The sequence below is a fragment of the Bradyrhizobium sp. SZCCT0153 genome, assembly GCF_018129995.1.
Classification (GTDB): domain Bacteria; phylum Pseudomonadota; class Alphaproteobacteria; order Rhizobiales; family Xanthobacteraceae; genus Bradyrhizobium; species Bradyrhizobium japonicum_G.
Window position 1 is genome coordinate 54,481 of the sequence record NZ_JAFCKS010000005.1, and the last position, 228,774, is coordinate 283,254.

General features: G+C 64.6%; 205 protein-coding genes and 1 pseudogene (1 of these 206 only partly in view). 111 read left to right on the forward strand and 95 right to left on the reverse strand.

The window, feature by feature from the left end:
* The first annotated feature begins 176 nt into the window (after positions 1-176).
* The 4 genes from JQ572_RS21745 (at position 177) to JQ572_RS21760 (ending at position 1,771) form a co-directional block, all read left to right on the forward strand.
* Complete coding sequence (locus JQ572_RS21745) at positions 177-320, forward strand: hypothetical protein (RefSeq protein ID WP_211384876.1); 144 nt, start codon at positions 177-179, stop codon at positions 318-320.
* Between the two features lie 237 nt (positions 321-557).
* Positions 558-716, forward strand: coding sequence for a hypothetical protein (locus JQ572_RS21750; RefSeq protein ID WP_211384877.1), 159 nt, complete (start codon positions 558-560; stop codon positions 714-716).
* 370 nt (positions 717-1,086) lie between these two features.
* Entirely contained in the window at positions 1,087-1,335 is a 249-nt protein-coding gene (locus tag JQ572_RS21755; protein WP_211384878.1) for a hypothetical protein, read from the forward strand.
* A gap of 166 nt (positions 1,336-1,501) precedes the next feature.
* Entirely contained in the window at positions 1,502-1,771 is a 270-nt protein-coding gene (locus JQ572_RS21760) for a DUF6894 family protein (RefSeq protein WP_211384879.1), read from the forward strand.
* On the opposite strand, the gene JQ572_RS21765 is transcribed toward JQ572_RS21760, so the two are convergent.
* From JQ572_RS21765 to JQ572_RS21780, 4 genes are all read right to left on the reverse strand, one after another.
* Positions 1,765-1,983, reverse strand: a complete 219-nt coding sequence (locus JQ572_RS21765) for a hypothetical protein (RefSeq protein ID WP_211384880.1) — start codon at positions 1,981-1,983, stop codon at positions 1,765-1,767. The genes JQ572_RS21760 and JQ572_RS21765 overlap by 7 nt on opposite strands.
* Complete coding sequence (locus tag JQ572_RS21770; RefSeq protein WP_211384881.1) at positions 1,980-2,180, reverse strand: hypothetical protein; 201 nt, start codon at positions 2,178-2,180, stop codon at positions 1,980-1,982. The genes JQ572_RS21765 and JQ572_RS21770 overlap by 4 nt, the downstream gene beginning before the upstream one ends.
* Before the next feature lie 240 nt (positions 2,181-2,420).
* Positions 2,421-3,101: an SOS response-associated peptidase gene (locus JQ572_RS21775; protein ID WP_211384882.1), complete on the reverse strand. Its 681-nt coding sequence runs from the start codon at positions 3,099-3,101 to the stop codon at positions 2,421-2,423.
* A gap of 14 nt (positions 3,102-3,115) precedes the next feature.
* Positions 3,116-3,529: a hypothetical protein gene (locus JQ572_RS21780; protein ID WP_211384883.1), complete on the reverse strand. Its 414-nt coding sequence runs from the start codon at positions 3,527-3,529 to the stop codon at positions 3,116-3,118.
* 312 nt (positions 3,530-3,841) lie between these two features.
* On the opposite strand from JQ572_RS21780, the gene JQ572_RS21785 reads away from it, so the two are divergent.
* Both JQ572_RS21785 and JQ572_RS21790 read left to right on the forward strand, forming a co-directional pair.
* Positions 3,842-5,701 carry a caspase family protein gene (locus JQ572_RS21785; RefSeq protein ID WP_211384884.1) on the forward strand — a complete coding sequence of 620 codons (1,860 nt, stop codon included), beginning with the start codon at positions 3,842-3,844 and terminating at the stop codon, positions 5,699-5,701.
* A gap of 305 nt (positions 5,702-6,006) precedes the next feature.
* Entirely contained in the window at positions 6,007-6,354 is a 348-nt protein-coding gene (locus tag JQ572_RS21790; RefSeq protein WP_211384885.1) for a hypothetical protein, read from the forward strand.
* Positions 6,355-6,605: 251 nt separating this feature from the next.
* Here the strand turns inward: JQ572_RS21790 and JQ572_RS21795 are convergent, their stop codons facing one another.
* Both JQ572_RS21795 and JQ572_RS21800 read right to left on the reverse strand, forming a co-directional pair.
* Positions 6,606-8,138: an FAD-dependent monooxygenase gene (locus JQ572_RS21795; RefSeq protein ID WP_211384886.1), complete on the reverse strand. Its 1,533-nt coding sequence runs from the start codon at positions 8,136-8,138 to the stop codon at positions 6,606-6,608.
* Positions 8,139-8,368: 230 nt separating this feature from the next.
* Entirely contained in the window at positions 8,369-8,713 is a 345-nt protein-coding gene (locus JQ572_RS21800) for a response regulator (protein WP_211384887.1), read from the reverse strand.
* 483 nt (positions 8,714-9,196) lie between these two features.
* Here JQ572_RS21800 and JQ572_RS21805 point away from each other — a divergent pair, with 483 nt between their 5' ends.
* The 6 genes and pseudogenes from JQ572_RS21805 to JQ572_RS21830 all read left to right on the forward strand — a co-directional run bounded on the left by JQ572_RS21805 (position 9,197) and on the right by JQ572_RS21830 (position 14,669).
* The gene (locus JQ572_RS21805) at positions 9,197-9,535 is read left to right on the forward strand and encodes a hypothetical protein (RefSeq protein WP_211384888.1); all 339 of its coding nucleotides are present in this window, start codon (positions 9,197-9,199) and stop codon (positions 9,533-9,535) included.
* Positions 9,536-9,757: 222 nt separating this feature from the next.
* A pseudogene (locus tag JQ572_RS35450) lies at positions 9,758-10,423 on the forward strand (PBSX family phage terminase large subunit); the annotation flags it as partial.
* Between the two features lie 401 nt (positions 10,424-10,824).
* Positions 10,825-11,253, forward strand: a complete 429-nt coding sequence (locus JQ572_RS21815) for a GNAT family N-acetyltransferase (RefSeq protein WP_211384890.1) — start codon at positions 10,825-10,827, stop codon at positions 11,251-11,253.
* A gap of 238 nt (positions 11,254-11,491) precedes the next feature.
* Positions 11,492-12,748: a CaiB/BaiF CoA transferase family protein gene (locus tag JQ572_RS21820; protein WP_211384891.1), complete on the forward strand. Its 1,257-nt coding sequence runs from the start codon at positions 11,492-11,494 to the stop codon at positions 12,746-12,748.
* Between the two features lie 142 nt (positions 12,749-12,890).
* A complete protein-coding gene (locus tag JQ572_RS21825; RefSeq protein ID WP_249129183.1) occupies positions 12,891-14,096 on the forward strand; it encodes an acyl-CoA dehydrogenase family protein in 1,206 nt (401 codons plus the stop codon).
* Between the two features lie 9 nt (positions 14,097-14,105).
* Entirely contained in the window at positions 14,106-14,669 is a 564-nt protein-coding gene (locus tag JQ572_RS21830; protein WP_211384892.1) for a flavin reductase family protein, read from the forward strand.
* Between the two features lie 25 nt (positions 14,670-14,694).
* Here the strand turns inward: JQ572_RS21830 and JQ572_RS21835 are convergent, their stop codons facing one another.
* Positions 14,695-15,630, reverse strand: a complete 936-nt coding sequence (locus tag JQ572_RS21835) for an NAD(P)-dependent oxidoreductase (protein ID WP_249129184.1) — start codon at positions 15,628-15,630, stop codon at positions 14,695-14,697.
* A 148-nt stretch (positions 15,631-15,778) separates the two neighbouring features.
* On the opposite strand from JQ572_RS21835, the gene JQ572_RS21840 reads away from it, so the two are divergent.
* The 6 genes from JQ572_RS21840 to JQ572_RS21865 all read left to right on the forward strand — a co-directional run bounded on the left by JQ572_RS21840 (position 15,779) and on the right by JQ572_RS21865 (position 22,137).
* Positions 15,779-16,762: an ABC transporter substrate-binding protein gene (locus tag JQ572_RS21840; RefSeq protein ID WP_211384893.1), complete on the forward strand. Its 984-nt coding sequence runs from the start codon at positions 15,779-15,781 to the stop codon at positions 16,760-16,762.
* 79 nt (positions 16,763-16,841) lie between these two features.
* Positions 16,842-18,536 carry a dihydroxy-acid dehydratase gene (gene ilvD, locus JQ572_RS21845; protein ID WP_211384894.1) on the forward strand — a complete coding sequence of 565 codons (1,695 nt, stop codon included), beginning with the start codon at positions 16,842-16,844 and terminating at the stop codon, positions 18,534-18,536.
* A gap of 125 nt (positions 18,537-18,661) precedes the next feature.
* Positions 18,662-19,507, forward strand: a complete 846-nt coding sequence (locus tag JQ572_RS21850) for an ABC transporter ATP-binding protein (RefSeq protein WP_211384895.1) — start codon at positions 18,662-18,664, stop codon at positions 19,505-19,507.
* Positions 19,504-20,289 (forward strand): ABC transporter permease, encoded by a 786-nt coding sequence (locus tag JQ572_RS21855; protein ID WP_211384896.1) that lies wholly within the window; start codon positions 19,504-19,506, stop codon positions 20,287-20,289. Before JQ572_RS21850 ends, JQ572_RS21855 begins: the two co-directional genes overlap by 4 nt.
* The gene (locus JQ572_RS21860; protein WP_211384897.1) at positions 20,286-21,053 is read left to right on the forward strand and encodes an ABC transporter permease; all 768 of its coding nucleotides are present in this window, start codon (positions 20,286-20,288) and stop codon (positions 21,051-21,053) included. Before JQ572_RS21855 ends, JQ572_RS21860 begins: the two co-directional genes overlap by 4 nt.
* A 37-nt stretch (positions 21,054-21,090) precedes the next feature.
* On the forward strand, positions 21,091-22,137 hold the full coding sequence (locus tag JQ572_RS21865; protein ID WP_211384898.1) for a 2,5-dihydroxypyridine 5,6-dioxygenase NicX family protein: 1,047 nt from the start codon (positions 21,091-21,093) through the stop codon (positions 22,135-22,137).
* Here the strand turns inward: JQ572_RS21865 and JQ572_RS21870 are convergent.
* From JQ572_RS21870 to JQ572_RS21890, 5 genes are read right to left on the reverse strand one after another with little or no spacing between them, the layout of a single operon-like run.
* Complete coding sequence (locus JQ572_RS21870) at positions 22,134-23,126, reverse strand: 3-hydroxybutyryl-CoA dehydrogenase (protein ID WP_211384899.1); 993 nt, start codon at positions 23,124-23,126, stop codon at positions 22,134-22,136. The two genes, JQ572_RS21865 and JQ572_RS21870, sit on opposite strands and share 4 nt — an antisense overlap.
* A gap of 3 nt (positions 23,127-23,129) precedes the next feature.
* Positions 23,130-24,218, reverse strand: a complete 1,089-nt coding sequence (locus tag JQ572_RS21875) for an NAD/NADP-dependent octopine/nopaline dehydrogenase family protein (RefSeq protein WP_211384900.1) — start codon at positions 24,216-24,218, stop codon at positions 23,130-23,132.
* Positions 24,215-25,738 carry a class I adenylate-forming enzyme family protein gene (locus tag JQ572_RS21880; protein WP_211384901.1) on the reverse strand — a complete coding sequence of 508 codons (1,524 nt, stop codon included), beginning with the start codon at positions 25,736-25,738 and terminating at the stop codon, positions 24,215-24,217. Before JQ572_RS21880 ends, JQ572_RS21875 begins: the two co-directional genes overlap by 4 nt.
* 2 nt (positions 25,739-25,740) lie before the next feature.
* Positions 25,741-27,030 carry an acyl-CoA dehydrogenase family protein gene (locus JQ572_RS21885; RefSeq protein WP_211384902.1) on the reverse strand — a complete coding sequence of 430 codons (1,290 nt, stop codon included), beginning with the start codon at positions 27,028-27,030 and terminating at the stop codon, positions 25,741-25,743.
* Positions 27,031-27,042: 12 nt separating this feature from the next.
* Complete coding sequence (locus JQ572_RS21890; protein WP_211384903.1) at positions 27,043-27,858, reverse strand: alpha/beta fold hydrolase; 816 nt, start codon at positions 27,856-27,858, stop codon at positions 27,043-27,045.
* 192 nt (positions 27,859-28,050) lie between these two features.
* On the opposite strand from JQ572_RS21890, the gene JQ572_RS21895 reads away from it, so the two are divergent.
* The 3 genes from JQ572_RS21895 (at position 28,051) to JQ572_RS21905 (ending at position 31,205) form a co-directional block, all read left to right on the forward strand.
* The gene (locus tag JQ572_RS21895) at positions 28,051-28,812 is read left to right on the forward strand and encodes an SDR family NAD(P)-dependent oxidoreductase (RefSeq protein ID WP_211384904.1); all 762 of its coding nucleotides are present in this window, start codon (positions 28,051-28,053) and stop codon (positions 28,810-28,812) included.
* 43 nt (positions 28,813-28,855) lie between these two features.
* A complete protein-coding gene (locus tag JQ572_RS21900) occupies positions 28,856-29,692 on the forward strand; it encodes an enoyl-CoA hydratase family protein (protein ID WP_211384905.1) in 837 nt (278 codons plus the stop codon).
* Positions 29,693-29,954: 262 nt separating this feature from the next.
* Positions 29,955-31,205 carry a flavin-dependent oxidoreductase gene (locus JQ572_RS21905; RefSeq protein ID WP_211384906.1) on the forward strand — a complete coding sequence of 417 codons (1,251 nt, stop codon included), beginning with the start codon at positions 29,955-29,957 and terminating at the stop codon, positions 31,203-31,205.
* Between the two features lie 87 nt (positions 31,206-31,292).
* On the opposite strand, the gene JQ572_RS21910 is transcribed toward JQ572_RS21905, so the two are convergent.
* Together JQ572_RS21910 and JQ572_RS21915 are read right to left on the reverse strand one after the other, a co-directional pair.
* On the reverse strand, positions 31,293-31,748 hold the full coding sequence (locus JQ572_RS21910; RefSeq protein ID WP_211384907.1) for a cupin domain-containing protein: 456 nt from the start codon (positions 31,746-31,748) through the stop codon (positions 31,293-31,295).
* A 29-nt stretch (positions 31,749-31,777) separates the two neighbouring features.
* Positions 31,778-32,953: an ABC transporter substrate-binding protein gene (locus JQ572_RS21915; RefSeq protein WP_211384908.1), complete on the reverse strand. Its 1,176-nt coding sequence runs from the start codon at positions 32,951-32,953 to the stop codon at positions 31,778-31,780.
* 253 nt (positions 32,954-33,206) lie between these two features.
* Between JQ572_RS21915 and JQ572_RS21920 the strand changes: the two genes are divergently transcribed.
* The 3 genes from JQ572_RS21920 to JQ572_RS21930 all read left to right on the forward strand — a co-directional run bounded on the left by JQ572_RS21920 (position 33,207) and on the right by JQ572_RS21930 (position 36,043).
* On the forward strand, positions 33,207-33,725 hold the full coding sequence (locus tag JQ572_RS21920; RefSeq protein WP_211384909.1) for a MarR family winged helix-turn-helix transcriptional regulator: 519 nt from the start codon (positions 33,207-33,209) through the stop codon (positions 33,723-33,725).
* A gap of 152 nt (positions 33,726-33,877) precedes the next feature.
* A complete protein-coding gene (locus JQ572_RS21925) occupies positions 33,878-35,575 on the forward strand; it encodes a benzoate-CoA ligase family protein (RefSeq protein ID WP_211384910.1) in 1,698 nt (565 codons plus the stop codon).
* A 3-nt stretch (positions 35,576-35,578) separates the two neighbouring features.
* Positions 35,579-36,043 (forward strand): RidA family protein, encoded by a 465-nt coding sequence (locus JQ572_RS21930; protein WP_211384911.1) that lies wholly within the window; start codon positions 35,579-35,581, stop codon positions 36,041-36,043.
* A gap of 13 nt (positions 36,044-36,056) precedes the next feature.
* On the opposite strand, the gene JQ572_RS21935 is transcribed toward JQ572_RS21930, so the two are convergent.
* A complete protein-coding gene (locus tag JQ572_RS21935) occupies positions 36,057-36,785 on the reverse strand; it encodes a CBS domain-containing protein (RefSeq protein WP_211384912.1) in 729 nt (242 codons plus the stop codon).
* A gap of 229 nt (positions 36,786-37,014) precedes the next feature.
* On the opposite strand from JQ572_RS21935, the gene JQ572_RS21940 reads away from it, so the two are divergent.
* A complete protein-coding gene (locus JQ572_RS21940) occupies positions 37,015-38,835 on the forward strand; it encodes a PHA/PHB synthase family protein (protein WP_211384913.1) in 1,821 nt (606 codons plus the stop codon).
* On the opposite strand, the gene JQ572_RS21945 is transcribed toward JQ572_RS21940, so the two are convergent.
* Entirely contained in the window at positions 38,832-39,803 is a 972-nt protein-coding gene (locus tag JQ572_RS21945) for a CHAD domain-containing protein (protein ID WP_211384914.1), read from the reverse strand. The genes JQ572_RS21940 and JQ572_RS21945 overlap by 4 nt on opposite strands.
* Before the next feature lie 15 nt (positions 39,804-39,818).
* The gene (locus JQ572_RS21950; protein WP_211385369.1) at positions 39,819-41,360 is read right to left on the reverse strand and encodes a bifunctional aminoglycoside phosphotransferase/ATP-binding protein; all 1,542 of its coding nucleotides are present in this window, start codon (positions 41,358-41,360) and stop codon (positions 39,819-39,821) included.
* Between the two features lie 191 nt (positions 41,361-41,551).
* On the opposite strand from JQ572_RS21950, the gene JQ572_RS21955 reads away from it, so the two are divergent.
* Both JQ572_RS21955 and JQ572_RS21960 read left to right on the forward strand, forming a co-directional pair.
* On the forward strand, positions 41,552-42,391 hold the full coding sequence (locus tag JQ572_RS21955; protein WP_211384915.1) for a universal stress protein: 840 nt from the start codon (positions 41,552-41,554) through the stop codon (positions 42,389-42,391).
* 69 nt (positions 42,392-42,460) lie between these two features.
* Positions 42,461-45,154 carry a bifunctional acetate--CoA ligase family protein/GNAT family N-acetyltransferase gene (locus JQ572_RS21960; RefSeq protein WP_211384916.1) on the forward strand — a complete coding sequence of 898 codons (2,694 nt, stop codon included), beginning with the start codon at positions 42,461-42,463 and terminating at the stop codon, positions 45,152-45,154.
* A gap of 110 nt (positions 45,155-45,264) precedes the next feature.
* Here JQ572_RS21960 and JQ572_RS21965 read toward each other — a convergent pair whose 3' ends face one another.
* Positions 45,265-45,753 carry a phage holin family protein gene (locus tag JQ572_RS21965; RefSeq protein WP_211384917.1) on the reverse strand — a complete coding sequence of 163 codons (489 nt, stop codon included), beginning with the start codon at positions 45,751-45,753 and terminating at the stop codon, positions 45,265-45,267.
* On the reverse strand, positions 45,754-46,029 hold the full coding sequence (locus JQ572_RS21970) for a hypothetical protein (RefSeq protein ID WP_211384918.1): 276 nt from the start codon (positions 46,027-46,029) through the stop codon (positions 45,754-45,756). It abuts the gene before it with no gap.
* A gap of 176 nt (positions 46,030-46,205) precedes the next feature.
* Between JQ572_RS21970 and JQ572_RS21975 the strand changes: the two genes are divergently transcribed.
* From JQ572_RS21975 to JQ572_RS21985, 3 genes are read left to right on the forward strand one after another with little or no spacing between them, the layout of a single operon-like run.
* Entirely contained in the window at positions 46,206-47,342 is a 1,137-nt protein-coding gene (locus JQ572_RS21975) for an ABC transporter permease (RefSeq protein WP_211384919.1), read from the forward strand.
* A 2-nt stretch (positions 47,343-47,344) separates the two neighbouring features.
* Positions 47,345-48,112: an ABC transporter ATP-binding protein gene (locus JQ572_RS21980; RefSeq protein WP_211384920.1), complete on the forward strand. Its 768-nt coding sequence runs from the start codon at positions 47,345-47,347 to the stop codon at positions 48,110-48,112.
* Between the two features lie 6 nt (positions 48,113-48,118).
* Positions 48,119-49,222: an ABC-type transport auxiliary lipoprotein family protein gene (locus tag JQ572_RS21985; protein ID WP_211384921.1), complete on the forward strand. Its 1,104-nt coding sequence runs from the start codon at positions 48,119-48,121 to the stop codon at positions 49,220-49,222.
* 6 nt (positions 49,223-49,228) lie between these two features.
* On the opposite strand, the gene JQ572_RS21990 is transcribed toward JQ572_RS21985, so the two are convergent.
* Positions 49,229-49,546 (reverse strand): c-type cytochrome, encoded by a 318-nt coding sequence (locus JQ572_RS21990; RefSeq protein WP_211384922.1) that lies wholly within the window; start codon positions 49,544-49,546, stop codon positions 49,229-49,231.
* Positions 49,547-49,696: 150 nt separating this feature from the next.
* Between JQ572_RS21990 and JQ572_RS21995 the strand changes: the two genes are divergently transcribed.
* Together JQ572_RS21995 and JQ572_RS22000 are read left to right on the forward strand one after the other, a co-directional pair.
* The gene (locus JQ572_RS21995; RefSeq protein WP_211385370.1) at positions 49,697-50,410 is read left to right on the forward strand and encodes a helix-turn-helix domain-containing protein; all 714 of its coding nucleotides are present in this window, start codon (positions 49,697-49,699) and stop codon (positions 50,408-50,410) included.
* A gap of 497 nt (positions 50,411-50,907) precedes the next feature.
* Complete coding sequence (locus JQ572_RS22000; RefSeq protein ID WP_211384923.1) at positions 50,908-51,636, forward strand: Crp/Fnr family transcriptional regulator; 729 nt, start codon at positions 50,908-50,910, stop codon at positions 51,634-51,636.
* Here the strand turns inward: JQ572_RS22000 and JQ572_RS22005 are convergent.
* Positions 51,633-52,409 (reverse strand): cyclase family protein, encoded by a 777-nt coding sequence (locus tag JQ572_RS22005; protein WP_211384924.1) that lies wholly within the window; start codon positions 52,407-52,409, stop codon positions 51,633-51,635. The genes JQ572_RS22000 and JQ572_RS22005 overlap by 4 nt on opposite strands.
* Before the next feature lie 326 nt (positions 52,410-52,735).
* Between JQ572_RS22005 and JQ572_RS22010 the strand changes: the two genes are divergently transcribed.
* From JQ572_RS22010 to JQ572_RS22025, 4 genes are all read left to right on the forward strand, one after another.
* Complete coding sequence (locus JQ572_RS22010; RefSeq protein ID WP_211384925.1) at positions 52,736-53,707, forward strand: TRAP transporter substrate-binding protein; 972 nt, start codon at positions 52,736-52,738, stop codon at positions 53,705-53,707.
* Between the two features lie 75 nt (positions 53,708-53,782).
* A complete protein-coding gene (locus JQ572_RS22015) occupies positions 53,783-54,331 on the forward strand; it encodes a TRAP transporter small permease (RefSeq protein WP_211384926.1) in 549 nt (182 codons plus the stop codon).
* Positions 54,322-55,614, forward strand: coding sequence for a TRAP transporter large permease (locus JQ572_RS22020; RefSeq protein ID WP_211384927.1), 1,293 nt, complete (start codon positions 54,322-54,324; stop codon positions 55,612-55,614). The genes JQ572_RS22015 and JQ572_RS22020 overlap by 10 nt, the downstream gene beginning before the upstream one ends.
* A gap of 22 nt (positions 55,615-55,636) precedes the next feature.
* Positions 55,637-56,443: an SDR family NAD(P)-dependent oxidoreductase gene (locus JQ572_RS22025; RefSeq protein ID WP_211384928.1), complete on the forward strand. Its 807-nt coding sequence runs from the start codon at positions 55,637-55,639 to the stop codon at positions 56,441-56,443.
* Positions 56,444-56,454: 11 nt separating this feature from the next.
* Here the strand turns inward: JQ572_RS22025 and JQ572_RS22030 are convergent, their stop codons facing one another.
* From JQ572_RS22030 to JQ572_RS22045, 4 genes are read right to left on the reverse strand one after another with little or no spacing between them, the layout of a single operon-like run.
* Positions 56,455-57,153 carry a molybdate ABC transporter substrate-binding protein gene (locus JQ572_RS22030; RefSeq protein ID WP_211384929.1) on the reverse strand — a complete coding sequence of 233 codons (699 nt, stop codon included), beginning with the start codon at positions 57,151-57,153 and terminating at the stop codon, positions 56,455-56,457.
* Entirely contained in the window at positions 57,150-59,279 is a 2,130-nt protein-coding gene (locus JQ572_RS22035; RefSeq protein WP_211384930.1) for a xanthine dehydrogenase family protein molybdopterin-binding subunit, read from the reverse strand. Before JQ572_RS22035 ends, JQ572_RS22030 begins: the two co-directional genes overlap by 4 nt.
* Positions 59,276-59,746, reverse strand: coding sequence for a (2Fe-2S)-binding protein (locus JQ572_RS22040; RefSeq protein ID WP_211384931.1), 471 nt, complete (start codon positions 59,744-59,746; stop codon positions 59,276-59,278). Before JQ572_RS22040 ends, JQ572_RS22035 begins: the two co-directional genes overlap by 4 nt.
* A gap of 15 nt (positions 59,747-59,761) precedes the next feature.
* Positions 59,762-60,718: a Bug family tripartite tricarboxylate transporter substrate binding protein gene (locus JQ572_RS22045; protein WP_211385371.1), complete on the reverse strand. Its 957-nt coding sequence runs from the start codon at positions 60,716-60,718 to the stop codon at positions 59,762-59,764.
* A 252-nt stretch (positions 60,719-60,970) separates the two neighbouring features.
* On the opposite strand from JQ572_RS22045, the gene JQ572_RS22050 reads away from it, so the two are divergent.
* The gene (locus JQ572_RS22050) at positions 60,971-63,061 is read left to right on the forward strand and encodes a molybdopterin-dependent oxidoreductase (protein WP_211384932.1); all 2,091 of its coding nucleotides are present in this window, start codon (positions 60,971-60,973) and stop codon (positions 63,059-63,061) included.
* A 128-nt stretch (positions 63,062-63,189) separates the two neighbouring features.
* Positions 63,190-63,972, forward strand: coding sequence for an enoyl-CoA hydratase/isomerase family protein (locus JQ572_RS22055; protein WP_211384933.1), 783 nt, complete (start codon positions 63,190-63,192; stop codon positions 63,970-63,972).
* A gap of 25 nt (positions 63,973-63,997) precedes the next feature.
* Here the strand turns inward: JQ572_RS22055 and JQ572_RS22060 are convergent, their stop codons facing one another.
* From JQ572_RS22060 to JQ572_RS22070, 3 genes are all read right to left on the reverse strand, one after another.
* Complete coding sequence (locus JQ572_RS22060) at positions 63,998-64,426, reverse strand: GlcG/HbpS family heme-binding protein (protein ID WP_211384934.1); 429 nt, start codon at positions 64,424-64,426, stop codon at positions 63,998-64,000.
* On the reverse strand, positions 64,419-67,394 hold the full coding sequence (locus tag JQ572_RS22065) for an FAD-binding and (Fe-S)-binding domain-containing protein (protein ID WP_211384935.1): 2,976 nt from the start codon (positions 67,392-67,394) through the stop codon (positions 64,419-64,421). Before JQ572_RS22065 ends, JQ572_RS22060 begins: the two co-directional genes overlap by 8 nt.
* A gap of 107 nt (positions 67,395-67,501) precedes the next feature.
* A complete protein-coding gene (locus JQ572_RS22070; protein ID WP_211384936.1) occupies positions 67,502-68,239 on the reverse strand; it encodes a GntR family transcriptional regulator in 738 nt (245 codons plus the stop codon).
* Positions 68,240-68,372: 133 nt separating this feature from the next.
* Here JQ572_RS22070 and JQ572_RS22075 point away from each other — a divergent pair, with 133 nt between their 5' ends.
* The 9 genes from JQ572_RS22075 (at position 68,373) to JQ572_RS22115 (ending at position 82,106) form a co-directional block, all read left to right on the forward strand.
* Positions 68,373-69,575, forward strand: a complete 1,203-nt coding sequence (locus tag JQ572_RS22075) for a pyridoxal-phosphate-dependent aminotransferase family protein (RefSeq protein ID WP_211384937.1) — start codon at positions 68,373-68,375, stop codon at positions 69,573-69,575.
* Positions 69,576-69,835: 260 nt separating this feature from the next.
* Positions 69,836-71,035, forward strand: a complete 1,200-nt coding sequence (locus JQ572_RS22080) for a pyridoxal-phosphate-dependent aminotransferase family protein (RefSeq protein ID WP_211384938.1) — start codon at positions 69,836-69,838, stop codon at positions 71,033-71,035.
* 42 nt (positions 71,036-71,077) lie between these two features.
* Positions 71,078-71,875, forward strand: coding sequence for an enoyl-CoA hydratase/isomerase family protein (locus JQ572_RS22085; RefSeq protein WP_211384939.1), 798 nt, complete (start codon positions 71,078-71,080; stop codon positions 71,873-71,875).
* A gap of 536 nt (positions 71,876-72,411) precedes the next feature.
* On the forward strand, positions 72,412-76,320 hold the full coding sequence (locus JQ572_RS22090; protein ID WP_211384940.1) for a beta strand repeat-containing protein: 3,909 nt from the start codon (positions 72,412-72,414) through the stop codon (positions 76,318-76,320).
* Positions 76,321-76,532: 212 nt separating this feature from the next.
* Positions 76,533-77,507, forward strand: coding sequence for a Bug family tripartite tricarboxylate transporter substrate binding protein (locus JQ572_RS22095; protein WP_211384941.1), 975 nt, complete (start codon positions 76,533-76,535; stop codon positions 77,505-77,507).
* A 167-nt stretch (positions 77,508-77,674) separates the two neighbouring features.
* Positions 77,675-78,217, forward strand: a complete 543-nt coding sequence (locus JQ572_RS22100; RefSeq protein WP_211384942.1) for a tripartite tricarboxylate transporter TctB family protein — start codon at positions 77,675-77,677, stop codon at positions 78,215-78,217.
* A gap of 11 nt (positions 78,218-78,228) precedes the next feature.
* The gene (locus JQ572_RS22105) at positions 78,229-79,746 is read left to right on the forward strand and encodes a tripartite tricarboxylate transporter permease (RefSeq protein WP_211384943.1); all 1,518 of its coding nucleotides are present in this window, start codon (positions 78,229-78,231) and stop codon (positions 79,744-79,746) included.
* A gap of 159 nt (positions 79,747-79,905) precedes the next feature.
* Entirely contained in the window at positions 79,906-80,778 is an 873-nt protein-coding gene (locus tag JQ572_RS22110; protein WP_211384944.1) for an outer membrane protein, read from the forward strand.
* Between the two features lie 437 nt (positions 80,779-81,215).
* Positions 81,216-82,106: an outer membrane protein gene (locus tag JQ572_RS22115; protein WP_211384945.1), complete on the forward strand. Its 891-nt coding sequence runs from the start codon at positions 81,216-81,218 to the stop codon at positions 82,104-82,106.
* Positions 82,107-82,182: 76 nt separating this feature from the next.
* Here the strand turns inward: JQ572_RS22115 and JQ572_RS22120 are convergent, their stop codons facing one another.
* Both JQ572_RS22120 and JQ572_RS22125 read right to left on the reverse strand, forming a co-directional pair.
* A complete protein-coding gene (locus JQ572_RS22120; RefSeq protein ID WP_211384946.1) occupies positions 82,183-83,376 on the reverse strand; it encodes a CaiB/BaiF CoA transferase family protein in 1,194 nt (397 codons plus the stop codon).
* A 142-nt stretch (positions 83,377-83,518) separates the two neighbouring features.
* Positions 83,519-83,821, reverse strand: a complete 303-nt coding sequence (locus tag JQ572_RS22125) for a hypothetical protein (RefSeq protein ID WP_211384947.1) — start codon at positions 83,819-83,821, stop codon at positions 83,519-83,521.
* A gap of 204 nt (positions 83,822-84,025) precedes the next feature.
* Here JQ572_RS22125 and JQ572_RS22130 point away from each other — a divergent pair, with 204 nt between their 5' ends.
* From JQ572_RS22130 to JQ572_RS22145, 4 genes are all read left to right on the forward strand, one after another.
* Positions 84,026-86,401, forward strand: coding sequence for a M10 family metallopeptidase C-terminal domain-containing protein (locus tag JQ572_RS22130; protein WP_249129186.1), 2,376 nt, complete (start codon positions 84,026-84,028; stop codon positions 86,399-86,401).
* 408 nt (positions 86,402-86,809) lie between these two features.
* The gene (locus JQ572_RS22135) at positions 86,810-87,796 is read left to right on the forward strand and encodes a hypothetical protein (RefSeq protein ID WP_249129187.1); all 987 of its coding nucleotides are present in this window, start codon (positions 86,810-86,812) and stop codon (positions 87,794-87,796) included.
* A gap of 310 nt (positions 87,797-88,106) precedes the next feature.
* The gene (locus JQ572_RS22140) at positions 88,107-89,207 is read left to right on the forward strand and encodes an acyltransferase family protein (protein WP_211384948.1); all 1,101 of its coding nucleotides are present in this window, start codon (positions 88,107-88,109) and stop codon (positions 89,205-89,207) included.
* Between the two features lie 82 nt (positions 89,208-89,289).
* Positions 89,290-89,811 (forward strand): tetratricopeptide repeat protein, encoded by a 522-nt coding sequence (locus JQ572_RS22145; RefSeq protein ID WP_249129188.1) that lies wholly within the window; start codon positions 89,290-89,292, stop codon positions 89,809-89,811.
* 238 nt (positions 89,812-90,049) lie between these two features.
* On the opposite strand, the gene JQ572_RS22150 is transcribed toward JQ572_RS22145, so the two are convergent.
* Complete coding sequence (locus tag JQ572_RS22150; RefSeq protein ID WP_211384949.1) at positions 90,050-90,646, reverse strand: prepilin peptidase; 597 nt, start codon at positions 90,644-90,646, stop codon at positions 90,050-90,052.
* 4 nt (positions 90,647-90,650) lie between these two features.
* On the reverse strand, positions 90,651-93,032 hold the full coding sequence (gene gspD, locus JQ572_RS22155) for a type II secretion system secretin GspD (protein WP_211384950.1): 2,382 nt from the start codon (positions 93,030-93,032) through the stop codon (positions 90,651-90,653).
* A 138-nt stretch (positions 93,033-93,170) separates the two neighbouring features.
* Here gspD and JQ572_RS22160 point away from each other — a divergent pair, with 138 nt between their 5' ends.
* Genes JQ572_RS22160 through gspM form a run of 9 tightly spaced genes read left to right on the forward strand, consistent with a single transcriptional unit; the run spans position 93,171 to position 100,626 of the window.
* Entirely contained in the window at positions 93,171-94,859 is a 1,689-nt protein-coding gene (locus JQ572_RS22160; protein WP_249129189.1) for a GspE/PulE family protein, read from the forward strand.
* A 3-nt stretch (positions 94,860-94,862) separates the two neighbouring features.
* The gene (locus JQ572_RS22165) at positions 94,863-96,074 is read left to right on the forward strand and encodes a type II secretion system F family protein (RefSeq protein WP_211384952.1); all 1,212 of its coding nucleotides are present in this window, start codon (positions 94,863-94,865) and stop codon (positions 96,072-96,074) included.
* Positions 96,075-96,099: 25 nt separating this feature from the next.
* Positions 96,100-96,555 (forward strand): type II secretion system major pseudopilin GspG, encoded by a 456-nt coding sequence (gspG, locus tag JQ572_RS22170; protein ID WP_211384953.1) that lies wholly within the window; start codon positions 96,100-96,102, stop codon positions 96,553-96,555.
* Positions 96,518-97,012 carry a prepilin-type N-terminal cleavage/methylation domain-containing protein gene (locus JQ572_RS22175; protein ID WP_211384954.1) on the forward strand — a complete coding sequence of 165 codons (495 nt, stop codon included), beginning with the start codon at positions 96,518-96,520 and terminating at the stop codon, positions 97,010-97,012. Before gspG ends, JQ572_RS22175 begins: the two co-directional genes overlap by 38 nt.
* Positions 96,990-97,385, forward strand: a complete 396-nt coding sequence (locus JQ572_RS22180; protein WP_211384955.1) for a PulJ/GspJ family protein — start codon at positions 96,990-96,992, stop codon at positions 97,383-97,385. The genes JQ572_RS22175 and JQ572_RS22180 overlap by 23 nt, the downstream gene beginning before the upstream one ends.
* The gene (locus tag JQ572_RS22185; protein WP_249129191.1) at positions 97,382-98,101 is read left to right on the forward strand and encodes a general secretion pathway protein GspJ; all 720 of its coding nucleotides are present in this window, start codon (positions 97,382-97,384) and stop codon (positions 98,099-98,101) included. Before JQ572_RS22180 ends, JQ572_RS22185 begins: the two co-directional genes overlap by 4 nt.
* Positions 98,098-99,012 carry a type II secretion system minor pseudopilin gene (locus JQ572_RS22190; RefSeq protein WP_211384956.1) on the forward strand — a complete coding sequence of 305 codons (915 nt, stop codon included), beginning with the start codon at positions 98,098-98,100 and terminating at the stop codon, positions 99,010-99,012. The genes JQ572_RS22185 and JQ572_RS22190 overlap by 4 nt, the downstream gene beginning before the upstream one ends.
* 1 nt (position 99,013) lies before the next feature.
* Positions 99,014-100,048, forward strand: a complete 1,035-nt coding sequence (locus JQ572_RS22195; RefSeq protein ID WP_211384957.1) for a PilN domain-containing protein — start codon at positions 99,014-99,016, stop codon at positions 100,046-100,048.
* On the forward strand, positions 100,045-100,626 hold the full coding sequence (gene gspM / locus JQ572_RS22200; RefSeq protein ID WP_211384958.1) for a type II secretion system protein GspM: 582 nt from the start codon (positions 100,045-100,047) through the stop codon (positions 100,624-100,626). The genes JQ572_RS22195 and gspM overlap by 4 nt, the downstream gene beginning before the upstream one ends.
* A 28-nt stretch (positions 100,627-100,654) precedes the next feature.
* On the opposite strand, the gene JQ572_RS22205 is transcribed toward gspM, so the two are convergent.
* On the reverse strand, positions 100,655-104,281 hold the full coding sequence (locus tag JQ572_RS22205; RefSeq protein WP_249129192.1) for an autotransporter outer membrane beta-barrel domain-containing protein: 3,627 nt from the start codon (positions 104,279-104,281) through the stop codon (positions 100,655-100,657).
* Positions 104,282-104,608: 327 nt separating this feature from the next.
* On the opposite strand from JQ572_RS22205, the gene JQ572_RS22210 reads away from it, so the two are divergent.
* Positions 104,609-105,289 carry a hypothetical protein gene (locus JQ572_RS22210; RefSeq protein ID WP_211384959.1) on the forward strand — a complete coding sequence of 227 codons (681 nt, stop codon included), beginning with the start codon at positions 104,609-104,611 and terminating at the stop codon, positions 105,287-105,289.
* Between the two features lie 39 nt (positions 105,290-105,328).
* Positions 105,329-106,909 carry an MATE family efflux transporter gene (locus JQ572_RS22215; RefSeq protein ID WP_211384960.1) on the forward strand — a complete coding sequence of 527 codons (1,581 nt, stop codon included), beginning with the start codon at positions 105,329-105,331 and terminating at the stop codon, positions 106,907-106,909.
* Positions 106,910-106,919: 10 nt separating this feature from the next.
* Here the strand turns inward: JQ572_RS22215 and JQ572_RS22220 are convergent, their stop codons facing one another.
* The 17 genes from JQ572_RS22220 to JQ572_RS22300 all read right to left on the reverse strand — a co-directional run bounded on the left by JQ572_RS22220 (position 106,920) and on the right by JQ572_RS22300 (position 124,654).
* Positions 106,920-108,128: a glycosyltransferase gene (locus JQ572_RS22220; protein ID WP_211384961.1), complete on the reverse strand. Its 1,209-nt coding sequence runs from the start codon at positions 108,126-108,128 to the stop codon at positions 106,920-106,922.
* Positions 108,125-108,892, reverse strand: coding sequence for a class I SAM-dependent DNA methyltransferase (locus JQ572_RS22225; RefSeq protein WP_211384962.1), 768 nt, complete (start codon positions 108,890-108,892; stop codon positions 108,125-108,127). Before JQ572_RS22225 ends, JQ572_RS22220 begins: the two co-directional genes overlap by 4 nt.
* The gene (locus JQ572_RS22230; RefSeq protein WP_211384963.1) at positions 108,889-110,010 is read right to left on the reverse strand and encodes a DegT/DnrJ/EryC1/StrS family aminotransferase; all 1,122 of its coding nucleotides are present in this window, start codon (positions 110,008-110,010) and stop codon (positions 108,889-108,891) included. Before JQ572_RS22230 ends, JQ572_RS22225 begins: the two co-directional genes overlap by 4 nt.
* Positions 110,007-110,453, reverse strand: a complete 447-nt coding sequence (locus JQ572_RS22235; protein ID WP_211384964.1) for a cupin domain-containing protein — start codon at positions 110,451-110,453, stop codon at positions 110,007-110,009. The genes JQ572_RS22230 and JQ572_RS22235 overlap by 4 nt, the downstream gene beginning before the upstream one ends.
* Before the next feature lie 127 nt (positions 110,454-110,580).
* Positions 110,581-111,759: a CgeB family protein gene (locus tag JQ572_RS22240; RefSeq protein ID WP_211384965.1), complete on the reverse strand. Its 1,179-nt coding sequence runs from the start codon at positions 111,757-111,759 to the stop codon at positions 110,581-110,583.
* A gap of 4 nt (positions 111,760-111,763) precedes the next feature.
* Complete coding sequence (locus JQ572_RS22245; RefSeq protein ID WP_211384966.1) at positions 111,764-113,068, reverse strand: hypothetical protein; 1,305 nt, start codon at positions 113,066-113,068, stop codon at positions 111,764-111,766.
* Positions 113,069-113,108: 40 nt separating this feature from the next.
* Positions 113,109-114,071 (reverse strand): UDP-glucuronic acid decarboxylase family protein, encoded by a 963-nt coding sequence (locus JQ572_RS22250; RefSeq protein WP_211384967.1) that lies wholly within the window; start codon positions 114,069-114,071, stop codon positions 113,109-113,111.
* Positions 114,072-114,229: 158 nt separating this feature from the next.
* Positions 114,230-114,979 (reverse strand): glycosyltransferase family 2 protein, encoded by a 750-nt coding sequence (locus tag JQ572_RS22255; protein WP_211384968.1) that lies wholly within the window; start codon positions 114,977-114,979, stop codon positions 114,230-114,232.
* Between the two features lie 11 nt (positions 114,980-114,990).
* The gene (locus JQ572_RS22260; RefSeq protein WP_211384969.1) at positions 114,991-116,394 is read right to left on the reverse strand and encodes a capsular polysaccharide export protein, LipB/KpsS family; all 1,404 of its coding nucleotides are present in this window, start codon (positions 116,392-116,394) and stop codon (positions 114,991-114,993) included.
* Positions 116,395-116,398: 4 nt separating this feature from the next.
* Entirely contained in the window at positions 116,399-117,787 is a 1,389-nt protein-coding gene (locus tag JQ572_RS22265) for a surface carbohydrate biosynthesis protein (protein WP_211384970.1), read from the reverse strand.
* A 25-nt stretch (positions 117,788-117,812) separates the two neighbouring features.
* Positions 117,813-118,745 carry a hypothetical protein gene (locus tag JQ572_RS22270; protein ID WP_211384971.1) on the reverse strand — a complete coding sequence of 311 codons (933 nt, stop codon included), beginning with the start codon at positions 118,743-118,745 and terminating at the stop codon, positions 117,813-117,815.
* Complete coding sequence (locus JQ572_RS22275; protein WP_211384972.1) at positions 118,742-119,632, reverse strand: class I SAM-dependent methyltransferase; 891 nt, start codon at positions 119,630-119,632, stop codon at positions 118,742-118,744. Before JQ572_RS22275 ends, JQ572_RS22270 begins: the two co-directional genes overlap by 4 nt.
* On the reverse strand, positions 119,633-121,156 hold the full coding sequence (locus JQ572_RS22280; RefSeq protein WP_211384973.1) for an MATE family efflux transporter: 1,524 nt from the start codon (positions 121,154-121,156) through the stop codon (positions 119,633-119,635). It abuts the gene before it with no gap.
* A gap of 10 nt (positions 121,157-121,166) precedes the next feature.
* On the reverse strand, positions 121,167-121,988 hold the full coding sequence (locus JQ572_RS22285; RefSeq protein ID WP_211384974.1) for an SDR family oxidoreductase: 822 nt from the start codon (positions 121,986-121,988) through the stop codon (positions 121,167-121,169).
* Positions 121,989-122,001: 13 nt separating this feature from the next.
* Positions 122,002-122,703, reverse strand: coding sequence for an acylneuraminate cytidylyltransferase family protein (locus JQ572_RS22290; protein ID WP_211384975.1), 702 nt, complete (start codon positions 122,701-122,703; stop codon positions 122,002-122,004).
* A complete protein-coding gene (locus JQ572_RS22295; RefSeq protein WP_211384976.1) occupies positions 122,700-123,608 on the reverse strand; it encodes a Gfo/Idh/MocA family protein in 909 nt (302 codons plus the stop codon). The genes JQ572_RS22290 and JQ572_RS22295 overlap by 4 nt, the downstream gene beginning before the upstream one ends.
* Positions 123,605-124,654: a nucleotidyltransferase family protein gene (locus JQ572_RS22300; RefSeq protein WP_211384977.1), complete on the reverse strand. Its 1,050-nt coding sequence runs from the start codon at positions 124,652-124,654 to the stop codon at positions 123,605-123,607. The genes JQ572_RS22295 and JQ572_RS22300 overlap by 4 nt, the downstream gene beginning before the upstream one ends.
* 198 nt (positions 124,655-124,852) lie before the next feature.
* Here JQ572_RS22300 and JQ572_RS22305 point away from each other — a divergent pair, with 198 nt between their 5' ends.
* Positions 124,853-125,464 (forward strand): acetyltransferase, encoded by a 612-nt coding sequence (locus tag JQ572_RS22305; protein ID WP_211384978.1) that lies wholly within the window; start codon positions 124,853-124,855, stop codon positions 125,462-125,464.
* On the opposite strand, the gene neuB is transcribed toward JQ572_RS22305, so the two are convergent.
* From neuB to JQ572_RS35135, 6 genes are all read right to left on the reverse strand, one after another.
* Positions 125,461-126,528: an N-acetylneuraminate synthase gene (neuB, locus tag JQ572_RS22310; RefSeq protein ID WP_211384979.1), complete on the reverse strand. Its 1,068-nt coding sequence runs from the start codon at positions 126,526-126,528 to the stop codon at positions 125,461-125,463. The genes JQ572_RS22305 and neuB overlap by 4 nt on opposite strands.
* Positions 126,525-127,703, reverse strand: a complete 1,179-nt coding sequence (gene neuC / locus JQ572_RS22315; RefSeq protein ID WP_211384980.1) for a UDP-N-acetylglucosamine 2-epimerase — start codon at positions 127,701-127,703, stop codon at positions 126,525-126,527. The genes neuB and neuC overlap by 4 nt, the downstream gene beginning before the upstream one ends.
* Positions 127,696-128,895: a LegC family aminotransferase gene (locus tag JQ572_RS22320; protein ID WP_211384981.1), complete on the reverse strand. Its 1,200-nt coding sequence runs from the start codon at positions 128,893-128,895 to the stop codon at positions 127,696-127,698. The genes neuC and JQ572_RS22320 overlap by 8 nt, the downstream gene beginning before the upstream one ends.
* A 4-nt stretch (positions 128,896-128,899) precedes the next feature.
* Positions 128,900-129,919, reverse strand: a complete 1,020-nt coding sequence (locus JQ572_RS22325) for an NAD-dependent 4,6-dehydratase LegB (protein ID WP_211384982.1) — start codon at positions 129,917-129,919, stop codon at positions 128,900-128,902.
* A 132-nt stretch (positions 129,920-130,051) separates the two neighbouring features.
* A complete protein-coding gene (locus tag JQ572_RS22330) occupies positions 130,052-131,254 on the reverse strand; it encodes an HAD-IIIA family hydrolase (RefSeq protein ID WP_211384983.1) in 1,203 nt (400 codons plus the stop codon).
* 122 nt (positions 131,255-131,376) lie between these two features.
* Complete coding sequence (locus tag JQ572_RS35135) at positions 131,377-133,719, reverse strand: hypothetical protein (protein WP_349643107.1); 2,343 nt, start codon at positions 133,717-133,719, stop codon at positions 131,377-131,379.
* Here JQ572_RS35135 and JQ572_RS22340 point away from each other — a divergent pair.
* Positions 133,712-133,924: a hypothetical protein gene (locus JQ572_RS22340; RefSeq protein WP_211384985.1), complete on the forward strand. Its 213-nt coding sequence runs from the start codon at positions 133,712-133,714 to the stop codon at positions 133,922-133,924. The genes JQ572_RS35135 and JQ572_RS22340 overlap by 8 nt on opposite strands.
* A gap of 244 nt (positions 133,925-134,168) precedes the next feature.
* On the opposite strand, the gene JQ572_RS22345 is transcribed toward JQ572_RS22340, so the two are convergent.
* The 7 genes from JQ572_RS22345 to JQ572_RS22375 are packed head-to-tail and all read right to left on the reverse strand — an operon-like array spanning position 134,169 to position 141,388.
* Positions 134,169-135,008 (reverse strand): SDR family oxidoreductase, encoded by an 840-nt coding sequence (locus tag JQ572_RS22345; protein WP_211384986.1) that lies wholly within the window; start codon positions 135,006-135,008, stop codon positions 134,169-134,171.
* Positions 135,009-135,021: 13 nt separating this feature from the next.
* A complete protein-coding gene (locus JQ572_RS22350; protein ID WP_211384987.1) occupies positions 135,022-135,783 on the reverse strand; it encodes an SDR family NAD(P)-dependent oxidoreductase in 762 nt (253 codons plus the stop codon).
* On the reverse strand, positions 135,780-136,628 hold the full coding sequence (locus JQ572_RS22355; RefSeq protein WP_256808429.1) for a sugar phosphate isomerase/epimerase family protein: 849 nt from the start codon (positions 136,626-136,628) through the stop codon (positions 135,780-135,782). Before JQ572_RS22355 ends, JQ572_RS22350 begins: the two co-directional genes overlap by 4 nt.
* Entirely contained in the window at positions 136,625-137,389 is a 765-nt protein-coding gene (locus JQ572_RS22360) for an SDR family oxidoreductase (RefSeq protein WP_211384988.1), read from the reverse strand. The genes JQ572_RS22355 and JQ572_RS22360 overlap by 4 nt, the downstream gene beginning before the upstream one ends.
* On the reverse strand, positions 137,382-138,071 hold the full coding sequence (locus JQ572_RS22365; protein WP_211384989.1) for an acylneuraminate cytidylyltransferase family protein: 690 nt from the start codon (positions 138,069-138,071) through the stop codon (positions 137,382-137,384). The genes JQ572_RS22360 and JQ572_RS22365 overlap by 8 nt, the downstream gene beginning before the upstream one ends.
* Positions 138,071-139,990, reverse strand: a complete 1,920-nt coding sequence (locus JQ572_RS22370; RefSeq protein WP_249129193.1) for an N-acetylneuraminate synthase family protein — start codon at positions 139,988-139,990, stop codon at positions 138,071-138,073. Before JQ572_RS22370 ends, JQ572_RS22365 begins: the two co-directional genes overlap by 1 nt.
* A 21-nt stretch (positions 139,991-140,011) precedes the next feature.
* A complete protein-coding gene (locus JQ572_RS22375) occupies positions 140,012-141,388 on the reverse strand; it encodes a GHMP family kinase ATP-binding protein (protein ID WP_211384991.1) in 1,377 nt (458 codons plus the stop codon).
* Between the two features lie 196 nt (positions 141,389-141,584).
* On the opposite strand from JQ572_RS22375, the gene JQ572_RS22380 reads away from it, so the two are divergent.
* On the forward strand, positions 141,585-143,222 hold the full coding sequence (locus JQ572_RS22380; protein WP_211384992.1) for a carbamoyltransferase family protein: 1,638 nt from the start codon (positions 141,585-141,587) through the stop codon (positions 143,220-143,222).
* Positions 143,223-143,224: 2 nt separating this feature from the next.
* On the opposite strand, the gene JQ572_RS22385 is transcribed toward JQ572_RS22380, so the two are convergent.
* The gene (locus JQ572_RS22385) at positions 143,225-144,448 is read right to left on the reverse strand and encodes a phenylacetate--CoA ligase family protein (protein WP_211384993.1); all 1,224 of its coding nucleotides are present in this window, start codon (positions 144,446-144,448) and stop codon (positions 143,225-143,227) included.
* Between the two features lie 86 nt (positions 144,449-144,534).
* On the opposite strand from JQ572_RS22385, the gene JQ572_RS22390 reads away from it, so the two are divergent.
* Positions 144,535-145,686 carry an AGE family epimerase/isomerase gene (locus JQ572_RS22390; protein ID WP_211384994.1) on the forward strand — a complete coding sequence of 384 codons (1,152 nt, stop codon included), beginning with the start codon at positions 144,535-144,537 and terminating at the stop codon, positions 145,684-145,686.
* Here the strand turns inward: JQ572_RS22390 and JQ572_RS22395 are convergent.
* From JQ572_RS22395 to JQ572_RS22420, 6 genes are all read right to left on the reverse strand, one after another.
* On the reverse strand, positions 145,683-146,522 hold the full coding sequence (locus JQ572_RS22395; protein WP_211384995.1) for an ABC transporter ATP-binding protein: 840 nt from the start codon (positions 146,520-146,522) through the stop codon (positions 145,683-145,685). The genes JQ572_RS22390 and JQ572_RS22395 overlap by 4 nt on opposite strands.
* A gap of 89 nt (positions 146,523-146,611) precedes the next feature.
* A complete protein-coding gene (locus JQ572_RS22400) occupies positions 146,612-147,895 on the reverse strand; it encodes an ABC transporter substrate-binding protein (protein ID WP_211384996.1) in 1,284 nt (427 codons plus the stop codon).
* 46 nt (positions 147,896-147,941) lie between these two features.
* Positions 147,942-149,015, reverse strand: coding sequence for a branched-chain amino acid ABC transporter permease (locus tag JQ572_RS22405; RefSeq protein WP_211384997.1), 1,074 nt, complete (start codon positions 149,013-149,015; stop codon positions 147,942-147,944).
* Positions 149,016-149,018: 3 nt separating this feature from the next.
* Positions 149,019-149,912, reverse strand: a complete 894-nt coding sequence (locus JQ572_RS22410) for a branched-chain amino acid ABC transporter permease (RefSeq protein WP_211384998.1) — start codon at positions 149,910-149,912, stop codon at positions 149,019-149,021.
* A gap of 328 nt (positions 149,913-150,240) precedes the next feature.
* Complete coding sequence (locus tag JQ572_RS22415; protein ID WP_211384999.1) at positions 150,241-152,172, reverse strand: long-chain fatty acid--CoA ligase; 1,932 nt, start codon at positions 152,170-152,172, stop codon at positions 150,241-150,243.
* On the reverse strand, positions 152,169-152,990 hold the full coding sequence (locus JQ572_RS22420; RefSeq protein ID WP_211385000.1) for an ABC transporter ATP-binding protein: 822 nt from the start codon (positions 152,988-152,990) through the stop codon (positions 152,169-152,171). The genes JQ572_RS22415 and JQ572_RS22420 overlap by 4 nt, the downstream gene beginning before the upstream one ends.
* 338 nt (positions 152,991-153,328) lie before the next feature.
* Here JQ572_RS22420 and JQ572_RS22425 point away from each other — a divergent pair, with 338 nt between their 5' ends.
* Entirely contained in the window at positions 153,329-154,003 is a 675-nt protein-coding gene (locus tag JQ572_RS22425; RefSeq protein ID WP_211385001.1) for a Crp/Fnr family transcriptional regulator, read from the forward strand.
* 7 nt (positions 154,004-154,010) lie between these two features.
* On the opposite strand, the gene JQ572_RS22430 is transcribed toward JQ572_RS22425, so the two are convergent.
* Both JQ572_RS22430 and JQ572_RS22435 read right to left on the reverse strand, forming a co-directional pair.
* The gene (locus JQ572_RS22430) at positions 154,011-155,273 is read right to left on the reverse strand and encodes an MFS transporter (RefSeq protein ID WP_211385002.1); all 1,263 of its coding nucleotides are present in this window, start codon (positions 155,271-155,273) and stop codon (positions 154,011-154,013) included.
* A 123-nt stretch (positions 155,274-155,396) separates the two neighbouring features.
* Positions 155,397-156,239, reverse strand: coding sequence for a uroporphyrinogen-III synthase (locus JQ572_RS22435; RefSeq protein ID WP_211385003.1), 843 nt, complete (start codon positions 156,237-156,239; stop codon positions 155,397-155,399).
* Positions 156,240-156,398: 159 nt separating this feature from the next.
* Between JQ572_RS22435 and purU the strand changes: the two genes are divergently transcribed.
* Positions 156,399-157,262 carry a formyltetrahydrofolate deformylase gene (gene purU, locus JQ572_RS22440; protein ID WP_211385004.1) on the forward strand — a complete coding sequence of 288 codons (864 nt, stop codon included), beginning with the start codon at positions 156,399-156,401 and terminating at the stop codon, positions 157,260-157,262.
* A gap of 55 nt (positions 157,263-157,317) precedes the next feature.
* Here the strand turns inward: purU and JQ572_RS22445 are convergent, their stop codons facing one another.
* Complete coding sequence (locus JQ572_RS22445) at positions 157,318-157,602, reverse strand: hypothetical protein (RefSeq protein WP_211385005.1); 285 nt, start codon at positions 157,600-157,602, stop codon at positions 157,318-157,320.
* Positions 157,603-158,125: 523 nt separating this feature from the next.
* Here JQ572_RS22445 and JQ572_RS22450 point away from each other — a divergent pair.
* The 6 genes from JQ572_RS22450 (at position 158,126) to JQ572_RS22475 (ending at position 163,974) form a co-directional block, all read left to right on the forward strand.
* Positions 158,126-159,304: an ABC transporter substrate-binding protein gene (locus JQ572_RS22450; protein WP_211385006.1), complete on the forward strand. Its 1,179-nt coding sequence runs from the start codon at positions 158,126-158,128 to the stop codon at positions 159,302-159,304.
* A 164-nt stretch (positions 159,305-159,468) separates the two neighbouring features.
* Entirely contained in the window at positions 159,469-160,338 is an 870-nt protein-coding gene (locus tag JQ572_RS22455; RefSeq protein ID WP_211385007.1) for a branched-chain amino acid ABC transporter permease, read from the forward strand.
* 8 nt (positions 160,339-160,346) lie between these two features.
* Positions 160,347-161,375, forward strand: coding sequence for a branched-chain amino acid ABC transporter permease (locus JQ572_RS22460; RefSeq protein WP_211385008.1), 1,029 nt, complete (start codon positions 160,347-160,349; stop codon positions 161,373-161,375).
* On the forward strand, positions 161,372-162,127 hold the full coding sequence (locus JQ572_RS22465; protein WP_211385009.1) for an ABC transporter ATP-binding protein: 756 nt from the start codon (positions 161,372-161,374) through the stop codon (positions 162,125-162,127). The genes JQ572_RS22460 and JQ572_RS22465 overlap by 4 nt, the downstream gene beginning before the upstream one ends.
* Positions 162,120-162,836, forward strand: coding sequence for an ABC transporter ATP-binding protein (locus JQ572_RS22470; RefSeq protein WP_211385010.1), 717 nt, complete (start codon positions 162,120-162,122; stop codon positions 162,834-162,836). The genes JQ572_RS22465 and JQ572_RS22470 overlap by 8 nt, the downstream gene beginning before the upstream one ends.
* A gap of 19 nt (positions 162,837-162,855) precedes the next feature.
* Positions 162,856-163,974: a cobalamin-independent methionine synthase II family protein gene (locus tag JQ572_RS22475; RefSeq protein ID WP_211385011.1), complete on the forward strand. Its 1,119-nt coding sequence runs from the start codon at positions 162,856-162,858 to the stop codon at positions 163,972-163,974.
* A 121-nt stretch (positions 163,975-164,095) separates the two neighbouring features.
* Here the strand turns inward: JQ572_RS22475 and JQ572_RS22480 are convergent, their stop codons facing one another.
* Positions 164,096-165,814: a caspase family protein gene (locus JQ572_RS22480; RefSeq protein ID WP_211385012.1), complete on the reverse strand. Its 1,719-nt coding sequence runs from the start codon at positions 165,812-165,814 to the stop codon at positions 164,096-164,098.
* Between the two features lie 166 nt (positions 165,815-165,980).
* On the opposite strand from JQ572_RS22480, the gene JQ572_RS22485 reads away from it, so the two are divergent.
* The 3 genes from JQ572_RS22485 (at position 165,981) to ahcY (ending at position 170,140) form a co-directional block, all read left to right on the forward strand.
* The gene (locus JQ572_RS22485; protein WP_211385013.1) at positions 165,981-167,336 is read left to right on the forward strand and encodes a hypothetical protein; all 1,356 of its coding nucleotides are present in this window, start codon (positions 165,981-165,983) and stop codon (positions 167,334-167,336) included.
* 61 nt (positions 167,337-167,397) lie between these two features.
* A complete protein-coding gene (gene metK / locus JQ572_RS22490) occupies positions 167,398-168,594 on the forward strand; it encodes a methionine adenosyltransferase (RefSeq protein ID WP_211385014.1) in 1,197 nt (398 codons plus the stop codon).
* 124 nt (positions 168,595-168,718) lie between these two features.
* The gene (gene ahcY / locus JQ572_RS22495; protein WP_211385015.1) at positions 168,719-170,140 is read left to right on the forward strand and encodes an adenosylhomocysteinase; all 1,422 of its coding nucleotides are present in this window, start codon (positions 168,719-168,721) and stop codon (positions 170,138-170,140) included.
* A 100-nt stretch (positions 170,141-170,240) separates the two neighbouring features.
* Here ahcY and JQ572_RS22500 read toward each other — a convergent pair whose 3' ends face one another.
* On the reverse strand, positions 170,241-171,251 hold the full coding sequence (locus tag JQ572_RS22500; protein ID WP_211385016.1) for a hypothetical protein: 1,011 nt from the start codon (positions 171,249-171,251) through the stop codon (positions 170,241-170,243).
* A 71-nt stretch (positions 171,252-171,322) separates the two neighbouring features.
* On the opposite strand from JQ572_RS22500, the gene JQ572_RS22505 reads away from it, so the two are divergent.
* Complete coding sequence (locus JQ572_RS22505) at positions 171,323-172,783, forward strand: flavin-containing monooxygenase (RefSeq protein WP_211385017.1); 1,461 nt, start codon at positions 171,323-171,325, stop codon at positions 172,781-172,783.
* Between the two features lie 18 nt (positions 172,784-172,801).
* On the opposite strand, the gene JQ572_RS22510 is transcribed toward JQ572_RS22505, so the two are convergent.
* From JQ572_RS22510 to JQ572_RS22520, 3 genes are read right to left on the reverse strand one after another with little or no spacing between them, the layout of a single operon-like run.
* Positions 172,802-174,043 (reverse strand): YbfB/YjiJ family MFS transporter, encoded by a 1,242-nt coding sequence (locus tag JQ572_RS22510; protein ID WP_211385018.1) that lies wholly within the window; start codon positions 174,041-174,043, stop codon positions 172,802-172,804.
* Positions 174,044-174,075: 32 nt separating this feature from the next.
* Entirely contained in the window at positions 174,076-174,312 is a 237-nt protein-coding gene (locus JQ572_RS22515; RefSeq protein WP_211385019.1) for a tautomerase family protein, read from the reverse strand.
* Between the two features lie 19 nt (positions 174,313-174,331).
* Positions 174,332-175,042 (reverse strand): SDR family NAD(P)-dependent oxidoreductase, encoded by a 711-nt coding sequence (locus JQ572_RS22520; protein WP_211385020.1) that lies wholly within the window; start codon positions 175,040-175,042, stop codon positions 174,332-174,334.
* 211 nt (positions 175,043-175,253) lie between these two features.
* Here JQ572_RS22520 and JQ572_RS22525 point away from each other — a divergent pair, with 211 nt between their 5' ends.
* On the forward strand, positions 175,254-176,177 hold the full coding sequence (locus JQ572_RS22525; RefSeq protein ID WP_211385021.1) for a LysR family transcriptional regulator: 924 nt from the start codon (positions 175,254-175,256) through the stop codon (positions 176,175-176,177).
* Between the two features lie 145 nt (positions 176,178-176,322).
* Complete coding sequence (locus JQ572_RS22530; RefSeq protein WP_167768006.1) at positions 176,323-176,478, forward strand: hypothetical protein; 156 nt, start codon at positions 176,323-176,325, stop codon at positions 176,476-176,478.
* Positions 176,479-176,499: 21 nt separating this feature from the next.
* Here JQ572_RS22530 and JQ572_RS22535 read toward each other — a convergent pair whose 3' ends face one another.
* The gene (locus JQ572_RS22535; RefSeq protein ID WP_249129196.1) at positions 176,500-176,775 is read right to left on the reverse strand and encodes a hypothetical protein; all 276 of its coding nucleotides are present in this window, start codon (positions 176,773-176,775) and stop codon (positions 176,500-176,502) included.
* A gap of 277 nt (positions 176,776-177,052) precedes the next feature.
* On the opposite strand from JQ572_RS22535, the gene JQ572_RS22540 reads away from it, so the two are divergent.
* Together JQ572_RS22540 and JQ572_RS22545 are read left to right on the forward strand one after the other, a co-directional pair.
* On the forward strand, positions 177,053-177,982 hold the full coding sequence (locus tag JQ572_RS22540; protein ID WP_211385022.1) for an aspartyl/asparaginyl beta-hydroxylase domain-containing protein: 930 nt from the start codon (positions 177,053-177,055) through the stop codon (positions 177,980-177,982).
* Between the two features lie 146 nt (positions 177,983-178,128).
* The gene (locus JQ572_RS22545; RefSeq protein WP_211385023.1) at positions 178,129-178,587 is read left to right on the forward strand and encodes a YybH family protein; all 459 of its coding nucleotides are present in this window, start codon (positions 178,129-178,131) and stop codon (positions 178,585-178,587) included.
* 66 nt (positions 178,588-178,653) lie between these two features.
* Here the strand turns inward: JQ572_RS22545 and JQ572_RS22550 are convergent, their stop codons facing one another.
* The 3 genes from JQ572_RS22550 to galE form a co-directional block, all read right to left on the reverse strand.
* Positions 178,654-179,355, reverse strand: a complete 702-nt coding sequence (locus tag JQ572_RS22550) for a fumarylacetoacetate hydrolase family protein (protein ID WP_211385024.1) — start codon at positions 179,353-179,355, stop codon at positions 178,654-178,656.
* Positions 179,356-179,390: 35 nt separating this feature from the next.
* Positions 179,391-181,193 carry an ABC transporter ATP-binding protein gene (locus tag JQ572_RS22555; protein WP_211385025.1) on the reverse strand — a complete coding sequence of 601 codons (1,803 nt, stop codon included), beginning with the start codon at positions 181,191-181,193 and terminating at the stop codon, positions 179,391-179,393.
* A 118-nt stretch (positions 181,194-181,311) separates the two neighbouring features.
* Positions 181,312-182,325, reverse strand: coding sequence for a UDP-glucose 4-epimerase GalE (galE, locus tag JQ572_RS22560; RefSeq protein WP_211385026.1), 1,014 nt, complete (start codon positions 182,323-182,325; stop codon positions 181,312-181,314).
* Between the two features lie 126 nt (positions 182,326-182,451).
* Between galE and JQ572_RS22565 the strand changes: the two genes are divergently transcribed.
* Positions 182,452-183,489, forward strand: a complete 1,038-nt coding sequence (locus JQ572_RS22565; RefSeq protein WP_211385027.1) for a glycosyltransferase family 4 protein — start codon at positions 182,452-182,454, stop codon at positions 183,487-183,489.
* A gap of 457 nt (positions 183,490-183,946) precedes the next feature.
* Positions 183,947-184,729, forward strand: a complete 783-nt coding sequence (locus JQ572_RS22570; RefSeq protein WP_211385028.1) for an outer membrane protein — start codon at positions 183,947-183,949, stop codon at positions 184,727-184,729.
* Positions 184,730-184,844: 115 nt separating this feature from the next.
* Here the strand turns inward: JQ572_RS22570 and waaF are convergent, their stop codons facing one another.
* Complete coding sequence (waaF, locus tag JQ572_RS22575) at positions 184,845-185,918, reverse strand: lipopolysaccharide heptosyltransferase II (protein WP_211385029.1); 1,074 nt, start codon at positions 185,916-185,918, stop codon at positions 184,845-184,847.
* Positions 185,919-186,080: 162 nt separating this feature from the next.
* Between waaF and rfaD the strand changes: the two genes are divergently transcribed.
* The 6 genes from rfaD to JQ572_RS22605 all read left to right on the forward strand — a co-directional run bounded on the left by rfaD (position 186,081) and on the right by JQ572_RS22605 (position 194,035).
* Entirely contained in the window at positions 186,081-187,061 is a 981-nt protein-coding gene (rfaD, locus tag JQ572_RS22580; protein WP_211385030.1) for an ADP-glyceromanno-heptose 6-epimerase, read from the forward strand.
* 12 nt (positions 187,062-187,073) lie between these two features.
* Positions 187,074-188,558 (forward strand): D-glycero-beta-D-manno-heptose-7-phosphate kinase, encoded by a 1,485-nt coding sequence (gene rfaE1 / locus JQ572_RS22585; RefSeq protein WP_211385031.1) that lies wholly within the window; start codon positions 187,074-187,076, stop codon positions 188,556-188,558.
* Positions 188,555-189,841, forward strand: coding sequence for an O-antigen ligase family protein (locus JQ572_RS22590; RefSeq protein ID WP_211385032.1), 1,287 nt, complete (start codon positions 188,555-188,557; stop codon positions 189,839-189,841). Before rfaE1 ends, JQ572_RS22590 begins: the two co-directional genes overlap by 4 nt.
* Before the next feature lie 113 nt (positions 189,842-189,954).
* A complete protein-coding gene (locus tag JQ572_RS22595) occupies positions 189,955-191,868 on the forward strand; it encodes a nucleoside-diphosphate sugar epimerase/dehydratase (protein WP_211385033.1) in 1,914 nt (637 codons plus the stop codon).
* Between the two features lie 2 nt (positions 191,869-191,870).
* Positions 191,871-193,091: a glycosyltransferase family 4 protein gene (locus JQ572_RS22600; protein ID WP_211385034.1), complete on the forward strand. Its 1,221-nt coding sequence runs from the start codon at positions 191,871-191,873 to the stop codon at positions 193,089-193,091.
* The gene (locus JQ572_RS22605; RefSeq protein ID WP_211385035.1) at positions 193,088-194,035 is read left to right on the forward strand and encodes an NAD-dependent epimerase/dehydratase family protein; all 948 of its coding nucleotides are present in this window, start codon (positions 193,088-193,090) and stop codon (positions 194,033-194,035) included. Before JQ572_RS22600 ends, JQ572_RS22605 begins: the two co-directional genes overlap by 4 nt.
* On the opposite strand, the gene JQ572_RS22610 is transcribed toward JQ572_RS22605, so the two are convergent.
* Positions 194,023-195,039 carry an MraY family glycosyltransferase gene (locus tag JQ572_RS22610; RefSeq protein ID WP_211385036.1) on the reverse strand — a complete coding sequence of 339 codons (1,017 nt, stop codon included), beginning with the start codon at positions 195,037-195,039 and terminating at the stop codon, positions 194,023-194,025. The genes JQ572_RS22605 and JQ572_RS22610 overlap by 13 nt on opposite strands.
* Entirely contained in the window at positions 195,036-195,995 is a 960-nt protein-coding gene (locus JQ572_RS22615; protein ID WP_211385037.1) for a lysylphosphatidylglycerol synthase transmembrane domain-containing protein, read from the reverse strand. Before JQ572_RS22615 ends, JQ572_RS22610 begins: the two co-directional genes overlap by 4 nt.
* A gap of 259 nt (positions 195,996-196,254) precedes the next feature.
* Between JQ572_RS22615 and JQ572_RS22620 the strand changes: the two genes are divergently transcribed.
* The 5 genes from JQ572_RS22620 to murJ all read left to right on the forward strand — a co-directional run bounded on the left by JQ572_RS22620 (position 196,255) and on the right by murJ (position 202,754).
* Positions 196,255-197,244, forward strand: coding sequence for an NAD-dependent epimerase (locus tag JQ572_RS22620; protein ID WP_211385038.1), 990 nt, complete (start codon positions 196,255-196,257; stop codon positions 197,242-197,244).
* Between the two features lie 6 nt (positions 197,245-197,250).
* Positions 197,251-198,663, forward strand: coding sequence for a mannose-1-phosphate guanylyltransferase/mannose-6-phosphate isomerase (locus JQ572_RS22625; RefSeq protein WP_211385039.1), 1,413 nt, complete (start codon positions 197,251-197,253; stop codon positions 198,661-198,663).
* 184 nt (positions 198,664-198,847) lie between these two features.
* Positions 198,848-199,852: a Gfo/Idh/MocA family protein gene (locus tag JQ572_RS22630; protein WP_211385040.1), complete on the forward strand. Its 1,005-nt coding sequence runs from the start codon at positions 198,848-198,850 to the stop codon at positions 199,850-199,852.
* A gap of 33 nt (positions 199,853-199,885) precedes the next feature.
* A complete protein-coding gene (locus JQ572_RS22635; protein ID WP_211385041.1) occupies positions 199,886-201,037 on the forward strand; it encodes a DegT/DnrJ/EryC1/StrS family aminotransferase in 1,152 nt (383 codons plus the stop codon).
* A gap of 187 nt (positions 201,038-201,224) precedes the next feature.
* Positions 201,225-202,754: a murein biosynthesis integral membrane protein MurJ gene (murJ, locus tag JQ572_RS22640; RefSeq protein WP_211385042.1), complete on the forward strand. Its 1,530-nt coding sequence runs from the start codon at positions 201,225-201,227 to the stop codon at positions 202,752-202,754.
* 105 nt (positions 202,755-202,859) lie between these two features.
* Here the strand turns inward: murJ and JQ572_RS22645 are convergent, their stop codons facing one another.
* From JQ572_RS22645 to JQ572_RS22650, 3 genes are all read right to left on the reverse strand, one after another.
* On the reverse strand, positions 202,860-203,432 hold the full coding sequence (locus JQ572_RS22645; protein ID WP_249129197.1) for an alpha/beta fold hydrolase: 573 nt from the start codon (positions 203,430-203,432) through the stop codon (positions 202,860-202,862).
* On the reverse strand, positions 203,425-203,655 hold the full coding sequence (locus JQ572_RS35140) for a hypothetical protein (RefSeq protein ID WP_249129198.1): 231 nt from the start codon (positions 203,653-203,655) through the stop codon (positions 203,425-203,427). Before JQ572_RS35140 ends, JQ572_RS22645 begins: the two co-directional genes overlap by 8 nt.
* Before the next feature lie 234 nt (positions 203,656-203,889).
* Positions 203,890-204,177: a DUF1330 domain-containing protein gene (locus JQ572_RS22650; RefSeq protein ID WP_211385043.1), complete on the reverse strand. Its 288-nt coding sequence runs from the start codon at positions 204,175-204,177 to the stop codon at positions 203,890-203,892.
* A gap of 83 nt (positions 204,178-204,260) precedes the next feature.
* Here JQ572_RS22650 and JQ572_RS22655 point away from each other — a divergent pair, with 83 nt between their 5' ends.
* The 5 genes from JQ572_RS22655 to JQ572_RS22675 all read left to right on the forward strand — a co-directional run bounded on the left by JQ572_RS22655 (position 204,261) and on the right by JQ572_RS22675 (position 209,849).
* Positions 204,261-204,629, forward strand: a complete 369-nt coding sequence (locus JQ572_RS22655; RefSeq protein ID WP_249129199.1) for a hypothetical protein — start codon at positions 204,261-204,263, stop codon at positions 204,627-204,629.
* Between the two features lie 207 nt (positions 204,630-204,836).
* Entirely contained in the window at positions 204,837-205,112 is a 276-nt protein-coding gene (locus tag JQ572_RS22660) for a DUF1127 domain-containing protein (RefSeq protein ID WP_211385044.1), read from the forward strand.
* Between the two features lie 257 nt (positions 205,113-205,369).
* On the forward strand, positions 205,370-207,679 hold the full coding sequence (locus tag JQ572_RS22665) for a xanthine dehydrogenase family protein molybdopterin-binding subunit (RefSeq protein ID WP_211385045.1): 2,310 nt from the start codon (positions 205,370-205,372) through the stop codon (positions 207,677-207,679).
* 89 nt (positions 207,680-207,768) lie between these two features.
* Positions 207,769-208,218 (forward strand): c-type cytochrome, encoded by a 450-nt coding sequence (locus JQ572_RS22670; protein WP_211385046.1) that lies wholly within the window; start codon positions 207,769-207,771, stop codon positions 208,216-208,218.
* Between the two features lie 347 nt (positions 208,219-208,565).
* On the forward strand, positions 208,566-209,849 hold the full coding sequence (locus tag JQ572_RS22675) for a cystathionine gamma-synthase family protein (RefSeq protein ID WP_211385047.1): 1,284 nt from the start codon (positions 208,566-208,568) through the stop codon (positions 209,847-209,849).
* A gap of 81 nt (positions 209,850-209,930) precedes the next feature.
* On the opposite strand, the gene JQ572_RS22680 is transcribed toward JQ572_RS22675, so the two are convergent.
* Positions 209,931-210,347 (reverse strand): CHRD domain-containing protein, encoded by a 417-nt coding sequence (locus JQ572_RS22680; RefSeq protein WP_211385048.1) that lies wholly within the window; start codon positions 210,345-210,347, stop codon positions 209,931-209,933.
* 155 nt (positions 210,348-210,502) lie between these two features.
* Here JQ572_RS22680 and JQ572_RS22685 point away from each other — a divergent pair, with 155 nt between their 5' ends.
* Entirely contained in the window at positions 210,503-211,432 is a 930-nt protein-coding gene (locus tag JQ572_RS22685; protein ID WP_211385049.1) for a c-type cytochrome, read from the forward strand.
* Positions 211,433-211,456: 24 nt separating this feature from the next.
* Here JQ572_RS22685 and JQ572_RS22690 read toward each other — a convergent pair whose 3' ends face one another.
* Entirely contained in the window at positions 211,457-211,702 is a 246-nt protein-coding gene (locus JQ572_RS22690) for an Lrp/AsnC ligand binding domain-containing protein (RefSeq protein WP_045008738.1), read from the reverse strand.
* Positions 211,703-211,971: 269 nt separating this feature from the next.
* A complete protein-coding gene (locus JQ572_RS22695) occupies positions 211,972-213,951 on the reverse strand; it encodes a PAS domain S-box protein (RefSeq protein ID WP_211385050.1) in 1,980 nt (659 codons plus the stop codon).
* 269 nt (positions 213,952-214,220) lie between these two features.
* Between JQ572_RS22695 and thiD the strand changes: the two genes are divergently transcribed.
* The 4 genes from thiD to JQ572_RS22715 all read left to right on the forward strand — a co-directional run bounded on the left by thiD (position 214,221) and on the right by JQ572_RS22715 (position 218,130).
* Positions 214,221-215,021 (forward strand): bifunctional hydroxymethylpyrimidine kinase/phosphomethylpyrimidine kinase, encoded by an 801-nt coding sequence (gene thiD / locus JQ572_RS22700; protein WP_211385051.1) that lies wholly within the window; start codon positions 214,221-214,223, stop codon positions 215,019-215,021.
* 205 nt (positions 215,022-215,226) lie between these two features.
* A complete protein-coding gene (locus JQ572_RS22705; protein WP_211385052.1) occupies positions 215,227-216,039 on the forward strand; it encodes a UDP-2,3-diacylglucosamine diphosphatase in 813 nt (270 codons plus the stop codon).
* Positions 216,040-217,083 carry a glycosyltransferase family 4 protein gene (locus tag JQ572_RS22710; RefSeq protein WP_211385053.1) on the forward strand — a complete coding sequence of 348 codons (1,044 nt, stop codon included), beginning with the start codon at positions 216,040-216,042 and terminating at the stop codon, positions 217,081-217,083.
* A 63-nt stretch (positions 217,084-217,146) separates the two neighbouring features.
* A complete protein-coding gene (locus JQ572_RS22715; RefSeq protein WP_211385054.1) occupies positions 217,147-218,130 on the forward strand; it encodes a threonine/serine dehydratase family protein in 984 nt (327 codons plus the stop codon).
* A 286-nt stretch (positions 218,131-218,416) separates the two neighbouring features.
* Here JQ572_RS22715 and JQ572_RS22720 read toward each other — a convergent pair whose 3' ends face one another.
* Positions 218,417-220,228: a caspase family protein gene (locus JQ572_RS22720; protein ID WP_211385055.1), complete on the reverse strand. Its 1,812-nt coding sequence runs from the start codon at positions 220,226-220,228 to the stop codon at positions 218,417-218,419.
* 164 nt (positions 220,229-220,392) lie between these two features.
* On the opposite strand from JQ572_RS22720, the gene JQ572_RS22725 reads away from it, so the two are divergent.
* The gene (locus JQ572_RS22725; protein WP_211385056.1) at positions 220,393-220,836 is read left to right on the forward strand and encodes an RbsD/FucU family protein; all 444 of its coding nucleotides are present in this window, start codon (positions 220,393-220,395) and stop codon (positions 220,834-220,836) included.
* Positions 220,837-221,096: 260 nt separating this feature from the next.
* Here the strand turns inward: JQ572_RS22725 and JQ572_RS22730 are convergent, their stop codons facing one another.
* Positions 221,097-221,414, reverse strand: coding sequence for an antibiotic biosynthesis monooxygenase family protein (locus JQ572_RS22730; protein WP_211385057.1), 318 nt, complete (start codon positions 221,412-221,414; stop codon positions 221,097-221,099).
* A 232-nt stretch (positions 221,415-221,646) separates the two neighbouring features.
* Here JQ572_RS22730 and JQ572_RS22735 point away from each other — a divergent pair, with 232 nt between their 5' ends.
* Positions 221,647-222,006 (forward strand): hypothetical protein, encoded by a 360-nt coding sequence (locus JQ572_RS22735; RefSeq protein WP_211385058.1) that lies wholly within the window; start codon positions 221,647-221,649, stop codon positions 222,004-222,006.
* 218 nt (positions 222,007-222,224) lie between these two features.
* Here the strand turns inward: JQ572_RS22735 and JQ572_RS22740 are convergent, their stop codons facing one another.
* On the reverse strand, positions 222,225-223,586 hold the full coding sequence (locus tag JQ572_RS22740; protein ID WP_211385059.1) for a hypothetical protein: 1,362 nt from the start codon (positions 223,584-223,586) through the stop codon (positions 222,225-222,227).
* 75 nt (positions 223,587-223,661) lie between these two features.
* Between JQ572_RS22740 and JQ572_RS22745 the strand changes: the two genes are divergently transcribed.
* Positions 223,662-224,858: an MFS transporter gene (locus JQ572_RS22745; RefSeq protein ID WP_211385060.1), complete on the forward strand. Its 1,197-nt coding sequence runs from the start codon at positions 223,662-223,664 to the stop codon at positions 224,856-224,858.
* Here the strand turns inward: JQ572_RS22745 and dgcA are convergent.
* Positions 224,828-225,823 (reverse strand): N-acetyl-D-Glu racemase DgcA, encoded by a 996-nt coding sequence (gene dgcA, locus JQ572_RS22750; protein WP_211385061.1) that lies wholly within the window; start codon positions 225,821-225,823, stop codon positions 224,828-224,830. The genes JQ572_RS22745 and dgcA overlap by 31 nt on opposite strands.
* Positions 225,824-225,969: 146 nt before the next feature.
* Between dgcA and JQ572_RS22755 the strand changes: the two genes are divergently transcribed.
* The 3 genes in view from JQ572_RS22755 to JQ572_RS22765 are tightly spaced (at most 16 nt apart) and all read left to right on the forward strand, a layout consistent with a single transcriptional unit that may run on beyond the window.
* Positions 225,970-227,103 (forward strand): MlaE family ABC transporter permease, encoded by a 1,134-nt coding sequence (locus tag JQ572_RS22755; protein WP_211385062.1) that lies wholly within the window; start codon positions 225,970-225,972, stop codon positions 227,101-227,103.
* Positions 227,104-227,105: 2 nt separating this feature from the next.
* Positions 227,106-227,888, forward strand: coding sequence for an ABC transporter ATP-binding protein (locus JQ572_RS22760; protein ID WP_211385063.1), 783 nt, complete (start codon positions 227,106-227,108; stop codon positions 227,886-227,888).
* Between the two features lie 16 nt (positions 227,889-227,904).
* Positions 227,905-228,774, forward strand: partial view of an MlaD family protein gene (locus JQ572_RS22765; RefSeq protein ID WP_211385064.1) — the 5' portion only. 6 nt of this gene lie beyond the right edge of the window; 870 of the gene's 876 nt are visible here — the first part of the coding sequence; the start codon lies at positions 227,905-227,907; the stop codon falls past the right edge of the window.

Below are 228,774 nucleotides of genomic sequence, written 5' to 3' on the forward strand. Positions count from 1 at the left end.
ATTGACCAACGGGATACCACTGGGCAGTGGGGGCCACTTCAAGTTGTCGCAGAGCAGCACCGATTTGGAAGTGAGCAATTTTGCGCAGCGGCTGAGCTTCAAACTGTTCCATGTAGATTATCGTTGCCGTCTCGACCTTTGGCACCTGCTAGGCGACCCCCTGAAAGGAGGACGCTATGGAGAACTACATTCACAAGGAGAACCTGGCTCTGTTCAGGAAGCGCCTCGCCGAGCCCCATAGCGAGATCCTGCACGATACACTTGTGAAGCTTCTCGCCGACGAAGAAGCCAAGGACCGGCCACCAAAAAAAGGACCGTGATGCAGTTTCCGCAAGGAAGCGGAAGATGCCGGGAGCAGGCCGCCAGGGCTATGACCGCGCACGACAGGAAACGTGGCTTCGCCTCGCGGGGGATTGGATGAAATTTGCGCAAGAGGCGGACAAACGCGCCGACTCACAAAGCCCCTTCAAGGGATAAGGCCGCCTCAGTCGGAGGCCACCAAAATAGATTTGAACCATTCGCCTCCCCATCCGGTTGAACATGCGGAGGCGACACCGATGATGCCTGATCAACTAGCACGCCAAGAGCAAATTGCCCGCCGTCTGGGACAGTCCAGGCGCTTGCTGCGGGGGGTGACCGACGCTACGACTGCAAAGCGCATCGGTAATCTGATTGATGATCTGGAGCGCGAACTCGTGGAAGAAAAAGAGAAGTAGGGCCGTCCCAGTTGGCGACCTCGTTGCCAAACCTGCAATGTCGTCTGTTGGGCCCTTGGCAACATCTTCAGAATGGTTTCGATATCGCCGGCGCGGTAGGCATCAAGCCAATCGACAGCCGCGGCCATCGGGTCCAGGAGATGGTCCTGCCTGCGCGCTGTTCGACGAAACACCCCTGAAACAGTGTTGAAACCAGATTGCCCTGAACGCCGCGCCCGCTCGGTCCGACCAACGGAACGAGAAGGAGATCATCATGATCCAGATCGGTTCGAAGGAAGAAGTCGCGTTCCTGCTGGCGCTGTTCGGCACGCATACCCAGCCCGTCAAGAAGCCGCAGCCGAAATCGCGACAGAGCTGAAAGCGGAAAGCCATGCCAGGTTTGGCCGAATGCCAGAGCCTCCTGCGTCTCCTGATCGCCAGGGGCGACCCGAAGGCGATCCCGCTCGCCAAGGGCGCGATCGATCAATATTTGAACACGGCGCCGGTCTGCATGCGCGGACGCGGCCTGCGCGTGCTCCAGCGCGACGCGCTCGACCAGCATGGTGCCGCGGTCGGCGTGCAGCGCTCGTTCGCCGAGACGGTGGACGCCTATATCGAGCGCAAGCTTGCGGAGGAGTGAGCGTGCCGGCCCAGGCAGGGGCGCGTTGACGGGGCCCGATCATCCCGCACAAGCGCGTTGTTCCCGGAACTCGTTGCTTCTCGAACCCATTGATCTCAAGGGAATCTTTTCGTCCCGCCTGAAACCTTTGCCCGCTTCGGACCTATCTTGGTCAAAGGATGCAGCGATGGCCCGGTATTACTTCGACCTACGCGATGACAACGGTACGGCGCGCGACGAGGAGGGGCTGGAGCTTGCCACTGCCCGCGCCGTGCAGGCGGAGGCGGCCAAGTCGGTTGCGGACATGGCGCGTGACGCCATCCTGTCCGCGCCGCTCACGGGCAGCAAGCAGACGCTGGCGATCGACGTTCGCGACGCCGGCGGCCCCGTGATGCAGGTGATATTCTCGTTCGAGATCGAGGATTTCAAGACGCGATCGCAAGCGCGCGATCATTGACGCGTCAGCAAATTCGGCGGGGCCTGCAACGAGGCCTGATCGGGCTCCAGCACGGCGATCTTCCGGCCGAGCTGCCAGACCTCGACCTTGCCGTGCCGTGTGTATTGCTGCGCGAAGGTGAGCGCGGACGCATCGGACAAGGCCTCGAAGGCTTCGGCGGAGCGGAAGACGCCATTCTCCCCGACGAGATAGGCGCGATATTGCTGGCTCATGTCGGCGCCCTCAGGCCGGGCGACTGCAGCCAGGCATCGATGTGAATGGCGGTCTCGTCCTGCCGCGCCTTGCGCAGCAGCATCTCGCGGCGGCGTCCCGGCGCGAGCGCGCGGGCCTCGGCGCGAAGCCGCGCGGCCTCGTCGGCGAGCCGCTCGTTGAGCGTTCTGGTCTGCTTGAAACGTCGGCGGGTCGGCATGCACATCTCCCTCGTTCGCATCGGGCGGGAGCGCTGGTTCGCGTTCTCATCACCGGTCGTTGCCAAGTGCCTTGCGGTGATGGATTGAGCTTACGCCTCTGCCGGCGGGAAAGTCACATCATTTGATACGTTGGAAGATTAAATTGCGCGAGCAAGTTCAGTGACTTGAGTGACTTACTCATCTTGAGTGCTTGTGATTCCAATGTTCAGTTTTGAACAGAAGCGAGGTCAACCGGGACCTTAGGTATCAACCGTAGCAGCGGCGAACAAATCTTCCTTCTCGACGCCACGCGCGACGATCTGCAAGCATCCGTCCTGCAGCGGCCGTTGTAGTGCCTTGGCCTCATCCCAAGGTGCCCGCAACCAAATGTCCCGTTCCTCGGTCGTCGTCAGGATCACCGGCATTGCCTTCGGATGAATCGGCTCAACGACAGCATTCGGCGTCGTTGTGAGAAAGCCGTACACCTGATGCGGCCCTGTAATGGGTTTTGACTTGGTGCCGCGGTCACCATTGAAAGTCGTCCAGATGCCGGCGAACGCGAACAGCGGCCGTGCTTCCGCCAGCGCAAACCACACGATGTCCTTCTTCTTCGTCTCCGGGTTGGGCTCAGGCGCGTATTCGGCGAAGCTGTTGACCGGCACGAGACACCGGTGCTCCGGCTTGAGCCACGCGCGCCAATGCGGCGACGAAGTGTTGCGAATATTCGTAACGGGCGGGCCGCCGGTACGGGGCGGCGGTGGCATGCCCCAGCGCATCATCACCATTTCACGTTCGCCACTGCCTCCATCGCGGATCACCGGCGCCGGGTAATCGGGAAACACGCCGGGCATCGGCGCCAGATTGCCTTCATAGCGACGCACGACGCGGAAGAGGTCGGCAACGGCCGCCTGATTTGTGGTGATCGAATAGAGATTGCACATGCGCGCGACGATCCTTAGCGTTCGCCCGGCCACCAATAAGAGGCCGGATGGCTGGCTGAAATCTTCGTGGGTCTCAGTGCCACAAGTGCGCTCCGCTTGTATGGATAACCACGCAACTGCGAACAGTCCTTGCAGCGCATGTAGCGTTCAAGTTCATGCACCGGCGTCGCCTTGGCTCGCCGAACAATATCGAGCGCCACCGTCTGGTTGGTGTCGCATCCCAGACATCGCACTTCAAGGTACAGGAAGCCCGCATTGATGGCATCGCCGATGGTTGGCGACGGCTGCGCGGGACCCTTGTAGCCGAGCATCCGATAGTTCCACGCCTCGCAAGCGAGCTTGTCAGCTTCTTTGCGGGCCGCTTTGGCGCGTTCGGCCGATATTTGAATTTGTGTGCCGTAGAGATGTTGGCGCGACTTGGTGCTCATGTGGGGATCAAAGCCATGCGCCGGCGAGGCTGGCAAATTGTCGATTCCTAGGGGGGAGCCGTGGCGGCGTGCTACTGTCTGTCGTGGGTGTGGAAAACCTTCGCCGTAACCCAAGACAGGCATGCACGGATATTCCAAACGTGCCTGTTGGTATCCTGGCTTGGCCGCATAGACGCGCGCTCGCAGGTCCGAACGCTGGCTCACCAAGCCAAATTGTGATGCGCGTCACATAGTTTGCTCGACTTCTTGGTTATTGTGATCACCAGACTCAATGTTAGTGTCGGTTATTATTGGGGATTTGGGACTTTGGGGATGCGTTTCCTGGTTGGACTTTTTGTGTCGGTCTGGCTGATGGCGCCGACGGCCCCAGCCTTGGCCGATAAGCGCGTGGCCCTCGTCATCGGCAATTCGACCTACCGCAACGTCGCCAAGCTCGGTAATCCCGTTAATGACGCGGCCGCCGTTGCGGCCATGTTCAGAGCGGCCGGGTTCGATTCGGTTGAATCCAAGCTCAACCTGACCATCAGCGAAATGCGTAAGTCATTGCGTGATTTCGGCAATGCAAGCCGCGATGCGGATGTTGCCGTGGTTTATTATGCCGGGCACGGCATTGAGTTGGACGGCACAAATTATCTCATCCCGATTGACGCCACGCTCGAGATGGATACCGACGTTCTCGATGAGACGCTGTCGCTCGACCGGGTGTTGGTCGCGGTCGAACCGGCCAAGCAATTGCGGCTGATCATCCTCGACGCCTGCCGCGACAACCCCTTTGCCAAGAACATGAAGCGGACGATGGCCTCGCGCGCGGTCGGTCGCGGTCTCGCCAAGGTCGAACCCACGAGCCCGAATACGGTGATCGCGTTTGCCGCCAAGGCCGGATCGACTGCATCTGACGGAGCCGGCAAGAACAGTCCATTTGCAGCGGCCCTGGTGGAGCACCTCGCTAAACCGGGCCTCGATCTGCAAAGAGCGTTTCGTTATGTCCGCGATGACGTTCTGAAGGCGACCAACAACACGCAGGAGCCGTACACATATACGTCGCTTGGCGGTGATGACGTCCCCATTGTCCCCGCCGCCGCGGCAAAGCCTGTGGTTGTCCCTCCCGCCGTTGCCGCACCGGCTGATCAGAGCACTACGATGCGGCGTGACTATGAGTTTGCTTTGCAGGTCGGCACAAAGCCGGCGTGGGATGCTTTCATAGAACAATACCCGACCGGATTCTTCACTTCGCTTGCGAAGGCTCAGCGCGACAAGCTTGCGGCGGAAGCGGCGCAGATAGAAGCAACCAACAAGGCCAAAGCTGCTCGCGAAGAGCAGATCAGGCTTGCGGCGGAGGGCGCCAAAGCCTCGGTGCAGGCAAAGGCCGCTGAACAGGCAATAGCCGCCGACCGGGCGCGGATCACCGCGGAAGCGGCCAAGAAGGCCGAGGAAGCCAAGGTCGCCGAAGCCGAACGTATCAAGGCGGCCGAAGCCGCCAAGGCTGAGGCGAAGGAGGCTGAACGCGTCAAGGCGGCTGAAGCGGCCAACGTCACGCGAGAGACGAAACTGGTCGAAGCTCAAAAGGCCAGAGACGAAAAACTGGCGATCGACCAAAAGGCCAAGGAGGACCGGCTGGCCGCTTTGACTCCGCCAGCCGCCAAACAGGATCCGCCAGCCGCGCTTGATCTCCCGCGGGCTCTCCAGACAGAACTTCGCCGGGTCGGCTGTAACACCGGTGCAGTCGACGGCAACTGGAATGCAGTCGCGCAGCGATCGCTCGATCTATTCAACAAGCACGCCGGGATGAAGCTGGATGTCAAGACGGCCAGCGCCGATGCGCTCGATGCCGTCAAGGGCAAAACAACACGCGTCTGCCCGCTGGTGTGCGAGCACGGGTTCAGGGCCGATGGCGACCAGTGCACGAGGATTACGTGTCGCGCTGGCTACGAAGTCGGTGACGACAACACTTGCGAAAAAATTGAGACGAAGAAGCCGGTGGTCAAGCGCGACGAACCGAAGCGCGCACCGTCTGAACGGGCCAAGACAGAGGCTGCACCAGCAAAGCCGCAGGCTTCGGGCCAGATGTATTGCGGGTCGGCCGGATGCCGACCCGTGGCTAAAGGGTGTCACCTGGATACCCAGGCTCGCAATGGCAATATCATCCTTTCACCTCGCGAAATCTGCGACTGACAGTCGGGAAATTCTTCGCGCAGAAATTTCATAGTTGGGCGCGTGAAAAGATGCTCAGCGAGGATCGCTATTTAGCGCGTCGGAGCATTTACCGCAGTTGCAGGGCGGCTCCTATCGAAGTGAAGCCGGCGTTCTCAACGATTGACGAGTGTGCATAACATCTTGGAGCCCAATGGATTTGACACGTCGGGCAAAACACTGGCAGAATGGCATTATCGAAAAGAGTTTGGTTAGCCCGCGCGGAGCAGTCCGCCGCGGGCTTTTTGCTTCCGGAGATGCGATTGCCTTAGTCGAAGGATTTTGAAATGACCAAATTCAAGAGGAGGACTGAGCTGCACCTTCCTGTCGCTCAGCATGTCGTCAGTGAAGGTTTCAGGGCTCCAACGCTGGCCGATATCGAAACCCTAGCACGCGCCAAGACCGAAGCCGCGCTCAACGTGCTCGCGGCCATCATGTTCAGAGAGACAACGAATGCCTTTGCGCGGGTGGCCGCAGCAAACGCCATCCTCGATCGGGGATGGGGCAAGCCGGTGCAGCCTTTGGCTACGGACGCACGTCCGCGCGAATTGCTGCAACGGATCGAGCGCATCATCGTACATCCGGACCATTCGTCGACACTCAACAATGAGACCGGCGAACCCGAGGCTTCGTAAGCTTCGTACCGTCTTGTCTCCAGAGGAGTAATTGCAATGAACACACGGTCGCCAGCGACTTCAGCGGGGTCTCCAGGCGCGTTTTCACAGCAAGAGAACGCGGCTCTGACTGGTTTACCCCGGTGGATGCGCGAGGCACTATCTCATCAGCCGGCCCCTGCGCCATCACAGCAGGCCGGCCGAGTCGATGAACCTACGCATGGTAGTCGTGCGAATATTCGAATCTTGAGCCGAGTGCCTTCGCGTCCAGCCTAGCCTGAAGCCGGTCCGAACCACCTCGTCAGCGCGTCCGAAAGTCCGTGCTGGCTCTGGTCTCCCACCCAGGCCACGTGGCCGTCGGGCCGCACCAGCACTGCGCCTGGCGCGGCGACCTGTCCGACGCACGGAAGCTCCCACGCGCCGTCGGTATCGGCGGCTATGTAACCGACGCGATCAGCCCAGGGCGTGACGTCGATGCCACCGGGCTTGCCGAAATCAAGGAGAACGCCGCGCGCCCGGTGCAGCAGCGTGAATAATCTCAAGCGGCGTCCTTCGATCGTCACATCGAGATCGGGCGCGCGCCGCCCGAGCAGCGGGTGCCCTTCGCCGAGATCGTAGTGAATGTCGAGCCCGCTCATCATCGCGCCAAAGCTCCGGCGCGGCGCGTCCATCGCGAGCAGTTCGGAGACGATTTCGCGCGCGGCCTTGAGGCCGTCATCGCCGCGGCGGAGCAGGGCGATTTGTGCCCTGGTGTTGCGCAGGACGCGCGCGGCGACGGGATGGCGCTCGGTGTGGTAGGTGTCGAGCAGGCTGTCGGGCGAGGCGCCCTTGACCACTTGCGCCAGCTTCCAGCCGAGATTGACCGCATCCTGCACGCCGGTGTTGAGGCCTTGTCCGCCGACGGAATGATGGATGTGCGCGGCATCGCCGGCGAGCAGCACGCGCCCCTTGCGATAGGACGCGGCCTGCCGTGCCGCATCGGTGAAGCGGGAGATCCAGGACGGGCTGTGGAGCCCGAAATCGGTGCCGTACACGGCGACCAGAGCTTCGCTGAGATCGTGCAGGCCGGGCTCGCGGGTACGCTCGAGCGTCGCTTCGGTCACGACGGCCAGCACGCGTCCGCTCTCGGTCTTGCTGAGGCCGTGAAAGCCGAGCACGTCGTGGCGCAGGCCCCAGACGGGCTCGTCCCGCATCTCGACCTCGGCCATCAGATTGCTGAGCGTCGGATCTGTGCCGACGAAGTCGATGCCGGCGGTCTTGCGCACCAGGCTGCGTCCACCGTCGCAGCCGACGAGATAGCTTGCGCGCAACGCCTCGCCGCCGGACAGCATCACGTCGATGCCGGTTTCGTCCTGCGCGAAGCCCGTCACCTCGGCGTTTCGATAGATCGGCACCGCGAGCTCGCTGGCCCAGCCGGCCAGAAGGCGTTCGATGTGGCTCTGCCGCAGCGCGAGGCCGTAATTGTGCCGCGTCGGCAGGTCGCTGATGTCGAGCCTGGTCCAGGCGAAGCCCGCGAGCTGCGTGACTTGTCCCTCGCGCAGGAATCGGTCCGCGACGCCGCGCTGATCGAGGATCTCGATGGTGCGCGCGTGCAACCCGCCGGCGCGCGTGCCGACGAGCTCCTGGCTCGCGCGCCGCTCGATGACGGCGACGTCGACCTCGGCGAGCGCGAGCTCGGCGGCCAGCATCAGTCCGGTCGGGCCGCCGCCTGCGATCACCACGGCATGCCCGGACGGCGCCGGGTTCCTCGTGCGGGCTCGCTCGCTCCGGCCGCGCGACCGCGATGTCGGAAGCAGTACAGGCATGTCGTGACCCCTCGTCTTGGTGGCTGGGTCGGGGGTTCTACGCGAGGGTCGGGGACTTGAAGCAAGCCCCTTGCGCACCACATATCAAGCTGGGAGGAGGGGTCTGCGCTTTCGCGCTCGACGGTGTTTGACACGTCGGGCAAAACACCGGCAGAATGGCATCATCGAAAGAGTTCGGTTCGCCCGCGCGGGAGGTTCCCGCCGCGGGTTTTGTTTTGAGCATGCGACGTTCAGCAAATGCCGGTGGTTCGCTGCATGGTGCTGGCGAGTTCCTCGAACGAAAACGGTTTCCGGATCATCGGAAGGCCGTCGCGCCGAGGCTCGCGACCCGAGAGTTGCAATATCTTCAGCTCCGGGTGGCCGCGGCTGGCCAGCTCGGCCAGCTCATGGCCGTCCATGCCTGGCATGTTGATGTCCGTGATGAGGATGGAGATATTCTGGTTCTGCTTGAGCTGATCGAGCGCATCCGGGCCGCTTTGGGCGCTGACGACGTTGCAGCCGAGATCCTCCAGCATGCCGACGAGGACGTCGAGCACGCCGGGATCGTCGTCGACAACCAGCACAGTATGAGTCATCGCGCCAACGTCCTTCCTGATGGAGGAGTAACGCGACGGCCATCACATATGTTCCTGTACGGCGTGGTCGAACGACCGGTGTTTGACACGTCGGGCAACACACCGGCATAATGCCATCATCGAGACGAGTTTGGTTCACCCGCGCGGAACGCATCCGCTGCGGGTTTTTTCGTCTCGATTTCGAGATCGGACGGTGGCCGCGCATCCGGCCACGCACTCGTCAAACCCGGAGCGCCGATCGGCGCGCCGCCGTCCGAACCATTGCTGGCCGCGCACGCGCGAACGTGCCGGTCCGCGGCGCCGGGCCTGTTGCTCGTGCCGCTGCGGTCTTCCGGGAACGGAGATAGGGTTCGCGCCCGAAACGATCGCGCTTCGTCACGCGATCTGCCGCGCATTTCTTTCTCAAGGAGAGGTCATGACAGCCTATCTGATATCGCTCGCGCTCGCGGGCCTGGTTGCAATCGTGTTGTGGGAGATTTTTTCTTGAGCGAGGAGATCCAATACGCGGTTGTGAGCGAGCCGGTCCGCTTGCCCGCGCGAAGGAAGACGTCCAGCGCGCGCACCCTGACCGAAATCCGCTCGCTCGCGCGCAGCCACACCAGAACTGCACTGAAGGTGCTCGTCGGCGTCATGTGCAGCGACGACGCAACGCCGGCCGCCCGTGTCTCGGCCGCCAATGCTATCCTCGATCGCGGCTGGGGCAAGGCCGCACAGCCGATCGAGAACGGCGAGGACGGCGTGCTGGAATTGATTCACCGGATCGAGCGCATCATCGTGCATCCGGGGAGCTCGGGCGACGCTGACGGTGGGGCCGGTGCTTGAGTTGTCGTAGAACTCATTTTCCAGTTCAGTCGGAGTTGCCGTTTGACTCGTCGGGCAAAACACCGGCAGAATGGCATCATCAAGAAGAGTAGGTTTAGCCCGCGCCGAGCGATCGGCCGCGGGTTTTTTTGGTCTTGACGATGCTTTCGCTGGTTCCTGGTCTGCTTGCTGGTCCGGCGTTGCCGGTGAAATGCCGTCCAACAACGAAGACTGGACCACGATGTGGCGCAGGCGCACCGGCCTGCCGAGGGCGAGCGAGCGCATCCATTGTCCATCCTGAAAATTCCGACGGCGAAAATCTTCGAACCGCTGTTGAAACCCACCCGCTACAAGGGCGTCTACGGTGGGCGGGGCTCGGGCAAATCGCATTTCTTCGGCGAGCTTCTGGTCGAGACCTGCCAGGCCGAGCGCGGTACGCTCGCGGTTTGTATCCGCGAGGCGCAGCGCACGCTGGCGCAATCTTCCAAGCGGCTGATCGAGGGAAAGATCGCCAGCCTCGGCCTCGGTCACGGCTTCAAGCTCTTCAGCGACAAGATCGAGACGCCCGGCGACGGGCTCATCATCTTCCGCGGGCTGCAGGATCACACGGCCGACTCGATCAAGTCATTGGAAGGATTTCGCATCGCCTGGATCGACGAGGCGCAAAGCTTGAGCGCGCGCAGTCTCGCGCTGCTGCGGCCGACGATCCGCGCCAAGGACTCCGAGCTGTGGGCGAGCTGGAATCCGCGCCGCAAAAGCGATGCGATCGACGATTTTTTGCGCGGGCGCCGGCCCGAGGGAGCCGTCGTCGTCAAGGCGAACTGGCGCGACAATCCCTGGTTTCCGGACGTGCTCACGGAGGAACGGTTGCTCGACCAAAAGCTCTATCCGGAGCGCTACGATCACATCTGGGAGGGCGAATATGCGCGTGCCTTCGAGGGCGCCTATTTCGCCTCGCTGCTGTCGGAAGCGCGCGCGCAGGGGCGGATCGGAAACGTCGCGGCGGATCCGCTGCTGCCGCTGCGCGCCTTCATCGACATCGGCGGCGCGGGCGCCGCGGCGGATGCCTTCACGCTCTGGGTCGTGCAGTGGGCCGGCAACGAGCTGAGGGCCGATTTCCAGCACCTGCGGAGGTGGCGAAAGAGCGTGGAGCAGGCGCAGAGCTACACCTTCAAGGCCGTGATTACCGTGATTGCCACCGGCCTGATGGGGGCGGTCTGGCTGGGTGTCAAGGTCGTGCTGGGCAAATGAGCCTTCGCGGCGGACATCGCGGCGCTTGCGCTCACATCATCCCACTGACGAGCCGTCTCATGTACAGAATTCGCATTGTCGATGCATCCGATGACGACGTCGCCGACACATTGTCTGATCTGCATCAGTTGACGTTCTTCGACGCGGCTGTCATGCCTCAATTCGAGTTGGGAACGTGGTGGCTGGCCTATCACGGTGACGATGCGGTCGCTTTCGCCGGCGTTCTTCCATCGACGCACGTCAGAAATGGCGGCTATTTCTCCAGGGTCGGGGTCTTGCAACGGCATTGGGGACGGGGACTTCAGCGCAGATTGATGCGTGTGGTCGAGGCGAGGGGGCGGCTTATCGGATGGGACAGCATCGTCTCAGATACGACGGACAATCCGACGTCTGCGAATAACTTCATCCAGGCGGGCTATCGGCTCTTCGAGCCGGAAGTGCCGTGGGCCTGGGCGCATACGCTTTATTGGCGAAAGAGGCTTCGCTGAGCAAGTTTTCCCGGCGTGCGGAACGTGCTTTTGCGATGCAGAATGGCCAGTTGTGAGATGTAGCACAACCTCGTCCGCCTGGAATGTCCGAGGGCCCGGCAGCTTGACCGCTGCCGGGCCCATTTTTGCGTATTCAAGCGATGCCGGTGAGGCACTTGCGAAGTGGGCGGTGGCGGGCTTTAAGTTTGCTCTCGCGGGAAATTCGGCGGCCATAAGCCGATGCAAGGGAGCGTTATCGATGCCCACCAAGCCTCAACTGCCCGAACGTTCGCCGCGGGCGACGGGAGGGCCAGCTGCGCTCGAAGGCCTGCTGGTTGTTGATTTCACGCGTGTGGTTGCCGGCCCGGCCTGCACGCAGACGCTTGCCGATTTCGGCGCGCACGTCATCAAGATCGAGAATCCAGACGGTGGCGACGACACGCGTGCGTATGAACACGCCGAAATCGGCGGAGAGAGTGCTGCCTATCTGAGCCTCAACCGCAACAAGCGCGGCATCGCGCTCGACCTTAGCTTGCCAGAGGCCCGTGAAATTGCACTGGATCTGATTCGCAAGGCCGATGTGGTCGTCGAGAACTTTTCCAGCGGGGTCATGAAGAAATTTGGCCTCGACTATGATGCTGTTGCGCCGCTCAATCCGCGGCTGGTCTATTGCTCGATCTCCGCCTACGGGCGCACCGGACCGTTTGCCGCGCGTCCCGGTTTTGATCCGATCACGCAGGCGGAAAGCGGGTTCATGTCGCTCAACGGATTTGCCGATGGCCCGGCGGTTCGTACCGGCCCACCCATCGTGGACATGGCGACGGGGATGTCTGCCTGCAACGCGATCCTGCTGGCGCTGTTGGCGCGGGATCGGCTCGGTCGCGGCCAGCATGTCGAGGTCGCCTTGTTCGACGTCGCAATGGGAATGACGGGCTTCTACGGCATGGCCTATCTGATCAACGGCGAGAATCCGGGGCGGTTCGGCAATTCGCCGAGCGGGTCTCCCACCGTCGGTGTCTACGAAGCCTCCGATGGGCCGCTCTACATGGCGTGTGCCAACGATCGGCTCTATCGCAGACTGGTTGTCGAGGTGCTGAACAGGCCCGATCTCATTACCGATCCGCAGTTTGCAACGCGCAAAGCCCGCTCCGAGAACAAGGAGCTTTTGCGAGCAGCCATCGCGGAGGTCTTTGCGGGCGATACCCTCGAGAACTGGATGGCGAAGATGAAGCTGGCCAGTATCCCGGTCGGCTATCTTCGGACGGTTGAAGAGGGGTTCAATGCACCGGAGGCTCGCGAGCGTCATCGCTTGAGCCGAATTCCACATCCTACCGCGGAATGGGTTCCAAACATCGAGACCCCGATTACCATGGGCCTGACAGGCGCGATTGATCCCGTCGCGGCACCGCTGTTGGGTGAACATACCCAAGACGTGCTGCGCGATACGCTTGGCTATGACGCCCACCGGATTTCGGAGCTCAGCCAAAAGGGTGTCTTTGGACCAGGCAAGCCATAGAGTTCGGTTTGAGCCTGAGAGGTTCGATCCCATGGGGCCAGCACGGGGGCCGGCATCGCCCGTCCGCTTGATTTGATAAAGTTCCCGCCGCATAAATGTGCCAGAGCGAGGGACACGAATGGCGTCTGGTCGAGAGCCGAGCATGGGCCAGCCCAACGGGCCGGAAACCGCTGAACGTGCCTATGCTGCGATGATGGCGAACGCCCGGGCTCTCGTACCACGGCTGCGAGAGCGGGCGGCGCGGACGGAAGAGCTGCGGCAACTCCCGCCGGAAACCGAAAAGGATCTCCACGAAGCCGGCCTGTTCCGGATGCTCCAGCCGAGCCGCATCGGCGGCGCCGAGCTCGACTATGTCGCTCTTGTCGACTGCGCCGAACTGCTCGGGCGGGCGGATGCGTCAGTGGCGTGGAATCTTGCCAATCTGGCGAGCCATCACTGGATGCTCGGCATGTTCGAGCAGAAAGCGCAGGATCTGGTCTGGGGCCACGATCCGGACGCGCTGATCGCATCCTCGTTCATATTTCCCGCCGGACGCGCCACGAGAGTCGAGGGCGGATACCGGCTCCATGGCAGCTGGCCATTCTCCTCGGGCGTCGCCTCCTGCGCATGGAACATGCTTGCGAGCGTGGTTTACTCCGACGATGAGGCAGACGGCATCGAGTATCGGATATTTCTGTTGCCGAAAGGCGACTACAAGGTCCTCGACACCTGGAACGTCGCGGGACTGCGCGGGACGGGGTCTTGCGACGTCGAGGTCAAGGACGCTTTCGTGGCCGACTACATGACAGTCGCGGTGGGCGATCTTGCCGGCGGCCCGACTCCGGGAAGCAAGCTCAATCCTAATCCTCTGTATGCGCTCCCCGTGTTCTCGCTGTTTCCTTACGTCCTCTCCGGTGTCGCGCTGGGGAACGCGCGGGCGTGTCTCGACGATTATGTGGAGGTCGCCCGTCACCGCATTTCTACCTACAACCGCGCCAAGCTGAGCGACTTTCAGAGCACACAGATCAAGATCGCGGAGGCCTCGGCAAAGATCGACGCTGCACACCTCATTATGCGCTCAGCCTGTCTGAATGCCATGGAAGATGCACGGCGCGGTCATGTCGCCGATATGGCAACCAAGACCAGATATCGGCGCGACGGGGCTTTTTCGGTGAACTTGTGCACCGATGCGGTCTCGATGCTGTTTGCCGCGAGCGGAGCGCGGGGCCTGTTCACGACGGGCGTATTGCAGCGGCAGTTCCGCGATGCGCATGCGATCAACTCGCATCTGGCGTTCAATTTCGATGCGGCCGGAACCAATTATGGACGCGTGGCGCTGGGGCTGCCGTCCGAGAATCTCACGCTGTGAGGCCGGACGATGAATGATCTGCCGAAGCAGCCGGCCGTTCCCGATCCAGCCAACGAATTCGCGAGCGACAGCTCGTCGATCGATCCTCGCGATTTTCGCAATGCGCTCGGTACCTACGCCACGGGCGTGACGATCATCACGGCTGCGGCCCCTGACGGCAAGCCCTATGGCCTGACGTGCAATTCGTTCGCCTCGGTCTCGCTGAATCCTCCGCTGGTTCTCTGGAGCCTCGTCGTCTATTCCTCCAGTTTGACCATCTTCCAGAACGCCAGTCATTTCATTGTCAACGTGCTCGGCGCTTCGCAACAGGCGCTTGCGAGCAAATTCGCCAAATCGTCGGACGACAAGTTCACCGGTGTGGACTGGACCCCGGGCCTCGGCAATGCGCCGGTGCTCGCCGAGAGCGTCGCCAATTTTCAATGCCGCTCGGTCAATCGCTATTACGGCGGCGACCACGTGATCTTCCTCGGTGCGGTCGAGGCCTATACTTACAATGCGGAAGAGCCGCTGCTCTTCGCGCGGGGGACGTTTGGCCGGTTTCTGGTCGACGAGGCGGGCAAGAAGGCACCTTAGCGTGCTTCAGTTCGCGCTCGACGGCTCAGCGCTCCGGCGCCGACAGCTTGTAGATCTCGAGCGCATCCGCGTCCGCGCCTCGTGCGGCCTTGGCGAGCCTGAAAAGTTGTCCCGCAAGCGAGGCCATGGGCACCGGCGTCGACGTCGTCTGTGCGACATCGGCGACCGTATCCAGGTCCTTGAGCATCGTCGCAATGTGACCGAGCGGCGGCGAATGAATGCCCTGGACCATCCGCGGTACGAACAGTTGGAGCGGAATGGAATCTGCGAAGCCGCCGGCGAGCGCTTCGGGCAACCGGTGGGCGTCGATTCCGGCGTTCACGGCAAGGCGTGTTGCTTCCGCGAGAACAGCCATCGCGCATCCGACGATCACCTGATTGCATAGCTTCGTAGTCTGGCCGGCACCAGTCGGACCCATGAGGGTGAGCCTGCGCGCCATAGCGAGCACATAGGGCCGAACCCTCTCGATGTCGGCTGCCTCTCCGCCGGCCATGATTGCAAGGGTGCCTTCCTCGGCCCCCTTGGTGCCGCCGGATACCGGTGCGTCGATCCAGCCAGCTCCGTTCGCAGCTTTCAGTCGCGCCGCGAGGTCCCGTGCGGCGTCAGGGTGGATCGACGAGAAATCGACTATGAGCTTTCCTGCGCCGGGAGCGGTTGAAACGCCGTCGGGTCCGAAGATCACCTCTTCGACGGCGGCGGCATCCGTCACGCACATGAAAATGATGCTCGAGCTCTCCATCAAGTCGCGTGGGGCCGCTGCGCGCCTGGCGCCGGCCTCGACGAGTGCGGCCACCTTGCCTTCCGAGCGGTTCCAGACATTGACCTGATGGCCAGCCTTGAGCAGGCGCCGGGTCATCGGAGCGCCCATCAGTCCAAGGCCGAGATAGCCGAGCCTCTCGACTCCTTGCGGGTTTGACTTGCTCGCATCAGCCATAGGTTGCCTCCTTCCGCCGCGGCGCAATGCTGCGCGCCCGCCGATTTACCATACATGGCGGATCTGACGGCGAAACCGCCCGGTCCGCATGGCTTGCCTGATTGTTTGAACCATGAAACATTTGCCCGGGTCGGGTTGGTGGCGCGGTTGGCGCCGGAGCAGCGGAGTGGGCACGATGCGAACCGTTTCGAGATGGATCCTGGCATTGGGGGCGGCTGCGGCCGCGATTGCGGGCTCAGGTCCGTCATGGGCACAGCAGACGATCCGCGTCGGCTGGACGATTCCGGCCGAGGAATCCAAGTACTGGATGATGCGCCGCCCGGCTGAATTTCCCAATATCGGCAAGACATACAATATCGAATGGACCCAATTTCAGGGTACTGCGCCGATGACGCAGGCATTGGCGGCCGGCGCGCTGGATTGCGCAACGCAGGCGCCGCTGTCGCTCGCCAACGGCGTGGTTGGGGGTAACCTCAAGGCCTACATCGTGGCGCAGCACGTCTTCGAGAAGCCCGGCGGCTTCTCGGTCTACTGGGCGGTCATGGACGACTCGCCGATCAAGACGATCGCCGATCTCAAGGGCAAGACGGTCGGGATTTCCGTGATCGGCGGCGGCACGCAAGGCCCGTTCAATCTGCTCCTGAAGCAGAATGGCGTGGACCCGACCAAGGACATCAAGCTGGTCGAGGTCGGCTTTGCCGTCTCCGAAGATGCATTGCGGCAGGGGCGCGTCGATGCGGTCAACATGAACCAGCCGTTTGCCGCGCGCGCGGAGGCGAAGGGCGGCACTCGCAAGCTGTTCTCGCTGTCGCAAGCCATGCCGAACATCGTGCACATCCTGGAAGCCTGCCGGGCCGATTTCGTCGACAAGAATCCGGAGTTGGCGAAGGCTTATGTGCGGGACATTACCTCTGGCATGAAGAAAGCGCTGGCCAATCGCGAAGAGACGCTGAAGGTCGTCAACGAAGTTCTGAAGGCACCTGTTCCGGTTCTCGATACCTATCTGCTCAAGGACAATGATTTCGGCCGGGATCCGGGTGCGGCACCGAATTTCCCCGCGATCCAGAAGATGCTGGACATCTATGCCGAGACGGGAATGCTGCCAAAACTGGACGTCGCCCAATTCAAGCATCCGACGATCGTCGCGCCGCTGCAATAGACGACGGAGCGAATGATCCGAATGAGGATGTCGCGGCGTCCCCGGATGATCCGGGGCGTTGCATGAAGAAGATGCAAGTATGAAGAAGCTGCGATCACGGGTCACGACAGATGGCCTCGACCGGGCCCCGCACCGCGCATTCATGCGTGCAATGGGGCTCGACGACGCTGCGATCGAGAGGCCGATGGTCGGCGTCGTCAGCATGAAGGGCGAGCAGACGCCCTGCAACATGACCCACGACTTTCAGGTCGCTGCGGCCAAGACGGGAATCGAGGAGGCCGGCGGTACGCCGCGCGAGTTTTCGACCGTGTCGGTTTCCGACGGCATCAGCATGAATCACGAGGGGATGAAGTTCTCCCTGTTTTCACGGGAGCTGATTGCCGACTCGATCGAAGCCGTCGTCCATGGTCTCGCCTACGATGCGCTGATCGGGTACGGCGGATGCGACAAGACGCTTCCCGGCGTGATGATGGGCATGGTCCGTTGCAACGTGCCGTCCATTTTCATCTATGGCGGCAGCTCGCTGCCGGGGCGCGTGGACGGGCGGACCCTGACCGTGCTGGACTCCTACGAGGCTGTCGGCAGCTTCATGACCGGAGAGATCGACGGCGCCACGCTCGAGCGGATCGAGCGGGCCTGCCTGCCGACCATCGGTGCCTGTGCCGGCCAGTTCACCGCGAACACCATGGGGATGGTGTCGGAGGCGATGGGCCTCACCATTCCCAACGTGTCGATGGTGCCGGGCATCTATGCCGAGCGTGCGCAGATATCCCGGCGCGCCGGACGCCTGATCATGGAGATGTTGGAGCGCGGCGGGCCGTCGCCGCGCGACATCGTGACGCGGAAATCCCTGGAAAACGGCGCGGCGATCGTGGCCGCCACCGGCGGTTCGACCAATGCCGCGCTGCATCTGCCGGCGATCGCGAACGAGGCCGGCATTGCATTCACGATCGATGATGTCGGTGAAGTTTTTGCAAGGACGCCGCTGATCGGAAACCTGCGGCCGGGAGGCAAATATACGGCGAAAGACGTCTACGATATCGGCGGCGCGGCCGTTGTGATCCGCGAGTTGATCCAGAGCGGGCATATCGATGGCAGCTGCTTGTCGGTCACGGGCCGAACGCTCGCCGAGGAATATGGCGCGTCCAATACCCCGGACGGCGAGGTCATTTACACCGTGCGCGCGCCAATCATGCCCGATGGTGGCGTGGCCGTGCTGAAGGGCAATCTCTGTCCTGACGGCGCGGTCATCAAGATCGCGGGCCTGAAGAGCCAGTTCTTCGAGGGCGTGGCGCGCGTTTTCGAGGACGAGGAGGCTTGCGTCGCAGCGGTTCGCGACCGCAGCTACAAGGCGGGCGAGGTGCTCGTGATCCGCAATGAGGGGCCGGTCGGCGGTCCCGGCATGCGCGAGATGCTCGGCGTCACGGCGCTGATCTACGGGCAGGGTATGGGCGAAAAGGTGGCCTTGATCACCGATGGACGGTTCTCCGGCGCCACTCGCGGAATGTGCATCGGCTATGTATCTCCCGAGGCCTTCATTGGTGGTCCGCTGGCACTGGTTCGCGATGGCGACAGGATCCGGATCGACGCCGCAAATCGGCGGATGGATATGCTGGTCGACGAGCAGGAACTTGACGCGCGCCGACACGATTGGAAGCCACGTCCGCCTCGCCACCGCGCAGGCGCGCTCGCGAAATATGCGCGATTGGTTGGCCAGGCACCGGGCGGAGCCGTCACGCATGAGGGACCCGCCGAATGGCCCTGGTTCGAATGACGCAGTTCACGTGCCCGGAAACAGCCGGTGGTCTGGCAAGTTTCTTGCTGTGCTCCTGCCGCTGATGGTGCACATTCAGCACATCGGTTGCGTGATGTCCGCGCGTGAGTGAAGCGAGAGGCGGGATGAAGGTTGTGCCTTCGAGATCGAGCGAATGGGTGAGACCGGTGACGTCACAAGAGCCGGCTTCCGTGATCATCGAGATCGACCGCGTGTCGCAGGTCTTCCAGACCTCGGCGCGCAAGGATCATGTGGCGCTATCCGACATCTCGCTGACGATCGACGACGGAGCGTTCGTCTCGATCCTTGGTCCGTCCGGCTGTGGCAAGTCGACGCTGCTTTACATCGTCGGCGGTTTCGTTACTCCGACCAGCGGCTCGGCGAAGATAAAGGGGCGGCCGATCACGGGGCCGGGGCCTGATCGCGGTCCGGTGTTTCAGGAATTTGCGTTGTTTCCGTGGAAGACGGTGCTGGGCAACGTGATGTATGGCCCGCGTCAGCAGGGCATGCGCCCCAGCGAGGCAGAAGCACAAAGCCGGGCCTTGATCGAGATGGTCGGCCTCAAGGGCTACGAGAACTTCTATCCCAAGGAGCTGTCGGGCGGCATGAAGCAGCGTGTGGCGCTGGCTCGGACGCTGGCTTACCATCCTGAGGTTCTGTTGATGGACGAACCGTTCGGTGCGCTCGATGCTCACACCCGAACGCGCTTGCAGAACGATCTGTTGAATATCTGGGAGCGCGACCGCAAGACGGTGTTGTTCGTCACCCATTCGGTCGACGAGGCCGTCTTCCTGTCGGACAAGGTCGTGATGATGTCGAAGTCGCCCGGCCGCATTCGGCAGGTGATCGACATCGATCTGCCGCGGCCGCGGCGTCGCAACGAGCTGTTGCTCGATTCGCGGTACCAGAAATACGTCGTCGATATCGAGCGCATGTTCGATGAGGTCGAAGAGACCGGATCGCCGTCATGATGTCGCTAGCGGCCCTGGCCAAGCGTGCCGCGCCGGTGTTTGCCTGCATCGGGCTTCTGGCGGCATGGCAGGCTGCGTCATTCGCGCTGAAGAACGACAGCTTCCCGACGGCGATCGAGGCGATCCGTGCAATCCCGGATATCCTCGGGGACAAGGAAGCGCTGATCAATATCCTGGCTTCGCTTCGCCGCATGGCGATCGGATTTGGTGTGGCGGTGATGGTTTCCATTCCACTAGGTCTGTTGATGGGCCGCAGCCGCGCGGTGGCCGCCTTCTTCAATCCGCTCCTGATGGTGATCTACCCGGTTCCGAAGGCAGCCTTGATGCCGATCATCATGCTGTGGCTCGGCGTCGGCGACGTCACGAAGACGCTGGTGATCTTCCTCGGCGTCAGCCTGCCCGTGATCTATCACAGCTTTGAGGGCGCCAAGGCGGTGGAAGAGAAGATGCTATGGTCGGGCGCCGCAATGGGGCTTTCGCCGGCGCAACGGCTGGTCCGGATTGTGCTGCCGGCGGCGCTTCCCGAAATTCTGACCGGTTGCCGCACGGGACTCGTGCTGGCGCTGATCTCGATGATCACCAGCGAGATGATCGCCCGCCAGTCCGGCGCCGGCAATATCCTGTTCAACGCGCTCGACATGGGCCAATACGACACCGTCTATGCGATGATCATCATCGTGGGAGCGATGGGTATCTGCCTCGATGCGATCTTCGAGCGGGTCCGCGCACGGCTGGTGCGCTGGTCAGAGCCTCAGTTCGACCTGCCGCTGAGCTTCTCATGACATCGCGCTTTCTCCCAGCAAACGTCATTCTTGGGCTTGCGCCGATCGTGCTGGTGATCGCGGTGTGGCAAGGCCTCGTGTCATTCGGCTTTGCGCCTGCGGTCCTGCTGCCGCCGCCGGGTTTCGTCTTCGGCCGGCTGGCCCAGCAACTCGTGACGTGGACATACCAGCAGGAGATCGCGGCAACCCTGATCCGGCTGTTTGCCGGTTTCGCGATCGCGGTGGTGCTCGGCGTGAGCATCGGCATCGCCGCCGCCGCCAGTCCCGCGATCAATGCCGTGGTTCGGCCGATCGTTCGGGTTTTGGCGCCTTTGCCTAAAGTCGCGCTCTACCCGGCGCTGTTGCTGCTGCTCGGTTTCGGTCACGGATCGAAGATCACGCTGGTGGCGGCGGATGCGCTCTTTCCCATTCTGCTCTCGACTTACTATGGTGCGTCGACCGTCGAGCAGAAGCTGATCTGGTCGGCCATGGCGGCCGGCACACCGCGCTACGAGATCCTTTTCAAGGTGGTGCTGCCGGCGGCGATGCCGTCGATCCTGACCGGCTGCCGGATCGGCCTTGTCATTTCCTGCATCGTGGTGTTTCTGGCCGAGATGATCACGTCGACGGACGGGCTGGGCCATGTGCTCGTGACGGCAGCCCGGACCTTTCAGGCTGTCGACATGTTCGTGCCGTTGATCACGATCTCGCTCTTGGGGTTGATCCTGAACGGCCTGTTGGGTGCCTTGCGATCGTACCTTTTACGGGGCTTCCCCGAAACGTGATCTGACTAACGAGAAACCAGAAGATCGGGAGTGAACCATGCTGGCGGATCGCATCGAGGCAAAATGGATCGACGCGTTTTGCGAGATTTTTGAGCGATGCGCCGTCAAGTCCGGCGATACTGCGGCGATCCTCTCGGAAACCCAGTCACGCGCGCTGAATGTTCACCTTGCGGAGCTTGCGCTGCTGCGAATGGGGGCGCGGCCGTTCCACGTGGTGATGCCGACGCCGCGAAACCGCAATATCGTTCCGGTTCGCTCGACAGGGGCGAGCGAGGCGATCCAGCGGCTTGGTCCGGTTATCACGGCGCTTCAGCAAGCGGGTTTTGTCGTGGATTGCACCATCGAAGGCCTGATGCATGCGGTGGAGACGCCCGAGATACTGAAGGCCGGCGCGCGCATCCTTGTGATTTCCAACGAGCATCCCGAGGCGCTGGAGCGGATGGTGCCGGATTCCGCGCTCGAGAAGCGCGTCCGCGCGGCGGCGAAGATGCTGCGTGGGACCAAGCGGATGCGGGTGACATCGAAGGCCGGCACGGCGCTCAACGTCGACATGGTCGGTGCCTCGACCGTCGGCGTCTGGGGCTGGACGGACAAGCCCGGCACGCTGGCGCATTGGCCGGGCGGCATCGTCGTCAGCTTCCCCAAGAGCGGGACGATCAACGGCGCGCTGGTGATGGCGCCAGGCGACATCAACCTCACCTTCAAGCGCTACCTGACGTCGCCGGTGAAGATGACCTTGAAGGATGATTATGTCGTGGAGCTGGAAGGCGAGGGTACGGATGCCGCGATGATGCGTGCCTATCTTGCCGCTTGGGGCGATCGCGAAGCCTATGCGGTCTCGCATGTCGGTTTCGGCATGAATCCCGGCGCGCGCTACGAAGCGCTGTCGATGTACGACCAACGCGATACCAATGGCACGGAGATTCGGGCCGTCTCCGGCAACTTCCTGTTCTCGACCGGCGCCAACGAATTCGCCGGCCGTTACACGGCAGGCCATTTCGACCTGCCGATGATGGGAACGACGATCGAACTGGACGGCGTCGCGGTCGTTCGCGAAGGCGTGCTTCAGGACGTCTTCGGCTAGACGCGATCGAGCACCGGCGGGCGAGCCAGGTTGAAGTGCCGGAGCAGGTCGACCATGGCCTGAAGCCGCTTTACCCGATAGGCGTCGACGTCCATTCCTGAATAATCGAGGAAGCCGGCGCCTGTCCGTAGACCGATCTTGCCTTCATGCATGTTGCGGGCAATGACATCAGGTGCACGATAGCGGTCGCTGCCGAGTGCGCCCTCGAGATAGCGACTGGCGTAGTAGAGAATGTCGCCGCCGCCCCAGTCGATGAACTCGAGCAGCCCGAGCACGGCGTAGCGGAAGCCGAACCCGTAGCGGATCGCCTTGTCGATATCTTCCGCGCTGGCGACGCCTTCCTCGACCATGCGCGCGGCTTCGTTCATCGCCAGCGCCTGGATGCGCGGGACGATGAAGCCTGGGGTCGCCGCACAGACGACCGGAACCTTGCCGATGCCTTCGAGCAGCGCCTTGACCTCGTCGATGATGGCCGGATCGGTGGCCTTGCCGGGCGAGACTTCTACCAGAGGGATCAGATAGGCCGGATTGAGCCAGTGCACATTGAGGAAGCGGCGGGGGTTTACGATCGCGCCGGAGAGATCGTCGACGAGGATGGTCGACGTCGTCGATGCAATGATCGTATCCGGCCCGACCTGTTTTGAAGCCGCTCCCAGCACCTCGCGCTTGAGCTCAACGACTTCCGGAACGCCCTCGAAGACGATGCCGGCTTCGGCTAGCGCTGCGCCGCTCTGATTGGCCGGCACCACCGAGACCCTCGCGATGAGCGGATCGACATCTGCTTCGGTCAGCAGCCCCAGCTTCGCCAGGCTGGCAAAGGTAGTCCTGACTTCGCCGATCGCGTCCGCCTCGAGCTTGGCGAAATCGTCCGTGGAACGTGCCTTGATATCGACCATCGTGACCGTATGCCCCGCGTAAGCGAACGCGACGGCGATGCCGCGGCCCATGCGACCGGCCCCGAGACAGGCAATGTTGGTGCGGCTGGTCATCGGTCAAAATCCCCTGCGTAGAAGCGTCTGCAGTTCGGCCTTGCCGAGATTGCCCAGCCCCAGCGTTTCGAGCGTTCGGCCGCCCTGGCTGAAATCCTCGCCGCAGATTGCGCCGCCGATCGCCAGGAAAGCCTTTGCGAGCGGCGTGGCCACGCCCGCCAGGCCAGCGACTGAGACCAGCAGCGATAGCCCAAGCCGCAAATCCTCGCGCATGTAGCGATGTTCGCTCAGCACGATCCGTTCGCGCCAGTCGCCCGAATCGGTCAGGCGATCATGCGAGCCGCGGCCGTACATCCAGATCTCGCCTTCTTTCGCGTAGTGATGAGCCAGCGGAAAATGCGGCGCGCCGTAGCCGAGCGCTTCGCGCACCGCGATGCGTTCGGCGTCGAGCGCATCGGTTACCCGGCGGATCGCGCCTTGCGTTCCCTCCTTGTGGATGTCCCATCGCTCGAAATGTTCGATCGGGCCCGCATTCATCACGATCAGCGGCGGATGGATGATCGGGCCTGCGTTCATCAGTGCCCCGGACAGCGCGTCTCCGCACGGCTCGATCGCATCGGGGAAAGCGCGTCCGATCACTTCGATCGCGTGTGCAGCAGTTTCGAGAGGGAGCACGCCGACCGGCAGTCGCTTGGCGCGGATGGTGATGGCGACCTCGAATGGCCCGTGCTTGCGGGTCAGCCAGGGCAACGTGCCGGTCTCTGCAAAGCTCGCCTTGGCATGGTTGCCGGCGTCCCGCGCTGCCTGGGCGAAGATCATCGAGCCGAACGTCGCCGGTGGCAGAAACACGACCTGTCCATCCCGCAGATGTGGAGCAAGCAGCCGGGCGATGTCCGGCTGCGCGAAGGCGGGGGCGGGGCACAGGATCAGCTCCGCGCCGTTGACGGCTTCTGCGATGTCGGTCGTGACCAGCGCGAGCTTGGTCTCGTGACGGCCGTTATGATCCTTTACAACGATGCCGGAGCCGGCGGCACGATGTGCCGCGACCTGATCCGCGTCGCGGCGCCAGAGCCGGACCTCATGTCCGGACAGCGCAAAATCGCCTGCGGCCGCGAAAGAGCCGTTTCCCCCACCCAGAACCGCAATCTTCAAGATGTCTCTCCTTGTGCGCGCGACTGCGCATCGATCTGCTTCAGCAGGAAATGCTGAACCTTGCCGAGCGCCGTGCGCGGCAGGTCCGTGACGAAGACGATGTCGCGCGGTACCTTGTAGCGCGCGAGTTGTGCCAGAAGGTGCGCTCTCAACTCGTCGGCTCCGGGCTGGCATCCCGATCTCGGGATCACATAGGCGATTGGCACCTCATCCCAGCGCGGATCGGGCCGGCCGATCACCGCGCATTCGCTGACATCGGGATGTTCCAGAAGGACGCGCTCGACTTCGGCCGGATAGACGTTCTCCCCGCCGGAGATGATCAAGTTCTTCTTGCGGTCGCGGACCCAGAAATATCCGTCGGCGTCGCACAGGCCGATGTCGCCGGTGCGATACCAGCCGTCGTGCAGCGCATCGCGCGTGGCATCCGCATCGCCCCAGTATTCAAAGAACACGTTGGGGCCGCGCACGGCGATCTCGCCCGGCGTGCCCGCCGGCACCGCGTTGCCAGCCTGATCGATCACCTTTGCCTCACAGCACAGGCCGGCAAGACCGGTCGATCCCACACGTGAAAGGTCGCCGCCAAGGCGCGTGTAAACCGCGATCGGGCAGGTTTCGGTCGAACCATAGACCTGGAGCACCGGTACACCGCGTGCGACGAAGCGCTCGATCAGGTGCGGCGGCACGATGGTCGAGCCGGTGGCGACCGCCTTCAGCGACGACAGATCGGCGGCAGCCCAGGCGGGATGCTCGGTTACGGCCTGGATGATTGCCGGCACCATCACGGTCAGTGTCGGTCGTTCCCGTTCGATGGCCGCGAGTGCCGTATCCGGCGTGAAACGGGCGTGGATCGTGACGGTCGCGCCAAGTTGGAGCGCTGCCGTGGTCTGGATGTTGAGGCCGCCGACATGGAAGAGCGGCAGCACCGTCAATATGTGATCGTCGGATGTCATGTTGTGCATGTGCTGGCTCATGACGCCGTTCCAGAACAGCGCCTCCTGGCGTAGCACCGCGCCTTTCGGCCGTCCGGTCGTTCCTGACGTATAGACAACGAGGAGCGGGCAGGAGAGATCGGCGTGCGGGTTGCGGCCACTGCCCTCGCTGCGTGCCAACAGGTCGTCGAACGTCGTGCCGCCCGGCGGCTCGAAATCGAGCCCGACAGCGGCAGTCCCCTCAAGCTTGGGAAGAACCCCCTCAAATGCCTGCTCGAGCACCAGGACCTTGGCGCCGGCATTGGTGAGAATGAAAAGCTGCTCTGCGACGGCCAGCCGCCAGTTCAGGGGCACCAGCATCGCGCCGAGCCGCGCGCAGGCATAGAGCAGAACCAGATAGTCCGGCCGGTTCAGGCTGAGGATTGCAACGCGGTCGCCCCGGCCGACGCCGAGTTCCTGCTTCAACGCCGTCGCGGTCCGCTCGATCCGCGCGGCGAACGCTGCATAGCTCAGCCGTTCCCCTTCGAAGGCAATGGCCGTCTTGTCTGGCGCGAACGCCGCGTTGCGATCGATCAGACTACACAGGTCCACCGTCAGTCGTCCGTTTCGCCGGCCTCGTAAAGCGCCTCGCGTCCAATCCGGTCGAGGCAAAGCTCGGCCGTCCAGGGCAGCATCAGCGAGCCGCAGCGGCTGTCGCGATAGATGCGCTCCAGCGGCAGCGAGCGGAGCATGGCCTGACCGCCGCAGGTGCGGATCGCGAGCGCGGCGAGCTCATTGGCACCTTCCATCACCGAATATTGCGCGGCGTAGGCGCGGAGCACCTGCTCCTTGCTTGGATTGGCGCGCGCTTCCGTGACGGCCTGGAACCAGATCGCCTTGATCTGCTCGAGCTTGATCTGCATCTGCGCGACCGCGATCTGCTTGGTCGGGTACATCCTGCGCTTGACCGGCGGCATGCCTGGCGCTTCGCCGCGCAGATAGCGCACGGTGAAGTCATAGGCGGCTTGTGCCAGGCCCATGTAGGTCGGCGACAGTGTCAGGAACATGTGCGGCCAGCGCATCGCGGCCTGGAAATAGACGCCGCGCGGCATCAGCGCAGAATCCTCGGGCACGAACACGTCCTTGAACAGCAGCGTACGCGAGACCGTTCCGCGCATGCCGAGCGGATCCCAGTCGCCGACGACCGAAACGCCCTCCGACTTGGCGGAGATGGCGAGATAAAGCGTGTTGCGGCGCGAGGCTTTCCCGCCTTCCTCGATCTCGGTGCAGAGCACGCCGTAATAATCTGCATGGCCTGACAGCGATGCAAAGATCTTCTTGCCGCTGACGATCCAGCCGCCCTTCACGGGCTTTGCCTCCGTGCCGAAGGCGACGCCGCCTGCCGCCGCTGCGCCACCCTCCGAAAAGGGCTGCGAATAGATCGCCCCGTCCTCGACGATGCGCTTGTAGTGGACCGCCCGTCGCCGCTCGTGCTCGGTGCGAGTCGCGGCGTCCATGTCGAGATCGTCGGCGAGTGGACCCGACCACAGGGTCGAGCAGACGTGCATGTTCCAGGTCAATGCGGTCGCGCCGCAATAGCGGCCGATTTCCGCGGCTGCCAAGGCATAGGTCTGATAGTTCGCGCCGAGTCCGCCATGCGCCTTGGGGACGGCAATGCCGAGCAAGCCGACCCGGTGCAGGTCGCGATAATTCTCGGTCGGAAAGATTGCCTCGCGATCGTAAGTCGCCGCGCGGCCAGCGAACACGCTCTGCCCGATCTCCCGCGCGCGCGAAATGATGCCGGCCTGCTCGTCGTTCAGGCGGAATGCCACGGGATCGAAGATCGGGGCGTCCATTGCCACCTTGTCGGTTGCGCCGACGTTCTTGCGGACTTGCACGGTCATTGCACGCTCGCCTTACGTTTTGATCGCGACGGAGTTCAGGAACCGGCCGAGGGCCTCGTCGAAGGCATCGCGTCGCTCAAGATTGGCGAGATGGCCGACGCCGGCGAGCTCGACATATTCGGCCGAAGGGATGTAGGTCGCCGTCTTCGCCATCATCGGCGCAGGCGCATTGTTGTCCTTGGAGCCGGACAGCAGCAGCGTCGGCACGGAAATGTCCTTGAGCGTGCTGCGTTGGTCGAAGCCGATCAAGGCCAGCATCATGGCGCGATAGCTCGCCTCGGGCACGCTTCCCATGCATTCGCGCGCAAGCTCCATTCCCTTTGGATCGGGATCGTCGCCGACAAGCTCCTTTACCAGGGAAGGTGCCAGCGACTTCATCGTCTCTCCGCGGTCGAGCGGGCCAAGCCGCGCCGCGATGAACGATCTCTGCCAATCGCCGTCGGCCTTGCCGAAGGCCGGGCTGGTCTGCGCCAGCACGACCGCGCGCCCGCGCATCGGAAATTGCACCAGCCATTTCTGGACGATCATGCCGCCGATGGAATGGCCAACCAGAATTGGCCTGCTCACACCGAGTTGCTCGATGAATTGCTGAAGCGCGTCCGCCAGGGCAGCGATGCTGACGCTGCCGAGCGGAGCCGATCCGCCATAGCCCGGCATGTCCCATGCAATCGCGCGAAAGCGGGTGCCGAAGGTGGCGAGCTGGTTCCGCCAGGCTCGCGCCGCGCCGCCGATGCCATGCAGGAAAATCAGGGGTATTGCGCCCGGATCGCCCGCGGCTTCGTAGGCGAAACGTCCGTCCCTTGTTATCATGGGCGTGGATTGCGACACGCAACAACCTCTTGCTTGGCCCGGCGATGCTAACAGGCCTGTAAGGGATGGGAAGAGACAATTTTATACTTAAAGCAATTTTCGGGCCGGTCCCGGGCGCTTGGACGTTTGGGATCTTAATCGGTGCTTTCGTTGCAAAAATTTGAAGGTTAAAATATATCGAGGGGCGATCACATCCCAGGGAGCCAACGCATGTCCGCATTGCCGCATTCGCCGCACGCGCTGGTCACCGGCGGCGGCCGTGGCATCGGCCGCGCGATTGCAGCCTCCCTCGCGGGCGCCGGTGCCACCGTGACGGTGCTTGGCCGCAATGCGGCAACTCTTGACGAGGCGGTGAGCGCGGGGGCTGCGCATTTTGCTGCGGTCGCGGACGTCTCGAACGAAGCATCGGTGAAAGCTGCCATCGCCCAAGCAAGCGCACGGAAGCCGATCGATATTCTGATCGCCAACGCCGGCAGCGCTGAATCGGCGCCGTTCGCGAAATCGGACAGTGCGCTGTTTGCCCGCATGATGGACGTCAACTTCATGGGCGCGGTTCACGCCATCCACGGCGTCTTGCCGGCGATGAAGGACCGCCCCTACGGTCGCATCGTCGCGATTGCATCGACGGCCGGGCTCAAGGGCTATCCCTATGTCAGCGCGTATAGTGCCGCCAAGCACGCCGTGATTGGACTTGTGCGTTCGCTTGCGCTGGAAATGGCCGGCAGCAATGTCACGGTGAATGCCGTATGTCCCGGCTTCACGGATACCGATCTGGTTGCCGGCAGCATCGAGAACATCATGAAGAAGACGGGCCGCAGCCACGAGCAGGCGATTGCCGAGCTCGCGAAGCACAATCCGCAGGGGCGGCTGATCACGCCTCAGGAGGTGGCCGATGCAGTGCTGTGGCTGTGCGGGGAGAGCGCCGGTGCGATCACAGGACAGGCGATCGCGGTTGCCGGTGGTGAGATCTAGCGTGCGCGATGCAGGCCTGGAACGAGAAAGCTAAGGAGATCGCATGAGCAGACCAGCCAATCCCGTGACCCTGCCGCTGGCGGACTATTCGCCGCAGAATTTCCTGCTGGCCGTGGTCGACGGCGTTGCCACCGTGACGCTCAATCGTCCCGAGCGGAAAAATCCGCTGACTTTCGAGAGCTACCGCGAGCTCACCGATTTCTTTCGCGCCTGCGCGTTCGACGATGCGGTCAAGTCGATCGTCGTCACAGGCGCGGGCGCCAATTTTTCGTCCGGCGGCGACGTATTCGAGATCATCGGTCCGCTCGTGAAGATGGACACCAAGGGACTGACGGCCTTTACCCGGATGACGGGCGACCTCGTCAAGGCGATGCGGGCCTGCCCGCAGCCGATCGTCGCTGCGGTCGAAGGCATCTGTGCCGGCGCGGGCGCGATTATTGCCATGGCGTCCGACATGCGGCTCGCGGCGAGCGGGGCCAAGGTCGCATTCCTCTTCAACAAGGTGGGCCTTGCCGGCTGCGACATGGGCGCGTGCGCAATCCTGCCGCGGATCATCGGGCAGTCCCGCGCCTCCGAGCTGCTCTACACCGGCCGCTTCATGACCGCGGAGGAGGGCGAGCGCTGGGGCTTCTTCAGCCGTCTCGTGACACCGGAGCAGGTGTTGCCCCAGGCGCAACTGCTGGCAAGGCAGATCGCGGAAGGGCCGACCTTCGCCAACACCATGACCAAGCGGATGCTGGCGATGGAATGGGCGATGTCGGTAGAGGAGGCGATCGAGGCGGAGGCCGTTGCACAGGCCCTGTGCATGACGACGGCGGATTTCGAGCGCGCCTTCGAGGCCTTCGCCAACAAGGTCAAGCCGGTGTTCAGGGGCGACTAGGCCGGTTACTCCTGGCCGCGGCCCTGCCAAAAAGGGAACGTACGCGAAATTCCTTTAAGCTTGAAATAATTTCGCGTTGGGCTCAATTGGCGGGGTTTCGATGAGGAATGCGCCTCCGGCAGGGGCCTTAGGAGCCGGGAATTAAGGCTAAGCCCAAGACCCGGGCCGAGCTCTGGGCGGAGGCGACAAAGCCGCTTGCGGCGGAGCAACTGCCCGTGCGACGTTAACTCATTGCCTGGCGTTATCGAGTGGAGTTAAGGCGATGAAGGCGATTATCGTCGGTGGCGGTATCGGTGGTCTCACCACGGCATTAATGCTGCGCTCGCGCGGCCTGGATTGCGAAATCTTCGAGCAGGCCGACACCATCCGCGAGCTCGGTGTCGGCATCAACACGCTGCCGCATGCGATGCGCGAGCTCGCCGGCCTCGGTCTGCTCCAGAAGCTCGACGATGTCGCGATCCGCACCGATCAGCTCTATTACCTCAATCGCCACGGCCAGGAAGTCTGGCGCGAGGCCCGTGGCATCGACGCGGGCCACGACGTGCCGCAATTCTCGATCCACCGTGGCCGCCTTCAGGGCGTCATCCATCGCGCCGTCGAGGAGCGGCTCGGGCCGGATGCTATCCACACCGGCTGCCGGCTCGGCGCATTCACTCAGGACGAGGGCGGCGTCACCGCCTATTTCTTCGATCGCGCCGGCGCGCATATCCACACGGCGCGCGGCGATATCCTGATCGGCGCCGACGGCATCCACTCACGCGTTCGCGACACGCTGTTCCCGAACGAGGGACCGCCGTGCTGGAACGGCCTGATGCTGTGGCGCGGTGCGCGCGACTGGCCGCTGTTCCTCACCGGCAAATCGATGATCGTGGCCGGCGGGCTCAACGCCAAGGTGGTGATCTATCCGATCGCGGAGGGATCGAGCCCCGCGAGCCGTCTCACCAATTGGGCGGTGCTGGTGAAGGTCGGTGAGGGCAATGCCCCGCCGCCGCGGAAGGAAGACTGGTCGCGGCCGGGCCGCCGCGAGGAGCTGATGCCGCATGTGGCCCGCTTCTCGGTGCCCTATATCGACGTGAAGAGCCTGATCTCGGCAACGCCCGAGTTCTACGAATATCCGACCTGTGACCGGGATCCGTTGCCCTATTGGTCGTCCGGGCGCGTCACGCTGCTCGGCGATGCCGCGCATCCCATGTATCCGGTCGGCTCGAACGGTGCCTCGCAGGCGATCCTCGATGCGCGTTGCCTCGCCGATGCGCTGGCGCGCGCCGAGCATCCCCGCCAGGCGTTGCTCGAATATGAGAAGAAGCGCCTGCCGATGACCGCGGACATCGTTCGCTCCAACCGGCGCGGCGGTCCCGAGGGCGTCATCGACGCCGTCGAGCAGCTTGCACCCGACGGTTTCGACAATGTCGACAACGTGCTGAGCTATTCGCAGCGCGAGGCGATCGTGCGCGGCTATGCCACCAAGGCCGGCTTTGCCGCCGTGCCGGGGCTGGCGGCGGTGCGCGCTTGAGGGCGATGAATCATCATCACCCTTTGGCCTTTGATTGAGCATGCCCCTTCCGGAAAACCGCTTGCGCACTTTTCCGGGGTCATGCTGCTAACCGCCGGGAGGCGGCGGCAGGAAGTGAATGTTGAACTCGGCCGCCATCGCCACCACGTCCTCCGGCTTCTGCTCCTTCATGTTGTGAAGGCCCCAGAACAGGTCGAACAGCTTGCGGGTCGGTGATACCCAGAACAGGACTTTTGCGGTCTGCTCCGACTTGTTGAAGATGCCGTGCGGCACGCCCATGCCGAGCCGGATCAGATCGCCCGCCGTCGCCTGCGCCTCCGAATTGCCGAGCACGAAGTCGAGCTTGCCCTCAAGCATGTAGAGATACTCGTCCTGGTCCGGATGGATGTGCGGCGGCACGAATGTGCCCGGCGGCAATGTCGCGTGCCAGGAAAAGCTGTGCTCGGTATTGCTTTTCGGCACATAGGTCTGACCGAGGATGTTCCAGGAAATTCCCTGGATCCCTTCATTGGCCCGGGTGATGCCGGTGATTTCAGTTTTCATTGCAGTCCTCCCGTAACGCGACGCGCGGCTTAGTTCGCCGCCTTGCAGTCCTTGGCGTAGCGGTCGCCGTAATTCTCGAAGACCTTCTGGACGATCTCGGTCTGGAACTTGCCGTCCGGACGCTTGGCGACCTTGGTCAGGTAAAAGTCCTGGATCGGATAGCCGTTGGTGTTGAACTTGAAGGCACCGCGCAGCGAGGTGAAGTCGGCTTTCTTCAGGGCGGCGCCGACCGCATCCTTGTTCGAGAGGTCGCCCTTCACGGCCTTGACCGCGCTGTTGATCAGCATCGCGGCGTCATAGGCCTGGAAGGCGTAGGTCCCGGGCACGCCGTTATAGGCGGCTTCATAAGCGGCGACGAACTTCTTGTTCTGGGGGTTGTCGAGATTGGGCGCCCAGTTCGCGCCGCCGAACATGCCGACGGCCGCATCCTGCTGGGCCGGCAAAGTGGATTCATCCACCGTGAACGCCGAGAGCACCGGAATGCTGTCGGCGAGGCCGGCCTGCCGGTACTGCTTGACCAGATTGACGCCGAGCCCGCCCGGCATGAATGTGAAGAGAGCATCGGGCTTCTGCGATGAAATCTTGGAAAGCTCCGGCTGGAAGTCCAGCGTGTTGAGCGGCATGTAGGATTCCTCGACGATTTCGCCCTTGTAGTCGAGCTTGAAGCCGGCGACCGAGTCCTTGCCGGCCTGATAGTTCGGCACCATCAGATACATGCGCTTGTAGCCGCGATCCTGCGCGACCTTGCCGAGGACTTCGTGCACCTGGTCGTTCTGATACGAGGTCACATAAAAGAACGGGTTGCAGTCCTTGCCGGCAAAGGTCGACGGGCCTGCATTGGGGCTGATCAGGAAGGTCTTCGACTCCGTGACTGGTCGATGGATCGCCTGGAGGATGTTGGAGAAGATCGGGCCGACCACGAAATCGACCTTGTCGCGCTCCAGAAGGCCTTTGGCTTTCGTCACGGCTGCATCCGGTTTCAGCTCGTCGTCGGCGACGATCACTTCGACATCGCGGCCACCCATCTTGCCGCCGAGATCCTTCACCCCGAGCGCAAATCCGTCGCGAACCTGCTGGCCGAGTGCGGCGGCGGGTCCCGACAGGGTCACGATCACACCCAGCTTGATCTTCTCCTGGGCGAGGGTAGGGCTCACCGCGGTCCCGAGCAGGATGGCGGCTGCGGCCAAAGTCGTTTGCGTCTTCATGATCTGTCCCCCGTGTCGATCGGGCTTGCACTACAAGCCTCGTGCTTCAACTCAAGCTTATGCCGATGATGGCTGCGGCGGCAAGCAAAGCCCAAAGGCGCCGTCATCTTGCGGGGAAGCGGCGCATGCAAGCGGCGCGCCAATTACTTGAAGCCTAAAGAAATTGGCGTGCGGTCGATTGTTGCAGCTTTAGGCTTGCAGCCGGCCCGGATTTATTTGAAGCTCAAAATGTTGGGAATCCGTGCCGGCGCCAATGCCGGCCGTGAGTGACTGCATCGAGATGCTCGATTCCGAGACCAAGGCTGTCGAAACTCCGGAAGATCACGCCGAAGAGCTTCGGTTGTGGCTGCGCCTCTTGACCTGCACGACCCTGATCGAGGGCGAGGTCCGCGGCCGGTTGCGGCAGCGCTTCGATGTCACGCTGCCCCGTTTCGATCTGATGGCGCAGCTCGACAAGGCGCCGGAGGGCATGACGCTGTCCGACGTCTCCAAGCGCATGATGGTGTCGAACGGCAATGTGACCGGCCTCGTCGAGCGTCTCGTGGAATCCGGCCATCTCGATCGCCGGACCTCCGACACGGACCGCCGCGTTCAGGTGATCAGGCTGACGAAGCTCGGGCGTGCCGAGTTTCGCAGGATGGCCGCGGAACACGAGACCTGGATCGCCGATCTCTTCGCCGATCTTTCGCCGAAGGACGTCCGCGAATTGATGCGGCTCCTCGCCAAGACCAAGGCATCGGCGCAGAAATCGGCCGGTCGCCGCCGCGCCTGAGGCGCCCGCGGGCCGACGCGCCCGCCGATCCTTCCTTGCCGCAGCAAAATGCACGGGATGCCCAAAATCCGCTATTGCGCCGAATTGTTTTAAGCCTAAAATGTTTCCCAGATAGTGCTGCCGGGTGCTTTCCATGCGCAAAGGAGCGTGCGATGGCCAACGCCGCCAAGGTTCAAGTCTCGGGCTCGTCTGACGGCAACGATGCGACGGCCCATGTCGATACGTTCGCGCGGCAGCACCTTCCGCCGCGCGAGCTCTGGCCGGAATTCATCTTCACCCGTCCGGAGCTGTGTTATCCGCCGCGATTGAACTGCGTCAGCTATTTCCTCGACCGCTGGGTCGAGCAGGGGCATGGCGACGCGCCTTGCGTCATCAGTCCCGCCGTCAGCTACAGCTATCGCGAGCTGCAGGCGCTGGTGAACCGCATCGCCAATGTGCTGGTCGGCAAGCTCGGTCTCGTCACCGGCGGGCGCGTGCTGCTGCGCTCGTCCAACAATCCGATGATGGTCGCGACCTATCTCGCGGTGATCAAGGCCGGCGGCATTGTGGTGGCGACGATGCCGCTGCTGCGCGCCAAGGAGCTGTCCTATCCGATCCAGAAGGCCGAGATCTCGCTGGCGCTCTGCGATGGAAAGCTCGCCGAGGAGATGGAGAAGGCGAAAGCCGCTGCGCCCGGTCTCAGGCACGTCGTCTATTGGGGGAACGGCGCCGGCGATTCGCTCGAAGCGCTGATCGCGGACGCCAGCCCGGAGTTCGGAGCTGTCGACACCGCCTCCGACGACATCTGCCTGATCGCCTTCACGTCGGGCACCACGGGCGATCCCAAGGGCACCATGCACTTCCACCGGGACATGCTGGCGGTCTGCGACGGCTACGCGCACAACATCCTGCGGGCGGAGCAGAAGGATCGCTTCGTCGGCTCGGCACCGCTCGCCTTCACGTTCGGCTTCGGCGGCGTCCTGTTTCCGATGCACATCGGCGCCTCCTTCGTCGTGCTGGAGAAGACCACGCCCGACGACATCCTGAATGCGATCGAACAGTACAAGACCACGGTCTGCTTCACCGCACCGACCGCGTATCGCGCCATGCTCGGCAAGCTCGCAGGCCGCGACATCTCTTCGCTGCGTAAATGCGTCTCCGCGGGCGAGACGCTCCCCAAGCCGACATTCGATGCCTGGCTCAAGGCGACCGGCATCAAGCTGATGGACGGGATCGGCTCGACCGAGCTGCTGCACATCTTCATCAGCGCGACCGAGGACGAAATCCGTCCCGGCGCGACGGGCAAGCCGGTGCCGGGCTATGAAGCCAAGATCGTCGACGGTTCCGGCAACGATTTGCCGCCGGGCACGATGGGCTTCCTCGCTGTGCGCGGACCGACCGGCTGTCGCTATCTCGCCGACGAGCGGCAGCGCAAATACGTCCAGAACGGCTGGAACATCACCGGCGACACCTATCTGATGGATGGCGACGGCTATTTCTGGTACCAGTCGCGCTCCGACGACATGATCGTGTCGGCTGGCTACAACATTGCCGGCACGGATGTCGAGACGGCGCTGCTCACGCATGCGGCCGTTGCCGAATGTGGCGTCGTTGGCGCGCCGGACGAGGCGCGCGGGATGATCGTGAAGGCCTATGTCATTGCCGCGCCCGGCGTGACGCCCGACGCTCGGCTGGTCGCCGAGTTGCAGGAGCATGTCAAACGCGAGATCGCGCCGTACAAATATCCGCGCGCGATCGAGTTCGTGACGCAGCTGCCGAAGACCGAAACCGGCAAGTTGAAGCGCTTTGCGCTGAGACAGCTGGCGCAGGCCGCTGTGACATCCTCGGGCGTCGCGGGAATGAAAGGATAGAGATTGTCAGTGACGACGCCGACAGGCCCGCCCCGCGCGGTGTTGCCGACAGCAGGCGGGGACGAAACCCGGTCGGGAGCGCAGGTGCTGCAGCCGTCCGGCTGGCCGCTCCCGAAAGGCTATGCCAACGGCATGGCAGCCGAGGGGCGGATCGTCGTCACCGGCGGGGTGATCGGCTGGGATGCCCAGGAGCGTCTCGCGGACGGCTTCGTCGCGCAGGTCCGCCAGACCCTGAGCAACATCGCTGCGATCCTTGCCGAAGCCGGCGCCCGGCCCGAGCACCTGGTGCGGCTGACCTGGTACGTCGTCGACATGGACGAGTACCTGACCAACCTGAAAGAGCTCGGCAAGGTCTACCGTGCGATCTTTGGCGCGCACTATCCTGCGATGGCGCTGTTGCAGGTCGTGCGCCTCGTTGAGAAGGCGGCGCGCGTCGAGATCGAGGCCACCGCCGTGATTCCACGCTGAACCGCGTCAGGTTTCAGCTCGCCTTGGCGAGATCGTCGTCCTCGGGCGAGTTCAGATAGACGCCGGACATGGTGTCGACCCAGCAGAGATGGTCGTGCACCTTCTTCACGCCCTCGACGTTCTCCGCTGCGACGACCGCAGCCTGCCGTGAGCGCTCCTCGGTGATGACGCCGCTGAGGTGAACGATGCCGTCGCGGACGATGACGTTCAGCCCGAACGGACACCAGTCGTTCTTCTCCATGGCGTCGATGATGCGGCCGCGGATGTGATCGTCGTCTGCCGTCGGATCCGGCACCTCGCGGGCGAGCCCCGCCACCGCCTGCAGCAGGTTCGCGCGCGACACGATGCCGACGATCTTGTCGCCGCGGACGACGGGCAATCGCTTCACGTTGTTCCGTTCCATGAGATCGACGATCTCGGCGAGCGCCGTATCCTCGGTGATGGTCACGACGGAGGTGGTCATCACCTCCGAAACCTTGCGGCCGTGCTCGTGGACGAAGTCGCGGGCCGATCCGCCCGGACCAAGGATGAACCTCAGCCAGCGCCCCCGCTTGCGTCCGGTGCCGATTTCGCTGCGTCGGATGAAATCACCTTCCGAGACGACGCCGACCAGCTTGCCGGTATCGTCGACCACGGTGAGGCCGCTGACATGCCTCTTCAGCATGATGTTCGCCGCCTCGACGATGCTGGTGTCGGGGGTGACCGAGATGACCGATCGGGTCATGATCTGGTGGGCGCGCATGGGTAGCTCCGCAGGTTTTGACGAAAGTGGATGAGCGAAGCCTATTTCAAGCATGGAGGCCGGCTTTGACGCAGGTCAAGCAGGTGAGGTCGGTCGATGGCAGTGAAGCAATCGTGATCGGCGGACGAGATTGATGCAGCTCAACGCATCGGAACCCGGGCGACGTATCCTGCCAAGGACCTGAAACCCCAAGAACCTGAAACGGCAAAGTGCGCAGGAATTTTCAGCCATGAGCGTCGTGCAGCTTGTTCCGCGAACCGAAGAGCCGGCAGGGCACCCCTCCGCCGACCCCGTTGTGAGCGTCGACCGTCCGACCGAAAGTCTGCCCGCGCGACCGGCGCCTCCGTCAGAGCCGTACCCTCTGGACCGAGCTTTTCACGCGTCGCTGGCGCGGTTCACGGGCGGGATTTCGCCGCTGGCCCTGTCGCTCGCCTGGCTCGATTGGAGCTCTCATCTCGCTGCGGCGCCGCAGCGCCAGATGGAGATGTCCCGCAAAGCCGTTCGCGACATGGGCCGGTTGCTGGAATCTGTTGCGCACGCACCAACGCAAAAGCCGTGGTCGGTGATAGAGCCGCAGGAACGGGATCGCCGCTTCAGGGGAGCGCAATGGGAAGCCCCGCCGTTCAATCTGTTCGCGCAGGCGTTTCTGCTCACGGAGCGCTGGTGGCACGACGCCACGACCGGTGTACGCGGCGTGTCGCCCGCCAATGAAGCCATCGTCGAATTCTCGATGCGCCAGATGCTCGACATGCTGGCGCCGTCGAATTTCGCTGCGACAAATCCGCTGGTGCTGGAGAAGGCGTTGCAGAGCGGCGGGGAGAATTTCGTGTTCGGCTGGCAGAACTGGTACAGCGATCTGGTGCGCCTGCACTCGACCGCAAAACCAGCCGGTGACGAACAGTTTGTCGTCGGCAAGACGGTCGCGGCTTCACCAGGCAAGGTCGTGTATCGCAACGGTTTGATGGAGCTGATCCAGTACCATCCGACGACCGCGCAGGTGCGGCCCGAGCCGATCCTGATCGTGCCGGCCTGGATCATGAAGTACTACATCCTCGATCTGTCGCCGCAGAATTCGCTGGTGAGGTATCTGACCGGTCAGGGCTTCACCGTATTCGCGATTTCCTGGCGAAATCCGGACGCCCAAGACCGTGATGTCGCCTTCGACGACTATGGCAAGCTCGGCGTCATGGCGGCGCTGGACATGATCGGCCGGATCCTGCCGGACCGGAAGGTCCATGCGCTCGGCTACTGCCTCGGCGGCACGTTGCTATCGATCGCCGCGGCCGCGATGGCGCGCGATGGCGACAAGCGACTGGACACGATCACCCTGCTTGCCGCGCAGACGGATTTCACCGAGGCCGGCGAGCTGACGCTCTTCGTCAACGAGAGCCAGGTCGCCTTCCTCGAAGACATGATGTGGCAGCATGGCTATCTCGACACGACCCAGATGGCCGGTGCGTTCCAGCTCCTGCGCTCCAACGAGTTGATCTGGTCGCGGCTGTCGCATGATTATCTGATGGGCGAGAGCACGGCGCCGATCGACCTGATGGCCTGGAACGCCGACGCCACACGGCTGCCCTATCGCATGCACTCGGAATATCTGCGAAAACTATTCCTGCACAACGACCTGGCCGAGGGCCGCTATCGCGTCGAGGACAGAAGTATCTCGCTTTCCGACATCCATGCGCCGATGTTCGTGGTCGGCACGCTCGCCGATCACGTGGCGCCGTGGCGATCTGTCTACAAGATCCACTATCAGGTCGATGCCGACGTGACGTTCGTGTTGACCAGCGGCGGTCACAATGCAGGCGTCGTCGCGCCGCCGGACCAACCCGGCCACAGCTATCAGGTGCTGATCAAGGCCGCGGACGCGCCCTATGTCGGACCGGATGAATGGCTGAAGCAGGCACCGCGACTTGAGGGGTCGTGGTGGCCTGAATGGGCCGGATGGCTGGCGGCGCGCTCCGGCGCGCCCTGCGATCCGCCGCAGATCGGAGCTGGAGGCGTTGACGGTCTGCCGGACGCGCCGGGAGACTACGTCCACAACTAATCCTCAGGCTCTGCATTCGGCGCGAGGTCGGACGAGCGGAACGGCTTCGCCTTGTCCAGCTTGCGGTAGGCCTCCGTAGCGGCTCGCAGCAGCTTCTTTTCCCGTTTGCGGTCGAGGAAGCGAAGGCCGGCCTCGGGGATGGCCTCGTTCAAGGATGCCGCCAGGGTTTGCCCTCGCGCATCGTCGTTCAATTGTCCGAGGGATTTTTGCGCCTTGCGCAATTGCTTGAGGATCGACTTCTGCTTAGCCAGCGTCTCGTCGGCGAATAAATCCTCGAGAGACTCGATCGAATAGGTCAGCCGCTTGTTGAGAAGCCGCAGCTTGTGTCGTTTCTCGACGTCGAGCCGGTGCAGTTTTCGCGCTTTCCTGAGCAGCGTCGTCTCCCACTCGGTGAGCCGCTCAGTCGCGTGGTTGGCGAGCGGGCTGCGGCGCAGCCTGATGGCTTCCTTGCTGCGCCGGGTCGACCAGGGGCCGCTCTCGATCCAGGTTGTGGTCTGCTCGACCAGGCGGCGATACCGCGCGGATTGCAGCGCGCGGGCCAGCAGGCGATGGCTCTCGGCGCGTTTCTCGTCCCAATGCTGGAGTTCGGCAATGACGACAAGCTCGCCTCCGCTTTCGGCGATGACCCGCTCGATCGCCACGTCGAGATCCCGCACCATCCCGAGCTGGCTGTTCAGCCATTTCAGCTCGGCCCACACCCCCGGCCGCAGCGCGTCGTCGACCATGGGCGAGAAGAAGCGGATGGTGGTGCGCAGATGTGTCAGTGCGATCCGGATCTGATGCAGCGCCTCGGGGTCGCCGCGACATGTACCGTCATGCTGGGCGAGGATGGCGTCGAGGTGACGGCGGGAGATGATCCGGAAGGCCGTGTCGCAGGCCATGCCGGGGCTGAGGCGGCCGGGCAGGGCATTGCGCTGCGCCGCCGGCGTGGCGCGAGCGGCCGTCGAGGTCGTGCTGGGTCGCGCCATCCTTGCCCGCGTCACTCAGATTGCCTTATTTGCCTCGGCGATCGCGTCCCGGCAGGTCCGGAGCGTCTGCTCTTGTGTCCCGGATGCATCGATGGTCGCCCAACCGACTTGGCCGATATTATAGTGCTCTTGGTGCGCGGCAACCTCCTGCGTGGCGTCGGATGCGTCGTCCCGGCGGCCTCCGATCCGCGCTTGCCGGGTCGCGAGGTCGGCAACCAGGAATAGGCCACTCAGCGGCACTTTGCTGTCGCGTGCCAGTGCGGCGACCGCGTCTCGTTCATCTTCACGGGCGAATACGCCGTCGATGATGGCCGAATGGCCTTGCGCCAGCACCTGCCGGGCCTGCTGAGCCAAAACGTCGTAAACGCGGGCCGTGGCCTCCGGCGTGTATGCGGTTGCCGGCAGCCGGTGCGTGTCCTCGACCCCGGCCAGTCGCTTGCGGACGACGTCGCTGCGCAGCACGACGGCTCCCGGCTCTGGTCCGATGAAACGCGCGAGCGCGCGTGCCAAAACCGTCTTTCCGGTGCCGGACAATCCGCCGACCGCGATCAGCCGGGGAGCGGGAGGACGGATCAGATCCCGCGCGAGGCTGAAATAGCGTCGTGCCTCGTCGAGAATGCCGGGGTCAACGGAATGCGGCGGCTTCAGCCGTGCCAGCGTCACCTGGGCGCGGATCGCTGCACGGACGGACATGAACAGCGGCAATGCGGAGAGCGCGCCGAGATTTTCGGGCGGCGTCGCGGCGAGATATCGGTTCAGGACGACATTGGCCGCGTACGGTTGATCGTGGTGCAACAGGTCCATCAGCGTGAATGCGAGATCGTAGAGCACATCGACGGTTGCGATCTGCGCGTCGAACTCGATGGCATCGAACAGCACCGGCTGCTCGTCGATCGACACGATGTTCGCAAGATGCAGGTCGCCATGACAGCGGCGCACAAAGCCCAGACGGCCACGCTCCTCGAGCAGAGGCCGGAGACGCAGGAACGTCGCGAGCGAGTCTCTGCCGAGCTGTGCGATCTCTTCAGCGCCCAGATGATTGCCGCTCCGCAGGCCATTGCTGTTGCCGTCGATCAGGGCTGGAATGGAGGAAACCCATGCCTTGCCGTCGGCGCGAACAGCCTGCGCATGCGAAGCCACGATCGCGTCAGCGGCAGCCGAGGCAAGCTTTGCATCCAGCGGACCGGCCTTGGCGAGGTGATCCAGCGTCCGGCTCTCGTCGAACCGCGACATGTCGACGGCATACTCGATCGGCCGGCCAGGACCATCGATTTTCACTGATCCATCGGCCTCTTCCGTGATCGCCACGACGCGGTGATAGATCTGCGGCGCCAGCGGCCGATTGATCCTGATCTCCTCCTCGCAGGCGGCCTTCCGCTTCGCGAGGGTCGAATAGTCGAGGAACGGAAACCGGACCGCCCGTTTGATTTTCAGCGCACGCCCGCCGTTGAGAAAGACCGACGCGGCATGTGTATCGATCCGCCTCACGTCGGGATGCCGGTGGGATTCGGTGAGCGCCGCAAAAATCCGGTCCTGGGTCGCAGACTCGTCTGTCATTCCTGCTGGCACATCCAGTTGCGGTGGAAGGCGGTCTGCCCGGCGACCAGCGTAACCCTTAGATGCGGATCGCGGCCAGTCCTTGACGTCGGTCAAGACCTGTCGGCTGACCGGACGGGGTTTCCAGGCTTGACAAAAATCAAGGGGGCCCGGCCACAGCCGGCCTAATCTTGCCACCGAGGAGAATCCCGATGCCCTTCAAGGACGTCTTTCTGCCGCTTGTCGGCCAGCCGCGCGGGCCGGCCCTTGCTGCCATCGAGAAATGTGTGGCCGTTGCCGCCGACCTCGGCGCCAGGATCACCGCACTTGCACTCGAGGAGGATGCCTTCGTGCGGCCGAAGGTGATGCTTCCCGATGAGTCCGGTACCGCAGAGGCAAACGGGTCGCTCGGGACAGGCGACATGCAGCATCTTCTGAATGCGTTCACCACTGCGTCCTCCCACACCGGCATCCGCGCTCAAAGCCGATCGGCCAAGGTACCCGCAGACCAGATCGCGTCGATCCTGGCCGAGCATGCGCGCTTCAGCGATCTCACGCTCCTCCCGGTGAAGTCGCACGACAGCCGAACGGAGCACGTCATCGAGACGCTCCTGTTCGAATCCGGGCGGCCGCTGCTGCTCTGTCCGGAGCATTATGTGGACGCGCTGCGGCCGGAATTCGAGAACGTCATGATCGCCTGGGATCACTCCGCGCGCGCGGCGCGCGCGGTCGGCGATGCGCTGCCGATCCTTCAGGCGGCCGCCTCGGTCCGCGTGGTGACCGTGGCGGACGACAAGTCCGACGCGATCGTGCAATCCGGAGCCGCACTCGTCGATCACTTAAGGGAACACGGGGTCTACGCCTCGTTCGAAACCGCAAGCGGCGGCGGCAGCTCGACCGGCAAGGTGCTCGGAAGCTGGGCGGATTCCCACGCCATCGACGCGATCGTGATGGGGGCCTACCATCATTCGCGTTTGAACGAGATCGTCTGGGGCGGTGTGACAAAGACCGTCATTGGCCAGCCACCGTGCTGGGTTATGATCTCGCACTAGGCGTCCAGCCAGCTTATCGGCCTGATCGTCAACCATCGGAACCGTCACCGACCGGGCGAATTTGCTGTCATGTCAACTTATCGGCTGAAGAATCTGCTGGCGCCCCGCTCGGTTGCGCTCGTCGGCGCCAGCGCCCGCCCGCTCTCCGTGGGACGTGCCATTCTGGAAAACATTCAGAAGGCTGGATTCACGGGTCAGTTCGGCCTCGTCAATCCGCGCCATGCCGAGATTGGCGGCGTCGCCGCGGTGGCCAGCCTCGACAAACTGTCGTTCGTGCCGGAACTCGTGGTCATCACCGCGCCTGCGCGCGAGGTGCCCGGCATCATCGATCAAGCGGGGCGTCGCGGCTCGGCGGGCGCGCTGATCGTCTCGGCCGGACTCGGTCGCGGTCCGGGATCCCTGCTCGAGGCCGCGATTGCCGCGGCCCGCAAATACGGCATGCGGCTGATCGGGCCGAACTGCCTCGGCATCATGATGCCCGGCGTGAGCCTCAATGCGAGTTTTGCCGCGAACATGCCGGGGGCGGGAAACCTCGCGCTGATTTCGCAATCGGGCGCGATCGCAGCCGGCATGGTTGATTGGGCGGCGCAGCGCGGCGTCGGCTTCTCCGGCATCGTCTCGATCGGTGATCAGGTCGACGTCGATATTGCCGATCTGCTCGACTATTTCGCGATGGATCACAGGACCCGCGCGATCCTGCTCTACATCGAGGCCATCAAGGACGCGCGCAAGTTCATGTCGGCGGCGCGTGCCGCGGCGCGCGTGAAGCCGGTCGTCGTGGTGAAGTCCGGCCGCATGGCGCAGGGTGCGAAGGCCGCTGCCACGCATACCGGCGCGCTCGCCGGCGCGGACGCGGTCTACGACGCGGCGTTCCGGCGCGCCGGCATCCTGCGGGTCTCTGATCTGCGCGAGCTGTTCGACTGCGCGGAAACGCTCGGCCGCGTCGAATCGCCGACCGGAAAGCGCCTGGCCATCCTGACCAATGGCGGCGGAATCGGCGTCCTCGCCGTCGATCGGCTGGTCGAGCTTGGCGGAATTCCGGCGACGATTTCCGCGGACGCCCGCAAGAAACTCGACGACGTGCTGCCGCCGACCTGGTCCGGCGCAAATCCCGTCGACATCGTGGGCGATGCCAATGCGTCGCGCTACGCGGCGGCGCTTGAGGTGCTGCTCGCCGACCCCGACAACGACGCAGTTCTCGTCCTCAATGTGCAGACAGCGATCGCCTCGGCTGCCGACATCGCGACGACCGTGACGGAGCTCGTCGGCAGATATCGCGAGCAGCACCGCAGTTGGGCAAAGCCGGTGCTTGCCGCCTGGATCGGGGCCGATCAAAAGATCATTCAGACGCTCTCCGGCGGAGGCATTCCGAACTATCCGACCGAGGACGACGCGGTGCGCGGCTTCATGCATCTGGTCCGGCACCGCGAAGCGGTGGAGGAGCTGAGCCAGGTTCCGCCGGCGATGCCCGACACCTTCGTGCCTGACGCCCGGGCCGCCAAGCAGATCGTCGCCGCCGCCGTCGCGGACGGCCGCCAATGGCTCGAACCTGTCGAGATCAAGCACCTGCTCGAGGCCTATGACATCGCGATGGTGCCCACATACGCCGCGACCGATGTCGAGCAGGCGGTGGCCTGCGCGAGCGAGATGTTCGCGCAAGGCGCCACCGTCGTCCTGAAGATCATGTCGCGCGACATCGTGCACAAATCCGATGTCGGCGGCGTCGTGCTCAATCTGACAACGCCCGAGGCGGTGCGGGTCGCTGCCACCGACATTCTCGCTCGGGCGAGGAAGCTGCGTCCCGAAGCACGCATCGAGGGCGTCATCGTGCAGGCGATGGTCGTCAAGGCGAAGGCGCGCGAGTTGATCCTGGGCCTTGCCGACGATCCCACCTTCGGCACCGTCGTCGTGTTCGGCCGCGGCGGGACCGCGGTCGAGATCATCAACGACAAGGCGCTTGCGCTGCCGCCGCTGGATCTGCAGCTGGCCCGCGACCTGATCGACCGCACGCGCGTGTCACGTCTGCTTCGTGCCTACCGGGACGTCCCGGCAGTAAAGCCCGACGCCGTCGCCATGGTGCTGGTCAAGCTGGCGCAGATGGCCGCCGACATTCCCGAGATCCGTGAATTCGACATCAACCCGCTGCTGGCTGACGAAACCGGCGTGACCGCAGTCGATGCCCGTGTCGCGGTCGGGCCGCCGCAACGGAAGTTTGCCGGCTCCGGCCCTGTGAACTTCGCCGTTCGGGCCTATCCGTCGCAATGGGAGCGCCGCCTCAAACTCAAGGACGGCTGGCGGATCTTCGCGCGGCCCCTGCGTCCGGAGGACGAGCCGACCATCCACGAATTCCTGCGTCACGTCACGGCGCACGACCTCCGCCTGCGCTTCTTCGCGCCGATGAAGGAGTTCACCCACGAGTTCATCGCGCGCCTGACCCAGCTCGACTATGCGCGCGCGATGGCCTTCATCGCATTCGACGAGGCCACCGGCGAGATGGTCGGCGTGGTCAGGCTCCATTCGGACTCGATCTACGAGAGCGGCGAATACGCCATCCTGCTGCGGTCCGATCTCAAGGGCAGGGGGCTGGGATGGGCCCTGATGCAATTGATCATCGACTACGCGAGATCGGAAGGGCTGAAAGCCATCTCGGGCGACGTACTGCAGGAGAACACCGTGATGCTCGAAATGTGCCGGCAGCTCGGCTTCGAGGTGAAGCCGGATCCGGCCGAGCCGGATATTTGCGACGTCAGGCTGAAGCTCTGAGCGCGCCCGCTAAGGCATGATCGGGAAAATTGCGCAGCGGGTTTCCGAAATGCTGATGCTCAAACAGTGACTCAGAGCGCGATGACGATTTATCCCCATCTCGTCGCGCTTCAGGAACGCGCTTCAGCCGGACTTGCGGCGGCAGAGTCCTTGGCGGTCCTTCGCAAGTTCCTGACGATGATCGCAATCAGCGGCACCAGCACCGGGACCAGCGTGCTGAGCGGATGGTGGACTGCGCCCGACATCTGGGCCTGCAGCGCACGCGCCTCGAGCTGAAGGGCTTCGATGGACGCGCCGTGAATCTCGTTGGCGAGTTCGATGTCACGGCCGGACGGAGGACGGCCGGCAAGAACGAAGAGAATGGCCGCGATGGCAAAATTGGCGGTGCCGAGGATGGCCGCCGCCGCAATCGCACTCCAGATCTGGACCAGCGCGAAATAGGCGGACAGCTCCAGCATCAGAAGCCCGAACGCCGCGATCAGCGCCGCAAAAGCGCGCAGGCCAAGGCCCGTCAGCAGGTGGCGCAGCCGGATGTCGGCGATGATCCTGTCGGTGCGCCAAAGCAGCCGCAGATGTTTGACCACATTCTCGGTATTCACTTAATGTCTCCGCAGCATGAAGCCGACGACCACGCCGAGCGCGAAGGACGAGGCGAGCGACGTGATCGGGCGTTCCGCAATGAGGCCCTGAAGCTGCTCCTGTTCCTCTTCGACGGTCTCGCCGAGCTCGGTGAGCGCAGCCCTGATCTGGTCGGCAAGCGCCTCGGCGCGGTCTTTCGAGCTGTCGAAAATCTCCTCGCCGGCGGTGCTCAGCAGGCGTGTGACGTCAACCTTCAGCGCTTGCAGTTCTTCGCTCATCCTGTTGCTGTCGAACATGGATCGGATATCTCCATTGAATGGAAACAAGACTAGGACCCGCTGACGCGACCGCGCTTGATCTGCGTCAAAAGCCGGCCGCGGGTGCTGCTCTTGAGAAAGGTCAATCCAGGCGCCACATGCTGGCCTAGAAATGCCGGCTGAATGGGGACCGATTGTCCCGATGAGGTAGAAGCGTGAATCTCGAACCGCTGTTGCTCGCAACGCCCTCCGGCGATGCGCTGAAATTGCGCCCGGAAGGGCCATGGACCGCAGCGAACGTGGCGACGCTGGAAACGTTGTCCCGGTCGGTCGGGGCGGAGGTCGATCAATCCAGAGCCGTCACGTTGGACATGTCGGGCATCAGCGCGCTCGACACGCTTGGCGCCTGGGTCCTGGAAAAGCTGTCGCGCAGGGCTGCATCAGCCGGCCGACCGGCGGAATTCGTCGGAGTCGCCGATCACTTCAGCGGTCTTTTGGACGAGGTGCGTCAAGTCAACCGCCACACGCCGGTGGCTGCGCCAGCGCTAAATCCGGTGCTGCTGAGGCTGAATAATCTCGGCAAGTCCACGGTCGACGCGCGGGAAGACGTCGCGGTCTTCCTTCAAATGCTCGGTGCATTGTCCATGGCCGTGATCGGCGTATTGCGCCGGCCGAAATCGCTGCGACTGACCTCGCTGGTCTACCAGCTTTATCGCGTCGGCTGGCAGGCCATTCCGATCGTCGTACTCATCACGTTCCTGATCGGTGCCATCATCGCCCAGCAGGGGTTCTTCCATTTCCGCAGGTTCGGTGCCGAGTCCTACACCGTCGACATGGTCGGCATTCTGGTGCTGCGCGAGCTCGGCGTGCTGATCGTCGCCATCATGGTGGCCGGCCGTTCGGGGAGCGCCTACACGGCCGAGCTGGGCTCGATGAAGATGCGCGAGGAGATCGACGCCCTCTCGACCATGGGCCTCGATCCCATCCATGTCCTGATACTGCCGCGCGTCGCAGCCCTGGTCATCGCCCTGCCGATCCTCGCCTTTATCGGATCGGTTGCCGCGCTCTATGGCGGCGGCCTGGTCGCGCAGTTCTACGGCGGCATGGCGCCGGCGATCTACATTGCGCGGCTGCATGACGCCATCTCCGTCACCCATTTCGAGGTTGGCATCCTGAAGGCGCCGTTCATGGCGCTGGTGATCGGAATCGTCGCCTGCAGCGAGGGCTTGCGTGTCAAGGGCAGCGCGGAATCGCTCGGGCGGCAGACCACGACCTCGGTGGTGAAGTCGATCTTCCTGGTGATCGTTCTCGACGGCCTGTTCGCGATCTTCTTCGCCTCGATCGGAATGTGACGATGAGCGAACCGCAGGAAGAGTTTGCGATCCGCGTCCGCGACCTCGTGGTCGGATTCGGCCGTCAGACCGTGCTCGATCATCTGTCGCTCGACGTCCGAAGGGGCGAGATTCTCGGGCTCGTGGGTGCGTCCGGTGGCGGCAAGTCGGTGCTGATGCGCACCATCATCGGACTGATCCCGCGCCAGTGCGGGAGCATCGAAGTCGTCGGACGGTCGATCGGCGGGCGCACCGAAGGCGCGGCCACGAGATGGGGCATCCTGTTCCAGCAGGGTGCGCTGTTCTCCTCGCTGACGGTCCGGCAGAACATCCAGTTTCCGTTGCGAGAGAATCTCGTGCTCTCGCAGGAGCTGATGGACGAGATCGCTATCGCCAAGCTCGAAATGGTCGGGCTGCAGGCGCAGGATGCCGACAAATATCCGGCGGAGCTGTCCGGCGGCATGACCAAGCGCGTCGCGCTGGCGCGCGCGCTCGCGCTCGATCCGCCGATTCTTTTCCTGGACGAGCCGACCTCGGGCCTCGATCCGATCGCCGCCGGCGATTTCGACACGCTGATCGGGACATTGCAAAAGACCCTCGGTCTCACCGTGTTCATGGTCACCCATGATCTTGCGAGCCTGACCACGGTCTGCGACCGCGTCGCGGCGCTCGCCGACGGCAAGATCGTCGCGATCGGCCCGATGCACGAACTGCTGCAATCCGAGCATCCCTGGGTGCGCGCCTATTTCCACGGCAAGCGCTCGCAGATGCTGCAACACCAGATGAGATGAGAAGACATGGAAACCCGCGCTCCCTACGTGCTGATCGGCAGCTTCGTGCTGGCCGCGATTGTCGCGGTGTTCGGCTTCGTCTATTGGCTGAACAACACCGGCGGCATCGGGCCGCGCACGAATTACCACGTGCAATTCCAGGGCTCGGTGCCGGGCCTGCTGGTCGGTGCCGGCGTACTGTTCAACGGCATTCGCGTCGGCGAGGTGACGCAGCTTGGCCTAGCGCCCGACAATCCGCGCTTCGTCAACGCGACGATCTCGGTGGCCGCGACGACGCCGGTGCGCACCGACACCAAGGTCGGGCTCGATTTCCAGGGGCTGACCGGCGTGCCGGTGGTGACGCTGGAAGGCGGCGTGATTGTCGCCAAATCCGGCGAGCCCCTGACCTTGGTCGCCGAGCCCGGCGCGGGACAGAGCATGACGCAGGCCGCGCGCGATGCGCTGCGGCGGGTCGATTCCGTGCTGGAGGACAATTCCGGCCCGCTGAAGGACACCATCGCCAATCTCAAGACCTTCTCCGAGGGGCTCGCGCGCAACACCGGCAAGGTCGACGGCATCCTGGCGGGGCTCGAGAAGATGACCGGCGGCGGAACGCCGGCACAGAAGGTCACCTATGACCTGCGCACACCGCAAAACCTCGGACCGGCCGACAAGACGCTCGCGGCGTCGCTTTCCATTCCCGAGCCGACCGCGGTCGCCATGCTCCAGACCCAGCGCATGCTGTTCGCGCCTGGCGGCGACAATCCGGGCTTTGCCGATTTCCTCTGGGCCGACAGCATTCCCAAGCTGGTGCAGGCGCGGCTGATCGACAGCTTCGAGAATTACGACATCGCCCATGCACCATTGCGGGCATCCGATCTCGGTCAGGCGGACTACCAGCTCCTGGTCGATATCAGGCGGTTCCGAATTGCGACGGAAGGCGAGGCCCGGGTGGAGATCGGCCTGTCGGCGCGGGTCGTCGACAAGAACGGCAAGGTGGTCGCCTCGCGCCTTGTCGAGACCAGCGAGAAGCTCGACAAGGTCGAGCCGGTCGCGGCAGTCGCAGCGTTCGACAGGGCCTTCGCGCGCATCGCCAAGGAGCTGATCGGCTGGACCGTGCAGGCGGTGTGATGCCGGCTATTCCAGCGTCTTCAGATAGGTCAGGAGATCGTGGATCTGGTCCGGACTGAGCACGAAGGCCGGCATGTCGGCGTGGCCGGTGGAGATGCCTTCGGCCAGCGCCTCACCAAGGTTCTCGATTGGATAGCGCCGGTGCAGGATGCGCAGCGGAGGAGCGATCTTGAGCGGACTTGCGGAAACGCGGTCGATCGCATGGCAGCGCGCGCAATTGGCCCGCGCGAAGGCCTTGCCGTGTTGTTCGGCGGCCGGATCGGCGAATGCAGGTCCAATCAGAAGCAGTCCGATCAGGCCGTGACGCAACGCGCTTTGCAGCATGGAAAGTGACCCCGGTAGAACCCTGGAGACAGATTAAGACGGGGATGTCCGCCAAAATTGATCTGGGTCAATCGGCTTTCGTGCGGTGCAGTAAAATGGCCAGCGCGGTGGACGCTGCCTACGGAAGGCAGCCGGCGCTTGGAGCGATGGATGAAGCCTTCCCTGGTCACGATTGGGCCGAACGGGCATTTCTGCAGCGATTGCGCCGTCCGCGAATCGGCGGTGTGTTCGTCGTTGGATGCGGTTGAGCTCAGGGAATTCGAGCATCTCGGACGCCGGGTCCGTTTGGGCTCGGGCGAAACCGTGTTCTCCGAGGAGGACATCTCCACCTCGTTCTACAATCTGCTCGAGGGCGTCATGCGGCTGTACAAGCTGCTGCCCGACGGCCGGCGCCAGATCGTGGGCTTTGCCTTGCCTGGCGATTTCCTGGGCATGAACGTTTCCGGCCGGCACAATTTCTCGGCCGATGCGATCGGCGCGGTAACCGTGTGCCAGTTCGCGAAGACTCCCTTCGGCCGCTTCATCGAGGACCGGGCGCATCTGCTCAGGCGGATCAACGAGCTGGCCATTCGTGAGCTGGACCATGCGCGCGACCACATGGTCCTGCTCGGCCGCCGTTCGGCGGACGAGAAGGTCGCGGCCTTTCTGCTCGGCTGGCGCGAACGGTCGTTCGCGCTCAAGGGGCGGTCCGACACGGTGCCGCTTCCAATGAGCCGCCAGGACATCGCCGACTATCTCGGCCTGACGATCGAAACCGTCAGTCGCACCTTCACCAAGCTGGAGCGTCACGGCGTGATCGAGATCATTCACGGCGGGATCCGCCTGCTCGATCCGGCGCGCGTCGAGGCGCTGGCTGCAGCCTGACGACTTCCCCAACACGCTCCCGGATTTTTGATCCCGATCAATGACGCCGGCCGTCTGTCGCCGATAATGCGCCAAACAACCCGGGAGGACATCATGCCTGCTGACGCAATGCTGGTGACTATAGCCGTCGTGGCGATCTTCGTTGCGTTCGCGGCAGCTCTGGCCTGGGCAGACCGACAAACCAGTGCAGGCGGGTTCGACCCGGATTCCAGGCGCTAAAGCTCGGAGATCATGGCCCGTCCAGCCGGCGAGCCGCCGACGCTCGACCGGCGAGCTTTTGGCCGTTGCCCAGCGCCTCAACGCAATCGCAGACTCCCATCTGCAACTCTGCATCGATCAAAATTCGCCGCGCATCCTTCGGATGCGGCCTTCGGTCCCGGCCAAGGGCGTTTTTGCGGCATTTGCCTAAAACGGCGCGCGTGCTTTCCGGTTGAAATGCCGGGCAACGTTGACTACGCAGGACCTCCAGTGCCTCGCAGTCTTAGGAGCCCCCCGGCGTGCCTCAGGACAAGACCGGCGACCCGCGACAGTCGGCGGGCAACAAACTATCGGTCCTGCGCAAGCATCCGATCTTTGCGGATCTGGAGCCGGAAGCGCTCGATCAGCTCTGCCGCTACGCCAAGCACACCACGGTGAAGCGCGGCGCGACGATCGCCGCCAAGGGCGATCCCGGCAACAACCTGTTCGCAGTGATCACGGGCACGGTGAAGATTTCGTCTTCGTCGCCGGACGGGCGAAACGCCATTCTCAATCTGATCGGTCCCGGAGAAATCTTCGGCGAGATCGCGGTGCTCGACGGCGCACCCAGGTCGGCCGATGCGACCGCGAACACCAATTGCGAGCTCTACATCATCGATCGCCGGGACTTCCTGCCGTTCGTGAAGAGCCAGCCGGCGCTCGCGATGAAATTCATCGAGCTGCTCTGCGCGCGCCTGCGCTGGACCAGCCAGCAGGTCGAGCAGGTGATCCTGCAAAATCTGCCGGGCCGGCTTGCGAGCGCGCTGCTCGGTCTCACCGAAGAGCGCAAGTTCGACTCCGGCAGCGGCACTCTCGCCATCACGCAGCAGGAGATCAGCGAGATGGTGGGGATGACGCGCGAGAGCATCAACAAGCAATTGCGCGCCTGGGCAGGGCGCAACTGGGTTCGCCTCGAGCACGGCGCCATCGTCGTGCTCGACATCGATGCCCTGCGCGAACTCGCCGAAAGCGGCCTCGACGGCAACTAGCCGTCGATGATCGCAACCGCGCGGGTCCAGCCCGCGGAGGCTCGCTCGATCTTCACAGGAAAGCATGAGACCGTGAACCCGGTCGACGGCAGCTGGTCGAGATTGTGCAGCTTCTCGAGATGGCAATAACCGATGTGCCGTCCCGCCTTGTGGCCTTCCCAGATCAGGCCGGCATCTTTCGTCTCGGCATATTTCTTCGCGGTGTAGACGAACGGCGCGTCCCAGCTCCAGCCGTCGGTGCCGGTCAGCCGCACGCCGCGTTCGAGCAGGTACATGGTGGCCTCATAGCCCATGCCGCAACCGGAGTTGACGTAATCGGCGCGGCCGAACTTGGCGCCGGCGCTGGTGTTGACCACGACAATCTCGTGCGGCGACAGCGTGTGCCCGATCCGCTTCAGCTCCGTCTCGACGTCGTCGGCGCTCGCAACGTAGCCGTCGGGCAGATGCCGGAAGTCGAGCTTCACGCCGGGCTGAAAGCACCATTCCAGCGGCACCTCGTCGATCGTCCATGACCGCTCGCCGCGGTTCATGGTCGGATGGAAATGCCAGGGCGCATCCAGATGCGTGCCGTTGTGGGTGGACAGCGAGACCTGCTCGACGGCCCAGCCCTGGCCGTCCGGCAGGTCCTGCGCCTGGAGGCCTTCGAAGAACTGCAGCATCCGCGGCAGGCCTTGCTGGTGATCGATGTACTGGATCGTCGGGTGATTGCCTGGCGGATCGGCCGTCACGTCGTTCCTCAGCGGCACGGAAATATCGATCAGTCTCCGCGACATGGGATTCCCCCCGAGATCTTCCGCTTTGTTTCGCGGCATCTTGGCGGGGCTGGACCGGCGCCGTCAAGCGATCCCCAGGGGCGGGTCGCGCGGCAGACAGTACGGTTGGTTTCGGAAAAAACGGACCATTCACAGATTGCCCGGCCAAAGCCGGTTTGATCCATCGATGCAACTCTGGCATTGATCGATGCCGGATTTGGCTTGGACTCAGAATGCCGCGCGCCCTAGGGACGACAATGGCGCTTGACTTCACACCGGAAGTGGAGCGACCCAAGGCGGCCCGCAGCATCTGCCCAACGACATAATCAACTCAGGAGGAAGCCCACATGAAGATACTCACCGGCATCATCGCGGCCGCTCTGCTCGCGGTCTCGGCCCCCTTGGCGACCGCACGCGATTTCCGCTCCGCCGACGTCCACCCCGCCGACTATCCGACCGTCGAGGCCGTCAAGTTCATGGGCAAGCAGCTCGCAGCGGCGAGCGGCGGCAAGCTCGGCGTGAAGGTGTATCCCAATGGCGCCCTGGGCTCCGAGAAGGACACCATCGAGCAGCTCAAGATCGGCGCACTCGATATGATGCGGATCAACGCATCCCCGCTCAACAACTTCGTGCCGGAAACCATTGCGTTGTGCCTGCCCTTCGTCTTCCGGGATACGCAGCACATGCGTACTGTCCTTGACGGGCCGATCGGCGACGAGATTCTGGCGGCGATGGCGCCCGCGGGATTGATCGGTCTGGCCTATTACGACAGCGGCGCCCGGTCCATTTACACCGTCAAGGCGCCGGTCAAGTCGCTGGCGGACCTCAAGGGCCTCAAGATCCGCGTCCAGCAATCCGACCTGTGGGTCGGCATGATCCAGAGCCTCGGGGCCAACCCGACGCCGATGCCGTACGGCGAGGTCTATACTGCCCTCAAGACCGGTCTGGTTGATGCTGCCGAGAACAACTGGCCCTCTTACGAATCCTCGCGCCATTTCGAGGCAGCCAAGTTCTACAATGTCACCGAGCACTCCCTGGCGCCCGAAGTTCTCGTGATGTCCAAGACGGTCTGGGACACACTGAGCAAGGAAGACCAGGCGATGGTCCGCAAGGCGGCCAAGGAATCGGTTCCCGTCATGCGCAAGCTCTGGGACGAGCGTGAGCAGGCCTCCCGCAAGACCGTCGAGGCCGCCGGCGTTCAGGTCGTCACGATCGCCAACAAGCAGGAATTCGTCGATGCGATGAAGCCGGTCTACGACAAGTTCGCCGGTGACGAGAAGCTGAAGGGTCTCGTCAAGCGCATCCAGGACACCAAGTAGGACCGCAAGCGTCGGGTCCGGCGTCGCCGCGAGGCGATACCGGACCCTCGCAAGGAGACGCGCAAGGAGACCTGGATGACCGACCCACACGTCGCAAGCCACGAGCAGGACGTGGCCGGACGCCCGTCCACCGGCCTGCTGTCGCGGATCAATGCTCCCGTTGCTCGAGCAGGCATGTATCTGTCCGTGACCGGCCTGCTCGTCATCGTCACCATCGTGTTCTACCAGGTGTTCGGACGCTACGTGCTCAATTCCAGCCCGACATGGACGGAGAACCTCGCGCTGGTCCTGATCCTGTATGTCACGCTGATCGGCGCCGCCGTCGGCGTGCGCGATGCCGGTCACATCGGAATGGACAGTCTGCTGGTGATGCTTCCGGATCATGTGCGGGAGAAGATCGAGTTCGTGATCCATGTTCTGGTGGCCGTGTTCGGCATTGCGATGGCCTACAACGGTTGGATCCTCGGGGCCTCGGTCGGAACCGTGAAGATCCCCAATCTCGGCCTGCCTGAAGTCATCCGTTACGTTCCGCTGATCGCCTCCGGCGTCCTGATCGTCTCCTTTTCAATCGAGCACATCATTGCTCTCCTGCGCGGCGAAGAGGTCGTCCCCTCATGGAATTGATCATCCTCGGCGCCTCGTTCTTCGGCTTCCTGGTCATCGGCGTACCTGTCGCCTTCGCGATCGGCCTCTCGGCGATCTGCACCATCCTCTACGAAGGCCTGCCTGTCGCCGTCATCTTCCAGCAGATGATGTCGGGAATGAACATCTTCTCGTTCCTCGCCATCCCGTTCTTCGTCTTCAGCGGTGAGCTGATGCTGCATGGCGGCGTCGCCGACAAGATCGTGCTGCTCGCCAAGAATCTCGTCGGGCACATCCGCGGCGGGCTCGGCATGTCGAACGTGGTCGCCTGCACGCTGTTCGGCGGCGTCTCCGGCTCGCCCGTGGCCGACGTGTCGGCGATGGGCGCGGTGATGATCCCGATGATGAAGAAGGAAGGCTTCGACACCGACTACGCCGTCAACGTCACCACCCATGCCTCGCTGGTCGGAGCCTTGATGCCGACCAGCCACAACATGATCATCTATGCGCTCGCCGCCGGCGGCAAGGTCTCGATCGGCGCGCTGATCGCGGCCGGCCTCCTGCCGGCGCTCGTGCTGATGGTGTGCATGCTGGTCGCCGCCTACGCGGTCGCGGTGAAGCGAGGCTATCCGGCCGGCAAGTTCCCGGGCTGGGCCGAGGTGTTCCGCTCGTTCGCGGCCGCGCTGCCCGGTCTTTTGATCGTCGGCATCATCCTGACGGGCATCCTCTCCGGCGTCTTTACGGCAACCGAATCCGCAGCCGTCGCGGTCACCTACACGATCCTGCTGACCTTCTTCATCTACCGCACCATGACCCTGCCGAACTTCCTGCGGGCCGCCGCGAAGGCCGTGAAGACGACGGGCGTGGTGCTGTTGCTGATCGGCGTCTCCACCATGTTCCAGTACCTGATGGGGTTGTACGAGGTGGCCGACCTCGCTGGCGAGATGATGAGCAAGGTCTCCTCGCAGCCCTGGATCATCTTCCTGCTCATCAACGTCATCCTGTTCCTGCTCGGCACGTTCATGGACATGGCGGCGACCATCCTGATCTGCACGCCGATTTTCCTGCCGATCGCGATGAAGGCGGGCATGGACCCGGTGCAGTTCGGCATGCTGATGCTGATCAACTGCGCTTTGGGGCTGAACACCCCGCCGGTCGGAACGACGCAGTTCGTCGGCTGCGCCATCGGCGGCATCTCGGTGGGCGCGGTGATGCGCACCATCCTGCCGTTCTACGCCGCCCTGATCGCAGCTCTGATGTTCGTGACGTACGTCCCCGCCTTCTCGCTGTGGCTGCCCCGCCTGCTGATGGGCTACAAGGGATAGCAGCAACAGGGAGAATTCGTTCGTGACTGACTATCGCAAGCTCTTCGACCTCACCGGCAAGTCGGCCGTGGTGCTAGGTGCCGCCTCGGGCATCGGCAAATCGTCGGCCGAGGCGCTGGCCGGGCTCGGTGCCCGCGTTGTTTGCGCCGATCGCGCCCTTGACGCGGCGGAGGCGACCGCCGCCGGCATTCGTGAGAAGGGCGGCTGGGCCGAGGCCGCTGCGTGCGACGCCGCGAGCGCCACGGAGGTCAATGCGCTGGCCAGGACCGTGATGCAGAAATTCTCGCGGCTCGACATCGCCGTGACGACGCCGGGGCTCAACATCCGCAAGACCATCCTCGACTACACCGAGGAGGATCTCGACCGCGTGCTCAACCTCAACGTCAAGGGCACGGTCTGGTTCTTCCAGGCCTTCGGCCGCATCATGGTCGAGCAGAAGGGCGGCAGCATCATCGCCTGCTCCTCGGTGCGCGCCGTGACCATCGAGCCGGGCCTGGGCGTCTACGGTTCGACCAAGGCGGCGATCGGCCTGCTGGTGAAGGGCTTCGCCTCCGAGGTCGGCCACGCCGGCGTGCGCGTGAATGCGATCGCGCCGAGCATTGCCGAGACCGCGCTGACCGGTCCGTTCAAGCAGCGTCCCGACATCTACAATCTCTACGCCGGCCACACCGTGTTCAACCGCTGGAGCAGCGCCGACGAGGTCGCCACCGCGGTGGCTTATCTCGCTTCGGATGCCGCAAGCTATGTCAGCGGCAGCACACTGTTCGTCGATGGCGGCTGGACCGCGGTCGACGGTCCGCCGACCGGCCTGACCCAGTTGCACAAATAAGGGCTCGGCATCTAGCCGGCGAAGCCTGCGCGCTGGCGTTGCTCCTTCCGGTCTGCGCCGGTCAGCAGCGCGATCAGCGCGGCGGCCTCTTGCGGATGCGCGGCCCGTGTGGTCACGCCGGCCGTGTACATCGTCACGAGTTCGCAGCCCGGCGGCAGCGACCCCGACAGCGCGATGCCCTCGGTCGCGATGATCTCGGTCGCCTGCGTGCAGCCGATCGGACGCATCGCGGCGGACGCCGCAAGCTCGCGCATCGCGGTCGCGCCGTTCGGAAAGATCTTGAGGCGCGAGGCGACCTCATAGGCGATGCCGAGCCTATCCAGCACCTTTGCGACGTGCTGTCCCGCGGTCGAGGCCTTTGTGTCCGGGACGTAGATCGCGTCGGCGCCGCGCAACACCTCGCGCAAATCGCTCCCGGTCTTCGCGTTCACCTTGGGATCGCGGCTGCGGACCGCAAGTGCGGTCTCGACCCTGCCGACATCCGCGATCGAAGAGGGGCTGACGAGCTTCTCCTCGGCGAGCTTTGCGAGCAGCGCCTGCGTCAGGATCACGAGATCGGCCGGCGTTGCCGCGCGCAGCTTGTCCGCCATCACGCCGACCGCGCCGAACTCGCCGTCGACGCCGAAGCCGGTTTGTGCCTTGAAGGCCTCCGCGAGGCCGCGCACCAGCCCTTGCGCCGCGCCTCCGCTCAGGATGTTCACTGTCGTCACGATGCGAGCTCCATGGCTGCGATGATCCTGTCGCGGGTGATCGGCAGGTCGCGTACGCGCACACCGAGGCAATCGGCGACGGCGTTCGCGATCGCCGCGGTGACCGGGCCGTGGGCGGCTTCGCCGGCGCCGACGGGCTCGATCTCCGGCCGCTGGATGACCTCGACATCCACGGCCGGCACTTCGCTGAAGGTCAGGATCGGATAGTCCGGCCAGGACGTCGATGTGATGCGCGTCCGGTCGAAGCGGACGCGCTCCTTCAGCACCCAGCTCGTCGCCTGGATCGCGCCGCCCTCGATCTGGTTGACGACGCCGTCCGGATTGATGGCCTCGCCGACATCGACCGCAAGCGTCAGCTGATTGACGCGGATGTCGCCTGCGCCCTCGACCTCGGCAATTGCGGCGCAATAGGCGCCGGTGTTCTTGTAGCGGGCGAAGCCGACGCCGTGACCGATTCCGGTTCGCTTCTGCGGCTTCCACGCGGCACGTCGCGCCGCGGTCCGGATAACGTCCTTTGCTCTTTCGTCGCGCAGATGGCGCAGGCGGAACGCGATCGGGTCCTCGCCGCGCAGGGCGGCGATCTCGTCGAGCAGGGACTCGATGGCGAACACATTGCCTTGCGCGCCGAGTGTCCGCAGCGCCGACGTGCGCACCGGCATGGTCAGAAGCCGATGGCTCGTGATCGTCCACGCCGGGAGCTCGTAGAGCGGAACGGAATTGCGGTCTCCGCCGCCGCCGTTGGCGGCGGCCGGATTCGTCGAGATCATGCGCGGGTAGGGAGGCGCAATCTCGGTTGCGGCAAGCAGCGCAGGCTGGGCAGCACGCCCGGGCCGCGCCGCGTGGCCGTTGCTCCAGATCGCATGGCGCCAGCCGACGATCTCGTTGCCCGCGTCGAGGTCGGCCTCGATCTCGATGGCCATGGCCGCGCCGAACGGCGCGTGGGACATCTCGTCATGGCGCGACCACTGCACCCGGACCGGACGGCCGCCCGCGACTTTCGCCAGCAGCACGGCATCGAGCGCGACGTCATCGGCCGCGTTGTGCCCGTAACAGCCGGCGCCTTCCATGTGCTCGACGACGATGCTCTCGGCAGGCAGCTTGAGCACGATCGCCAGATCGGCGCGCAGCAAATAGACACCCTGGCTGTGGGTCCAGACATGGACGCGATTCCCGTCCCAGCGCGCCATCGCGCAGGACGGCGCGATCGAGCCATGTGCGATGTAGGGGCGGGTGTATTGTCGGCGGAGGGTGCGGACGTGTTCGGTCGCCGCCGCCGCCCTGGTGTCGATGACGGTCGTCTCGACCGGCTGGCTCTTCAGGAATCCCGCCAGGTCGTCTTCATCCGGCAATGGCTCGCCGGCCGACCAGGTCGCGCCCTTGCGCAGGGCTTTCAGCGCGGCTTCCGCCGCCGGCTCGCTGTCGGCGACCACGCCGGCAAAGCCGCCGTCGCGAGCAACGGCGATGAGGCCGGGGACGGCGCGCACAGCCGCTTCGTCGAGCGCGAGCAGTCTGGCGCCCGAGACGTCCGGCCGCAGCACGCGTCCGTGCAGTTGGTCCGGCAGCGCGCGGTCATGGATGAAGCGCGGCCGCGCGAACACCTTGTCGGGAATGTCGACACGCTGGACCGAATGTCCGGCGACGGTGCGCTTGGCGACGGTCTTCGCCACGGCGCCTGTGATGGCGTCGTGGTCGAGCGAGACGTCGCCGGCCAGCTCCCAATAGCTGGTCCTGACATTGCCGGGGCCCGAGATCGTGCCGTCATCGATACCAAGCAGCGGTGCATCGACGCCGAGACGTTCCGATGCAGCAGTGAGGAAGCGCTGGCGCACCTCGGCGCAGGCGTGGCGCAGGGCGCGGCCGGATTGCTGGACGGAGAGGCTGCCGGAGGTGACGCCCTCGTTCGGACTGGTCGCCGTCGAGGCGCGGATCATCTCGACCCGGGAGATATCGACGTCGAGCTCGTCCGCGGCGATCTGCGCCAGCGCCGTGACGATGCCCTGGCCGATCTCGACCTTGCCGGGCGAGATGGCGACACGGCCTTCGCCGGTGAACCGCACCCAGGACGACAGTCTTGGATTGGCGGCAAGGCTGACCGGTAGTTTCGGGGCAGGGGACGGCGCACTCATGACGTCGCCATCTCCGAGGCCGCGCGCAGCACGGCGCGGACCATGCGGTTGTGCGATCCGCAGCGGCAAAGATTACGGTCCAGCGCCGCCTTGACCTCGGCCTCCGTCGGCGACGGACTGCGCTTCAGCAGCGCTGCCGCACTGATCAGGATCCCCGAGACGCAATAGCCGCATTGCATCGCCTGTTCGGTGATGAAGGCGCGTTGCAGCGGATGCGGTTGCCCCGCCGTGCCGAGGCCTTCGACCGTGACGACATCCTTGTCCGCGACCGACCACATCGGCATGTCGCAGGAGGCCATCGCGTGGCCTCCGACCATGACGTAACAGGCGCCGCATTCACCGGCCCCGCAGCCGAAATGCGCGCCTGTGATGCCGAGCCGGCCGCGCAGCACGTCGAGCAGCGTCAGATCCGGATCGCCATCCACGGACGTGGCCGTGCCGTTGAGCTGGAATTGAATCGTGGGCATTGTCGGTCCGCGATCTCAGGACTTGTCGAACTTCTTGACGACGTCGGCCCATTTCTCGATATCGCCGCGCAGGAACTTGTCGAACTCCGTCGGCGTCATCGACATGGGCACGGCACCCTGCTCAGTCCATAGCTTGACGATGTCGGGCCGCTTCACCATTGCGTTCACGGCGGCGTTCAGCTTGTCGATGATTGGCTTCGGCGTGCCGGTCGGTGCCATCAGGCCAAGCCAGATCGTCGCCTCGTAGCCGGGTACGCCGCCCTCGATCGCGGTCGGCACGCTTTGCAGTACCGCAGAGCGCTGCTTGCCGGTGGTGGCGAGGGCGCGGACCTGGTTCTCGGCGATGTTCGGCGCCATCGCCGGCACCGCGTCGATCATCATCTGCACCTGCCCGCCGATCACGCCGCTGCGCGCCTCGCCGCTGTTGCGGTAGGGCACGTGGACCAGGTTGATGCCCGCCATCGCTTTGAACAGCTCGCCGGCCATGTGATAGGGCGTGCCCTGGCCGGAGGAGGCGTAGTTCAGTTTGCCCGGCTGCGCCTTGGCGAGCGCGATGAACTCCTGCAGCGTCTTCGCCGGAACCTGCGGGTTCACCACGATGACGAGATCGGAATAGTTCACCGGCGCGATCGGTGCGAGGTCGCGCATCAGCTCGTATTTGCGTTGGTCCGGCGTCAGCAGCGATTCGTTCGCGGTCTGGGTGTTGGACATCATGAGCAGCGTGTAGCCGTCGGCCGGCGACTTCGCCGCTTCGACCGTGCCGATGACCCCGCCCGCGCCGGTGCGGTTCTCGATCACGAAGGGCTGGCCAAAGCTCTCCTGGAGCACGTTGCCGATCAGCCGGGCGGCGACATCGGCCGGCCCGCCGGCGCCGAAGGGCACGACGATCCGCACCGTGTGGGTGGGATAGTCCTGCGCCAGGGACGGAGCTGCGGGAAATGTGGTGAGCAGACCGGCGGCCAGCGCCAGCATGAGTTGTCGGGCCGTCACACCCACCTCCCTGATATCGTTCTTGTTGGCCGGCACTGTAGCGGCAGGGGATGCGGACTGTCGACGCCTCACTTGGCCGATCGTGCCGGGAATATCGGGCCGGTTTCGGTGTGACCGGGCCGTATTTCGCGGCCGCGGCAGGAACCCGCGTCGCATGTGGTTTGAGCAAATCGCATGGGCATTGCCGGATAAATGCCCTCGGCGGACCGGTATTTTGGTGTTACGAAATCGGGCATGAACCAGCACGCCAAGATCGAAATCCGCCATTCGACCTGTCCGCATGATTGCCCGTCGGCCTGCGCCCTCGATGTCGAGGTGGTCGAAGGCCGCAGCATCGGCCGCGTTCGCGGTTCGAAGAAGCAGACCTATACGGCCGGCGTCGTCTGCGCCAAGGTCGCCCGCTATGCCGAGCGCATCCATCACCCCGAGCGGCTGATCTATCCGATGCGCCGCACCGGGCCGAAGGGCTCCGGGCAGTTCGTGCGGATCTCCTGGGACGAGGCGCTCGACGAGATCGCCAACCGCTTCAATCAGGCCGAGCGCGAGTTCGGCGCGGAATCGATCTGGCCCTATTACTACGCCGGGACGATGGGGCTGGTGATGCGCGACGGCCTCAACCGCCTCACGCATGTGAAGAAATACTCGCGCTTCTATCAGACCATCTGCGCCAATGTCGGGCGCATCGGCTTTGCGATCGGCACCGGCAAGATCGCCGGCGTCGATCCGCGCGAGATGGCAGTGTCCGATCTCGTGGTGATCTGGGGCACCAATCCCGTCAACACGCAGGTCAACGTGATGACGCACGCCGCCCGTGCGCGCAAGGAGCGCGGCGCGAAAATCGCGGCGGTCGACATCTACGACAACGAGACCATGAAGCAGGCGGACATCAAGATCCTCCTGCGTCCCGGCACCGACGGTGCCTTTGCCTGCGGCGTGATGCATGTCCTGTTCCGCGACGGCCATGCCGACCGCGCCTACATGGACAAATACACCGATTGCCCCGCCGAGCTCGAGGCGCATCTGAAGACCCGGACGCCGGAATGGGCCTCCGCGATCACAGGCGTGCCGGTGTCCGAGATCGAGGCGTTTGCCAAACTGGTCGGCGAGACCCAGCGGACCTTCTTCCGGCTCGGCTACGGTTTCACCCGCTCGCGCAACGGCGCGACGCAGATGCATGCGGCACTCTGCATTCCCGCGGTGACCGGGGCCTGGCAATATGAAGGCGGCGGCGCCTTCTTCAACAATTACGCGTTGTGGCACTTCGACGAATCGCTCATCGAAGCCCACGACGCGATCGACCAGACCACGCGCGCGCTCGACCAGTCGCAGATCGGCCGCATCCTTACCGGCGATGCCGAGGCCCTGCTCGGAAAGGGGCCGGTCAAGGCGATGCTGATCCAGAACACCAACCCGATGACGGTGGCGCCGGAGCAGGCGCTGGTGCGGCAGGGATTCGCGCGCGAGGATCTGTTCGTCGCGGTGCACGAGCAATTCATGACCGAGACGGCGCAGATGGCCAACATCGTGTTGCCGGCGACGATGTTCATGGAGCATGACGATCTCTATTACGGCGGCGGCCACCAGCACATCTCGGTCGGCCCGAAGCTGATCGACCCGCCCGGCGAGTGCCGCTCCAACCACCAGCTGTTGCAGGCGCTGGCGCCGCGGCTTGACGCGACGCATCCGGGTTTCGAGCTGACGCCGCGCGAATTGATCGACGCGACGCTGAAGCTCAGCGACCACGGCGACATCGCCGGCCTCGAAGCCGATCTCTGGCGCGACCTGCAGCCGGACTTCCGCACCTCGCATTATCTCGACGGTTTTGCCCATGCCGACGGGAAATTCCACTTCAGGGCCGACTGGGCGCATCCGCCGTTCGGCCGGACGATGGGCGATTTCGACAAGATGCCTTCGTTGCCGGACCATTGGGCGGTGATCGAGCACGCCGACCAGGCTCATCCGTTCAGGCTTGCGACCAGCCCTTCGCGCAGCTTCCTCAACACCACCTTCAACGAGACGCCGTCCTCGCAGGCGCGCGAGGGCAGGGCGAGCGTGATGATCCATCCCCTCGATGCAGCCTCCCTCGACATCGCCGACGGCGATGCGGTGACGCTCGGCAACACCCGCGGCGAGACCACGCTGATTGCCACACTGTTCGAGGGCGTGCGGCGCGGCGTGCTGATCGCGGAATCCGTTCATCCCAACAAGAGCCATATCGGGGATCGCGGCATCAACATGCTGACGGGCGCGGACACCATCGCGCCGATCGGCGGGGCCGCGTTCCACGACAACAAGGTGTGGATCAGGAAAGCGGTCGCCGCCTGAGCGGGCCTTGATCGCCCGTATATTTGTGTCGAGGCGCTAAAGCGGCGTCTCGCCGCAGATTGCCCCTTGCACCTTGCGCCCGCGCTGCCGCAAATGGCAGCAAAACGGAAAGCTAAGGAAGCGGCGTCATGACCGACACAACGAGCGTCATCACCGAGAAGCGCGGGCAGGCGTTCTGGATCACCATCAACCGGCCGGAGAAGCGCAATGCGCTGAACGGCGACGTGATCGCCGGCATCGGCAAAGGCTATCGCGACGCGCATGACGACAGGGATGTCCGCGTCATCGTGCTGACGGGCGCGGGCGACAAGGCGTTCTGCGCCGGAGCTGATCTGCAGAACTCCGGCGCGGCCTTCGCGATGGATCATTCCAGGCCCAATGTCGACTATGCCGATCTGCTGCGGTTGTCGCAGAACGCGACCAAGCCGGCGATCGCGCGCGTCGGCGGCGTCTGCATGGCCGGCGGCATGGGCCTGCTGTGCATGACCGACATGGCCGTTGCGGCCGATCACGTCATCTTCGGCCTGCCGGAGGTGAAGGTAGGCGTGTTCCCGATGCAGGTGTTGAGCCTGCTGCAGTCCATCGCTCCGCCGCGGCTCGTCAACGAATGGGCGCTGACCGGCGAGCCGTTCGACGCGAAGGCGGCGCAGGCAGCTGGCCTGCTCAACCACGTCGTCCCCGCAGCCGAGCTGGATGCCAAGGTCGACTGGCTGATCGGCCGCATCGTCGACAAATCCCCGACCGCGATCCGCCGCGGCAAATACGCCATGCGTGCGATCGCCTCGATGTCGTTCGACGAGAGCATCGCCTACACCGAAAGCCAGATCGCGCTGCTCGCGATGACCGAGGACGCCAAGGAAGGGCTGAAGGCCTTCGGCGAGAAGCGCAAGCCGGTCTGGACGGGTCGGTAAGGGGGTTACGACAGGAGCGGCGACCTCAGCCCGCGTTGGCCTTCAGCCCCGCTGCCTGGATGCCGGAGACCGCGCAGGCCTCGTCATTGTCGGACGTGTCGCCGGAAACTCCGACCGCGCCGAGCAAGGTCGTGCCGTCCATGATCAGCACGCCGCCCGGGACCGGTACCAGCGCGCCCCTGGCGATGGTGTTCACCGCGTCGATGAAATAGGCCTGCTCCTGCGCGCGCTGGAACAGGGCGCGCGAACCCATGCCGAGCGCGAGCGCGCCGTAGGCCTTGCCGTGCGCGATCTCGGCGCGCATCAGGCTGGTGCCGTCCTGGGCCGCGGCGATCTTGAGCACGCCGCGGGCGTCGAGGATGGTGACGACGAGCGGCTTCAGCTTGAGTTCGCCGGCCTTCGCAAAGGCGGCATCGAGGATCTTGCGGGCGGTGTCGAGCGTGAGGTCAGCCATGGCTGGTTTCCTTTTCAGCGAGAGAAGTGGAGTTGGTTTCGGCGCGATCGAGGCTCATCGCCAGCACGCGCGCGACGTGAAGCGCCTCGCGCTGCGCGCCGTCGTGGATCTGGTGCCGGCAGGAGGTGCCGTCGGCCACGACCAGCGTCGTCTGGTCCGCGCGCCGCACGGCGGGCAGCAGCGACAGCTCGGCCATCTCGATCGAGGCGTCATACGTGTCGGCGCCATAGCCGAAGGCGCCGGCCATGCCGCAGCAGCTCGATTCGATGGTCTCGACTTTCAGGCCGGGGACGAGGCGCAGCACCTGTTCGACCGGCTTGAACGCGCCGAAGGATTTCTGGTGGCAATGGCCGTGCACAAGTGCCTTGTCGGCGACGGCGCCGAGCGGCAGTCGCAGCCGGCCGGCCTCGGCCTCGCGCACCAGGAACTCCTCGAACGTCAGTGCGTGGGCACCGACGGCCTTGGCGTCATTGCCCTGGCGCAGCGAAGCCAACTCGTCTCGCAGCGTCAACAGGCAGCTCGGCTCGAGGCCGATGATCGGCACGCCGCGCGCGGCAAAGGGCGCGAAGGCGGCGACGATCTGGTCGAGCTCGGACCTCGCTTCGTCGACGAGTCCGGCGGACAGGAAGGTGCGGCCGCAGCACAGCGGCCGGCTGCCGCTCGCGGGCTTCGGCATGTGCACGCGGTAGCCGCCGGCCGTGAGCACGCGCAGCGCGGCGTCGAGATTCTCGCGCTCGTAGATGCGGTTGAACGTGTCGGCGAAAAGCACCACCTCGCGGCCGGCCTCCGGACCAACCGTTTCCGCAGGCGGCACGAACACGTCGCTGCGGAAAGCGGGCAGGGCGCGGCGTGCGCTGATGCCGGCAAAGCGCTCGAACAGCTTTCGCAGCAGCGGACTGCGGTTGCGTAAATTCGCCAGCGGCGCGAAGCGCGCCGCGAGGCCGGCATAACGGGGCAGATAGCCGACCAGCCGGTCGCGCAGCGTCAGGCCGTGGGAGGTGACGCGCGCGGCCAGCACCTCGATCTTCATCTTGGCCATGTCGACGCCGGTCGGGCATTCGTGGCGGCAGGCCTTGCAGGAGACGCAGAGTTTCAGCGTCTCCATCATCTCGTCGGAGGAGAGCGCATCGGGCCCGAGCTGGCCGGAGATCGCAAGGCGTAGCGTATTGGCGCGCCCGCGCGTGACATCCTTCTCGTTGCGCGTCGCGCGGTAGGACGGGCACATCACGCCGCCCTCGAGCTTGCGGCAGGCGCCGTTGTTGTTGCACATCTCGACCGCGCCCTGGAAACCGCCGCCCGCGCCGGGCCATGCGGACCAGTCGAGCTTCGTGTTCAACTCGCCGACGCGATAGTCCGGCCGGTAGCGGAACAGCGAGCGGTCGTCCATCTTCGGGGCATCGACGATCTTGCCGGGGTTGAGCACGCCGTCGGGATCGAAGCGCTGCTTCACTTCCCTGAAGTCGGCGACGAGGCGTTCGCCGAACATCGTCGCATGGAATTCGGAGCGCACCAGGCCGTCGCCATGCTCGCCGGAATGCGAGCCCTTGTACTCGCGCACCAGCGCGAAGGCCTCTTCGGCGATGGCCCGCATCGCCTTGACGTCCTTCTCCAGCTTCAAGTTCAGCACGGGACGCACATGCAGGCAGCCTTCGGAGGCATGGGCGTACATCGTGCCGCTGGTGCCGTGCTTGGCGAAGACTTCGTTCAGCCGCGCGGTGTAGTCGGCCAGATGCGGCAGCGGCACCGCGCAGTCCTCGACGAAGGAAACCGGCTTGCCTGCGTCCTTCATCGACATCATGACGTTGAGGCCGGCGGCGCGGAAATCGGCGATGCCGCCCTGCAGCGCCGGCTCGGTGATCTCGACCACGCCGCCCCATTTGCGCTTGTCTTTGCTCCAGCCGAAGCCGAGATCGTCCATCAGCTCGCCGAGCTGCTTGAGGCGGACGAGGTTGTCCGCCTGGTCCTCCTCCGCGAATTCGACCACCAGCACGGCATCCGGATCGCCCTTGATGGCGGTGGAGATGATGGGCCGGAACATCGCGATGTCGCGGCCGAGCGCGAGCATGGTGCGGTCGACCAGCTCGACCGCGATCGGTTTGAGCTTGACCAGATGCTGGGCCGCGTCCATCGCCTCGTAGAAGCTGCCGAAATGGCAGATGCCGAGCGCCTTGTTGCGGATCACCGGCCACAGCTTCAGCTCGACCTTGGTGGTGAAGGCCAGGGTCCCCTCGGAGCCGACGAGAAGGTGCGCCATGTTGTTGCGCGCATTGCGCGGCACCAGCGCATCGAGATTGTAGCCGCCGACGCGGCGCTGCACTTTTGGAAATCGGGCCGCGATCTCCTCGGCCTCGCGCGTGCCGAGATCGAGCATGTCGCGGAACAGCGCGCGGGCGCCGTTGCCGGGATCGACGTCGGAAAGATCGCGCGACACCTCGCCGTAGTGCGCCAGCGTGCCGTCGGCGAGTGCGGCCTCCATCGACAGCGTGTTGTCGCGCATGGTGCCGTAGCGCAAGCTGCGGCCGCCGCAGGAATTGTTGCCGGCCATGCCGCCGATCGTCGCGCGCGAGGCCGTGGAGACGTCGACCGGAAACCACAGGCCGTGCTTCTTGAGCTGGCGGTTGAGGTCGTCGAGCACGATGCCGGGCTCGACCACGCAGGTGCGGCCCTCGACGTCGAGCGCCAGGATCCGGTTCAGGTGCTTCGAGAGATCGACCACGAGGCCGTCATTGACGGTCTGGCCGCATTGCGAGGTGCCGCCGCCGCGCGGGGTGACCTTCAATCCCTCGTCGCGGGCGATCGCCAGCGCCCGCAGCGCCTCGTCCATGGTCCTGGGCACGACCACGCCAGCCGGCATGATCTGGTAGAACGAGGCGTCGGTGGCATAGCGGCCGCGGCTGAAGCCGTCGAACAGCACGTCGCCGGTCATGTCCGCGCGCAGGCGTCGTTCGAGCGTGGAGGCGTTTGTCATCCCTGATCCCGGACTGATCCAGCGAGGTGGCTCAGCCTTGCTGAGTTATCCATTATTGTTCACGACCGATTATATTATGAATTCAAAATGAGCAAGCCGGCTGGCCCTCAAGGCGAGGCGGGCGCCTCGCCTTGGGGCTCGGTCAGGTGATCGATCGCCGCACTCCGCTTGTTGCGCAGGTGCTGGAACAGGATGTCGCTGAGCTCACTTGCGGCGCGCCGGCGCAACGCATCGAGGATGGCCTCGTGCTCGCGCATCGCTTCCGCCCAGCGCTGCCGCTTGCGGGCGAAATTGGCGGAGTAGCGGACACGGCGGATCCGGCCGGCGAAATTGGCGTAGGCGGTCCTGAGCGTCTCGTTGCGGGCGGCCGCGACGATGCTCTCGTGGATGCGCTGGTTGGTCTGGAAATAGCCGTGCATGTCGCGATGCAGATAGTGGCCGTACATCTCGTAATGCAGCTGCTCGATCGCGGTGATTTCCTCATCCGTGATGGCTTCGCAGGCGAGGCGCCCGGCGAGGCCCTCCAGTCCCGCCATCACGTCGAACAGCTCCTCGAGGTCGCGCTGGCTGAGCTGGCGGACGCGTGCGCCGCGGTTGGGCAATAGCTCGATCAGCCCCTCGGCGGCGAGCACCTTCAAGGCCTCGCGCAAGGGCGTGCGGGAGATGCCGAACATTTCGCAGAGCCGGCGCTCGGGAACGCGCGCGCCCTCGGCGATATTGCCCTCGACCACATAGTCGCGCAGCCGCAGCAGGATCTCGCCATGGAGCGAGGCCTCCTGGCGGTCGCCGCCGTTGCCGGCGGGCGGGGCGATCGGAACCCCGGTGTCGGGAATCGTGGATTTCATTTGCAGCACAGTAGTTTGCCCGTTTGATCGCGTCGACGTCCACAATCGAATACCAAATTTCGATTGAAAGGACAAAAAATGAATGCAAAATAGCTCGCAGGGCCGGCCATAACCCGCCGACAGGGAGGTTTTCATGCATCAGGGACGCCATTTTCTTCAGATTCCGGGCCCAAGCCCCGTCCCCGACCGCGTCCTGCGCGCCATGGACATGCCCGTCATCGATCACCGGAGCGCGGAATTCGGCGAGCTCGGCCGCGCCGTGCTCGAAGGCAGCCAAAAAATCTTCCAGACCGCCGGTCCGGTCGTGATCTTCCCCTCGTCGGGGACCGGCGCCTGGGAGGCGGCGATCGTCAACACGCTGTCGCCGGGCGACAAGGTGCTGATGGTCGAGACCGGCCATTTCGCCACGCTGTGGCGGCAAATGGCGGGCCGCTTCGGTATCGATGTCGATTTCGTGCCCGGCGATTGGCGCCGCGGCGCCGACCCGGCGGTGGTCGAAGCAAAACTCACCGAGGACAAGGCGCACGCGATCAAGGCCGTGATGGTCGTGCACAACGAGACCTCGACCGGCGCGACCAGCCGCATCGGCGAGATCCGTGCTGCGATCGACCGCACGGGCCATCCGGCGCTTCTGATGGTCGACACCATCTCCTCGCTCGGCTCGGTCGACTACCGCCACGACGAGTGGAAGGTCGACGTCAGCGTCAGCTGCTCGCAGAAGGGCTTTATGCTGCCGCCCGGCCTCGGCTTCAACGCGATCTCGGAGAAGGCGCGCGCCGCTGCGAAGACCAACAGGATGCCGCGCTCCTATTTCGATTGGGAGGAGATGCTCAAGCCCAACGCCAACGGCTTCTTCCCCTACACACCCGCGACCAATCTGCTCTACGGCCTGCGTGAGGCGATCGCGATGCTGCTCGAAGAAGGGCTCGAGAACGTGTTCGCGCGCCATCAGCGGCTGGCTGCCGCGACACGCGCCGCCGTCAATCATTGGGGGCTCGAGATCCTTTGCCGGGAGCCGGCGGAATTCTCGCCGGTGCTCACCGCGGTGCTCATGCCACCGGGACATGATGCCGACCAGTTCCGCAAGATCGTGCTCGACAATTACAACATGTCGCTCGGCTCGGGCCTGTCGAAGGTCGCCGGAAAGGTCTTCCGGATCGGCCATCTCGGCGAATGCAATGCGCTGACGCTGCTCGGTGCGCTCACCGGCGTCGAGATGGGCCTGTCGGTCGCGGGCGTGCCGCACCGCTCAGGCGGCGTCGATGTCGCGATGAAGCTGCTGGAGCAGCGTCCGCAGGGCAATGCGTCGCCGCATCTGAAAGTGGTCGGCACTTAAGGCCGCGCGGGACACGCGGCCGAAATCATAGGAAGTGATCAGGGAGGGATGCGGGCCCCATGGCACACGCGGCCGCTCGCCGCTCGCGCGCGGCGGAGGCCGAGGAGCCTCTCCCGTCCGGCAAGGTGGTGGCCGCGGAGTAGGGGGCGGCGGAGGTCCGCCGCTTCTGCATGGGAGTCGCCCTTTGGAGAGGGGACAAGCCGGTCAAATGGTGCTATTCGGCGGCCATCAAAACCAAGGCTAGACCGGGAAGGACGCCGATGACCGTGCATACTGGAAGGCATTTCTTACAGATTCCAGGACCGACCAACGTGCCCGACCGGGTGCTGCGGGCGATGGACATGCCGACGCTGGACCATCGCGGTCCGGAGTTCGCCGAGCTCGGTTTCGCCGTCCTCACCGGCATGCAGCGCGTGTTCCGCACCAAGCAGCCCGTGATCATCTTCCCCTCGTCCGGCACCGGCGCCTGGGAAGCGGCGATGGTCAACGTGCTCTCGGCCGGCGACAAGGTCCTGATGTGCGAGACCGGCCAGTTCGCCGTGCTGTGGCGCGGCATCGCCGACAAGTTCAAGCTCGACGTCGACTTCATCCCGAGCGACTGGCGCCACGGCGCCGATCTCGCCGAGATCGAGAAGCGCCTTGCCGCCGACAAGCAGCACACGATCAAGGCGGTCTGCGTCGTCCACAACGAGACCTCGACCGGCTGCGTGACCCCGCCGCTGGAGGTGCGCAAGCTGCTCGACCGCGTCAAGCATCCGGCCCTCCTCATGGTCGACACCATCTCGGGCCTCGGTTCGATGGAATATGAGCACGATGCCTGGGGCATCGACGTCTCGGTCGCGGGCTCCCAGAAGGGCCTGATGCTGCCGCCGGGTCTCGGTTTCAACGCCGTCTCGGAGAAGGCGCTCGCTGTGGCGAAGGCCAATCCGGGCATGCGCTCCTATTGGGACTGGCAGGAAGTCATCAGCTTCAACAAGCTCGGCACCTTCCCCTATACGCCCGCGACCAATCTGCTCTACGGCCTGCGCGAGGCGGTGAAGATGCTGGAGGAGGAGGGGCTGGAGAACGTCTGGTCCCGGCACAAGCGCCACAGCGCTGCGACCCGCGCCGCGGTCAAGGTCTGGGGCCTGGAGACCCAATGCGCCGATCCCGCCGCGCATTCGCCGGCGCTGACCGGCGTGCGCGTGCCTGACGGACACGATGCCGACGCCTTCCGCAAGGTGGTGCTGGAAAACTTCGACATGTCGCTCGGCACGGGCCTGAACAAGGTCAAGGGCAAGGTGTTCCGCATTGGCCATATCGGCCATTTCAACGATCTGATGCTGATGGGCACGCTCGCCGGCGTCGAGATGGGCCTGGATCTTGCAAAGATTCCGCACCGAAGCGGCGGCGTGTTGGCGGCCATGGACGTCCTCAAGGGACGCGACGTGGTGCCGATGGCCAAGGCCCAGGTGGCTTAAAGGCCCAGGTGGCCCGAAACTAACCTAGAAAGTGAGCGCGCGATGAACGCACCGACGACGACGAACGAAGACCTGCTCTACTCCGTCCAGGACGGCATCGCGCGGATCACCTTCAACCGCCCCCAGGCGCGCAATGCAATGACCTTCGCCATGTATGACCGCATGGCGGAGATCTGCCAGGAGATCAACGCCGACCGCTCGATCAAGGCGTTGATCCTGACCGGCGCCGGGGACAAGGCGTTCGCCTCCGGCACCGACATCTCGCAATTCCGCGCCTTCAAGACCGCGCAGGACGCGCTTGATTACGAGGCCCGCATCGACCGCGTGCTCGGCACGCTCGAGCAGTGCCGCGTGCCTGTGATCGCGGCGATCGCCGGCGCCTGCACCGGCGGCGGCGCCGGCATCGCGGCCTGCTGTGACCTCCGCATCGGGACTGAGACGACGCGCATCGGCTTTCCGATCGCGCGCACGCTCGGCAACTGCCTGTCGATGTCCAACATCAGCCGCGTCGTCTCGCTGGTGGGACCTGCCCGCACCAAGGATATGATCTTCAAGGCGCGGCTGGTCGAGGCGCCGGAGGCGCTGGCGCTCGGCCTGCTCAACGAGGTCGTGCCCGACGTCGAGACGCTTCAGCGCCGCGCCGACGAGACCGCAAAGCTCGTCGCGAGCCACGCGCCGCTCACGCTCGAAGCGACCAAGGAAGCGGTCCGCCGCATCCGCCGCACGCTGTCGCGCGAAGAGGGCGAGGACCTGATCCTCAAGGCCTATATGAGCGAAGATTTCCGCGAGGGCATGGACGCCTTCCTCAACAAGCGCACGCCGAACTGGAAGGGCAAGTAGCCCGTACCGTCGGCTCCTTCGCCCGCCTTCATGGGCTGCACGAAAGCCGAAGCGATTGCGGACGCCAATCGTCAGTCGTTTCGCGTAATCCAAATTGTCACAAACCTTTCAATCGGTTCCGGTCCCCGGAACCGCGATTGTGTGCGCCCGCACCTACGCGTTCACGTTGACGGCATGACAGGCTCGGGCATAAGATCGCGAAGGTTGCATTCCACCGTCTCGTTTTTCCGAGCGGCCGATCGCATCGAGTGACGTGATTTGTGTGAAGCGTTCCGGCCGATCGTCCTGCAACCGGACGTCATTGAACTGAAATTGAACTGAAAAAGTAGCGAAGTAAGTTTCGTCGACGCGAACCGCGCCAGAATTCATTGCTGCTCACCATCCCCACGCCAGGCACGGCCTCGCGAACAAGCCAAGCGAATCAAGACTGTTGAGTCACGACTCTTAAGCCACGTCTGATCTCTCGGACCGACTAGTCGCGCCGCCGCGTGCTCGTGCGGTGACGCCTTCATGGCAACGCAGGCAGGGATTTTTCCATGACCAATCACACGCCGATTTTCACCTCGTCATCCGCGGCGGGCAGCTTCACCGAATTCGCCAATCTGGACGACTCGACCACGCTGCACACGCTCTCCGGAACGATGAGCTTCAAGGACAGCGACAAGACCGACACCCATACGACGTCGTCGACGCTGCAGTCCGCGGTGCTGTCCAATGGGACGATCATTCCTGCAACCTCGCTTGCGCATTTCCAGACTGCGATGCAATCGCAGATCCTGAGCGATTCAAACGGCAACGGCCAGCTCAAATGGAGCTTCAGCGACCAGGACCAGGATTTCGACTTCCTTGCCAAGAACCAGACGCTGGTCCTGACCTACGACGTCAAGGTCTCCGACAACCATGGCGGCTTCGCGATCCAGACCGTCAAGATCACCATCACCGGCACCGACGACAAGCCGGTGATCAACATGACGGCGGCCGCGACCGTCACCGAGCAGACCAACCAGACGCTGTCGCTCTGGCCCGATACGGTTCACGTGGCGCTCACCTTCACCGACGACGATCTCACCAACACCGGGCACACCGCGACCGTGATCGGCGTGTCCGCCTCCGGCGCCACCGCGGGCCTCTTGCCCGGTTCGCTTGGCAACGCCGAGCTGATGGCGTTCTTCCACGTCGACAACGTCGTCAAGACGTCCGGTTCCTCGACCGGCACCATCAACACCACCTTCTCGGCGCCCGATCTCGCCTTCGACTATCTCGCGGCGGGCCAGCATCTCGACATCACCTACACGGTGCAGCTCGACGACCATGCCGGCGGAATCTCGACCCAGACGGTCGCGGTGACCGTGGTCGGCACCAACGACAAGCCGGTGTTCCTGTCGTGCCCGGAATCGGCCGCTCTCGTCGAGGATCAAAATGTCAGTCCGACCGGCGATCTCACCGCGCATGACAGCCTGGTCTTCGCCGACATCGACCTCGCCGACGCGCATACCGTCTCGACGACGGTTACGGCGACCCGCTCGGGCGGCGGTTCGATACCCCTGACCGATGCGCAGCTCCTGGCTGCGTTCGGCACCTCGCTTCAGGATTCGACCGGCCACGTGATCGGCGAGGTCGACTGGAATTTCGCATTTCCCAATTCCTCCGCCAATTTCCTCAACGGCGGCGAGACACTCAAGCTCGTCTATCACGTTGCGGTCGACGACGGTCAAGGCGGCTCCACCACCCAGGACGTCACCATCACGATCCTCGGCACCAACCATCCCGTCGTGATCACAAGCGATCCGGAATCCTCCACCGTGGCCGAGCAGGATGCAACCACGGGCTCGTCCGCGCCCGATACGACGCCGACGATTCCGGCCGGCACGCTCGCTTTCACCGACCAGGACATCAGCGACACGCACACCGTGACGGTCACGCTCGGCTCGACCTCGGGGCCGACGCCGCCGGCCGCGACGCAGGCAGACCTTGCCGCCGCGCTGACGACCACGCTGCACGATTCCACGGGCACCGGCACCGGCAGCATCGACTGGAATTTCGCGATCGCCGACCAGGACCTCGATTATCTTGCGTTCAATGAGACGCTGACGGTGAACTACGACATCAAGGTCGCCGACGGCTCGACCAGCTCGACGCAGACCGTCTCCGTCGTCATCACCGGCGCCAACGATGGGCCCGTCATGACCAGCGGACCGGGATCGGCTTCGCTGTCCGAGCAGCCGGGCGTGACCGGATCGCAATCGCCGGACACCACGAGCCCGGTGCCGACGGGAACGCTGGGCTTCAACGACGTCGATCTGGCGGATACGCATTCGGTCAGCGTGGTGGTGGATTCGGCGGTGTGGTCGGCCAACAGTTTCGCCATCCCCGGCCAGACGCTGGTGGACCTCCAGTCGGCGCTCTCCACGGTGCTGAATGATTCCACCGGGACCGGAATCGGCGGCATCGACTGGACTTTCAGCATCGCCGACGCCGATCTCGACTTCCTCAGCGTCGGCGAGACGCTGACGGTGCAATATGACGTCAACGTCTGGGACGGCTTCACCAACGCGACCCAGATCGTCACCGTGACCATCGACGGTGCGGCCGATCCGCTGGTCTTGACGCCGGTAGCCGTTGCCATATCCGATACCGACGGCCCCGATGCCGGTGTGGCACTCGCAACCGGCGCCCTCTTCGACGTCAACCAGCCGGTCGACCTGAGCACGCCGCGGACCGTCACCGAGGTCAACGGCAGCGCCGCCAATGTCGGCCATTCGGTGGCCGGCGCGCACGGAACGCTGGTACTCAACGCCGACGGCTCCTACGGCTATGTGGCGGATTCGTCGGTCGACGCGCTGCACGCCGGCGACGACGTCACCGATCAGTTCACCTTCACGGTCGATGACGGCCAGGGCAATCTGGCCTCGACCACCCTGACTTTCGACATCGCGGGAGCCAACGACAAGCCGCTGGTCACATCGGCCAATCTCAGCGGATCGGTCACCGAAGACGCAGGTCCGCCGGTGATCCTGAACGGCGATTTCGAGACCGGCAATCTTGCCGATTGGACGGTGAGCGGCAGCCACATCCACGTGGCGCAGCTGGAGTTCGGCGGCAGCTTCGGCCACTATTCGGCCGAGCTCCTGCCGACGAGCGGCGGCCCGGAGACGCTGTCGCAGAATGTCGCGACCACGCCCGGCCAGCACTATTTCGTCAGCTTCGATCTCGTTGGCGATGCCGAGGGCGTCAACACGCCGTTCTCGATGTCGTGGGACGGCGTGACGATCCTGTCGCTCAGTCAGGTGCCGGCCGGCGTCAACCATTATTCCTTCGATCTCATCGGCGACGCCGCCCTGTCCTCGACGGAGCTGCTGTTTTCTTACGAGGACGATTCCTCCGGCATGATCCTCGATTCCGTCAACGTCAATCCGGCGACGGGACCGGCAACCGAATCCACGGCGGGCTCGCTGTCGTTCTCCGACGCCGAGACGGGGGATACGCACAGCGCGAGCTTCCTGCCGAACGGCAGCGGTTACGTCGGCACGTTCTCGCTCGATCCGGTCAGCGAGGCGGGCGGCACCGGATCCGTGGCCTGGCACTTCACGGTCGACAATTCCGACATCCAGTTCCTGGCGCAGGGGCAGACGCTGACGCAGGATTATTTCGTGACCATTGCCGACGACAATGGCGGGTCGACGACGCAGGACGTCACCGTCACCATCAACGGCACCAACGATGCGCCGACTGCGGTCAGCGAAACGGTGATCACCGATGTCGGAACGAATGCAACGGTGCAGATCCCGAACTGGGCGCTCGCCCTGAACGACACCGACCCCGACACCATCGACCATCTTTCGCTCGGCAGCATCACGACGAGCTCGGGCGGCAGTGCCTTCAAGTTCGGGGATGCCTTCTTCGGCGATGACGCAACGCTCGGCGGCTCGTTCAGCTACACGGCCTCCGACGGGATGACGACCTCGTCCAACACCGCGACCGCCACAATCATGAACAACGCGGCCGGCGCGACCGCGCTGACCGGCACCGGCGGTGACGACATCCTGATCGCCAGCAACGGGACCGAGACGATGAGCGGAGGCGGCGGCAACGACGTGCTGATCGCCACGGCCAGCGGCAATGTCATGACCGGCGGCGGCGGCAACGACACCTTCGCCTTCCTCCAGCCGTCCGGACCGAGCGCGGTCAGCGACTTCAACAACACCACCGAGCAGGACCGTATCGCCGTCTCTGCGAGCGGCTTCGGTGGCGGGTTGACGGCGGGGACGAACGTGACGTTCGAGACCTCCGGTGACGACGTGCTCTCGGGCTTCTCCCAGTTCCATTTCGACACGGCAAACCAGACGCTCTACTACAGCGCCGACGGGACGCAGGGAGCGGCGGTTGCCCTGCTCAGCGTCCAGGCCGGCGTGATGCTCAACCAGCACGACATACTGGTCGTGTAGGCCGCGGCGGGCGAGCTTCCCGAAGCCGAGGCGCGGGTCCCGAAAGGGGCCCGCGCCTTTTGCGTCATGCCCAATCTCATTCCAAAGTCATAAGAGGGATGACATCGGACAGCTTGAACTCGGCCGGATTCGCCAGCACAATGGCGGCGGAATTCACCTTTGAATTTCCAATCCGAACAATAACATAGGGAAGACGCGCTGTGGGACATGGAATGAAGGCCGCGGTCACGCTGGCGGCCGTGCTTTGCGGCGCGCCGGCCTTTGCCGGCTGGGAGCCGGCCAAACCCGTCGAGATCGTGGTTGCGGCGGGCGCCGGCGGCGCCTCCGACCAGATGGCGCGGATGATGCAGGCGGCCATCCAGAAGAACAATCTGATGAAGCAGCCGATCGTGGTCTCGCTCAAGGGCGGCGCATCGGGCGCGGAAGCGCTGATGTACATGAAGTCCAGCGAGGGCGATCCGAACAAGGTGCTGATCGCCTATTCGCTGATCTACATGCTGCCGCTGTCGGCCAAGATCCCGTTCAACTGGCGTGAGCTGACCCCGGTCTCGGTGATCGCGCTCGACCAGTTCGTGCTGTGGGACAACAGCGCGGGTCCGAAGTCGGTGAAGGAATTCGTCGCGGCCGCGAAGGCGGCGAGCGCGCCGTTCAAGATGGGCGGCACTGGCTCCAAGCGAGAGGATCATGTGCTGACCATTTTCCTCGAGCAGAAGACCGGCGCGAAATTCTCCTATCTGCCCTACAAGTCCGGCGGCGAGGCGGCGACCCAGCTCGTCGGCAACCACACCGAATCCAACGTCAACAACCCGTCCGAAAACCTCGAAGTCTGGCGCGCGGGCCAGGTGCGGCCGCTCTGCGTGTTCGACAAGGAGCGGATCTCCTACACCAGCAAGGTGACGGATACCCAGTCCTGGGCCGACATCCCGACCTGCAAGGAGGAGGGCATCGACGTCCAGTACCTGATGCTGCGCGCGATGTTCCTGCCCGGCAAGGTCACGCCGGAGCAGCAGGCATTCTATGTCGAGCTTTTCCACAAGGTGACGCAGACCGCGGAGTACAAGGACTACATGGAGAAGCAGGCGCTTAAGCCGATCTTCATCACCGGCAAGGACATGGTGCAATTCCTCGAGGAGGACGATGCAACCAACAAGGCGCTGATGACGGAAGCCGGGTTCGTCGCGAAGTAAGCGGTCTCTCTTCTCCCTCTCCCCGTTGTTGCGGGGAGAGGGCAGGGGTGAGGGGCTCTCTCCACGAGTCGAGCCTGTGGAGAGAGCCCCTCACCCGGCGCTTCGCGCCGACCTCTCCCCGCAAGAATGGGGAGAGGTAAATAATTCCCAGACTTGCACCAGAGTTCATGTCCCAAACCGATCTTGAAATCGTCGTCGACGATCCGACCGCGCCCGAGGACGATTCGCCATCCGTCGTCAGCTCCGGCACGATCGAGATCGTCGTCTGCCTTGTCTTGTTCGCGCTCGCCGCCACGCTCGGCTACGACAATTGGCGCACCGGCGCGTCCTGGGATTCGACCGGGCCCGAGCCCGGCTATTTCCCGTTCTACCTCTCCGTCATTCTCGGCGGCGGCAGTCTCTATGGCCTGGTCGTGGCGCTCGCCGCGCATCGCAAGGAAGCTGAGACCTTCGTCACGCGCGCGCAGGCCCGCCGCGTCATGGCGGTGTTCGTGCCGACGCTGCTGTTCTGCCTGGTGACGCAGTTCCTCGGCCTCTATGTCGCGAGCTTCCTCCTGATCGCGGGCTTCATGCGCCTGGTCGGCAAGATCGCGCTGTGGAAGTCGCTGCTCACCGCCTTCCTGTTCACGGCGATCATGTTCGTCACCTTCGACGTCGCCTTCGACGTCATCATGCCGAAAGGGCCGCTCGAAGCGGCCTTCGGCCGTTAGGCGGACCCGCGATGGAAGCTTTCGGTCTCCTGCTTCACGGCTTCGCCGTCCTGCTGACGTGGAAGACGCTGCTGCTGATGATGGTCGGGCTGGTGCTCGGCATCTTCGTCGGCGTGCTGCCCGGTCTCGGCGGCCCCAATGGCGTCGCGATCCTGCTGCCGCTCACCTTCACGATGGATCCGACCTCGGCGATCGTGATGCTGTCCTGCATCTACTGGGGGGCGCTGTTCGGCGGCGCGATCACCTCGATCCTGTTCAACATTCCGGGCGAGGCCTGGTCGGTCGCGACCACGTTCGACGGCTATCCGATGGCGCAGCAGGGCAGGGCGGCGGAGGCGCTGACCGCGGCGTTCACGTCGTCCTTCATCGGCTCGCTGGTCGCGGTGCTCCTGATCACCTTCCTCGCGCCGATGATCTCGTCCTTTGCGCTGAAGTTCGGCCCGCCGGAGTTCTTCGCGGTTTATCTCCTCACCTTCTGCTCCTTCGTCGGCCTCGGGCGCGAGGCCAAGCACAAGACGGTCATCTCGATGTCGCTGGGGCTCCTGCTCGCAGGCATCGGCATGGACACCGTGTCGGGCAATCTGCGCATGACCTTCGGCTCGGCCGAGCTGCTCCGCGGCATCAACTTCCTCGTCGCCGTCATCGGCCTGTTCGGCATCAGCGAGATCCTGCTGACGATGGAGGAGCGCCTGGCGCTGCGCGGACATGCCGCCAGCATCTCGCTGCGCGTCGTGCTGAGCGTGTGGAAGGACCTGCCGAAATACTGGGTGACGCTGCTGCGTTCCTCCTTCATCGGCTGCTGGCTCGGCATCACCCCGGGCGGCGCGATCGCGGCGTCCTTCATGGGCTATAACCTCGCCAAGCGCTTCTCGAAGGATCCCGAGAGCTTCGGCAAGGGCCGCATCGAGGGCGTGTTCGCGCCCGAGACCGCGGCGCATGCCTCCGGCACCGCGGCGCTGCTGCCGATGCTGGCGCTCGGCATTCCCGGCTCCGGCACCGCAGCGATCCTGCTCGGCGGCCTGATGGTGTGGGGCCTCAATCCCGGCCCGCTGCTGTTCGTCGAGCACAAGGACTTCGTCTGGGGCCTGATCGCCTCGATGTATCTCGGCAACGTCGTCGGCCTCGTGCTGGTGCTGACGACGGTGCCGATCTTCGCCTCGATCCTGCGCGTGCCGTTCGCCGCGGTGGCGCCGATGATCGTGGTCTCCTGCGCGATCGGCGCCTATGCGATCCAGAACGCGATGTTCGACATCTGGTTGATGCTCGGCTTCGGCGTCGTCGGCTACGTCTTCAAGAAGATCGGCATTCCGCTTGCGCCGTTCACCCTGGCGCTCGTGCTCGGCAACCGGGCCGAGGATGCCTTCCGCCTGTCGATGATCGGCTCCGGCGGCAACCTGAAGGTGTTCTGGTCGAACGGCCTGGTCGGCTCGATCACGACCCTGGCGATTGTGCTGCTGTTCTGGCCTGTGATCGACGCTTTGCTGTCCCGCGTCGGATTGTCGCAGGGGCCCAGGCCGGCGCCGCGGTAGGCGGAAATCCTCTCTGGAGTCAGACCTATAGGCGCCATGTCGTCCTGGTCCTAGGTATGACACACCCAGATTGTTTCCGGTTGTTGCTGCCCCGGCACAGCCCTTGAGCGCCCCCCAGCTTATGTTTTCATCACGAATTTGTGCGGAAAGGGAATTTTCATGAAGCGGATCGTGATTGGACTGGCAGCGGCGATGTCGCTGTTCGCGACGGGTGCAATGGCTGCTGACCTGGCGGCAAGGCCCTATGTGAAGGCTCCGGTCATGGTCGATCCGGTCTGGAGCTGGACCGGGTTCTACGTCGGCGGCAATGGCGGCTATAGCTGGGGCCGTTCAAGCACCGACGTCTCCTATTTCAGCCCGGTAACCGGCCTTCCGATCGCGCCTCCCGCCGGCTCGATCACCAATGCCTCGTTCGACATGAACGGCGGCATCGCGGGCGGCCAGGCCGGCTACAACTGGCAGAGTTCGAACTGGGTGTTCGGCATCGAGGGTGACCTGCAGTGGTCGGGTGAGAAGGGCCGCGCCGGCTACTCCTGCGTCGGCACCGTCGCGCCCGCCGGCGGCGTCTGTCTTCCCGGCCTGACCTTCCTTCCCGCCGGCGGTCTGGCCGGTACGACCCTGACCGTCGATCAGAGCCTCCAGTGGTTCGGTACGCTCCGCGGCCGCGTCGGCATCCTGGCAACCCCGAAGGTGCTGTTCTACGGCACCGGCGGTCTGGCCTTCGGCGAGATCAAGACCACGGGCACGATGACCGGGTTCAACGCCGCCGGCGTGCCGATCGGCTCTGTCGGCTCGAGCTCCACCACGCGCGCCGGCTGGACCGCCGGCGTGGGTATCGAAGGCAAGATCACCCAGAACTGGAGCGCCAAGCTCGAGTACCTCTACATGGATCTTGGCCGCTTCTCCTCCGGCCCGTTCACCTTGTCGCCCGCTTTGCCGATCAGCGCCAACGTGTCCTCGCACTTCACCGACCACATCCTGCGCGCCGGTATCAACTATCAGTTCGCTGGTCCGGTGGTCGCCAGGTACTAAGATCAACAAAGGCGTCTACAAGAAGCAAAGCCCGGCTCGCGCCGGGCTTTGTCGTTTCTGTCCTGATTTCCGGAAATGGCGCAGGGCCGACGATCGGACGACGCGACCGATCTGTTGCGACCCTGCCACGCCCGCAGCTTCATTTGCGCTGATCGGAAGGCCGCAGCTGTCCGGATCGAGCGCCTTGCGGTGCCATCGCGTCATTTCGCAAAATTCATCTCCGCACCAAAACCCGCTGAAACAATGGTGATTTCGCGATCACGCGAATTGCCCGCGCCTGCTTCGCGCAGGCGATCGCGGACCTGCATCCTGCAAACGACTGACCTTCGTTCGCACGACGCGGAGCGATGCGCTCTTCCCTAGTGTCGCCGCACTGAATCGCCGGCGCATCTTGCGCGCAGGCGAACAGGCAACGCCGTTTGTCGAGGGAAGAATTGATGACACGAACTTTGCTGCTTGCGGCCGCGGTCGGAATGCTGCTCGCGCCGCCCGCCCTTGCCGCCGATCTCGCGGTGCCGCACATCCATACCAAGGCGCCGCCGGTGGCCGTCGATCCCGGCTACAATTGGAGCGGTTTCTATGCCGGCCTCAATGTCGGCTATGGCTGGGGCCGCTCGGCCACCAATGCGGACTTCATCGACAGCAGGGGCGGCACGCTGCTGAGCTCCGGCGCCGGCAAGTTCGATCTCAACGGCGTCATTGGCGGCGGACAGATCGGCTTTAATTGGCAGCGCGAGATGTTCGTGGTCGGCCTCGAGGCCGATTTCCAGGGTGGCGGCCAGAAGGGCAGTCTCGATGCGCTGTGCGCGGGCGCACCGGCCGGTTTGCAGGACGGCGTCTGCACGCCGGGCCATCGCGGTGACAACACGTTCGATCCCGCGCTGCCTGTTGCGTTCAATCTCGCCCAGAAGCTGGACTGGTTCGGCACCGTCCGAGGCCGGCTTGGCGTCGCGGTGGCGCCGCGCGTGCTGTTCTACGGCACCGGCGGTCTTGCCTATGGCCGCGTCTCCACCTCCGGCAGCGTGAGCGCGATCAATGTCGGCGGCTTCCCGGGCGCAGACGGCGGAACATTCACGCCGGTTTCGGCGAGCTTCAGCAACAGCACGACCAGACTCGGCTGGAGCGCGGGTGCCGGTATCGAAGGCGCCTTCGCCGACAATTGGAGCGCCAGGCTCGAATATCTCCATGTCGATCTCGGAACCGTCTCGGGCTCGTTTGCGACCCCCGTGATCGCGCTCAGCGGCGCGCCTCTGGTGGTCGGTTATCGCTCGCATGTCACCGACAACATCCTGCGCTTCGGCGTGAACTACCGCTTCAGCGGCACGTGAGAGCGGGCGCTGCTCCGCACATCAAAAAGCCCGGCGCAAGCGCCGGGCTCTTTCGTTGGCGGCCTCGAGCGAGCGCTCACACCACTTTGGCGTCCCGGAGCCTGGCAATCTCCTCGGTGCCAAAGCCGAACTCCTTCAGCACCTCGTCGGTCTGCTCGCCGAATTCCGGCGGCCGCGCCACCATCCTGCTCGGCGTGCGCGACAGGGTCACGGGCTGGCCGACCAGGCGAATGTGGCGACCCTCGTCGTTTGGCACGTCCTGCGCGATGCCGAGATGCTTGACCTGCGCGTCCTCGAACATCTGGTCGATGGCATAGATCGGTCCGCAGGGCACGCCGGCCTCGTTGAGCTCGCGGACCCAGGTGTCGGTCGATTTCGTCACGGTGCGCTTTTCGATCTCGGCGTTGAGCGCGTCGCGATTCTTGGAACGGGCAGGGGCCGTCGCGTAGTCGGGATGGCTGTAAAGCTCGGGCGCGCCGATCGCCTGTGCGCAACGCTCCCAGATCCGCCCGCCCGTGGTGGCGATGTTGATGTAGCCGTCCGAGGTCCTGAACACGCCGGTCGGGATACTGGTCGGGTGGTTGTTGCCGGCCTGCTTGGCGACCTCCTTCTCCATCAGCCAGCGCGCGGCCTGGAAGTCGAGCATGAAGATCTGGGCCTGGAGCAGCGAAGTCTGCACCCACTGGCCCTTGCCCGAGACCTCGCGCTCCAGCAGCGCGGTGAGGATGCCCATGGCGCAAAACAGGCCGGCGGTGAGGTCGGCGACGGGAATGCCGACCCGCATCGGGCCTTCGCCCGGCGCGCCGGTGATCGACATCAGCCCGCCCATGCCCTGCGCGATCTGATCAAAGCCCGGCCGCTTGTGATAGGGGCCGTCCTGGCCGAAGCCGGAGATGCTGCCATAGACGATGCCGGGGTTGATCTCGCGCAGGCTCTCATAGTCGATGCCGAGCTTCTTCTTCACGTCGGGCCGGAAATTCTCGACCACGACGTCGGCCTTGGCGGCGAGGCGCTTGAACACGGCAAGCCCGCGCTCGTCCTTCAGGTTCAGCGTCATCGCCCGCTTGTTGCGGTGCAGATTCTGGAAGTCGGAACCGCGCCGCGGCCCGCCCGGCTGCTCGCCGCCGGCATCCTCGGTCAGCGCATCGATCTTGATCACGCTGGCGCCCCAGTCCGCGAGCTGCCGCACGCAGGTGGGCCCGGAGCGGACGCGGGTCAAATCGAGCACGGTGAAGCGGGACAGGGCATCCGAGGCATGCGGGAAGGGCATCTTGAAAGGCTCCGGGACAGATTGCGGGCCTACCATAGTGCCGAAAGACCACGCGGCAAGGCATCCTGCGGCAGGTCTGGGCCGACGCGGATGCTGCCTGTCGAATGCAAGGCCTGACCGGGCTGCCGCGATGCGTGGCGGATCAGCGCGACATTCGCTTCAGTTCGGCCCGTGCCTGCTCGGCCAGGGGGGAGTCGCCGTGACGTGCGATGAAGAGTTCGAACGCCTCCCGCGTTCCCTGCCGGCGGGCGGCTTCGTACTCCTCGGCGACGGCTGCGGAAGGATCGCGGGCCATCGGCATGGAGGCTGCGGGCCCCTGCTTGCCGCGCTCGTCCGCATTGGCTTTCCCCACCATGGCAGGCAGTCCTCCAGAGGATGAATGATCCGGCCCGGCGAGCGCCATCAGGGCGCCCAGCAGACCGGCGGCGAGCCGACATCGTTTCATGATTCTTTTGCAGACCTCGCAGGTTTGCCGCCACCGGCATCCTTGTTTCTTGTCCCGTATGACTACGGGATTTGATGGCTAACAGGACGTTTCGGAAGAACTCCGGACGGCCTCGCCCAATTTAAACCAAACGTTCAACTCTCTAGCTAGAATCATCTGTTTAACGCCCTGAATCGGACGGGGCTTGCTGCTTCGGAGTTCCCTTTGGCAACCGCGGTCACGACCACCAGGACCAACAATGCTGACATCGACGGCCTGCTGTCGGGCATCAAATGGTCGGGCACGATCACCTACAGCTTTCCCGACGCTTCCAGCGATTACGCCAATCCGTATACCGGAGGCAGCAGCGAGCCGACGACATCGGGCTTTGCCTCGGCGCCCACCCAGATGCAGGCGGCGATCAATTACGCGATCGGATTGATCCTCGGCTACACCAACGCCAGCATCCAGTACGCCGGGACGAACGGCGCCGACATCATGATCGCGCAGTCGCCGGCGGCCAACCCGACCTCCTACGCCTATTACCCCGGCAACTACGCCTCCGGCGGCGACATCTGGTTCGGAACCCAGTACAACTATTCGCTTGCCGCGCTCGGCAATTACTATTTCACGACCGCGCTGCACGAGCTTGGACACGCCCTCGGCCTCAAGCACAGCCAGGAAACGGGCGGCGTCGCCAACGTCGCCGTGCCGAGCGCGCACGACGACAGCGAATACACCGTCATGAGCTATCGCAGCTATGTCGGTGCTTCGACGACCAGCGGCTACACCAACGAAGCCTATGGATATCCGCAGACCTACATGGCCAACGATATCCTCGCGCTGCAGACGATGTACGGCGCGAACTACACGACCCAGGGCGGGACCACCGTTTATACCTGGAGCGCGACCACGGGGCAGGAGTTCATCAACGGCGTTGGCCAGCCGGCCGACAATGGCGGTGCCGGTGGCTCGGCCAATCGCATCTACGAGACGATCTGGGACGGCGGCGGCGTCGATACCTACGACCTGTCGAACTACACGACGAACCTGAGCATCAACCTCAATCCGGGTGCGTCGTCCGTGTTCTCGTCGGTTCAACTGGCCAATCTCGGCAATGGCCATTACGCCTCGGGCAACGTCTACAATGCCTATCTCTACAACAGCGACGCGCGTTCCTACATCGACAACGCCATCGGCGGTTCCGGCAACGACACCATCGTCGGCAACGCCATCGCCAACGCGCTGAACGGCGGCAACGGCAACGATACGCTGACCGGCGGCGGCGGCAACGACACGCTGACCGGCGGATCGGGCTCGGACAAGGCGGTGTATTCGGGCAATTACGCGAACTACAGCTTCGCCTACAATTCCGGCTCGCAGACCTTTACGGTCACCGACCAGCGTTCCGGCTCGCCCGATGGCACCGATACCGTCACCGGGATCGAGTCCTTCCAATTTGCAGACCAGACGATGTCGAGCGCGGCTCTGACGAGCCTGCTCAGCCCCGTCGTGGTCGAATCCTTCGGTGCGACCAGCCTGGTGGTGGAGAACAACAACTACCATCTCAATCCCGTTTCGGGTGGGGATGGTCCCGTACTGAAATACGGCGGTCCGGCGGTCACGGTCGGTCAGTTCGGCAGTTGGACATTCATCGGCGCAGAACAGACCGCCAGCGGCTTCGAAGTCGCGCTTCATCTGTCCGGTGCCGACCAGTACACCGTCTGGAACACGGATACGAACGGCAACGTCAACGCGAATGCCGTGGGAGGGATTGTCTCGGGCTCGAGCTTTGCCTTCGAATCCCTCGAGACGAGCTTCCATCAGGATCTCAATGGCGACGGCACGATTGGCGTCCCAGGCACCGTGATCGAATCCTTCGGCGCGACCAGCTTGGTGGTGACGAACAACAATTACTATCTGAATCCCGTTTCGGGTGGGACTGGTCCGGTATTGAAATACGGCGGCCCCGCGGTGACGGTCGGTCAGTTCGGCAGTTGGAGCTTCATTGGTGCAGAGCAGACCGCCAGCGGTTTCGAAGTCGCCCTTCATCTGCCCGGTGCCGACCAGTACACGGTCTGGAACACGGATACGAATGGCAACGTCAATGCCAATGCCGTGGGAGGGGTCGTGTCGGGCGCGAGTTCCGCACTGGAATCCCTCGAGACGAGCTTCCATCAGGATCTCAACGGCGACGGGACGATTGGAGTCCCTCCCAACGTGATCGAATTCTTCGGCGCGACCAGCTTGGTGGTGACGAACAACAACTACTATCTGAACCCCGTTTCGGGTGGGACTGGTCCCGTACTGAAATACGGCGGCCCGGCGGTGACGGTCGGTCAGTTCGGCAGTTGGACTTTCATTGGCGCAGAACAGACCGCCAGCGGCTTCGAAGTCGCGCTCCATCTGCCCGGTACCGACCAGTACACGGTCTGGAACACGGATACGAACGGCAACGTCATTGCCAATGCCGTGGGCGGGGTCGTCGCGGGCGCGAGCGCCGCCCTCGAATCTCTCGAGGCGAGTTTCCATCAGGATCTCAACGGCGATTCTTCAATGGGGGCTCCCTCGGCTGGTCTGGATTGGCATCTGACAGCGTGACTGCTTTCCCGGCAGCCAACGGAGTGCAATCCCGCCCCGGCCGTCATGACCGTTTCATGCTCGGCTGACGGCGCGGCCCTCCTCGCGTCGAATCGGCGCAGACCCGGCGTGGGCCTTTCCGTCACAACTTGGGTGTAACGTCGCGATCAGTGGGACATGGAGGATAATTTTTCGCGACCCGCTGATCCTCATTGTCTTCAATCCCGCGCCTGCACTATGCTCGCGACGGCGAAGGCAAGTTTAAGAGTAAAAAAAAGCGCGTCAAAATTGAACCTTGTCTGACCCGGCGCGACCACTAGAAAGCCTGCGGTGCATCACGCAACGGTTGCGTGACGAAATGCCGACAAAGTCCGTTTCCGCTTTTCCAAATAGCGTTGCGTATCGAGCCATTTAGACCACGAAAGCCTATTGCGGACGCCGAAAACGGCGGGGGAAGTTTCAGCGATATGTGAAAATGATGCGTGCACGCGCCAAGCGCGCGCTGCGGCAGCGAAGATTTGTGCATGGCAACAAGCTGATATCTCAGCTTCATCTCGGGAGGACGAAATGCGTCGAATTGCACTCTGGGCGCTGGTGGCGGGATTGTTCATACCAGTGATCGCATCGCAGCCGGCTCACGCGCAAGCCTCAAGAACCTGGGTGTCCGGCGTGGGCGACGACGCCAATCCGTGCAGCCGCACCGCGCCCTGCAAGACCTTTCCCGGCGCGATCTCGAAAACGGCGGCTGGCGGCGAGATCAATTGTCTCGACCCGGGTGGCTTCGGCGTCGTGACCATCACCAAGGCGATCTCGATCTATTGCGAAGGCACCATCGGCGGCATCCTGGCGGCCGGCACCAACGGCGTCATCATCAACGCTGCCGCGACCGACCACATCGTGCTGCGCGGCCTGGACATCGAGGGCTTCGGCACCGGACTGAAGGGCGTCACGGTCCTGCAGGCGGCTTCGGTGGTCATCGAGCATTGCTTCATCAGGGATTTCAACTCCGCGGGTAGCATTGGCGTCTCGTTCACCCCGAGCAACGCCGGAGCATTGTTGATGATCCGGGATAGTATCATCTCGCACAACGGCTCTGGCATCGACGGCACCGGCGTTCTGATCAATCCAAATGGCGGGAGTGCCAAGGTTCTCATCAACAATTCCTCCATCAACAAGAACTTCGTCGGCGTGAATGCCCAGGGATCGGTCAATCTGCAGGTCAACAACAGCAACATCTCCGAGAGCCTCAGTACCGGCGTTGCTCAGGGTGGTGTCGCGAATATCCGCATCGGTCGGTCCATGATCGTGAACAATGCGGGAATTGCGACGGCGGGCACCGTGCTGTCCTATGGCGACAATCAGATTAACGGCAACGGTCCGGACACCACACCAGGGTCGGCGGGCGGCTACAAGTAGTCCATCTCCCCCATTACCGTATGCACAAAGCCCCGGGCGATCTTCGCCCGGGGCTTTTGTCTTATGCGCGCAAAACGTGCACGGTTGGTCCGCCCTTGCCGCAAGCGCGTATAGCACGGCGCCGCGTCTTCCATTAAGTCTGGCCGTTCGTCTAACTCTCGCCACGTGCCCGGATTGCTGCTCCGGCAGGGATTGGGAATTCCAATACTCGTCGATAGGTACTGGCTTTTCGCCTCGAGCCCGGGATGGAATTCACAGAGCGAGACTAGACACCGAAGCAACATCGACACGGTCAGGAACGCTCGATTCCATGATTAGCCTGGACCCGGCGAAAAACGATACCTCCGTCACCTTGAATCTCTTGAGAGCAATCGCGGCGCAAGTGGTTTGTATCGGACATGCTTGGGGTGTTGGAGGGCTTGGGAAGACCTATGTCCCCGCTGATGGTGTCTTGTTGTTCTTTGTTCTGTCCGGCTTCCTGATTGCCTACACCCTCGATAGCAAGTCAGAGTCGCCTTCCTACGGTTTGGTCGACTTCGGCATTGAGCGGTTCGCGAGGATCTATACGGCTTACCTGCCGGCCATATTGGCTATTGGACTCGCGACGCTTGGTCTCCGATGGTCCGACATCGAAATTGTCGCGGATCCGGTCGATTTGAAAACCTACATAGGCAACTTGTTCATGCAGCAGAACGTGCCTTGCTGTCTGAGTGTAGGCACATTCGGGACGGCCGGGCAATTGACTTCGGTTGCACTTGAGTTTCACATCTACTTCTTCGTGGGTGCGATATACTTTCTGCTCTGCGGCAAGAACGTTCTATTGTGCAGCCTCGTTGCTGCGCCGTTTTCTTTCATGCCGCTCGCCTATTTCTCCAACATCCCGGGCACCGATCGCGCGCTGTTCGTGCTGTGGCTTATGGCCTTTGCCTCTTATTACGTCGTAAAAGGCGTGATCGGGTACCGGCCGAATGTCCTGTTCTGGTGTCTGGCATTCGTCGTCACCCTGGCGACCTGGCTGATCCAGCGCACGCCCGGCGATGATGCAAACCTGGGGCAATATCCCATACTGGTTTTGTCGTTCCTCAGCTTGATCCTGGTGTCGCAGCACGTCCGCATCATGCCGCATCGGCTGGCCACGCTGATCAACCTTGCTGCCGACTATTCCTACTCGCTCTTTCTAATCCATCTCACGACGTTGCGGTTGATCTTCAGTGTCTGGCCGAACGTCTCCATCTGGAGATCGCTATTCGCGGTCATCGTGGCGAACGCCCTTGCTTATGTTTTCGCGCTGCTTTTTGAGCGACACTATCATCGCGTGTCGGACTGGATAAAAGCCGCTCTCGGCCGGCCGTCGCGCGAGTGGCGCGGCGGGCCGCCGGCAAGAGCGGCTGCTGGAGACGGGCAATCGTGATCTGGATTCCGTCATCCGGCCGGAATAACCTGTGGCAGCTGCCATCGATGAGAAGCCGGTAATGAGTAGGACACGCCCAGATATGAATTGTCGTCGTCTGGTCCGCTCGCTGCGGCTTGCCGTTCTTGTCCTCGTGATCGCGGCACCCGTGCTCGCGGCGCCGGCCGGTGCCCACGCCCAGTCGTTGCGCCAGGGCGTCTCCGCCTTCCAGCGCCAGGACTATGTGAGGGCCTCGCGCATCTTCATTCCGCTCGCCGAGCGGGGCAATGCGGCGGCGCAGACCTATCTCGGCTTCCAGTTCGAGACCGGCCGCGGCGTGCCGCGGAACTACACGGAAGCTGCGATGTGGTACCGGCGGGCGGCCGAGCAGGGCGACAGCCGCGCGCAATATTCCCTCGGGCTGCTCTACGACCGCGGCCAGGGCGTGCCGCAGGACATCGTCGAGGCCTCGAAATGGCTCAATCTGTCGACGGCCGCCGCGCCGCCGCCGGCGCGGGAGGCGCGGGCCCGGATCCGCGATGCCGTCACGACCAAGATGACCCGGGGAGAGATCGCCCAGGCTCGTCTGCGGGCGCTGGAATGGGCGCCGAGCCGAGAGCACTGATCCGCCGGCCCTGACAAGCGCCACGCCATCGGCCGCGCTCGGCACGGGGGCGGGTGGCGCTATCGCCATCATGACATCATGCCGGTGTTTTGCCGACGTGTCAAAGGGGATTCGTAAAATCCGCAAAGTGTCCGCGCCGGTCGTCAAGTCATTGACAAGGCTGCACCCGGCTACTGTGCATGGGGTTGTTTTCGGGGTTTTTTGTCTGCCGCCCTGAATGACGATTTGCCGGATCACCCTAACCCGGCCAGCCGCCGAGCCAGTTGGTGTACCAGACCTCGCCCAGCCAGCCGATCCAGATCGCCGGCGCCAGGAAGAGCCCGAACGGCAGGAAGGCCGTAGCGCGGAGCCGCTTTCTTCGCAGCGCGGCATTGGCGACATAGGCGCCGATCGCGACCAGCGCCGCAAGCTCGATCACTGCGGCCACCGTCGTGAGCTCGAGCCAGGCGCCGCAGACCGCGGCGAGCTTGACGTCGCCGAGCCCGAGCCCGTCGCGGCCGCGCCAGCGCCGGTAGAGCAGCATCAGGAGCAGGAGCGGGAGCGCGACCGAAACGGCGCGGACGACTGCCCAGAGCATCGCGTCGGCGCCCGTCTCCAGCGCGAATCCGCCCGCGCGGAGCAAAGCGAGCGCGAAGGCCGCGCCGGTCAGCTCGTTCGGAATGAGATAATGGCGGGCATCGTGCGCCGCGATCGCGAACATCAGCGCGGCGAGGAACGCGCCGTAGAGGCCTTCGGCGCCCGGCGCTGCGACGAGGCTTGCAAGCACACCCAGCAGCAGCGCGAGGCTGAGCGCGAGCGGAGAGCCCGTCCCGTCGTTCGCGACCGGGTCCGTCACGCCACTAGCGCGCCGCCGTGGGCGGGTTCACCGTGACGACCGGATTGCTGGTGCCGACCAGGCGGCTGTTCATCTTGCTGCGCATTTCCTCGGCGATCACATGCGCATCGACGCCGTCCTTGATGACGGTCGGGCGGATGAACAGGATCAACTCGGTGCGGGCGCGTGTGTTGGTCTGATGCGAGAAGGCGTCGCCCACGCCCGGAATGGAATCCAGGATCGGCAGGCCCTGGCGCTGCCTGTTCTCGGTCTCGCTGATCAGGCCGGCGAGCAGCACGGTCTGACCGCTGGTCACCGCGATCGAGCTCTTGACCCGGCGCTGCGAGATCGTCGGCGTCAGCGAGTTGGCGCTGCCGGCGGCGACGCTCGAGATCTCCTGCTCGATGTCGAGCACGACGTTGCCGTTGGCGTTGGCGCGCGGCAGCACGCGCAGGATGATGCCGGTGTTCTTGTAGTCGATGGTGTTGACCACGGTGTTGTTGGCGGTCAGCACGGTCGCGGTGCCGGTCGAGAACGGAACCTGGTCGCCGACCTGCAGCGTCGCCGCCTGATTGTCCAGCACCACCAGCGACGGGTTCGAAAGCACCTTGACGTTGGTGATGCCGTGCAGCGCGTCGAGCACGACGCGCGGCGAGTTTTCCGCACCGATCAGGAAGTTGAAGCCGGGCAATGCGCGCCCGAGCAGGGCGCCGGCCGCGGCATTGACGGCGTTGCTCGCCGGCTCGGTGTTGCTGCCGACCGTGGCGCTGTTGCTGATGCCGGAGACCGTGTTGGAGATCGAGCCTTTCTGGCTCGCCAGGAAGAATTGCACGCCATAGTTCAACTGGTCGTTCAGCGTGACCTCGGCGATGGTCGCCTCGATCGCAATCTGGCGCTGCGGCCGGTCGATCTGCCGGATCGTCTGCTCGACGACGCGTTGCGATTCCGCGTTGGCATAGACCAGCACGGCGTTGTTGGTGACGTCGGCGGTGATCCGCACGTTCTGGAGCACCGCACCGGCCGGTTTCGCAGCCGTGCCGAGCAGCGAGCCGGAGCCGTTGTCCTGGCCGGGTGCGCCGGCCACGGCAGGGGTGGAACGCGCGGCCAGCGGCGAGCCGGGCGCACCGGTGACCGGGGTTGCCGCACCCGCAGCCGCAGTCGGAAGTGCGCTGAGCGAGGCTACCGGATTGGTCCCGGACGAGGACGTCGCGATGCCCGCGCCCGGCGAAATCTGGCTCGCGGAATTGTCGAGCGACGAGGTGCTGGTCGCGCTCTGGCTGAACAGGATCTCGTTCAGCAGCGCCACCACCGCTTTGGAATTGCCGTAGCGCAGCGGATAGGATTTCAGGTTCACGCCGTCGGTGTCGGAGCGGTCGAGCCGCGCGATCCACACCTGCGCGCGCTTGAGATATTCCGGCTTCTGGCTGACGACCAGGATCGAGTTGAGGCGGCTGATCGACTGGAACTTGACCACGCTCTGGCTCAGGCCGCCTTCGCCCGAATCCATGATCTTTTCCATCTCTGTGATGAGCGGCTCCGGCGTGGAGTTGCGCACCGGGAAGATGCCGACCGATTGCCCGCGCATCCAGTCGGCGTCGAAGGAGAGGATGGTGTCGACCGCGGTCGCCCGGTCGGTGCCGCTGCCGCTGACGAGCAGCGTGTTGCGGGCACTGTCGGGACGCATGGTCGAGGCCTTCACGCCGAAGGCGTCGAGCAGCTTGAAGATGTTCTGGGCCGAGACATAGCGCAGCGGCACCACCGTGATGCCCTGGCCGGCGGCGGCGTTGGCGGAGCGATCGATGCCGCCGGGACCGGCTTCCGGCGCCGGCAGCAGGCGGTAGCCGGCGCGGTCGCGCACCAGCGCCACGCCGGACATGCGCAGCGCATTCTCCAGCACATAGACCGCGTCGGCCTTGGGGACGGGGCGCACCGAGGCGAGCGTGACGGTCCCCTGTACGCGCGGGTCGATCGTGTAGCCGACGTTGAGTACGTCACCAAGGATGACCTTTGCGACGGTGGCGACCGGCGCGTTCTCGAAATTGAGGTCGTAACCGCTGCCGCCGCTGTCGTCGCGCTCTGCGATCGCGCCGCCTTGCGGCGTTGCACCATCGCTGAGATAGATCGCAGGCCTTGACGATTTCGCCTGCGCAATGCCGCTTGCCCCTGCATCCGAAGGTTGTCGCGGCTGAAGGTCGAGGGAGCGGACCTTGTCGGCGATGTCCTGCGCGCGCGGATCCTTTGGATCCGCCTCGATCGACTGGTCCGCTGTGACGATGCAGGCCGTGAGCAGGAAGGCGGACGACAACAGAACGAGCGTTCCAGTCAACGCTGAGCGAAGACGCAAGAGCGGCTGGACCACCTCAAACAAAATACGCCTGCCAACGCTGGATGTGACTGGAGATGGCATCCGATCCCCCTTGGTTCGGACGCGCAATAATTTGCGCCACGATTATGTTTTTGCTAAGAAATAAGTCAAGGGCAAAGGGCCTTCCGTAACCCGCCGAAGTTGTTGCATTCAGGTAACAAGGTCAACGCTGTGAGTGCGATGCGCGACCGCTCCGCTGATAGCTTCCGGCAGCACCTCCTGGAAAAATACGCATTGCCGCAGCGGGCGCATGCCCATGCCGACAAATCCGCCAATCCCGCGATCACGCGCCCCTTGCGCGAATTGTGGGAGGCGACCGATCTTTCCGCCGCGGAGTTCGCCGACGAAGTGTCCGATCATTTCGGCCTGACGCGGCTGAGCCTTCCGCAACTGCTCGCGGCGACACCTCGCCTCGACGGTTTTTCGCGCCGTTTCCTGCGCGAATCCACCATCTTCCCCTTCAGTGCGTCGGATGACGTTTTTCGGCTGGCTGTCGCCGACCCCTCCGACACGGCAGCCATTCGCGCCGCCGAAATCGTGTTCGGAACGCCGGTCGATGTCGTCGTGGCGTCATATGAGGACATTACCACGGTCCTCGATCAACGGGCCGAGGCCGACGACGCAAATGCCGATCGAAGCGGCAGGGGCGTTGCGCAGCAGTCCGACGACGACATCGAGAGCCTGCGCGATCTCGCCAGTGGCGCGCCGGTGGTGCGTGCGCTTAACGATCTGCTGGAGCGCGCCATGGACTTGCGCGCAAGCGACATTCACGTCGAACCGTTCCGTGCCGGGCTCACGGTGCGCATGCGCGTGGACGGTCTGTTGCGCGCGCTGCCGTCGCCGCACGGCATCCCGCCGCAGGCACTGATCTCGCGCATCAAGATTCTCGCCAGCCTCAACATCGCAGAACGGCGCCTGCCGCAGGACGGCGCCGCCCGCGTGCGGGTCGGACGCAGCGAGATCGACGTCCGCGTCGCGACCATGCCGACGCAGCATGGGGAGAGTGCCGTCATCCGTCTGTTGCCGCGCGATCGCGGCCTGCTGGAGATGAGCAAGCTCGGGCTCGGTGCGCGCGACGAGAGCGCGATGACGCGCCTCTTGGCGATGCCGCACGGCATGGTCGTCGTCACCGGACCGACCGGCAGCGGCAAGACCACGACGCTTGCGACCATGCTGTCGATCCTGAACGAGCCGATGCGCAAGATCCTCACCATCGAGGATCCGGTCGAATACGAAATTCCCGGCATCAACCAGTCCCAGGTCAAGCCGTCGATCGGGCTGACCTTTGCCTCGGCCATGCGCGCCTTCGTGCGCCAGGATCCCGACGTGATCATGGTCGGCGAGGTTCGCGACGCCGAGACCGCGCATATCGCGATCCATGCGGCGCTGACCGGCCATCTCGTGCTGACGACGCTGCACACCGAGACCGCGGCGGCGGCCGTGCCGCGTCTGATCGATCTCGGCATCGAGGGGTTCCTGCTGAAGTCCACGTTGCGTGCCGTGGTGGCGCAGCGACTGGTGCGCATGCTCTGCGACCGCTGCAAGGTGGCGCACGCGCTGACCGAGGCCGATCTCGCCAGGGATCCGCGGATTGCGGTGATCGGTTTCAAGTGCGGCGAGGTCGTGCACGAGGCCGGCGGCTGCGAACGCTGCGGCGGCACCGGCTATCGCGGCCGCAACGGCGTGTTCGAGATCCTGGAAATGTCCGACGAGGTGCGCACGCTGATCGGCCCGCAGACCGACTCCCATTCGATCGACGCTGCCGCGATGCGGAGTGGCATGACGACGATGCTGGAGGACGCGGTCGCCAAGTGCCGGGCCGGGCTCACCACCGTGCCCGAGGTCTTCCGCGTCACGACGGTGCGCTAGCGCATGCCGAACTATCGCTACCGCGCACTCAATGCCAACGGCGAACTGGTCTCCGGCGCCATCGCCGCGCCCGCGCCCGGCGACGTCGCGCAGCGGATCGAGCGGCTCGGCCTCGTGCTGGTCGACAACGTCACGCCGGAAGAGGGCGGCGCGACCGGCAGTGTGCTCAGCCTGTTCAACAGGCCGAAGCCCGAAGACATCACCATCCTCACCCGCGATCTGGCGCTGCTGCTGCGCGCCGGCGCCCGCATCAATGACGGATTGGAACTGCTGGTGGCCGATCCCGATCTCGGCCGGCTGCGCCCCGTCGTCGCCGACATCCGGTCGCGCGTTGTTGCGGGCGAGAGCTTTGCCGAGGCACTGGCGCGGCATGAGGGGCTGTTTCCGCCGATGTATATCGCGCTGGTGCGTGTCGGCGAGGCCTCGGGCTCGCTGGATCAGGTTCTGGAGGTGCTGGCCGGCGAACGCGCGCGCAGCGAGGCGTTGCGGCGCCGGCTGTCGGATGCGATCCGCTATCCGCTCTTCGTGCTCGGCGCGGCCGGCTGCGTGCTGCTGTTCTTTCTCACCTTCGTGCTGCCGCAGTTCGCCAGCGTGTTGCAGGATTTCGGCGCCAAGGTCGATCCGATCGTCGGTGTCTTCCTCAACATCTCGACCTTCCTGCGCGGCAATTCCGATGCGGTCCTGGCCGGGCTTGCGACCACCATCGCGGCGGCGTGGCTCTTGCTCCGGCGGGAGCGCGTCCGCCGCGGCATCACCAATGCGATCGTGCGGTTGCCCGCGATCCGCAACGTGATGAGGGCGTACCGCACGGCGCTGTTCTGCCGCAATCTCGGCCTGCTGCTCGGCAGCGGGGTCAATCTCACCACCACGATGCGCATCCTGATCGACATGATGGCAACCACCGGCCCGTCTACGGTCTGGAGCGATGCGGCCGACCGGGTCCGCCACGGCTCGAAGCTGTCCGACGCGCTCGCCGAGACGGAGGCGCTGCCGGCGATGGCGGTGCGCATGCTCCGGCTCGGCGACGAGACAGGACAATTGCCGATGCTATCCGGACGCGTCGCCGAATTCTACGAGGTCAAGTTGCAGCGCACGCTGGACCGTGCCGTCGGCATCGCGGGACCGGCGGCGATCATCGCGATCTCGCTGGTGGTCGGAGGCCTGATCACGTCGGTGATGACCGCGTTGATGTCGGTGAGTCAGATAGTCGGTTAGGCCATGGGAATGGGAGAGGCTTGAAGTGACCAAACATCCATCGTCGAGGCGCGGCCGGCGGCGCGGGGCCTTCGGGGAGGCGGGCTTCACCCTGGTCGAGATGCTGGTCGTCATCACCATCATCGGGATGATCATGGCGTTGGTCGGGCCACGCGTGCTGAACTATCTCAGCGAATCCAAGGCGAAGGCGGCGAAGATCCAGATCGAGAGTTTTTCCAGTGCGCTCGATCTCTATTTTCTCGATCTCGGGCGCTATCCGACATCCAACGAAGGCCTAGCCGCGCTGACCCGCAATACCAATCAGGCCGGCTGGAATGGGCCTTATCTGCGCGGCGGCGTGGTGCCGAGTGATCCCTGGGGGCACATCTATGTCTATCGCTCGCCGGGCCCGAGCGCGCCCTACGAGATCATCTCGCTCGGATCGGACGGTCAGGAAGGCGGCAGTGGAACGGCGGCCGACATTGTCAGCGGCACGCGCTGAGGGCATCTGCGATACGCGCGGCTTTGCGCTGATCGAGATCCTGTGCGTGCTCGCGATCATCGGCCTGCTCGCGGCGATCATCCTCCCGGCGGTTCCGCGCACCACGACGCGCGCCAGGCTGGAGAGCTATGCGGTCGAGACCGCGGCACTGCTGAAAGCCGACCGCAACGCGGCGCTGCGCCGGCAGGTGCGGGTCGCGACCATGGTGGATGCGGAGGCGCGCGCGATCCGTTCCGGCGTCACCGGGCGGACCATCCGCCTGCCGGGCGACGTGGTTGTGCAGGCGATGCTGGCCGCGCGCTGTGCCGATCGCGCGACCGGGCGATCGATTGATTTCTTTCCCTCGGGCATGTCGTGCGGCGGGACGATCGCGCTGGCGCGTCCGGGCATGGGCTATGAGGTGCGCGTCAACTGGTTGACCGGAGGCGTCGAGATTGTCCCGCAGAAGGTTTTCTGACGCCGCCGGCTTCACCCTGATCGAGGCGCTGGTCGCGCTCGCGATCATCGCGGTCATGCTCGGCTCGATCGGCTCGGTCATCGCCACGACGGCGAAGGGCACGCGTGCGATCGACCAGCATCTGGCCCTCGCCGGGACCGCCGAGACCCTGCTTGCGGACCTGCCGGCGCGCTCCTTGCTGAAGCCCGGCCGTCAGAGCGGCGAACTGGCCGGCAGCCGCTGGCGCGTCGACGTTGCGCCGATGAGCGTGGCGGGCGGCAACCCCGCCACCGACCGTTTCGTGCCGTTGGCCGTCAATCTGCGCCTCCAGCGCGCCGACGGCAGCGCGATCCAGATCACGACCGTGAAGCTGGTGCCGAGGACTTCTCAATGAAGGGCCCGGCAATGAAGCGCCTGCGCCGCGCACTGGCAGACGAAGCAGGCTTCACCCTGCTCGAAGTGCTGCTCGCGACACTGCTGATGACCGTCATCCTGGCGGCGCTGGCGACCGTGACGGCGCAATGGCTGCCGAACTGGAATCGCGGCATCGCGCGCGTGCAGCGGGCCGAGCGTCTCGCAACCGGCCTCGAACGCATCATCGCCGACCTGTCGGTCGCCGAGCAGATGACGGTCAACGCCGACGCCAGGGCGCCGCTGTTCGACGGCGCCGAATTGTCGGTGACCTTCCTGCGCACGGCGCTCGGCCCGAGCGCGCGTCCGGGGCTCGAATTCATCCGCCTGGTCGAGAAGGCCGACGCACAGGGGCTCGCGCTGGTGCGCGAGCGCGCGCCGTTCCAGCCGATGCCGGCCGACGGGCAGATCCGCTTCGTCGACCAGGTCGTGTTGATCCGCGCGCCGTTCCGCGTGAGCTTCGCCTATGCCGGGCCGGACGGGCAGTGGCTGCCGACCTGGCGGGGCCAGGCGCAGTTGCCGGATCGGGTCCGCATCACGGTGCGCAACAGCGCCACCGGCCAGATACTCTCGGTCTCGGGTGCGGTGACCCCGCACATCACGGCTCCGGCCGAATGCGCGCGGGCCAAGAATCCGACGACCTGCGTGACGGCGCGGACCCGGCCGCAGCAGGCGGAGAAAGAGGAGCAGCAGCTGTGAGCGGAGCGAGGCACGCGCGTGCGGGAGTTCGCGACGGCCGCGGCTTCATCGTCGTCGTGGTGCTCTGGATGCTTGCGGCGCTGGCCGCGCTCGCGCTGATCTACCTGACTTACGTCACCAACACCGCGGTCACGGTCGCCGTCACCGCCGACCGATTGCAGGCGGATGCACTGGTGAACGCCGGGCTCGAACTCGCGGCTTACCGGCTGACAGCGCAGAACGAGGCCACGCGTCCGACCAGCGGCACCTTCAATGCCCGCGTGGGCGCCGGACGCGTCAGCGTCACCTTCCGCTCGGAGGCCGCGCGCGTCGATCTCAACATGGCACCAAAGCCGATGCTCGCGGGGCTGATGATGGCGCTCGGTGTCCCGGCGACGGACGCGTCCGTTTATGCCGACCGGATCCTCGCCTGGCGCTCGTCGACGGAGCCCGGCCAGGACAATCCGGAGGATTCCTACTATCGCACGCTCGGCGCGCCCTATCTGCCGCGCCACGCGCCGTTTCCGCACAGCGACGAGCTCTGGCTGGTGCGCGGCATTCCGGCCCCGGTCGTGGAGCGCGCGCTGCCCTTCGTCACCGTGTTCAGCAACATGCGGACCGTGAACGTGCTCGACGCCGCACCGCAGGTGGTGGCGGCACTGCCCGGCATGACGCCCGGGATGCTGCAACAGGTGCTGCGCGACCGCGCAGATCCCAATATCGATCCGCGATCCCTGGTCGGGCTCGCCGGCAGCACCAACGCGACGGCCGAGGGTTCGAAGGCGTACCGGCTGACGGTCGCGGTCGAAGCGCCGTCGCATCGGCGGAGCTCGGCCGAGATCGTCATCCTGCTTCTCGAGAGCGGCGATGAGCCATATCGTGTATTGTCGTGGCACAACGCCTTTGACGGCTCGGCCGGAAAGCCTCTGTGAGATGAGCTCGCTTAATTCCATTCGCGGCATTCTCGATGCATGGACCGGCACCGTGGCCGGTTCGGTCGTGGCCGGCCTGGAGCGGATGGTATCGCCGCGGGTGGTGCGGCTGGTCGAGACGGAGACTGGCACGTTCGCACTGGACGCTGCGAAGGTGGAGAACGTCCCGAAGGAAATCGCATTCGAGGACGGCAAGTTCATCGCCGATCTCGCGCAGATCGTCCGCGGCAGCCGCGTCGAGATCGTGCTGCGGCCCGCGCGCTTCCTGTTCCGTTCGCTGGAGTTGCCGGCGCGCGCGGCCGATTTCCTCGACGGCATCGTGCGGGCGCAGATCGACCGGCTGACGCCCTGGAGCGCGAGCGAAGCCGTATTCGGTTGCAGCGCCCCGGTGGCGCATGGCAGCGAGAGCATCACCACAGTGATCGCGGCTGCACCGCGCCGGCTGGCGACGGGCTATGTCGAGGCGGTGTCCGGCTTCCATCCGACTGCGATCGCGGTCGCGACGGAGGCGCCCGAGGGTGGGCGCATCAAGGTGTTCGAGCAGAAATCGCGCGGCGCGATCGACCCCGTGCGGCTGAGCCGGACGTTGCAGGCAGTGCTCGCTCTCGCCGCGGTCACAGCGGTGGTCGGATCGGTCGCGGCAGGCTATTTGGCCGACAGTCTGAGCGCGCAGGAGGGGGAGCTCGAACGGCAGATCGCCCAGCGCCGCGCCGCACTTCGCGGCAGCGACGGCGGCGAGCGCTCGCCGCTCGCGCTGCTCGAGCGCCGCAAATACGAGACGCCGTCGAGCGTGATCGTGCTGGAATCGCTGAGCCGGCTGTTGCCGGACCACACCTATGTCACAGAGCTGCATCTGGCCGGCAACAAGGTCCAGATCGCCGGCATCACGCGCGATGCGCCGTCGCTGATCCCTTTGATCGAGCAGTCCCAGCATTTCACCCGCGCGACCTTCTCCGCCCCGACGACGCGCAACCCCTCCGATCCCGGCGAGCGCTTCCACATCGAGGCGCAGATCGAACCGAGGAACGCGCCATGAGCAGCGCCAAGGTCGTAAGCGGAAATGCGGTTGGGCGGACGCTCGCCGGCTCGCCCCTGATCGCGGTCACGCTCTATCTCGCGGTCACAAGCGGGCTGCTGCTGATGGCAGCGCTGTCGATCGCCGACGTCATCGCCCACCGCGAGGCGCTGGCGCAGACCTCCGACCTGCTCGACCAGCTGCGCGGCCGCAAGGGCGGCGCCAAGGGTGCCGCGGCCCTGTCCGCCGAGCATCCCGGCACGCCGTTCCTGGAGGGGCCGACCGTGACGGTCGCGGGCGCCAACCTGTTGCAGCGGGTTGCGGCCGCGGTCGGCGATGTCGGCGGCTCGGTCCAGTCCTCGCAGGTCGACGTCTCCGGCGCGCAGACCAAGGACGGTTTCGTCGGCCTCGTCGTGAGCTGCGAGCTGGAGCAGCCGGCGCTCCAGAAGCTGCTCTACGATCTCGAAGCCGGCATGCCATTCCTGTACGTCGATCAGCTCGACGTCCAGGTGCCGCAGACCACGGCGCTGAGCGACGTCGGCACCGGCCGCGTCAGGGTCATTCTCGGCGTTTCTGGCCAGTGGCAGGCGGCGAAGTAAGGCCGTCCCGTCAGCCTATCGGGGCAGCTTACCAGGCGTACCTGAGTACGCCCTTGCCGGAATAGCTGGTGACGTTGCCGGAGAACTCGCCGTCGAAGGTGCCGGCGACCGAAAAGCCGCCCAGCCATTTCATCTCGGCGCTGGCGCTCACGAGCGCGGAGTCGGCGTCGACGCGGGCGCCGTTCACGACGAAGCTGGTGCCCGGCAGGGTCTGGAACAGCGCGGTGACGGCGCGGCTCGGATTGTAGTCGTGCGCCCAGGCGGCGCGGCCGCGCAGCGTCAGCACGCCGTTCTGCATCGCGTAGGCCTTGTCGGCGCGCAGGCCGAACTCGGAACGGGTGTCGGTCACCGATTGCGCGGCGTAGTTCAGCGCGAACAGCCCGCCGCCATTGAGGCTGAGTTCCGAATAGTTCGGCAGGTTGAAGTTCGTGACCTGCGCCGCCGCATAAGGAGTGATGCCGACCAGTGGCGTTGCGAAGCGGTAGCCGCCCTCGAAGCGGGCCGAGAAGGTGTCGGCCTTGAAGCGACCCTGGAGCTGGTCTGCGCCGGCGAGCGCCACGGTGCGGTTGGTGGTGACGTCGTGCCAGCCATAGGCGAGCGCGGCCGAGATGTAGGCCGGTCCGAAATTGTGCCGTCCGTATGCGCCGGCCTGGAACAGGTCCGCCGAGCCCGAGCCCATGGCGTTTGCGAGCGAGTAGCTCAGCCCGCCGCCGCCGAGCGCAAAGCCGACCAGCGTGTCCACCGAGATCCTGTAGTCGGCGCCGGCAGCGCCGCCCCAGACGCTCGCGGAAAGGTCCTGCGAGCCAACCGGCGCATTGCCGCCGACTTGCGCCGAGCCGCCATAGCCGGCGGTCCAGACGCTCCAGCGGCTGCTCGGCAGCGAGGAGAGCAGCGGCGCCTTGGTCGCCATGGCATAGGCCTCGCGCTCGCGCGCATTGGCCGGGCGCATGGACGCGTAGGCGGAAGCATCGTCGCTCTCGGCGAATTGCGCGACGCTGCCCGCCTTGGCGAAGCCGCCAGAGCGGCCGATGACGGTGGGGTCGAGCATCAAATTGAGAAACTGGCCGTCGGCGTTGATCGCCGACTGGATGATGCCTGTGCCGAGCTCGCCCGAGGCGGTCGTCAGTCCCGCGGGCGAGAGCGCGGCGAAGGCCGCAGGGATTCCGCCGGTCGCGTTGAAGAAATTGCTCAGCGTGTTGGCGACGTTCTGCTGGTTGACGTTGAGGCCGCCCGCCTGCGCAAAATTGACGTTGACGTTGAGGAAAACGTTGCTGGTGTCGTAGCTAAGCGTCGCGTTGAGCGTCGGCATGTTGGAGAGGACGGTCGGATTGAAGGTGGTGCCGACGAGGGTGCCGGCCGCAGTCAGGATCGTGTACTGCTTCTTGACCGTCCCCGAGGTGAAGTTCACGCTCACCGTCGCACCGCCGAGCCCGGCCGCGCCCGTCACTTGGGCGAGGCTGGCATTCGTCGAGGAGACCTGCACCAGATAGGTCGAGGCCGCGGTGAAGGTCAGGGATCCGTTGATCGTCAGCGGTCCGAACGGGCTCGCCGCGCTGCCCGGGGCGAGCGTGCCGCCGTTGACCGCGACGCCGGCGACCGTGCCGCTGCCGGCGAGCGTGCCGCCGGTGTTGACGGTGGTCGCGCTCGCGATCGAACCATCGACCACCAGTGTGCCGCCGTTCACGGTGGTCGCGCCGCTGTAGGTGTTGGCGCCGGAGAGAGTCTGCGTGCCGCCAGCGATGGTCAGACCGCCGCCCGCGCCGGCATCGTCGATCACGCCCGCGAAATTGCCGTTGCCATTGCTGATCGTCAGCGTGTTGGCGCCGAGATTGAGGTTACCCGAACCCGCCAGCGACTTGATCGAGGTGCCGGCGCTCAGGGCGGAGATGTCGAACACGCCGTTGGCGATGACGTTGCTCGAGGTCGCGATGCTGCCGTCGCTGCCGGCGGCGTTGATGAGATCCAGCTCGCCGCCGGTCGCGATGGTTGTCGTGCTGGTATAGGTGTTGGTGCCGTAGAGCTGCTGCGTTGCGCCGCCTGCGATCACGAGGTTGCCGCCGGTGCCGCCGCCGATGCCGCCGTCCTGGATCACGCCCCCGAAGGAGTTGCCAGCCGTGATCGTCAGCGTCTTCGATCCCAGCGCGACGACGCCGTTGGCGCCGAACGAGAACAGCTGTGTAACCGAAGCCCCGGACGTGGTCTGGGAGATATCGAGCGTTGCACCGGGGCCCGAGAACGCGACATAGAGCGAGTTCGCGATCGAGCCGCTGCCCTTCAACGCCAGCGTCGCGCCCGCGTCGATCTGGGTGACGTTGCTGTAGGTGTTCACGCCGGATAGCGTTTGCGTTCCGGCAAACACCTCCAGGCCGCCGGTGCCCTGGATCACGCCCGCGAACTCGGTCGAGCCGTTGGTGATCACGAGCCCGTTGCCGCCCATGTTGACGATACCGCTGGAACTGCCCGCGAGCGTCGTGATGGCGTTGAACGGCACGGACGAGGCGGAAATGTCGAGCGTGGCATCCACCGTCACGACGCTGGACGAGGAGATGCTGCCGAAGCCGGAAATCGCCAGCGTTCCGGCCGAGATCGTCGTCGCGCCCGTATAGGTGTTGGTGCCGGTCAGCGTCAGCGTGCCGGTGCCGACCTTGGTCAGTCCTCCGCCGGTGCCGGAGATCACGCCGTCGACCTGGGTCGAGGTGTTGAGGCTGCCGGTGGTGAGCGTGTTGGCGCCCAGGACATAATTGCCCGCGCCCTCGATCGAGCCCGACGTCATGCCGCCGCTGGTCAGGCCGGACATGTCGACCGTTCCGCCGGCATTGGTGATGAATTGCGCGCTGCCGCCGGTCGCCGTGCCGGAGAAGTTCGTCGTCGCGCCGTTGTTGGTGGTGATCGTGGCGCTGCCGGCCGTGGCGGAGCCGTCGAAATTCACCGTTCCGTCGTTGACGACGGTCGAAGTGGCGGCTGTGGTGCTGTTGTGGAAGTTCAGCGTGGCCGACGCCAGGTTGTTGATCGTGGCGCTGCCCGCCGAAGCGCTGGTGAAGAAATCGATCTGGCCGTTGGCGTTGTTGGTGATCTGGGCGCTCCCCGCAGAGCTGGAATCCTCGAACGTGACGAAGCTGCTGTTGACGAGGCTTGCCGTTCCCGCCGTGCTGTTCTGGAGGAAGCTGACGGTGCCGCCGGTATCGTTCGTGATGATCACGGCTCCGGCGCCGATGCCGCCGCGCGCGGTACTGCTGTTCTGGAACACCAGAGTGTTGCCGGAGGTGACCTGGAAATTCTGCGTCGTGGCGGAATCGTTGATGATGCCTGTCCCGTTGACGATGAACGGGTTGCCGACCGTGATCGAGTAGGCCTGCGCGATGGTCGTGAACCGGATTGTGCCGATCACGACGACGCCGTTGTTGTTGTCGACGGCCGTGCTTCCGGTGCTTGTGAAGGTCGCGGTGCCGTCCGGCACGCTCGGATTGGACGACCAGTTCGTGCCGTCCGTCCAGTCGCTGGTCGCGCCGTTCCAGTCGCCGTCCGCGGCGTGCGCCGCGACGGCGCCGAGCGCCGTGGTCGCCAGCAGGGCCGCCAGGGAGCGGCGCAGGACGGATTGCAGCCCGGATCGCAGCCCGTATCCGATCCGCCCACCTGCCATTGTCGGTCCAGCCATCCGGTATTCTCAAATCAGCAAAGAAATCATCGCAAATGCGCAAATGGGGAGCGGGCGGACCCTGCGCCGCGCGATGATCTCATGGCGTCGCAGCGTGCGGCAATGAACGGATGTCCATGTGGGTCGGGTTCCGCGCTGTTCCGCCTTGCATTTTGGACGATCGTGGCCCTCGGGCAACATATTCACGCATTGCAACATATGGGGGGAATAGGCGTGCCCGTGGGGGCGGCCTGGCGCTTTGGGTTGATGGCGCTACGGATCGGAACTAGTTTGGCTCGGACGCCTAGCCGCCGTCGTGGCGCGGCTGGTGGTCGCAGGGGAATGTCGATGGCCGGGTGGTTGAGGCCGACAGGATTGGCTGTGCTGTGCGTGGTTCTGGGCACCGCCGGGACCATGGCCGCCACCTCGTCGCGCATGGATGTCCTGCCCGACGACGCTGCGCGCAGCCCCGCCGACAATGTCGATGTCGGCGCGACGCGGCCGATCTCGCGCCCCGTGCAGCAGGCTCCGAGCAAGCCCATCCCCCGCGGCAATCCGCTGTGGTCGGTGCCGCTCTCGGCCCTGACCGCGACACAGGAGCGCCCGATCTTCTCTGCCATGCGCCGGCCGCCGCCGCGCGCGGTTGCGGCATCGCCGGTGGAAGAGAGTCCCGCGCCGCCGCCCAAGCCGGTCCAGGCACCGCCGCCGCTATTGCTGGTCGGCGCCGTGGTGGGCGAGGGGGACGCCATCGCGATTCTCGTCAATCGCATGGATCAGAAGGTCGTGCGCCTGAGGCAGGGCGAATCGCTCGACGGCTGGTCGCTGACCTCGGTGCAGCCGCGCGAGGTGACGTTCAAGCAGGGCGAGCGCAGCGAGGTGCTGGCGCTCAAGCCGCAGGACGCTCCCGCTCCGGCGGGCCCGACCACGGATGCCGCCGGCAAGCCGACGATGCCGGGCCCGACCGATTCCTCGTTCGCGCCTTTCGTGCCGCGTTCGACGCCGAAGAACGGCGAGTCGGATGGGCTCTGAGCGCTGCCGCGCGCCGGGGCTGATCGGGAAGGGCGCGGCTTGACCGACACGCAAACTGACGCACCCGGCAAGGCCGGCGGTGCGAGCGGATCCGGCGGCGCCGGCCGCGCCCGCCGGCTGTTGCAGGGCTGGTCCGCGAACCTTGTCCAGATGGTGCTGGGGTTGACCCAGCAGTTGCTGCTGATCCCGGCGTTCCTGCATGTCTGGAGCGGCGACCTGCTCGCGGCCTGGCTCGCAATCTATGCGGCCGGCAGTCTCGTCGTCGTGGCGGACGCAGGGCTTCAGCTTCGTGCGATCAACCGTTTTCTCGCCTTCAAATCCTGCGTCGATTGCGATGGGCGCACGGCGAATTTCTATTCGGCCCTGCTGCGAATCTATCTCGCAATCGTCGCGGTGCCTAGTGTTCTGCTGTGCGCGGCCATCTACCTCGCGCCGCCGTCAGCCGTCCTCGGCTTCCGCCAGGCGCCGACCTTCGATGCTGCGATGCTGGTGATGACGCTCGGCATGCTCCTGACCTTGCCGGCCAATCTCGTCTCCGGCCTCTATCGTGTGCGCGGCCGATATGGCCGGACGGTCTGGCTGCAAAACGGCGCGCTGCTGCTCGGCCAGATCGCGCAGCTTGTCGCGCTGGCGACGTTCGGCAGCCTGCTCGCGGTGGCGATCGCCTTCGTGTCGATGCAGCTGCTTTTCACGATCTTCCTGACCGTGTTCGACGCGCCGCGATTGTTTCCGTTCCTGCGCCGTGCCGGCAGGTTGTCATTCGCATCGCCATCCCTGCGCTGGAGCGTCGGTCAGTTCGGCCGCGCGCTGCCCTTCGCGGTCGCCAACATCACCGAGCTGGCGCTGGTCAACGTCCCGGTGCTGCTCGTCTCCGCGCTGGTCACCAACCGCGTCGCGGTGGCGCAATGGGGCCTGACGCGCGTGATCGCGAGCCTGGTGCGCGGCCTGTGTCTTCAGGTCACGTTGCCGCTTGCCGCCGAACTCGGCCACGACCATGCCGTCGGCGACAAGGAGCGGCTGCGCCGGCTCTACGCCCACGGCTCGGTGTTCGTGACCGGGCTCGCCAGTCTGATCGTCGCGGGCCTGCTGCCGTTCTGGCCTGACTTCTTCGCGTTGTGGACTCATGGCAGCATCCCCTACGACGCGCCGCTGACGGTGACGCTGCTGCTCGGCTCGGCGGCCGTCGCGCCGTCGCTGCTGGCGCTGGGCTTTGCCAATCACAGCAATCGCGGCGATCTCCTGATCCGCACCAAGGGACTTCAGCTCGTCGTCTTCCTGGTGCTGTCCTTCGTCCTGATCCCGCAACTTGGACCGCTGGGCGCCGCGCTCGCCGTGGTCGCAAGCGACATCCTCGTCCAGTTCGGCCTGCTCGCGCTGATGGTCATGCGTCAGACCCTGCGTCATCCGTTCAGGCACATCGGGTTCCTGCTACTCATGGCCTTCGCGATCGTGGCATCCGGCTGGCTGATCGGGCTGGCGATCACTGCACTCGTGCCGGGAAGCGGGCTGACGCACTTCATCGTGGAGTGCGCGGTCTGGCTGATCGTGGTCGGCACCCTCGCAAGCCCGCTGCTGAGCGTAGCTCTGCGCGCGCGGCTAAGGGCGTTTGTGCCAGCCTAGCGGATAATGTTCAACGCGGGGGCAGCGCGAGCCGGTGCTTCAGCCGCTCCAGGTGGCGGGCGAATTGCCGGTGGCCAGCCTCGGTCTCCTCAGTGAACTGCGCGAGCCGCCGATGGCCGGCCGCGGTCAAGCGCTCGCGTGTGCCCTCGGTGCGGAGATTGACGATGGCGTCTGCGAGTGAGCGCGGGTCGTCATAGTCGAACAGGATCGCGGCGTCGCCGGCCTGCGCCTTGAAGGCTTCGGGGTAAATCACGGGCGTGCCGACCGCCCAGGCTTCCAGCGGCGGCAGATTGGTCGGACCAAAATAGGTCGGCATCACCAGCGCGGAGGCCCCGCGATAGAGCGCGGCGAGCTCGGCGGATTCAACAAAGCCGATGATGGAAATCTGGTCGGACAATCCATAGCTGCGGATCGCCATGTCGATCTTGTCGCGACCGCTGCGGTTGGAGCCGCATAGCACCAGCCGTTCGGTGATGCCCCGTTCGCGCAACAAAGCGAGGGCTGCAAGCAGCGTCATGTGGTTCTTGTGCGGCCAGAACTGCGCAGGATAGAACAGATAGCCCGGCTCGAGCCGGTACTGCGCCAGCACGGCGGCATCGGGGGCGGCTTCGGGCGCGGACCGGCTGACAAAGGTCGATGGGGAGAACGGGATGCAGATCGCGCGCTCGCGTTCCATGGCGTAGCGGCGGCAGAGATCATCGATCAGCTCGGATGCGTTGACGATCACCGCGACCGCCTTGGTGCTGGCGAGACGGAACAGGATCTCGCGGCGCTCGAATTCACCGAAGGTGCGGACTTCCGGAAACTCCGGGGCGTCGCGATGGCAGCCGTCGAAGATCGTGATGATGAAGGGCAGCTCGTAGAGCAGCAGATGCCGCTTCGAGGTGGAGGTGAAGTGCACGACGTCGATGCCGTCGCGGATCAAGGCGCGCTCGAACGGCGATTTCAGCTTCAGCGCGATCTGGACGAGATCGAACGGCCCGCAATATTTCAGGAAAAGGAAGAGATAGTCGAGCGCGCCGAATTTGCGCAGCCGGCCCGTGACGCCGAACTCCTTCAGGATTTCAAGCGTCTTCGGATAGGGCGAGTAGACCACGATCTCGTTGCCGGACTTGGCTGCCCAGTCGCGCAGCCAGAGCAGGTCATTGAGCGGCTGTTGGAAGCCGCCGCCGACCTCGAGCGCCTGCTCCAGCATCACGGCGAGCCGCAGCGGTCTCACGGCGTGCCGCTCTTTCTGGCGACGGCATAGGCCGCCCAGCTCTTCGAATTCGGCGCGTCCTGCGTCAGCCACGCGGCGTGTGCGGCCGGCTGGAAGCCGCTCGCCGCGAGCGCCGCATCGATCTCGAACGGAAACCAGTAGCGCATGTGGTGCGCTTCGTCGACGCGCCGGATCGTGGCGCGATCCGTGTCCTCGCAGAACAGCGTGTAGTTCACGGTGACGGTCGCGGTGTGTTCGTCATGATCGGATTGCGCGATGCGGGTGAGGCGCAGCGGCTTCTGCTCGATCACCTTGACCCGCGTCTCGACGCCCTGTGCGAGCACGGCGCCGCCATACCAATAGTCGAAGAAGAACGTGCCGCCCGGCTTCAGCGCTGCGTGCGCGGTGCGGAACATCGCCGCCAGCGCATCGCGGCTGGTCTGGTAGCTCGCGACGTGGAACAGCGATACCACCGCATCGAAATCGCGTTCGGGGCCGGTCTCGCAGGCGTTGCCCTGCCGGAACGGTATGGAGAGCCCGGCCTGCTCGGCGCGCGCCTTGGCGCTCGCGATCATCTCGTGGCTGAGATCGATGCCGGCAACGCGCCAGCCGCTGCGCGCGAAGGCCAGCGCATGCAGGCCGGTGCCGCAGCCGAGATCGAGCAGCTTGCCGGAGGAGGTGCCGTGGTCGCGCAGGCGCGCCTCGACGAACGCCGTCTCGGCCGCGTAATCCTTGTCCTGATAGAGGAGGTCGTACCAGGGCGCGTATTCGGCGAACACCGTCACGCCAAAATCTCCTTCAGCGCCTCGGCCGAGCGGGCGATTTCGTCGTCGGTCAAGGCAAGTCCGCTCGGCAAATAAAAACCGCGGCGGGCAACGTATTCCGCGTTCGGATGGGATTCGTCGCGCATCAGGCCCATCCGGCGCAGCACCGGCTGTTCGTGCATGCACCAGAAGAACGGCCGCGTTCCGATGCCCTTTTCGCCGAGGCGGCGCATTGCCTCCTTGGCATCGAACGGGACCTCGTCGTTCAGCACGATGCCGTAGACCCAGTAGATGTTGTCGGCATAGGCCGTGCGGGCGACCGGGCGGCGGATGCGGTTGAGGCCCGCGAGATGTTCGTCGTAGAGCCGGCCGATCCGGCGCTTGAGCTCGACCGTGCGCGGCAGGCGCTCGACCTGGGCGACGCCGAGCGCGGCCTGGAGGTTGGTCATGCGCGCGTTCCAGCCGAGTTCCTCGTGGACGAAGCGCTGCTGCGGCTGAAAGCAGAGATTGCGCAGGCTCTGCAGCCGGTCGGCGAGCGCGTCGTCGTCGGTAAGGATCATGCCGCCTTCACCGGTCGTGACGTGCTTGTTGGGATAAAAGCTGAAGGTCGAGACGTCGCCGAAGCCGCCGCAGGGCGCGCCGCGATAGGTCTGGCCATGCATCTCGGCGGCGTCCTCGATCACCTTCAGGTCGTGCTTGCGTGCGAGCGCCATGATCGGATCGAGATCGACCGGCAGGCCGTAGATGTGAACCAGCATGATCGCGCGCGTGCGCGGCGTGATCGCGGCTTCGACGCCGTCGGCCGTCATGTTCCAGGTTGCGGCATCGCAGTCGACCCCGACGGGGACGAGGCCCGCCCGCACCAGGGCGGCGGCGCAGCTGATGATCGTGAAGGTCGGGATAATGACTTCCGAGCCTTGCTCGAGCCCGAGTGCCTGAACGGCGATGTCGAGTGCGACCGAGCCGTTGGTCACGGCGATGCCATGACGCCGCCCTGCGGTCTCGGCCATCGCCTGCTCGAAGCGCTTGATGAACGGTCCCTCGGAGGAGATCCATCCGGTGCGGATGCATTCGGCGAGGTAGTCGGCCTCGTTGCCGTCGAGCAGCGGCGTGTTGACGGGAATGAACGGTGCGGTCACTGGCCCGGACCCTTGACCCGGATTTCGGATGCCGCGACTTCGGCGAACCGGGTCTTGTCGTTCTCACCGGAATAAGGACCTTGCTTGACCTCGATCATCTCGAGCGGCTCGAGCACGTGGAAGCCGTGGGCACCGCTGCAGAGCAGGATGATGTCGCCGGCACCGAGCACGCGGCTTTCGAGATATTCTTCCTCGACAGTGTAGAAATCGACCTGGAGCTTGCCCTTCTGGATCAGGAGAACCTCCTGGGTGTAGTGCACCTCGCGCGTCACCTTGTTGTGGCGATGCGGCTCGATGCGCTTGCCCTTCGGATGGCTCATATAGGCGAGCTGCTGCGACAGTTCCGGCGTCGAAAAGAAATGGATGCCGGGCTCGCGGAACGAGGCGCGCACGATGATGGCGTAGAGCTGGTCGCCGAATCGAACATGTTCGACGTTTTCCATCCTAAGCCTCGACAAAAACCGCTGTGATTGGAGTGAGTTAGCTATCTCGCCGCGCACTTTGGCCATTTTGGCCGGGACCGTCAAGGGTCGACCGGATATGACATTTGCTGTGCCGCCGACGAAAGATTCAGCTGATGTGAGCGAGTATCTCCTCGACACGCCGGCGGAAGGTGTGGGTGGCAAATGTCCTGGCCTGTCCCGCCTTCGTAATGGACAGGCGCGCAGCGTCGTCGCCGAGATAGCGCTCGATCTGCGCAAGGCAATCCTCGACGGTGCGCCAGGCCGCGACCTCGCGCCCGGGCGCGAACAGCGTGTCCAGATTGTCCTTGAAGTCGGTGAGCAGGAATGCGCCGACGCCGGTCGCTTCGAACAGCCGCGCATTGCCGGCCTCGCGACCGGCCATGTCGATATGCGAATTGAGCGTGACGCGCGAGGCGCGCAGCGCCTGGTACATTTCCACGCCCCACACCTCGCCCTGGTAGCAGCGGTGCAGCGGCGAGGAGGCGGGAAGCGACTGCAAGCCGCTGCCGAACAGTTTGAGATCGTAGCGCCGCGCTACCGCCTCGAGCTGCGCGACGCGGAGCTGGTGATCCGCCGACACCGCGCCGACGAAGGTAACGTCGAAATCCTGCGGCGGTGGTGGAGGCAGGGTGTCGAGGATTCCCGGCTCGAAGGCGAGATGCACCACCTCGGCGCGAGCGCCATGGGCACGGAAGAAATCCACCACGGCCGCCATCTGCGAAATCATGAGGTCGTAGACCGACCAGTCCTCGCCGCGGGAGGGCGAGATGCCGACCTGGCCGACCAGGATCGGTCTGCCGATCTGCTTGATCCGGCGGGCCAGCCGCGTGTCGACGTGAAACAGATCCTGGTTCAGGACGAGATCCGGCTTGAAGTCCTCGATCTGCGCCAGCAGGATCGCTTCCGCTTCCGCGTCGAGGCGCGGGCTGAGGCCGACCTTGCGCGCGAGCGGGCGCAGGACCGGCTTGAACGGCGCGACCGCGCGTTGCAGCCAGCCGGGAACGGCATCGCGCGCAGCAGGTGCGCCGGGCGGCTGCGGCTCGGTGACGGCAAGGCCGTGCTCGCGCGCCCAGGCCGCCCGCATCCAGGGATTGTTGACGTGGATGTCGGCGGCGACGTGCCCGAGGCCGGCGAAATTGCGCGAGTAGAAATCGGCGACGCCGAACAGGCTCGCGTTCCGCGCCGCCATCTGCGCCGCGTAAGGCTCCGTCTCGAGACCCGGCCGGCGCCGGTACAGCCAGGAAAGAAAGCGCGGATAGTCGGCGTTGAGGATCAGGATGCGCACGGCGTCACGTCTTCGGTTCGAACAGGCTGCGAGGCATCACGTACCAGAGCAGGAACAGGATGGCGGTGCCGTGGGTCAGCATGGCGACCGAAAGCGGCACGTTGAGCAGAACGTGCGGCAGCACGCCGGTGGACATCAGGACGAAGCGAGGCGGAAGCCCCGCCGACGTGCGGTTGCCGAGCGCCAGCACGAAGCCGGATGCAAGCGCCGCCAAAGGCGCGAGATAGAGGCCGACGGATGCGATCCCCTCGGTCGCAAACAGCGATGCATTCAGATTGCCGAGGTCGTAGGCCTCTTGCATCACGACCGCCAGCGGCGCCTGGTAGGGACAATGCATCAGCGGCTTGAGGACGGAGATCTGGCAGAACCAGGTCAGCGGGTGGCTCGAGAAGAAATTGTTGTAGATGTCGAGGGCGCTGGATGCGGTCGCCATCATCCGGATGTTGACGAGGTCGAAATATCTACCGGGGATGCTGTTGAGGGGCGCGCCTGTCAGAACGATCAAGACGAGGCCAAGGAGCATCGGAACGAAGATCGATACGATGGCCGAAGTCCTCGCTTCCAGGAAGCGCGAGAGCACCGCCAGGGCGACCAGCCAGGCGGGTGTGAAGAAAGCGAATTTCGTCAGCGTGATGGGGTAGAATAACAGGAGCAGGCCCAGCACGAGGCCGGAACGCCAGCGATGGCCGAGCAGCCAGTAGCAGGCAAAGGCGAACGGCAACAATGTGCTGGAGACCCAGCCGGTGAGATATCGCACCGCTGGCGGAAATTCGAGCGTGTCGCGATAGTCGTAGATGCGCGCGACCGAGACCAGCCGGAAATTGTAGGTCGAGGCCACGGCGATGGTGACCACCGAGACCACCAGGATCAGCGTCAGCAGATGCTCGAAATGAGCATTCGACAACTTAACGAGTTGCCGCAGCGGCGCCTTGACGAACAGCGCGGGCAACAGGAAGAGCACCAGCGCCAGCGCCGCCGAGATGCCTGCGGGCAATTGCGGGTAGCTGTAATACGAGAACACGTCGATCCACAGGAAGCCGAGGATCATCGTGTAGAAATAGAACCCGACGAAATAACCGAAGCTGAAGCGGGCGATGACGAACAGCAGCGAAACGACGGAGAAGCCGAGTGCAACGATGACCGCGATCCAGACGCGCTCCCCGCTGAAGCTGATATAGTACTGGAAGGTCGCGACCTTGATCAGCGACAGGCAGGTGACGGCGCTGTGCAGCAGCACCAGGCTCGTCAGCACGGCTTTCGAGTCCAGGCGGCTCCGCAGATCGGTGAAAATGCCTGGCGGAGCGCTCATTGCGGAAGCTCGCTGCGGACGACGGGCGTTGCGGGCGCGATCAGGCCAGTTCAAGCGTACGCTTGAAATAGGCGATCGTTTCCTTCAGTCCGTCCTCGAGCGCGACCTTCGGCTCCCAGTCCAGCGCGGCCTTGGCCTTGGTGAGGTCGGGCTGGCGCTGGCGCGGATCGTCCTGCGGCAGCGGCTGGAAGACCAGTCGCGAACGCGAGCCGGTGAGCTCGATCACCTTCTCGGCGAGCTCGCGGATGGTGAACTCGGAATTGTTGCCGATGTTGATCGGTCCGGTGACGTCCTCGCCGGTCGCCATCAGCCGCATGATGGCCTCGACGAGATCGTCGACATAGCAGAACGAGCGGGTCTGCCCGCCGTCGCCGAACACGGTGATCGGCTCGCCCTTGAGCGCCTGGACAATGAAGGACGACACCACGCGGCCGTCATTGGGCTGCATGCGCGGGCCGTAGGTGTTGAAGATGCGCGCGACCTTGATCGGCAGGCCATGCTGGCGCCAATAGTCGAAGAACAGCGTTTCGGCGCAGCGCTTGCCCTCGTCGTAGCAGGAGCGGACCCCGATCGGGTTGACATTGCCCCAATAATCCTCGGTCTGCGGATGGATCAGCGGGTCGCCATAGACCTCGCTGGTCGAGGCCTGGAAGATCCGCGCCTTGAGCCGCTTGGCGAGGCCGAGCATGTTGATGGCGCCATGCACCGAGGTCTTGGTGGTCTGCACGGGATCGCGCTGGTAATGGATCGGCGAGGCCGGACAGGCCAGGTTGAAGATCGCATCGACCTCGATGTAGAGCGGGAAGGTGATGTCGTGCCGGACCGCCTCGAACAGCGGATTTGCGATCAGATGGGCGATGTTGCGCCGGCTGCCGGTGAAGTAGTTGTCGGCGGACACCACCTCGGCTCCTGCGTCGAGCAGGCGCTCGCACAGATGCGATCCGATGAAGCCGGCGCCTCCGGTCACGAGGATGCGGCTGGTCTTGTAGCTTTCAAACGGCATGATCGGTTCCAGACTGTCCGCGGTCGGAGCGGCCGGCTGAGTGGTATCGGCAACGGCCGGGCTCGCCAATAGCCAAATGACCCGATACGGCGAGGTATTTTGATACCCCTACTGTGCATGGGGTTGTTTTCGATATTTTTGTGGAAAGGGCCGGACGGCTAAAATTCCCGCCGCTTCAACCAGGCCCGCGCCCCCCAATGGGCAAAGCACCAGGCCGATCTGATCAGGGAGAGGCGTTCGACATTGCGGTAGATCTGCCAGACCCATTTGGCCGAGCGTAGCGGGCGGCTGGAGACCGACGAGCCCCTGACGCGGTAGCGCGCAAGGTCCTCGTTGAGGCCGTATGCGGTATGGCCGCGCTTGAGGATCGAGAGCCACAGGCAGAAATCGTCATAGCCCTCGTTCTTCATCGCGATGGGGCCGGCGATCTCGCGGTCGACCATGGCGGTCAGCGTCGCGATCGCGGTGTTCTCCAGGAGCTGGCCATAGGTGAGCGAGGCCGGCACCTCGATCAGCCGTCCGGTGACCGTGTTGGCCTCGTTGATGCGGCGGAACGCGGTGTAGCTGAGGGCGGCCTGCTTCTCCCGGGCGAAGGCGAGCTGCCGCTCCAGCTTCTCGGGCAGCCACAGATCGTCGCTGTCCAGGAAGGCGAGATAGCGGCCCTGCGCGGCGTCAATCGACGCCTGGCGGGCGAGCGCCGGGCCGCCATTTTTGGCTTGCCGGATCAGCTTGACGCGGGGATCGCGCTCGCCGATCGCGGCGATGATCGCCGGCGTCCGGTCGGTCGAGCAGTCATCGGCGATCAACAGCTCCCAATCGGCGAATGTCTGGCCCTGCACCGAGCGGACCGTCTCCTCGATCAGGCCTTCGACGTTCCAGGACGGTGTGATGATCGAGACGAGCGGCATGATGGATCCGTTCAGTTCACACGGGCCGGCTCGGCGATTGCGGCGCGCAAGGAGGCCGCAAACGTGTCGAGCAGCTTGGGATCGCTGATATAGAGCTCGCCCGGATAAGACCGGCGCCAGGCCGACTCGAAATAGGGCGCGCCCCTGGCCGGATCGAAAGGTCCGGCGCGCAAGGCCTCGCGCAGCCGCGCCGGCACGTCGGCCAAACGGTCGACCGCATAGACCAGCGGGCAGGAGCGGTAAAACGCATCGCCCATCACCACGACCGGCTTGCCGAGCAGCAGCGCTTCAGCACCCGACTTGCTGTTGACGGAGATGACGGCGTCGGCGCGGCTGAGTACGGTGTAATTGTTGGTCTGCGGCGGCAGCAGCACGAAATTATCGAACCGGCGCGCGAGCTCGAACAGGCGCGAGGCCGCGATCGCGCCGATCTGGGCGGGATGTTCCTTGACCACCAGCACATGCGAATCCGGGATCGTGCGCAGCAGGAAGTCGACGGTCGCGACCTGGTCGAGATAGTCCGGCGAGCGCAGCGTCAGCGCCATGTCGGCCGGAACGTGGAAGGGATAGTAGACGAAGGGCGTTTCGGAGAGCGGACGATAGAGCTTGCGCAGCCGGCTCGCGTTGAGTGCCATCGCGGCGTGCACCTGGGCATGGCGCAGATTGTGTCCGAACTCCTGGTGCTTGCCGAGCGCAAACTGATCCCAGAGTTTTTCTGCGAGACGGTGAGCGTTGCGCACGTTCACGACCTTCTTGAAGGCCGCCGAATAATGATGCTGGTCCTTCCTGGGAATGACGATCGCACGCTGCGTCAGCGTGTCGTCCAGATAGGCGCGCACCTCGGGCGACACTGCGTCCGCCGGCGCCGGCATCACGTCGGGCGCCGCGAGGCTGTCGGGCGTAAAGTACATCCGGCCGCGAAAAAACGACGGCTCGATGAACCAGTTGCGGATGCCTCGGCGCCTGGCGGCGTAGAAGCTCGCGATGACGGACAAAAAGCCGCCGAGCTCCTGCACCAGCTCGGCAGGCCGCTGCTGCGCGTCCAGCCGGTCGAGCAGCCCCTCCATGGCGTTCGCATAGATCATGAAGCGCCGGCGCAGCGCGGCCGTATCCCTGATGCCGAACGTGAAACGCTCGTGGCTGAACAGGAAATTGGTCCCGTCGAGCCCGTAGGCGGCGACGCGCGCGTCGAACGCCTTGCGGTCGTCCGGGGCAGGGCCGGTCTTGAGGCCCTCGCGGTACATGTTCGTGACCGGCACGCCTTCGGCAGCCGACATCTCGGCGCTGCGATCGTCGAAGGCGAGGAGCTCGACGTCATGGCCTGCCGCGCGCAAGCGCTGTGCGACCGGAATCCAGAACCGGGTCTGGTACTCGGCGAGCGTGGTGATGAGAATGGTCTTTGCAGATGTGGTCATGGCTCTAATGGACCTGTTCGATCGCAATGCTCGCGAGCGGCAAGCCCGTCGTCGCGCAATGCGCGCGTCTCGCGGCGAATTGCGACGGGCTGGCGCCATCGTGCGCGGCGATCCGCCCCAGCAGGGTGTTGACGAAGGCCGGCTCGATCCGCTTGTCGCGCCGGGCTGGATTGAACCGGCTACGCAGCCGCTCGGTGACGGCGGAGCCGAGGGCCGCGCTCGCCGCGCCCTTGACGACCTGACCGAGGCTCGGCTTGGCGCGCGTGCCCTTCACGGTCGCAAGCAGCGAGACGTAGGGCCGGCGCGAAACGGCTGTGCCGATCAGGACATCGGCAACCCGTTCGGCAGCCTGTCCGTCGTTGAGATGGAAGAAAGCCTCGATGTCGGCGGCGTGGACGGCGGCGAAATCGAACGTCCCGGTCTCGCGCTCGACGTGGTCGATCGCGCCGAGCAATTCGTCGAATGACGTCACTTGCCGGCTCACGCGCGCGGGCAGCGCGGCGTGGCCCGCGGTGGTCGGTGTGTTCAAATATTCGAGCTGGAGCGGCAGCTTTCCGAGCAGCACCGATTCGACGGCCGTCCCGCAGTTGAGATGAACCACCGCGGCCGCATTGCGGATGCGGTCGAGCACGCTGCCGGTGCCGTCGATCACGACGTTGGCGTGGCGCGAGAGCGCGTTGCGATAGACGTCCTCGCTCTCGAACGGATGTGGACGGACGAGAATGCGCCGGTCGGGCCGCGCTGCGGCGAGGCGCTCGATCTCGGCGAGATAGTTCGCAAAGACCTGCTTCAGGTCCGCGATGAAGCGATCGACATAGGTGCCGTCCCAGCCCGCCCGCACCATCGCCTCGCGCTCGCCGCCCGGCTTGCCGGTGAAGCGCGAATTGACCAGCGGGAAGTTGGCGTTGACGAGCAGATAGCCGCGCGGTTCGCCGTCGAGCAGTGCGCGCCAGCGAGGGGCTGCGAAATCGAAACGCGGGCACCCGGTGAGGTGGAGCTGCTCCGGCCGCATCGTTCCGGCTGCCAGGAAGGCATCGTGCAACCGGCTGCCCCAGAAGAAATAGCCCGACAGGATGTCGGCGTAGCCGCTGCCCTTGATGTGCGCGGCCATAGCCGGCGGCGAGTTGCCGCCCTTCTCGGCGAGCACGCCGCCTTCGGTATCGAGCACGTACAACGCGATGCCGGCCCTGGCAAAGCTGCGCATCAGGTCGAGATTGACGGGACGTGCGTAGTTGACGACCAGGGCGTCCAGCCCGAGCCGCGGGACATCGACCGCCTGCTCGTACATCGGCACCAGCACGACGGAGACGCCGCGCCGCGCGAGTTGATAACCGAGCATGACTGCGCCCGGCAGGTCACGCTTGGGGTGATCGACCACCAGGCCTATGCGCAACGATTCAGCTCCCGGCTGGTCCGCGTCAGAGCCGCATCACGGTGCGCTCGAGGTCCGTCAGTGCACCCGCCGCGCGGAAACGCGCCGGCGGTTCGGGATAGATGCGCGGCTGCTGGATGTAGGTTGCCGTATACAGCAGGCGATTGTGATCGGACTGGATCCGGCTCCCCATGTGCAGGCAGCGCGCGGTATTGACGATGAAGGACGACAGGCGGGGTGCGATCATTTCCTTGACCGCGTCGGGACCGGTCTTGGCGAACACCTGCGCGTCGCTCATGTGGCTCTTGAGCGTGTTGCGGAACGGTTTAGACGGGCCGGCCGGAATGAAGGTGAAAGGACCGTCGGCGGTGTCCTGCACATCGGTCAGGTAGATGAAGAGCTTGCAGACGCGCTTGTCGTCGTGATCGAGATGCCACAACTGCGAGTAGCTCAGCGCCTGGTTCGGAGTCGGTTGCGACAACGTCAGCAGCACGTCCGACAATTGCGGCAGGTCGTGCATGAAGTCGCCGATGATGCGCAGCGCGGCCGGCTGCAGGGCGTAGCGCACGAAGGGATGGTCGGTCGCAAAGGCGCCGTTGACGAGATCCTCGTCCAGCAGGCTGACCCAGAAGGATTTGTGCCCTTGCTTCTGCTGGCCGACGAGTTCGTTGAGGCGGTTCACCTTGCCGTCGGCGAACGAAGCGACGGCTTCCGCCAGGCTGCGATCGACGATCGAGGAGACGTCGACATAACCCTGCTCGTCGAGCTTGCGGCTCGCCTCGGCCCATTCGGGCTTCGTTGGAAGCTGTTTCAGCAGCGCGGCGCGCTTGGCGCGGGCCGGCAATTGCAGGCTGGTCAGGGCGGCCTTGAGCACCCATCCGAGATCGGTGCGGTTGACGTGCCACAGCAGGCGGCGGAACTGGCTGATCTTCTGCTTTTTCGGGGCCGGCCGATCAGCGGTCGTGTCGATGGTTGTCATGTGGGCTCCCAGCAATACAAAAAACCATCATTGTGGATCGTCGGCGCGAAGGGCATCCGCTCGCGTGCCAAGATGCGGACGCGGCCCTGTCGCTCGTAGTCGTCGAGTGTCGAGAACAGCTGCGTCTGGTAGTCAACCGAACGGATGTAAAGGAAGCTCACGATGTCGCGCGGGCTCGATAAATTCAGCAGCTCCGTCGTTGGCTCGATGTTGATGACGCGCTTCGGCCTTGCCGCGATGATGTTGTCCACCACCTTGCGTACGTCGTAGGGAATCTGCTCGATGCAGAAGTAAGTGAAGGCGACCTGGTCCCGGATCGCGGCGTAGCTCGGGTCAGCACCGTCGGTCAGATCGATCCCGTCGAGCGAAATCCGGTCGGACAGGCCGAAATGTGCGGCGATCTCGCGGCCCGCGGCGATGCCGTTCGGCGCGATGTCGAAACCGCGCAGCTTCCAGTCGGGATGATTGAGGTGAAGCGACAGCAGATTGATGCCGCAACCCGCGCCGAGCTCGACGATCTCCGTGGCGCTGCCGGCGTGCCGTGCGAGCAGTTCGCCGAGGGCTCCGATCCGGTAGCGGTAATAGTCGTCGGCCGCGACCCTGCAGATATGATTGTCGACCTTGCGAAGATCCCGCGCGCGATTCTTCGGGATCAGGAATTCGTCGATGCTGGCGGCCGTCTTCCAGCTCTTTTGCGACAGCATTCGCTGCCAATGCGATAGATTGTATTCGGAATCAACGACGTCGGCAGTACGCTTGACACGGCGCATCGCGAGGCGGCCGATGCTCTTGGCCCCATCGAGCGCATACGTCGCCGCCTTGTCCGACAACGACGCCGGAGCGAAACCTGTGATGACGGCTTTCGTGTCTGTCGCGTGGATGTTCATTCAACTGCTTTTGGATGTCAGTCCCATCAGTTGTCCGACTGCGGGAAATACAGTCCGATGCCGCTTCTCGAGCACCAGAAAGTATTGAAGCGCCCAGGTAATCAGGCAGAAAACCATGGAACCCAGCGCGAGCTTTAGCACGCTGTCGAACTGAATGTAACCTGCAATTATTGCTAGAGAAATGCTTGCCAGGACAAGGATTGCGCACTGGGTTCCGATAGCCTTCGCGAAACGATTCCGGTCAATGTCGAGTGCACTGCGCAACTCCCCAATCTGCCAGGGCAGGACGACGATACAGCCGACGACCTGCCCGAGGATCAGGGCGCGTTCCGCGAACAGATGCAATGATGCGACCGAGACGGCAGCCCAGATCAGAAGCTGGACCGCCATCAGCCGATTGAGCCGGGCCTGCACCTCGGGCCGCGTCAGGAAGATCAGGCTGCCGATCGCCACGTATTGGGCGCAGATCGGAACGAGGAAGCTCAGACCCATCCAGAACGCATAGGGAGCAAGAAGAGGACCGATCCAGATGTTCATGATCTCGGGCGAGAGGATCGCGGTCGCGGCAAGCGGCGGCACCACAAACATCGGCATCATGACGAGGCCGAGGTCGCCGAGGCGCTGGAACGAAGTCGCGCTGCCGCGCTCATCGAGACGGCTGGCAACGGGAAGCAAGGCAGATGTCAGAAGGCTGACAACGATTTTGGAGACCCGCGACAATCGCACCAGTGCATCGTAGGTGCCGACGGCCTTGGGGCCGAACAGCAACCCGATCAGGAACGGCTGGAACGGCCCGGAAATACCGCCCATCAGTTTGCCCTGCAGGAGCAGCAGGCAACGATGCAGAATATCCTGCCGGATGTCCGGGGTCCACGGCAGCAGTCGCACATGCTTGTGCCGCAGGGCGACGAACGCGGCAATCCCGATGACGACGGCGCGTGCCACCAGCGTTGCGAGATAGATGTAAGCGACCACTTCAAAGCCTGCCGCCGCCCAGGAGGCGGCGAATGTCAGGCCGACATAGGCGGCCGTTGACGTGACCTCCGCGAAGCGAAGCAAATTATAGCGCTCGAAGCCCTTGACGATACCTTCCCAAACCAGCGCCGGAACGAAGATCAGGTTCGCGAATGCCGTGTAGTGCATGATCCGGGTGAACGTCTCCAGATGCGCGGCGTCAATCTTCATCACGATGACGAGCAGCGGCGTCGCAAGCCAGATGGCGGCGCTCAGGATCAAGGTGAGCGCGATGGAGACGACTCCCAAAAAAGAGATCTGGCGGCTCGCCTGCGTCCAATTGCGGTGCTCGCGCGCGCGCGCGACGATCTGGGTGGCGACCTCGGACAGACCGAGATCCAGCACCGCCATCATGCCGCTCGGCAACAGCAGTCGCGAGATCACGATGAGGCCGAACTCGGTCACCCCCCAGGTTCGGATGATCAGTGGAATGACCGCCAGGCCCAGCAAAGCGGCCACGCCAAAGGCGATCGCCGAAATCACCGTGTTCTGGACCAGGCGCTTGATCATTGGTGTTTTGCTACCACGCGCTCAGTCCGCCATCGACGGCGATGTTCTGGCCGGTCACGTAGGATGCTGCATCCGATACCAGGAACAGCATCGTCCCCACCATCTCGTCGGCACGGGCCATCCGGCCGAGCGGAATGCGAGCGCCGTAGCGCGCCTTGAAGGTTTCGTTCTGTCCGCTCTCTACGCCGCCCGGAGTAAGCGTGTTGACGCGAACGCCCTTCGCCGCCCAGTAGGTCGCAAGGTGCTTGGTCAGACCGATGACACCGGCCTTGGACGCCGTGTAGACCGCGGGCGTGTTGATGGCGCGTCCGAGATATTCGGAGCCCTCGTAGATGCGCTGGTCGGGTGCCATCAGGCCGTAGATCGATGCGGTCTGCACGATGGCGCCGTAGCCGCGCTCGGCCATTCGGCCGCCGAACACCTGCGCGATGTTGAACATGCCGTCGAGATTGACCGCCATGATCTCCCGCCAGGTATCCAGCGAGAATTTCTCGACGGGCGCAAAGAAGGCGTCGACATCGCGGGTCTTGCTCGCGGCGTTGTTGAGCAGGATCGAGACCGGTCCGAGCTCCGCTTCGATCGCATCGGCCGTATTGCGGACGGAATCGGGCTGGGTGATGTCGCAGCCATAACCCCTGGCGCGGGCGGCATGGCGCGACGTCAGGTCGGCTGCCGCAGCATCGGCCGCGGCCTGGTCGAGATCGACAATCGCGACATTGGCGCCGAACTCGGCGAGGCCCTCTGCGAAGCGGCGTCCGAGGATGCCGCACCCGCCGGTGACAACGGCCGTGCGGCCGGTGAGATCGAACAGGGCCTTGAAGCTCGTGGTCATCGCTTCAATCTCCTCAGGCCGCTTGTCGCTGGCGAAGCAGAAGTTCCACCAGCGTAAAATCGAGATCGGAATCAATGTCGATCGAGCGCTCTTCCGGCATCTCGAACAGACGCGTATCCGGATAGAACACCGCGGGCTGCTCCAGAAATGGCGCGACGCGCCAGACATAGATCGACGCGTTCATGTCGAAGCAGCGCGGCGCATCCTGCCTGCGGGTGATCGGAGGGTTGGCGGATTTCGAAAGGCCGACGCTGCCGTCGGTGCGCTGCTCGATCAGGTTGAAATAGGGCGAGCGGCGTGCCGGCGCGCCGGTGATGACGTTGCGCGCGCCGCTCTCGCGCAGCATTGCCACCGCGCCGGTGATGTCGGAGGCAAGCCTGAGCGGCGAGGTGACGTCGAGATCGACGAAGATCTCGGGCGTCTTGCCCGTTTGCGCCATGGTTCGCTCGAGACAATGGCGGATCGCCGGCAGCTTCGGCGCGGTGTCGGTCGCCATCTCGTCCGGACGCTTCACCGCGATGTCGGCGCCAGCCTTCAGCGCCGCGTCGAGCAGGGCGTCAGAATCGCTGCTGAAGGCGATCGCGTCGAACAGGCCGGTCTCGCGCGCCTGCTCGATGCTCCACGCGAGCACCGGCTTGCCGAGGAGATCGCGCGCATTTTTGCCCACGACCCCCTTCGAGCCGCCCCGCGCGCAGATCGTGCAGACCAGACTCATGGCGATATCCAGGTCTTGGTGCGCAGAGCGCGCTCGCTGGCGTCGATCAGGTGAACGACGCCGAGCGCCTCGGGCAGCGAGCAGACCTGGCTTGCGCCTCGCATCGCCGCGACATGCATGTCGCGGTAGGTCTGGTCGCGCTCGCTGGGGATTTCGGTCGCCTTGCCGTTGACGGCAAGACGGCTGCCGACGAGATCCGCCTCGATGGTGTCGTCCTCGACGTTGACACGAATGCGACGGATGCCCTGGCGGTCGAGATAGTCCATGTGGACGTGAACCGATGGTGCGCGCTGCATGTCGAGCAGCAGATCGAGATGGTCGTCGACGTCGATATCGCGCGCGCCGGACGCGCCGCCGAGCGCTGCTACGCGATACCACGGCCCGAACAGCCACAACAGATAGTCCAGTTCGTGGCTGAGATCCCGCAACACGCCGCCCCCGGCGTCAGCGGTGGCGGATGCGGTGGCACGATGATCGCGGCCGGGCCGCCAGTCCCTGATGTCCTGGCCGACATAGGCGGCGACCGTGATCACGTCGCGTCCGCGCAGCCTTTCGGCGAGCGCCGTCATCACGGGGTGAAAGCGCAGATTGTATCCGACGCTGACGTGGGCAAACGGATATTTCGGTGGCGGTGCCGGTGTTGCGAATAGCGGTTTTTCGACGAGGACCTTGCCCTGGAAACCGGCCTGCGCGAGCTCCTGCAGATTGTCCGCGTGGCGCGCAGTCTCGGTGGCGATCACCACATAGTCCGGATGCGCGCCCGCCACGGCCTGCGTGATCGACCCATAGTCGCCGCCTTCGCGGCGGCTGACGGTTGCGACTCGAAGGCCGAGTTCGCGCAGGACGCGCACATGTCTTGTGCCGATCGAGCCGAGGCCAACCACGACCGCGCTTGTCGATGTCACGGGAAGACCTCGTGAAACTCCGCATGCGCCTGCTCGAAATCCTCCAGACGGCCGATGTCGAGCCAGTATTCGCGGATCGGATAGACCGCGACGCGCCCCTGGCCGGCGATCACGCGCTCCAGCACGGTCGGCATGTCGATCGGGACGCCGGGTGCGACGTGGCGAAAGACGGAGCTGCCGATCACATAGATGCCGGCACTGACGAACCAGCTCTCGGTCGGCTTCTCGCGGATGGCGTCGAGGAAGCCCTCCGACGTGGAAACCACGCCATACGGTACGTGCACCTTGTGCTCGCGCACGGCCATCGTGGCTTCCGCCGGTGTTCCATTGTGGAAGTCGAGAAGAGCCCCGTAATTGATCGTGGTGAGAATGTCGCCGTTGGTGACGATCATCGGCACAGCCGGGGGCGTCGGGAAGAGTCCGAGCGCGCCAGCGGTCCCCAGACGTTCCGCTTCGTGCACGTACTGGATACTGGCGCCGAAGGCGGCGCCGTCGGCAAAATAGTCCTTGATGGTCTCGGCCTTGTAATTGACCGAGATGAAGATGTTGCCGAAACCCTGCTGCACGACATTGCGGACGATCGTCTCGAGCAGCGGTCGGCCGCCGACATTGAGCATCGGCTTCGGCACCTCGCGCGTCAGCGCGCCCAGGCGTTCGCCGAGGCCGCCCGCCATGATCAGGACCGGGTTGGGATAGTGGCGCGGTTCGAGCAACTCATCGAGCGTCTCGACCAGGATCAGATGGCCGCCCTCGTCGACGAGCGGGAGCTGCTTGATCGACTTCTGCCGCATCAGCTGCAGGCGATCCTCGCGCGGCAACGTCGCAGGAGCCGACACCGGCGCACGGTTCATGATGTCGGTCGCGAGTCCGGCAAGCGGGATGCCGCGCAGCAGTCCGCGCCTCACGTCACCGTCGGTGACCACGCCCAGAAGGCGATTCTGGTCGTCGAGCACGAGCGCAATCTGAATGCTTCCGCTCTCGATGGCGGCAATGGCCTCGCCCACGGTCGCCTGCGTTCCAACGACGGCCTTACGCCAGGATTTCATGGCAATCTGCCTCGTATCCGCCGGATGTCGGGGGGCCGCCCACGGCTTGAGTGTGCTATATCGCGGCTGCGAGACGCGGCGTCAACCCCAACGGGGTTTCCTCCGGCCGCCCGTTAACCTCAGCTTTTTGCGGTCCGAATCGACGGTTTGAAGACCCGCCGTTCGGCCGTTAAGGTTGTCCCGCGCAGGGGAATCGGCATGGATGATCTCATCATCATAGGCGGCGGCGAGCACGCCTTCATGGTCTACGAGGCGGCGCTGTTGTCCGGCCGGTTCAAGGTCGTCGGCTTCCTCGATCGCCAGCCTGCAACACTGGGCGACATCAGCTATCTTGGAACCGACGACGCTGCGCCGACCCATCCGGATGCAGCCTTCGTGTTGGGGATCGGAACGATGCAGGCGGGGCCCGCCCGCCGCCAGATGATCGGCCGCTTGCAGGTCAAGCGCTGGGCGTCCGTCATTCACCCGCGCGCGATCGTCTCGCCGTCGGCAACCGTCGGCGCGGGCAGCGTCATCATGCCGGGCGCGATCGTCAATGCGCGCAGCATGATCGGCAATCATTGCATCATCAATTCCGGTGCCATCGTCGAGCACGACGTTCGCATTGGTCACTGCACGCACCTGTCGCCTGGAACCGTGGTCGGCGGAGGCGCCGAGATCGGCGACAATTGTTTTGTCGGTCTCGGTAGCCGCGTGCGCGATCACATCTCCATCGGCAACGATACTCTGATCGCGATGGGATCGGTCGTGACCGGCTCATGGCCGCATGGGTCGGTGCTGCGCGGGGTGCCGGCGAAGCCGCGTCGTTAGACCGGATCGTCCGGCTCGAGCGCGCGCGGCGCTGCCGTTCCGATCAGCGACCAGTAGTCGATCGGCGGCCGGCCCCCGCCAGGACGCTTGGCGGTGATGTCGGTCGGGCCGATGGTCTCGCCGGCCTTCAGCGCACGCGCCGCCACGATGCTCTTGCGCGCGACCGGCACGTTTCTGATCTCGGACTCTTTCGGCGCCTTCAAGCCGTCGCCGAGTGCACGCTCAACATTGCGGATGGCCGCAACCATTTGCTTGAAGTCGCCCGGCTCCAGCGAGGCTGCGTGGTCTGGGCCCGGGGCGTTGCGATCGAGCGTCAGGTGCTTTTCGATCGTGGTGGCGCCGAGCGCGACCGCGGCGATTGAAACCTCGAAGCCGTCGGTGTGATCGGAATAACCGACCGGGAGCTGGAACGCGGAGCGCATCGTCGCCATCGCGGCGAGATTTACGTCGGCGATGGGGCAGGGATATTCGGTCGTGCAATGGAGCAGGCTGACGTGCCGCGCCAGCGCGGTGCGTGCCGCCGGATCGCGCCACGCCGCGCGGAAGGAAGCGCTGCCGGGCGGATCGTTGTGCTGGCCGTAGCCATGAGCCAGCACGCCGAGCGCGTCCTCGATCTCGCCGAGCGTCGCCATGCCGGTCGACAGGATCAGCACCGCACCGGCCTTCGCGGCCGCATGCAGCAGCGGCGCATTGGTGAGATCGCCCGATCCGATCTTGATGCGCGGCAACTTGAGCGACAGCAGGAAAGCGAGCGAAGCGTCGTCGAACGGTGTCGACAGGAATTCGATGCCGCGCTCCCTGGCGCGCGCGATCAGGGTGTGGTGTGCGGCTTGCGGCAGTTCGAGCCGTTCCAGCATGGCAAGCTGGCTCTCGGCGGCGTTCGTGGTGCGCTGCTGATAGTCGGCCTTCTTTGCCGCACCGCCCGCCAATGCCTTCGCATTGAAGGTCTGGAACTTGACGACGTCCGCGCCGGCGTCGGCGGCGGCGTCGACCAGCGCCAGCGCCTTCTCCAGGCTGCCGTCATGATTGACGCCGGCTTCCGCGATGATCAGCGTGTGCGTCATGGCCGCGCTCCACTTGCCGGAAGATCGTAAAAGCCCTTCGCCAGAAGCTGCCTGAAATCGGGGATGGCGGCGACGATGTCGGCAAATCGCCGGCTGGATTCGCCGTCGCCGTAAGGGTTGGCGGTGGCTTGGAGGCCGCGCTGCAGTCCCGCCGACATGGCGGCGGCGATCGCGTTGCGCTCGGGCGCCGCGTGAAATACCGAGGCCGCGCGTTCGCGTCCCTTCTGACGGTCGCCGATATCGACCGTGGGAACGCCGAAGGAGGGTGCTTCGAGCAGGCCGCTCGAGGAATTGCCGATCACCAGGTCTACCTGGCTCATCAGGCTGAGATAGCGGAGCTGCCCAAGCGAGGCGACCGCGATCGTGTTCGGCCGGCCAGCTGCAAAAGCCTCGATCCGGGTGTTCAATGCGCGGCCCTCGGCATCGGCGTTGGCGAGGGTGAACACGAGACGAAAAGCGGGATCGAGCGTCGATAGGGCCGCGAACAGCTCATTCAGCTCGGCCACCGAGCGCCCGGCCTCGATCGTGACGGGATGGAACGTGACGAGCGCATTGCGTTCGCCGAGCGGTATCCCGACCGCGCGGCCGATGCCGTCGCGGTCCATCAGGGCGAGATGCTTGATGGCGTCGATGCCGACCGAGCCGATGGTGTGAATGCGCGACGGATGCTCGCCGAGCTGAATCAGCCGCTGGGTCGAGCCCCGATTGCTGGTGAAATGCAGATGCGACATCTTGCTGATGGCGTGACGAATGGACTCGTCGACCGCGCCCTCGGTGACATCGCCGCCGAACAGATGCGCCATCGGCAGCCGCATGAACATCGCCGCCTGCGCGGCCGCGAACATCTCGAAACGGTCGCCGAGCACGACCACGAGATCCGGCCGTAGCCGGGTGAAAGCATCGGCAAAGCCGATCACGCCGAGCCCCACCGATTTCGCGACGCCGGCACCGGTGTCGCTGCTGAGCAGCGTCTCGACCCGCTCGTCGACCTCGAACCCCTCGTCGCGGATAGCGTTGAAGGTATAGCCGAACTCCGGCGCCAGATGCATGCCGGTGGCGACCAGCTGAAGCGTCAAGCCGGGCGTCTCGCGGATTGCGCGCATCGGCCAGACCAGCAGCCCGAAATCGGCGCGGCTACCGGTGACGAAGCAGATTTTTCGCGCGCCGCTATTCATCGCGGACCCTGATGCTGGCGCTGCTGGGCAGGTTGATCAACCGCCGTTCGATGGATTCGGCGGTCGAAAGATCGCCGCGCGGATTTTGCGCGAACATCGGCAATTTGTGCATCAAGGTCCAGGCCGGTCGCGCGCCGAAGCCGGCGTCGTTGAGCGCGGCGAGCAGGTCGTCGCGCCGATCGGCATTATTCTCGTCGAGCAGGATCGCGTTCAGCCAGTAATTGCTCGTGGTGTCCTTTGGCTCGCGCGAGAAGCGGATGCCGGGAATATCCGAGAAGGCACGTTCATAGGCCAAGGCAAGCTTGCGCTTGCTCGCCAGAAAACCGTCGAGCTGCTCGAGCTGGGCGCAGCCGAGCGCGGCATTCAGGTTGGGCAGCCGGTAATTGAAGCCGATTTCGTCATGCACGAAGGCCCATTTGTGCGGCAGCTTCGCGGTGGTGGTGAGATGCTTGGCGCGGCGCCCCAGTTCCTCATCATTGGTGAGGATGGCGCCGCCGCCGCCGGTGGTGACGATCTTGTTGCCGTTGAAGCTCAGCGCCGCGAGCCGCGCCTGCGATCCGACGGCGCGACCCTTGTAGGTCGAGCCCAGCGATTCCGCGGCGTCCTCCACCAGCGCAATGCCCCAGTCGCGGGCGATAGCGCTGATCTCGTCGAGCTCGACCGGATGCCCGAACGTGTGCATCGGCGTGATCGCGGCGATGCGGCGTCCGGTCTCGCGGTTGATCGCCCCCTTGGCGGTCCGCTCGCCGATGGCATCAAGCCGCGCGGCGAGTGCGCGCGCATCCATGCCGAGCGTGACGAGCGAGCTGTCGACGAAATGCGGCGTTGCGCCGCAATAGGCAATCGCATTGGTCGTCGCGATGAAGGTCAGGGCCGGCGAGATGACCTCGTCGCCGGGCTCGACGCCGGCGAGGCGGAAGCAGGCATGCAGCGCGGCGGTACCGTTGACGACGGCCACCGCACGCCTGGCGCCGGTGGTTTCCTCGAGCATGCGCTCGAACCGGTCGACGAACGGCCCGACCGAGGACACAAAGGTGCTCTTGATGCACTCTTCGAGATAGGCGATTTCGTTGCCGGCGAACACCGGCTCGTGCAGGCCGAGGATTCCGTTGGGCGTTCCCACGGCACGCCGTACGGCGTCGACGATCGCCTTTGGCTCGAAATCCGACCTGGTCAGGGGACTGTCCACCATCGCCTCAGACGTTGTAGACGTCAGCCTTGTAGCGGCTGAGATTAGCGGGATTGGTGAACCAGTCGACCGTCTTGACCATGCCGCGGCGCATGCCGTCGACGCCGCCGAATTCAGGGCTCCAGCCGAGTTGCTGGCGTGCCCTGGAATTGTCGGCCCAGAGCCGTTCGACCTCGCTGTTGGCCGGACGCAGGCGCGCCTCGTCGGTCTCGATTTCGATGCTCGCCCCCATGACGTCGGCGATCATCTGCGCGGTCGCGCCGACCGAGATCTCGAAGCCGCTGCCGAGATTGATGGTCTGGCCGACGACTTGCTCGGCAGGCGCCGTAAGGCCCGCGATCAGGCCGCGCGCTGTGTCGGTGACGAACGAGAAATCGCGCGTCGGGGTGACGGCGCCGAGGCGGATGGTCCGCTTGCCGGTGGCGATCTGGCTGATGATTGTCGGGATTACCGCGCGCGCCGATTGTCGCGGGCCAAAGGTGTTGAACGGGCGGATCACCACGACAGGCATGTCGAATGAAGCCTGGAACGACAGCGCCATCTGGTCGGAGGCGATCTTCGAGGCCGAATAGGGAGACTGTCCGACCAGCGGATGGCTCTCCTTGATCGGAACGGTCTGGGCCGTGCCGTAGACCTCGCTGGTCGAGGTCTGCACGAAGCGGCGCGCGCCGGCCATGCGCGCGGCCTGGAGTACGTTCACGGTGCCACGCACATTGGTTTCGACATAGGAGTCGGGCGCGACATAGGAGAAGGGGATCGCGATCAGCGCCGCCAGATGCAGCACGTCGGTGCAGCCGCTCGCAGCCCCAATCATGAAGTGCGGATCGCGGATGTCGCCGGACACGACCTCCACCGACGTCATGATGTCGGCCGCTACGGTGTCGAGCCAGCCCCAGGAGTTGAAGGAGTTGTAGTAGACGACCGCTTTGACGCGGGCCCCGGCTTTCACCAGCTCTTCGACGACATGCGAACCGATGAAGCCGTCGCTGCCGGTAACGAGGACGCGGGCGTCCCTCAGATCTGCCATGCCGGACCCCAAAAGGCGATTAAGCCAGCGTTCGCAACAAGATGGCGCTATAGCACACTGGCGCTCGCGTGCAACAGAACACCGCCGGACATCCGCCAAATGCCGGGGGATGCAGCGCTTTTGGGCGCGCCTCTAGACGTTCCCGGTCGGAGCCAGTCGCTGCTTCACGAACACTTCCAGATTTCCGCCCTCGAACAGATGGCCCGCAAGGCCTGCGGCCCGCGCCGCTTCCATGTCGCTGTCCTTGTCTCCGATCACCATGCTGCGCGTCATGTCCACCGGGAAACGCTGCGCGAGATCGGTGATCATGCCGGGCGCCGGCTTACGCCGGTCGCTGGTGCGGCAATAGTGCGCGACGGTGCCGTCGGGGTGATCGGGGCAATACTCGAACGCGTCGATATGGGCGCCGACCAGCGCCATCTGGTCTGCCATCCAGCGGTGCAGGGCGACGACGTGATGCTCCTCGTAGTAGCCGCGTGCGACGCCGGATTGATTGGTGATGACGAAGGCGAAGTAGCCGGCGTCGTTGACGGCCTTCACGGCCTCGCGTGCGCCCTCGATCCATTCGAGCTTATGGGTCTCGAAGGTGTATCCAGAATCGTGGTTGAGCACCCCGTCGCGATCGAAGAATACGGCGGGGCGCCGTAGCTTCTCGCTCAGCTCGCGGTCGGCGCGCGCGAAATCATCGGGTATGCCGATGTCGATGAAATAGCCACGATAGGCCGTGCCGCGCAACTGGCCGGACTTGACGAGACCGGGGAATACGTCCTGCTCGAGCGAGGCCGGAAGCGTCGCAATGTCGGTGAGAATGGACCTGTCCACGACGTAGATGCCGGCATTGACCGGCCCCGTGGCGCCTGCACCCGGGGCGATGAAGTCACGCACCACGTCGCCGTCGAGAACGACCCGGCCGTACCGATCTCCGACGACGCCGTCGCGCAGTGCCATGTGAATGCGCCCATCCTGCGCGCGCGCGATCAGATCGAGCAGGTTGAAGTCAAACAGCGAGTCGCCATTGAGCAGCAGGAATCGTTGATGCAGCAGGTCGCGTGCATGCACGAGCGCGCCGCCGGTGCCGAGCGGCTCGGTCTCGCGCGACACGATGATTCGCGTCCGTCCCCTGGCGGCCGCGGCGTAGTGCGTCTCGACGATCTCCGACTTGTGGCCTGCAAGCAGGAGAATTTCATCGAACACGCCATGGCGTACGAGCTCGTCGATCAGCGCGTCGAGAAACGGGCGTCCGCCGATCTCGAGCATCGGCTTCGGAACCAGCCTGGTACGTTCGCCCAGCCGTGTGCCCAGCCCGCCGACGAGGATGACGGCCTGCCTCAGCATGGAGGGGTTGTTTTGCGACATCGGTTAAGCCGTCGGACGAGCAAGTTTCATTCCCAACGTCCATACCGTGCCGCCGATCTCGGCGCCAGATGCGCTTTCATCGCGACGGAGAATGCCGAAGGTCAGCGCTCGCACGGAATGCGAACAACCGCGGTCTGCCGGTTGGCGAACAGCGCCTGAAACGGGCCGGCGCGAAGCGACGTGACGAACCCGGAAGCCAGCGGCTCCGTTGGCGGAAAATAGGGGAGGCGCTGGCCGGCATCGAGACGGGTCCATTCGATCGTACGCGGGTTGATCACGGCGACGAGCTGCCAGGTGTCTTGGCCTGTCCCCAGCATGTCCTGGACCGCGCTTCGGTCCGCTTCCTCCGTCTCATTCGGGACCTGCGTATTCGTCGGCCGTGGCGCGGTCGTCGCCGGCGCTTCCGTGGTGCGGACGGGCCGCAAAATTCCGCCCATAGCGTCGGCCCTGCCCATCTGAAAATACGTCTCCTGATTGATATCCTGCAAGAGCGGCCGGATGGTCGTGCAGGCCTCGGCAAGCCGCCGCGCTCCGTCGCCCGGTTCGACGATCGCCGAAACGACGGTGCGCATCCGCTTCGCGACGGCCTCGTTCACGGTATCAAGATTCGAAAACATGTAGGCAGCCGGGGAACCGGTCAGGGATTGGATCACCCCGAGCGTGTAGGGATCGGACAGCAGGATGCCCTTTTTCAAATTGTCGTGCAGCCAGCGCGCCGCGTCCAGGTCGCTGGCATTGTAGTGCGTGATGGCCGTGGCGCCGCTCGGAAGAGCTCCGTAGCTGTAACTCTTCGACATGCCGGCCAGCCCGGCGCGGTCGAGAGCGACGCCCAACCCGACGATGGCCGCAAGCGCGCAGACATGAATCCATCTCGACCGCATGAACGTCGCCGGCACGAGCGCGAGAAGGAGAGCCGCTCCCGCTATCTCGGTCGGCCGGAGGAAATCCTGGTATCGCGAGGACGACAGGTCCGGCCGCCAATTGAAGGTATAGCCGGCCAGCACGAGGCCGACAGCGATCAGAGTAACCGCGATTGCCGCGGAAGCTCGCCGCCGGACGGGAGCGGGAGAGGGGTCGATGAGCAGCTGGCAGAACGCTTCTGTTGCGGTGACCGTGAGCAGGGCCAGCACGATCATGATGATCCGGTACAGAAACGGAAAGCCTGACAGCACGGCAACGGCGAGGCCGCAGCCGATCGTCCAGGACCACAGCAGCTTCGCCGTGCGCGCGGTTTGAGCAGGGCTGGAAGCGGTGTCCAAGCGCGGGTTGAAGCGATCAATCCAGCACCAGGCCATGGCCATCGCGATGCAGACGGCAAACAGCGGGCCGATGGCCCGGCCCAGCTCGATCACCGCGATCTCGGGGCCGGCGCCAAGGAACAGTTCGTCGCCGCTTTGAATTGCTCTTCCCAGCACCAGCCCGGTGATGTGGGAGAACATCACGTTGGCATTTGCCGATGGCAGATAGCCGAGGCGCATCATCACGATGCAGGAGACGATTCCGGCTATGATCAACGGCAGTACGATGGACAGGGCCCGCAAAAGTCCGAGGCTCCGCGCCGGCCGGCGTGAGGTCTCGTGCAGGATCAGCAGGTAGCCCAGCCAGGCGGCAAACACCGCTGGGATGAACAGATAGGAGCCGCGGTGCGCCAGCAGCAGCGTCGCGGGCCATACGCAGCCGACCAGAAGAACGCCTTCGTGTCGATTGGCATTACCCAGAATCCTGAGCAGGAGTAGCGCGCCTGCCACCAGTGCAAGCAGCAGCGCGTTGTTGTTGAGCACGAAGGCAATGAGGAGCGAGGTCGCCGCAGTCAGGATCAGCAACGCGACCGAGCCCGCCCGCAGATCCTCCTTCGCGCCTTGCCTGGTCTTGCCGAGAAGGACGCCGAGAAAGGCCACGCTCCCCGCAAGCGCCAGGCTGCCATTGGTCAGCAGCCCGATGGCGTTGCCGGTCGCGGCGAAGAAAAAAGCGTTCCATTTCCGCGGTTGTTCGGAATAGACGCCCTCCGCGAAGGTGTAGAGGGCGACGAGGAAAAACAGGATCGAGACGTAGCGATAGGTCCATCCGAAATGCAGGAGATCGAGTCCCAAAACGCCAGCCAATGCGCCCGCCAGCGCAGCACGAAGGTCGACGTAGGATTGCGACGCGTAAGGATTGATGACGCCGCTATCGGCATATTCCTGCGCCGTCTTCATCCAGTGAACGTCGGCGCCGATATCCGAGTAGGGAAACTGGGAATACGCGCCGAACGTCCACCACCACGTCATGAGCGCGATTGGTAGCGACAGCAGACACCACAGGCCGATCGTTCCGGCGTCGCCCCTGCGCGGGCGCCAAACCGGCCAGGTCCACGCCAGTCCGAAGCCGGACAGCGCGATCATGATTGCCAGATGAAGCCGGATGTCGCCGATCAGAACGGAGCAGAACCCAAGAAGAATGCCCACGGCGGATGCGCCGATCGCATATCCGAGTACGACGAACTGGACCTTCGTCAGCCGGCTCGTCTTGATCAGCTTCAGCGGCGCGATCGCCAGGATTGAGAGGCCGGTGCCGAGCTGGATCAGGAAGAATACGAACGTCAAAAGCAATGTATTCATCCACATCGCAGTATCTCTAGAGTTCTTCCGGCTGAGCCAGGAAGATGCATGAGACAGGCCCGCTCGGGCGGGACGAATGGCCGCCGGTTATTTCGGGGCGCTGCGTTGCGCGCGCATCTGCGTAGGCGCGGCGCGGTTCCATTCACAATTGGCTCCTCATCGGCTGAGCGGATTCGTCCATGCAGCGTGTTTAGCACGCCGGCGAGAGAATATCCGGCGGCAATCTTCGATCCGTTGGCCGATCCGTCCCGATTGTTGCCTTCTGGCCGCAAATCAGCTCTGCGATTGTGCCGCGGCTACCACACGCTCCGACCGCCATCCATGACGAGATTCTGTCCGGTCATGTAGCTCGAGGCGTCCGAGCAGAGAAACTGCACCGCGGCCCGGTATTCGTCGACATCCGCCATGCGCCCCATCGGGATCAGACGCGTCAGCCGTTCGACGAAGGCGGGATCCTGGTTGTTGAACACGCCGCCGGGTGAGATCGCATTGACGCGGACGCCGTGGTCGGCCCAGTAGGTCGCGAGATATTTTGTCAGCCCGATCAGCCCGTGCTTGATCACGGAATAGGTCACGGGCTTGACCGGTTGCTCCTCCTCGCGCGTGACGCTCGGCTGGCGGTAGAGCCGCTGGTCCGGCGCGATCACACCGAGATCGGAGGCGATGTTGAGGATCGCGCCGCGCCCGCGTTTGGCCATCTCGCCGCCGAACACCTGCGCGCACAGCATCGCGCCGGTGAGGCCCACGGCGATCTCGGTCTGCCATTGCGGCACGGGAAAGGCTTCGAAGCGCGAGGAGTGCATTACGCCGGGCGCGGATGTGACCTTGGGATCGATCGCCGCGTTGTTGACGAGGATGTCGATGGTGACGCCGCGGCCGGCAAGCTGCTCGTTTGCCGCCCGCACCGAATCAAGCGAGGTGACGTTGATCTCGAGCGCGATCAGGTCGGCCGATGGCGCGCTCTGCTTCAGCGTCGTGACGGCGGCTTCGGCCTGCGCCAGTCCGACATCGGTGACGACCACGCGCGCGCCGGCTTCGGTGAGCGCTGCAACGTGCTGCTTGCCGAGCAGGCCGCCCGCACCGGTCACGAGCGCTGTTCGTCCGGTCAGGTCGTAGCGGGAAGAGGGAGTTGCCATCGAAGGCTCCTGTTCAGCTTCTGAGCTGGCCGCCGTCGGCCACCATCACACTGCCGGTAATAAAGGCCGCGCGCGGCGAAACGAGGAAGGCGACGACGTCGGCGATCTCCTCGGGAGTGCCGAGCCGGCGCAGCGCCACCTCACGCTGGAGCATCTCGTCGACCGCGTGCTTGTTTTCGGCGATCTTGCGCGCCCAGGTTCCGTCCGGGCTCAAGATGTTTCCGGGGGCAACGGCATTGATGCGGATGCCTTCCAGCGCCAGCGGCCGTGCCAGGCCGCGGACGGTCGCGTTCAGCGCCGCTTTTGCGGCGTAGTAGGTGACGGGCGCGCCCAGTGCGGCCATGCCTGCGATCGAGGACACGCAGACGATGGCCCGCTCGCCGCTGCCGCGCGCCATCAACGGCCGGGCGGCCTCGATCATGTTGGTCGTGGCGAAGAGATTGAGGTCCATCACCCGCGACCACTCCGGCGCGGTCTCCTTCCCGGGGGGAACGGACGCGCCACTGCCGACGTTGCAGACGAGAATGTCGAGCCGCCCCCACTGCTTCTCGACGTCCTGGATGAGGCTCGCGGCGCTGGCGGGATCAGTGACGTCGGCAACATGAATCGAGCTCCGCCCGCCGACAGCTGCACGCGCGGCGTTCAGCGCGTCGGCGCCGCGCGCCGCGAGCGCGACCTTGGCGCCTTCCGCCGCGAGCGTCGTCGCGATCGCAAGCCCGATCCCGCGGCTGGCGCCGGTGACGAGAGCGACGCGATCGTCCAGCTCGAGCTTCATCGCGCGGCGTCCTCGATCCAGCCGATGGTCATGTCGCGGTATTTCGCCAGCGCGCCGGCGTGGTCGCCGTCGGCAGCGCGCGCGGTTTGCAGGATATACTGGCCCTTGTAGCCGGACCGCTCGATTAGCCGGATCGTTTTGGCAAGGTCTGCATTGCCGGTGCCGAGAGGCACGGTGGTGCCACTGCGAATGCGGTCCTTGACGTGCACGTTGAGGATGCGCGGTGCGTAGGCGCCGATCTCCTCGTCGCTGTCATAACCGAGCGAAGCACTGTTGCCGCTGTCATAGTTGATGCCGAAGACGTCGGCAGGAAAAGCTTCCATGAACCGCGCGAGCTCGCGCGGCGGCAGATCGGATTCGAAGACGATCTTGACGTTCCGCCGCGCAAGCTGTTCGTGGCGGGCGAGCAGTACGCGTTTCAACGTGTCGCTTTCGCTCTGGCGCTCGATCTTGCCATTGTCGACCAGCGGAATCACAACGAATTCGATGCCGATATGGCTGCAGGCGGCGATCAGCAGATCGAGGTCGGCGACGAGCGCGTCGCGCACAACGGCATCGACCTTCCAGAACGGCGCCTGCATGAAGCAGTCGCCGGTCAGGCTCGGGATCCGCACGCCGGTCTCGCGCGACAGCGCCAGAATGTCCTGCTGCCCCGGGTCGGTCGTGAGCGGATTCTCGCGCAGCCGTTCCTGATCGATGGTCCATTCCATCCGCGTCAGGCCGAGGGCCTTCGCACGTGGAAACTCGTCTCGCCACTCATCCCAGGGGAATGCCTGGATCTTGCCGTCGACGAGAGCCGACAGTCGTCCTTGCATGAAGCCGATGCGTTGCAGCGTTGTGGTCACGATTTGCTATCCGAGCTGATGGCGAGGCCCTTGGTGGTCCAGCCGCCGTCGACGAAGAGCTCCTGGCCAGTCACATAGGCGGAGGCTTCCGACGCCAGGAACACGGCGGCTCCCACCATGTCCGCGGGCTGTCCCCAGCGGCCGAGCATGGTGTGGCGGCGCCTCGCCTCGTGCATGGCGGGATCGGCGAAACTCGTCGCGGTCATCTCGGTCGCGACATAGCCCGGCGCGAGCGCGTTGACGCGGATGCCGTCGGGCGCATAGTCGGTGGCCAGCGCTCGCGTCAGTCCGGCAAGGCCGGCCTTCGCCGCCACGTAGCCGGGATTGCCGGGAAAGCCGCGGACCGAATTGATGCTGGTAACGTTGACGATCGCAGCCGAGCCCGCGTTCTTCAGGAGCGGATGGGCGGCAAGGATGGTGGCGTAGATTCCGGTGAGGTCGGTTGCGACCGTGGCTCGGAAGCGCGCGAGCTCGCTCTCGGCGCTTTGGGCGGGCAGGCTGATGCCGGCCGCGTTGACCAGCGCGTCAATGCGTCCGCCTTGTGCTGCCACGGTGTGGAATGCGCTCTCGATGGCCGCATCGTCGGAGAGATCGCAGGCAATCGCACTCACGCCCTGTGGCGCGGTCCCGGAACGGCTGAGGCCGAACACAATGGCCCCCGCATCTTGCAGGCCGGCTGCAATCGCCGCGCCAATGCCGCGCGAGGCGCCGGTGACGACCGCGATCTTGCCGGCGAGAGAGAAGGCGCTGAGGTCAGGCATAACCGTAACTACGCATGATGGCGGCGCAGAGCTTGACGTCCTCGGGACGGTCGATCTGGAACATCTTGTGACGCTCCATCACGTGAAAGCCGATCTTGCCGCCGAGACGATTGCTCTGCTCGCGCAGGAGCGAAGGGATGAAGACGTAGAACGAGCCGTTCTCCAGGTAGCGCTTCTCGATCTGCTGCCGCATGCGGCGGTTGCGATAATCGTAGTTGATAGGCTCCGGTCCGCTCGTGCCGATGTGCCAGTTGAAATAGTCCTCGACCTCGCAGACCGACAGCAGGCTGTCGAGATGATCGCGATCGAAGGTCGCGAGCGCGCTTTCGATGTCGCCGGGCTCGCGGATCGGCGACGTCGCCTGGAGCGCGACGACGCGCTCGAACCGTCCCATCTGCTCGTCGGTCGCATCGAGCGCGTGCAGCCAGGCGGATTCGGAGGAGGCGAGGTCACCTGAAATGCCTTCGGGGCGCCGCACGCCGACGGCGCCGGCAGCTTCGGCCGCGGCGAGGATATTGTCGCTGTCGGAAGAGACCGCCACCACGTCGACACCGCGCGCGGCGCGTGCCTGTTCGACCGTCCACGCAATCAGCGGCTTGCCGCAGAGATCGAGCAGGTTCTTGTGCGGGATGCCCTTGGAGCCGCCGCGCGCGGCGATCACGGCCAGCGTCTTGCGCGCCATCAGATGTGTCCCTCGAGACGCTCGAGCGCGGTCCAGAAGCCTTCGCCCATGTTCTTGTGGCCTTGCCATATTTCGGGAATGAACGATGCCGTCGGAGCATGCTGGCGCAACACCCGTCCGATCTCGTCGAAATCGATCTCGCCTTCGCCGATCTGGAGGCCTTCGCCGTCGAGCCCCTTGGCGTCGCCGAAATGCAGATGCGCGGTGTGCGGACCGAGCTGGGCGAGACCTTGCGCGAAGTCGAAGCCGAAATGGTTGGCGGCGAGCTTGGTGTGGGAGATGTCGACGCACATGCGCAGATCGTGCTTGGCGCAGAACGCAGCCGACTCCTCCGGGAAGATGAAGATGTTCTGGTGACGCTGGCCGCCGAAATGCCAGGGGAAAGGCGCCATGGTCTGGGGCGTGAGCTCGACGCCGTCCATGTCGAGTTCCTTCAGGCTCTGCGCAAAGATGCGGTAGCGCTCGGCCTTCTCCTCCGGCGGCAATGGCTCGTCCATGGTAAAGCCGCCGATATTCGCGACGATGGGCGGGCGCCTGGTCTTGGGAAAGAATTTCTTCAGGCCGCGGGTGATGTCGATCACCGCCTGGGTCTGCTCCAGCGAATAGCGCCGCAGCGCCTCGTCGGGTGTTGCGAGGTCCATCAGCTTGGAGCCGGCAAAGAGCTCCGGCGCATGCACCACGAAGCCGAGCTCATAGGTACCGGAGAGATAGGCCGCGGGATCACGCTCCATGTCGCTGTAGCTGAGATGGAACTCGATGATGTCGGGCTCGCAGATTTCCAGGAAGCGCCCGGTGTCGTGATAGCGTACCGGCACACCCCATGGCCGGTCGAAGCGATAGCGCCGGGCTTTTGCCGTCCCTTCGTCGAGGTCGCTCTGGAAGAAATAGTCGTCGGTCGCCATCGTCCGCGTCAGCCTGCGGCCGAGCAGGGCCGGCATCTTCAGCGGCGACAGGCCCTGTCCCGGGCTCTTCACGGCGATGTCGCTGTCGGAGATCACGGTGCCGGCCGGAAGATCACGTGCGGCCACCAGGCTCTTGGCGAGGCTTTCGCGGTTGATCAGCTCGCCCTGGCTCAGCGCTCGCTCGGCCAGCTTCTCGCCGCGCGCCGCCTCAACCTCGCGGATGCCCGAGACCAGCGCCTTGAATTCCTCCGGCTCCAGGCTCGCGGCATGGTCCGGACCTTCCATCTCGCGGTCGAGCGTGATGTGCCGTTCGATGACGACGGCGCCGAGCGCCACTGCGGCCGTCGAAACGGCAACGCCGCGCTCGTGGCCCGAATAGCCGACGACCGGATGGATCTCGCGCAGCGTTTCCATGAAACGCAGATGGATGTTGTGGAGCGCGGCCGGATAGGTGCTCTGGCAGTGCAGCAGCACGTAGCTCGCATCGCGATCGTCGAGGAATTTCGCCGCGGTCTTGATCTCGTCCGTCGTGCTCATTCCGGTCGAGACGATCAGCGTCTTGCCGGTGGCGGCAAGGCACGCGAGCAGCGGCAGGTTGGTGAGGTCGGCGGAGGCAACCTTGTAGGCTTGCACGCCGAAGCCTTCGAGCGCGGCGACGCTCTTCGCGTCCCAGGGCGTGCAGAGATACTGGATACCCTTTGCGGCGCAGTACTCGGCGATCTTCTTCTGCTGTGGGGTCGGCAGTTCGAAACGGCGCAGCAGATCGAGCGTATATTCGACGGCGAGGTCGTCGTCCTTTCCGGACAGGCTCGAAGCGCGATAGACCTCGTCGAGCTTACGCATCTGGAATTTGGCGCAATCGGCGCCGGCCGCGACCGCGGCATCGACCAGCGCAATGGCGCGATCGAAGTCGCCATTGTGGTTGTTGCCGATTTCGGCGATGACGTAGCAGGGTTCACCATCACCCAGAAGACGGTTGCCGATGCGGATTGGGGCAGGCTGTTTGGGCGATGTCATCAACATTCTCGTCTCATATCGTCAGGCGAATCGCGCGGGAAAGCGCGACTTCCATGTCCGCAGCCCGTTCTCTTCGAACATGATGCGCGAACAACTGTGCCCCTGCTGTTCCAGTGCGGCAATGAGCTGATAGCGCTCGAACGGACGCACGAAGAACATGAAGTAGCCGCCGCCGCCGGCGCCCAGCAGCTTGCCGCCGACGGCGCCGTTCTGCTTGGCGAAATCGTAGATCGCGTCGATCGCGTCCGACGAGATCTTCGAGCTCAGCTTGCGCTTGGCGTGCCAGGCGTCGTCGATCAGCCGGCCGCATTCCAAGAGCTGGCCGCGCAGAAGATGCCGCCGGATGTCGCGCGTCACTTCCTTCTGCTTGGCGGCCGCGGCGACGGCATCGCTGGTCTCGTGCTGTGCCTTCTGGTCGCGGTGGATGGCGCCGGAATCGCGGCCCGAGCCGGTGTAGCAGAGCACCAGACTCTCCTCGAGCTCGGCGATGATGTTGGGATCGAGCCGAAGCGGCACGATGGTGTTCTGGTCCGAGAAGAACTCCATGTGATTGAAGCCGCCGAACACGGTGGCGTACTGATCCTGCCAGCCGCCGGGAATGTTGAGCATCAGCCGCTCGGCCTGGAACGCCATCTCGGCGATCTCGTGACGGTCCCACTGGTCGCCGCGGAATTCGTTGAAGCAGCCGATGATGGCCGATGAGACCACCGCCGAGCCGCCGAGGCCGGAACCGACCGGGAAATCGGCGGACACTTCGAGCTCGAATCCGTAAGTCGGCTTGATCAGGCGCACGACCGACTTGATCAGCGCCAGATCGCCGTCCGTTCCTAGCTCTGCGAGGCTGCCGGCCTCGACCGTGCGGCGAAAATCGTGCGAATAGATCCGGATGCTGGGATCGTTCCTTCGCCGCAGTGTCGCGTGGGCGTACATCTTGATCGTGGCGCTGATGACCGCACCGCCGTCATTCGCCACGAAATAATGCGTGAGGTCGGTGCCACCCCCGGAGAAGCTGATCCGCACCGGCGAGCGGGCGCGCGCGAACACCTCGCTCTCTTCCGACAGGTTGAACAACTCGCGGCTGAACACGTCGACCAGTCGCCCTTCGCCATCGAGGATCGGCACCACGTGCACGCGCTGGTCGAGCAGCTTGAGGATCTGTTCGCGCGGCCCGCCGCTCCGCGCCCAGACGAAGTTGCGATTGACGCAGGTCGCAACCCGGTCCTGGATCGTGGTGCCGGCCAGCATGCGTCTGCGGATGTCGCCGTCTGTCACCGCGCCGACGATTCGTCCGCTCGCGTCCTGAGCGAACAGGATACCGAGCATGTTCGCATTCAGGCGCCGGAAGGCTTCCTCAATGGTCTCGGTCTCGGCGATGGTGACGAGTGTTCGTTCAAGCACGTTTTGGGGTCCAGGAAGGGCCAATTCCAGGCCATTTCGTAGCAGGGTTGGTAATACGGGAGCGACAGGGACGATGCAAGGTTCCTGCGCCCCGGTGCATCGCGCCAAAATGGCTGCCCTCAAGCGCTTCGGCCGGGCGCAGCCGATTTACATTGGCCGCGGTTTCTATAGAAGGCTCCCGAGGGGTCTACGCGACATGTATGTGATCGGAATCAGCTCGGGGATCAAGCACGGGCACCATGACGGCGCGGCGGTGTTGCTGCGCGACGGCGAGTTGGTCGCAGCCGCCGAGGAGGAGCGTTTCACGCTGGCGAAACATGCGCGTGGCGAGCTGCCGCGCGGTGCGATCGGCTTCTGCCTGAAGCAGGCCGGCATCACCATGCGTGACGTCGACTGGATCTGCTCGCCGCTGAAGACCTACACGAACTACACGCAGCGCCTGACCGAATATTTCAAGTATCAGTTCGGCCACAGCCCGAAGATCGAGCTGTACGACCATCATCTTTGTCATGCCGCAAGCTCGTTCTACGGCTCCGGCTTCTCGGAGGCGACGGTGGCCTGTTTCGACTTCTCGGGGGATTCCAGCTCCGGCCTCGTCGCCCATGCGCGCGGCAACGACTTCCGTGTGCTGACGCGGTTCGCGCGCAACAACAGTCTCGGGCTCTATTACGGGATGCTGACCCAGTATCTCGGCTATCAGATGACCAATGACGAGTACAAGGTCATGGGCCTGTCGTCCTATGGCAGCCCGGACTATCTCGACAAATTCGCCAAGCTGCTTCGTCCGAACGGCATCAACTACGAGCTCGATCCCGAGCTCGACAAGCGCCGGCGCGACGCCGACATCTTCACCAGCGATTTCTCCACGCGGCAGGAACGCATCTTCACCGAGAAGATGGAGGAGATTTTGGGACCGCGCCGCCTGCGCGGCCAGCCGCTCGACCAGCGGCTGACCAACATCGCAGCCAGCGGCCAGAAGCAACTCGAGATCGTAGCCACCGAGGTGATCCGTTCCGCGATCGCCGAGACCGGCTGCGGCGATGTCTGCATCGCCGGCGGCGTCGGGCTGAACTGCAAGATGAACATGGAGATCGCGGCCGAGCCGTCCGTGAAGCGTCTCTACGTTCCGCCGGTGCCGCACGATGCCGGCGTGGCGCTGGGGGCCGCGATGATGAAATGCGCGGAGGCGGGCCACGCGATCGCGCCGCTGACCCACGCCTACTGGGGCCCGGAATATTCCAACGACACGATCCGGGAGACGCTGGACAAGATCGGCGCCCGATTCGAGCCGCTCGATGATCCCGTGGCGCGCTGCGTCACCGACCTGACGGATCAGAAGACGGTGGGCTGGTTCCAGGGGCGGATGGAGTACGGTCCGCGTGCGCTCGGCAACCGCTCGATCCTGGCCGATCCGCGCCATGCGGGCATGAAGGACCGCATCAACCTCACCATCAAATATCGCGAGGAATTCCGTCCGTTCTGCCCGTCGGTGCTATACGAGCGCCAGGCCGAGTATTTCGAGGACACGTTCGATGCGCCGTTCATGGTGGTGACGTTCCCGGTCAACGAGAAGGTCGCCGAGACCATGCCCGCCGTGGTTCACGTCGACAACACCGCGCGTATCCAGAGCGTCCATGCGGACAGCAACCCGCTCTACAGCCACCTGATCGGCGAGTTCGCGAAAGCGACCTCGCTGCCGGTCCTGATCAATACCAGCCTCAACATCAACGAGCAGCCGACGGTGAACGCGCCGCTGGAGGCGCTGCACACCTATTTCTGCTCGGGGCTCGATGTGCTGTATCTCGGCAATTACCGGCTGTCGAAGGCGGGCTGAGGCTACCGCTCGTCCGCGATGATCTTGCCGTCGTTCGGCAGTGCGCCGGGGCTGACCAGTTCTACGCTTCCGCCGAGCTTCGTCACCGCGCGCAAGCTGGCCGCGATCTCCTCGCGCAACGTGTCGCTCGCCGCAGCCGTTTCCGCTTTCAGCGTCATTGCATCGCTCTCGCCCTGGCGGCTGACGACGAGGCGCAGTCTTCCGAGCGGGGAATGGCGCTTGCCGATCTCGGCGACCTGCTCGGGCCGGACGAACATGCCCTTGACCTTGGTGGTCTGGTCGGCGCGGCCCATCCAGCCCTTGATGCGCATGTTGGTGCGCCCGCACGGGCTCGGGCCCGGCAGCGCCGCGGTGAGGTCGCCGAGCGCCAGGCGGATCCAGGGATGGTGCGGGTCGAGCGAGGTCACCACGATCTCGCCCACGTCGCCCGGAGTCACGGGATCGCCGGTGCCGGGCTTGACGATCTCCATGACCAGGTCCTCGTTCACGACCATGCCGTCGCGCGCTTCGGTCTCGAAGGCAATGAGGCCGAGATCGGCGGTGCCGAAAGCCTGGTAGGCGTCGATGCCGCGGGCCTTGATCTCGGACTGGAGCGAGGGCGGGAATGCCGCCCCTGAGACCAGCGCACGCTTGATCGAGGAGACGTCGCGGCCCGAGCTTGCGGCAGCATCGAGCAAGATCTTCAGGAAGTCCGGCGTGCCGCTATAGCCAACCGGCCGGTAGGCCTCGATCAGCTCGAATTGCTGCTCGGTGTTGCCGGGCCCGGCCGGGATCACCGCGCAGCCAAGCGCGCGGGCAGAGGAATCGAAGATGAAGCCGCCGGGGGTGAGGTGGTAGCTGAAGGTGTTGAGCACGATGTCGTCAGGGCGGAACCCGGCCGCGAACAGCGCCCGCGCGCCACGCCAGGGATCGGCCTGCCGGCCCTCCGGCTCGAAGATCGGGCCGGGAGAGGTGAACAGGCGGGCGAACGATCCCGGCGCCGCCGCCACGAAGCCGCCGAACGGCGCTGAGGCCTTGTGCAGGGCGGGCAGTTCCGACTTGCGCAGCACCGGCAGGGCCGCCAGCGCCGCCCTGGAGGTCACGGTAGCCGGATCAACGCCTTTCAGCCGCTCGGCATAGGCGGGTGCGGCCAGCGCGCTGCGCAGCACGTCCGGCAGGCGGCCGAACAGCTCAGCCTCGCGCGCGGCCTGTTCGCGCGTCTCGCGGGCGTCGTAATGGGCGGTCATGGCTGGACTTTCAGGGTTGGCATCCGTTGCACGCCGCCGCCAGCATGGGTATCAGACGGCCATTGGCGGGGCTTGAAGAGGACGCGATGGCGGACGAAGGAATCATTGCGGCGGACGGGGCGGCCGACGTCGTCGCGCGCCTGAAGCGCCGCATGATCGACGAAGCGCTGCCGCTGTGGTCGACGGTCGGCTGGGACCGTGGCGCGGGTGGTTTCATCGATCGGCTGCACCGTGACGGCACCGCGGACGTGGCCGCGCCCCGGCGCGTGTTCGTGCAGGCCCGGCAGATCTATTGCTACGCCAAGGCTGCGCAGATGGGCTGGTACCCCGAGGGGCGTGCCATTGCACTCAAGGGGCTGGAGCATCTGCTGGCATGCGCGAAGGCACCCGACGGCCGGCCCGGCTACGTGCACCGGCTGACGCCGGAGGGCACGGTGCTCGATGCGAGGCGCGATGCCTACGATCACGCCTTCATCCTGTTTGCGCTCGCAACCGTGTACGCACTGGACAAGGACGCACAAATTCGCGCCGAGATTGACGCGTTGCTTGCCTTCCTCGACGGTCATCTGCGCTCGCCGCATGGCGGCGTCCACGAAGGGCTGCCGGTCTCGCTGCCGCGCCGGCAGAACCCGCACATGCATCTGTTCGAGGCGATGATCGCTTGCTTCGACGCGACCCACGATCTGTCGTTCCAGAACCGCGCCGGCGAGTTCTTCGCGCTGTTCCTCGCCAATCTCTACGACAAGCAGAAGCGCGCGCTCGGCGAATATTTCGAGGAGGATTGGTCGAAGATCGCGCCGGTCAGCGTCGAGCCTGGCCATCAGGCAGAGTGGGTCTGGCTGCTGAAGGGGTTTGAACGCATCACGGGCTGCCCGACCGGACAGCGGCGCGCCGAGTTGCTCGCTACCGCGCTGCGCTATCGCGACGCGGCCACGGGCTGTCTCGTCGACGAGGGCGATGACACCGGCAATATCCGTCGCAGCACGCGCCGGCTGTGGCCGCAGACCGAGATGGCGAAGGCGTGGATCGCGCAGGCCGAGTCCGGCGAGGCTGGCGCGGCGGACGAAGCGCGCGCGGCGCTGGTGCGGCTCGAACGGCATTATCTCAGCCATCCCGTGAAGGGCGGCTGGTACGATCAGTTCGACCGCGACGGCAAATCGCTGATCGACACCATCCCTGCGTCGTCGTTCTATCATGTTCTCTGCGCAGTCACGGAAGCGGAGCAGGTGCTGGGTTAGAGCCAGCGCTTGCGTCGCTTGAAGCTCTTGAGGTTCTTGAAGCTCTTGCGCTGGTCGCCGGCGCCGCCGAGATAGAACTCCTTGACGTCCTCGTTGTCGCGCAATTCGTCCGCTGTGCCGTCGAGCACGACCTTGCCCTGCTCCATGATGTAGCCGTGGCTCGCCACCGACAGCGCGGCGCGCGCGTTCTGCTCGACCAGGAGGATGGTGACGCCGAGGTCGCGGTTGATCTTCTGGATGATGGAAAACACCTCCTTCACCAGCAGCGGCGACAGGCCCATCGAGGGCTCATCCATCAAAATCATCTTCGGGCGTGCCATCAGCGCACGGCCGATCGCGAGCATCTGCTGCTCGCCGCCGGAGAGATAGCCGGCAAGGCCGGTGCGCTCCTTTAGGCGCGGGAAATAGTTGAAGACCATGTCGAGGTCGGCATCGACCTCGCGATCGCGGCGGGTGAAGGCGCCGAGCTTCAGATTCTCCAGCGAGGTCATGTCGGCGATGATGCGGCGGCCCTCCATCACCTGGAAGATGCCGCGGCGGACGATCTTGTCGGGGTCGATGCCATTAATCCGCTCGCCTTCGAACAAGATTTCGCCGCGCGTGACCTCGCCGTCCTCGGTCTTGAGCAACCCCGAGATCGCCTTCAGCGTCGTCGACTTGCCGGCGCCGTTGGCGCCGAGCAGCGCCACGATCGCGCCTTTGGGCACGTCGAGGCTGAGGCCGCGCAGCACCAGGATGACGTCGTCATAGACGACCTCGATGTTGCGCACGGCAAGGAGAGCAGGCGCGGGGACAATACTTGGAGCGGTGCGAGCAGCTTCTGCGATCTGGGTCATGCTTCATGGCTTTCCGCTGTCGCCGCCCGGCCTGTGCGCAATGGCGCACAAGCCGGGGATGACAGTTGCGTGTATGGGAACGGTGAGGGTCACCACCCCAGCAATTCCGGCTTGCGCGGCAACTCGACGGTCTTGACCTTCTCGAGCTTGATCGCGCCCTTGGCCATGAGGTCGTTGAGGTCACCGTCAGTCGCGCCTGATATCTTGGTGCGATAGAGGTCGACCTTCAGCGTGCCGCGGTGGTCCTTGTCGGTCCAGGTCGAGGGATTGCAGACGCCTTCCATGCCCGCCGGCACCCAATCCTTCTTCTGGTAAAAGCCCTTGGCCACGTTATCGCCGGTGGCGCCGCCGTTCTTGGCGGCCCATTCGAGCGCCTCCTTCATGTAGAGCGCCGAGCAGACGGCCGCGATGTAGTGCACCGGGCGATAGACCTTGCCGGTCGGGTCGGACATCTTCGAGATGTCCATTACCGTCTTCATGCCGGGCGCATCGCCGCCCCAGCTCACGGCGGTGCGCAGCGGGAAGATCACGCCGTTGGCTGCATCGCCCGCGGTCTTGGCGGCGTTCTCGTCCATGCCCCAGACATTGCCGAGGAACTGGATCTCGACGCCGGCGGTCTTGCAGGCCTTCATCACCGAGATGTTGGAGGCCGCGGTGTTGCCGAGATAGGCGTAGTTGGCGCCCGAGGATTTCAGGCTCAGGCACTGCGCGCTGTAGTCACCCGGCGCGAGCGCGAACACCAGCGGCGGCAGCACCTCGAAGCCGAGTTCCTGCGCCATGGCTTCGCCCGCGGCCTTCGGCGCGTTCGGATAGGGGTGGTTGGCGCCCATATGCACGAATTTCGGCTTGCCGGACTTGCCCTTGGCCTTCCAGTCCTCGGCTGCCCACATCAGCATCGCCCGCAGCGAGTCCGAATAGCTCGGGCCGTAGAAGAAATTATAGGGCGCGGGCTTGGCCTTGCCGCTGACCCCTTCGGGATCGGTGAGGGCAGCTGCGTAGGAGCCGGACATGTCGGGGATCTTGTCCTGCGCGAGGAAGCCGGTCAGCGCCTCGGTGTCCGCGGTGCCCCAGCCCATGATCGCGGCGACCTTGGAGTCCGGGGCCGACCATTTCTTGTAGAGTGCGATCGCGCGCGGCACCTGGTAGCCGTAATCGTTGGTGTCGACGTTGAGCTGCTTGCCGCCGACGCCGCCGTTCTTGTTGACCCAGGCGAAGGTGTCGGCGACGGCCTGGCCGTAGGGCGTGCCGACGTCGGACGTGCCGCCGGAATAATCGGCGAGATGCCCGATCGCGATCTGCGCCTGCGCGCTCGCCGAAAATGCTGCGATCGCCAGCGCGAGCGATGCGGTGCTCAAAAGGGATTTTGTCTTCATTGGTTGCCTCCTCCTGTTTATTGGTTGGTTAGAGAGTAGCCCGCGCTCAATGCGAGAACGGGTAGAGTTTCCAGTAGGCCTTGATCTGCCGCCAGCGATGCGCGAGCCCGTCCGGCTCGAACATCAGGAACGCGATGATGATCACCCCGATCGCGATTTCGCGCAGGAAGGTGATGTTGTTGTTGAGCGACAACGCCTTGTCGATCGCGCCGCCCTTCAGATAGATGCTGAGGAATTCCATCGTCTCAGGCAGCAGCACCACGAAGGCGGTGCCCATCAGCGTGCCCATGATCGAGCCGGTGCCGCCGATGATGATCATGGCGAGGAACAGGATCGAGCGCTCGATGCCGAAGCCTTCCTGCGACACCACGAGCTGGTAGTGCGCATAGAGCGCGCCTGCGATGCCGGCGAAGAAGGCGGCGAGGCCGAATGACAGCGTGCGGTACTTGGTGAGATTGATGCCCATGATCTCCGCGGAGAGGTAGTGGTCGCGGATCGCCACCAGCGCGCGGCCGTCGCGGGTGCGCATCAGATTGGTGACGAGGACGTAGCTTGCGATCACATAGGCAAGCACGACGTAGAAATATTGCCTGTCGCCTCGCAGGGTAAAGCCGAAGATCGAGAATGGATTGGCGCTGGCCGGCACCGAGCCGCCGGTGAACCACTCAGCGCGGGAGAAGAAATCGAGCAGGATGTATTGCGCCGCCAGCGTCGCGATGACGAGGTAGAGTCCCTTCAGCCGCGCAGCCGGGATGCCGAAGATCAGCCCGACCAGTGCGGTGACGATGCCGGCGAGCGGGATCGCGAAGAACACCGGGATCGGTGCGTTGTTGGAGATGTAGGCCGATGTGAACGCACCGAGCAGGAAGAAGGCCGCGTGCCCGATCGAGATCTGGCCGGTAAAGCCGACCAGGATGTTCAGTCCGAGGGCCGCGATCGAGAAGATGCCGATCTGGATCAGGATGCTGAGCCAGTAGCCGCCAAGGAATTGCGGCACGAGGCACAGCGCCAGCACGCCGGCGATCGCAAAGTTGCGGCTTGTCGTAGTCGGAAAGATCGTGGTGTCCGCCGCGTAGGAAGTGCGGAAATCGCCAGCAGGAATGAGGGCAGGGCCGGCCATGGGTCAGATCCGCTCGATGTCGTGGGTGCCGAACAGGCCGTAGGGCTTGATCATCAGCACGATGATGAGGACGTAGAACGGTGCGATCTCGTAGAGATTGCCCCAGTGCAGATACTCGCTGTCGACATACTGCGCGATGTTCTCGAGCAGCCCGATGATGATGCCGCCGAGCACGGCGCCGCCGACGGAATCGAGTCCGCCGAGGATCGCCGCCGGAAACACCTTGATGCCGTAGGCGGCGAGCCCGGAGGATACGCCGTTCACCACGGCGACCACCACGCCCGCAACCGCCGAGACGGTGGCCGAGATCGCCCAGGCCATCGCGAACACGCTCTTCACGGAAATGCCGAGCGATTGCGCCACCTGCTGGTTGAACGCGGTCGCGCGCATGGCAAGGCCGTACTTCGAGGCGCGGAAGAACCAGGCCATGCCGATCATCATCGCGACCGACACAACGAGGCTCATGATGTAGACTGTCTGGATCTGGAGCCCGAACAGGCTGACCGACTGGCTCTCGAACACGCGCGGGAACGGCTGCGGGTTGACGCCGAACATCCATTTCAGCGTCGCCTGCAGCACGGTGGAGAGGCCGATCGTCACCATGATCACGGAGATGATGGGCTCGCCGATCATCGGCCGCAGGATCAGGACCTGGATGGCGATGCCGAAAACGAACATGAACACCAGCGTCATCGGCATGCCGATCCAGAACGGTACCTGGTACTTCGCGAGCAGCGTCCAGCACACCCAGGCGCCGACCAGCAGCAACTCGCCTTGCGCGAAATTGACCACCTGCGTCGCCTTGTAGATCAGCACGAACGACATCGCGACGACGCCATAGAGCGTGCCGACCACGAGGCCGTTGACCAGGAGCTGGATGAGGAAAGCGGTGTTCATGTGATATGCTGTCCTTCGCCTCTCCCCGCGTGAGGCAGGGCTATCGCATAGGGTGTGCACGATGCGGCGGCATTGGCAGTCGGCTCTCTCTCCTGCTTGCGGGAGAGGGCTGGGGTGGGGGCTGTCTCCGCACTGGGATTGCTGAGAATTGCGGAGGTTGTCCCCGAGTGGTGAGAACCCTCACCCGCCGCGCTCTGCGAGCGCGTCGGCCTCTCCCGCAAGCGGGAGAAGCGGGGCAAGCCCGCGGTCCTCGTGAAATCCATATGCGATGGCACTGCCGCAGACGGGGAGAGGCGAAGGGCAGCAGCGTGCTGAGTGACAGACTTCCTCACTCCGCAGCCTCCGCCAAATGCCCGTGCCCGCCGAGATCCACCACGCGCAACGTCGTACGCACCCGCTGCGTGGTGCCGTCCTGGAAGCGGATCATTGTGTCGACGGGGATGTCGGCATCGCCGCGGTAGATCGCATCGATGATGCCTTCGTATTTCTCGTTGATGACGCTGCGGCGCACTTTCCGGGTGCGGGTGAGCTCGCCGTCGTCGGCGTCGAGCTCCTTGTAGAGCAGCAGGAAACGCGAGATACGCTGTGCCGGTGGCAGAGTGGCGTTGACGGTCTCGACTTCCTTGCGCAGCACCGCATAGACCTCGGGCCGCGAGGCGAGATCGCTATAGGTCGTGAACGACAGGCGGTTCTTCTCGGCCCATTTCGATATGATGGAGTAGCGTATGCAGATCATCGCGGCGAGCGCGTCGCGGCCGGCGCCCAGCACAACGGCTTCAGCGATATAGGGCGAGAATTTCAGCTTGTTCTCGATGAACTGCGGCGAGAAGCGCTCGCCGCGCGAAGTTTCCGCGAGGTCCTTGATGCGGTCGATGACGACGAGCTGCTTGTCGTCGTTGAAATAGCCGGCGTCGCCCGACAGCATCCAGCCGTCCTTGATGTCGGCAACGCTCGCCTCGGGATTCTTGTAATAGCCGAGGAACATATTGGGATGCCGCACCACGATCTCGCCGACGCCGTGGACGTCGGCGTTGTCGATGCGGATTTCGACGCTGTCGGCCATTGGTACGCCGGTGGTGTCCGGATCGACCTTGCCTTCGGGATGCAGCGTGTAAGCACCCAACAGCTCGGTCTGGCCGTAGAGCGTACGCAGTGGCACGCCCATGGCCTGGAAGAACTTGAAGGTCTCAGGCCCGAGCGCGGCACCGCCGGTCGCGGCCGAGCGCAGGCGGGTGAAGCCGAGGCGGTCGCGCAAGGCGCGGAACAGGATTGTATCCGCAAAACCGGAGCGCTTGTCCTGTTCGAGCGCGGCGAGGCCTGACTTCATGCCGATATCGAACAGGCGTTGCTTGAAGGGTGTGGCGTCCATCACCCTGGCCCGCACGTCGGCCGCGATCGATTCCCAGACGCGCGGGGCAAAGAGCACGAATGTCGGCGCGATCTCGCGCAGATCGTTCATCATCGTCTCGGGCTCTTCGACGAAGTTGATCTTCATGCGGCAGAGCAGGCCTTTGCCGAGCACATAGACCTGCTCCATGATCCAGGGCAGCGGCAGCACCGAGACGTATTCGTCCTCCGGTCCCTTCGGATCGAAGGCGAGATAGGTCGCGCAGTGGCCGAGCACCCGGCCGGCGGCGAGCATCGCGAGTTTTGGATGCGAGGTGGTGCCCGACGTGGTGCAGAGGATCGCGACATCCTCGCCCTTGGTCGCATCCACCAGCCGATCGTAAAGCTCAGGCTCGCGCGCAGCGCGGGCACGGCCGAGCTCGGCGAATTTTTCCGCCGACAGCAGCCGCGGATCGTCATATTTCCGCATGCCGCGCGGATCGGAATAGATGATGTGCTTCAGCTTGGGCACGCGGTCGGCGAGGGTGAGCAGCTTGTCGACCTGCTCCTCGTCTTCGGCGAATACGAGCTGCGCCTCGCCATAGTTGAGGAGATAGGAGGCCTCTTCGTCCAGAACGTCGCGATAGAGCCCGAGGCTGAGGCCACCAATCGCATGCGTCGCCACTTCCGCCGCGACCCAGTCCGGCCGGTTGTCGCCGATGATGCCGATGACGTCGCCGCTCGCCAGGCCGAGTTCGATGAGACCGAGCGCGAAATCGCGCACGCGCGTCTGGTAATCGTTCCAGGTGAACGGGCGCCAGAGGCCGAGATCCTTTTCGCGCAGCGCGATCTCGTTGCCGTGCTCCCTGGCATTGAGCCGGAGCATCTTCGGATAGGTATCGGCCTGCGCGACGCGGCCCGCATAGTCCATCATGCCGCGCTCTCCTGCGCCGGCGGGGCATCGTCGGGGTCGACCAGCACCTCGTCCTCCTCGCCGAGATAGGCGCGCCTGACATGGGGATCGGCGAGCACGGCGGCCGGATCGCCTTCGGCGATCTTGCGGCCGAAATCCAGCACCATGACGCGGTGGGAGATGTCCATCACCACGCCCATGTCGTGCTCGATCATCACCACCGTCATCCCGAACTCCTCGTTGAGGTCGACGATGTAGCGGGCCATGTCCTCCTTCTCCTCGAAGTTCATGCCGGCCATCGGCTCGTCGAGGAGAATGAGGCGGGGCTCCAGCGCCATGGCGCGGGCAAGCTCCACGCGCTTGCGCAGGCCGTAGGAGAGGGTGCCGGCCTGCGCTTTTCGCACCGATTGAAGGTCGAGGAAGTCGATGATCTCCTCGACCTTGCGGCGATGCGCGAGCTCTTCCTTGCGTGCGCCGGTGAGCCAATACAGCGAGCCGGTGAGGAAATTGTTCTTCAACAGGTGATGGCGGCCGACCATGATGTTGTCGAGCACGCTCATGTGGTGGAATAGGGCCAGGTTCTGGAAGGTGCGGCCGATGCCGAGCGAAGCGCGCGCGTTGGGCGTCAGGCCGGTAATGTCGCGGCCCTGGTAGAACAGCTGGCCTTCGGTCGGCTTGTAGCGGCCGGAAATGCAGTTCACGATCGAGGTCTTGCCGGCGCCGTTGGGGCCGATGATCGAGAACAGCTCGCCTTCCCTGATGGCGAAGCCGACGTCGGTCAGCGCACGGACGCCACCGAATCGCAAGGACACGCCGCGCACTTCGAGACTGGTAGCCACCAAACGAATCCCTCCCGGTGATGGCGCATTCAGTGGCGCTCTTCGTCCGTTTCTCTCGGGCGATCCTAGTACGGCCGTGCCGGTGAGGCCATGCAGCAGATGGTCCCGACCGGAGCCTCGCCACTTTCGTTCCCGTTTGGGATCAAAAGCCGCAGCGCCCGAGGTGGTCCTCAATAGGGGAAAGCGCTATTTTGAAATGTCTCCTGACTGACAATTCTGCGACAAAGTTTTTCGGGCGGCAGCGGCCTTCATCTTTCGTTGGATGACGGTCGAAATGACTATGTTGCAATGCAGCAGAAGAGCGGAGTGACGAGAACAGTGCGGCTGGCTTCGGGATCATGATTTCAGAGGATCAACTGAAGCGCGTCGCCGCCTGGTCGCGCGAGCTCACGGATGCCGAGATCGAGGTCGCTCGCGCCGGGATCACGGAGCGGTCCTACGGCACCGGCGAGAGCGTGTTCATGCGCGGTGACACGTTCGACTATTGGGCCGGCATGGTCTTCGGCCTCGCCCGGATGGGCGGGGTCTCGCGCGACGGCAAGGAGGCGAGTCTGGCCGGGCTGACGGCGGGGGCCTGGTTCGGCGAGGGCAGCGTGCTCAAGAACGAGCCGCGGCGTTATGACGTGGTCGCGCTGCGCAACAGCCGCGTCGCGCTGATGGAGCGCAGCGCCTTCATGTGGCTGTTCGAGAACAGCGTCGGCTTCAACCGCTTCCTGGTGCGCCAGCTCAACGAGCGGCTCGGCCAGTTCATCGGCATGCTCGAGGTCAACCGCACGCTGGATACGACCGCGCGTCTCGCCCGCGGCATCGCCTCACTGTTCAACCCGATCCTCTATCCGGAATCGACCGCGCATCTGGAGATCACCCAGGAGGAGATCGGCGCGCTCTCCGGCATGTCCCGCCAGAATGCCAACCGTGCTCTGAACCGGCTGGAGAAGGAGGGGCTGCTGCGGCTCGAATACGGCGGCGTCACCATCCTCGATGTCGAGAAGTTGCGCGGGTACGGGGACTAGGTCCCCGTCATCGCGCATTGGCCGGCGCATGCACCGGCCAGAGGTCCGCGCGCCAGCGCACCACGATCGCCAGCATCGCGATGAACCCTGCGGCGGCATAGAGCGAGCCCGTCGCGGAATAGCCGATGATGTCGATCAGGCTGCCGGCCGCGAGCAAGCCGAGCGGCAGGCCGTAGATCACCATCATGCGCACGCCCATCACACGGCCCCGGAGATGCGCGCTGGCCGTCCGCATCAGGATCACGGCCGCCGAGATCATCGACATGCTCTGGGCGATGCCGGCGAGAACGAGGCAAGCCATCGCCACCGGCATGGTCCTGATCTCGACGAACACCAGCAGCATGGCGTACCAGGCCAGCGTTGCGCCGATCAGGAGCCGGGCAATGCGCAGTCCGCCGACCAGGCTAAGCGTGATGGAGCCGATCAGCGAGCCGACGGCGAAGCTCGCCGAGAGATAACCGAGACCGGTCTGGTCGGTATGAAAGATTTCGCGCGCGATGTAGGGCAGCAATCCCCCGGTGAAGGGAAATGCGGTGAGATTGGCGAGGAAGGCGACGCACAGCGCTGCCCCCATTCCCGGGCCATTCCAGGCGTAGACGATCCCTTCCTTGAGGTCGCCCAACAAGCGCGAGACGGCGTGGCTGTTCGCCGGAAGATCACTCGTGGCGACGGACCTTTCCGGCCGGGTCAGGCAGAGCATCAGAAGCGCGGCCGTGAAGTAGAGACAGGCGATCATTACATAGACGAGGCCGATGCCGAGGACGGCGAACAGCCCGGCGCCCGTCAATGCTCCGGCGATGCGCGCGCTGTCCTGGGTCGTGCGTGCAACGCTGATGGCGCCGACCAATTGCTCGGCCGGCATGATCTCGGCCAGCAGCGCGCCCCGGACGCCGAGATCCGAGGGGCGGATCATCCCCATGATCGTCACGATGATCATGACGCTGAACGGCGTCAGGTGACCGGTCAGCGCCAGAACCATGATGGTCGACGAGAGCGTTGTATAGGCAAGGCGCATCGCGACCAGGAGATCGCGATGACCCATGCGGTCGCCGATCATGCCGAACACCGGCGCAACCAGTGTCCCGACGAATTGCAGCGACCCGAGCACGGTGAGCAGCAGTACCGAGCCGGTCTCGACCATGATGTACCAGCCGAGCACCAGCGTCTCGACTTCGAACGCCCAGGAGGTGAGCAGGTCGGACGGCCACTGGAAGCGATAGTTGCGGATGCGGAATGGCGCGAGCGCCGACGGCCGTGCGGCTGCGCTCACAGCGCGATGACTCGTATCACGGCGATTCCCTTGCCCTTGTTGTTTCTTATGTCCGTCGGCAACGTATCGCCGGTGATGGTCGTGTCAATTGGAACTGCCGCAGGCCGCCCTTGCGCTTCGCTCTTACCTCGCCGTGGTTCTCGGCTTCCGCTCCGCCAGCGCCGCTGCCATGGCCGAGATCAGCGGACGCATGAAATAGGCGTCGTCCGCCGGCGAGACGTCGGTGCGAAGGCCGTGTCCGGCGAGTTCGCCCGAGACTGCCGGCCCCACCGAGGCAATCAGCGTCCGTTCGAGGCCGGCACGCAGGCGCGCCTCGCTGCCATGTGTCTTGGCGGCTTCGATCAGGCGGCGGACCTGGCCGAGATTGGTCAGCGCGATGCAATCGATCCGTCCCTCCGCCATGTCGTCGATGGCGGTGATGATGTTGGCATCCGCTGCCTTGGAATCGTAGGTGTAAGGCAGCACGGTATCGAGCTCGGCGCCTTGCGCGGCAAGCGCGCCGGTCAACGCGCTGTGGTCCTTGTCGGGATAAAGCTGGACGCCAAGGCGACGTCCCCTCAGCTCGAGCTTGCCCAACATCTCGATCACGCCTTCGGTGGTCGGTTTCTCCGTAGTCTGCTGAGTCTCGAGCCCATTCTCGCGCAGCGCCTTGCCGGGCTTCGGCCCGCGGCTGAATTTACGCGTTTTGGCAAGCGCCGCCACGAGCGCCTGGTCGAGCCCGCGGGCGACGGCGAGCTTCATGATCCGCCGCAGGCCTTCGCCGGTCATCAGCACGAGGTCGTCAAGGGGCCTGTCGATGGCACGGCGAATCCAGGCCTCGACCGGGGCGGGGTCCGGCGCATCCTGGATGGTGAACATCGGGCATTGCACGACCTCTGCGCCTTGCTCGGCCAGCAGCTTGGAAAATTGCGCCTCCTCGCGCGTTTCCAGGATCAGGATGCGGGTGCCGTTCAAGCGGTCGGCCATGGGCGTGCTCCGGTCGGTAAATCGCAATGGTACGTTCATCCTGACTCTACGGTCGGGATTGGCGCAAGGGCGGGGTCGGTGATAGAGCAGGCCGCAAATCGCGGCTCGTTCCGCGGCCCAGTGCACAAACCTTCATCAAGAGCCATTTCTTCAACAGCCATGCCCGATCATCAATATGTCCTGACCCTGTCCTGTCCGGATCGCCCCGGCATCGTCTCGGCGGTGTCCACCTTCCTGGCCCATAACGGACAGAACATTCTCGACGCGCAGCAGTTCGACGACGTCGAGACCAAAAAGTTCTTCATGCGCGTGGTGTTCACCGCGGCCGATCTCGCCGTGGAGCTGTCGGCGCTCCAGACCGGCTTTGCCGCGATTGCCGAGCGCTTCGGCATGGAGTGGCAGATGCGCGACCGCGCCGCGCATCGCAAGGTGATGCTGCTGGTGTCGAAATCCGACCACTGCCTGGTCGACATCCTCTATCGCTGGCGCACCGGTGAGCTGCCGATGACGCTGGCCGCGATCGTTTCCAACCATCCGCGCGAAGTCTATGCCGGGCTCGATTTCGGCGGGGTCCCGTTCCACCATCTGCCTGTTACCAAGGAAACCAAGCGCGAGCAGGAGACGCAGATCCTCGATCTCGTCGCCAAGACCGGGACCGATCTCGTCGTGCTCGCCCGCTACATGCAGATCCTGTCGGACGATCTGTCGGGGAAACTCTCGGGGCGCTGCATCAACATCCACCACTCGTTCCTGCCGGGCTTCAAGGGCGCAAAGCCCTATCACCAGGCCCATGAGCGCGGCGTCAAGCTGATCGGCGCCACCGCGCATTACGTCACGCGTGACCTCGACGAGGGCCCGATCATCGACCAGGACGTCGAGCGCATCAGCCATCGCGACACGCCTGAGGATCTCGTCCGCAAGGGTCGCGACATCGAGCGCCGCGTGCTGGCCCGAGCGATCCGCTACCATCTCGATGACCGCGTCATTCCCAATGGCCGGAAGACCGTGGTGTTTATGGATTAGCGAATGGCGAGAGGCGAATAGAAGGGCCTTTGTTCGCCACGCCCCATCCGCCTCTTCAGCGCACCGCGCTCCCCGACGTCGACCCAGCCGCGGCCTTCTGCGCCTGCTCTTCCTTCTCGCGATCGGCGGCCGGCAGCAGCCGTTTGCGCTCTCGCTCCTTCATGTAGGCGTCGTATTGCGGCGTGCCGGCGCGCGGCGGGGCGTCGGCCGGCAGACCGCCGGCCCATTGCGGGACGTAGTCGCCCATGCCGGCCGAAAGCTTTTCGTTGACGGTGCCGCAGCCGGATAGCCCCGCGGCGAGCACAGCGAGGGTAAGGACGGAGCGGAAAGGTTTGAGCATTTTGGCGCGCGCGGGTTCGGTCGTTGGACGCCAGCTCAGGCTGGCGCCGGGAGACTAGCCTTCAACAGGTAAAATAGACTTATTCGAGGTGGGTATTTTATTACCTATAAAGGGGAGGAGATAGCCTCGCCGAGTCCGAATTCTGCAAAAGAAAGACGAAATTCTCCATCCACGCGGCCAGCTGCTTTTCTAGACTGCGGCCTGACCGCTCGCGACAAATTGGCTTGGTCGCGGGAGAGGCTTTCTCGTTGACAGGTCCATTATATTTGTACAATCGTACAAATTGGCGTGCGAGGTCGCGGTGTTCGGGTTACCCGGATGTAACCGCGATAGCGCCGCTGAATGTCTGCAGTCGGAACGCTCGGCTTGCGCCGAATGGTCGCCAAACGTCCGATTGACAAGAAGGGCGCGAAAGACGCCATGTGGCGCGCGATATCACTCGCGCGTGAGCGAAGTTTAAGGCAAGGACCGGGCGCTCGATCCGCCGCACAAAAGGTCAGGAATGAAAGGGGAGGGACATCTGATGTTCGAACGCAAACAGCTTTCTTGGGCTGCCGCAGCAGCCGCCATCGCGGGCCTCGCGGCCGTCGCGCCTGCCAAGGCCGAGGACACCGTCAAGGTCGGCCTGATCCTGCCGATGACCGGCGGTCAGGCTTCGACCGGCAAGCAGATCGAGAATGCGATCAAGCTCTACATGCAGCAGAAGGGCGACACCGTCGCCGGCAAGAAGATCGAGATCATCCTCAAGGACGACGCTGCGATTCCCGACAAGACCAAGACCGCCGCGCAGGAGCTGATCGTCAACGACAAGGTCAACTTCATCGCAGGCTTTGGCGTGACGCCGGCGGCGCTCGCCGCCGCACCGCTCGCGACGCAGGCCAAGATTCCGGAAGTCGTGATGGCGGCCGGCACCTCCATCATCACTGAGCGCTCGCCCTATATTGTGCGTACCAGCTTCACGCTGGCGCAGTCCTCGACCATCATTGCCGACTGGGCGGTGAAGAACGGCATCAAGAAGGTGGCGACGCTCACCTCGGACTACGCGCCGGGCAACGACGCGCTCAACTTCTTCAAGCAGAATTTCACCGCTGGCGGCGGTGAGGTGGTCGAGGAGGTCAAGACGCCGCTCGCCAACCCGGACTTCGCTCCGTTCCTCCAGCGCATGAAGGACGCCAAGCCCGATGCGATCTTCGTGTTCGTGCCGGCCGGTCAGGGCGGCAACTTCATGAAGCAGTATGCGGAGCGCGGCCTGGACAAGGCCGGTATCAAGGTGATTGGACCCGGCGACGTCACCGACGATGATCTGCTCAACAATATGGGCGACGCCGTGCTCGGCACGGTCACCGCGCATCTTTATTCTGCGGCGCACCCTTCGCAGATGAACAAGGACTTCGTCGCGGCCTACAAGAAGGCCTACGGCAACCGTCCGGGCTTCATGGCAGTGAGCGGCTATGACGGCATCCACCTCATCTACGAAGCCCTGAAGAAGACCAATGGCGACACCGACGGCACCAAGCTGGTCGAGGCCATGAAGGGTCAGAAGTGGGAAAGCCCGCGCGGCCCGATCTCGATCGATCCGGAGACCCGCGACATCGTGCAGAACATCTACATCCGCAAGGTCGAGAAGGTCGACGGCGAGCTCTACAACGTAGAGTTCCAGACTTTCGAAGCCGTCAAGGACCTCGGCAAGACCAAGAAGTGACGCGCGAAAGCGCGTTATCCCCGAGCGCGCTTAGCGCGCATCGGGGATCTCGCCCCCCGCTCTCGTCATGCCCGGGCTTGACTCGGGCATCCACGCGAGAGCCGAAACAAGAACGTGGATGGCCGGGACAAGCCCGGCCATGACGACAACACCAAGCTGAGACGATGACCTCTATCCTCACCAATTTGTTCGATGGCGTCGCCTACGGCATGCTGCTGTTTGTGCTCGCCTGCGGGCTTGCGGTCACGCTTGGTCTGATGAACTTCGTCAATCTCGCCCACGGCGCCTTCGCGATGGCGGGCGGCTATGTCTGCATGGTGCTGGTCAACCGGATGGGCTGGCCTTTCTTTGCCGCGCTGCCACTCGCCTTCGTCTCCTCTGCGGCGATCGGAATCGCGCTCGAGCGCACGCTTTACCGCCATCTCTATGCGCGCAGCCATCTCGACCAGGTGCTGTTCACGATCGGGCTCACGTTCATGTCGGTCGCGGCCGTCGATTACATCCAGGGCTCATCGCGCGTCTTCATCAACCTGCCGGCTGCGCTCCAGGGCCAGTTCGACGTGTTCGGCGTCGGCATCGGCCGCTACCGGCTGATGATCATCGCGATCTGCGGCCTGCTCACCATCGCTCTCCAGATGGTGCTGGCAAAGACGCGCTTCGGCAGCCGGCTGCGCGCCGCGGTCGATGATCCCCGTGCCGCGAGCGGCCTCGGCATCAACGTGCCGCAAGTGTTTGCCTTCACCTTCGCGTTTGGCTGTGGTCTCGCCGGCCTCGGTGGCGCGCTCAGCGCCGAAATCCTCGGCCTCGACCCGTATTTCCCGCTGAAATTCATGATCTACTTCCTGATCGTGGTCACCGTCGGCGGCTCGTCTTCGATCACCGGGCCGTTCCTGGCCTCGCTGCTGCTCGGCATCGGCGACGTCGCCGGCAAATATTACGTGCCGAAGATGGGCCCCTTCGTGATCTACACCATGATGATCGTGATCCTGATCTGGCGCCCGAACGGCCTGTTCGGCCGCACGGCCGCGCGTTGAGTTCGCCGATGAACGCCGCTTCCGACGTCGGTTTTCACGCCCAGCGCCAGGCGCGCTGGCACTACGGCGAAGTCGCCTTCTGGCTCATCGTGCTGGCCTGCGGCTTCGTATTTCCCACGCGCTATCTGATCATGACCGACATCCTGCGGCTGGCGCTGTTCGCCATGTCGCTCGATCTGATCCTCGGTTATGCCGGCATCGTCTCGCTCGGCCATGCCGCTTTCTTCGGTGTCGGTGCCTATGCCGCGGGGCTGCTTGCCTTGCACGGCATCATCAACGAGCCCGTGCTCGCGCTGATCGTCGCAGGCCTGGCCGCGATGGTGCTGGGCTTTGCCACCAGCTTCCTGGTGATCCGCGGCGTCGACCTGACCCGATTGATGGTGACGCTCGGTATCGCGCTGTTGCTGGAGGCGCTGGCCGAACGCTTTTCCAATATCACCGGCGGCACCGACGGCCTGCAGGGCATCGAGATGCAGCCGATCTTCGGCGAGATATCGTTCGATATGTTCGGCAAGACGGGCTTTTTCTATTCGCTTGCCGTGCTTTTCGTCCTGTTCCTGTTCGCCCGCCGCGTCGTGCACTCGCCGTTCGGGCTGTCATTGCGCGCGATCAAGAACAATCCGCTGCGCGCGGCCGCCATCGGCATTCCCGTCAACCGCCGGCTGATCGCGATCTACACGCTCGCGGCATTCTATGCCGGCATTGCAGGGGCGCTGTTCACCCAGACCACCGCGATCGCCTCTCTCGACGTGTTCGCCTTCGACCGCTCGGCCGATCTGATGCTGGTGCTCGTCATTGGCGGCACCGGCTATCTCTACGGTGGGCTGATCGGCGCGGTGATTTTCCGCATGCTACAGGAAGTGTTCGCCACCATCACGCCGCAATACTGGCAGTTCTGGATCGGCCTCGTGCTGGTCGTGATCGTGCTGGTCGGCCGCCAGCGCCTGCACCGCTGGGTGCTGTATGTGCCGAACCTAGTGATCAAGCAGTTTGCCGGACGCAAGGCCGTCGTCGCCGTGCCGGAGAGCGACGCATGACCATCGCGCTCGAAACCCAGAATCTCGAAAAGCAGTTCGGCGGCCTGCGCGTCACCCGCGATCTGTCCTTGAAGATCGAGCAGGGCGCCCGCCACGCGCTGATAGGCCCGAACGGCGCCGGCAAGACCACGGTCATCAACCAGCTCACCGGCGTGCTCAAGCCGAATTCAGGCCGAATTTTGCTCGAGGGCCAGGACATCACCGACCTTGCCGTGCACAAGCGCGTGCTGCGCGGCCTGTCGCGCACCTTCCAGATCAACCAGCTCTATCCCGACCTGACCCCGCTGGAGACCATCGGCCTTGCCGTCTCCGAGCGCCTCGGTCATGGCGGCGACTGGTGGCGGCGGATGGGCACGCGCAGCGACGTCAACGGCGAGATCGCCGATCTGCTCACGCGATTCCACCTGCTCGACGTCATGAACGAACAGACCGTGACGCTGCCTTACGGCAAGCAGCGCCTGCTCGAGATTGCGGTCGCGATCGCAGCCAAGCCGCGCGTGCTGCTCTTGGACGAGCCCGCCGCCGGCGTGCCCGAGAGCGAGCGCCACGACATTCTCGCGGTCGTAGGCAGCTTGCCGCGCGACGTCACGGTGCTGCTGATCGAGCACGACATGGACCTCGTCTTCTCCTTCGCCGACCGCATCTCGGTGCTGGTCTCCGGCGCGCTGCTCACCGAAGGCCCGCCCGATCAGGTCGCGCGCGACCCGCAGGTCAAGGCGGTCTATCTCGGCGAGGAGGCAGTCAATGTCTGACCTGCTCGCGATCGACTCGCTTCGCGCCGGCTACGGCGAGGCGGTGGTGCTGCCGAACATGTCCCTGCGTCTCGCCGAAGGGCAGGTGCTGGCGCTGCTCGGGCGCAACGGCACCGGCAAGACCACGCTGATCAACTCCATCGTCGGCGTCACCCGCCGTTTCTCCGGCACCGTCGCGCTCGCCGGGACCGACGTCACGGCCTTGCGGCCCGACCAGCGGGCACGGGCCGGCATCGGCTGGGTACCGCAGGAGCGCAACATCTTCCGCTCGCTGACGGTGGAAGAGAACATGACCGCAGTGGCGCAGCCGGGGCCCTGGACCGTCGAGAGGGTCTACGAGATGTTCCCGCGGCTGAAGGAGCGGCGGAGCAATTTCGGCAACCAGCTTTCCGGCGGCGAACAGCAGATGCTGGCGATCGGGCGCGCGCTGACCCTCAACCCGAAGGTTCTGCTGCTGGACGAGCCGACCGAGGGCCTTGCCCCGATCATCGTCGAGGAGCTGCTCAAGGCGATCGGGACCATCACCCGGGCCGGCGGCATCTGCTCGATCATCGTCGAACAGAATGCGCAAAAGATTCTGGGGCTGGCCGACCGTGTTGTGATATTGGAGCGCGGAACGATCGTCCACGACGCTCCGAGCGCCGCGCTGAAGGCCGACCCCTCGGTCCTCGAGCGCCACCTCGGCGTCGCAGGGGCGGCGGCCCACTAAGATATTCCGGGAGTCGACAATGCAGCGAACCAAAGCCCCCTTCCGCGCCGACGAGGTCGGCAGCCTCCTGCGTCCGGCCAAGATCAAGGAAGCCCGCGCCAGGCTGGAGAAGGGTGAGATCTCGGCCGACGATCTGCGCAAGATCGAGGACATGGAGATCGAGAAGGTCGTTCACAAGCAGGCCTCGGTCGGCCTGAAGCTCGCAACCGACGGCGAATTCCGCCGCTCCTGGTGGCATTTCGACTTCCTGGCCAAGCTCACCGGCTGCGAGCTGTTCCATCCCGACTCCGGCATCCAGTTCGCAGGAGTGCAGACCCGTCACGACGCGGTGCGCGTGATCGGCAAGCTCGACTTCCCCGACGACCACCCGATGCTGGATCACTTCCGCTTCCTGAAGAAGTACACTGACCAGGCTCACGTCACCGCCAAGATGACGATCCCCTCGCCGGCGGTGCTGCACTTCCGCGGCGGCCGCAAGGCGATCTCGAAGGACGTGTACCCCGATCTCGACGCTTTTTACGAGGATCTCGGCAAGACCTACCGCAAAGCCGTGAAAGCGTTCTACGACGCCGGCTGCCGCTATCTCCAGTTCGACGACACCGTGTGGGCCTATCTCTGCTCGCCGGACGAGCTGCAGAAGGCGCGGGAGCGCGGCGACAATCCGGACGGCCTCCAGCAAATCTATGCGCGCGTCATCAACTACGCGCTGGCCGAGAAGCCGGCCGACATGGTGGTGACGACGCATGTCTGTCGCGGCAATTTCCGCTCGACCTGGATTTCCTCGGGCGGTTACGAGCCGGTGGCCGAGACCATGCTCGCCGGCACCAATTACGACGGCTATTTCCTCGAATACGACAGCGACCGTGCCGGCGGCTTCGAGCCGCTGCGCTTCCTGCCCAAGGGCAACAAGGTCGTCGTGGTCGGCGTCATCACCTCGAAGTTCGGCGAGCTCGAGAAGAAGGACGACATCAAGCGTCGTCTCGAAGAGGCCTCCAAGTTTGCGCCGCTGGAGCAGCTCGCGCTCTCCCCGCAATGCGGCTTCGCATCGACGGAAGAGGGCAACATCCTCTCCGAAGAGGAGCAGTGGGCCAAGCTGAGCCTGGCGGTCGAGATCGCGAAGGAAGTGTGGGGCAACTAGGCCCGACGCATCCCGTCACGTGAGTGACGGATAGACCTCGCCACGCTTCCAGTGTCGTCCCGGCCTTCGCCGGGCCGACGCCGAATTTTGGCGTCGTCAACGCATTGCGTCGCCAGCCTCCTCACTTCTCCGCCAGATAGACCTCGCCCAGCAGCGACGAGTTCGACCACGGCACCTGCTTGCTCTTCGTGGACGAGACCACCTCGGCCCGCACCCGCGTCAGCATCTGCTGCACTTCGAGCCCGGGCGTGCCGAGATGGCGTGACAGCGCGGCGGAGAAGGGCGAGTTGGCGCCTTCGCCGTCGAGCGCGACCTGGCCCGGTGCGGTGGCGAAGGCGATCAGCGTGCCCGCGCCGAGCGTCGCGCCGGCCCCCAGGCTCGTTGGTGCTGCGAGGCCCGAGGCGCCCTCGATGGCGCGGTTGTTGCCGGCGGCCGCGACCTGCTGCGCCATCGGATTGTTGCGGCAGGCATCGAAGATCAGAATATTGGTGCGGACCTGGTCGTCGAGGCCGGCCATGATCGTGTCCATGTCGATCATCGCATCCGTCATGCCCGTGCCCGGCTTGAGCTCGACGTCGACGGGTATGAGATAGTTGCGGCCGTCGACCTGAACGCCGTGGCCGGCATAGTAGACCAATGCGACCTGTGCCCGCGCCGCCTCCCGCAGAAAATCGCGCGTCATCTTCTGCATCGTCGCGTGATCGAGATCGACGCCTTCTGATACCGTGAAGCCGATGTCGCGCAGGCTCCTGGCGACGGCGCGCGCGTCGTTCGGCGGATTGGGCAGCGCCTTGACATGCGCATAGGCGCCGTTGCCGATGATCAGCGCCATGCGTGTGCCGCGAGCGGCCGGAGCAGGCGAGGGCATTGGCGCCGCGCCGGTCTGCTGCGGAGCATGGGCCGCGCTCGGCTGCGTCGTCGGTGCCGGTGCATCGCGCGGGATCGGCGCGCCCGCATCCGTCACCAGCGACAGTCGCACCTTTGCGGTGGCCTGGTTGGCCTTGCTGCCGGCATCGGAAGCCACGATCGCCAGCGTCGCCTTGTAATCGTCTTGCGCGTGCGCGTAGTCGCCTTTGGCTTCATAGGCCAGCGCGCGATGGGTGTAGCCCGAGATCAGCACGCTGTTCGGGGGCGTCATGATGTTGACGGGCGGCTTCTCCTTTGCGAGCCGGATCGCCTCGCTGCCGTCGGCGATCGCGCGACCGAAATCGCCTCTGGCACGCCAGATCGCGGTGCGGTTGATCAGCGGTTGCGGCAGCGTCGGGTCGAGCCGGATCGCCTGGTTGATGTCGGCCAGCGCCCCGTCGAGATCGCCGAGGGCCTCCTTGGCGATGCCGCGGTTCTGGAACGAAAACGCCGACCCGGCGTCGGCCTTGATCGACATATCGTAATCGGCGATTGCCTTGGCGTAGTCGCCCTTGCCTCGCCAGGCGTTGCCGCGATTGTGGAAGATGATGCCGCTTGGCGGGCCGAGCTTCAGCGCATCGTCGAAATCGGTGATCGCGATCTCGTGCTCGCCCCTGTCGTAGTAGGCCGATCCCCTGAGATTGTAGGCCGCCTGGCTCGGCTGGAGCCGGATCGCTTCGGTGGCGTCAGTGATAACCTTTGCGTAATCGCCCTTCTTGTTCCAGCCCACCGCGCGCCAGAAGTAGACCGTCGCGAGCTGCTCGCCCTTGAACACCTTCAGCGCGATGATCCTGGTGCAGGCGTCGATCATCTTGTCCGCAGGCGTCGTGTCGGTGGTGCAGAGCGGCCCGAGCTGGCTGCGCGCCTGCGCGAGACAAGGTGCGGCCCACAGAGGCGCGGCGAGCAGGCAGAGCGCGATGAGCAGGCGGCGCATGGCGGAAACCCCGTAACAGGAGAAGCGCTTGTTTGTTGCCCGGCGGCGCGTCGGGGTTCACGCTCCCGTCATTGGACGTGGGGTAAAGCGATTGTGGGTATTCCCCTAGTGGGCAGAACTTGCTAATGGTCTGGTCCCAACACACCTGCCCACCGTATTCCCACCGATGAAGAATGACGAAATCCTGAGCCAGATCACCGAGTTCTGCCGCAAGGCGGACATGGCGGAATCGACATTTGGCCGGCGTGCGGTGAACGATGGGAAGCTGGTGCACCGGCTGCGCGAGGGAAAGCGCATCACCGTCGATACCCTGGAGCGGATCCAGGCCTATATCGCCGCATCGACGACCGGTGGCCTGCCGCCGCCGCGGGGGCTTCAGGTGCCGCCGGAAAAGCGCGATCCGCGCGGCAATTTCCGCTTTTTCGAGAATCGGCAGAAATACCTGCTGTTCGTCCACACCTGCAGCGAGAAGCGGGTGGTTGCCGAGCGCGTGGCGCTGGAACTCGCCAGCATCCATCCGCGCCCGCCGGCTCTGCGCATATTCGACGCCGGCGTCGGCGACGGCACGGTGCTGGCGCGGGTGCTGCGCGCAACGCACCAGCGCTATCCGCACATGCCGTTCTACGTCGCCGGCAAGGAGCTCAGTCTCGAAGATTTGCGCCTGACGCTGGAGAAGGTGCCGGATCGCATTTTCGAGCATCCGGCGTCGGTGTTCGTCTTCACCAACATGTTCTACTCGGAGGCGCCCTGGCTGACGCCGGCATCGCCGGCGGCGGCGGCGGCCACCGTCTGGCACGAAGTCCCGCTCCGGGGCGCATCGTCAGGCGAGTTCGAGCAGCAGATCGCCGAGCTGAGGCCGTTCCTGGAGCAGAACTGGCGCGCCGCGATCAGCCCGCGCACGGCCATGCCGCTCTACGAGCGGCCCGTCGTGCTCGTGCTCTACCGCGAGGATCACAGGTTCCTGCTGGATTCGACCATTCCGAGGCCAGGCCAGACCGAGGCCAATTTCGACCTCGTCATCGCATCCCAGCCCTACCGTGCGCTGTCCTCGGTCAATTTTCGGGCAAAACGGATCATTGCACCGCTGGCGCGGGCGCTTCGGCCCGGGGGGCGGCTGATTGGAATCCACTCCCACGGCCAGGATCCGGGCATGGAAATGATCCAGGCGATCTGGCCGGGAGAAAATCCTTTCTCGGTCAGCCGTCATGAGCTATTGCGCGCCGTGAAGTATGAACTCGGATCGTTGGGCCGCGACCTAAATTTTAATGCTTATGCGGATAACCGCTCGATCTTCAGGTATGATATGGAAGCGCTGCCCAACGAGGTGACGGGTACCATCGGAACCTCGACGGCCTTTGCAGCGTGGAATGCGGCGGTGTATGTCGCTCAGATCGAGGACGATCGATTGACAGAAATGACTCAAAACGGCCGCACTCTGGATGCCGCCAGGGATGTGCTGCGAAAGTACAACGGGCTCTGGTTTCTCGACGAATCCTACGTCATCTCGCGACGTCGTGATTGACATATCCAAGGCTAAACATCGCAAACGCCCGCCGGCTTAGCGGCGGAACAAGGGGTTACTGATGCGCGCGTCCTATCTCTTCACCAGCGAGTCCGTGTCCGAGGGCCATCCCGACAAGGTCTGCGACCGGATCTCCGATGAAATCGTCGACCTGTTCTACCGCGAAGGGCCGAAAGCCGGCATCGATCCCTGGCAGATTCGTGCGGCCTGCGAGACGCTCGCGACCACCAACAAGGTGGTGATCGCCGGTGAAACCCGCGGCCCCGCATCCGTCACCAACGAGCAGATCGAAGGCGTCGTCCGCGACGCGATCAAGGACATCGGCTACGAGCAGGACGGCTTCCATTGGAAGACCTGCGACATCGAGATCCTTCTGCACCCCCAGTCGGCCGACATCGCGCAGGGCGTCGATGCGCTGCAGCCGGGCGAGGTCAAGGAAGAGGGCGCGGGCGACCAGGGCATCATGTTCGGCTACGCCACCAACGAGACGCCCGACCTGATGCCGGCACCGATCTTCTACGCCCACAAGATCCTGCGCCTCATCTCCGAAGCGCGCCACTCGGGCCGCGAGAAGGTGCTGGGTCCGGACTCCAAGAGCCAGGTCACCGTGCAGTACGAGAACGGCAAGCCGGTCGGCGTGCGCGAGATCGTCGTATCGCACCAGCATCTGGTCGAGGACATCTCGTCCAAGCAGATCCGCGACATCGTCGAGCCCTATGTGCGCGAGGCGCTGCCGAAGGACTGGATCACGCCGAAGACGATCTGGCACATCAACCCGACCGGCAAGTTCTACATCGGCGGTCCCGATGGCGACACCGGTCTGACCGGCCGCAAGATCATCGTCGACACCTACGGCGGCGCGGCTCCGCATGGCGGCGGCGCGTTCTCCGGCAAGGATCCGACCAAGGTCGATCGCTCGGCGGCCTACGCTGCCCGCTACGTCGCCAAGAACATCGTCGCGGCCGGTCTTGCCGACCGCTGCACGCTCCAGCTCGCTTACGCCATCGGCGTGGCGCGTCCGCTGTCGATCTACATCGACACCCACGGCACCGGTAAGGTGTCGGAGGACCAGCTCGAGAAGGCGGCGGCGCAGGCGATGGATCTCACGCCCCGTGGCATCCGCAGCCATCTCGATCTCAACCGCCCGATCTACGCACGTACTTCGGCCTACGGCCATTTCGGCCGCACACCCGATAACGAGGGCGGCTTCTCCTGGGAGAAGACCGATCTCGTCGAAGCCCTCAAGCGCGCAGTCTGATCACCGACGTCATTCCCGGGCGCCGCGACGCGGCGAACCCGGGATCCTTATCCATCATGTCGAGAATCCGGGTTCGCCGCGTCGCGGCACCCGGAATGACCAATTCAACAACAGGACCTCCGCTATGAATGCGAAGCCCGGCTTCTCCGACTACATCGTCAAGGACATTTCGCTCGCCGATTTCGGCCGCAAGGAGCTCTCGCTGGCCGAGACCGAGATGCCCGGCCTGATGGCCACTCGCGAAGAGTATGGCCCGAAGCAGCCGCTGAAGGGCGCGCGCATCGCAGGCTCGCTGCACATGACGATCCAGACCGGCGTGCTGATCGAGACGCTGGCCGCGCTCGGCGCCGACATTCGCTGGGTCTCCTGCAACATCTATTCGACGCAGGACCACGCCGCGGCGGCGATCGCGGCCGCCGGCATTCCCGTCTTTGCCGTCAAGGGCGAGACGCTGGCCGAATACTGGGACTACACCGCCAAGCTGTTCGACTGGCACGGCGGCGGTCACCCGAACATGATCCTCGACGACGGCGGCGATGCCACCATGTACGTCCATCTCGGCCTGCGCGCCGAGAACGGCGACACCGCCTTCCTGGACAAGCCGGGTTCGGAAGAAGAGGAGGTCTTCTTCGCGCTTCTGAAGAAGCAGCTCAAGGAAAAGCCGAAGGGCTACTTCGCCGAGATCGCCAAGAGCATCAAGGGCGTTTCCGAAGAGACCACCACGGGCGTGCATCGTCTCTACGACATGCAGAAGGCCGGCACGCTGCTGTGGCCTGCGATCAACGTCAACGACAGCGTCACCAAGTCGAAGTTCGACAACCTCTATGGCTGCCGTGAATCGCTGGTCGACGGCATCCGCCGCGGCACCGACGTGATGATGTCGGGCAAGGTCGCGATGGTCGCCGGCTTCGGCGACGTCGGCAAGGGTTCGGCCGCCTCGCTGCGCCAGGCCGGCTGCCGCGTCATGGTCTCCGAAATCGATCCGATCTGCGCACTGCAGGCGGCGATGGAAGGCTACGAAGTCGTGACCATGGAAGACGCCGCGCCGCGCGCCGACATTTTCGTCACGGCGACCGGCAACAAGGACATCATCACGATCGAACACATGCGCGCGATGAAGGATCGCGCCATCGTCTGCAACATCGGTCACTTCGACAACGAGATCCAGATCGCGGGTCTGCGTAACCTGAAGTGGACCAATATCAAGCCGCAGGTCGACGAGATCGAATTCCCCGACAAGCACCGCATCATCATGCTGTCGGAAGGCCGCCTCGTGAACCTCGGCAATGCGATGGGCCATCCCTCCTTCGTGATGTCGGCCTCGTTCACCAACCAGACGCTGGCGCAGATCGAGCTTTTCGCCAACAACAAGGACGGCAAGTACAAGAAGGAAGTCTACGTGCTGCCGAAGTCGCTGGACGAGAAGGTGGCCCGGCTGCATCTCGCCAAGATCGGCGTCAAGCTCACCGAGTTGCGCAAGGACCAGGCCGACTACATCGGCGTCAAGCAGGAAGGCCCGTTCAAGTCGGACCATTACCGCTACTGAGACGCAGCGCACCTCAGGAACGGACGAAGCCCCGGAGCAATCCGGGGCTTCGTTGTTTCTGGACCCCAGGGGTGCGCTACGGGCGCCTCAGTCGCCGACATTACGGGGCGACGACCTTGACCGTAGTCCTGAAGACGTCCTTGTTGGGGTTGACGACGACGATGGCGAGATCGCCGACGCTGAGGACGTCTTCGTTGAGCAGGGTGATCTTGCCCTCCGTTGCGCTGGACCTTTTGAAAGCCCTGTCCTTGCCGTTGATGGTCGCCTTGGTGTCCGTCTGGAAGCCGCTGCCGGTGACGGTCAACTCTTCCAGCTTTCCTTGCGTGAGCTTGGCCGGGGCAACCTTGAGATCGGTCTCTCTCGCGTTGAGGGGGTTGTCGCGGTCCACCGGTTTCCTCATAGCAAAGACGGCGTCGAACACGGCGGCAAGCTTGTCGGTTGCCTGCTTGGAAAACATCCCCGCCAACGCTGCGAAAGCGGCCATGCCGTAGGGGTTCAGCTGCAGGGTCGAATTGGTTGGCACCTGCGTTCCCGCGGGCGGAGTCGAAAGAGTCGGGAGCAGAAGGCCTCCCCGGACGATGAAGTAGAACAGCACGGCGAGCGTCATTCCGATCGGCACGCGCAAGATCATGAACCACAGCCAGTTGGTGCTGAGCTGACGGTTGCCGACGTAATCCCCGAACGACGTCATGGTGTGCGTGAGGCCGCCGAGTGCTCCGGCGACAATTACGGTGAACAGCATCTGCTTGTCCGGCTCCCAGGAATGCCGCGAGAAGAAGATGTGGAAGTCCTTGAACGCACCGCCACCCGTTTCAAGGACAGGCCAGGTCGCTATGAGAAGGTAGAAGAACAGCACGGTTATGAACAGGTAGAGCCCACCCATCAGGTTGATCGCGTGGATGGAGGGAGGCGTGATCAGTTCAGTCTCGCCGTCGCCATGGTCGGGCGAGCCATCAGCGCTGTGATCTGTCATCAGAACCCCAATAGGAATGAATTGAAAGAGCAGCCTGAAATAATTCGCGTTATAGTAGATTTTAAGTTCTGATGCAATCGCGGGCCCATTGCAGCGCCCAACGGACGCTCTGGCACTCCGTTGTCGCGCCGCACCCAACGGACGAGTCCGCGGCTTATCGATTGACTGGCTGAGAAGCAGGCCAGACAATCCGCACGGCGGAGGAAACCATGGCCCAGGAACATTTTGACGTGCTGATCGTCGGAGCCGGCTTGTCCGGCATCGGCGCGGGCTATCATCTTCAGACCAAGTGCCCGGGCAAGAGCTACGTCATCCTGGAGGGGCGCGACTGCATCGGCGGCACCTGGGATCTGTTTCGCTATCCCGGCATCCGCTCTGACAGCGACATGTTCACGCTCGGCTATTCCTTCAAGCCGTGGACTGATCCGAAGGCGATCGCGGACGGGCCGCAGATCCTGAACTATGTGCGCGAGACCGCGGCCGAGAACGGCATCGAGACCCACGTCCGCTTCCGCCATCGTGTCAAGCGTGCGGCATGGTCGACGGCTGACGCACGCTGGACGGTCGAGGCCGAGCGCATCGCAGGCGAGGGTGCGACCGAGCTCGTGCGTTTCACCTGCGATTTCCTGTTCATGTGCTCGGGCTATTACAAATACGAGGCGGGCTACACGCCGGAGTTTTCGGGTGCGGCGGATTTCGCCGGCCGCATCGTGCATCCGCAGAAATGGACCGAAGACATCGACTATGAGGGCAAGCGCGTCGTCGTGATCGGCTCGGGCGCGACCGCGGTGACGCTGGTGCCGGAGCTAGCCAAGAAGGCGGCGCAGGTCACCATGCTGCAGCGCTCGCCGACTTATGTTGTGTCGCGCCCGGCGCAGGATCCCGTCGCCAACAAATTGCGCCGCAATCTTCCGGCGCGGCTCGCCTATCATCTGATCCGCTGGCGCAACGTGATGTGGGGGATGTTCTTCTTCCAGCTCAGCCGGCGCCGCCCCGCCAAGGTGAAGGAGCTGGTCCTCAAGGGCGTGCAGATGGCGCTGGGGCCGGACTACGATGTCGCGACCCATTTTACGCCGCGCTACAATCCCTGGGATCAACGGCTATGCCTCGTTCCAGACGGTGACCTGTTCAAGGCGATCCGTGAGCAGCGCGCCTCCGTGGTCACCAACGAGATCGACACTTTTACGCGCGACGGCATCCGCCTGAAGGACGGCAGCAAGCTTGACGCCGACATCATCGTCACGGCGACAGGGCTGGTGCTCCAGGTCGTCGGTGGCCTCGAGGTCAGCGTCGACGGCCGCGCCGTCGATTTTGCCAACACGCTGACCTACAAGGGCATGATGTATGCCGACGTGCCGAACATGGCGTCGGCGTTCGGCTACACCAACGCGTCCTGGACGCTGAAATGTGATCTCACCTGCGAATATGTCTGCCGGCTGATCAACTACATGGACCGGCACAATTTCCGCCAGTGCATGCCGCACAATGACGATCCGACCATCACCGCGCAGCCCTCGCTCGATTTCACCTCCGGTTACGTGCAGCGCTCGCTCGCAAAGATGCCGAAGCAGGGCTCGAAGCAGCCGTGGCGGCTGTACCAGAATTACGCTCTCGACATCGTCACCTTGCGGTTCGGTCGCATCGACGACGGCGTGATGCGATATTCCTGATCACGCCGCCGTCTGCGGTTATGCCTTGCGTGTCGTGAGCGCCAGCCCGAGATCGATCGCAAGTGCAAGCACAACGGCGCCGCCGCCGAGCCCAAACAGGACCAGATAGTCGCCGCCGGTCTGCGCGTAGATCCAGGAGAAGCCGTAAGCGGCGGCCGCCTGGAACAGCGCAAAGCTCGTGGTGGCGTGGCTCCATGTCGCGCGCTGCTGCTCGGTCGAGTGCGGGACGAGCTCGTGGATGCGTCCGAGCACCAGCGGCACGATGCCGGGCGTGAAGCCGCCGACCACGACGCTCGACACGATCAGCGAGACCGGCGCGGTGCTGACGGTCGGCAGCAGCACGGCCACCGCCTCGATCAGAAAGGCTGCCCGCAGGGCCGGGCCGAAGCCCGAGCGGTCGCCGAGATGGCCGGTGACGAGCGGGCCCACGACCGCGCCGAGGCCGTACAGCACCCAGTAGCGCGATCCCGCGGCAATACCCTGGCCGAGGCCACGCGCGACGAAATCGACGATGAAGACCATGTGCGGCACCAGCGCCACCGCGTTGAGGCCGTACTGGACCAGCAGCGCGCGGGCCGCCGTCGATGCATGCTGGTGCTTCGCGTGATGCAAAGGCGCAGCATCAGCCTTGGCTTCCGCAGGCCAGTTCCGCCAGCTCGCAAGAGTGAGCAGGGCAGACAGGGCGCCGAGACCATACCAGCTCTGCTGCAAGCCTTGTTGCAGGAGCAGCGGCACCAGCGTGCCCGAGGCGGCGACGCCAAGGCCGACGCCCGCAAAGATCACGCCGCCAGCGATGCCGCGTCTCGCGGCCGAAATGTGCGGCAGGATGACGGAGGCCGCCAGCACCATGATGATGCCGCCGACGAGACCCGACAGGAAGCGCCAGGCGAAGAACCAGGCGAACGACACCGGGGTTGAACTGGCGAAGAAAGAGAGCGTGGCGAGCAGCATCATCGCACGCAACGCGCGCACCGCGCCAATGCGGGCGGCCACAGCGCGTGCCGCGAGTGCGCCGGCAAGGTAACCGGCAAGATTCGCCGCACCGAGATAGACGACATCCGACGCGCTGAACCACTTTGCCGCGATCAGCGCCGGGATCAGCGGCGTGTAGGAGAAGCGGGCAAGGCCCAGTCCGACCAGCGATGCGGACAAGCCAGCCGCGGCGTATCGCCAGCTCATTTGTGAAGTCTGTTGTGAAGCCGGTCCCGGCCGCTGATGCGGCCGGGCCTTAACGTGTTGCTTCGTACCTGTGTTGGTCATTTCATCCTCCTGCGCGCTCGGTCGCGCGCGGATCATCCTGTCCGGGCGGCGCGGCGGCGCCGGAATTCCGGCACGGGCAGGCCGCCCCAGCCCCAATTGTCGGTGTCGACTTCCTCGATCACGACGAAGGTGGAATCGAGCGGCTTGCCGAGCACGTCGAGCAACAGCCGGCTCGATCCCTCGATCAGCGCGGCCTTCTCTTCCGCCGTGAGCGACGCCGCGCCCGGCGTCGTTCCCTCGCGGGTCACTTGAATGGTGACGATCGGCATGGTGTCTCTCCTCTTGCGCTCAGTGGCCGGCGCTCTGGCCGCCGTCGACATGCAGGATCTCACCGGTGACGAAGCTCGCCTGCTCGAGATAGAGCACGGCATCGACGATGTCGGACATCTCGCCCATGTGGCCGACCGGGTGCAGCGCGCCGAGCTGCGCATGCGTCGTGACGGGGTGCATCGGCGACTTGATGACGCCGGGCGCCACTGCGTTCACGCGGATGCCGCGCCTGGCGTATTCGATCGCGAGCGACTTCGTCGCGGCGTTGAGGCCGCCCTTGCTCAGCGAGGCCAGCACCGAGGGCACGTTCGAGTTGGCCTGATCCACCAGTGTCGTCGTGATCTGTACGACATGACCCGAGCCTTGCTTCTCCATCTCGGCGATGGCGAGCTGCGTGATGTTGAAGAAGCCCGCGACGTTGGTGCCCATCACCGCTGCATAGTCCTCCGCGGTGTACCGGGTGAAAGGCTTTGCGACGAAGATGCCGGCATTGTTGACCAGCGTGTCGACGCGGCCGAAGCGGGCGACGGCTTGCGACACCACGCGCTCGGCGGTGCTCCGGTCGGCTATGTCGCCGGGGACGGCGAGGACATCATCGTCGCCCGACGGCTTGATGGAGCGCGCCGTTGCGACGACGCGATAGTTGCGGTCACGAAAACCCTGGACCAGGGCGGCGCCAATGCCCTGCGATGCACCGGTGATGACGGCAACCTTCTGCTCGATACCCATGACGGGCTCCTGTTGTTGGCTTGAAAACCTGGGCCAGCAGCGGCCGGCTTGGAGGTTGAGCTACGCTCCAGCAGCCCGGCTGCGAATACACGTTGTCCGGCAGACACTGTTACGTGGCGCGAACGAATGCCGGACCGGCCGTTGGCGGCGGTTGTCGCGGCCGGGGCGAACGCTTAGCTTGTCACAGGAATTTGACGGGTGGCGGAAGCGCATGGATCGTCTGGACGCGATGAAGGTGTTCGTCCTTGCGGTGGACGAGGGAAGCTTGGCGGCCGCAGGCCGCAAGCTCGGCCGCTCGCCGGCGGCGGTCAGCCGCGCCATTGCCTTCCTGGAGGAGCGAGTCGGTACCGAACTGCTGCACCGGACGACGCGGTCGATCAAGCTGAGCGAGGAGGGCGAGCGCTATGTCGCGATCTGCCGTCGCGTGTTGATCGAGCTGGAGGAGGCCGACGACATCGCGGCCGGGCCGCGTACGGCGCCGCGCGGCGTGCTCACGATCACCGCTCCGGTGGTGTCGGGCGAGATGGTGCTGCGGCCGATCCTCGATGCGTTTCTGGACGCCTATCCGACCGTATCGGCAAAGCTCCTGCTGTTTGACCGCGCGGTCAACCTGATCGAGGAGGGCGTCGACATCGCGCTTCGCATTGGCCATCTCGCGGATTCGGCGATGGTGGCGATGCGGATCGGCGAGATCAGTCGCGTCGTGGTGGCAGCTCCCCGCTATCTGAAGCAGCATCCGCGCATCACCGAGCCCGGCGATCTCGCCAAGCATCAGATCGTGGCGATGGCGCATCTGCCCAATTCCTGGACCTTTGCTCCACAGGCCGGCTCGTCGGCAGCCCGCACGGTCCAGTTCACCCCGCGCCTCGTCGTCAACAGCACCCATGCGGCCGTGGCGTCCACGGTCGCCGGGCGCGGCGTGGCGCGGATGTATTCGTACCAGGTGGCCGAGCCCGTCGGGCGCGGCGAGCTCGAGATCGTGCTGGCCGCCGACGAGGATCCGGAGATGCCCGCGCATTTGATCTGCCCACAGGGGCGGCTCTCGGTGCCAAAGGTGAGGGCGTTCACCGACTTTGCCGTGCCCAGGCTGAAGAAGCAGTTCGCGCTGCTGAAGAAGAGCATCAATGCGCGTTGAGCGGCCGTGCCCCCGGCAATGCGTTGTTTTGCGTATACGGCCGCCGGGGTGAATCGGCGATGCTGGCCGAACGGTTAACGCCGATTTAACGGATGAGTCCTAGCCTGTCTCGGCCGGGGTTACTCGCAAGGCCGAGGTGAGCCCAATGGAAGCCCAGAAAATCGCGGTCGACGCCGTCGTCGCGCTGACCGATTGCGACCGCGACGCCGTCATCGCCTTCATCCGCCGGCTCTATCTTGCCGGCGTCACCGACCCCAAGCGCCTGACCTTCAAGGGTCTCCAGGCGTTGTCCCGGGTTTGACCGGCACCCACGCAATCGAATTTACTGGACGGTCGGATCGCTGATCCGGATCGAGGTAACGCGGTCCTCCCCCACCTCGAATGAGAAAGGCCAGGGCCCATAGGTCCAGAGTTCGGTCTTCTCGAGCCCGCTCTGCCCGACATGGAACGGGCTTCCGAGCTGCGCCAAGAGTTTTTCCGTGCTGTCGCCGAGATTGATCTGATTGAACCCGTAGGCGGCGACCGGTGCCGGCCCGCTGATTTGAAGTGCGAAGACGCCGTTCGCCTTCACGGCCGCGGCGAGACGCGGATATTCCAAGCAGAAACAGAGCGAGCGTACAGCCCGCCAACGACCGCGATGTCTCCAAGATGCACCCCGACTTCCCAATCCCTGGAACCAGGATAATATGTCGGAAACCGCCCGCAACGCCGGGATTGACGGGGAGGCGGCCGCGATTTGTAATCGTGCGCGGTACGGCTGGGGCCGGCCCGATCACGACCTGCGGAACAGCTTCAGGCTGCACCGCCAATATCTTGCCGCTGGGGCCGGCTCAGAGTAGATCACGTCCCCGGCTGGGTTACTCGGATTTGGGGAAATGCTGAAACAGCTTTTTGCGCCGCAACTTGTCACTCTCTATGTGCTTGCGGCTTCGACGATTTACGTTCACTTCCGTGGCAAGCAGCGGCTGCGCTTTGCGCGCCAGCTCGGCGATCATTCGACCTATCTCGCGCCCTACAACGTGCTGATGTATGCGGGCTCGGCGGTACCGAACAAGCCGGTGATCTCGGTCGAGCAGTTTCCCGAGCTCAAGCCGCTCAGCGAGAACTGGGAGACCATTCGCGACGAAGCGGTGCGCCTGTTCGACGAGGGCTTCATCCGCGCGGCCGCGAAGAACAACGATTGGGGCTTCTACTCATTCTTCAAGAGCGGCTGGAAGCGATTTTATCTGAAATGGTACGACGACTTCCTGCCCTCGGCGCGTACGCTGTGCCCGAAGACGGTGGAGCTGCTCAACTCGATCCCGAGCGTGCACGGGGCGATGTTCGCGATGCTGCCGCCCGGTGGCAAGCTCGGGGCGCACCGCGATCCCTTCGCGGGCTCGCTGCGCTATCACCTCGGCCTCGTCACGCCGAACTCGAACAAGTGCCGTATCCTGGTCGACGGCGTCGAATGCGTCTGGCGCGACGGTGAGGCCTTCATGTTCGACGAGACGTTCATCCACAGCGCGGAGAATGCGACCGACGTCAACCGCATCATCCTGTTCTGCGACGTCGAGCGCCCGATGAGGTTCGGCTTCATGACCGCGATCAACCGTTGGGTCAGCCATCACATCGTCAAGGCTTCGGCGACTCAGAACGTCGACGGCGAGAGCGTCGGCGTGCTCAACAAGGTGTTCGGCAAGCTCTATGAGATCCATCTCGGCAGCCGCAAGGTCAAGGAGTGGAATCGCAACGTGTACTACACGCTGAAATACTCGCTGACGGCGCTGATCCTCGGCCTCATCGTGCTGTCGGCGTTACGGTAAGTGCGTAGGTGGACAAGTCGCTAGTCCGCCCTGCAGTTCTCGGTTTTGATCCGGCGGCGAAGACGACGAGCCGCCAGTCTTGCTGGACAGTTCGGGCCATGGCAACAAGGATTGCCGTGATTGAGTTGCCGAATATGGAGCAGGCAATGGCCTCCTTGCCGACCGCGAATACAGAGACAACGCAGTTCTTCCGTCAGTGGCTGGAAACCTTCGCCGGCTATGTCCGCGAGGTCGACTACGCTTCGGCGAGGCCGCTCTTTCATCCCGAGGTGCTTGCCTTCGGCACGCATAACGACGTCATCCCCGGCCTCGATCAATGGGTCTCAACGCAATGGGACAACGTCTGGCCGAAGACGAGCGACTTCCGTTTTGTGCCCGAGCAGATCTCGATCCTCGCGTCTCCCGACGGCACGATGGCGACCGTGGTCGCGCCGTGGACGAGCACGGGCTATCATCCCGATGGCAGCGCGTTTCCACGTCCGGGCCGAGCGACGATGGTGTTCTCGAGGAGCGCCGATGGCTGGCTGTGCGTGCATTCGCACATGTCGCTCAACCGCGGCGTCCCGCAGGTGAGTCACGCCAATCGAACGGTGAAGGCCTGGTAGAGGCGATCTGAATGGAAAAGGCCCCGGACATGTCCGGGGCCTTTCGATGTCGAGATGTCGTGCAGCCTATTCCGGCTGGCCGATCGAGACCTTCAGCGTGCCGACGCCGTCGACGCCGCATTCGAGCTTGTCGCCCGGCTGGAGCTGCGACACGCCGGCGGGCGTGCCCGTCATGATGATGTCGCCGGCGGCGAGCTTCACCTGCTGCGAGAGCTGCCAGATGATCTCGGGCACGTTCCAGATCAGTTCGGTGAGATCGCCCTTCTGGGCCTCCTTGCCGTTGACCGTGAGCCAGATCTTGCCCTTGGCGGGATGGCCGATCTTCGAGGCCGGCTGCACCGCTGAGCACGGGGCGGAGCCGTCGAACGACTTGCCGATCTCCCACGGGCGCTCCTTCTTGCGCGAGGCGATCTGGAGGTCGCGGCGGGTGAGATCGATGCCGACGGCGTAGCCGTAGACATGGTCGAGCGCCTTTTCGGCCGGGATGTTGAGGCCGCCGCTCTTCATCGCGACGATCAGCTCGACCTCGTGATGCAGATCCTTGGTCAGCGGCGGATAGGGGATGGTGGCGCCGTCGGGCACCAGCATGTCGGCGTGCTTGGCGAAGAAGAACGGCGGGGCGCGCTCGTCGTTGCCCATCTCGCGGATGTGTTCGAGATAGTTGCGGCCGACGCACCAGATGCGGCGCACCGGATAGCGGCCGCTTTCCCCGACGACGGGAAGAGACGGCTGGGCTGGAAGCGGGATGACGTAGGAGGCGGCGTTCATGTATCGGTCTCGCTGCTCGTGAGGTGAAACGAACTCTATGCGGTTGCGCTGATCGGCGCCAGAGCGCCGGCGTCGCGATGTTGCAGGCGGAAGAACGAGGCGTAGCGGCCGGAGCGGCGCAGCAATTCGTCATGCCGGCCCTGCTCGACGATCTCGCCGCCCTCGACCACCAGGATCGCGTCGGCGTGCATGATCGTGTGCAGGCGGTGCGCGATCACGATGGTGGTGCGGTTCTGGCAGAGATGCTCGATCGCCTCCTGCACCTGCTTCTCGGACTCCGAATCGAGCGCGGCGGTGGCTTCGTCCAGCAGGATGATCGGCGCGTTCTTGAGCAGGGCGCGCGCGACCGCGATGCGCTGGCGCTGGCCGCCCGACACCTGGGTGCCGTGCTCGCCGACCGGCGTGTCGTAGCCCAGCGGGAAGCCCATGATGAAATCATGAGCGCAGGCCGCCTTGGCGGCATCGATGATGTCGTTCTCGGTTGCGCCCGGCTTGCCGAAGGCGATGTTGTTGCGGATGGTGTCGCGGAACAGATAGACGTCCTGGCCGACATAGGCGGTCTGCGCCCGCAGCGATTTTCGCGAGATCGCGCCGATCGACTGGCCGTCGATCACGATGTCGCCTTGCGTCACCTCGTAGAAGCGCAGCAGCAGCGCCAGCACGGTCGACTTGCCGCCGCCGGACGGGCCGACCAGCGCGGTGACCTTGCCGGGCTCGGCGACAAAACTCATGCGGTTGAGCACGGTCTCGCCAGTCCGGTAACAGAAGCTGACGTCGCGCAGCTCGATCCGCGCGTCGGACAGTTTCAGCGCCGGCTTGTCGTCGTCGGAGTGCTCGGTGGCCGGGCTGTCGACGACTTCGAGCAGCATGCGCGCGCCGACGAGCTGGCTGTTCAGATCGATGTTGAGCCGCGCCAGCCGCTTGGCCGGCTCGGTCGCCATCAGGAACGCAGTCATGAAGGAGAAGAACGCGCCGGGCGTGGCGTTGAGCGCGACCACGCTGTAGCCGCCGTAAAGCAAACAGCCGGCGACCGCGAAGCCGCCGAGCATCTCCATGAGCGGATTGGAGCGGTTGGCGACGCGGGCCATCTTGTTGGCGTTGCGCTCGACGATCGCGATGTTCTCGTCGATGCGCCTCTGCATCGTGTCTTCGAGCGTGAACGCTTTCACCGTGCGGATGCCCTGCAGCGATTCCTGCATGGTCTCCATGATGTCGGCGGTGCCGGTGAATTGGTTGAAAGCGAGGCCCTTGATGCGCTTGACCAGCTTGCGCAGCACCAGCATCGCCGGCGGCACCACGACGAGGCCGATGAACGACATCACCGGGTCCTGCCACACCATCACGCCGATCATGGCGAGCAGCATCATGAGGTCGCGTCCGACCGCGTTGACCAGCATGTTGAGGACGTCGGTGATCGATTTTGCGCCGGCCGTCAGCCGTGCCAGAAATTCAGACGAATGCCGTTCGGAGAAGAAGCCGACGCTCTCGCGCATCAGCTTGGCGAACAGTTGCCGCTGGTTGGTGGCGAGGATGGCGTTGGAGATCTTGGTCAGGATCACCATGTGGCCGTAGGTCGCCACACCCTTGATGAAGAGCAGGATCACCGTGATGCCCGAGAACATCGCGATGCCCGGGATGTTCTTGTCGACATAGGCCTGGTTGATGACCTGGCCGAGCACGTAGGTCGCGCCCGCGGTCGACCCGGCGGCAAGCGCCATCAGCGCGAAGGCGACGAGGTAGCGCCGCCAGTAGATGATCCCCTGTTCCGTGACCAGGCGGCGAATCAGGACCGCTGCCGCATAGGGATCGTCGGTGATTTTCTTTGGAAACTGCGCCATCCGTAGTCCATTGACGGCGCAGGAAAAGCCTGCCTGCGCGTCAGGGGATCGAACGGCCTCTGTGCCCGCTAAAGCGGCGCTTTTCAAGCCCCATTAAGGACTTGCGCCGGGATGGAATCTAGGCCGAGGCGGCCTGGCGGAGCTCGCCGTGGCGCTCGCGGAACAGCTTGTCCTCCCAGGCCAAAGCGTGGGCGGCGATGGTCTCGAGGTCGTCGTATTGCGGCTTCCAGTCGAGCAGGCCACGGATGCGGCTGGTGTCGGCCACCATGGTCATGATGTCGCCGGGCCGGCGCGGGGCGTATTGCACGGCGAAGCTGCGCCCCGAAACCCGGCGCACCGCGTCGATGGTTTCCAGCACCGAATAGCCGCGGCCATAGCCGCAATTGAGCGTCGTCGAGGCGCCGCCATTGCGCAGGTAGGCCAGCGCCGAGCGATGCGCCTGCGACAGGTCCGTGACGTGGATGAAGTCGCGGATGCAGCTGCCGTCCTGGGTCGGATAGTCGGTGCCGAAGACGTCGATCTTGGCACGCTGGCCGGTCGCGGCTTCCACCGCGATCTTGAGCAGATGCGTGGCGCCGACGGTGGCAAGCCCGATGCGGGCCTGCGGATCGGCGCCGGCGACGTTGAAATAGCGCAGGGTCACGTACTGCATGCCGTAGGCGGCGGCGACGTCGTGCAGCATGATCTCGGTCATCAGCTTCGACGAGCCGTAGGGCGATAGCGGCCGCGTCGGCGCGTGCTCGGGCACCGGCACCTGGTCCGGATTGCCGTAGACCGCGGCGGTCGAGGAGAAGATGAAGCGGCCAATGCCGCGCTTGACCGCGACGTTGAGCAGATTGCGTGCGGTCGTGAAATTGTTGCGGTAATAGCCGAGCGGATCGCGCATCGATTCCGGCACCACCACCGAGCCGGCGAAATGGATGATGCTCTCGATGTTGTGTTGGGAGATCACGCCTTCGAGCAGATTCTCGTCGCCGGCATCGCCAATGAACAGCGGCACGCCTTCGGGCAGATATGCGGAGAAGCCGGTGGAGAGATCGTCGATCACGACCACGTCCTCGCCGGCTTCCGCCAGCGCCAGGACCGTATGACTTCCGATATAGCCGGCGCCGCCGGTGACTAGCACAGTCATGATCTCACCCGTCTTCGATCAACGCTGCAAGCTAACGTTTACGTGGTGAAGAGGGGGTATCGGCGCGGCTGAACTGGTCACTATGCTTAATGTTGCGTATAGGGGGCCTGCTAAACGGAGTGTGACGTGGCGAATCCCCCGAGCGATCTGCAAGTGATCGTGCCAAATCTGCACAGGCGCTATTCCGGGGTCACCGCGACCAACCGGATGGTCGCGCCGCGGCTGGCAAAGCTCTATCGCGCGGCATGGTTCGGCTCGGACGCTCCGGAAGGCATTGCGCGGCTGAGCGGTGCCGATTTCCTGAAACTGTGGCGCCGCAAGGCGCCGCTGATCTGGCATGCGCGGCGCAACAACGAGATGATCGCGGGCGTCGCCCTGCGCGCGCTCGGCTGGCCGCTCAAGCTGGTCTTCACCTCGGCGGCGCAGCGGCATCACAGCTGGATCACGCGCTGGCTGATCCGGCAGATGGATGCGATCATCGCGACGTCGGATCTCTCGGCCTCGTTCCTGAAGGTGAAGGCGACGGTGATCCCGCACGGCGTCGACACCGACATCTACGCGCCGCCGGCCGATCGCGCCGCTGCCTTCGCGGAAGCCGCGCTGCCGGGCCGTTATGCGATCGGCTGCTTCGGCCGCGTCCGTGCGCAGAAAGGCACCGATGTGTTCGTCGATGCGATGTGCCGGCTGCTGCCGCGCTATCCCGATTTCACCGCCGTCATCGTTGGCCAAGTCACGCCGGAGCAGGCGCCTTTCGCCAATGACCTGAAGAAACGGATAGACGCCGCCGGCCTGCACGCGCGCATCGTCATCACCGGCGAGCTGCCGATCGAAGAGGTGCAGCGCTGGTACCAGCGGCTGGCGATCTACGCCTTCACCTCCCGCAACGAGGGCTTTGGCCTGACGCTGATCGAGGCGATGGCGGCGGGCAGCGCACTCGTCGCCGCGCGTGCGGGTGCGGCTGGGCTCGTGGTCGAGGATGGGGTCACCGGCGTCCTGATCCCGACGGGCGATGCCGAGGCGCTCGCCGCGGCGCTGGAGCCGTTGATGCGTGACGTGCAAGCTGCGACCGCGATGGGCGAGCGCGGTCGGGCGCGGGTGCTTGCGAAGTTCAGCCTCGATGCGGAAGCGGCGCGGATCGGCGAGGTCTATCGGTCGCTGCTCTGAGCAGCGCTTTCAGGCGCCGAAAACAAGAAAACGCGAAAACAACCCCATGCACAGTAGCTGGGGATAACGGAATCAATGGCTTGGCGGCCGGTGCTGTCTCTTGCGGATTTTACGAATTCGATTTGACCCGTCGGGCAAAACAGTGCTAGACAGGTATCGTCCCGAAATGCCCGATCACCCGCGGCTGCGGGCCCGTAGTCCGCGCGCTGTGGCGCATGGACCACTCCCCATTTGATCAGACCGGCGTCTCGCCGCGCGGCTTCGTCGGAGCGTGCCGCTGAACTGTCCGCTCCTGAAGGCAATCCGGAAATGGCAAGGCAGCCGCCCAATCGACGCTTTTGACCCAAATCGGATATTGGCCTGGACAAAAGACAGACCTGTGGCAACTGAGTAACAGCAATCCGCCGCTCAGCTGTTAGTTTCGCGGAGTTTCAGGCGCACTTTTATTGGGGACCCAATGAAGAAATTCGCTATAGCGCTGAGCGCGCTGGCGTTGGGGATATCGGCGGCTTCGGCCGCAGACTTGCCAGCCCGCACTTACACCAAGGCTCCGCCGCCTTCCTTAGTTGCTGTTTACGACTGGTCCGGTTTCTACATTGGCGTCAATGGTGGCGGCGGCGGCGGCCAGAATTGCTGGAACTTTGTATCTGCAGGGTTCGACGCTGGCTGTCACAACGTACGCGGCGGCGTAGTGGGCGGCCAGATTGGCTACAATTGGCAAGCAAGCAATTTTGTAGTTGGCGTGGAGCTTTCCGGCGATTGGGCGAACCTGAGGGGAAGCAACGTGCCCGTGTTGGCTACCTCGGGTACCGACAATTCTCACGTCTCAAGTATCTTCATGGCGACAGCGCGCGCTGGCTATGCTTGGGACAGAGCTTTGCTCTACGTCAAAGGCGGCGCCGCTTGGGTGCACCAAGATTACTTCCGTACCTGCAATGGGATCACCGCGACCGGCGCCTGCCTGCCCGTTGGCTTCACACCGACCACCGGAAGTGAAACGCGTGTCGGCGGCGTGGTTGGCGCCGGCTTTGAATATGCAGTGACCAACAACGTGATTCTGGGTATCGAGGGAGATTTTTTGCCGTTAGGCACGAGAGACAACACCTTCAATGCTCGCCCGACCTATAGCTGCGGCGCGGGCCCTGGGCAGCCTTGCACCATCGCCGTCAAAGAAAATCTTTGGACGGTGACTGGACGGCTTGGCTGGAAATTTGGCGGCCCGGTGGTCGCGAGGTACTGATCGCTTCCCCCGACTTCCGAAATTGGCCCATCGCGCCATCCAGCTGCGTTTCAGAATTGGGTGCAATCGGTGCATAGCGCACTTTGGCGAGGCGCTTGCTGCCGGATTTAAGAGTTCAACTTTGGCGCTCGTGCGCCCCCGCCTCACCCAGCACCCGCTGCGCGATCGCCACGACCTCCGTAGCGGCGATATCGCGCATGCAGCGGTGGTCGTTCATCTTGCAGATCGTGCTCTGGCAGGGCTGGCAGGCGAGCACGCTCTTGTCCTGGACCACGGTGGCGGCGAGGCCGTTGAGGGGGGCCCAGAGATAGGGGCTGGTCGGGCCGAAGATGCCCATGGTGGGCGTGCCCAGCGCGGCTGCGATGTGCATCAGGCCTGAGTCGTTGGAGATGGCAACGCCCGCCGCGGCCATGGCCAGCACACCGTTGCGCAGATCGTTTCCGGTGAGGTCCCGCACCGCCGGGCCGCCCGCTGCGACGATCTGCTGGGCGAGGCCCTTTTCCGCGGGGCCGCCGACCACCCAGACCTCCAGGCCGCGCTCGACCAGCAAGCGGGCGGCTTCCGGATAATAGGTCCAGCGTTTCGAGGCGCCGACCGAGCCGGGGGCGAGCGCCACCGCGGCGCCTGCGCTGAGGCCATTGGCCTGCCGCCAGCGGACGATCTCCTCGGCCGGCACGCGAAGCTGCGGCACCGGCCATTCCGGCGGCAGGGGGGCGCCGTCGGGCTGGGCGAGGACGGCGTTCTTGTCGATGAAACGGGGCAGCTTTTTCTCGCCCCAGCGCCAGCGGTTGAGCAGGCCGAACCGGAACTCGCCGACGAAGCCGACCCGTTCGGGGATGCCCGCCAGCGCCGGCGCGATGGCCGCCTTCCAGGTCCGGGGCAGCACCAGGGCGGTGCCGTAGTTGCGCTCGCGCAGCAGCTTTGCGAGGCCCAGCTGGCGCCCTATGGCCAGCCGGCTGCGAGGCAGGTCCCAGGCGATGCCAGCGCGCACGCCGGGCATGTAGTCCACCAGCGGGGCGCACAGGGAGGTGGTCAGGAGATCTACCGGCCGGTTCGGCCAGCGCTCCTTCAGGACCCGGATCACGGTGTGACCCCGGACGAAATCGCCGATCCACATGTAGGGGATAATCAGGATCGGGCGGGTGTCGCTCCGGTCCGTATATCCACTATATTGCGAATCTTGGTTCATTCGTTAAACAAAGCCGGGGGCGATCGGATCCGGTGGTTCGGTTAGCCGCTCCGGGCCGGCAGGTAAAGCCGCCAGAAGCGCCAATCCCAAAACCGCTTACACTTTGGCGGATCATGCGCTACGGCAGGACCGGGCCGCAAAACATCGGGCAGGGATTTCAAAATGTTGCTGGTGACCGGCGGGGCCGGTTTTATCGGATCGAATGTCGTGGCTGCCCTCAATGAATCGGGCCGCGGCGACGTCGCGGTCTGTGACTTCCTTGGCAGTGACGGCAAGTGGCGCAACCTCGCCAAGCGCCAGCTTGTGGATATCGTCCCCCCGGGCGAGTTGCTCGACTGGATGAAGGGCCGCAAGCTGGATGCCGTGATCCATCTCGGGGCGATTTCCGCGACCACAGCGACCGACGGCGATCTCGTGTTCGAGACCAATTTCCGCACGTCGATGCGTCTGCTGGACTGGTGCACGGCGGGCGCCGTGCCGTTCATCTACGCCTCCTCGGCGGCGACCTATGGCGACGGCACGGAGGGCTTCGACGACGACGCCTCGGTCCCTGCGCTGAAGAAGCTGCGGCCGATGAATCTCTACGGCTGGAGCAAGCATCTGTTTGATCTTGCCGTTGCCGAGCGAGTCGCGAACGGCGATCGGCTGCCGCCACAATGGGCGGGCCTGAAATTCTTCAACGTGTTCGGCCCTAACGAATACCACAAGGGCTCGATGATGAGCGTGCTGGCGCGGCGCTTCGACGACGTCAAAGCGGGCCGCGCCGTGCAATTGTTCAAGTCGCATCGCGAGGGCATCGCCGACGGCGATCAGCGCCGCGATTTCATCTATGTCGACGACGTCGTGCGCGTCGTCATGTGGCTGCTGGCGACGCCATCGGTGTCCGGCCTCTTCAACGTCGGAACCGGGAAGGCCCGCAGCTTCAAGGACCTGATGCTCGCGGCCTATGCCGCGCTCGGCGCCAGGCCCAACATCGAATACATCGACATGCCCGAGCAGATTCGCGACAGCTACCAGTACTTCACCCAGAGCGAGGTCGATCGCCTCCAGCGCGCCGGCTACAATGGCGGCTTCAAGAGGCTCGAGGATGCGGTGAAGGCCTATGTCGGGGATTATCTCGACCGGCCCGACCGCTTCCGCTGAGGCTCCTTGACCATGGCGACGCCCATTCTCGATTTCGATGCCCTTGCACAAGCCATCTCGGGTCGCACGGTGCTGTGCATCGGCGACATCATGCTGGACGAGTTCGTCTACGGCGAGGTGTCGCGGATCTCGCCGGAAGCGCCGGCGCCGGTCATCGCCGCCCAGCGCAGCGAGATCCATATCGGCGGTGCCGGCAATGTCGCGCGCAATGTCGCGTCCCTCGGCGCGCGCTGCATCTTCGTCGGCCTCGTCGGCGAGGATGCCGCGGGCAAGCAACTCGCCGCGGCGCTTGCGGAGCAGGGTGGGATCGAAAGCGTGCTGGTGTGCGATCGGTCGCGGCCGACAACGCGCAAGGTTCGCTTCGTCTCCGAGCATTTTTCCACGCACATGCTGCGTGCGGATTGGGAGCAGGCGGTTGCTGCATCCGATGACGTCGAGGCCAGTCTGATCGATGCGATCCTGCCCCAGATCGCGCGCGCCGACATCGTATTGCTCTCCGACTACGCCAAGGGCGTGCTGACCGCGCGCGTGATCCGGCACACGATCGACGCCGCGCGAAAACTCGGCAAGCCGGTGATCGTCGATCCCAAGAGCCTGAACTGGGCGATCTATCGCGGCGCGACGCTGCTCACGCCCAATCGCAAGGAGTTTGCGGAGGCCACGAGAAGCCGCGCCGACACGCCGCAGAGCATCGTCGATGCCAGCGAGGACGTGATGCGGCTCGCCGATTGCGAGGCGATTCTCGTCACGCAAGGCGAGCACGGCATGACGCTGGTGCCGCGAAACGGTGAGGCCGTTCACGTTCCGGCCGTTCCGGTGAAGGTGCGCGACGTCTCCGGCGCCGGCGATACCGTCGCCGCCGCGCTCGCGGTGTCGCTCGCCACGGGCGCGGACTGGGATACGGCGCTGCGCATGGCCGCTGCCGCAGCCGCCGTCGCCGTCGGCAAGCAGGGCACCGCCAGCGTGACTGCGGCCGAACTGAAGCGAAAGATCCTGCCGCATGCCTCCCTCGCCGCCGAGGAGAAGATCGTGCTCGAGCCGGGCGCGCTCGAGGCGCAGCTTGCGGAATGGAAGCGGCAGGGCCAGCGCGTCGGCTTCACCAATGGCTGCTTCGACATCCTGCATCCCGGCCACGTCAAGGTGCTGACCGCGGCGCGCGCCGCCTGCGACCGCCTGATCGTGGGCCTCAACAGCGATGCCTCGGTGCGGCGGCTGAAGGGCGCCGATCGCCCCGTTCAGGACGAGCGGGCGCGTGCGGAAGTGCTGGCGGCGCTCGAAGCCGTCGATCTCGTCGTCATCTTCGAGGAGGATACGCCGATCGACCTGATCACCCGGATCAAGCCGAGCGCGCTGGTGAAGGGGGGCGATTACACCCGCGAGCAGGTGGTCGGCCACGAGGTCGTCGAGGCGGCGGGCGGGACGGTCGTGCTGGTCGACGTTCTCCAGGGCTTCAGCACGACGGCGCTGGTTCATCGCGCGCGGGGAGGGGGCAAGTGACGGCGCTGGCCGGGGAGACGACCGGCCGGATGCTGTGGCGGCGCCTGCGCAGTCCGGCGGCCTGGGGCGAGACGGTCGACCTGTTCGCGATCCTGACCGCGGCCTCGCTGCCATGGTCGACCTCGCTTGCGGGGATATTCAACGCCCTGATGCTGCTCTGCATGGTGCCTTTCCTCGACGTTCGCGAGTTCCTGCAATCGCTCAAGCGTCCGATCTGCGCCGCGCCGATCGCGCTGGTCCTGCTCGCGCTGGTGGGGACATTGTGGTCGGACGCGGCCTGGGGGGCGCGTTTCTACGCGGTCAATCCCACCGTCAAGCTGCTGGTGCTGCCGGTTCTGCTCTTTCACTTCGCGCGCTCGCCGCGCGGGCACTGGGTGTTCGTCGCCTTCCTGGTGTCCTGCGCGCTGTTGTCGGTGATGTCGTGGCTGGTCGCCTTCGACCCGAACCTCGCGCTCAAGACCGATCCCGCCGAACGCGGCATCTTCGTCAAGAACTACATCGACCAGAGCCAGGAGTTCACACTCTGCGCGGTCGCGCTCGCTTATCCGATCGTGATGCTGCTGCGCGAGAAGCGCTACTGGATCGCCGGCCTGCTCACGGCGCTGGCGTTCAGCTTCTTCGTCAACATGGCTTTCGTGGTGGTATCGCGCACCGCGCTCGTCACCATTCCGATCCTGTTCGGCGTGTTCGCGCTGCTGCACCTGAGATGGCGCAGCATCGCGATCATCGCCATCGCTTTGCTCGCCGGTGCGGTTCTCGCCTGGCAGGCCTCGCCGCAATTGCGCAAGACCGCCGAGACCTTCGCCAGCGACTACACGCGCTATGTGGAAAAAGGCGAGCCGACCTCGCTTGGCCTGCGGCTCGAATTCTGGCGGAAATCCCTCGGCTTCTTCGCGGAAGCGCCGGTCATGGGGCACGGCACCGGCTCGACGCGCGGTTTGTTCGAGCGTGTCGCAACGCCCAGTGGTCGGTACCAGGCGTCCGCCGAGGTGATCGGCAACCCGCATAACCAGACCTTGAACGTCGCCGTGCAATGGGGCGTCATCGGCATCGCCGTGCTCTATTCGATCTGGATCCTGCACCTGCTGTTGTTTCGCGGCGACGGGTTTGCCAACTGGGTCGGCCTCCTCGTTGTGGTCCAGAACGTCTTCACCTCGCTGTTCAACTCCCACCTGTTCGACTTCCACGAGGGCTGGATGTACGTCATCGGCGTCGGCGTCGCCGGCGGCATGGTGCTCCGGGCGCAGCAGGTCGAGGTGAAGGTGGGGGAAGCCGGTTCCTGAACGGCCGCGCGGCTGGCAAGCCTTGTACTGGCAGCCTTGTACTGGCAAGTCCGGTCGAGATGGGCTATCAGCGCGGTCAGGTTGCACCCAACGGGATTTTCATCGGTCCGCGGATGACGCGTCTTTCGCATCTCACCTTGCGCAATTTCCTGATCGCGCTCCACGACCTGCTGGCGACCACGGCGGCGCTGTTCGCTGCCTTCTATCTGCGCTTCGAGGGCGGCGACGGCTTCTACGATCGCCTGCCGCTGCTGTTCGAGATCCTGCCCTATTTCCTCGCCTTCAGCGTGGTCGTGTTCTTCATCTTCAACCTGACCACGACGAAATGGCGCTTCATCTCGCTGCCCGACGCGATGAACATCATCCGCGTCGCAACCGTGCTGACGGTTGCCCTGCTCGTGCTCGATTACATCTTCGTCGCCCCCAACGTCCGCGGCACCTTCTTTCTCGGCAAGGTGACGATCGTTCTGTACTGGTTCCTCGAGGTCTCCTTCCTCAGCGCATTGCGCATGGCCTATCGCTATTTCCGATACACGCGGGTGCGGCGTCACGCCCGCACCGATGATGCCGCGCCGACGCTGCTGATCGGCCGCACCGCGGATGCCGAGGTGCTGCTCCGCGGCATCGAGAGCGGGGCGATCAAACGCATCTGGCCGGTCGGCGTGCTGTCGCCGTCGAGTTCCGATCGCGGCCAGTCCATCCGCAACGTGCCGGTTCTGGGCGGCGTCGAGGACATCGAGGACGTCGTCGCCGACTTCGCCAAGCGCAGCAAGGCGATCGCGCGCATCGTGATGACGCCGACCGCGTTCGATCCGGAGTCTCATCCCGAACAGATACTCATGCGGGCGCGCAAGCTGGGGGTGATCGTGAACCGCATGCCCTCGCTGGAAAGCGGCGATACGCCGCGGCTCACGGCCGTCGCGGTCGAGGATCTGCTGCTGCGGCCGAGCGAGACGATCGACTATGCGCGGCTCGAGGCCCTGATCGAGGGCAAGGCCGTGATCGTCACCGGCGGCGGCGGCTCAATCGGTTCCGAGATCTGCGAGCGCGTCGTCGCGTTCGGCGCCGCGCGCCTCCTGATCGTGGAAAATTCCGAACCGGCGCTCTACGCGATCACCGAAGCGCTCGCGGCGCAGGGCACGGCTGCTGCGGTCGAAGGGCGGATCGCCGACATTCGCGACCGCGAGCGCATCATGCGCCTGATGGCCGAGTTCAAGCCGGACATCGTGTTCCATGCCGCCGCGCTCAAGCACGTGCCGATCCTCGAGCGGGACTGGAGCGAGGGCGTCAAGACCAACATCTTCGGCTCGATCAACGTCGCCGATGCCGCGCTCAGCGCCGGCGCCGAAGCCATGGTGATGATCTCGACCGACAAGGCGATCGAGCCGGTGTCGATGCTCGGCCTCACCAAGCGCTTCGCCGAGATGTACTGCCAGGCGCTCGACCACGATCTTGCGGCAGGGAGCGGCGGCGCCAGGCCGCCGATGCGGCTGATCTCGGTCCGGTTCGGCAACGTGCTGGCGTCGAACGGCTCGGTGGTGCCGAAGTTCAAGGCCCAGATCGAGGCCGGCGGCCCCGTGACGGTGACGCATCCCGACATGGTCCGCTACTTCATGACCATTCGCGAGGCCTGCGATCTCGTCGTCACGGCGGCAACGCATGCGCTCGGCACGCAGCGTTCGGACGTCTCGGTCTACGTGCTCAACATGGGCCAGCCGGTGAAGATCGTCGATCTCGCCGAGCGCATGATCCGTCTGTCGGGCCTGCAACCCGGCTACGACATCGAGATCGTGTTCACGGGCATGCGGCCCGGCGAACGCCTGCACGAGATCCTGTTCGCCTCCGAGGAGCCGACCCGCGAGATCGGCGTCGCCGGCATCATGGCGGCGCAGCCGAACGAGCCGCCGATGCAGACGCTGCGCAAATGGATCGCTGCGCTGGAGCAGGCGATCGCACGCGACGATCGGGCCACCATCAGGACGATCCTGAAGGACGCGGTTCCGGAATTCGGGTCGACCGCGGCCTGACCATGCAATCTGGAGGCAAGATCGTCGTCGCGAGCCAGCATTATCCGCCGGATCCGAGCACGACGGCGGCGATCATGGCGGAGATCGCCTGCCGTCTCGCCGTCGGCCACGAGGTCGTCGTGCTGTCGGGCTCGCCCGGCGCACTGCCGGCGTCGCAGAGCGGTCCGGGCAAGCCGCGCGTTGTCGCTGTCAAGAACCGGATGGCAGGCAAGGCGGCGCTGGTACGGCGCGGCGCCTCCGAGCTGCTGTTCGCGGCGCGCACATTCTTAGCGCTGCTGCGTGAGCTCAGGCGAGGCGATGTCGTGCTCACCGTCACCGCACCGTTCATGCTGCCCTATGCGGTCGCGGCCGCCGCGCGGTTCAAGGGCGCGCGCTCGGCGCTGATCATGCACGATCTCTTCCCCGACGTGCTGGTGATGGCGGGTCTGCTGAAGCCCGGCTCGCTCGTGACGCAGACGATGCGCTTCGCCAACGGCCTGATGTTCCGCGCGCTCAACGCCGTCATCACCATCGGCCGCGATGCGGAGCGGCCGCTGCTGAGCTATTCCGGCATGAGGAGGAACAAGATCCGCTTCATCCCGAACTGGGCGACGCTCGTGCCCGGGCCGCGACCGCTCGCAACGGACAGTCCTTTCCGCAAGGCAATTTCTGCGCGTTTCATCGTCGGCCTGTCGGGCAATCTCGGCTTCACCCATGATCCGGACATCGTGTTCGAGGCGGCCCGCCTCCTGAAGGACGAGCCGGACATCCACTTCCTGCTGTCCGGCTGGGGCATCGGCTTCGCGCGGTTGCAGCAGTTGCAGGCCGCAGCGAACCTCTCCAACGTCTCCTTCGTGGCGCGGGTCGAGGACGCCGAGCTCGAGGCGTTCCTGGCGGCTGCCAATCTCTGGATCATTCCGTACCGGAAGGACGTAGCGGGCGTGTCGGTGCCGAGCCGGTTCTACAACCTGCTGGCGGTCGGCCGTCCCGTGGTGCTGGTCTCGGAGCCCGAGGCCGAGGCCGCCTTGACGGTGGTCGAGAACGGGCTCGGCTGGGTCGTGACGCCGGGGCGCGCCGATCAGCTCGCCGAGGCGATCCGTACGGCGTCGCGCGCCGACGACGGCGCCATGGCGGAGCGCGCGGTGAAAACGGCTTCGAAGTTCGACCGTACTGTCGCGATGAACGCCTATGCCGCCGTGATCGACGAATTGTTGCGCAACCCGGACCTTTCGGAGCAACGATGAGTGAACACAAGCCAGTCGTGCTGGTGACGGGAGCGAGCGGCTTCGTCGGCCGCCATGTCGCGCCTGCGCTGGCGCGCGAGGGATGGTCCGTCCGCCGCGCGGTGCGCATCCCGGAAGGCGTGGGCGATGAGGTCGTCGTCGAGACGATCGGCCCCGAGACCGATTGGCAGGCGGCGCTCGAAGGCGTCGACGCCGTGGTCCATCTCGCCGCGCGCGTGCATCACAAGCACGAGGAGCATGCGGTCCAGCTCTACCGCAACGTCAACATCGCCGGCACGCTGCACCTGGCGCGCGGTGCGGCGGCAGCCGGCGTACGCCAGTTCATCTTCGTCAGCACCGTTCTCGTGCACGGGCGCAGCAATGAGGGCCGCGCGCCGTTCAGCGAGGACGACATTCTCACGCCGCGCGGGCTCTACGGCATGTCCAAGGCCGCGGCCGAGGCGGGCCTGAAGACGCTGGCGCGCGACACCGACATGAACATCTCGGTGATCAGGCCGCCGCTGGTCTACGGCGCGGGCGCCAAGGGCAATTTCGCGCTGCTGACGCGTGCGGTGAATCTGGGGATGCCGCTGCCCTTTGCCGCGATCCACAATCAGCGCGCGTTTCTCGCCGTGCAGAACCTGTCGTCGTTCATCGTGCGCCGGCTCGCTCATCCCGATCCCGCCAGCAATTTCGAGATATTCCTGGTGGCCGACAGGGAACAGGTCTCGACGCCCGAATTCATCGAGCGGCTGGCGAAGGCTGCGGGCAAGAACTCGCGGCTGTTCGGGATGCCGTCGAGCCTGCTCAGCACGCTGCTCAGCGTGATGGGCCGGCAGGATACGCATGACAGCCTGATCGGCTCGCTGGAGCTCAACCTCTCCAAGGCGATGGCAACCGGCTGGCAACCGGAGATCTCGCTCGACGAGGGCCTGCGGCTGGCGCTGTCGGCTCAGGACGCCTGAGGGCGGGAGAAGCGCCGCAGCACGAATCCGACCGCGATCGCGCCGGCGAGCAGGCATGCGATCGTGATCGCCATCGAGCCGGCGCGAACGGTGACGATGGCAAGCAGTGCCAGCACGAGGTTGAGCGCGAACACCTCGCCGGTCACGCGGGAGACGGTGAAGCCGTTGTCGGTCGCACGCTGGTAGAAGTGCGTGCGATGCGCCGACCAGAATTGTTCGCGGCTGCCGATGCGGCGAAGCAGCGTGATGGTGGAATCCGAAAGGTAATAGGCCGGCAGCAGCAGCGCCGCGGCGGGCTGCCCGCGCCAGGCAAGCTCGAGCAGGCACCAGCCGAGCAGGAGGCCGATCGGCAGGCTGCCGACATCGCCGAGAAACACCTTCGCGATCGGCTTGTTGAACGGTGCAAAGCCGAGCATGGCGCCGCACAGGGCCGCGGCGATCAGCGCGGCCGGCCAGGAGAGATCACCGAACCATCCGAGCAGCAGCAGCGCCGCGGTGACCGGCACCACTTCCGCCACCGTCATCAGGTCGAGCCCGTCCATGAAATTGACGAGGTTCACGAACCAGACGCCAGCCAGCAGGATGAGGCCGCGCTCGAGCGGAAGCGGCAGCGCCGGAGCGATGCGCGCGGTCTCGGGCGCGGTGAACACGACGGCTCCGACGCAGACTGCCTGCAGCACGAGCCGCGCAAGCACCGGCAGCGACACGATGTCGTCGGCAAATCCGACCAGGGCGATCAAGACGGTCGCACCGATCAGCGCCGGCGCGATCGCGATGTCCGTCCAGGCTGCCCAGGCGGACGCGACCAGCAGCGTCGCCGATATGACCGCGATGCCCGCACCCTGCGGGGTCGGGATGCGATGCGAGGACCGCGCGTTCGGCCGCGCCAGCGCGTAGCGCTGGAGCAGGGGACGGCTGCCCCAGGTGATGACGGCCGACACCAGCGCGGCGATCGCAACGGCCAGCAGCGAAGGTACGGCGAGCGCGTCGGCGGCCGGGTTCACTCCGGCACTCCGATCGGCGCCGATCCTTGCGCGGCTTTCTCCGCGCTGAGAATCCAGACCAGTCCGCCGACGGCGCCGACGATGAAGTAGACGGTGCCGAACAGCAGCGAGATGTTGACGCCCTCGTTGGCGGCAAGTCCCGCAAAGCCGAATGCCAGGCCCATGGTGGCCTCGCGCACGCCCCAGCCGGCGATCGAGATCGGCATCATCGTGATCAGCATCACCGGCGGCACGAGCAGGAAGACGTCGCTGAAGCCGACCGGGGCCGCAATCGACTGCACGACGCACCAGGCGATGACGACGGTCAGCACATGCACCGCGACCGACAGGATCGTGACGATCGGTCCGCGCGAGCGGCTGAAGATCACGCGATTGGCGATCACGGCACAGGCGTGAACGTGATGCGTCACCCACCAGGTCTTCAGCCACCGCCAGTTCAGCGCGCCGAAAATCAGGAAGCCGAGGCCGCCTGCGAGCGCCGCAAGGTCGACGAGCAGCAGCGCCGAGCGGCCGTGCGGATCGGAGATGAGGGAATAGCTCCAGGGCAGGCTCGCGACGATGAGGATCGCCACCGCGATCAATCCGATCGCGCGGTCGACGAAGATCGAGTAGGTCGCGGCGCGCCAGCCTGCGCCGGCGCGCGCGACGAGCCACAGCCGGACCGCATCGCCGCCAATGGCCGATGGCAGGGTCTGGTTGAAGAATGCGCCGATCACGTTGTAGCGCATCGCGCGGGCGAGCCCGAGCGGCGCGCCGCATTCGGCGCTGATCTCGCGCCAGCGCAGCACGCCGACGAAGATTTGCAGGAACGTGATCGCGATCGCCAGGCCGATCCAGAACAGGCTGGACACGGTGAAGCGCGAAAACAGTTCGGACAGATTGACCTTGCGCAGCGCCAGATAGAGCAGCGCCGCGGAAATCAGGATTTTGGCCGTCGACAGCAGGATTCGGCGCATCTCGCCCGCATGAACAGGGGTTTTTGAAGCAACCCGACGCACGGCGCCGAATTCGGCCGCTTTGGTATGGTTTTGGCGCCGATCTTGCAATAGCTGTTCTGAAGTCGTTCTGAAGCTGTGTTCCGGGCCGTTCCGAATGGCCCTCGTGCAGGGGCAGGGCTATTGCGAGCCCCTCGACAGGATGGCTAAAGAAGCGCTGCGGACGCAAGACTGAGCGAAGACCGGACGAACGATTGGCGAAGGATTCCTCGGGAACAGGATGACGGATCAGGCGATTTTGGTCACGGGTGCCGCCGGCTTCATCGGCTTTCACGTCGCCCGCCAGCTTTTGGGCGAAGACCGGCCCGTCGTCGGGCTCGACAATCTCAACAGCTATTACGATCCGGCGCTCAAACAGGCGCGCCTTGCGCTTTTGCGCGGCGATTCCCGCTTCTCCTTCGTCGAGGCCGATCTCGCCGACCGCGAGACGATCGCAGCGCTGTTTGCGCGACATCGATTTGCCAAAGTCGTGCATCTCGCGGCCCAGGCCGGCGTGCGCTATTCGATCGAGCAGCCGCAGGCTTATGTCGATTCCAATCTCCAGGGCTTTCTCAACGTGCTGGAGGGCTGCCGCAACAATGCCTGTCGTCATCTCGTCTACGCCTCGTCATCCTCCGTTTATGGCGCCAACACTAAACTGCCCTTTGCCGTGCAGGACCGCACCGACCATCCCGTGAGCTTCTATGCTGCGACCAAGAAGGCGAACGAATTGATGGCGCAGTCCTACAGCCATCTCTACCGGCTGCCGGTCACGGGCCTGCGCTTCTTCACCATTTACGGGCCGTGGGGACGGCCCGACATGGCGTTGTTTCTGTTCGTGAACGCCATCATGGCCGGTCGGCCGATCCGGCTCTTTAACCATGGCAAAATGCGCCGCGACTTCACCTATATTGACGACGTCACCCGTGTAGTGTCCAAGCTGATCGATCTTGTGCCCACGGATGACCCGGCCGCCGCAAATGCGCCGTCTAAGGTCTACAATGTCGGCAATCACCACCCGGAAGAGCTGATGCATGTCGTCGGGCTTCTGGAGCGGGAGCTGGGTCGGACGGCGATCAAAGAATTGCTGCCGATGCAGCCCGGAGACGTCTTGGAAACGTTCGCGGATGTCGAGGATCTGATGCGCGATACCGGCTTTGCACCGTCAACGCCGATCGCGCACGGGGTCCGTAATTTTGTCACCTGGTATCGGGACTACTTCAAGGTTTGAATGACGATGGACAAACGCATTATCCCCCTGATCATGTGCGGCGGCGCCGGCACGCGGTTGTGGCCGGCTTCGCGCGAGGTGCGCCCCAAGCAGTTCCTGCCGCTGTTCGGCACGCGCTCGACCTTCCAGGACACGCTGCTGCGCGTCTCGGATGCCTCGCTGTTCGAACGTCCGATCGTCATCACCAATGCGTCCTACCGCTTCATGGTGCTGGAGCAGCTCGCCGAGATCGGCATCGAGGCCGACGTGATCCTCGAGCCGATGCGGCGCGATTCCGGCCCCGCGATCGCCGCCGGCGCGGTGTTCGCGCAGAACCGCGCCAGTGAAGCCATCGTGCTGGCGCTCGCCGCCGACCACGTGGTGCAGGACAAGGCCGCCTTCGTCGCCGCATGCCGCGAAGGGCTCACTGCCGCGAGCACCGGGCGCATCGTCACCTTCGGCGTCAAGCCGGAGCGGCCGGCGACCGAATACGGCTATATCAGCCCGGGCGAGGCGATCTCCGGCACGGTGCACGCGGTTGCGCGCTTCGTCGAGAAGCCCGACGCGGTGAAGGCCGCCGACTACGTCGAGTCCGGCTATCTCTGGAACAGCGGCAACTTCATGTTCCCGGCCAGCGTGCTGCTCGACGAATACCGCAAGGTCGACGCGGCGAGCGTGGAGGCGGTGTCCAACGCGGTCGCCAATGCCGGCCGCGATCTCGGCTTCGTGACGCTGGAGCCGGAGGCGTTCGGCGCCGCCAAGGCGATCTCGATCGACTATGCCGTGATGGAGAAGACTGCGCGCGCGGCCGTTGTGCCGGTGTCCTGCGGCTGGTCCGACGTCGGCTCCTGGCACGCGGTGTGGGAGCTGTCGGCGAAGGACGCGCAAGGCAATGCCGCGCACGGCGCCGCCGTGTTCGAAGACTCGCGCAACTGCAACGTCACCACCGATGCCGCGCTGGTCGCGCTCGAGGGCGTCGACGATCTTGTCGTGGTGGCGACTGCGGATGCCGTGCTGGTGTCGCGCCAGAAGGACGCCAACGGCCTGAAGCGGCTCGTGACCAAGCTCAAGGCGGTCGCTCCGAAGGTCACCGAGGAGCATCTCAAGGTGCACCGGCCCTGGGGCAGCTACCAGTCGGTCGACAATGGCGAGCGCCACCAGGTCAAGCGCATCGTAGTGAAGCCGGGCGGGCGGCTGTCGCTGCAGAAGCACCATCATCGCGCCGAGCACTGGATCGTGGTCCGGGGCGCTGCCCGCGTCACCGTCAACGAGACCGTCAAGACGGTGCACGAGAACGAGTCGATCTACATCCCGATGGGCGCCGTGCACCGGATGGAGAACCCCGGCAAGATCATGCTGGAACTGATCGAGGTCCAGACTGGAAGTTATCTCGGGGAAGACGACATCATCCGGATTGAAGACGACTATCAAAGGTCGTAACCAGCACACTCCGAATCACGTGATCCGGGCCGAAAGAGCGGTATCTTTCAGCCACTTAAGGCCCGGGGAACGTGTAACTTTTTGAATCAAATCGTGTCCGGTCAGTCAGGCCGGCATTCGCCACAAATGTGGCGTCCGTGCTAGAAGCAGCCCGGGGATTTGCGCTGAATCGGGGTTTGCTCACATGAGTTCCAAGGGATCTGCACCGGCAAAGGCCGGCCTGCGCGTCGGCGTCATTGGCGCGGGCGTGATGGGCAGCAACCACGCGCGCGTGCTCAGCGGTCTGCCGGGCGTCAGTCTCGTCGGCGTCGTCGATCCTTCGGCGGCCCATCGCACGCGCGCCATGGAACTTGCCCATTGCGCGAGCTTCGAGACGCTCGACCAGCTCCTGGCCGAAGGCGTTGACGCCGTCACCATCGCGGCGCCCACCCATCTGCATCACGAGGTCGCGCTCGCCTGCATCGCCAAGAACATCCACGTGCTGGTCGAGAAGCCGATCGCCTCCACGGTTGCGGAAGGCCGCGAGATCGTTGCCGCCGCGCAGAAGGCCGGCGTGACGCTGATGGTCGGCCATGTCGAGCGCTTCAATCCGGCGGTCGCCGCCGTCAAGCAGGCGATCGCGGGCGAGGACATCCTCTCGATCGCGATCACGCGCGTCGGCCCGTTCCCGCCGCGCATGTCCAATGTCGGTGTCGTCATCGACCTTGCCGTGCACGATATCGACCTGATCCGCTGGTTCACCGAATCCGACATTGTCGAGGTGCAGCCGCAATTGTCGAGCGCGGTCGCCGAGCGCGAGGACATCGCGCTGCTCCAGTTCCGTACCGCCAACGGCGTGCTCGCCCACATCAACACCAACTGGCTGACGCCGTTCAAGGCGCGCAGCGTCACGGTCGCGACCCGCGGCAAATACGTGATGGGCGATCTGCTAACGCGCCAGGTTACCGAATGCTTCGGCTTCAAGCCGGATGGCAGCTACTCGATGCGGCATTTGCCGGTCGGCCATGACGAGCCGCTCCGTGCCGAGCTGATCGCGTTCCTCAAGGCCGTGCGCAACGGCGAGATTCCGGCGGTCACCGGCGACGAAGGCGTCGCCAGTCTCGAGATCGCCACGCAGTGCCTGGAAACGCCGTCGCGGCCCGCAGCCAAGGCACCCGCCCGTACAGGCCCGCGGCGCGTCGCCGGCTGAACCCTTTCCATGTCGACCATTCAAGAAGGCGCCATGAACCAGCATCTTCGTTCCGAACCCATTCCCTTCATCGATGTCGCTTCGCAGCGTCGCCGGCTCGGCGCCTCGCTCGATGCCGCGGTGAAGCGCGTTCTCGACCATTGCCAGTTCGTCAACGGTCCTGAAGTCGCCGAGCTCGAGAAGCAGCTTGCGGCCTATTGCGGTGCCAAGCACGTCATCGGCTGCGCCAGCGGCACCGACGCGCTTCTCATGGTGTTGATGGCGAAGAATGTCGGTCCCGGCGATGCCGTGCTGTGCCCGTCGTTCACCTTCATTGCGACCGCGTCGCCGGCGGCACGGATGGGCGCCACCCCGGTCTATGTCGATGTGGATGAAACGACCTTCAACATGAGCCCGGAGTCGCTGAAGCGGGGCATTGCGGCCGCTCGCAAGGCTGGTCTCAAGCCCGTTGCGGTCATTCCAGTCGACCTGTTCGGCCAGCCTGCAGACCACGATGCCATTGCCGAGATCGCCAGGGCCGAAGGCCTGTTTGTGATCGACGACGCCGCGCAAGGCTTCGGCGCAAGCTATCATGGCCGCAAGCTCGGCACCTTCGGGCTCGCAACCACGACCAGCTTCTTCCCCGCAAAACCGCTCGGCTGCTTCGGCGACGGCGGCGCGATCTTCACCGATGACGACGAGCTCGCAGCCACGCTGCGCAGCATCCGCGTGCACGGGCAGGGCGTCGATAAATACGATAACGTCCGCCTCGGCCTGACCGGCCGGCTCGACACCATGCAGGCCGCGATCCTGATCGAGAAGCTGAAGATCTTCGACGACGAGATCGCTGCCCGCAACAAGGTCGCTGAGCGCTACGCGCGAGGCCTGTCGAATGTCGTCACCGTGCCGCGCCTTGCGCCCGGCAACACCTCGGTCTGGGCGCAGTACACCATCCGCCTCCCCAAAGGCACCGATCGCGATGGCTTTGCCGCGGCGCTGAAGGCTCAGGGCGTGCCGACCGCGATCTATTACGGCAAGTCGATGCACCAGCAGACCGCCTACAAGCAGTATCCGGTCGCCGACGGCGGCCTGCCTGCTTGCGAGAGCCTGTCGCAAGACGTCATCAGCCTGCCGATGCACGCCTATTTGACCGAAGCCGACCAGGAGCGAATCATCGCAGCCGTGCGCGGCGCGGTTTCGGGCTGATCTTCCTGTCACCTCTCCCGCTTGCGGGAGAGGTCGCCGCGAAGCGGCGGGTGAGGACTCTCTGCCTCTTGGGAATTCTCGCTTGCGGAAACACCCTCTCCCCAACCCTCTCCCGCAAGCGGGGGAGGGGCGACCTTCCTCGCGGTTTGCACCTAGACCTGATCTCGCCATGCACTAAAACAGACGCATGCTCGGACGCATCTTCACGGTTGGCGGATATACGCTGCTCTCGCGGCTGACGGGATTTGCCCGCGACATCATGCTCGCGGCGATCCTGGGCGCCGGCCCCGTGGCCGACGCCTTTTTCGTGGCGCTGCGGCTGCCCAATCATTTCCGCGCGATCTTCGCCGAGGGTGCCTTCAACGCCGCCTGGGTGCCGGCCTATGCCCATGTCCATGGCGAGAAGGGGGAGGGCGCGGCAAGACTGTTCGCCGACCGCATCTTCACGCTGCTGCTGGCCTCGCAAGTGGTGCTGCTGATCGTCGCCTGGCTGTTCATGCCGCAGGCCATGAGCATCCTGGCGCCGGGCTTCAGCGAAGACGCCGAGCAGCGCAAACTCGCGATCGAGCTGACCCGGATCACCTTTCCTTATCTCTTGCTGATCACGCTGGTGACGCTCTATGGCGGCATGCTCAACGTGATGCAGCGCTTCGCCAGCGCCGCCGCGGCGTCGATCTTCCTCAACATTTCGATGATGATGACGCTGGCGCTGGCCGCCTGGTTTCCCAGTGCGGGCCACGCCGCCGCCTGGGGCGTCCTGATCTCGGGCTTTTTGCAGTATTTCCTGCTCGCAGGCGATCTCGCGCGCCACGGCGGCCTGCCGCGCTTTGCGCCGCTCAAGCTCGATGAAGACGTTCGCGGATTCTTCAAGGCGCTCGGGCCGGCGACGCTGGGCTCGATGGGCACGCAAGTCGCGCTGTTCGCCGACACCATCATCGCGACCTTCCTGCCCGCGGGCGCGCTGTCGGCGCTCTATTACGCCGATCGCCTCAACCAGCTGCCGATCGGCGTGATCGGCATCGCCATCGGCACGGTGCTGCTGCCGGAGATGTCGCGGCGAATCACGGCCAACGACCATGACGGCGCGATGAAGGCGCAGCGCCGCGCCTTCGACTTCACGCTGCTGTTCTCGATTCCGTTCGTGGCCGCCTTCCTCACCGTGCCCGACGAGATCATGCGCGCGCTGTTCGCCCGCGGCGCGTTCTCCAAGGCCGATGCGGCCGCCGCAGGCGCCACGCTAGCGGCCTACGCCATCGGCCTCATTCCCTTCGTGCTGATCCGGAGCGCGGTCGCGACCTTCTATGCGCGCAAGGACACCGCGACACCGGTGCGGGCGTCGCTGACCGGCATCGCCGTCAACGTTGCCCTGAAGGTCGCCCTGATGGGATCGCTCGCCCAGATCGGCCTCGCACTGGCCACCGCCGTCGGTGTCTGGACCAATCTGCTGATGGTGCTGTTCTTTGCGGTGCGGCGAGGCTTTCTCGTGCCGGACCGCGCCTGGCTGTTGTCCCTCGCCAAATTCCTGCTGACCGGGTTGATCCTGGCCGCAAGCTTCTGGCTGATCGCGCGCTTTAGCACGACCGCGCTTGCCGCGCTGCCGGCCTTCCGGGACGAAGCAACGCTGGGGGTGTTGGCGGTGGGTGGAACGATCGTTTACACGCTCGCAATCCTCGTGCTGTTCGGCCGCAGCTGGCTGGTCTCGCTGGTGCGCGGCTAGGCGCGTATCGATAGGTTCGTCATATCCGCTCGACCCGCGAGAAGCGGATCGCTGGGCCGCAACTAACATCATGCGGCCCAGAAGTCGCCCTTGATCAGATCGATGTCACGCTGCTTTCACCAGCACGTCAGTCAACCAATCCGGCTCGCCGATCATGACCGAGTGGCCAGATGTCGTGTTTTCGAGGACAGTCCAGGAATTGTCCGACTTGCACTCCGCTGCCGCTTTGTCCAAGGCGGCTAACTGGAATTTGGGTAAACGGATGTAGGTCTTCTTCGCGACCTTTTCGCGTGCGCCGGAGAGCTTCGCCGGTTGCAGCCACGTCCCAATCGGTTGCGGTGTTACTTTTGATAGAACCCAAGCGACGTCTTTGGGATCGCTAAAGGCCGTCGGAGGGAGCGCTTTGGGGGCCGGACGGCTGATCGCGCCCTCCTCGATCGGGAAGGGCACCAGGTCTCGAAATGACTGGCCGTCGGCGGGCTTTATTGCATCAACCCAAACGATAGATGATACGCGGTTTCCGATACGTTCAAGAGCACCCGACGCGGGACATCCGGCATACGAATGGGCAACGAGGCAAATGTCCGTGAGGTCTTCCCATTCGACCAGATTTGCGATGTCACTAATGTGCGTGTCGAGATTTATGTCTTTGCTGAGGAGGTGCGAGCGTTCAGCCAATCCCGAGCGTAAACGCATAGACTTTATGGCCCTGTTTTTCGAGCCTCTCGGTCACACGATGCCAACACCACGCGCCGTAAAAGGCGCCACCAATCAGAACAAAAGTCTTTGGCGCGGATTGAGCGCGCGCACTGCCGATGCCTGATGAAGTTACCGAGACTGCACTTATTCCGGCCGCGACGCCGCCGATCAATCTGCGGCGGGTGACATTTTGCAAAGTCATGAAATCCCTCCCGTGCAAGAATATGAGTTCAATATCAGTGCGACTATCTAATCGCCAAAATTGGATTGGGGGAAGACGAGTGCCGCCGGCTTGGAAGGAATTTTTTGATCCAGTCGGTGACTTCTGAATGGGGTATTTGCGGCCGAACGGACAATCCTCTCCATGTCCGATTTATCCCCGATAACGACCGGCAGACGTGCCCGGACTTCGGTTAGCTGAGCAGTCCGCTGATGTTCAGATGCCGGGAAATGCCCAAACATTTATGGTAGCGGCACCCTCGCGCAGCTTCTTGATGGGCACATAGTCTGGAGAATTCCAGAAGGCACGGATAGCCTCCATCGCGGGAAACTCGAACATCACGACTGGTCGCGTGTCGTGCTCGCCTTCGAGTACTTCCACCTTTGCGCCTCTCGCGACAAGTTTGCCGCCAAAGGAAGCGATGAATGGAACGACCGCCTCGCGGTACTTCTGATATTTGGGTTCGTCGGCAATGGTCGCTTGAACAACAAGATATGCAGGCATAATCGACCTTCATTTTTCATTTGCGCCGGGAAAATCGAATGGTCCAAGCGTAGTCACTCTCCGGGCCGCCGTCCATGATGCCAATGCGTGCTTGGCAGCAAAATCCGCTGCTGGTGCTGTCCTTCGCCGTGCGGCGAGGCTTCCTCGTGCGGGACCGCGCCTGGCTGTTGTCCCTCGACAAATTCCCGCTCACCGGACTTATCCTGGCCGCCGACTTCTGGCTGATCGCACGCGTCAGTGGTGTCTATTTTGCTTCGATGCCTCTCCGGGATGAATTGACGCTCGCGCTATTGGCCGTCGGCGGCACGATCGTCTATGCCCTCGTGATCCTCGCGCTGTTCGGCCGCCGCTGGTTGGTCTCGCTGGTGCGTGGCGAGGCGAGCTTCAATAGACGGACGCGCGGGAGCGGACGCTCGCCCCCAGAGTGTAAGCAACATCCGCACATCTCTTGATTTTACACGATTGCCGTGGTACTGGCATCTCATGATCAAATCGTCGCGCAAACTCAACTGCAACCACATGACCCGCTTCGGCCGGGCCGTGGGAGGAGTCGTGCGCTAGAATTCGACGACGACATCTTTTCCACCAGGCCCCGCCGGCATCGGACGGGGCCTTTTGTTTGGCCACGCTCCCTGCCGGCACAACAGCAGGAGCGTCCGATGCCACCTCAATTGACGAGCAGCACATCCGCGACGGAGGGCGATGCCGCGAGGCTCCGCCTCGACCTCTCCACCGTCTTGAGCCTGCTCAAGCGATACTGGTTTGCGTTTCAGGCGCGGCGCCGAGGCCAGCGAGTTACCTTGCAGGACCTGAGCGACAGGGAGTTGATGGATATCGGCCTAACGCGTTCCGAGATCGACCACATCACGCCTGAACGGGCTATCGACAGGCTGAGAGATCGCGTCGCGGATCCATGGAGTCGAGGCGTGATGTGAATGATCAAACGGCCGGAAGGGGACATGCGCTTTGCGAACGAGCGGCGGGCAGCACGCTGCCTGTTCTGCATTGCGAGACGAGTTCGGCAACTATCGTGCCATCAACCGGACCGGTCCTCACAGGGAAATGAGCGGGCTGCGACCTTTCCGTCATGACGGGCGTGGGTGCTGGGCGATCCATGCGCCTAAACTCGTTTGCCTTGCCAGTTTTTCCACGGCAATATGCCGGCAAAACAACCATAGGACGGGACAAGAAAATGGCGGCTCCCATCAAGTTCGGCGTTGGCCAAAGCGTGCTGCGCAAGGAGGATGACGCGCTCATCCGCGGCAAGGGCCGCTATACTGATGATTACGCGCCGCAGGCCGCGCTCCGTTGCCTGATGCTGCGCTCGCCGCACGCGCATGCCAAGTTCGCCATCGATGCGAGCCGCGCCCGCGGCTTGCCGGGCGTTGCCTTGATTCTGACCGCTGCCGACGTCGCCGATCTCGGCGATCTGCCCTGCCTGTTCAATCTCGAGACCGACCCGTTCAAGGGGCCTCCCTATCCGATCCTCGCCAAGGATGAAGTGCGCCATGTCGGCGATTCCGTCGCCTTCGTCGTCGCCGAGACCATCGACCAGGCCCGCGACGCGATCGAGGCGATCGAGGTCAAATGGAGCCCGTTGCCGGCGGTGACCGGCGTCGTCAATGCCGTCAAGAAGGGGGCGCCGCAGGTCTGGCCGGACAAGGCCGGCAACGTGCTGTTCGACGTTTCGATCGGCGACAAGAAAGCGACCGAAGCCGCGTTCGCCAAGGCGCATGCGGTCGCCGAGATCTCCATCGTCAATCCGCGCGTGGTCGCAAGCTTCATGGAGGCGCGCGCGGCCGTTTGCGAATACGACGCCAAGCGCGACCATCTGACGCTGACGGTCGGCAGCCAGGGCAGCCACCGCCTGCGCGACATCCTGTGCCAGAACGTGCTGAAGATTCCCACCGACAGGATGCGGGTGATCTGCCCCGACGTCGGCGGTGGGTTCGGCACGAAACTGTTCCCTTATCGCGAATACGCCTTGCTGGCGGTGGCGGCCAAAAAACTGAAGAAGACGGTGAAGTGGGCGGCGGACCGCACTGAGCACTTCATGGGCGATGCGCAGGGCCGCGACAATGTGACCACCGCCAAGATGGCGCTGGCCGAGGACGGCAAGTTCCTCGCGATGGATTGCGACCTGATGGGCGACATGGGCGCCTATCTGTCGACCTTCGGGCCCTACATCCCGCATGGCGGTGCCGGCATGCTGCCGGGCCTCTACGACATCCAGGCGTTCCACTGCCGGGTGCGCACCATCTTCACCAACAGCGTGCCGGTGGATGCCTATCGCGGTGCGGGCCGGCCCGAGGCCGCTTACGTCATCGAGCGCCTCGTGGATGCCTGCGCGCGAAAGCTCGACATGACGGTGGATGCCATCCGCCGCAAGAACTTCATCCAGCCGAAGGCGTTGCCGTACAAGACGGCCACGGGCAAGGTCTATGATTCCGGCGACTTCGCCGCGCATCTCAAGCGCGCAATGGAGATCGCCGAGTGGAAGGAATTTCCCAAGCGCGCCAAGCTGGCCAAAAAGCACGGCCTGATCCGCGGCATCGGGCTTGCGAGCTATGTCGAGGTCTGCGGCACCATGGGCGAGGAGACCGCCAATGTGCGGATGGATCCGAACGGCGATATCACCGTCCTGATCGGTACGCAGTCGAGCGGGCAGGGCCACCAGACCGCCTATGCGCAAATCGTCGCCGAGCAGTTCGGCGTTGCGCCCGAGCGCGTGCACATCCATCAAGGCGACACCGACGAGATCGCGACCGGTCTCGGCACCGGCGGTTCGGCTTCGATCCCGTCGGGCGGCGTCAGCGTCGAACGCGCCACGCGCGAGCTTGGGCAGAAGCTGAAGGAGATCGCGGCGCAGGCGCTGGAAGCCAGTGCCGGCGACCTCGAGATTACCGACGGCGTTGTGCGCATCGCAGGTACCGACCGTTCGATCTCGTTCGCCGATATCGCCAAGCGTCCCGGCGCCGATCCGTCGAAGCTCAATGCGAGCGCGACCTTTGCCAGCGCCGACGGCACCTATCCCAACGGCACCCATGTCGCGGAAGTCGAGATCGACCCTGCCACCGGCATCATCAAGATCGTCAACTACGTGATCGTCGACGATTTCGGCAAGACGCTCAATCCGCTGCTTTTGGCCGGACAGGTGCATGGCGGCGCCATGCAGGGCATCGGCCAGGCGCTGATGGAGCAGGTGGTCTACGGCGCGGGCGACGGCCAGCTGATCACCGCGACCTTCATGGACTACGCGCTGCCGCGCGCGGCGGACGGGCCCGACTTCGTGTTCGAGACCGCCAACGTTCCCTGCACGACCAATCCTCTGGGAGTGAAGGGGGCGGGCGAGGCCGGTGCGATCGGCTCCTGCCCCGCCGTCGTCAACGCCATCGTCGACGGCCTCTGGCGCGAATACAAGATCGACCACATCGACATGCCGGCGACGCCGGAGCGGGTCTGGGTCGCCATCAACGAGCACCATCGCCGTCACAGCCTCTAAGCTGCGACCTTCGGCGGCGGGAATAAACGCCCGCCGCCGGGTTCTATCCATGATGGCCCCCAACCTCTGCGACCCGGAGAAACATTCCGATGAAACGGACCATGATTGTCGTGAGCATCCTCTTGCTGGGTGCGGGCGCCGTGATGGCGCAGCAGGAGATTGCCGTGCAGCAGGACAACCTGATGCGTTCGATCGCCAAGAACCAGTATGGCGTCATCCTGAAGATGACGAAGGGCGATATCCCCTACGACCAGAAGGCCGTCGATCAGGCCATCGCAAGCATCGAGGCCGACGTCGCCAAAATCGCAAAAACCTTCGAGGTCAATCCCAAACAGGACGTGGTGAACGCCACCTACGGTGCATCATCAAAAGTCTGGCAGAACAAGGCCGATTTCGACTCCAAGATTCCGCCGGTGCAGAAGGCGATCACCGAGGTCAAGGGCAAGATCAGCGATGTGGCGAGCCTGAAGGCCGCCTACACTGCGATCAACGACCGCTGCAACGATTGCCATGAGACCTATCGGGTCAAATTGAAGTAGCGGTTGCAGCTTGTAGTCTGGATGGAGCGGCTTGTCCGCCGTAGCTCGTAGAGCGAAGGCGGAAGCGAAATCCGGGCTACCAGGAACTCAGAAAGGGCGGCCTGCGTAAGCAACCGCCCCTTTTTTGTTGTGTGACGTGACCAGCGGCCGCAACGGCGGCGCGCGGCGCAGCAGGAAATTCTGTTCGCAAGGCCTGACGGATCGTCGTTGGAGCAGCTATCTTTGCTCCAGCCGCCGCGACAGTGATGTGAGCCATTGGATGCTGGCGCATCTCGCTCCCTTACCGCTCCACTCGACGGAGTTCCAGCACGCGGCGAACAGCTCAATCAGGAACAGCGAGACAGGCCATGGCAAAACCGTTCCCGTCGAAGACTCACATCGGCAACCATATGCTGCATCCGGAAACGCTGATGCTGACCTATGGCTATGATCCGCAACTGTCGGAAGGCGCCATCAAGCCGCCGGTGTTCCTGACCTCGACCTTCGTGTTCAGGACGGCCGAGGACGGCCAGGACTTTTTCGATTTCGTCGCCGGCCGGCGCGAGCCGCCGGAAGGGATGGGCGCGGGCCTGGTCTATTCGCGCTTCAATCATCCCAACAGCGAAATCGTCGAGGACAGGCTCGCGATCTACGAGCGCACCGAGAGCTGCGCGCTGTTCTCATCCGGGATGGCGGCCATCGCAACCACGATCCTGGCTTTCGTCCGCCCTGGCGATGTCATTCTGCACTCCCAGCCGCTCTACGGCGGGACGGAAACCCTGCTGACGAACACGCTCTCGCGCCTGTCGATCGGCGCCGTTGGCTTCGCCGATGGCGTCGATGAAGCCGTGGTCAGCCAGGCCGCGGAGGAGGCCATGGGCAAGGGCCGGGTTTCGATGATCCTGATCGAAACCCCGGCCAACCCGACCAACGGGCTGGTCGACGTTGCGATGATGCGCCGTATCGCCGAGGCGATCGGAAAGCGCCAGGGACACGTTCCGATCATCGCCTGCGACAATACGCTGCTCGGGCCGGTGTTTCAGCGGCCGATCGAGCACGGCGCGGACATCTCACTGTACTCGCTCACGAAATATGTCGGCGGTCATTCCGACCTGATCGCGGGCGCCGCGCTCGGAGCGAGGGCGGTCGTGAAAGGCATCAAGGCGCTGAGAGGCGCCATCGGCACCCAGCTCGATCCGCATTCCTGCTGGATGATCAACCGGTCGCTCGAGACGCTGAGCCTGCGCATGGAGAAGGCCGATACGAATGCGCGTGTCGTGGCGGACTATCTGCGCGATCATCCGAAGGTGGCCAAGGTCCACTACCTCGGTCATCACGACGAAGCTTCGCCGGCCGGACAAGTGTTCGCGCGGCAATGCCTGGGGGCAGGATCCACGTTCTCGTTCGACATCGTCGGCGGCAAGGGGGCGGCGGTGAAATTCCTCAACGCGCTGCAGATACTCAAGCTGGCGGTGAGCCTTGGCGGCACGGAATCGCTGGCGAGCCTGCCGGCTACCATGACCCATTCCGGCGTTCCCGCCGACATCCGCCGGAAGATCGGCATCCTCGATTCCACGATCCGGCTGTCGATCGGCATCGAAAACCCGTCGGACCTGATCGCCGATCTCTCGCAGGCGCTGAACGCGGCTTGAGCGCAATCGGGTCCTGTCGAATCGAAAAGGCCGGACGCCCTCTCCAGCGTCCGGCCTTCGCCGACGAAACAGCCTCGAGAATTACTTCGTCACCTGGCCGCGGATCTCGCCGCCCGGATTGGCCGCGGTGTGGATGTTGACGTAGAGCTTGCCGGCGAGCAGATCGGCGGCCTGCGCGTCGGTCAGCGTCGCGGAGCCCTCGACCGGGCTTTTGGCGGCGCCCGGGATCGGGACCGCGACGCCGGCGTTCTTGCCGGCTTCGGCAGGTCCGTGGAAATGGGCGGCGGTGGCGGGGCCGGACAGGCCCGAATAAGTGAGCTTCCAGGACAGTTTCTTGCTGGCGGCGTCGTAGTCCAGATCGGCCGTTCCAGTGCCGCTGCTAGTCGTTGCGGGCACCTCGGACTTGGCGTCAAGCGTTGCTTTCAGCTTGTCCGCGTTGGCCGAACCGGCAAACGCAACGGCACCTAGCACTGACATGGCGATAGCGGTCTTGTTCATGACTCTCTCCCTGCTGAACCCGTTTGGGCTGCCAAACTTCCAACAGCCGGCATCTCACTTTATTCCCGTTTCAGGCCGCGGCGAGCTAAATTCTTCGTGGCTGGAGCGGCGAAGACATCGATCATAAGGTTCTCCGCAAGGTTTGAAAGGACTGCATGTTGCGACGAACAATTTCCGTGGTGCTGCTCGCCGCACTCGCCGCCGCCGGCGTCTATTGGTGGCTCAGCGCGCCGGTGGTGGCCGCCGCCGGCACTGCGCCTGCCCATGTCCCCAATCTCGCCAACGGCGAGGTGATGTTCAACGCCGGCGGTTGCGCCTCATGCCATGCCGTTCCCGGCCAGCCCGACCGCACCAGGCTCGGCGGCGGCGTCGCCATCAAGTCGCCGTTCGGAACGTTCTACGCGCCGAACATCTCCTCCGATCGGACCTCCGGCATCGGCAAATGGAGCGACGCCGATTTCCTCAACGCGGTGATGCACGGGGTGTCGCCGGACGGACAGCATTACTTTCCGGCGTTTCCCTATACGTCCTATCAGCATGCAAGGCGCGAGGATTTGCTCGATCTCTTCGCCTATCTGAAAACGCTGCCGCCTGTTGAGGGCAAGGTACGCGACCACGACGTGCGCTTTCCGTTCAGCATAAGGCGCAACATCGGCATCTGGAAATTTCTGTTCATGGACGGCAAGCCGCTGGTCGCCGACGGCACCAGGTCACCGCAATGGAATCGCGGCGCCTATCTGGTCAACGGCTTGGGCCATTGCGCGGAGTGTCACAGTCCGCGCAACGCGCTCGGCGGCATTATCTCCGGCGAACGCTTTGCCGGCGGGCCGAATCCGGAAGGCGAGGGATGGGTGCCCAACATCACCCAGAAGGGCCTCGGCGAGTGGAGCGCGAAGGATATTGCCTATTTCCTCAAGACCGGTGAATTGCCCGACGGCGACAGCGTCGGCGGCGCGATGACGCGCGTGATCAAGAACACCTCGCAATTGTCGGACGAGGATCTTGCGGCGATGGCGGACTATCTCAAGTCGCTGCCGCCGGTGGACGGCCCGCCGCGCCCCAAGCGCAAGGAGGGCGGCGCCTGACGAGGCCCGCCCCTTTCCGGATGGTTAGCTCGCGCCAAACGCCTTGAAGGTGATGATGGTGAGGGTGTCCTGGATGCCCGGGAGCACCTGCACCTTCTCGTTGATGAAGTGACCGATGTCGGTGTCGTTGTCGACGTAGAACTTCACCAGCAAATCGTAGTGGCCGGCCGTGGAGTAGATCTCGGAGGCGATCTCGGCTTCGGCAAGCGCATTGGCGACCGTATAGGACTGGCCGAGCTTGCATTTGATCTGGACGAAAAAGGGAACCATTGCAGTCACTCCGAAGGCATATCTGAAGGCTAATAGGCCAAACCCGGCCGGATTTAGCAAGCGGCCGGTCCGGATGCGGGGATAAGCCGCCCGCGGCCATCCTTCGAGACGCCCGCCCTTGGCGGGCCCTCAGGATGAGGGCGGAGTGGGTGGCGGCAGTTTCAAGGGGCAATGATGGCAGTTAGCCTCGGCCTGAGGAGACCGCGCAGCGGTCGTCTCGAAGGGCGAGGCGTGCTGCCAAATATCAAGTGCGATTGCTCCGCGATGCCCTATGAGGTCACCGTCGCCGCGGCAAAAGCGTCCCTGAGCCGCTGCGCCAGCTCGGCCTTGCGGTAGGGTTTTGTCAGGACGACCGCCTGCGCCTGCGCGCGGCCCTGCTCGACCAGGGTCTCCAGCGCGTAGCCCGATGTGAACAACACCGGTAGACCGGGGCGAATCCGCCGGGCCTGATCGGCGAGATCCCAGCCGCTGAAGCCGCCCGGCATGATGATGTCGGTGAACAGCATGTCGATGCCGGGATCGGTGCGCAGCCGCTGCAAGGCCTCCTTGCCGTTGACGGCGGCGACCACGCGATAGCCGAGCGCTTCCACCCTGACGATGACCGAGGACCGCACGAACGGATCGTCCTCCGCAATCAGGATGGTCTCGTGGCCCAGCGGCACCGCCTCTTCGCTCTCCTGCACATCTGCGAGGGAATGTGCGGCGCCGGCGCGCGGCAGGTAGATCCGGACCGTCGTTCCCAGGCCCTCTTCGCTGTAGATCGAGACATGGCCGTCGGATTGCTTTGCGAAGCCATAGACCATGCTAAGCCCGAGGCCCGAGCCCTTGCCGACCTCCTTGGTGGTGAAGAACGGCTCGAAGGCGTGTTCGATCACGTCGGACCTCATGCCTTCGCCGTCATCGGTGACGGAGATCAGGGCGTAACTGCCGGACATCACCTCCGGGTGCAGGGCGCGATAGTCCTCGTCGATCGCGGCCAGCTCCGTGCTCAGTGTCAAGTGCCCGCCGGCCGGCATGGCGTCCTGCGCGTTCAGCGCCAGGTTCAGCACGGCGGATTCGAGCTGGGCGCGGTCGGCGAAGGCCTGGATCGTGCCGGGACCGAACGCGGTCTTGATCTCGATGTTCTCGCGCAAGGTACGCTTGAACAGTTTCAGCATGGATTCGAGCAGCTCGCGGCAATCGATCGTCTGCGGCTGGAGCAGCTGGCGGCGGCTGAATGCGAGCAGCCGCTGCGTCAGCTCCGCGCCGCGCTCGCCGGACTCGCAGATGTCGTCGGCAAACTGCCGCAGATCGGGCCGGGCCTTGAGCTGCTCGCTCAGATGCTCGGCGTTGCCGATGATGACGGTGAGGAGATTGTTGAAGTCGTGGGCGATGCCGCCGGAGAGCTGGCCGACCGTCTCCATCTTCTGCGCCTGCTGGAGCTGCTGCTCGGTCAGCTTGCGCGCGGTCAGATCGTGGACGATGCCGACGTAGATCAGCTCGCCGTCCTGCCATGCCTGGCCCACCGACAGATTCATCGGAAAGGTCGAGCCGTCCTTGCGCAGGCCGGCGGCTTCCCCGGTTGCAAAACGCCGCGTATGACCCGTGGGTGAGGGTCTCTTCTCGTCGGTCATCAGCATGCCGATGTCATGATTCATGACCTCGTCAACGCGATATCCGAACAACCGTTCGCAGGCGGGATTGAACAGGAGAATGCGGGCTTGCGCATCGAACAGGATGACGCCGTCGACCGCGGTGTCGACGACGGCGGTGAGGCGCGTCATGCTCTCGCGCAGCGCGCGCTGGGCTTCACGGACCTGGCCGAGAAGCTGCGCCGCATCCCGGCTCTTGATCTCCTCCTCCTCGAGCGCGGCCTGGACCTTTTGAAGCTCGAACGGGGAGGGGATGGCCAGGATCTTCGGCAACAGCGGCCAAAGCGCACCGGCAGTGACCACGGACGCGACGGCCGTCGCCGCCTTGACGATGCCTTCGATGCCGTAGATAGGAACCCACAGCGTGTAGATCGACAGCACGTGCGTCAGGCCGCACGCCATGATGAAGATTGCGAAGGCCCAATAGACCCAGCCGAACTGGAGGTCGCGCCGTTTGGTGACGAGGATCGTGAGGGCGAACGGGATCGAGAAGTAGGCGGCCGCGATGAGGGCGTCGGAAACCACGTGCAGCCAGATCAGCTCGGGCTCCCACAGCAGGCAGATGCCGTGCGGTGAAAACATCGAGGAGTCGAGGATGCGTTCGAAGTAGGCCCACATGATTCCACTCCGACCGGCTTGCGGGCCGGGGCGGCCTGCAACATTGGTGTCGCTGGATGATTCCAGCACCAACGTCTCACTCCGCGATACGGACGCCAAGGGTCAAGACGATATAAGGACATATTTTGCAATCTGTGCACGATTGCGGGACGACAGCGCGGCACCGGGCCAAGACCGGCTGATTCGCCGGCCGGCCCGGCTTGCTGGCGTTCCGTGGTCGCGCTAGGACAGATCATGGCGATGCCCCTCTCAAGCGAATGGTTCCGGCGATGACGACGCCTGTCGCTCTCACAATTGCCGGCTCCGATTCGAGCGGCGGCGCCGGCATCCAGGCTGACCTCAAGACCTTTGCCGCGCTCGGCGTCTATGGCGCGTCCGCCATCACGGCGTTGACGGCGCAGAACACGCGCGGCGTCACTGGCATTCACGCGGTGCCCGCCGAGTTCGTCACAGCGCAGATCGACGCGGTGTTCTCCGATCTCGACGTCGGCGCGGTCAAGATCGGCATGGTGGCCCAGGTCGCCAGCATCGATGCGATCGCAGCCGCGCTGTCGCACTGGGCGCCCCGGCATATCGTGCTCGATCCCGTGATGGTGGCGACGTCGGGTGATCGCCTGCTCGCGTCCGAAGCCATCGACGCCCTGCGGACGAAGCTGATGCCGCTGGCCTCGGTGATCACGCCCAACCTGCCCGAGGCCGCGGCGCTGCTCGACGAGGCGGTCGCGGCAAGCGAGACGGAGATCGAGAGCCAGGGGCGCCGGCTGCTGGCGCTGGGCTGCCGCGCGGTCCTGATCAAGGGCGGGCACGGCGAGGGCGCCGAGAGCATCGACCATTTCGTCGATGCCGAGAACACGATCGCGCTCGCCGCGCCGCGCATTGCCACCCGCAACACCCATGGCACCGGCTGCTCGCTGTCCTCGGCGGTCGCCGCGGGGCTGGCGAAAGGCGAGGACCTCGAACACGCCGTGCGTAGCGCCAAGGCCTGGATCAGCGCCGCGATCGCGGCCGCCGACCGCTTCGGCGTCGGCCACGGCCACGGGCCGATCCATCATTTCCACAAGTTTTACTGAGCGGCGCGACGGCTGCTGCCGTTAACCAATAGGGCCACGGGGCCCGGGCTTTTTGCGGGCAGCCATTGCCGCTTCATGTCGCCTGATTGTCGCATGCGACTGATATTCGCGGGGGGGCGAGGCAAGGCGTGATTCGTATCTGAGGGTGCCTCAAAAGTTCAATCGGTCATCCCCCTGTCACGGGATCTTGTTACAGGCATGTCGCATGGGAAGTTACGATGTGAGTGACGAGAGCCCTGAAAGGCGCTTTCGCACCTTGTTCATCTCCGACGTTCATCTCGGAGCCCGCGGTTCTCAAGCCGACCTTCTGCTCGACTTCCTGCGCTACCACGATGCCGATACGATCTATCTCGTCGGCGACATTGTCGACGGCTGGGCGCTGAAATCGAGCTGGCACTGGCCGCAATCGCATAACGACCTGGTGCAGAAGCTGCTGCGCAAGGCACGCAAGGGCGCCAAGGTCATCTACATCCCCGGCAATCACGACGAGTTCCTGCGCAATTACTACGGCACGCATTTCGGCGGCATCGACGTGGTCGAGAACACCGTCCACACCGGCGCCGACGGCAAGCGCTATCTCGTCATCCACGGCGACATCTTCGACCTCGTGGTGCAGAACGCGCGCTGGCTCGCCCATCTCGGCGACAAGGCCTACGACTTCGCGATCCAGATGAATCGCTTCGTCAACTTCTTCCGGCGCATGTTCAAGGTGCCGTACTGGTCGCTGTCGCAATGGGCCAAGCAGAAGGTCAAGAACGCGGTCAACTATATCGGCGCGTTCGAGCAGGCGCTCGCCGCCGAAGCGCGGCGCCACGACGCCGACGGCGTGATCTGCGGCCACATCCACTACGCCGTGATCCGCGACGAGGGCGGCATCCGCTACATGAATTGCGGCGACTGGGTGGAGAGCTGCACGGCGCTGGTCGAGCACGACGACGGTCATTTCGAGATCATCACCTGGGCTGATCAGGTGCAGAAGCCGTCACAAGTTCCGCAGGTCGCAGCAAGGGCAGCCTGAATGCGCATCCTGGTCGCGACCGACGCCTGGCACCCGCAAGTCAACGGGGTGGTTCGGACGCTGACCAAGCTTGCTGACGCCGCCAAGGGCTTCGGCGTCGAGTTCACGTTCCTGACGCCGCAATCGTTCCGCACCTTCGCGATGCCGAGCTACCGCGACGTCCGGCTCGCGATGCCGCGCCCGGCACGGATCGCGAAGCTGATCGAGGAAGCGCGCCCCGACAGCATCCACATCGCGACGGAAGGGCCGATCGGCCTGATGGTTCGCCGCTATTGCCGCCAGCGCAAGCTGCCGTTCACGACCAGCTTCCACACCCGTTTCCCCGAATACGTCCGCGCCCGGGTGCCGGTTCCGGAATCCCTGATCTGGCGGGCGCTGCGCCGTTTCCACGGGGCAAGCCGCGCCGTAATGGCGGCAACGCCTGCGCTCGCCAGCGAGCTGACCGAGCGCGGCTTTGCCAATGTCGTGCTGTGGCCGCGCGGCGTTGACACAAAACTGTTCCATCCCCGCGCGATTGATCTCTGCCTTCCGGCACCGGTGTTCCTCTCGGTCGGGCGCGTTGCGGTGGAGAAGAATCTCGAGGCTTTTCTCGAACTCGATCTGCCCGGCACCAAGGTGATCGTCGGCGACGGTCCGGCGCGTGCCGTGCTGGAAGAAGCCTATCCCGACGCGATCTTCCTTGGGCAGAAGCACGGCGACGAACTGGCCGACATCTATGCCGCCGCCGATGTGTTCGTGTTTCCGAGCAAGACCGACACCTTCGGCCTGGTCCTGCTGGAAGCACTCGCAAGCGGCCTGCCGGTAGCCGCCTTCCCGGTGAAGGGGCCCCGCGACGTGATCGGCGATGCGCCGGTCGGCGCCCTCGATCCCGATTTGCGCAATGCCTGCTTCGCCGCGCTCGACATCTCCCGGCAGGCCTGCGTCGAATTTGCCGCCGACTACACCTGGGAGGCCTCGGCCCGGGCGTTTGTGGACAGCATCAGGGCGGTCGGAGCCATGCTGCCAGGGCGAAACGGCGCGGAACAGCCACGTTTCGTTGCCTAAGAGGTGGAAACCCTCGCGCGGAGGTGTCTTGCCCACGCCTCATCCGCCGGGATAACATCTGCCATGACCGAACAGCTCCTCCCGATCGGCCCTGCCGACATCGATGCCGCAGCGCGCGTGATTGCGCCCTTCGCCGTCCGCACCCCGCTGTTGTCCTTTCCCGTGCTCAATGAGCGCGTCGGTGCCAAGGTGTTCCTGAAGCCGGAGATGCTCCAGCGCACCGGCTCCTTCAAGTTCCGCGGCGCCTTCAACAAGGTCGCATCGATCCCGCAGGACAAGCGCGCCGGTGGCGTCGTCGCGTTCTCCTCCGGCAACCACGCCCAGGGCGTGGCGGCCGCCGCAAAAATCCTCGACATGCAGGCGACCATCGTGATGCCCGCGGATGCGCCGCTGTCCAAGCGCGAGCGCACCAAATCCTACGGCGCCGAGGTCGTGCTGTACGATCGCGACCGCGACGACCGCGAGGCGATCTCGCGCGGCATCGCCGAGAAGCGCGGCGCGACGCTGGTCAGGCCCTATGACGATCCCTTCGTGATCGCGGGGCAGGGCACCGCCGGCCGCGAGATCGCGGAGGACATGGCGGCGCTCGGCCTCAGCCCCGACATCGTGGTGGCTCCGGCCTCCGGCGGCGGCCTGATCGCAGGCGTCGCGACCGCCGTGAAGGCGCGCTATCCGCTGGCCCAGATCGTGGTGGCCGAACCCGAGGCGTTCGACGATCACGGCCTGTCGCTGACGGCAGGTCATCGCGAGCCGCATGCGCCGGCCGGCCGCACCATCTGCGATGCGCTGATGGCCTTGATCCCCGGCGAGATGACGTTCGCCATCAACAGCAAGCTGCTCGCACGCGGCGTCACGGCGTCGGACAAGGAAGTCGGTGCGGCCGTCGCCTTTGCCTATCGCGAGCTGAAGCTCGTGGTCGAGCCGGGCGGCGCGGTGGGCTTGGCCGCGCTGCTCGCGGGCCGCCTCGACGTTGCCGGGAAGAACGTCGTCATCGTGCTCTCCGGCGGCAACGTCGACGCCGATCTGTTCGCCGAGCTGGTGGCCTGAGAACAATTTCCTGTGGCCCATCCATCCTTCGAGACGCCCGCTTCGCGGGCTCCTCAGGATGAGGACGAAATGCGCAGCAGCACTTTCAGCCGGTACCGATGCCTTCGAGCCTCATCCTGAGGAAACCGCGAAGCGGTCGCCTCGAAGGACGAGGCGCGCGCTCAGGCCGCCCAAAGGCCACCTGGTAAGGACAGGCCGCGATGCAGCTGATCACGTCTATTCCCCGAACATGAAAGGGGCAGAGCGTTTCCGCTCTGCCCCTTTGTCGTTGTGTGGCCGACCGCGATCAGTGCATGAAGCCGCGATGGTTGTTGCCGCCGCCCATGCTCGGCGACTGGTTCATCGACTGGCGGAAGTTGTTGCCGTTGTTGTTGACCATCCGGTTGGTCGTGTTGAACTGCGGCCGGCTGTTGTTCTGGACCTGCACCTTGTTGACCGGGTTGGTGTTGATCTTGACGCCGTTGTTGACGCGGATCGGGTTGTTTTGGGTCTGAACCTTTACGGGGTTGGTCTCGACGGTCGAACCGCCCTTGCCGACATTCACCGGCATGCTCACGATCTTGCCGGGAGTGGCATTGGTCGTGCCGTTGCCAGTGCCGGCATTGTTGCCGCCGTTCTGCGTAATGTTGGTCGCCGGCAGCGTCACGATCTTGCCGATGCCGCCATTGGTGTTGGTCGTGTTGGTCGGCGCAGGCAGGGTGACGATCTTGCCCGGGGTCTGCGACGGCGTGCCGTTCTGCTGGTTGTTGCCCGCCGGCAGGTTGACGATCTGACCGCCGTTGCCGAGCTTGCCGATGCCGTTGTTGTCGCCCGGCTTCTGCATGATCGGCAGGTTGCCGCCCATCTGGCCACCGCCATTACCCTGCTGCATCAGTGGCATGTACTTCGGCTGGCCGAGATTGCCGACCTTGAAGGTCGGGTTGACGTTCTGCGGCGCCAGGAACCTGGTCGCCTGCATCAAGGGGACCAGCTTCGGCTGGACTTCGAGCTTCAGCGCGACTTGCGCATAGGGGGTGTTGCCGTAGCTGTCGTAGAAGTTCTTGTAGCCGATCGGCGAGTTCGCGAGCACCGCCTTGTGCCAGGCCTGCGTGAGCAGCAGGTTGTTGAGCAGCCAGCGGACGTGGTCGCACAGCGGATCGTGCGGGTACATCTGGATGAACTCCTGATAGTACTCCGGCCGCGCCTCGGACACCACGTAATCATAGGCCTGGCGGGTCGAGCGGCTCGGCAGGTTGGAGGCCATCTGCACGACAGGCGCATTCACCGGCGCGCGGTTGGCGGCAACGGCGGTGTCGCCGAAGAAGGTGAAGTCGGAGGTCAGCGACGAGCTCTCCCACGGGATCTGCGCGCCGCTGGTGCTCTGGTTCACTTCGAGACGCACGCGCTTGAAGAGTTGCTCGATCGGCACGTTGGGCTCGCGCGCGACGTTCAGGAAGGCCTGGGTGTAGGGGCTGTGGCCACCGGTACCGTCCTGCGCTTCCGCGCCCGGCGCGGTCGAGTAGCCGACGATCGAACCGTTCGGCGCATCGACGATGGCAAGGCCACGGCCGGCGTCGTTGACGTTCGGGAACGGGTTGTTGCGGCAGGCATCGAGGATGACGATGCGCATGCGGCTCGGGATCGTCTCCAGCGTCGACATCACGTCGACCAGGCGAACCGAGTTGTTGACGAGCTCGGTCTGGCTCGAGACCTTGGCGTCGACGGGAACGAGGTAGTTCTCGCCGGCGAGCTGCACGCCGTGACCGGCGTAGTAGACCATCGCCACCGTGTTCGGACCGCGCGCGGACACTTTGGCGGAGAAGTCCTGCACCACGCGGAGCATGTCGTTCTGGCCGAGATCGGTTGCGGCCACCACTTCGAACCCGGCCGAATTCAGGAACTTCGCCATCGACTCCGCGTCATTGTCGGGGTTGGCGAGCTGCGGCGCGTTCTGGTAGTTCGAATTGCCGATCACCAGCGCCACCCGCTGTTCCGGGCCTTGCAACGCGGTGGGGGCCGGCTCGACCGGGGCGACTTGCGCGGAAACGGGGCCGCAGGCGAAGCCGAACAGGCTTCCCAGCAGGCTAGCCGTCATCAGGAAAGGCTTTAGGCGGAACATGGCGTGCTCCTTTGGCACTGATCTCGATGCGAGATTGGTTGCGAGGAAGCTTGGCCGCGTTCGAGCTTGTGGTCCGTGATCGTGATCACCATGATAGGCTGCGTGATCTGAATCACGTTTGGAACCTGGTCAGGTTGGCGCCCGATGGGAGGACAGTCCGTCACATGCTGAAATCGATCGATCCGATCCTGACGCCTGATCTGCTCTGGCTGCTGGCTTCCATGGGCCATAGCGACGACCTCGTTTTCGTCGACGCCAACCACCCGGCCACCCGCATCGCGCAGAGCACCACATCGCAGCGCCTGATCCATCTGCCGGGCATGAGCATGGAGACCGCCATCCGCGCCATCATGTCGGTCTATCCGCTCGACGATTTCGATCCAGATCCGGTCCGCGTGATGATGCCGGTCGACGACCCCGACCGCGTCCCCGACGTGCAGCGCGCGGTGCTGGCCGAGATCGAACGCACCGTCGGCCGCCCAGTCGTTCCCGGAAAGCTCTCACGCCCTGACTTCTATCGCGCGGCAGCGGCGAGCTTTGGCGTGGTCCAGGTCGGCGACTGCAGAGGCTATGGCTGCTTCCTGATCAGGAAGGGCGTGATCAGCTAGGGTCAGTCATCAATTGGGACGGCCAGCCGATGCGCACAAGAAGACCGTCAGGCCGGATATTCCGACCTCGTAGAGCCCCCATTCGCGATGGCGCAGCACGCCGCCGGGCCGGATGATCAAATCGTCCACGCGGGCGGCGACGGCATCCACCTCGGGCGTGCGAATGATCGGCCCCGGTGCTCTATAGTCGTGGCCCGTTTCCCGATCCGCAAGGGCGCCGGCCGCAGAGATCGTCGATGATATTGTGACGCCGGACGAGATCAGCTGTGCCTGAAAGGGCCGACTTCGCGGATCACCTTGCAGATCTGCAGAAAGCCGCTGGCGTAGAACTCGGCATGTCCCCGCTTCATCGTCTCGACGTGTTCGGGGTGGGTGCGCCAGGCTTCGAGCGCTTCCTCCGAGGCAAAACGGAACACGGTGAGTTCCTCGCCGTCATCGGCCTTGAACGACTTGATCGACAGAAAGCCCGGAAGACGGCTGACGATATCGTACATGCGCCCGCCGAGGCGGTCGTGTTCGTCGACAGAGGCGCCGTCCCGCAATTGTAGATCGCCAATGACAATCACTTCGCCAATCATGTGTCCTCAACCTTCGGTGATGGAATTTCCGTCCCCGACCTCTTCGGTTTCGCGGGGGGCTTTGTTACATCGCGCCAGGCGAGATTGTTTTCGTGCACGGGTTGTTTCGGCGTGTGTCAATTCCTCGTCGTCGAAACATCGATCGTCGGATGTCGCCCGAAATTCCCGGTTGCGATGAACTTCGCCCCGAATTTGAATGGCCTGCCGGCATCCGACTGTCTATGATCGGTCCATGTCTCGCCTTATGTGTCTATCTGTCGCTATTGTCCTGTCGCTGCTGCCGGCTGTCGCCCCCGCTGCGTCAATCCAGAAACGCCACAAGCAGGCCTGGCAAGGCTACGGCTTCCTGCCGGGCTATCGTCAGCCGCTGAGCAACAGCATTCCGCTCTACAAGCAGAAGGACGCGATGCGGCGCCTGTCGCGCAACGACCGGCGCCACTGGTACATCGACCCGGTTCCGCAATATTACGGCTGGGATGGTGATTGGCATTATTTCGGCCGGCCCGGCTTCGGCGGCGGCCGCTACAACGGCGGCAGCTTCGGTCCGTGCTGGACTCGAACACCGATCGGCGCGGTCTGGAATTGCGGGTGATGGGGCGAGCAGGCGGCGGCTAGTCCGTTATTGCGAGAGCGCGCGCCTCACTCTCCTTCTGCGCCCCTGACGCAGTGTAGCGCTACTTCAGCGGTGCGCTGCAAAGCTGCAGCCCATCTTGCACAGGAATTCGTTGCTTGCGGGATCCCGGCTCTGCGCAGCAACGCCAAGGGCGTTGCAGCGCGTCCGGGACACGAGACCGAGTATGCTGCGTTCCCTTACGAGAAGAACGCGATCTTCTCGGCCTGGGTCATGCGGCGGATCGGCGCGAGGGGGTCGTTCGCTGCCGCGCGGGGCTTTTGCAAAATGCCGCTGGCGAGGATGGTGGCGCCGAGCGAGGCTTCCGGGACCGGTGAGGGCATCGGAAGCGATGCGGTCGGCGCCGCGGCGAATGTTGCCGTGGCGGCCATCGCAGGGGCCGGCTGCTCCATCACTTCGGCGGCGGCTTCCGCGATGGCGTTGGTGAGGCGCGCCAGCGATTCCATCGCGATCGGCGCTTCCTCGGCGGGCTCTTCCATCACCGGTGCGATCGGTTTCGGCATCTCGGCGGCAATGGGCGCTGCGGCCTCCGCAACCATCGGGTCCGCAACGGCCGCTTCCATCTCGACGGGCTCGATGATCTCGTCGAACTCCGGATCGGGTGCAGCCATCTCCAGCGCGATGGCGTCAAGTATGGCTTCGTCCTCGGCTTCCGCGGCGGCATCCGGCGCAAACGCGTCGGTCACCTCCGTGAAGGCGGCGGGCTCTGCAATAGCGGTGTCGTCAGGCGCGATCTCGCTCTCGGCGGCGATCTCGGGCCCGGCGGCGGCGTTCATTGCCTCCTCGGCGACGACGAACGCTTCGGCGGCGCCGGCCGTCTCCACGGCCGGTTCGGGCTCGGGGGCCTTGGCGATGTCCTGCGGCGGCTCCGTAAAAGCCAGGGGCGCTTCGCTTGCCATCGCGGCAGGCGCGACCTCCGCAGGCGATGCGTCCGCCACGGGCGATGCTGCGTTCTGCTCCGCAGCCGGCGAGGGCCGCACCGCAGCTTGCGGCTTCGTGTCGCCGTCGGCCTCCAGCTGCTCGATCCGATCCCTGAGCAGATCGAATGCGGCCTGGAGCTCGACGCGGGGATCGATGGTCGAAACCTGTCCGCAGGCCGCCTCGATGGAGGCGAGCTGCGAATCAATCAGGTCGCAGATTCGCCCGTCGGCGCCGATCTCGCGCCAGCGCCAGGAGATCTCCTTGATGATGCGCACGCCGCGCGGGATCGCAGCGAGGATCGCCTCGATCGCCGCGGGATCGACGGCCGCGATCGCGATAGTCTCGGCTTCGCGAATGGCGCGGCGGATCTCGACCAGCGCTTCGGGCAGGCGGTCCTCGACGACGGGTTGTCGCTGTGCCGCAAGGGTTTCTTCGATTTTCGCGACCGCATTGAGCACCATGGCCGTGTCGGCATTGCGGTTGCGCTTGGCATATTCGCCGAGGAACCAGCGGCCGCGCGCGGTCTCCATGAAGGCTTCGCGGATCGCGTCGTAATCCTGCTCGTTCGGCTCGGCCGCGCGGGCAGACATGGGCGAGAGGGCGAATGCTTCGTTGGCCATGACAATCTCGTCGCGCAAATCACCGCGCGTTACTGTAACGATCACCACGATATCGACCGAATCGCAATTGGTTTGATGGCACCCGAATCACAAATCCCCATCGCAGCGCTCTCGGGGCGGCGATTCGCCCGCTACCTTGCGCTGTTCTACAGCACGTCATTCGCTGTCATGGGCACCCATCTGCCGTTCTTTACGGTGTGGTTGAAGGCCATCGGCATCGAGCCGGCCTGGATCGGGATCATCGGCGCCGTTCCAGCCGTCACGCGCTTCACAACGCTGCCCTTCGTGACGAGCCTTGCCGAACGGCGCCAAGCGTTGCGCGGAGCGATGATCCTGACGGCGTCGGCCACCGCGCTCTGCTTTGCACTCGTCGGCACCCAGCAGCAGCCTTGGCCGGTGCTGCTGCTCTACATTGCGACCTGCTGCTGCTGGACTCCATTGTTGCCGCTCACCGATGCTTACGCGTTGCGCGGCGTCGCCCGTTACAAGCTCGATTACGGACCCTTGCGGCTCTGGGGATCGGTCGCGTTCATCCTCGGTGCGCTTGCCTGCGGTTTTTTGGTCGACATGATCGCCGCGCGTCAGCTGATCTGGGTCATCGTTGCGATGGCGACAGTCTCGGCCATGGCCACGCTTTCGCTTCGTCCGCTGGAGGATGCGCCGCGATCGACGAGGGGAACGCAGGCTGGCAAGGCCCTGCTGCGCGATGCGGGCTTCCTGGCCATCATCTCTGCGTCCGCGCTGATCCAGTGCAGCCACGTCGCCTTCTACACGTTCGCCTCGATCAACTGGCAGAGCCAAGGTCTCGGCGGGTTGACGATCGCGGGACTGTGGGCGCTCGGCGTGCTTGCCGAGATCGTCGTCTTCGCGCTGTCGCCACGCTTCTCGCTACACCCGTCGCTGCTGGTGGTGATCGGAGGCTTGAGTGCCGTGGTGCGCTGGCTGATCACCGCGCAGGATCCGCCGATCGCCATGCTCGCGCTCGCCCAGCTCGGGCACAGCTTGAGCTTCGGCCTCACCCAGGTCGGCGTGATGAATCTCATGGTGCGTCACGTTCCCTCGCATCAGATGGCACGCGGGCAGGGATATTACGCGGCAACCAACGGTCTCCTGAGTTCGGCGACGTCGATCATCTCGGGCGTGCTCTACGCGCGCTATGGCGAGGCGTTGTACTACGTCATGGCCGCGATGGCCGCTGCCGGTGCCCTCGTGATGTGGTCGGCGAGGCACCGGCTCAAGGCTCATCCCCACAGCGAAGCGTCCGGCGGATAGACCAGGCTGTCGTCATAGCGCAGGGCGTGATCGCGATCGCGCGCCAGCAGCAGCGGGCCGTCGAGATCGACGAAGCGCGCCTGCGGCGTCACCAGCATCGCCGGGGCCATCGACAACGAGGTTGCCACCATGCAGCCGATCATGATCTCGAAGCCGAGCGCCTGCGCGGCGTCCGCCATCGCGAGCGCCTCGGTGAGGCCGCCGGTCTTGTCGAGCTTGATGTTGACGGCGTCGTAGCGCTCGCGGAGCGGCGCCAGCGAGCGGCGATCGTGCACGCTCTCGTCGGCGCAGACCACGAGCGGCCGCTTGATCCGCGCCAGCGTGCCGTCCTTGCCGGCCGGCAGCGGCTGCTCGACCAGGGTGACGCCGGCGGCGGCGCAGGCGCTCAGATTGTGCTCCAGATTGGCCTCGGTCCAGGCCTCGTTGGCATCCACGATCAGCTCGGATTCGGGGGCGACCTTGCGCACCGCGGCGATCCGCTCCGGATCGCCGTCGCCGCCGAGCTTGATCTTGAGTAGCGGCCGGTGCGCCGCCCTGGCGGTCGCCGCCGCCATGGCGTCGGGGGTGCCCAGCGAGATCGTGTAGGCCGTGGTGCGCTCGCCCGGCACCGGGCGGTCGAGCAGGCTCCAGGCGCGCAAGCCGGCCGCCTTGGCTTCCAGATCGATCAGGGCGCAATCCAGGGCATTACGGGCCGCGCCGGGAGGCATGGCCGCCTGGAGAGCCTGGCGGGTGAGGCCGCCGGCCACGGCCTCCCGCATGGCCTGGATGGCCGCGAGCGTCGCCTCGGGCGTCTCGCCATAACGGGGATAGGGCACGCATTCGCCGCGGCCGGTCAGGCCGTCCCGGCTGACCTCGGCCGTGACGGTCACGGCCTCGGTCTTGGCGCCCCGGCTGATGGTAAAACTGCCGGCGATGGGGAAGCGCTCGATTCGCGCGGCGAGAACCGGAACTTTGCTGGAAGTCATTTTGAACTCTGGCGAAATCTGAACCTGCTAGTTACCTCTAGCAACTAACGTTAACCAGTTGGGGATACCTTCTCCGGGTAAGGGCGCGTGCGCAACGATCTGATGAGTCTATCCGTTTCTTGCGCCCCGGCACGGGAGCGGACATCTTGAACGGCGATCCGAAGCTGGAACGGATTGCGAAGGGCAATGCGCTGGCACTCTGCGCCACCGGAACCTGGACCGCGAGCTTCGCGCCGGTCCTGGAGCGGATGGTGGCGGACGCCGAAAAGCTCGCGGGCGGTTCGCAAAGCGTCTTCATCGACGTCTCCGAGGTCGCCAAGCTCGACACTTTCGGTGCCTGGCTGATCGAGCGGCTGCGCCGTAGCCTCACGCAAGGCGCCGTCGAGGCGCAGATCGCCGGGCTTTCCACCAATTATGCGAGTCTCGTCGACGAGGTGCGGCGGGTACGGGCGACACCCGTCGTCGACAGCAGCACGATCACCATCACCGGCATGCTGGAGCAGATCGGCCGGACCGTGGCCGGCGTCGGCGCCACCGTGGCGGGCCTGATCGACATGCTCGGCGCGGTGCTCGCGGCGGGTTTTCGCGTGCTGATCCATCCGCGTTCGCTGCGCCTGACCTCGACCGTGCATCATCTAGAACAGGTCTGCTGGCGCGCGGTGCCGATCATCGTGCTGATCACCTTCCTGATCGGCTGCATCATCGCGCAGCAGGGTATCTTTCATTTCCGCCGCTTCGGCGCCGATATCTTCGTCGTCGACATGCTCGGCGTGCTGGTGCTGCGCGAGATCGGCGTCCTCCTGGTCGCGATCATGGTGGCGGGCCGCTCGGGCAGCGCCTACACCGCCGAGCTCGGTTCGATGAAGATGCGCGAGGAGATCGACGCGCTGCGCACCATGGGGTTCGACCCGATCGAGGTCTTGGTGCTGCCGCGCATGCTGGCGCTGGTACTGGCGCTGCCGATCCTCGCCTTTCTCGGCGCGATGGCCGCGCTCTATGGCGGCGGTCTCGTCGCCTGGCTCTATGGCGGCGTCGATCCCGAAGCCTTCCTGCTGCGCCTGCGCGACGCCATCTCGATCGACCATTTCATCGTCGGCATCGTCAAGGCGCCGGTCATGGCCGCGGTGATCGGCATCGTCGCCTGCGTCGAGGGCCTCGCCGTGCAGGGCAGCGCTGAATCGCTCGGCCAGCACACGACGGCGTCGGTGGTGAAGGGGATCTTCTTCGTCATCGTCATGGACGGCGTGTTCGCGATCTTCTTCGCCTCGATCGGGATGTGACGATGGCGCAGGAGGTTCAAGGCGGGATTCAAAACCCCATCATCCGCGTCCGCGACATCACCGTGCAGTTCGGCGCGACGCGCGTGCTCGACGGCCTCAACCTCGACGTCAAGCGCGGCGAGATTTTGGGCTTCGTCGGCCCCTCCGGCGCCGGCAAGTCGGTGCTGACGCGCACCATCATCGGCCTGGTGCCGAAGGTCGCGGGCTCCATCGAGGTGTTCGGGGTCGACCTCGATTCCTCCAGCACGTCGCAGCGCCGCAACGTGGAGCGCCGTTGGGGCGTGCTGTTCCAGCAGGGCGCGCTGTTCTCCTCGCTGACGGTGCGGCAGAACATCCAGTTTCCGATGCGTGAGTACTTGCGGGTCTCGCAGCGGCTGATGGACGAGATCACCATCGCCAAGCTGACAATGGTCGGCCTCAAGCCCGAAGTCGCCGATCGCTTCCCCTCGGAACTGTCCGGCGGCATGATCAAGCGCGTGGCGCTGGCGCGCGCGCTGTCGCTCGATCCGGATCTCGTCTTCCTCGACGAGCCGACCTCGGGCCTGGACCCGATCGGCGCCGGCGACTTCGACGAGCTGGTGAGGACGCTCCAGCGCACTTTGGGGCTGACCGTTTTCATGGTAACGCACGACCTCGACAGCCTTTACACAGCATGTGACCGCATCGCCGTTTTAGGGAACGGTAAGATCATTGCGGCAGGCTCGATCGCCGACATGCAGGCCTCGCAGCATCCCTGGCTGAGACAATATTTCCATGGCAAGCGCGCTCGCGCGGTAATGAGCTGAGGTGCTGGAGTAGCTGATGGAAACGCGGGCGAATTACGTATTGATCGGATCGTTCACGCTGGCGGTGATCGCCGCGGCGATCGGCTTCGTGCTGTGGTTCCAGTCGCTGCACACCACCAAGCAGCGCAGCCCCTTGCGCGTCGTGTTCGAGGGCCCGGCGGCGGGCCTGCGCAACGGCGGCAGCGTCAACTTCAACGGTATCCGGGTGGGTGAAGTGGTCTCGGTGAAGCTGGACAACCCGCGGCGGGTCGTCGCACTCGCCATGGTCGAGAACAACGCCCCGATCCGCAAGGACACGCTGGTCGGCCTCGAATTCCAGGGCCTGACCGGCGTTGCCGCGATCTCGCTCAAGGGCGGCGAGGAGGCGGCCCCGCCGCCGCCGCTCGACGAGGACGGCATCCCGACGCTGACGGCTGATCCCAACAAGCTCCAGGACGTCACCGAGGCGATCCGCGGCACGCTCCAGAACATCAACAGGATCGTCGCCGACAATCAGGAGTCGGTGAAGAACTCCCTGAAGAACCTCGAGACCTTCACCAACTCGCTGGCGCGCAACTCCGAGAAGATCGACGGCGTGATGGCCAGGGTCGACGGCGTCATGCTCAAGGCCGACAGCCTCATGCTCGGCCTCAACACGCTGGCCGGCGGCAAGGACGGCGGCGAGCTGTTCCAGGCGGTGAAGTCGATCCGCGAACTGGCTGACGATTTCGACAAGCGCTCCGGATTGCTGATCACGGACGGCCGCCGTACCCTCGGCGACATCAGCCGCGCCGTGAACAATTTTGATCGCAACCCGACCCGCGTGCTGTTCGGCGCCAGCAACAGTGCGCCAGCGGCCGCTCCGCCGCCGCCCGAGCCGCCGAAGCCGGCAGCGGCGCCCAAGCGG

Bases quoted from the DNA above. Each gene is read 5' to 3' on its own strand.
- JQ572_RS21940 (WP_211384913.1), top strand. From the start codon at position 37,015: ATGAGCGTCGTGCAGCTTGTTCCGCGAACCGAAGAGCCGGCAGGGCAC.
- JQ572_RS22255 (WP_211384968.1), bottom strand. From the start codon at position 114,979: ATGCCGCTCGTCTCGATCATCACACCGTCCTGGAACGTCGAAGGCCTG.
- JQ572_RS21830 (WP_211384892.1), top strand. From the start codon at position 14,106: ATGAATGATCTGCCGAAGCAGCCGGCCGTTCCCGATCCAGCCAACGAA.
- purU (WP_211385004.1), top strand. From the start codon at position 156,399: ATGCCCGATCATCAATATGTCCTGACCCTGTCCTGTCCGGATCGCCCC.
- JQ572_RS22385 (WP_211384993.1), bottom strand. From the start codon at position 144,448: ATGACCGCCCATTACGACGCCCGCGAGACGCGCGAACAGGCCGCGCGC.
- JQ572_RS21870 (WP_211384899.1), bottom strand. From the start codon at position 23,126: ATGACCAGCCGCACCAACATTGCCTGTCTCGGGGCCGGTCGCATGGGC.
- JQ572_RS21825 (WP_249129183.1), top strand. From the start codon at position 12,891: ATGGGCCAGCCCAACGGGCCGGAAACCGCTGAACGTGCCTATGCTGCG.
- JQ572_RS22680 (WP_211385048.1), bottom strand. From the start codon at position 210,347: ATGAACAAGACCGCTATCGCCATGTCAGTGCTAGGTGCCGTTGCGTTT.
- JQ572_RS22470 (WP_211385010.1), top strand. From the start codon at position 162,120: ATGTCTGACCTGCTCGCGATCGACTCGCTTCGCGCCGGCTACGGCGAG.
- JQ572_RS21910 (WP_211384907.1), bottom strand. From the start codon at position 31,748: ATGAAAACTGAAATCACCGGCATCACCCGGGCCAATGAAGGGATCCAG.
- JQ572_RS22140 (WP_211384948.1), top strand. From the start codon at position 88,107: ATGATTAGCCTGGACCCGGCGAAAAACGATACCTCCGTCACCTTGAAT.
- dgcA (WP_211385061.1), bottom strand. From the start codon at position 225,823: ATGACTTCCAGCAAAGTTCCGGTTCTCGCCGCGCGAATCGAGCGCTTC.
- JQ572_RS22620 (WP_211385038.1), top strand. From the start codon at position 196,255: ATGACGGATCAGGCGATTTTGGTCACGGGTGCCGCCGGCTTCATCGGC.
- JQ572_RS22460 (WP_211385008.1), top strand. From the start codon at position 160,347: ATGAACGCCGCTTCCGACGTCGGTTTTCACGCCCAGCGCCAGGCGCGC.
- JQ572_RS22435 (WP_211385003.1), bottom strand. From the start codon at position 156,239: ATGGCCGACCGCTTGAACGGCACCCGCATCCTGATCCTGGAAACGCGC.
- JQ572_RS22290 (WP_211384975.1), bottom strand. From the start codon at position 122,703: ATGAGTCTGGTCTGCACGATCTGCGCGCGGGGCGGCTCGAAGGGGGTC.
- JQ572_RS22205 (WP_249129192.1), bottom strand. From the start codon at position 104,281: ATGGCTGGACCGACAATGGCAGGTGGGCGGATCGGATACGGGCTGCGA.
- JQ572_RS21770 (WP_211384881.1), bottom strand. From the start codon at position 2,180: ATGCCGACCCGCCGACGTTTCAAGCAGACCAGAACGCTCAACGAGCGG.
- JQ572_RS22485 (WP_211385013.1), top strand. From the start codon at position 165,981: ATGAAGAATGACGAAATCCTGAGCCAGATCACCGAGTTCTGCCGCAAG.
- JQ572_RS22145 (WP_249129188.1), top strand. From the start codon at position 89,290: ATGAATTGTCGTCGTCTGGTCCGCTCGCTGCGGCTTGCCGTTCTTGTC.
- JQ572_RS22630 (WP_211385040.1), top strand. From the start codon at position 198,848: ATGAGTTCCAAGGGATCTGCACCGGCAAAGGCCGGCCTGCGCGTCGGC.
- JQ572_RS22525 (WP_211385021.1), top strand. From the start codon at position 175,254: ATGGATCGTCTGGACGCGATGAAGGTGTTCGTCCTTGCGGTGGACGAG.
- murJ (WP_211385042.1), top strand. From the start codon at position 201,225: ATGCTCGGACGCATCTTCACGGTTGGCGGATATACGCTGCTCTCGCGG.
- JQ572_RS22655 (WP_249129199.1), top strand. From the start codon at position 204,261: ATGCGTGCTTGGCAGCAAAATCCGCTGCTGGTGCTGTCCTTCGCCGTG.
- JQ572_RS22505 (WP_211385017.1), top strand. From the start codon at position 171,323: ATGGCCCAGGAACATTTTGACGTGCTGATCGTCGGAGCCGGCTTGTCC.
- JQ572_RS22475 (WP_211385011.1), top strand. From the start codon at position 162,856: ATGCAGCGAACCAAAGCCCCCTTCCGCGCCGACGAGGTCGGCAGCCTC.
- JQ572_RS22730 (WP_211385057.1), bottom strand. From the start codon at position 221,414: ATGATTGGCGAAGTGATTGTCATTGGCGATCTACAATTGCGGGACGGC.
- JQ572_RS22615 (WP_211385037.1), bottom strand. From the start codon at position 195,995: ATGCGCCGAATCCTGCTGTCGACGGCCAAAATCCTGATTTCCGCGGCG.
- JQ572_RS22595 (WP_211385033.1), top strand. From the start codon at position 189,955: ATGACGCGTCTTTCGCATCTCACCTTGCGCAATTTCCTGATCGCGCTC.
- JQ572_RS22745 (WP_211385060.1), top strand. From the start codon at position 223,662: ATGGCACCCGAATCACAAATCCCCATCGCAGCGCTCTCGGGGCGGCGA.
- JQ572_RS21775 (WP_211384882.1), bottom strand. From the start codon at position 3,101: ATGTGCAATCTCTATTCGATCACCACAAATCAGGCGGCCGTTGCCGAC.
- JQ572_RS22245 (WP_211384966.1), bottom strand. From the start codon at position 113,068: ATGAGCGCTCCGCCAGGCATTTTCACCGATCTGCGGAGCCGCCTGGAC.
- JQ572_RS22395 (WP_211384995.1), bottom strand. From the start codon at position 146,522: ATGACCCAGATCGCAGAAGCTGCTCGCACCGCTCCAAGTATTGTCCCC.
- JQ572_RS21980 (WP_211384920.1), top strand. From the start codon at position 47,345: ATGAGCGAACCGCAGGAAGAGTTTGCGATCCGCGTCCGCGACCTCGTG.
- JQ572_RS22715 (WP_211385054.1), top strand. From the start codon at position 217,147: ATGACCGAACAGCTCCTCCCGATCGGCCCTGCCGACATCGATGCCGCA.
- JQ572_RS22185 (WP_249129191.1), top strand. From the start codon at position 97,382: ATGAAGGGCCCGGCAATGAAGCGCCTGCGCCGCGCACTGGCAGACGAA.
- JQ572_RS22480 (WP_211385012.1), bottom strand. From the start codon at position 165,814: ATGCGCCGCCTGCTCATCGCGCTCTGCCTGCTCGCCGCGCCTCTGTGG.
- JQ572_RS22080 (WP_211384938.1), top strand. From the start codon at position 69,836: ATGACCGTGCATACTGGAAGGCATTTCTTACAGATTCCAGGACCGACC.
- JQ572_RS22050 (WP_211384932.1), top strand. From the start codon at position 60,971: ATGAACCAGCACGCCAAGATCGAAATCCGCCATTCGACCTGTCCGCAT.
- thiD (WP_211385051.1), top strand. From the start codon at position 214,221: ATGACGACGCCTGTCGCTCTCACAATTGCCGGCTCCGATTCGAGCGGC.
- JQ572_RS22110 (WP_211384944.1), top strand. From the start codon at position 79,906: ATGAAGCGGATCGTGATTGGACTGGCAGCGGCGATGTCGCTGTTCGCG.
- JQ572_RS22685 (WP_211385049.1), top strand. From the start codon at position 210,503: ATGTTGCGACGAACAATTTCCGTGGTGCTGCTCGCCGCACTCGCCGCC.
- JQ572_RS22540 (WP_211385022.1), top strand. From the start codon at position 177,053: ATGCTGAAACAGCTTTTTGCGCCGCAACTTGTCACTCTCTATGTGCTT.
- JQ572_RS22625 (WP_211385039.1), top strand. From the start codon at position 197,251: ATGGACAAACGCATTATCCCCCTGATCATGTGCGGCGGCGCCGGCACG.
- JQ572_RS22320 (WP_211384981.1), bottom strand. From the start codon at position 128,895: ATGGTGGACAGTCCCCTGACCAGGTCGGATTTCGAGCCAAAGGCGATC.
- JQ572_RS21840 (WP_211384893.1), top strand. From the start codon at position 15,779: ATGCGAACCGTTTCGAGATGGATCCTGGCATTGGGGGCGGCTGCGGCC.
- JQ572_RS21885 (WP_211384902.1), bottom strand. From the start codon at position 27,030: ATGACCGTGCAAGTCCGCAAGAACGTCGGCGCAACCGACAAGGTGGCA.
- JQ572_RS22665 (WP_211385045.1), top strand. From the start codon at position 205,370: ATGGCGGCTCCCATCAAGTTCGGCGTTGGCCAAAGCGTGCTGCGCAAG.
- JQ572_RS22445 (WP_211385005.1), bottom strand. From the start codon at position 157,602: ATGCTCAAACCTTTCCGCTCCGTCCTTACCCTCGCTGTGCTCGCCGCG.
- JQ572_RS22370 (WP_249129193.1), bottom strand. From the start codon at position 139,990: ATGACATCGCCCAAACAGCCTGCCCCAATCCGCATCGGCAACCGTCTT.
- JQ572_RS22035 (WP_211384930.1), bottom strand. From the start codon at position 59,279: ATGAGTGCGCCGTCCCCTGCCCCGAAACTACCGGTCAGCCTTGCCGCC.
- neuB (WP_211384979.1), bottom strand. From the start codon at position 126,528: ATGACGCACACGCTGATCATCGCGGAAGCCGGCGTCAATCATGACGGC.
- JQ572_RS22100 (WP_211384942.1), top strand. From the start codon at position 77,675: ATGTCCCAAACCGATCTTGAAATCGTCGTCGACGATCCGACCGCGCCC.
- JQ572_RS22350 (WP_211384987.1), bottom strand. From the start codon at position 135,783: ATGAAGCTCGAGCTGGACGATCGCGTCGCTCTCGTCACCGGCGCCAGC.
- JQ572_RS22510 (WP_211385018.1), bottom strand. From the start codon at position 174,043: ATGACCAACACAGGTACGAAGCAACACGTTAAGGCCCGGCCGCATCAG.
- JQ572_RS22425 (WP_211385001.1), top strand. From the start codon at position 153,329: ATGATTTCAGAGGATCAACTGAAGCGCGTCGCCGCCTGGTCGCGCGAG.
- JQ572_RS22605 (WP_211385035.1), top strand. From the start codon at position 193,088: ATGAGTGAACACAAGCCAGTCGTGCTGGTGACGGGAGCGAGCGGCTTC.
- JQ572_RS22465 (WP_211385009.1), top strand. From the start codon at position 161,372: ATGACCATCGCGCTCGAAACCCAGAATCTCGAAAAGCAGTTCGGCGGC.
- JQ572_RS22720 (WP_211385055.1), bottom strand. From the start codon at position 220,228: ATGTTCCGCCTAAAGCCTTTCCTGATGACGGCTAGCCTGCTGGGAAGC.
- JQ572_RS22235 (WP_211384964.1), bottom strand. From the start codon at position 110,453: ATGGAAAACGTCGAACATGTTCGATTCGGCGACCAGCTCTACGCCATC.
- JQ572_RS21860 (WP_211384897.1), top strand. From the start codon at position 20,286: ATGACATCGCGCTTTCTCCCAGCAAACGTCATTCTTGGGCTTGCGCCG.
- JQ572_RS22300 (WP_211384977.1), bottom strand. From the start codon at position 124,654: ATGAAATCCTGGCGTAAGGCCGTCGTTGGAACGCAGGCGACCGTGGGC.
- JQ572_RS21900 (WP_211384905.1), top strand. From the start codon at position 28,856: ATGAGCAGACCAGCCAATCCCGTGACCCTGCCGCTGGCGGACTATTCG.
- gspM (WP_211384958.1), top strand. From the start codon at position 100,045: ATGAGCAGCGCCAAGGTCGTAAGCGGAAATGCGGTTGGGCGGACGCTC.
- JQ572_RS21945 (WP_211384914.1), bottom strand. From the start codon at position 39,803: ATGGCGCGACCCAGCACGACCTCGACGGCCGCTCGCGCCACGCCGGCG.
- rfaE1 (WP_211385031.1), top strand. From the start codon at position 187,074: ATGGCGACGCCCATTCTCGATTTCGATGCCCTTGCACAAGCCATCTCG.
- JQ572_RS21935 (WP_211384912.1), bottom strand. From the start codon at position 36,785: ATGCGCGCCCACCAGATCATGACCCGATCGGTCATCTCGGTCACCCCC.
- JQ572_RS21750 (WP_211384877.1), top strand. From the start codon at position 558: ATGATGCCTGATCAACTAGCACGCCAAGAGCAAATTGCCCGCCGTCTG.
- JQ572_RS21795 (WP_211384886.1), bottom strand. From the start codon at position 8,138: ATGCCTGTACTGCTTCCGACATCGCGGTCGCGCGGCCGGAGCGAGCGA.
- JQ572_RS22055 (WP_211384933.1), top strand. From the start codon at position 63,190: ATGACCGACACAACGAGCGTCATCACCGAGAAGCGCGGGCAGGCGTTC.
- JQ572_RS21850 (WP_211384895.1), top strand. From the start codon at position 18,662: ATGAAGGTTGTGCCTTCGAGATCGAGCGAATGGGTGAGACCGGTGACG.
- JQ572_RS22660 (WP_211385044.1), top strand. From the start codon at position 204,837: ATGCCACCTCAATTGACGAGCAGCACATCCGCGACGGAGGGCGATGCC.
- JQ572_RS22045 (WP_211385371.1), bottom strand. From the start codon at position 60,718: ATGCTGGCGCTGGCCGCCGGTCTGCTCACCACATTTCCCGCAGCTCCG.
- JQ572_RS22020 (WP_211384927.1), top strand. From the start codon at position 54,322: ATGGAATTGATCATCCTCGGCGCCTCGTTCTTCGGCTTCCTGGTCATC.
- JQ572_RS21780 (WP_211384883.1), bottom strand. From the start codon at position 3,529: ATGAGCACCAAGTCGCGCCAACATCTCTACGGCACACAAATTCAAATA.
- JQ572_RS21865 (WP_211384898.1), top strand. From the start codon at position 21,091: ATGCTGGCGGATCGCATCGAGGCAAAATGGATCGACGCGTTTTGCGAG.
- JQ572_RS22600 (WP_211385034.1), top strand. From the start codon at position 191,871: ATGCAATCTGGAGGCAAGATCGTCGTCGCGAGCCAGCATTATCCGCCG.
- JQ572_RS22305 (WP_211384978.1), top strand. From the start codon at position 124,853: ATGGATGATCTCATCATCATAGGCGGCGGCGAGCACGCCTTCATGGTC.
- JQ572_RS21785 (WP_211384884.1), top strand. From the start codon at position 3,842: ATGCGTTTCCTGGTTGGACTTTTTGTGTCGGTCTGGCTGATGGCGCCG.
- JQ572_RS21800 (WP_211384887.1), bottom strand. From the start codon at position 8,713: ATGACTCATACTGTGCTGGTTGTCGACGACGATCCCGGCGTGCTCGAC.
- JQ572_RS22695 (WP_211385050.1), bottom strand. From the start codon at position 213,951: ATGTGGGCCTACTTCGAACGCATCCTCGACTCCTCGATGTTTTCACCG.
- JQ572_RS22115 (WP_211384945.1), top strand. From the start codon at position 81,216: ATGACACGAACTTTGCTGCTTGCGGCCGCGGTCGGAATGCTGCTCGCG.
- JQ572_RS21960 (WP_211384916.1), top strand. From the start codon at position 42,461: ATGTCAACTTATCGGCTGAAGAATCTGCTGGCGCCCCGCTCGGTTGCG.
- JQ572_RS22390 (WP_211384994.1), top strand. From the start codon at position 144,535: ATGGCGGACGAAGGAATCATTGCGGCGGACGGGGCGGCCGACGTCGTC.
- JQ572_RS22195 (WP_211384957.1), top strand. From the start codon at position 99,014: ATGAGCTCGCTTAATTCCATTCGCGGCATTCTCGATGCATGGACCGGC.
- JQ572_RS22085 (WP_211384939.1), top strand. From the start codon at position 71,078: ATGAACGCACCGACGACGACGAACGAAGACCTGCTCTACTCCGTCCAG.
- JQ572_RS21970 (WP_211384918.1), bottom strand. From the start codon at position 46,029: ATGTTCGACAGCAACAGGATGAGCGAAGAACTGCAAGCGCTGAAGGTT.
- JQ572_RS22330 (WP_211384983.1), bottom strand. From the start codon at position 131,254: ATGCTGAGGCAGGCCGTCATCCTCGTCGGCGGGCTGGGCACACGGCTG.
- JQ572_RS22740 (WP_211385059.1), bottom strand. From the start codon at position 223,586: ATGGCCAACGAAGCATTCGCCCTCTCGCCCATGTCTGCCCGCGCGGCC.
- JQ572_RS22095 (WP_211384941.1), top strand. From the start codon at position 76,533: ATGAAGGCCGCGGTCACGCTGGCGGCCGTGCTTTGCGGCGCGCCGGCC.
- JQ572_RS21790 (WP_211384885.1), top strand. From the start codon at position 6,007: ATGACCAAATTCAAGAGGAGGACTGAGCTGCACCTTCCTGTCGCTCAG.
- JQ572_RS21920 (WP_211384909.1), top strand. From the start codon at position 33,207: ATGCCGGCCGTGAGTGACTGCATCGAGATGCTCGATTCCGAGACCAAG.
- JQ572_RS22530 (WP_167768006.1), top strand. From the start codon at position 176,323: ATGGAAGCCCAGAAAATCGCGGTCGACGCCGTCGTCGCGCTGACCGAT.
- JQ572_RS21915 (WP_211384908.1), bottom strand. From the start codon at position 32,953: ATGAAGACGCAAACGACTTTGGCCGCAGCCGCCATCCTGCTCGGGACC.
- JQ572_RS22165 (WP_211384952.1), top strand. From the start codon at position 94,863: ATGCCGAACTATCGCTACCGCGCACTCAATGCCAACGGCGAACTGGTC.
- JQ572_RS21765 (WP_211384880.1), bottom strand. From the start codon at position 1,983: ATGAGCCAGCAATATCGCGCCTATCTCGTCGGGGAGAATGGCGTCTTC.
- JQ572_RS22280 (WP_211384973.1), bottom strand. From the start codon at position 121,156: ATGATCAAGCGCCTGGTCCAGAACACGGTGATTTCGGCGATCGCCTTT.
- JQ572_RS22015 (WP_211384926.1), top strand. From the start codon at position 53,783: ATGACCGACCCACACGTCGCAAGCCACGAGCAGGACGTGGCCGGACGC.
- JQ572_RS22270 (WP_211384971.1), bottom strand. From the start codon at position 118,745: ATGACAACCATCGACACGACCGCTGATCGGCCGGCCCCGAAAAAGCAG.
- JQ572_RS22060 (WP_211384934.1), bottom strand. From the start codon at position 64,426: ATGGCTGACCTCACGCTCGACACCGCCCGCAAGATCCTCGATGCCGCC.
- JQ572_RS22340 (WP_211384985.1), top strand. From the start codon at position 133,712: ATGCCCACGGCGGATGCGCCGATCGCATATCCGAGTACGACGAACTGG.
- JQ572_RS22380 (WP_211384992.1), top strand. From the start codon at position 141,585: ATGTATGTGATCGGAATCAGCTCGGGGATCAAGCACGGGCACCATGAC.
- JQ572_RS22555 (WP_211385025.1), bottom strand. From the start codon at position 181,193: ATGGCGCAGTTTCCAAAGAAAATCACCGACGATCCCTATGCGGCAGCG.
- JQ572_RS21820 (WP_211384891.1), top strand. From the start codon at position 11,492: ATGCCCACCAAGCCTCAACTGCCCGAACGTTCGCCGCGGGCGACGGGA.
- JQ572_RS22090 (WP_211384940.1), top strand. From the start codon at position 72,412: ATGACCAATCACACGCCGATTTTCACCTCGTCATCCGCGGCGGGCAGC.
- JQ572_RS22650 (WP_211385043.1), bottom strand. From the start codon at position 204,177: ATGCCTGCATATCTTGTTGTTCAAGCGACCATTGCCGACGAACCCAAA.
- JQ572_RS22345 (WP_211384986.1), bottom strand. From the start codon at position 135,008: ATGGCAACTCCCTCTTCCCGCTACGACCTGACCGGACGAACAGCGCTC.
- JQ572_RS22635 (WP_211385041.1), top strand. From the start codon at position 199,886: ATGAACCAGCATCTTCGTTCCGAACCCATTCCCTTCATCGATGTCGCT.
- ilvD (WP_211384894.1), top strand. From the start codon at position 16,842: ATGAAGAAGCTGCGATCACGGGTCACGACAGATGGCCTCGACCGGGCC.
- JQ572_RS22515 (WP_211385019.1), bottom strand. From the start codon at position 174,312: ATGCCGATCGTCACCATTCAAGTGACCCGCGAGGGAACGACGCCGGGC.
- waaF (WP_211385029.1), bottom strand. From the start codon at position 185,918: ATGAACCAAGATTCGCAATATAGTGGATATACGGACCGGAGCGACACC.
- JQ572_RS22670 (WP_211385046.1), top strand. From the start codon at position 207,769: ATGAAACGGACCATGATTGTCGTGAGCATCCTCTTGCTGGGTGCGGGC.
- JQ572_RS21815 (WP_211384890.1), top strand. From the start codon at position 10,825: ATGTACAGAATTCGCATTGTCGATGCATCCGATGACGACGTCGCCGAC.
- JQ572_RS21995 (WP_211385370.1), top strand. From the start codon at position 49,697: ATGAAGCCTTCCCTGGTCACGATTGGGCCGAACGGGCATTTCTGCAGC.
- JQ572_RS22075 (WP_211384937.1), top strand. From the start codon at position 68,373: ATGCATCAGGGACGCCATTTTCTTCAGATTCCGGGCCCAAGCCCCGTC.
- JQ572_RS21990 (WP_211384922.1), bottom strand. From the start codon at position 49,546: ATGCTGCAAAGCGCGTTGCGTCACGGCCTGATCGGACTGCTTCTGATT.
- ahcY (WP_211385015.1), top strand. From the start codon at position 168,719: ATGAATGCGAAGCCCGGCTTCTCCGACTACATCGTCAAGGACATTTCG.
- JQ572_RS22010 (WP_211384925.1), top strand. From the start codon at position 52,736: ATGAAGATACTCACCGGCATCATCGCGGCCGCTCTGCTCGCGGTCTCG.
- JQ572_RS21955 (WP_211384915.1), top strand. From the start codon at position 41,552: ATGCCCTTCAAGGACGTCTTTCTGCCGCTTGTCGGCCAGCCGCGCGGG.
- JQ572_RS21950 (WP_211385369.1), bottom strand. From the start codon at position 41,360: ATGACAGACGAGTCTGCGACCCAGGACCGGATTTTTGCGGCGCTCACC.
- JQ572_RS22360 (WP_211384988.1), bottom strand. From the start codon at position 137,389: ATGCCTGACCTCAGCGCCTTCTCTCTCGCCGGCAAGATCGCGGTCGTC.
- JQ572_RS22410 (WP_211384998.1), bottom strand. From the start codon at position 149,912: ATGAACACCGCTTTCCTCATCCAGCTCCTGGTCAACGGCCTCGTGGTC.
- JQ572_RS22550 (WP_211385024.1), bottom strand. From the start codon at position 179,355: ATGAACGCCGCCTCCTACGTCATCCCGCTTCCAGCCCAGCCGTCTCTT.
- JQ572_RS22105 (WP_211384943.1), top strand. From the start codon at position 78,229: ATGGAAGCTTTCGGTCTCCTGCTTCACGGCTTCGCCGTCCTGCTGACG.
- JQ572_RS35140 (WP_249129198.1), bottom strand. From the start codon at position 203,655: ATGACTTTGCAAAATGTCACCCGCCGCAGATTGATCGGCGGCGTCGCG.
- JQ572_RS22735 (WP_211385058.1), top strand. From the start codon at position 221,647: ATGTCTCGCCTTATGTGTCTATCTGTCGCTATTGTCCTGTCGCTGCTG.
- neuC (WP_211384980.1), bottom strand. From the start codon at position 127,703: ATGAATAGCGGCGCGCGAAAAATCTGCTTCGTCACCGGTAGCCGCGCC.
- galE (WP_211385026.1), bottom strand. From the start codon at position 182,325: ATGACTGTGCTAGTCACCGGCGGCGCCGGCTATATCGGAAGTCATACG.
- rfaD (WP_211385030.1), top strand. From the start codon at position 186,081: ATGTTGCTGGTGACCGGCGGGGCCGGTTTTATCGGATCGAATGTCGTG.
- JQ572_RS22325 (WP_211384982.1), bottom strand. From the start codon at position 129,919: ATGGCAGATCTGAGGGACGCCCGCGTCCTCGTTACCGGCAGCGACGGC.
- JQ572_RS21760 (WP_211384879.1), top strand. From the start codon at position 1,502: ATGGCCCGGTATTACTTCGACCTACGCGATGACAACGGTACGGCGCGC.
- JQ572_RS22690 (WP_045008738.1), bottom strand. From the start codon at position 211,702: ATGGTTCCCTTTTTCGTCCAGATCAAATGCAAGCTCGGCCAGTCCTAT.
- JQ572_RS22415 (WP_211384999.1), bottom strand. From the start codon at position 152,172: ATGATGGACTATGCGGGCCGCGTCGCGCAGGCCGATACCTATCCGAAG.
- gspD (WP_211384950.1), bottom strand. From the start codon at position 93,032: ATGCCATCTCCAGTCACATCCAGCGTTGGCAGGCGTATTTTGTTTGAG.
- JQ572_RS22570 (WP_211385028.1), top strand. From the start codon at position 183,947: ATGAAGAAATTCGCTATAGCGCTGAGCGCGCTGGCGTTGGGGATATCG.
- JQ572_RS22065 (WP_211384935.1), bottom strand. From the start codon at position 67,394: ATGACAAACGCCTCCACGCTCGAACGACGCCTGCGCGCGGACATGACC.
- JQ572_RS22120 (WP_211384946.1), bottom strand. From the start codon at position 83,376: ATGCCCTTCCCGCATGCCTCGGATGCCCTGTCCCGCTTCACCGTGCTC.
- JQ572_RS22710 (WP_211385053.1), top strand. From the start codon at position 216,040: ATGCGCATCCTGGTCGCGACCGACGCCTGGCACCCGCAAGTCAACGGG.
- JQ572_RS22160 (WP_249129189.1), top strand. From the start codon at position 93,171: ATGCGCGACCGCTCCGCTGATAGCTTCCGGCAGCACCTCCTGGAAAAA.
- JQ572_RS22725 (WP_211385056.1), top strand. From the start codon at position 220,393: ATGCTGAAATCGATCGATCCGATCCTGACGCCTGATCTGCTCTGGCTG.
- JQ572_RS22520 (WP_211385020.1), bottom strand. From the start codon at position 175,042: ATGGGTATCGAGCAGAAGGTTGCCGTCATCACCGGTGCATCGCAGGGC.
- JQ572_RS22210 (WP_211384959.1), top strand. From the start codon at position 104,609: ATGGCCGGGTGGTTGAGGCCGACAGGATTGGCTGTGCTGTGCGTGGTT.
- JQ572_RS22545 (WP_211385023.1), top strand. From the start codon at position 178,129: ATGGCCTCCTTGCCGACCGCGAATACAGAGACAACGCAGTTCTTCCGT.
- JQ572_RS22285 (WP_211384974.1), bottom strand. From the start codon at position 121,988: ATGACCACGAGCTTCAAGGCCCTGTTCGATCTCACCGGCCGCACGGCC.
- JQ572_RS21985 (WP_211384921.1), top strand. From the start codon at position 48,119: ATGGAAACCCGCGCTCCCTACGTGCTGATCGGCAGCTTCGTGCTGGCC.
- JQ572_RS21745 (WP_211384876.1), top strand. From the start codon at position 177: ATGGAGAACTACATTCACAAGGAGAACCTGGCTCTGTTCAGGAAGCGC.
- JQ572_RS22040 (WP_211384931.1), bottom strand. From the start codon at position 59,746: ATGCCCACGATTCAATTCCAGCTCAACGGCACGGCCACGTCCGTGGAT.
- JQ572_RS22675 (WP_211385047.1), top strand. From the start codon at position 208,566: ATGGCAAAACCGTTCCCGTCGAAGACTCACATCGGCAACCATATGCTG.
- JQ572_RS22125 (WP_211384947.1), bottom strand. From the start codon at position 83,821: ATGAAACGATGTCGGCTCGCCGCCGGTCTGCTGGGCGCCCTGATGGCG.
- metK (WP_211385014.1), top strand. From the start codon at position 167,398: ATGCGCGCGTCCTATCTCTTCACCAGCGAGTCCGTGTCCGAGGGCCAT.
- JQ572_RS22760 (WP_211385063.1), top strand. From the start codon at position 227,106: ATGGCGCAGGAGGTTCAAGGCGGGATTCAAAACCCCATCATCCGCGTC.
- JQ572_RS22455 (WP_211385007.1), top strand. From the start codon at position 159,469: ATGACCTCTATCCTCACCAATTTGTTCGATGGCGTCGCCTACGGCATG.
- JQ572_RS22260 (WP_211384969.1), bottom strand. From the start codon at position 116,394: ATGACCACATCTGCAAAGACCATTCTCATCACCACGCTCGCCGAGTAC.
- JQ572_RS22405 (WP_211384997.1), bottom strand. From the start codon at position 149,015: ATGGCCGGCCCTGCCCTCATTCCTGCTGGCGATTTCCGCACTTCCTAC.
- JQ572_RS22705 (WP_211385052.1), top strand. From the start codon at position 215,227: ATGGGAAGTTACGATGTGAGTGACGAGAGCCCTGAAAGGCGCTTTCGC.
- JQ572_RS21905 (WP_211384906.1), top strand. From the start codon at position 29,955: ATGAAGGCGATTATCGTCGGTGGCGGTATCGGTGGTCTCACCACGGCA.
- JQ572_RS22400 (WP_211384996.1), bottom strand. From the start codon at position 147,895: ATGAAGACAAAATCCCTTTTGAGCACCGCATCGCTCGCGCTGGCGATC.
- JQ572_RS22365 (WP_211384989.1), bottom strand. From the start codon at position 138,071: ATGGCGCGCAAGACGCTGGCCGTGATCGCCGCGCGCGGCGGCTCCAAG.
- JQ572_RS21855 (WP_211384896.1), top strand. From the start codon at position 19,504: ATGATGTCGCTAGCGGCCCTGGCCAAGCGTGCCGCGCCGGTGTTTGCC.
- JQ572_RS22250 (WP_211384967.1), bottom strand. From the start codon at position 114,071: ATGCCGTTTGAAAGCTACAAGACCAGCCGCATCCTCGTGACCGGAGGC.
- JQ572_RS21925 (WP_211384910.1), top strand. From the start codon at position 33,878: ATGGCCAACGCCGCCAAGGTTCAAGTCTCGGGCTCGTCTGACGGCAAC.
- JQ572_RS22450 (WP_211385006.1), top strand. From the start codon at position 158,126: ATGTTCGAACGCAAACAGCTTTCTTGGGCTGCCGCAGCAGCCGCCATC.
- JQ572_RS21755 (WP_211384878.1), top strand. From the start codon at position 1,087: ATGCCAGGTTTGGCCGAATGCCAGAGCCTCCTGCGTCTCCTGATCGCC.
- JQ572_RS22275 (WP_211384972.1), bottom strand. From the start codon at position 119,632: ATGAACATCCACGCGACAGACACGAAAGCCGTCATCACAGGTTTCGCT.
- JQ572_RS21895 (WP_211384904.1), top strand. From the start codon at position 28,051: ATGTCCGCATTGCCGCATTCGCCGCACGCGCTGGTCACCGGCGGCGGC.
- JQ572_RS22005 (WP_211384924.1), bottom strand. From the start codon at position 52,409: ATGTCGCGGAGACTGATCGATATTTCCGTGCCGCTGAGGAACGACGTG.
- JQ572_RS22070 (WP_211384936.1), bottom strand. From the start codon at position 68,239: ATGAAATCCACGATTCCCGACACCGGGGTTCCGATCGCCCCGCCCGCC.